This window comes from Paenibacillus roseus (assembly GCF_016424485.1).
GTDB classification, from domain to species: domain Bacteria; phylum Bacillota; class Bacilli; order Paenibacillales; family Paenibacillaceae; genus Paenibacillus_D; species Paenibacillus_D roseus.
The window spans coordinates 1-192,974 of the sequence record NZ_JAELUP010000005.1; the positions used below are offsets into that span (position 1 = coordinate 1).

Genomic DNA, 192,974 nt, shown 5'->3' on the forward strand with positions numbered 1-192,974 from the left:
ATTCTCCGATGTACCACTGCATCAGGTTGGCAAAACCCCGGCGGTATACGCTCGCTCCCTTCGGAAGTCCGGTTGATCCTGATGTATAGATTACATACATCAGATGATCCCCACCCGCCTGCGTCTGCGGATTCTCTTCCCGCTCCGTCTCCAGTCCCGCCTGATCGGCGTCTACACAGACCACTGTCATTTCCGTATTAGAATCCGCGCCTTCGGTGAAAGCCTCACGCGTCACCAGTACCTTCAGTCCGGCCCGCTTCATCATATCCCTGCGCCGCTCCAGTGGAAGCGCAGGGTCCACAGGCACATACGCACCGCCAGCCTTGATCACGGCCAGCATGCTAATCACCAATTCCGGACTCCGCTCCAGGCATATGCCGACCAGCTTGTCCGGGCCAACACCCAGGAATAGAAGCCGGTGGGCCAGCCGATTCGCCTGCCGATTCAATTCCCCATAGGTCAGCTCCGTTGTGCCCCACACAAGTGCTGTCCGCTCCGGCGTCCGAGCCGCCTGTTCCTCGAAACGCTCTTGCAGGCTCCAGTCCGGCAGCCGTTGCTCCGTCCGGTTCCATTCCACAGTCTGCTGATGGACTTCCGCCTCGCTCAGCATTGCCAGGCGCCCGACCCGCTCTTCCGGGGTGGCCGTCGCACTTTCCAACAGCCGCGTGAAATACTCTGCCATCCGCTCTGCCAATTCCTCGTGGAGCAAGGAGCTGTCGTATTCCATGCTGCCAAGAAGTCCCTCGCCAACTTTCCCCACAGTCATTGTGAAATCGAATTGAGGGGCAGCATCTACGACATCCAGCAGTTCCATAGAGAGCGTTCCAAGCTCGAAACGGGTGCCCGGGACACCAATAGCGGCAGCTACAAGTCCATCGTCCTGAGCCAATACCGACGAATGCATCGAAAACATCATGTTGAACAAAGGGTTGCGCTGATCACGCCTGGCCTGCATTCGCTCCACAATAGTCAAGAACGGATATTCCTGATGCTTCAACCCTTCCGTAACTTCTCGATGCACACGTTGGGCCAAATCCCGAAACGATTCATTAGCGACCACTTGGTTCCTGATGACAACCGGATTTGCAAAGTATCCGAGAGTTCCCATGAAACGATGATGCAGCCTGCCCGAAGCCGGACTTCCAACTGCCAGATTATTCTGGCCCAGCGATTGATGAAATACCGTGAACAAAGCAGAAAGCAGGAAGCTGTAAACGGAAACCTCAAAATCCTTTGCTAATTCCCGAATTTGCCTGGATGTCTCCGCTGGGAGTTGAAAATAAATCTTCCTTCCGCGGGGGCTGCCATTCTCCGTTAAAGTCGGGTTGCCCAGCCGTACCGGCTCCAGCTCGACTAGCCGCTCTTTCCAAAAAGCGTACATACGCTCCCCGTCTTGTTCCAGATGTGATTTCTGCTCCGATACGAATGCACTGTATTCCGCCTTCAAAGCAGGCAACGAGTATGCTTGGCCTTGTGACAACCGTGAGTAAACATCACTAAATTCCTTGGCGAATACCGCAAAAGACCAGAAGTCGCTAATGATATGATGGAAGGTAAACGAGAGCATGTAATCTTCATCACCGCAACTCATAATTAGAATTCGAAACAGAGGGCCCCGCTGAAGGTCAATTTCTTTGGTCGAATCTTCCTTGATTCGTTCCAGTCGTTGTACCTCCGACCAATCCTTTGCCTCAATAATGTGAATGCTCGCTTCCCGATTTCCATCCATGTAAAAAGACGGTTCACCCTCGGTTTCTTTTATTCCGGCACGCAGCAAGACATGGCGGTTCTGCAAAGCTTCTATCGAGCGTATAAAGGCGTCTGGATTGAAATTCCGCTGTACCCGGAAGGTTTTTGTAATGTAATACATCCGGTTTTCGGGGTTCAGTTTTTGAATAAACCACAGCGCGCGCTGGCCAACAGATAACGGAAATTCAGTAACCGGTATGGTCTCTGCCTGCTTGTCAACAGGCCGCTCTGGAACGGGAGGCAACATGATTAACCGTTCGATGGTAATCGACAATTCCTGTAGTGTCGGGCCTTCCAGCAAGCTGTCAAAAGGCAAGTCAATCGCAAAAATCTCATCCAGTCGAGCCTTGAGTTCCACGATATTAATAGAATCAAAGCCTAGCGCTTGCAATGAAAGATCGGGTTGGCATGAGCCTGGAACTTTTAACAGCTTGGCCGTCTCCAGATTCAAATACGATATAATCGTTGCCGTACGCTCTTCCTCCATTGACTGCCGAAGCTCCACAATATCCGGTACGACTACATCCGCCTGTATATGGGATTGTTCATATTGTCCATTGCCCTCATCCGATGCGACCCGGAACTGGTTGTTTTCTTGGTAAATTGCAACGATGTCAAGCGCATCGTCTAAAAAGGATTGGCGGCACGCGCTGCGTTGGATTTTTCCGCTCGATGTTTTATGAATGGAGGCTGGTTTAATCAGCACAATCGTATGTACCTGCAATTCGTAATGCTCCGAAATCGCCTTTCTGACCGATGCAAATATTTCTTCCGGGTTATTCTTGCGGTAGGCGCGTTCCAACTCAGATACAATGACCAGACGCTCTTCCTCTCCTACATCGATGGAGAATGCCGCACAGTTGCCCGAACTTACTGCAAGATGGCTCATGGTTACGACATACTCAATATCCTGAGGATAGTAATTCCGCCCACGAACAATGATCAAATCTTTCATTCTTCCCGTAATAAAAAGCTCTCCTGAGCTTATAAATCCCAAATCGCCTGTTCGCAGAAACGGACCTTCCCCTGTATCGAATAAATAAGCTCTGAACGTCTTTTCAGTTTGTTCTAGGCGATTCCAATAGCCCTGCGCCACACTTCCCCCGGATACCCATACTTCTCCGATCTTGTTCTCAGCTTGGCGTATACCGCTCACGGGGTCCGCAATAACAACGTCCGGGTCTCCAGTCATAGCCCTCCCTGAACTAATCAAACTACGACTGCCCTGTGACGAAGGTAGCGCTGGTTCAACCAGCCCCCCTTCTAAAGCTTTTCTCTCAAATATCCGTTCCTCAGGGCCGATCCCCTGCAACGCTCCTGAGACAAATAAGGTCGCCTCCGCCAGCCCGTAGCACGGATAATAGGATTGGTAGCGAAATCCGCTATTGTGAAAAGCCTCTGCAAAGCGTGTCAAGGTTTCCGCATGTATAGGCTCAGAGCCTGTAAAAGCAATGGTCCAGTTACTCAAATCGAGCTTTTCACGCTCTTCCTTCGTTATTTTTTTCACGCAAAGTTCATAAGCAAAATTCGAACCTCCGCTTACCGTGGCGCCAGTATCCGAAATGGTTTGCAGCCATTTCAAGGGATGTTGGACAAAGTGGGCGGGGGACATCAAAACAACAGGAAAGCCGGTATACAAGGGCTGGAGAATCCCGCCAATAAGTCCCATATCGTGATAAGGAGGTAACCAGATGACACTTCGATCTTGAGAAGACAATCCTGTTGATTGTTGAATAAGTTGAAGATTATGCAAAAGGTTAGAGTGACTCAGCATAACTCCCTTTGGCGAAGAGGTGGAGCCAGAAGTATATTGGAGAAATGCCAGTTGATGTCTATCGGTGGGAGAGACGTTCCAGTTGGACGTGTCTTGATAAATCCAAGAGTCGGTGACAGCCCATTGCAAATCAGTGAGGAGTGGAGCATCAGGAAACTTGAGCTGCAGCCGGGAATGGGTTACGGCATCTGTCAGGGCAAAGCTCGCATCACAATCTTCAATAATGGATTGCACACGATGAAAATTTCCATTAAGACGAGGAGGATAGGCCGGCACAGCAACCACACCGGCATACAAGCACCCAAAAAACGCTGCAATATAATCCAAGCCTGCATTGTATAGCAACAAGGCGCGCTTCCCTCTTGCCTGGCGGTCAGTAAGCCAAACTGCGAGCGCACGCGCACGAGCGTCCAACTCACCATAGGTCATCGAGTTTTCTTCACCTTGCTCAGTAAGAAAACTGTAGGCTTTGCTGTCCCTTTGGTTCTCTGCCCGCAAATTGAGCAAATCTACCAGGCTGTCTATTCCTTTTAACGTCTGAATCATAAACAAACCTCGCTTTCTATTGGAAGTTTAATGTTGTGCAAGGCTGATATCACTCCATTCTGTAACCTTTTTTTGGACATTATTTTAATAGACTCTATTACACAACCAAACACCTTATGTTATATTTTCATTCATGAAATGTAAGCGGTAACATGTAAAAACCCTACCTGAAAGCATTTTTTAACCCATTAAAAAATATTTATTTCAAATTTTTGATAATATAATAAAAATATACATCCAAATTGTTGTGAATATAATAGCATGGATTTCCGATCATGTAAATAAGTCTATCATATGATTGTCCGCGTGATTAAAGGCCTAGTTCTAGCGTATCTCAGCAGGCTACTAGGAGGGAAAATCAGCGCAAATAGCTAGCCGTTTTTTGACGGACAAGCTCTTTGCGCAAAAAAAGGACTGCTCTGTATTACAGAGCAGTCCCTTGCGTGAATCAAAAATTATACCGTTACAGATTCAGTCCCGGCCAGATGCTTTTCCAAAAAAGCGGTCAACTCCCGCTTGTATGTCTCCGGATCTACCAAATAGGCTTCCCCGTGGCCTGCGTCTGGAATGACAAGCAGCTGCTTGTTTGTTCTGCAGCTTTCATAAAGCTGATATACCATTGAAGTTGGTACAAAGGAATCTTTTTCTCCATGAACAAACATCATCGGCTTCTCTGTTTTTTGCACCTGCTTGATAGCTGATGCTTCACCAAAGAAGTAGCCAGCCCGGATACGAGTCAGCAGACTGGTTGCCTGCATCAAGGGGAATCGTGGCAAATGGTACAGCCGTTTCAATTGAAATGACAATTCATCGACTACCGATGTATATCCGCAATCCTCAATGATACATTTGACCTGATCGGGAAGCTTCTCGCCACTTGTCATCATGACAGTTGCCCCGCCCATGGAGACGCCATGCAGTATGATTTCCGCCTGGGGGCCGAACCTGTCCAGCACCAGTTGAATCCACTGCACATAATCATGCCGTTCATGCCAGCCAAAGCCAATATAGCCGCCTTCGCTAATGCCATGTCCCCGAGCGTCCGGCAGCAGCACATTCATACCGTAGATTTCATGATACAGCTTGGCGAAGCTTTTCATAATGCTGGCATCGCCGGAATAGCCATGAGCCAATATGGCTATACGCGCAGTCGACTTCGGTGCAGGCAAGTAATAGGCTTTCAGCTTCAGACCATCGCTTGATGTCTGCTCCCAATATTGAAAAGACTGCTCTGACCACCACTTGCGCTCCTCAGCCAAATCGATTTTAATGTTCGGATTCAGTTTCAGTCCCGGATCATCATCTAAGAAGGACTTGGACACACGCGCTACTGCTACACGGTAGAAGTAAAAGCTAAGAGCAATCACCAGCAGGATCAAAACCCCGATGATGCCAAATATAATAGTTGCGTACACAATTTGTCCTCCTTATTTAGTAGTGTATCCCCCACTATTATACAGGAAGGGGTCCCCGTCTGGAAATATCGGGTAAGCCTATTGGCTGTCACAGGGTTGGTTTACTGCTAGTTTTTTTAAAAATGGCACCACAAATCCTGTCCGGTTTTTGTGGCAGTGCAGCTTACTGGCTATCGGTATGTTTTCTCCTGTTAAATGTTTAGTTTTTACTCTAGCGAGTGATTAAAGGCTACACTATAATTCAATTTGAAACAATTAATGAAAAGGAGAGATGAGGAAATTGAAGCATCTTAAGTTTAAAGGAATCGTGTCCCTATTACTCGCATTTCTGTTAGCTATCCCCTCCTTAACAGCAGTTTCAAGTACTGCTTATGCCGCACAGGTGATCCCACTTGCGGAGAATCAGAGCGTCATAGAGACGGAGGTTTTATTTGAAGATAATTTTGATAGCTATTCTGTGGGAAATCTGCCGGCTCAGGCGTATGACGTTTCACCAGATGGTTTCAGTGTAGTTGAAGATGAGACTGAAAATGGAAATCAGATTTTACTTGCAAAGGGGAATAGCGGAAAGTTATTCAAGGCAGGAAACTGGAAGAACACATCATTAACATTTGATTATAAGTTTAATGATCAACTGGAAGATAATAATAACGGATTATATGCAAGCGCTTACTCGAATGCGCCTGAAGATAATGAAAGCAAAGTTTACTTTTCCTTGCATCCGTACTCCGATAATGGAGCAAATTTTTCTATTCAAGAATATATCAATGGCAGATATACACGGCATGACTCAGGAGAAAAGAACTTTACTATCGGGCAATGGTATAGAGCCAAGGCCATCTGGTATGAGGGAATGTACTACTTTAAAACATGGTCAACTCAAGAAGCAGAGCCTGAACATTGGAATCTTACTTCTCTAACCGGTTCATTGGAGAACGGAGGCGGACTCAATTTAGAATTCTATGGCGGGAATGACGATGTCTCAGCGGCTTTTGATAACATAAGAGTGGCAGCAATTGAGAACTATTCCAATGAAGAGAATCACGCTATTCAGGCAGAGCTTTTTATATCGCCTTCAGGTAATGACGATAACAATGGCACCAAGGATCAGCCATTTCGTACGATTGAAAAGGCACAACAGGCAGTTCGCTCCATGAATCAGAACATGACAGGAGATATTATCGTTTATCTGCGAGATGGAACCTTTCCAGTATCGCAAAAAATTACATTTAAATCAGAAGATTCGGGCACTAACGACTATCGTATTGTGTATAAAGCATATTCAGGAGAAAAGCCGGTTTTAAGCGGTGCAAAAAAAATAACGGGATGGACAAAACAGGAGAACGACTCTGGCATATGGTCTGCACCCGTTCCAGATGTGAGTGATACCCGGCAATTCTATTTAAACGGCAAGAAAGGGGTCATCGCAAGAGGAGATGTAATAAAAGCTGAAGGTTGGAATAGAACCGATGATCCAGATATGGAAAGACATAAATTAGAAGAAATTTTCAATAGTTATCAAGGAACATTTTCTGTTTATAGTCAGTATATTACAACTGCTAAATATAGAAATATGGCTAATTGGCGTAATAAATCCCAAATCGAATTTGTTTATGATGTAGCATGGAGCCACTCCATAGTGCCGCTTGATGACATAACGGTTGATCCGAATGGAAATGGCGTTATCATTACGATGAGAAATCCAGTATTTCGTGATGTGCAGATCAAAGATGGCGCACAAGTTGAGGACCCCAATTATATTCAAAATGCTTACGAATTATTGGATGAGCCTGGAGAATGGTATTTTGATCGTACCTCCCGTGTCATTTATTACATGCCGCGAGTTGGGGAAGATATGACGACTGCTGAGGCAATCGTGCCGACTGTGGAGCAACTTATCGTTATGGAGGGTACGTTAGATAATCCGGTACATCATATAACATTCGAGAATTTAACATTTGAGCATACTACGCCGCTTAGAGTAAGCTCAGAGGGATATGCGGAAATTCAAGCAAATATTTTAAAAGACCCGGCAATTGATCTTCACCACACCTCCTATTTAAAAATGCCAAGCGGCATTACTTTACATGCAGCAAACCATATCTTGTTTGAGCGCAATAACTTTCAATTTTTTGGATCAGGTGTCATCGATATTGACAAAGGCTCAAGTGATAATATCATTCGCGGCTCTATCTTCCGCGAGATTGCTGGCAGCGGTGTGCAAATTGGTGGATTTCAATTAGAAGATGCACATCCTAATGATGATCGAAAAATAGTTAAAGATAATCTTGTCACCAATAACTTCTTTAATAAGATCGGTACTGACTTTAAAGGCAGTGTAGCGATTTTCGCAGGATATACGGATGGGACGACAATTACGCATAATGAAATCTATGATACCTCATACAGCGGTATTTCGGTTGGTTGGGGTTGGGGCTATTTTGATGAAAATGGCAGGACGGATCGAGAAGCAAAAGATTTACCGAGGTTCGATAAGCCTACAATTGCAAAAAGGAATATTATCAAAAATAATTATATCCACAAGGTTATGCAGCAATTGCATGATGGAGCGGCAATCTATACCCTCTCCATGATGGAAGGATCGAGTATTGAAGGCAACTTGATCCATAGCGTACCCGGATGGCCGGGTGGACTGTATTTGGACGAGGGAACAGGTGGATTTGTAGTACGGAATAATATTATTTATGATGTTTCTTCACCGTATCATTATAATGATATTGGCATGCAGGGAAGACAAGCGACGAACTCAATTCAAACCAATTACTTTGGGGTAACACCAGGAAGCGCAAACTATCCAACCCATATTGCTTCTAATGCAGGAATTCAGGAAGCTTATCTATCCGGAATGCCGCCGTTGATTACTGCCGAATATGACCTTACGGAAGCCAACACTATCATTGCTATTCCCGGCAAGCGATTTGGTGACACTAAAGGCACTGTGACTTTTACTGGAGGAGAGTCGTCTATCGTTGCCCAAGCCACAGATATTGTTTCATGGACACCTGAACTGATTAAGGTCAAGGTCCCTTCTTCAGCCACTTCAGGGTTGGTATATATAACAACTGCTGATGGTGTGGTAAGTGATAAACATTTTACCCTCACGATTGTTCCAAAAACGACATTGCTTTTCGGAGAAACGTTTGACAATCTAACACCAGGCCCGCTGCCAAATGAATTGTTCTCTAATAGCCCGTCCGGATTTAGCATTGTTGAGGTAGACGCCGGAACAGGCGCTAAGGCTTTGCAAGCGAGTGGCTCCAGCGGGAAGTTATTTAAAGATGCAAAATGGAAGAACAGTTTACTTACTTTTACATTTAAATTTAATGATGCCATGACCAGGCAGTATGATGGCATCTATGTCAGTCAGCAATCGGAAGCTCCGGGTGCCAATGAAAATAAAATTTACTTCTCCATCCACCCGAATGAAGCAAACGAAAATGTACTCGTGCAGCAAAATATTAATGACTATAAGAGACTAGCGACCTTGAAGCAAAAAATTGAGGTTGGAGCATGGTACTCTGTCAAATCTGCGATTATAGATAACAAATTGTTTCTAAAAGTCTGGTCTTCACAACAGCAGGAACCCGAGCAATGGCAAAGCATTAGTGAAGTTGGCGGCCTCAGCAACGGGGGCGGATTAAATCTGGAATTGGCTGCAGCATCAGGAAAAACAGTATTATTTGACAACCTGAAAGTAGAAACCTGGGATAGAACACCCCCGGTAACGAAGGCAATTGTGGATCAAGAAGCACATAATGGATGGTTTTCGTCTGATACTACAGTCACACTGGTTTCCGAAGATGACCTGAGCGGGGTAGCATCGACTGAATACCGTATTATTAAAAACGCAAGTGAAGCTAATGAATCCACAACCTTTAAACCCTATGTAGAACCATTTACTCTTGGGGAAGGCATTTATGAGGTCGTCTATCGTTCTATTGATGTGAGCGGGAATCAAGAGCCTGACAAGCATTTAGAAGTAAAGGTAGACAAAACGGCTCCGGAAGTGTCTATAAAGGTTCAAGGCGTGGATTTAAAGAACAATCAGCAGATTACTAACCAGAGTCAGTTGAACCTCACTATCCATATTCAGGATCAACTCTCTGGTATCGACAAAGCCCAAGTGAAACTTGATGGGACAGAGCTTGAATTAGACCAAGCAATTTCTCTGACCGGTAAGCTGGGTAATCACGTACTGCAAATTGAAGCGAGCGATGTAGCAGGCAATACAACGACTATTGAAAAGAAATTTACGGTCCGAAATGCTTCTACCGGCGGAGGCAGCAGTAGCGGGTCTGGAAGCGGAAGTGATACGAACTCTCCATCCAAGGGCAAAGAGAACAATGAAGAACAAACGCCTAAAGGCAGTGAAGGAACAGTCGAACATCCTGTATTAAAGGATGTGACCAACCATTGGGCAAAAGGATATATAACCAAGGCACTGGAAGCAGGTTTCGTTACCGGTTATACGGATTCAACATTTAGACCTGAACAGAAAGTAACAAGAGTTGAATATGTAACTATGCTGGGACGGGCATTGGGTTTATCTTCCAAGCAGTCGCAAAGTATATTTGTTGATCAAGACAAAATCCCTTCCTGGGGAGCGCCTTATGTCGCGGCTGCAGTTGAGGCAGGAATTATACAAGGTTACGAAGATCATACCTTCCGTTCCGAGCAAAAGATTAAACGTGCTGAAGCAACAGTGATTGCGATTAGAAGCATTCCATCTCAACCACAATCCGTATCTGGTACTGGGTTTGCGGACGATAAACAAATTCCAGGGTGGGCAAAGTCTTATATTGAGGCTGCTGTTAGTGCCGGTATTGTAAAGGGGAAGGATCACAATCGTTTTGCTCCTCTTGAAAATCTGACACGTGCAGAAGCAGTTGTTCTCATTATTAATCTTCTAAATCACAATCAAAATGAACGGCCCCCCGTCAAGTAGACTGTACAAATCATAACAGTTATTAGCAAAGAAGCTTCCTCGCCTCGCTCCGTCTGGAGGGGCAGGAAGCTTCTTTGCTTATACATGCTTGTTAATGGACAGGCGGTAATCGGACGGCGAGATGCCGCGTACTTGCTTGAATTTACGGTAGAAATAGTTCGGATCAAGAAAGCCGACCGCTGTAGCGATCTCCGATGCCTTCAAGGCGGTCGTGGCCAGCATCTTCTTCGCATGTCCGAGTCGGATACGGTTCAGGTAGTCATTGAAATATTGTCCGGTCTCCTCCTTGAACAGCCTGCCCAGATAGACGTTATTGACGTTAAAGCGCATGGAAAGCAACTGCAAGGAAAGCTCATCGCTATAATTTTGCTGCACATACAGCTCGACCTGGCGAATGATCGGATTGTTCGACAACGGAGCCTCATCCTGCTCGTTCGCTTCAGTAACGATGCGTGTACAGCCTGCCAGTGCTTCGCCATACGATTCATGCAGCAGATGCGGCAGGGTCACCACCTTGCCGATATGATTGATCCAGGGTGTCTTCAAAATTATTCCATACCGCTGTGCAATGTCGGCCATCCAGCATTTATTCCCCGCAGCGAACGCCTCCGCATCCTGCCCTTCATCGGTGAACAGGACGATAATCTGGCGCTGTTCATTGAGGAAAGCAATGCCCCGATCACTTTCTTGCAGCGCCTCCTCCATACTATTTAAGATGGCGAACGATCGGAACTGCTCCTCGGTTCGGGACAGTTCCCCTTCCTCCGGTGTGTGCCAGTCAATCAGAAAAATCTGGTAGCGCTCCTTCATCAGCAGAGGCAACTGCAAAAATTTCAGCTTCTCTCGCAACTGGTCATATTGAATCCGGTTTTGCGCCCACCGCAGCAAAATGTTGTTGCGCAGCAGTTGGAACGATTCTCGCTGCATCTGCTCTTCAATGAATTGTCCCTGAAGGCGCTCGGTACAGGTAGCAATAATCTGGGTCAGCTCGGAGGCATCCACCGGCTTGAGCAAGTAGTCCTCGACCTGAAATTTCATGGCTTGCCGCACATAGGTATAATCATTGTAGCCGCTGAGGACAATCACGAACGGCTTCCATTGCCGTTGCCGGATTTGCTCAATAAGATGCAGGCCGTCCCCTTTCGGCATCCGAATGTCGGTGAGGACAATGAGCGGCTTGCAGTGCTCCAACAGCTCCAGTGCCTCATAAGAGCCTTCAGCCTCGAATATTTCCCGAATACTTAGCGCCTTCCAGTCGATCAGCCGCTTCAGGCCCTCGCGAATAAATTGGTCATCATCGACAATTAGCAACGTTGACATTTCCTATGTACCTCCTTAAACCTGCCGTTTATGTGGGAATATCATGAGCAGCCGGAACGGCTCCTCCTCTTGGTGTATGCCGGGTAAAGAAAGCCCGAATCCATTGCCATAATAATACTTAATGCGTTCATGTATGTTTTTGAGCCCCAGATGCTCATCCGGGAAAGCGTTGGCGGTTTGCAGCTGCCGGGTAAGTCGGCTGTGCTCTTCAAGCGTAAGCGGCTGGCCGTTGTTGGAAATTTCGATGACGAGCAGCTCATCTTGCCTGCGGATTTCAAGGGTAATGCACGGGTTGTCGTATTGCTCCAGCCTGCCATGCTGAATCGCATTTTCGATGATGGGCTGCAACGTAAACTTCAGCATAAAGCAATTTTCAAGACTCAGCTCGGTCAGTGCGCGCAGCTTGATCCGGTTAGACTTGCCGAGCATGAGCAACTCCAGGTAATAATTCGTATGAGCCAGTTCTTCCTGGATTGAGATGAGGTCATCGGTCGGCTGCAGCATCCAGCGATAGAGGCGGCCCAAATGATAGATTTTGTTAGCCAGCTCCGGCTGATCGCTTATTAATGCCTGCATGCGCAGCGACTCCAGAGTATTATACAGAAAATGCGGATGAATCTGCGTCTTTAAGGCGACAAATTCAGCATTTCGTTTATGAATTTCCGCGACATACACTTGATTGATATGATTTTGCAGCTCCAGCGTCATCCGGTTAAAGCGCATGATCAGATCGCTGATTTCATCCTCGCCCTGAACCGGCATCAGGTTGGTGAACGGGTTGCGCTGCACGTTTTTGAAATGGCTGCTCATCTGGTTGAACCGTCCGACAATCAGCCGCTGGATGACATGAATAATGATCAGGCAGATGATCCAGCTCAGGCCTAGCGTAAACAAAATGCTAATCATAATGTTGTTCAGCTTGCTTTGCAAACTCGATTTGTAACTGATACCAATAATGTCGATCCGACTGTTATTAATCGTGTGCAGTGAAATCAGATCCTTGGTCGTGTGCAGATCAAACGGCTCATCGGGACGGCTGTCGAGCAACACCCTGTCGTCTTGCTTAATAATAAGCCGATAGTCTGTACTTTGCGCGTCAAACTCCTTCGTAATGGCAGCAGTGTTTAGTGCCATTAACTGATACCCGTATACTTTGTCCGGGTGGATACTCAGCGGATTGTAGATCGGGTTGGCGATATAAAGCACCTGCTGCTTCGGCTGCAGCAATTCGTCGGTGCTGCCAAAGTACGGATGCTTGTAGCTCTTCGGGAAGGAATGAAAAAACGCCTCCACGGGAAAATCAAGGTCAATGCGATGCTTCTGCTGCTGTGACTCCATGAACAGCTTGCTATCGGCGACACGATACATGAGCACTGCCGAAGCATACGGGTTGCGAGACAGCATATGGAGAATCACATTTTTAATGTAATTTTGCTGCAAAACCGCTTCTCTACTATCGGCGGCAGGAATGTTGTCAGGCAAAAACATCTCGTAGACGGCGTTCTGCATTGTATTGTCGCCCCCCTGGTATAGACTGAGGGAATCATATTTGGATCGTTCAATAATATCGGCAAACTGGATTTTAAGCTTTTCAGCACGGATCGTAAGCAGTTCCAGCTCCTTCTTCTCCAGAATCAAATAAAAGTTGTTGTAAATCGCAACGCCGAGCAGGATGAACACAACGAGCAAGGCGGAACCGATGCCGATATTCAGCTTGCGGAAAATAAAGCGCCCGATCCATTTGCGGTACAAGGATACAATTTTCATAGAGAAGCTCCTTTTATAATAGAGCATTTACAAAATTCGACGGCCTAACGCCATTGTATGAAGGAATTTAAAGCGCTGTCAATCGGCGATCATGCACCAGAGATGGGAACCTATAGTTTTTCCAGTAAAAGTTTCATTAGTGCTGTTTCTTGGGCGGAGGGTGAAAAAGAGCTGTGCCAGCAAGCAAATGTAGTTTAATTGCTCTAGCTAAAATCAAATTAATGCTGTGGCTGTCCCCAAGCAATTATTTCTATAATAGAGTCGAGGTTACTAATCGACATGAAGAGGTGGGCGAACAATGAGAAAGTGGTTTACGATGTGCATGACGCTGCTCATACTGAGCAGCTTATTGGCTGCTTGCGGCGGTAACAGCTCCGGTACAAAAACAAACGATCCGGCTAAACCAGCTGACAACGGTACGAAAACGACAGATACCAAGGATGTTGAAATTGTATTCCAATCGTGGATTACCCCGAATCTGACGGTTGCCTATTACGACTCGCTGATCAACCGTTTTGAGAGCGAAAACCCTGGCATCAAGGTAAAGCGCATTCAGCCACCAGCTAATGAAGGCAATCCCGACAGCTATTTGAAGTCATTGCTCGCATCAGGCGACTTCCCGGATGTTGTTCAGAACGCGACCATCCAGATGTTCGTCGATGCAGATGCCCTGCTTGAAATTCCAATTGATGACGATATCAAAAAAATCAACAACTACGAAGCGGAAATGATTAACGGCAAGCTGTATAACATTTCGGCAATTCGCCAGCCGCAATCGCTTATTTTCTACAACAAAAAGCTGTTCGCTGAAGCAGGCATAGAATCCACGCCGAAAACATGGGCGGAACTGGAGGCAGCAGCAGAGAAGCTGAAAGCTAAAGGCATTACGCCATTGCTGACCGCAGGCGACTGGACAGCAGGCTTTACGTTCTCGGTCATGACGTCACCTGACATCTACAAGGACAACAAAAACTGGTATGCGGACCGTTTTGACAACAAAGTGAAATTCACAGACCCGAACTGGATCGAATCGGCTACATATTACACGAACCTGGTTAAAAACGGCTACTTCAACAAAGGTGTGCTGAGCATCGACTATACAGCAGTAGAACAAGAATTCCTTAAAGGCAATGGCGCAATGTATCCGATGGGCTCCTGGTTCAGCGCAGCGGAAGCGAATTCGAAGAAAGACTTCGAGGTTGGCGTATTTGCAACTCCGACCAAGGACGGCACGCAATATTTGCTCGGCGGTGAAAACTCTGGCGGCTATGCAGTAGCGAAAATGAGCAACCACCCGGAAGCAGCGCTCAAGTTTGCCAAATTTATGATGCTTGATCCGGAAGCTCATAAAGGAATTCTGCAAGCAGATGCCTTGTTCTCCAACCTGAAGGAACCGCTGAAGTGGGATATGTCCCCACTGCAAACGGAAATTTACGAACTGTTGCTGAAAAACCCGCCAATGGTTGGTCATATGAACAATAAAGTCGGCCGTGTGCCAGTTTCAGGTATTCAGGATCAATACAACAAAGTTGCACAAAACATTTTGCTTGGCGACACAGATGTTGCGAAAAACATGCAGTCTCTCGACGAGTACTGGGATAAAAACAACAAATAAGCTGTGGCACAAGGGGGCGGTCCTCCGCCCCTTTTCCAATGGCACCATTAAGCGAACCTGGCGGTGATACGTTTGAATAAAAATGATCGATGGGCATACACCTTGATGTTTTCACCCGGTATCCTTATTTACTTCTGCTTCTTACTTGTTCCGATTTTTCTGCTCGTATACTATTCGTTCTATAACTGGGACGGGATTAGCCCCTCCTATTCATTCGCCGGACTCAGCAATTATGTAGAAGCCTTCCATGACAAGGCTTTCGGGCGAGCGCTATTCGTTACCATGTTTATTACCGTTGTTGCAACATTGGTCGTGAATATTCTTGGAATCGCCTTTGCGGTGCTTCTGAACAAAAAAGGGCGGATGACAAATTTTTATAGATCGGTTTTCTTTTTCCCGCTGCTGCTCAGTACGGTTTCCGTCGGCTTCATATGGAAAAGCATCCTGAGCTACAACGGCTTGCTGAACAATCTGATCGAACAACTGGGCGGAGAACGCATCGAGTTTTTCGGCGACCCGAATCTGGCGGTACTGACGATTACATTTCTGGCGATCTGGCAATCCACCGGGTTCGTCATCGTCATTTATCTCGCAGGTCTGCAATCCATTCCCTTGAGCTTGTACGAAGCGGTCCGCATCGATGGCGCTAACCGCTGGCAGCAGTTCAAGCATATTACATTCCCGATGCTGGCACCTGCTTTTACGATGAGCATCATCTTTATGTTCACTGGCTCTATGCGCGAATATGACCGGGTTGCCGTCTTGACCTACGGAGGCCCTGCCGGAGCGACAGAGACAATCGCCTACCAGGTCGTCAAGGTCGGCTTTAATGCCAACCGGCTTAGCTATTCGGCCAGTCTGGCCGTTTATATGCTAATTATTGTCAGTATCCTTGCCGTATCACTCACTGTTTATCTTCGCAGAAGGGAGGAAAAGCTGCTGTGAGAAATGAGCGTGGATCGAACATTCGGCACATTTTCCTGATCCCTTTGTCCCTGCTGCTGCTGATCCCGTTTTATATCGCAGTTATCAATGCATTCAAGACGCGGGAGGATATTCTCGCCAATCCCTTCTCGATGTCGATCGGCAATCTGACGCTGGACAACTTCCTGCGTTCGGCGGTGACTCCTTCTTTTAACATCTTCAAGGCGTACTGGACTTCCATTCTGATCACTTCTGTCTCAGTCGTATTGCTGATTCTGCTCTGCTCGATGATGTCCTTCGTCTTCGCCCGGGTGCAGAACCGCTTCCTGTCCATTTGCTACTTGCTGCTGTTGTCCGGGCTCATGATTCCGCCTCAGGTCATTCTCATCCCGCTCGTCAAGGTGCTGGCGAAGCTGGGACTGATGTTTACGCCACAGGGTCTTATATTGTACAACATTGGCTTCTATGTCCCGTTTACCGTCTTTATTTTCGTCGGCTTTATCCGAACGCTGTCACGAGAGCTGGATGAATCGGCGAAGATCGACGGCGCCAGCCAACTAACCATCTTCTGGCGCATCCTGTTCCCGCTGCTGCGCCCGGCGACGGCATCGGCAGTCATCTTCCTGAGCCTGTGGATCTGGAATGACTTTGTTAATCCGGTTATTATCCTTGGCTCTACTAAAAGCTACACTGTCACAACGGGTATTTTCCAGGCGGTCGGCCAATACAGTACGAACTGGGAGGATGTATTCGCCCTCGTCGTACTCGCGTCAGCACCGATCTTCGTGCTCTATCTATTTATGCAAAAGCAATTTATCGCCGGCCTTACGGAGGGATCGTTGAAAGGCTAATGAATAAAACCAAACCACCCGGATACATATCGGACGGTTTGGTTTCTTCATTTCCAAAAATCATCATTTGTTGACCAGAGCTTTTCACTGTCCTGGCATTAAACATACATGGGGTAAATAGTAAATGTCATGAATACATCATGTCCTTAAATGAATTGCGAGTTGCTTTGATCTGCCGCATATAGAACTTTATCAATTGTGTCGACAATGGTTCCGACAGCCCCATTGCAATTGGTCAGAATATGAACCCGATATCCGGACTTTGCATAGGTAGCGGACTGCATTTCATTGCCTGGATCATAACCCATAACAACGTATTTAAAATTCATACCGTTCAACCTGACGATCCATACCCCATAGCCGTAATGAAGATGATCATGGTCTTGTATTTGCGGTGTGAGTATTCTCTCTGTCATCTGCCTGCTTAACAACTGATGGCCCAGCAAGGCGTCCCAGAACGTGTCCATATCGCCCGCTGTTGTAAACGCCCCACCATCCGGCGCCCCCTGAACTGGCAGGCTGTATATATTCGTTTTCCAATGTTCACCGTTATCGATATAACCGATGGCTGTCCGCTCAGGCAACTGGTCAAGGCGATAATAGCCTGAATCCTTCATCCCGCAAACTCTGAAAATGTGTTCCTCGACATACTCCGTAAAGGTCGTTCCTGTAAGATGTTCCACGATTAAACCAAGGACGATAAATCCTGCGTTGCTGTATGAAAAACGCTCACCTGGCGCAAACTTCATCTCTTTATTTTGAAACAGAGGGAGGAAACTGGCCGCGGAAGTCATCGCATACATCGGCGTTGCGACCCAAAGCTGTTCATAACCTGTCATAACCTCTTCATCGAAATAGTCCGGTATCCCCGAGCTGTGTGTCAGCAGGTGGTGTACGGTCACTCCCGGATCAAATAAAGGGAAGGAGATATCCGTACAATCACTCAGCCGCGTATCTAATGACAACAGCCCCTTCTCAACCAACTGGCAGACAGCCACCGCGGTGAAAATTTTGCTGCCGGACGCGATGTTAAAGCGGGTACCCGCTTTGTTCTCTATGTGCTCGCTCCGGTTTGCATAGCCGTATCCCTGTTCCAAAATCGTTGTGCCGCCTTCACTTATGTTCAGTACACCGGAGAACGGAACCCTCGTCTCTCCGATGCCGATCCTGATTGCTTCTTTTATCTTTGTTTTTATCATCGCTTCTCCTCAATTCCTCTAGGAAGAATCCAGATATGAAGCCACCGGAGCACCGTGATATACATCTAACTGTATGTTTACCACGCCCTTCTCTCATAATTTTGCTGGATCTCCCGGCGAAATCGTTGTACCCATTGCTCCGAAATATCATCTGCCAGTCTGTCAAGTGCGGGGGGCGCGATCGTTACGTTATCCGCTCTCACTTCCAGGAAATCCAATACCCTGAGCACGGTGCCTTCATAATCCTGAATAAAATCCTCATATACAATCGTCATCGGCACAATGCCGTTCTCCGTCATAAAATCCTCAATCGCAGCTTCCCGCAGCACGCTTTCCTCAACTAAATGCCGGATTGCTTCAAATTTGTACTTGTCTGCAAGCTCATGCTCCTGCGGTTTGTGACCGTGCTGCCTGTGCCATTCTCCGGAGACAATCGCTCTCCACCAAGATACCGCCAGACGAACCTTATTTCGGCGGGTCATAAAAATATGCTTCGTGGAATTGGGGAATGCCGTACTCCAAACTTCCGCTGCGGGAGCCGTGTCCGGAATTTCATACAGCTTGCGAAATGCATCAATCAGCAGCTGATCGTAATTTAATTTGATGCCTAACACACCATTCGGCGTCGTTCCCTCTTTCCATACCTGCTCCATGGTTTCCTTACTGATCGTCTGCGGGTCTGCGCTATGCAGCAACTCGCCAATATTACCGGCTAAACCGGTGGATCTGAGCGCCTCGCATAGCAGCGTACTCCCCGTCCGTTGTGAGAACCAGATGGCATAACTTTGTTTCGGCTTCATATTCATCATCCCTTTCGTTTTTCCAGCCCTTCGCTGCTCTCTAATGCAAAAAAGCCGCAAAAGAACACCATGTTCATCTGCGGCTTCGTATAATCTGATTCCTATATGTATTAGTGTACGGGTTGAGATTCAATAGCGTCAAGGTAATGATTGCTTTAGAGTAAAAGATTACCTGACTTTACGTTCCTTGCGTTCAACCGATATAGATGAATGATGGATGATCTTTATTGCAAAGCATATCTACAGCAAGCCCCTCGCCATCATATGAGATCAAGGGAGAAACTTCAATTTCACGGCCCTTGAACAAGTCCTCAGATACGCCCAGCTTCTCAAACCATGTCTGATGCACATGCAGCAGAAGTCTCCGGGCTTCCTCCGGGCTATCCGGGCCAGCGGCATTTTTTACCGGGGCAAACTCCTCCTCCCGCTCCACTTTGACCAAGCTCATACCCGAAGCATACGCGAACAAATCGAAGATGAACGCTTCATACTTATAAGCACGGACTGGCCCCTGGAAGGTTTGGACATCTTTTTGCACGGCTTTATATACAAGCTGCTGCCGGGAAGCTTTCTCCAAAAATTGAAGCTGGAACATATGGATAGAGATATTCCCGGTATCGTACAGCAGACGCCCTGTCTTAATATCCCGCTGCCGCTTGAGCTGCTCTGGAAAATCGCTGTATTCTACAACTGATGGACGGCCGTCCTGCAAGCAGACAACTCCGATTTTTTCATCGGCATCCCGCTTGGCAATGACTTTGCAAGCAATCGGCTGGCCTGAAGTATGGGCAAAACCTATAAAGTGCGGGTCGGCAACTTTGATCAGTGCATTATCGACATTATAATAGAAAAACCACTCTACGCCGCGTGCTTTAAGCTGGTCAAGAATGCCGGAACTACGCATGGCGGAGATGCAGCCTCCTGTTCCATTCGGCACACTGCATATTCTCCATGGGGTCTCCAAAATAATCTTCCCCTTATGATCCAGCGCCGGAATGACAGCTTGATTGAAGAAAAACAGCTGTTCCTTATCATAGCCAAAATATTGATGCTGTGCAAAAAAATCGAATGTTGCCTTGTGATTGCCCGGGCTTGTCATGATGCACCACGGAATGGTTGTCCCTGCCCGCCGTCCAAGATTGAGCAGCCGTTCGGCTTGCAGTTGGAAGAGAGATTTACGCGATGGCAGCCCGATATCAAGAGTTCCTTTAGGACCATTGTATCCAAGACGGCTTCCCTGCCCGCCCGCTACAAGCAGTGCGGCGACTTTGCCTTCCCTGAGCAGGTCCCATCCGGTCTGCTCGATATTTCCCCGATCTGTTTTCAAGTCATCCAAGCTTTGAACGGACAACGGAGCCAAGCCTGAAACTTGCAATCCAGTATCTTTCTCGTTATTCATATGTAAATGGCGCAGCCATTCAAAATCCAGGGCAAGAATCTGCTCCAGCAGCTCCTGCTTCCGCACTTCAGGCAACGTATCATAGTGCTCTAGCAGATGCTCTTGCCGCCAGATTTTAAGCAGAGCGATTACAGCTTGAAGTTGCATATCCGACATCGGCTCTCCCCCTTCATGCTCCATTGTTTGCATCCTATCATACCACACAATTATGGCTGACCCGCTGACTAGGCTAAAATTCCAGCCCGTCGCATTTACGACTTGACTATGGGGTCGATCATGATTAAAATTCAATCAATCCATTCGTTTTCATTCACACTTGGATAACATAAATTGAAGGGAGCAGCCTGATATGAATTGGAAGGAAATTACGACACTCGAAGAGTGGAACGACATCTTGGAAGCATCCGCCGCTCGCGGACAAGTGATTTTAAAGCACAGTACGACTTGCCCGGTCAGCTCCAATGCGCTCCATGAATTCGAACAATATTTGCAGGATGTACCGAATAAAGAGGTGGATTACACGCTCGTCAAAGTCATCGAGTCTCGTCCTGTATCGAACAAAATCGCTGAAGATTTGAGCGTCAAGCATGAATCTCCGCAAATTATTTACGTGAAGGACAAAGCTAAATACTGGACTACCTCTCACTGGTCGGTCACAAAAGCTCATATTACAGCAGTAATCGATTAAATAAAAAATCGGTAATGGCACCAAAGGCGCTATTACCGATTTTCTATTTCAAAAGAGTCGGGTGTCCCCGGACCCTATCCTCGCACAACTTACGTGCTGACTTATTCGACAGTATCTTCGTCTTCAGCGCTATCAGCAATCTTGTTGCCGAGCGCTGCGCCAGCAATACCGCCTGCAATCGTTCCAAGCGGCCCCAAAGCAGAACCTACAACGGCGCCTACAACACCGCCGCCAACTGTACCTGCTGTTTCTCCGGCATCATTAGCAGCGTTTGTTGTATTGCTTTCTACAGCCTCATCATGATTGTGTCTGTTGTCTCTTGCCATTCCAATTCAACTCCTTCTTGTCTTTAGGACACGCTGTACATTTATTTCCAACGCATTCCTCAGGTATTGTAACCAATTTTGCCAAAATGATTCTTTTGTATTCAAAATTCTATCTAAGCTTTCAAAAGCCGATTTATCCATTCGCCCACGTTTGCAGGCTAGTGCTTGACAATCATTAAAAAATCAATTATCTTTAAATAAAGATACTTTAATTCAAGATTATAAATTGCTTTTTTCAAGGAGGAATATGCGATGCAAACTTTAATCTACGGCCCTGCGTTGCAAGCAACAGGCGCTTTTGACGGCGGTAAAATCAAGGAACAAAAACCAATCGGCTTCTCAGGTGAAGGCTCGGTAATCAAAAGAATCGGTCCGCTTTTCTACTGGGCATGGGCAACCTCTAATAAAGAAGGCTACATCCCGCTTCACCAGCATCAGGCTTTTGAGATTATGACCTACGTGGTTCAAGGAAATGTCGAACATGGCGATACGCTCGGTACACGGAGCAAAGTAGGTGCTGGCGGCGCGCAGGTCATGCAGACCGGCTCCGGTGTCAGCCATGAAGAGCGATTCATTGGGCCCGACATGGAGGGATTCCAAATCTGGTTCGAGCCGCACATTCAGGAGGCGCTTCAGGTCAAACCGACGTACAACCAATACGAACACGAACAGTTCCCAGTCTTCGAGGAGAACGGTATTGTGAAAAAGACGATCATCGGTGAAGGAGCTCCGATCTCAATTACGGCAGATTCACGGGTGTGGGACGTTACGATCGAAGCAGGCAAACCATACCGCCATTCCGTTGCAAAAGGGCGCACGATTGCTGCACTTGCCGTACGCGGCGACGGAACATGGGCAAACAGCGACGTGGATACATCCCCGTCTTCATTCAAGCACCGCGATTTCATTGTTGTCCGTGCGGACGATTCGTTCGAAGCCATCATCCATGCAGGAGATGAGCCTGCACGCTTACTGCTAGTCGACGTTCCAACAGCAGTCAGCTATCCTCTCTACCCTAAGCGGTAAAAGTACGTTATACTTAAAAGCAATTCTCATCGGACGCTTTCGTTACCTGGGCTGCCACAAAGCAGATTGCCACGCTTGTACGGAATGTTACAGGCGAGGTAGAATGCGTGGCAGCCCTTTCTTCATTTGAAATAAATTTTTTGTTCACGACATAACACAAGGGATACGTGCAGACATGCCGAATTTATTAACATGATAAAATATCCGCTAAACCGATACTTCAGCCTGAAACAGCTGATATTCTTCATCCTATTCCTGTCCCTCCTGCTCGGATTGCGGTTGCTATGGCTCAACGCCAATGCCATACCCGACCAGCCCTTGGCTACCCAAGGGATACTGGACCTGAGGAATTGGGACTTCGAGCGGAACCGAACCATCTATTTGAACGGGGAATGGGAGTTTTACCCGAATCAGTTCATTTCTCATCAGGACACGCAGGGAAATCAAATGATTGCGCCCTCTCACATTCAAGTACCTGGAGACTGGAGGAGCGGCTTTTCAGAAATAAAGGACAGCCCTTACGGGTATGGCACCTACCGGCTCCGTATTCTGGTCGGGAAGGAGCAAACACAGCCTTACGGCTTCTGGATTCAAAAAGTTGAAGCTGCATCCCAGGTCGAAATTAACGGCCTTCCTGAACCGAGTTTCGGCGTGCTGGCAAAACAAGAAGCGGACTATGATCCAAAGGCAGTATCCTACACGGCTACTTACATTGCAGGCGATCACAAAGTAATTGAACTGCTCGTACGTGCAGCCAACTTTGACAATCCCGTCAGAGGAGGCATCACCAGTTCGATCCGTTTTGGCTTGCAAGGGGCCATTGATAACCAACGGATGTATTCACTGGGTTTCCAATTAATTGCTTTTTTTATTTTGCTGCTGCATGGTTTGTACGCCGGGATGTTGTTCTTCTTCAATCCCAAGCAGAAATTATTTATCGTGTTTTTGCTCATGCTTTTTACTGTCAGCATTGCTATCGTTGCCGATAATGATTCCATTCTGCTATTGTGGCTGCCGATCAACTATACCTGGGGTTTTAAAATCAGATTGTTGTCTTATCTCTGGATATCCTATTCCATGATTGAACTGACCAGGAGTTTCTTCGCAGTCGGGAAGCCTGTACTGCCCTTCCAGGTGTACCGTATCGCGCTTTATATCTATTCATTCGTGGTATTGGTCGCACCGATTGATTTTGTACTGTATACAGCCAGTGTCGGCAATATTTTCATCCTGCTCTATCTGCCGCCGATACTCGGCGTGGTTTACCTGATCGGGAAAATGATCTTCAAAAATCAACAGGATGCGGTCTATTTATTTGCTGCAGCTACCGGTATCTTATCGAACGTCATGTGGGGGATTTATGTCTACAGCAACCCCGCGGACAACACGTACTACCCGGTCGACATCATTGCGTCGATCATCGGGTTTTCCGCTTACTGGTTCAAGCAGTATTTCCGCAAATCCAAGGAAAATGCCCGGCTCAATGAGCAGCTTCAGCAATCAGATAAGCTAAAAGATGAATTTCTCGAAAATACGTCCCACGAGCTGAGAACGCCGTTGCACGGCATCATCAATATTGCTCAGACCATTGTCGCCAATGAAAAGCAATCCCTGAATGAAAAGAGCTTCAAGGATCTTGAGCTGCTGGTTACAATCGGTCGGCGCATGTCATTTTTAGTTAACAATCTTCTCGACACCGTCAAGCTGCAGGATCAGAAGATCAGGCTTCAGCAGGAACCTGTCCGTATCCAATCCGCTGCTTCCGGCGTGATAGACATGCTCGCGTTTTTGACAAGCGGCAAACCAATCAAGCTCCAAATGAACATTAACGAGACGTTCCCGCTTGTCTATGCCGATGAAAAAAGACTGGTGCAGATTCTGTTCAATCTGTTGCATAATGCGATCAAATTCACGGACGCAGGGAAGATTGTCATCACCGCTGAAGCCAGAGGAGATCAGGCGGTTATCCATGTCTCCGATACAGGATCAGGAATTAATGCCGATACCCGAGAACGCGTCTTTAACCGATACGAACAGGGAGATATAAGGACAAACAATGGGGGGCTGGGGCTGGGATTAAGCATTTGTAAACAGCTAGTAGAGCTGCACGAAGGTGAACTGACTGTAGCTTCTGCGCCAGGCAAAGGTTCCGTCTTCTCATTCACACTCCCGCTGGCTCACGCTGCACAGACGGAGGGGAGTGCCGAGGCTGCGGCAGCTTCGGATTCGGAAAAAGTGGCAATGGAGAATATCCCTAGCCTTGATGTGCATCAGGACATAGCAACTTTATCCGATATGTGGACGGCTTTGCAGGATTCCAACTCCACTGCTTACAGCGGTAAACTGAATATACTGGCCGTTGACGATGATCCGGTCAATCTGAAGGTGCTGTTAAGCATTCTTTCTTCGGATCAGTACCATATCCAAACAGCCATGTCAGGTGCTGAAGCTGTAAGTCTGCTCGTCTCCCGGCGATGGGACCTGCTCATTTGCGATGTGATGATGCCCCACATGTCCGGTTATGAGCTGACGCGCATTGTTCGGGAACGCTTTAAAATTTCTGAACTGCCCATACTGCTGCTGACGGCACGAAGTCAACCGGAAGACATCTATGCCGGATTTCTATCCGGCGCCAACGATTACGTCGTCAAACCCGTCGACGCTCTGGAGCTGCGCTACCGGGTATGGTCATTAACAGCCTTGAGGCAATCAGTAAACGACAGCCTTCGTATGGAGGCCGCTTACCTGCAAGCGCAAATTCAGCCGCATTTTCTGTTCAATACGCTCAATTCCATTATGGCGCTGAGTACTATTGATCCCGAAAAAATGCGCAAGCTTGGAGAAGCATTCACCTCATACCTTCGCATCAGCTTCAACTTTATGAATGCCGAGCGGCTTGTGCCTCTGTCCCATGAGCTGGAGCTTGTACGAGCATATCTGTATATTGAAGAAGAAAGATTCGGGGAACGGCTGCATATTGAATGGGATATCGGCCGGAATATTACACTGATGCTCCCGCCGCTGACCATCCAGCCGCTGGTTGAGAATGCGGTCCGGCATGGACTGCTTCGCAGATCGGCTGGCGGCACCCTGATCATTCGGATTACTGACCGCGGCGGAGATACGTTATTTGAGGTCATAGACAACGGTACTGGGATAGAGCAACCGTTAGTTAAGCAGTTGCTCGACAACTCCCATCGGGGCAAGGGCGGAATCGGCCTGTCCAATACAAACCGTCGGCTGGTCCAACTGTACGGTCAGGGTCTGATTATTCACAGCAAACCCGGGGAAGGTACGACGGTATCCTTCACGATTCCTAAACCAGCCTCCTCTTTAACAGGAACAGGAAAAACACCGTTCGCGTAACCATATTGACAGTTCAAAAGAGCCTTCGTCTCCCCTGACGTACATCGGGAGATGAAGGCTCTTTGATGATTGTAATCTTAGTCGATCAGCTTTACTGCTTGCAGGAAGCGGTCCAGAATAGCCGCTGCCTCAGCGCGAGTTGCCTGATCGCCAGGACGCAGGCTCAGACTGCTGTCATGCTTGAATAATCCTGCTGCCACTCCATCTTGCACAGCCTGAAGCGCCCAATTGCTGATTTGTCCGGCATCCTTGAATTGCAACTGCTGGCTATGATTCGCAAGATTATCGATCCGCTCTGTCAGAACGATCGCACGCGAGAACATGACCGCCAATTCTTCACGGCTCACCGGCTGCTGCGGACGGAACAGCCCATCAGCATACCCTTGTACCAGTCCGGCAGATACGGCTGCATTCAGATCATTTTGCAGTGCTGCATCTTTTACGTCATTAAAGGCTGCTGTCCCCTGATAGTCCGACAAGCCAAGGCCACGAACAAGCAGATGAACAATTTGCCCACGTGTTACCGGAGCCTCGGGCGTGAATGCATCCGAATTTGTGCCTTTTACAAGCGCTTTAGAAGCAAGCTTCTCTACGGCATTCTGCGCCCAGTGGCCTTGCAGATCGGCAAAGGATTTATCCCCTTGAACAAGCGCATACTCGCCGCTGCCCAGTTGATGGATCACTGCGAAATAGCTGCCGTCCGGTTGCCGGGCGAAAGTGGCGGGAACTGGCGCCCACACTCCTGATGCGGAAAGTTTAAGTACAGCTGTATGAGCCGGATCCAGGCTGCCTGCAGCAAACGTCTGATCTGCAAATATAGGGCTTGCCGGCTTCCACACTGCCGCTTGGCCTTCTTGATTGATCAATGAGACTTCAAAGTCCACCTTGCCAAGCGTTGTAAATCCGTTCTCCGTCAGAGCAGGCTTTACTTCTCCGTCTTTCTTGCCCAGCGATACGTTAACATGCTTGATTTGATCCAGCTTGATTGCGGCAAGCGGCAGGCTGTAGCTGCCAAGGTCGCTTACAACAATCAATTGTGCTTTTTTGCTGCCTTTGGCTGCCGCTTCTTTCACGATGCGGGCATCCAGTTCAAAGGTAATCCGGCTTGCGTTTTTATTTACTGGAACATGAACAATGAAGCTGTCAATTCCCTCTTTGGCTGCTTTCAGCTCTGCCAGCGCTTTGTCAACATCCAACGCCGCAAGCAGATGCCCTTGGGAGATTTCCTTCGGCTTCAGTATGCTGGTCAATTCCAGCTTGGTGCCTGCCGCAGGTGTAGTTCCCGCCGGGAGGGATGGTTTGGCTTCTTGTTCTTCTTCCGCTTGTCCTCCTGAGCCGCCATTGGATGGGGCGCTCGGATAGTTAGGACTGGATGCCGGTTTGATTTTGTACAACGCAGATTCATAGGGCTTGAGAGATACCTTCAATTGACTTTGCGTTTCAGCAAAGGTCAGTGTCTTCTCTTCCCCGGTCCACAGGTTGGTCACGATATATTTATTGGCAACCGGAATGCCGGCGCGGGTGTAGCTCATTGAGCGCTCCGCAGCAGCATTGGCATAATTGAACAATGCCGCGTAGTAATTTCCTTTATCTTCAAGAATAAACATATCGGCTGCGCTTTGACCTGTGTTGCCTTCCAGCGGACGGAATGCTTTCCCGATTCTGGCTACATGATTGACAGCCGGATTCGTCATCAATTTTTCCATCAATTCTTGCGCTCTCTCGTCTCTGACATCATCAGAGCCCAGATACAGCGTCCCCGAGATCGCCAGTGCGTTCACACGGGATTGGGCCGCCTCGAACGTTTCTCCCTTCAACAGGGTCATATAGTCCGGGTCCGTATAATGATAGATCGTACCGTCCTGCCACCAGCCGTAAGTCAAATTGTTCAATTGATATTCCGTACTGCCGATGGTACCCTCAATGTCACAGGAGATTCGTCTGCTGTGCGCATACTGGCTTGGGAACAGCGGCGCGATCGAAGCGCTGACAAACATTTTCCCGTCAAGCACCTGATTGACATAAGCCATCCCTTCGTTATAAGCCTGGATGCCGGTTTGAGCATCCTGATTGTAGTGGACGCCTTCAAAAGCGCCATGGCTCAGGAAGTCCAGCTTGATGAATTCAAAACCAAGGGACAAGAAACGATTCATATAATAGTCAATCCGCAGCTTCGTTCCGGGATGGGTAGGGTCTACAGCGTATGCGCCGTCCACTGTAGGCAGTATGTTGCCGTCATGGTCGCGAAGCACGATATCCCCATAGGTGTATGCTCCGTCGGTGCCTTCGACTACCTGATTCATGTTAATGCCCCAATAAACGAATGGAGCATAATAAATGCCTGCACGCTGGTCGTTGCTGTGAATATGCTTGACCAGATTGCCGAGTTCTTCATCGTCCATATTATCCCAGTAGGAGTCAAGATTAATATAAACATCGCCGTTGTTGTTAAAATCATTGTGCTGAAGTTTTTCCTTGTAATAATCCGAGGTTTGAATCGCAATATCATAGCTCAAATTGCTTTCATGCGCGCCCCAACTGTTCCAGCCGAACGGCACGCCGGTCGGGATGCCTTCGCCAAATGCCAGTGGCGGAGCAATTTCCGCATTGGCGCGGCCATAAGCTTCCATACCGGTGCGATAATCAGAATAGTAGCCGACCATCACTTTAGGAGACTTCACAACAGTACCTGTCACCTTGCCATGCTCAAGCTTGTCATGAGTCGAAGCTTCCGAAGAGAAACCGCCATACACGCTCAGCTTGTTCAATCGATTGTTATTGCCGCTCCAGTAGATGCCGGTCTTCCAGGTGTCATGCGTAACCGAACCGATAACCAATCCTTTGCGGCTCGTATTGTCATAAATAGCGGTCAGCTCCGAACTAACATAATGTTCATTATTCAGATAGGTGTTCATCGATTTGGACTGGTATCTGGACCACATGTCGTTATCGAACGGAGCAATAAGTACACGGTTGTCATCATAACTGCCGATATCAATCGCGCCGGTTCTGTCCACGACAATTGGCGCCACATAATTCGTACTGATTGGCGTATCGCTTTCAACAACGGTCTCGGTCAGAAAATGGTCTGCTTCCTCGTACAGATAATACTTTTGCTTCATGGTTGGAAGACCTTCCCCGGTATTCACAACCGTCAATTCGATCCCTTTGCCGATGCCATCCTGGAAAGGTACCGGAGGCTGCACATCCAATTGATGCAGGGTATAATCGGTATTCTTCAAAAGAGTATCCAACTGGACGCTGCTCGTTACACCTTGGGCTACAACCTTGCCGCCCCACTTATATTGGGCAAATCCGGTTTCAGTGTTGTATTGAACCTGATACTTGCCAGTCGAAGCGACAATACCTTGGGTATACTTCGCTACCGTCACCGCTCCATACTGGGATTGGCTAATCAAGGCGCCGATATCGCCGTCTTCTTCGTTGCCTGGTTCGGGGTTGGAGCCGCCGTCATAAAATATTTTGATTTTGTCGATATCCGGAGAATAGTCATTACCATCGCTGAACAGAATTGTGTTAGCGCCTTCATGGAGATACAAGTCAATTGTATATTCCCCGACTACTTCCCAGCTTTCGGTCTCTGGAGGACTGAGGCTCCCTAATTCATCTCCGTTAACGCTTACAGTAAATGACCGTTTCGAGCCAGATATGTAGTAAACGACCATTTTGTAGATGCCGCTTCTGCTTGCTTGAACGTTAGTAAATTTTATTGAGGAACCATGATACAGATCGCCTACTTTTTGACTGCCGGAACAAGCCGTGCAATTAGACACTTTGGCGTTGCCGGAAAGTTCATTCTCCGCAGCTTCTGCCTCATAGGTTGTGCCAGTCGAATTCCCGCCTGCAAATACCAGATCGATCTTGTCGATGTCCGGGGAATAGCCGCCGTTATCGCTGATCAGGATTGTGTTGACGCCTTCATGCAACAGAATTTCAATTGTGTATTGGCCAACCGTATCCCAGGTCGCTGTTTTGGGAGGACTGTATGGTTCCAGCTCTCCGCCGTTAGCGCTTACAGAAAATGGCCTTGGATCACCTGAAAGATACGATACGGTCATCTTGTAGATACCGCTTTCAGGAACAACCACTTCATTGAATTGCAATGAGGCCCCTTGGTACAGCCCTCCTACCTTCTTCCCGCCTGAGCAGGGCTCGCAATTGCTGACACTTGCATTTCCGGTAAAAATATTACCATCTGCCTCCGCCTCAAAAGTCAAGGCAGCTGGCTCTGCCGCTGAATTCCCCGCGAAAAACAGCGGGGTAACGGGCAGCAGCAGCGCAACCAGCAAAGAGGCGATGACCACTTTAAATGTTTTCATTTTTAATGCGTTCATCTTCATTTACCTCTCCATTCTTGATTTTAATTTTGAATAGCTTCGATTCGGCAGATTCCAAATTAACGGTCAGATTTCCTTGTCCTTCCTGCTGCGTCTGCTCCCACAGGTCAAAGACTTCATAGTGCGCTTCAATCTCCAGTCCAAGCTGTTGCACATCCACCGTACGGACAGCAGACTGTACGGCATCATAATTGAAGACAGCTACATAGACGCTATTCTCGTTCACATGCAAGGCGAAGATATTTGCCGATCCTTCCTGCACCGGACTGTCAATCGGAACAAAGGTTTTGCCAAGACGCGCAATCTCGAGGACGGACTCATTCGACAGCCATGCACAGGCACGCGATGCCGCCTCCTCTACCCGGTAATCATCCCCCAGCAAAAATACGGTTCCGGAAATAACAGAAGCAGTCAGGCGACTTCTGCCTTCTTGCCTTGTTGTTGCTTCATGATTAAAGCTCTTGTACAATACGCAGTGATCCGGATCATTAAAGCGGTAAACAGCATCGTTCAACCACCAGCCATGGGTCAGGGAATTGAGCATATATTCCGTATCATGCAGCGTTCCGAACGCATCACAGGAGACGCGGCGGCTATGGGCAAATTGATGCGGGAATATGGGGGCGATGGACAAATTAATGAAGAATGGGCGTCCGACACGCTCAGGCGACAACCGCTCTGCCAGATAGGACAAGCCGAAATGGTAAGCTGCCATGCCTGTCGTAATCGCCGGATCATGATGCGTTCCTTCCAAAGCGCCATGCCCCATGAAATCCAGCTTGATATAGTCAAATTCTTCTGCAATAAACTGATCCATGTACCAGTCAATTCGCTGCAAAGCGCCGGGATGGGTCGGATCAATCGCCAGGCCGCCGTCCAGATCAGGCAGCACTTCACCTTCCGAATCCCGCAGCAGCAAGTCTTTATACGTATAGCGGCCTCCCGTGCCCTCTACTTCACGGTCAAACTCGGATGGTCCTCCCCAGAAGGCAAACGGAGTCCAATACGTACCAGCCTTATGGCCATTGCCGTGGACCAGATCGACGGCATCCTTGATTTGCTGCTGCGTAAGATTGGTCCAGAAGGAGTCGAAATTGACGTAAGCCGTGCCTTCATTGCGAAATGCCGGCAGTTCCGTTTTGAAGAAATCGCTTGTTGCAGCATACAGGTCATAATCCAGCCGGTCTGCCGCAGCAGACCAGCTATTCCAACCAAAAGGAACGCCTTCCTTCCATTCCAACGGGGGAGCAATGATTGCGTTCGCACGGCCGAATGCCTCCAGCCCATTGCGGTAATCCGATTCGAAGCTGATCCACACAAGCGGCGATACAATCTTGCTGCCTGTAACATAGCCGTGCGGCAAGGAATCGCGGGTTAGCTCAGAAGCCGCTCCCCCGAACACCTCCAGATTTTCAATCTGGCCGGTTGCGTTCCCCTTCACCCGAATTCCTGTCTTCCACAGATCATGCGTCAGGGAGCCGACAACCAGTCCCTGACGGCTCTCCCGACGGTAAATCGCTGACGCTTCATAACTTTCCGTCTCGCATGGCAGCGGGTACGCTGCGTAACGAACCCACTTGTCATTATCGAACGGCACGCGCAGAACGGTCAGTTCATCTTCCCCGCAGCTTCCAGCAGGCGCAATGACAGAGGAAGACTGAATGACGGCAAAACGGTTGATCTTCAGTCGTTCCGAGCCAGACAGCTCCGCTCGAATCAGGACGAAGCCGCCTTCCTCATAGAGGAAGCAATGCTGCAGAAGTGATGGCAGGCTGCCATCTTCCATTTCATGCAGAATTGTGACATGCACCCCTTTGCCAAAGCCATCCATTACCTGGACCGGGGCGCCGGTCAATGTATGCTTTCGGTAGTTGTGCGTGCCGACCATGCGGCCCTGCCATCTGAACTGTACCGACGCCTCGCGAACTTCGCTGCCGTTTGCACCAGTATACGTGGTTGTTCCTGATTGAAGATCGAACTGGACAGCTGCCCTCCCGTTGTCCAGATGAAGAAGGGAAGAAGAGCTTTGTATGCCGTCAATTCTGATACTGCCCTCTGTCATTTACGTTGCCTCCTTACTCTTTGGTACCCCAAAGTTTTATGCGTTCTTGATACTTCTTGTTGATGATCTCTTCAACTTTGCTGTCGCCAGCTTTCTTCATATCTTCCAGCATTTTATCGAAGATTGCGTTAGCGTCTGCTTCGCTTGATGCAATAATAGCTTTCGTAATGCTTTGGTCCATTATATCTTTCACTTTCTGGGCAACGAGCGCCTCAGGCGTACCGCCGTCAGGGTTCAGATTGTCGTATGGAGCCGTGTCCCATGTAGAATCGCCAAGACTTTTAATAGCCTGGTTGTCGACTTCGTTACGCTCATATTTAACTACCATATCATAAGGCTGACCATCGCTATCCAGACCGTTCTTGATGAACCACAGCCATTTGCGAACGCCGTATTTCTTCACAGCCTCATCCCAGTTGTCTTTATAGCTTTTCAGCAGTTCTTCATTCGGTACTTTCTTGCCATCTACACGCTCCCAGTCTTTTCCTTCCAGGCCCCATAGCAGCAAGTGCTGGCCTTCTTCGCTAGACAGGAAGTTGAACAGCTTCATTGTAGCTTCAGGATGCTTGTTGTTCTTGGTAATACCGATCGCATCCCATCCGAGAGAGCTTCTTGGTCCAAATGTTGTTTTCGCAGCATCATTGCCCGGCGCCACAACTTTGTAAGCAAACAATTGGTTATCGACTCCGCCGTCTTTCTTTAGCGCAGTGTTGGGGGTGCCTGGGTCCCAGTAAGCGCCTGGAGTTGCGAATACCTGTCCGCCCGCCAGCTTCTGCTCCCAGATTTGCTTTTTGCTAATGGCAAATTCCTTCTCGATCAGGCCCTGTCTGTACAAGCTGTTCATGTAGAGCAACATTTCACGGTATTTCGGATCTTTCACATCGTATTCCAGTTTCCCATTGTTCTCATAGTAGGTTTTCATTCCCCACATTCCTTTGAACGTGCCCAGGTTTGCACCCATGTTCTCCCCGTTCATTGTCATCGGAATGGATTCTTTGCCGTCGATTTGTTTATGCTTGCTCTTGAAATCTTTCAACAGAGCTTCGAATTCTTCGGTGGTTAGCGGTTTGCTGCCGTCTGCTTTGTCCGGAGCAAGCTCCTGCAACAGGCTGCGTCTCATCAGCATACCGAATACCGGATCAGTGTCCAGGGAGTACCAGTTGGCCATGTAGTAGTTCTTGCCGTCTGAATAGCGGGTCTTGACCAGCGTATCGCCATACATTTCTTTAATATCCGATCCATATTGATCAATCAGATCATTCAGAGGGATGAATGCGCCGGTGGAAATATACTTTTCCAAAGAGGCATCCCCTCTGCTCATCACCACAACATCGGGATAGTCCCCGCTTGCAAGCATCAGGCTCAGCTTCTCTGTCGGATTACCGGTCGGCTGTTGAATTTCAAGCTTTATCCCGGTACGTTTTGTAATCTCTTGAGCGATGGCGTTGGTGAACGGCTCACCCTTCGTATTCGCGTCAAACCAGGAAAGTGTAATCGGTCCTTCCGTATCTGAACCTGTCTTTGTTTCGTTTTTGTTAGAAGCGCACCCAACAAGCAAGCTGGAAGCCAATGCAACAACAAGGCTAATTTTTATCCATCTTTTTTTCGTAGACACCCTGATTCCTCCCAAGTAGATACGTAATATATTCCCTGCAACGAAGCAAACGCCTGACGCTCACCTCCCTTCATGGCGGCCTGGATCACCCCCGGCAGCGAAGTAATTTGCTTGATTAACTTTTAACGGCGCCAAGCGTCATCCCTTTGACAAAATACTTTTGCAAGAACGGATAGACAATGACAATCGGCAAGGTCGCAACCATCGTCGCCGCCATCCGGATGGTGTTGCTGGACACTGCGTTGCGTTTGGCGGAATCCGCCAGCATCTGTGCCGAGGATACCATGTTTTCGGTCTGGAACTGGTTCAGGATTTTAACAAGCACGGCTTGCAATGTCTTCAGATCATTGCTGTACGTAAAGGCATAAGAATCAAACCATGCATTCCAGTGTCCGATTGCCTGAAACAACCCGATTGTCGCCAGTACAGGCGTCGTCAGCGGAAGTATAATGCGGAAGAAGATCGTCAGATCATTGGCTCCGTCCACCTTCGCGGACTCCTCTACTTCTATCGGAAGCTGCTCCATAAAGGTTCTTACAATAATCATATAGAACACGTTCATCAGACCCGGCAGAATGAATACGGAGAACGTATCAATCATGTTCAGCGTCTTGAGCACCATGTAGTACGGTATCAATCCGCCGCCAAAGTACATCGTAAAGATAAAGTACAAGTTGAAGCTCTTGCGTCCAAGAAGCTGCCTGCGGCTAAGCGGATAAGCCAGCATCGTAATGACCAGTACAGACAGCGGTGTCCCGATGACCGTACGCTTGATTGTAACCCAAATTCCGTTCAAAATTTCGGTATCATTCAAAATCTGCTGATAGCTGTTAAATGTAATATCCCTTGGCCAGAAGTATATGCCGCCGCGAACGGTGTCGCCCGCGCTATTCAAGGACAGGACAAGAATGTTCCAGAAGGGCAGAAACGTGACCAGCAAAACCGCCACTAAAAAGACATAAACAAAAAGCTTGAACACATAATCTCCGTATTTTTCCAAAGCCATCTCAAGCGCTCCTCTCCGTTTTTTTGTCTTAAAACAACGCTTGATCGTTCATCCTCTTGGCAATCTGGTTCACGATAACGACAAGAATAAATGCGACCACCGATTTGAACATCCCTACAGCCGCCCCGTAGGAGAACATGCTGTTCTGCAATCCGTACTTGTAGGCATAAATATCGATGACTTCCGAATATTCAAGAACCGTATTATTTTGCAGCAAATATTGCTGATCGAATCCTGCGTTCAGAATACCTCCGATTGCCAGAATCGCCAGAATCACGATCGTTGGACGGAGGGAGGGCAGCGTAATATGGTACATTTGACGAAAGCGGCTCGCTCCGTCGACTCGCGCTGCTTCATACAACTCGGGGTTGATGGCGGAAATAGCGGCCAGATACATAATGGCGCTAAACCCCATTTCCTTCCACATATTCGATAATGCAATAATCCACCAGAACAACGGCCCGTTTTGCAAAAAGGCAATCGGTTCCTTGACGATCCCCAGCGCAACCAGAATGCTGTTGATCATCCCGTCGGAGGAAAGCATAGTGACAATAATATTGGCTGCAATAACCCAGGAAATAAAATGAGGCAAATATGAAACCGTTTGCGTAAAGCGCTTGAAAAAACCATTCTTTGCTTCATTCAGCATCAGGGCAAGCAGGATTGGCGCCGGGAAACCGAAGAACAGGGACAGCAGGCTTGTTGCCAGCGTATTGCGCATGACCCTGTAGAAATCCCCCGTCGTAAAGAAATATTCGAACCACCTCAAACCGACGAATTCCGCACGGAAAAATTGCTCAAAGAATGACCCGCCGCCAGGTTGATAGTTAATAAAGGCCATATACAAACCAAACATCGGCCCGTAGGAAAAAAACAATGTTGCAAGAAAGGCAGGCAGCATAAGCAAAAATAACCATTTTTGATCTTTTAGCCGATGGATTACTCCAGTGCCCCTGACTATTTGTATCGTGTTTTCTTGATTCATCAGGCACTCCTCCTGTTTTGATAATGAACAGATGCATAAGCTGCAACCTTATTTTGTTCTTATCCATCATCTTACGTCCCGGGAGGGCTAAGTTCTATACTAGAATCCACCGAATGATAACGCTTTTTAACTATCTTTCTGGACAGCTATTGTTGGATTTCGATATATTATTTACTATGATAGGTAAGCAAACATAAATGAATTACAAGGAAATATGGCTCAATCTAAAAATTAGTGGTTGACATCGAGGAGAGAACAGCGAAGGGGCAGAGGAATTCTGGAGAAACGAACGTGGTCGCCTTTTAAAGCCCGATTCCCCCTGCAAACCTCTATCCTATAAAGGAATCGGGCTTTAACAGCGACCGGAAGAATCCTCTGCCACGCAGCGTCCCCTCCACCTGGGGCTCAACCACTAATTTTGGTTTTGAGCCGGAAATATAGTGGAATATTAATATTAAAAAGCGAATTTTTGCAGGAGGCGATACGCTGTGTACGACATATTGCTTGTTGATGATGAGAAAATCGAGCTGGAGGCATTAGAGCATTATGTGCCCTGGGAGGCGATGGGACTCCGGGTTGCAGGTACAGCACGCAACGGCAAAGAAGCGCTGGAACAAATGAAAATGCTAGACCCGCAGATCGTAATAACGGACGTCCGCATGCCGGTCATGGACGGGCTGGAGTTTGCACGTCGGGCCAAGCAATTGAACGCCAATGTAAAGATTATATTTTTAAGCGGTCATAATGAATTTCAATATATTAAATCTGCATTGAATCTGGAAGCGTCCGGTTATTTGCTTAAGCCCGTGGATGTAAGTGAGCTCGGTGAAACTATGGAAAAGATGAAAAACAGGCTGGATTCTGAAGCTCTGCTTGTCCATTCGGCTGTTTCCATCTCAGAGGGACTGCTGTTCAAACTGCTGCATGAACCTTCACTTCAGCTCAGGCAGGAGCTTTCAGCCGAGTTGAAACTCGTTCAGCCTTCCCTGCATGCGGATGGATTGCTTGCTGCTTCCTATTTGATAGTTGCTCCTTCTGCGGAGAATGAGGGTACCATGAGCAATCCCCGTACATTGCTGCCGGGTGAAGGAGCCATACTGGGCGCGCATGATATATGGGTCAAGGTTCCTCCCCATGCCTGGTTCATCATGCATCATATCCCGATCGGACATGCTCATGCCGCCAAACAACTGCTGCGGACGTATTGGGAACGGTGGCAACATGAAAATCCTGACGGGACAGCTTCTGTTGTTGGCATATCCGCCCTTGGAAGCGGTTCCTTAAAACTGGAGGAGCTATACGACCGCTACACAGAAGCCAAAAATGCGGCTGAGGAACGATTCTTTGCGAGGACGGGGGCAGTAATTTTCTATGAAGAACTCCTTCCTGCAACAGCCACTGTCCCTGCTGTCGACCCGCTCATTAAAGAACTTGGCACTCTCGTTTCCAAAGGAATGCCGGGGCTGGCCGAGAAGCAAATCGGGCAATTTGTGGAGCAAGTACGACAGGAACGTGTCCAGCCTCGGCAAATCCGCTCGTCTGCGGTGCATATTATATCCGCGCTTGAGCAGCACTTCTCCGCCATGATTGCCCATACGCAGCCGGAACTGCTCATGATTGATCATTGGAAGAATGTTGCGGAGCAGATAACGCTGGAAGAAATCAGGGCATATCTCACTGATTACTGCATCCGGCTATGCTCTCTTGTTGCCGGGAAGGAGACCGATCGGAATGCGGCAGTCGTGCAGAAGATCACGGAATTTATTCAAGAGCACTATGGAAAATCGCTGACAGTGGAGAAGATTGCCGCCCATGTCTATCTCTCCCCTAACTATGTCCGCTCCCTGTTCAAAGAGCATACTGGAGAGACGATTCTGAACTACATCACTCAACTTCGAATGCAGAAGGCGTCTGAACTGTTGAAGCGGCCCGAACTTAAAATCCATGAGATTGCGCTGGCTGTCGGATATGAGAATACATCCTATTTTTGCTCCGTATTTCACAAGCATATGGGATGTACTCCTTCGGAATACCGGAACTCCATGAGCTACTAATAAAGGAGGCTCCCGCCGCCATGCGATATCTATACCAGAAATGGGTGTATGCACCCTTTGTTAATTTGAGCTTTCGCTCCAAAATGTTTGTCGTGTTCGTCCTGGTCACCATCATTCCGATGCTGCTGTTCGTCTACTTTTCATTTGATTTGACAAAGTCCAAGCTGACGGAACAGATTTATATCAATATGGTAACCTCTACAGCGCAAATTAATAAAAATCTGGAAAATAAGCTGGACAGTTACGATCGGATTTCCGCAGCCATTTATCTGGATAACCGGCTGTCCGGTTACCTGACTGAGGATTACGATGACAATCCCTCCTACCTGGAGGCTTACGGGTTCATCGGCAACAGCATTGATACGATTAAAACCGCTTATATGGATTTTGACGAAGTATTTATTTATTCAGATAATGCATCGCTGCCGAAAGACCATTACTATGTCTGGCCAATAACCGATGCGGATAAAAAATCCGAACTGTTCCGCCTGCTAAATAATTCTCACGGCAACCTTGTTTACCTGTCCTCCCCGCAGACGAAGGGTAGTCCCGCCATGTTCACGATGGCCAGGTATCTGAATAATAACAGAATTCAGTATCCTTACGGTATTCTCGTGTTCCGTATATCGGAATCGGTCATCTACTCCCTTATGGAAAAGGAAGCAGATGACAAGGATATTTTCATCGTGAATGAGGACGGCGTCATTTTGTCCGCAGCCGACAAGCAGTTGCTGAATACCAGCCTGCCAAAATTGCTCAACCTGAATCAAGACGGGCTGCCTGCGGGAAGGTTTGATGCCCTGTATAAAGGAGAGAAAGCGATAGCTGTCTCCAATTCGGTCAAAAACGGCTGGAAGACCGTATCGGTATTCCCGTATGAGCGGATCGTACAGGAGGCGCGGTCATTTGCCAATTTGATTTTGACGATTTCGCTTGCTTTTATTGCGATTGCACTGCTGCTGATCTATATTACCGCGCTGCTGTTCAGCAAACGCATTACGATATTAATCAAGATGGTCCGCCGTGTCGAACGGGGGGATTTTAGCCCTGCCGGACACCGCAACTTGGGGAGCGACGAAATCGGACAGCTTCATTTTGCCTTCGAGCAAATGACGATGCGTCTGAAAAATCTCATTACTGAGGTGTATCAGAAGGAAATTTCCGGTAAAGAGGCGGAACTGGAGCTGCTGCAGGCTCAGATTAACCCGCATTTTCTCTACAATACGCTAGGCTCTGTGTCCTCGCTTGCAATGAAACATAATGATCCGCGCATTCAGAGTATGGTCATCAATCTGGCGAAGTTTTATCGGATTTCGCTAAATAAGGGCAAAAGCATCCTTACGATTCAAGAGGAACTCAAGCTTACCCAGAGCTACGTTGCCATCCAGATGACACGCTTTGAAGGGCAGTTAAACATTACCTATTCCGTGGACGAGACGATACTTCCACACTCAACGGTGAAGCTGACCTTGCAGCCTTTTGTTGAAAACTCCATCGTTCACGCCTTATGGGATCAAGATAATAGCCTGAATATTCATATCAAGGGTGTCCTCGAAGGGGATGATATCGTATTGTCCGTCATTGATGACGGGGTAGGCATGAGCCGGCAGACAGTAGAGTCGCTGCTGCTGGAGCGGCCCGGGAGGGGCTATGGTATTATGAATGTCAATCGCAGAATAAAACTGAAATTTGGTGAAAACTACGGAGTGAAGGTATTCAGCCGCCCCGGCATTGGAACCACGGTACAAATTCGCCTGCCGCAAAAGGGCGTTATAGCAAAGTCGGAGTAAAATTCGACAAACGGCAGCTTCGGACGTTATAGCCGTCCTCAAGCTGCCGTTTGTTTTCTTAGACAATGTTACCTACTGACTGCTGCCGCTATTCACGGAATCCATTCAAATGATGTCTGTGATGCCTGTTTTTAATAGACATGATAGGCAAGCTATCTATCTTTTGCTTGAAAGAATCATTATATTGCGTATTTCAATCTTTTAATTGATAAAAAAATTTAATTTTAGGCATTTCCGGTTGACAACATTTCCTTTTTTTATGCTATAATAGATTTAGTAATACGAGATTCAGACTGCTGCAAGACACGCTTTCTTGGTTTATTCCTCTTTTTATTCGCCCGCCTTATATCCTGCTTATATGAAACAAGCCCATACCTACTTTAAATTTTTCCTTCTTTCTCACGGTTTCAGCAATCCGTTCTTATTCTTCATTCCTGATCTGTGTATAAGCTCTTTTTGAGTTTATATAAATCCAACCTGCAAAGGGAGGTTGTTCTATGAATTAAGACGAACAGGTTTTAGCACAAGCATTCGCTTCAAGTCATCTTACAAAACCAAGGAGGAATATCACATGACCACCATTCAATTGCCTCAATCGGGTGTCAAAAAGTTTTTTGCTCTTTCGCTTATTATGGCGCTGGTTTCAACTCTTTTTGTAATTGCCCCAAGCACAACTTCCGCCCACGGTTACGTTGAAGGGCCGGCGAGCCGCGCAGCACTCTGTAAATCCGGTCAAAATACAAACTGCGGTTCAATTGTTTATGAGCCTCAAAGTCTTGAAGCGCCTAAGGGCTTCCCTGCTGCAGGACCTGCAGATGGAAAGATTGCAAGTGCCAATGGAGCATTCCCTGAGCTTGACCAGCAGTCAGCTACCCGCTGGGCTAAGGTGAACCTGTCCTCCGGACAAAACTCCTTTACATGGAAATTTACAGCCAATCATAGAACGGCTAACTGGAAGTACTATATTACTAAAACCAACTGGAATCCGAATGCTGCTCTGACTCGCAACTCGTTTGACCTCACTCCGTTCTGTACTGACAATTACAACGCAACGCAGCCCCCTTCAACCTATACAAGCAATTGTAATGTTCCGTCCCGCAGTGGATACCATGTCATTCTTGCTGTATGGGAAATCTTTGATACAGCAAACGCTTTCTATAATGTAATTGACGTCAATTTCTCCGGCTCCAACCCTACTGACACACAGGCGCCTACTGCTCCGTCTTCCCTGACAAGCTCAAATGTAACAACAAATAGCGTATCCCTTTCATGGAACGCCTCCACAGATAATGTCGGGGTAAACGGGTACCAGATTTTCCAAGGCTCCAATCAGATCGGCACTGTGTCAGGCTCCACGCTAAGTTACAACGTTACCGGACTGTCGCCCAATACGACCTACAGCTTTAATGTCAAAGCTTCGGATGCTGCCGGCAATGTATCTTCCAATAGCAACACAGTCAGTGTGACGACGCTTTCTTCATCCACACCGGACACTCAAGCGCCTACAGCGCCGGGCGGATTGCAAGTTTTGGGAGCGCCTACATCCAACAGTATCCAACTGAAGTGGAATGCTTCTACGGATAATGTCGGCGTGACAGGTTACCAAATTTACCGCGGTTCGACCCTTGTCACCACTGTATCCGGCACAACGACCAGCTATACAGTAACAGGACTTAATCCAAGCACAACCTATACGTTCAGTGTACGCGCAATTGACGCAGCAGGCAATCAATCCACGGCCAGTACCGTATCCGGCACTACTGCTTCTGCTTCGACTACACCTGCATGGGCGCCGAACACGTATTACGCTGTTGGAGCACTTGTAACCTATAATGGTTCTGTCTATGAGTGCAGACAGGCCCATACCTCCCTTGTAGGCTGGGAGCCTACCGCAACTCCAGCACTTTGGCTGAAGAAATAAGCGCTGTCCGGCCTGTTTGAATATTAAGAGGTCAAATTAGGTTAGCCCTCCTTGCTCTGCCTGCGGCAGAAGAAGGAGGGCTAACTTCTTAATATTGAATCCGTCACAGCACTCCGAATTAAATCACGCTTGCCGTCTCGTCATGGACACCCTGCAGATTCAATTCTTCTCCGTAGTGGCAGGCAGTGTAATGATTCTCCCCCACCTGGCGAAGCTCCGGCGCCTCCCGGACGCACTTCTCTGTCTTATAAGCGCAGCGCGGATGGAAGTGACAGCCGCTTGGCGGGTTGGCAGGATTCGGCATTTCTCCTTGGAGAATAATACGACTCTTATTCAGCTCCGGGTCCGGTTGCGGCACAGCAGACATAAGCGCTTCTGTGTACGGATGCTTAGGGCTGCCGAAGAGGGATTCCGTTGCCGCCAGCTCGACAATTTTGCCCAGATGCATGACCGCTACCCGGTCAGAGATATTTTGTACAATCGAGAGATCATGAGAGATAAATATATAAGTGATCTGAAGCTGCTCCTGCAAATCCTTAAGCAGGTTAATAATCTGTGCCTGGATGGATACATCCAGCGCCGACACGGCTTCGTCGCAGACGATCAGCCTCGGGTGCATAATGAGTGCCCGAGCGATGGCAATCCTCTGTCTCTGTCCGCCAGAGAAGGCATGGGGGTAACGCTGCAAGTAGTTGACGTTCAATCCAGTCTTCTCAGCAATTTCCATAACCTTCTGCTCTATTTCGGCTCTGCTCAACTTGAAATTGGCAATTAGCGGTTCGGCAATAATGTCAAAGACACTCATCCTCGGACTTAGCGAGGAATACGGATCTTGGAAAATCATCTGGACATTCCTTCGATACGGCTTGGCTTTCTTGCCCTTGAGCTCCAGGAAGTCAATCTGCTCCCCATTCTCGGTATGATAGTAGACATGCCCGGAAGAGGCATCCATCCCTCTGACAAGGCAGCGCCCGAGCGTTGTCTTGCCGCAGCCGGACTCTCCTACAATGCTCAAGGTCTCCCCTTCAATCAGCTCAAAGGAAATATCATTAAGCACGCGCACAGAAGCAGGCTTGCGGAACAAGGCCGTTTTGGATTTGACTTGAAAATATTTATTTATATTGGAGACACTTAGTATTTTCTTGGTCATTGTGATTCTCCTTCACTCTGATCCTCATACAGGAAGCATCTGACGGAATGTTGATCAGAGATATGGGTTTTCGGCACAGCCTTGGTATTGCATACGCCTTCAATTCGATCCTTGCAGCGGTCATAGAAGCCGCACATTGGAGGCAGACCGATCGGCATCGGAACCGCGCCTTCGATGGAATCCAGGCGCTTGCTCTTGTTCCCGCCAAGCCTTGGCATCGACTTGAGCAGCCCTTTGGTGTACGGGTGCTTCGGATTATAGAAAATCTCCTTTACCGGTGCCTGCTCGACGATTTTGCCAAGATACATGACGGCTACTTCATCGCACATTTTAGCAATAATACCCAAATCGTGGGTCACGAGCAAAATCGCCATGCCCAGTTCCTTCTGAAGCTCACGCATGAGTTCCAACACCTGAGCCTGAATTGTAACGTCAAGCGCCGTCGTCGGCTCATCCGCAATGAGCAGCTCCGGGTTGCAGGACAAGGCCATTGAGATCATTGCCCGCTGTCGCATCCCGCCGGAGAACTCATGGGGGTACTGGTCAAACCGCTTCTCCTGATCGGAAATACCGACCTTGGCCAGCATTTCAAGCGCAATCTTCTTCGCTTTCTTCTTATCCTTGGTCCGATGAATCAGAATGGCTTCCATAATCTGATTGCCGATCGTGTACATCGGCGAGAATGCTGTCATCGGCTCTTGGAAGATCATCGCGATCTTCCGACCGCGAATGGAGCGAATTCTCTTCCCCGTCGGAGGAAGGGACAACAGATCCAAATTGTGCAATGCTTTCTCCGACTCGGAATGGTACACAGCGCTTCCTGTCGTCTCGCATTCCTTGGGGTTGATGCTGATAATCGACCTGCTGGTAAGGCTTTTGCCACATCCAGACTCACCGACCAGCCCCAATGTTTTCCCTTTATAAATGTTAAAATCTACACCGTCCACTGCTTGCATGACTCCGTTATCCGTCTCAATGCGGATTTTAAGGTCTTGAACGGATAGTAGCGGTTGCTCCGTGCGAGCTGCCTGAGTGGTCATCCTATCCCCTCGCTTGCCTTGTAATAAATTCATTATTTCTTATATGGGTCCGCTGCATCGCGCAGGCCGTCTCCCAGGAAGTTATAAGTCAATACAGTCAAAATAACGATTCCGAGCGGGAAGAGCTTCCACGGGTACAGCGCAACGTTCTCAATCTTCTGAGCTTCCTGAAGCAGTACCCCCCAGCTTGTCGCCGGCGAGCGGATACCAAGTCCAAGGAAACTCATCGCAGTCTCAGCCAAAATCATTCCTGGGATTGCCAAGGTTGTCGCAACGACCAGATAGCTGATAAAGCCTGGCAGCAGATGCTTGATAATAATTTTGGCGTCGCTCACACCGGCAATTTTGGCCGCAATTACGTAATCCTCGTTCTTCAACGCAATGAATTTACCCCTTACAACCCTTGCCAGATCGGTCCAGCCGATGAAGGCGAAGATAATGACGATGTACAGATACATCGTAACGACCGGAATGCGGGGTGGAATAGCCGCCGACAAGGCCATCCACAACGGGAGCGTCGGGAAAGAACGAATAATCTCAATTAAACGCTGAATGGCGGAATCCAGCCAGCCGCCGAAATAACCGGAGATACCTCCGATGAACAAGCCGATTATAAAGCTGATTCCGACTCCGACGAGCGGAATACTAAGCGAAACCTGACTACCCAGCACGATACGGGAGAACATGTCTCTGCCCATGCCATCCGTGCCGAGCAGGAAGATACGTCCAGGCTCCTCGACTCCCATCAGGTGCAGAGAAGTTGGGATCAAGCCCAGAAACTTGTATTCCTCTCCCTTTACAAAAAATTGTATCGGATAACGCTTATCGGTATCCGCTACGAATATTTTACGCATGGTCTCCGGGTCGCGCTCGGATTTAAGCCCGTACACGAACGGCTTGAAGTGAAACTTGCCATCCGCATCTATCAATTTCAACCCCATAGGTGGTGCATTGACATATTTGCTATCGTAGCTTTGCAGCCCGTACGGGGCGATAAATTGAGCGAATATAGCAGCAGCGTACAGCAATGCCAGAATGACCAGGCTGGCGCGCGCCAGCTTGTGCTTCTTGAATCGAAGATAGATAAGCCGCCATTGCGAGCTGTAATTGGCATCTTTGGTCTTTGCCGTATTGAAAACTTCGGGTTTTTGTCTTCTGAATACAGGTAATGTTCTCATCGGTTAGTTACCTCTGAACTCTGTACGGATTTTTGGATCGAGCCATGCAAGCAGGATATCGGAAATCAAGGTTCCGATTACGGTCAAGAGCGCCATAAACAGCAACCAGGAACCGGCAAGATACATATCCTGTCCAAGCAACGCATTATACATAACCGGCCCTTGAATCGGCAAGTTCAACACGATAGCTGTAATTGTCGCGCCTGTAAAAATGGAAGAAAGCGACCATCCGAGCGTGCTGACAATCGGGTTGAGTGCAGCTCGTGTCGGGTATTTGAACAAAATGCTCATCTCGGACAAACCCTTCGCTCTGGCAGTGACCACGCTCGGTTTGTTCAACTCATCCAGCATTTGTCCCCGCATAATACGGACCAAGTCGGCCGTACTCGACAGTCCGATAACGATGACCGGAATGATCATATGCTTCATCAGGTCGAATACCTTTGCCATAGACCATGGAGCATTAACATATTCGCTTGAAAATAATCCTAGTAGTGGATCTCCAAACCAATTATATGACAGATACATTAAAATAATCGCGAGCAAAAAGTTCGGTGTCGCCATTCCGATAAAACTCAGTCCGGAGAAAAAATAATCTCCTGCGGAATATTGCTTGACAGCCGTATAGATTCCGATCGGGATTGCAACTGCATATTGGAATAGCATAGTGACAAGTGATACGACAAGCGTCAGAACTATATACTGACCGACGACGTCAATTACCGGCTTATTGAAATTAAACGAAAAGCCAAAGTCACCATGCAAAATAATTTTCTTCATCCATACAAAATATTGTTCGTATACTGGACGATCCAGGCCCAGATTGGCCCTCATCTCATCCATCTCTGCCTGTGTCATCACTTCGCCTGCCGCCGACATTTTGGCCGAGTAGCTGGATACATAATCGCCTGGCGGAAGCTGGATGATATAGAAGACGATAAAAGAGATCAAGATGACAACAGGGATCACTAACAGGATTCTTTTTATTATATATTGAAGCATCTCATATCCTATCCTCTCTGGAACAAATAAAAGCGCGAACGCTCAGCGCAAAATAAGGAAACAATAGGGGGATAAGGTTCCCCCTATTGCCATGACTCATGTTTCAGAGTTACTGCTCAATAAAGTATTGTGACGGATGTCCATGACCAAGTGTGCGATATTCATCCGCCCATACCACATCGGTCGGAATGTTGCGAATCTTGTTGGATGCCGCAATCAGCATCGGCGTCGGACCAGCGTAACCGATTACCCACTGGTTCTTCATGTGAAGCTTCATAATTTCATCACTGTATTGGTTGATTTCTTCTTTGCTTTTGCTGCCTTTGATCTTATCCCACAGCTCGAGAATCAAGGCAACGTCGCCTTCCGGCTTAACTCCCTCTTTGCCTCCGGAGGAGCTGTACAATCCATAATGTCCAAACCATGGCGTAATAACACGGAGTGGTACGAGCGCATCGGGACGGAAGGCCAGATTCGCCACCGAAATATTTTCAGTATGCATCGCAATTTTGTTCGCATATTTCAGATCGAACTGTGTACCTTGGTCCACAACCTTGGTGTTCAATTTAATTCCCAAATCCTCGTAATATTTCTTCAACAGTTCCAAAAATGCTGCATTATCCGGGCTGCCCTCAACGATTTCCAGTGTCAAATCCGAACCGTCAGGGAACAGGCGGAAATTGTCTTTGTCACGCTTGGTCAGACCAAGCTCATCCAGAATCTGATTGGCGCGCTGAGGATCGAATTCTGCCCATTGCTTCGCCCAGCCTTCCTGATATCCGACAACTCCTTCCGGTACGGATGCCTGGATTGGTTCAGCCAGACCATTGGTTACGATCTCGGAAATTTCCACACGGTCAACCCCGATGGAAAGCGCTTCTCTGAAACGAATATCCTGGAACAGCTTGCGCAAATTCGGGTCAGGCGTCGTCTGGTTCAACTGAACTGCAGCACTGGACCAAGTTGGCTGTGTCCAAGGAATGACACGGAAGTCGCCCTTCTTCTCGTTTTCCTTCAATACGGTGAAGTCTCTGGATTCAAAGGTAACCAGATTGAAATCACCGGCCAGTGTACCAAGCAGCTTTTGGCTCGGGTCCTGAATCTTTGTCGCAACAATGCGGTCGATATAAGGAAGCTGTTTGCCATCCGCATCCGTTTTCCAGAAGTAAGGGTTGCGCTCCATTACGAACTGATCGCCGTTCGCATCGGTCTTTGGAACCCAGGCTCTGAGCGTCGGAATTTGATAATGAATCCAGTCGTAGTACCCGGTTTCAACCAGGAATACTTTAGGGTCCTCATAGCCCCATTGTTTCGTAATTTCCAGCGTTTTCGCATCTCCAACCAATTCAGGGAGAATCTCCTTGTGGAAGTGAGCCGGTGCGAAGAACCATTTGTTATCAATAGCTACACGCTCCAGAAACTGTACGCTTGGATATTTATGAGTCACGGTAAAGGTATAGTCATTCACCTTTTTCACTTCAGCCAGTGCCCGATCGCCTGTCGCAGGATCGACAGAATAGTAAGCGTCGTAGATTTTCTTACCGAAGGTTTCCTTCGTCAGCATATGCTCCCAGTAGAACAATACATCGTCTGCTGTGAATGGTACGCCATCGGACCATTTCATTCCTTCACGAAGATGAATCGTGAATACGGTGGAGTCTTCATTGACTTCATAGCCTTTGGCTACGTTAGGCTCAACCTTGTCTCCTTCTTTGGTGAAACGGAAAAGCGCTTCCTCAGTTGCCATTCCGATGCCCCATTTGTCGCCGGGACCCGTCCATGGCATTTTCCAGTCGCCGCCGTACGTCCCAATCTCATCGGTCACTTGTTCAATCATGATGTCTGCTTGTACCGGCAGACGCTGCTCCAGCGCCGGCAATGTGCCAGCCTTAACCAACGCTTCAAGCATTGGCGCCTCTTTGGCATCAGACTTTGGCGTCTCTACCTTTTTGTCCTCATCTTTAGGTTTTTCAACTTCTTTTGGCGCAGCGTTGTTGCTGCACCCTGCAATAATCAAGGCCATCACGACGAAAAGCAGGATAAATTTTTTATTTCTCTTCAAGCGAACCCCTCCACAATTGAATTTCCATAAGAGATTTCTCTATTGACTTGCCTGGCCTCACCCCCTCAAATCATTCCATCTAAAACAATGATTCGGTTGCTTTCAGCCTATACTTGTTCTAATCCAGCACAACATCATCGCGCAGAGCGCTTTTTTCTTGCGGCCCGACAGGTCCGTCAGCTAGCAAAGGCTGTCCAAAATAACTGCCTTGGCCCGGATTTCCGAAACGGTAGATAGCGCCGCCATTTTCCCAAGGCCAGTAGTTTCTCTCGAGCCATGCCGGGAATGAATTGCCTAGTCCAATGCCTTTCGCCTGATTCGGATAATATTCGAACGCCTGAATGTTGTTCCATGTATCCCAGGCAGTTCCTTGATTCGCCACGTCAGTCAGTTGCACAACTACCAGATTCATGTAAACATGGTTTCCCTGGTCCTTCCACATGCCATGCGAGCCGAAGGCGGAGTAAGCTACAGGATGCGTGCCATTGATCTTATTGACCTCGCTCCAGTTGTATACCGTGCTGAATGAATGAGCGCCGTACAAGACTTGAACCGGCTTCATATATCGGGTGTTATTGTCTTCAAATTTTGCCATCCGGACCGTGATCCGCTCCCAGTCGCCCACATGACTGCCGACCTCTGTGCCAAGAACCGTCTTGCCCAAATCGTAAGGACTGAACTGGTAGTAGACCAGATCCACGTTATCGTATTCCTTCTCTACCCAGAATGCATAGATTGGCGCGTTCGCCAAATCGCCTGTGAAATAAGGCAGCTTCAGATTGTATGGATTAAGCGCAGTCTTGGTCTTCAACTCATATGCGCCAGAACTCGGATTCACATAACGGTCCATATAAGGGAAGGTGTATTCGACAGATGAAGGGAAGTACACTTCGCCTTGCGCAAACCAGATCCGTGGAGCAAATGTTTGCAAGATTTGGCGTTTGGCTGTGTTGCTGTATGTATTGCCCGGGACCGCAACACTTGTTGAATCTATTGGCGAAACAGTCTCCACTTTCAAACTGGAAACAACATCATTAAAATCGTCAAGATACATCTTGTCCGCCGTTAGTACCCTTGATGCCCCTTGAAAGTTCTGATCCTTATACAGGGTCACCTTGTAGCCAGGCCGAATCCGGATCGCGGACATCTTGTCGTTGCCTACGCCTGCATTAAGGGCATTCGTGTTGTATTGCCCTACATCAAACTGCTGTTCTGCACCGCCATACGGCGAGTCTGCATAAGCAATGACAGGACCGCCGATCCGTTCAACCTTAAGGCTGGAGGTCTCATCGTTAAAATATCCTAAATTTGATATGTCTGACCTGAGCACATAACTTTCTCCAGAATAATCTGCATTCTTGTATAGCGTTACCCGATACCCCAGAGCTACCCGGACGGAGGTGATATCATCATTTCCCACACCCGAACTCAGCACATCCACATTATAAGAACCTACGTCAAAACTTTGCGAAGTTCCCGTAAAATCCGCATCCTTGTAAACGGTTACTGGTAAAGGATTAGCTTGAACCGCCTTAGGCCCTGCCAAGGCAAATGAAGTCGACAGCATTGCAAAGAGAGCGACGAGTACCCATAACTTAGTTTTTCTCATACTCAGACTCCTTATTTTCAATTTGGGTTGCGCCTTGCAGAGACAAATTTTTAATAATACGGATTTACGAAACCCCCTTAATTTTGATAACGCTTTCAAATATGGTCCGCCACTCGTTTCCAAACCATGCCAGAACCATATATTAAAGAATAATGTATGTCATTGACATATACAACAGCAAAAGCAATTAAATTTTTATTTTGTTCGATATCAGAGAAGAGAATCTATAGGAACTTATGATTGGTGAAGCTGCCCCGACCGGAAATCAGATACCAGTTGACTATCAAGATTTCTGCTGATCGTATGTACCGAACTTCGTTCTATAATGGACGTATTTACCTTGATCGTAATGGCGCCCTCCCTCGAATTCTCCATTCGTTTGCATACCAGATTGACAGCTGCCTGTCCAAGTTGTTCGGTAATTTGTCTGGCCGTAGTGAGAGGAATGGGCAACAGGCTAGAGAGCTGGATATCAGAAAATCCGATGATGGACAAATCCTCGGGCACGGATTTTTTCATATGCAGGGCTGTATAAAGGCACGAGGTCGCCAAATAGTCATCCATGCATACAACCGCTGTAAGCAAAGGATTGTTGCCAAGAAAGGTTTCCAGCTGAGGGTTGGGCGCATTCAAATTGCTCATAAAGTCTTCCGTGCAATGCAGAAAAATATTGTTGCTGTTCACGGACAGGTTGTGGTCCAGCATTGCTTGCATATATCCTTTGTATCGATCCTCCCTGCTGGTCACGCCATCAAAGGATATCGAAACATAACCGATTTCAAAATGTCCTCTACCAATCAAGTATTTCGTTAGATTGTAGGCTCCCTGATAGTGATCATGATAGACGCAATCAATACGCAGCTCACGGAAAATACGGTCAATGATGACGAGCGGGTAGTTCATCAGGTTCAACTCCAGCACCTTCTCACTGCACTTCATTCTCCCGCGCGGATACAAAATAATACCATCCACATGATCATTGTACAACTCCTGAAGACATTCCGTTTCGTCTTCTGTGCCCGTGGAAATGCGAACGAGCAGATGGCAATTGGCCTTTCGCGCTTCCTGCTCCGCGGCTGCGATTATTCTCGCTGTGTAATCATCCAAATTCGGAAATATCATGGCAATTCTTCGCTTCGCCTGTTTCTGGGGAGCAACTGCAGGCTGTACTACCGACTTATTGACCTCCTCTTGCACAAAGTCCGCTGACATAAACGTTCCTCTGCGCTCCAGCCGGTACACGATTCCTTCCTTCTCCAGAATCTGCAAAGCGAGTTTAGCCGTCATACGGCTGACTGAATAAATCTTGGCAAGTTCAGCTTCAGAAGGGACCGGATCATGCGGTTGCAAATTCCGCTTCTTGATCTCTTCCAACACTTTTTCTGCCATCTGTACATAGAGCAGCGGCTTACGCCCTGTCTTGCTGTGCCCGGACTTCATTGCAAGCATTCACTCCTGTCTGAATCTAGTGTCCATATAAAACTCAATATCTATGTCACTGGTTGTTGTTTTACCTGGCACTCTGGTTTTCAGTCATAATTTTACTTGGCTAAAATTGGTTTTACAAGCCCCATCTTTTTTTTACCTGAAATAATTCACAAAGACGATTGATTTATGGCACTAACATAACTTACAGATACCGTGTTATTCCTCGTTTCATCAGACTTGTGAGTATCACAAAAAGCAGTCCTCTTGGAGAGAAGACCGCTCTATTAGAAAGCTTCCTGGCATGAAGGACATGGGCCGGGCAACATCTGCTCTTGTGCTACAATATTGAGCTTTCCGCGCAGGGCGCTTCCGCTGCGGGCCGTGGCGGAAGCCTGACGATAGTCTTCGTCCCCTTGCCCTTCTTGCTCATATAGCTCCAATGTCCAAAGATTGCTTGTATAATCCGGAAGGATACGGTGAGCCCAAGGCCTGTACCTTTCCACTTTGTCGAGTAAAATGGCGTGCCCAGCTTCTCAAGCTCCTTCTTGGACATTCCTTTCCCGTTGTCGCATATGGACAAGCAGATATATTCCGATTCGCGGTAGCCCTTAATTCGCACCTGCCCCCCTCCGGCAGCTTCAATGGCGTTCTCAATGATACGCGACAACGCCTGCCTGACTTTCAGTTGATCTGCCCGAATCCACAAATTCTCTTCACATTCCATATTCAAGTCCACCTCATGCAACACAACCAGCGGAGACATGGACTCCTGAATTTGAGCGAGTACATCGCATATGAGAACATCCTCGACTTTCTCTACTTGCGGCCGCGCGAAATTGAGAAAATCATGAATGACGTATTCAGCATGGTTCAGTTCGGACATTGAAAGATGAATAAATCGCTTGTCTTCCCCTTCCAGGCCGCGCAGCGCCAGTTGGAGATAGCCCCTCACCACCGTTAAAGGAGATCGAAGCTCATGTGCAAAGGCCGATGCAAGCTGTCCTGCCGCGCTCATTTTTTCGCTGGCCAGCATTTGCTCCTGTGACTGCTTGGACTTGATGACCATTTCCATAAAAAGCACGATGAGCGTCATTGCGACAAGGTAGAGCGCCAGGTTGGGCGAGAAAGTGAACGCTCCTAACAATCCCTCCCGACTTTGGAGGGCCGCCTGGTACATGCGGGAAATGTACTCGGCCATCACGACCAGTCCCAGTGCAATGAGCAAGCGCTGATACGGCTGCCATCTCATGAACCCCGAACGAGCTAGCGAAACGACGCATACGACGATAAAAATCACAATCAGCGCCGCATCCGGGCTGCTGCCTCCAATAATATAACGTCCGGTGTAAAAGAAAAGCAGGGCTATCCCGAGAGATACAATGCCACCGTACAACAAGGAGATGATAACCGGGATCAGAATAGGTTCGCTGCTGAAGTCAGCGAAAACCTCAGCCCGAAACAGCATAGAGGAATTCATCGCCAGCCCGCAAAACAAACCAAGCTTAATCTGACATTTCCAGTTGCTCGAGACATGGATTAAAATCAAAAATTGATAAAATATAATCAAAAAAATAATAATAAATAATTCTAAAAGCAACTCTTTTATCATGTACGACCCCCTGTTCATTTTTGGATGCAATCAGCCATTCATGCTGTCTAATATGGGACTTCCTATCACCTCCTCAACAATCATACCTGTTATTTCGACAGGTTCCATGTGTTTCCTCCAGGTACTTTGTACCCATATCTGCTTCCGATTCTTTGATTCGATATCCTGAATCCAGCTTGAAGCTATTATTGTCCGAAACTTTTACCATAAAAATTATGTAAATATTGGATTTAATTCTTTCTCTTTATAGTCGCTGCAACTTGCTGGGAGATCAAGCTTTAAAGGGGAGCCTTGCTTATATAAAAAAAGACCAATCCCCCTTTGCTCCCAATAGCAAAAGGGTCTTGGCCTGTAAACTGCTATAAACTTCGTGATGCATCCTATCTCGTTAACGGCCGGTTGTAGCCTTTGTCCCCGAATGGCTGCAATTTTTCAAACCACCGCTTCTTCAATTGCTTCAGCTCCCAGCGCATATCGGATATGTCATCGGCTTCCTTCTGCTCCAGCACCTCATAGCTGAAACTTTCGGCTCCAAGCTCCTTCCATTCCTTTTGCAACTCCAGGTTTGGGAACTGTCCCATATCCAATGACGCCTGGATCGTCGACCATTTGTTTTTCAAGTTCGGATAAGTGTCCACAAAAATTTTGCCGCTCACCTTATTCGTCACTTGAATCACGCCCATATAGGTTTTAAGCTGCTTGTATGCTTCCTGCAATTCTTTGCGCCTGTTTTTATCCATGTCTGATTCTCCTTCCCACTAACTTGTGGAAGCCACTATCACAGATATCGTTGAACCCATTGTATAGCCTTGAACCGCCGCGGCCGATGTCTCCTCCAATTTGCCTCTTCGGCCTTTAATATCCCATCTCTTTGAGTACACGGGACAACACTTTCAGCCGTTCCCCGATCATCTCGCTATCGTCACTAAGCGCCTGGGCAAACAGCTTAATATCCTGATCAATCATCGGATTCTCGTCGCACACGGATACGGTCATCGCGTCTCCCTGCAGCCCTACGCGGTCAATCGTCGAATGCTCTGGATCATACATCTTCGGGAAACGGTACGCCTCCTGGAAATACAAGCTGCTCCGGCAAATCAGAATTGCAAGGTCAAGCACGCGATGCATAGGCAGCTCCTCTGACTGTCTGGACCACTTCTCCCCTGTATATCTCCATACCTTGGCTGAGATATCTACCTTGCCCCGGTCATTCCACTGCGCCAAACCTAGAGACAGACCTTTGGCATCGGAATTGCCGGCATAACGGCCGTCAACCCGTTCATAATTTTCTGAGATGATAACAGGTTTATGTTTCAAAGTTGTAGGAATTTTCATTTTTTCACACTCCAAGTCGATGATATAGCAATTTGCGGATCACTTATTTGCAGGAAGCATAGGTTAATATAGAGATTTAGTGATTTAGTAATTCAGTTATTTAGTAATTTAGTAAATATGAATCTAATCATAACCTCCCCTCCCTCGTTTGTCAATTGAGGGTAGGGAGCATTATGAATGATTACGTTAGGTCAACGGCAGCCATTCAAGCACACGCTTTATTTTGGCATCCCAATAGCGCCAATCGTGTTTTCCAGCCTCTTCTTCATAAGTGACCTCAAGACCTATATTTTGGACATGGGCCAGGAAGCGCTGGTTGTCAGCATACAAGAAATCTTCTGTACCGCAGCATTGAAAAAGCTTTGGAACAGGTGCATCGCTGCGCTTCAACCTCGACGCCAATTCGAACAGATCATTGTCGCTGCCCTTTGCCTCGTCCTGGGAACCAAAAATAAGGTTATATTCGGTTTGACCAAGCGGTCTCCCCTCGTCAGCCAAAGTTAAAATATCCATTGCGCCCGATAGACTGGCAACAGCTGCAAACCGTTCCGGATGCCTAAGCCCCAATTTGAATGCGCCGTACCCTCCCATCGAAAGTCCCGCGGCAAAGCGTTCTTCCCGGCGGTCAGACAAAGGAAACAAGGATTCTGCAATGTGAGGCAATTCCTCGCTAATAAACGTCCAGTAGTTATGTCCATGCTTCATATCGGTATAGAAGCCGCGATAGACGGTCGGCATGATGACAGCCAAGTTCATCCCGCTGACATCACGTTCAATTGACGTTGCTCTCTGCCATATCGTATGGTCGTCCGATAATCCGTGCAGCAGGTAGAGCGTAGGAAATTTACTTTTATCCCCCAGTTTGCCGCTCTGCTTGGCTTGATTATAGCCGGGAACGGGCAAAATGACATTCATAGTAACAGAGAGTCCAAGTGTCTCTGCAAAATAATTGCACTGTATAAGAGCCATTGCAGCCACCTCCTGCTTGAATACATCTATTTTGTCGTACGAAATTTATGGCTCAAAACCAAAATTAGTGGTTGAGCCAAATTTATTGTACGAAAAAAGATCAACCCTAACAACTGGAATGCCTCAATCGCGACTTCAACTTCCAATTTAAATGCGTTGTCCCAGAGGCAAAACAAAAAGCCACAGCCGGATTCAACTCCGGAGTGACCTTGTTGCATTTACTTTTTTCGTATAAATGATTTTCTTAATACTATCGCTTGACAGACAGAATTGCTCTGCCAGTTGGACAATAGTCGATCCTTCCGCATATTTACGGCGGATATCGAGATTTCGCTCCTGCAGGTAGACCCTGCTCCCCGAATTCTCGCCCCAGGACTTGCGCGTCCCTTCAGGCTTGGGGATGTAGACCATTCCACCATGTATATACTTTTGAATTTCCTTCAGCAATTCTTCGGGAAAAATAACATCTGCGTTCACATATTTCATGATAGCTCGCTCCTTAGATTTTATAATCTTCAAGGAAGCAAAGTCTATCTTATGAACATCCGTGATTCTTTATTTAAAGCGGTTACTACACCTGTGCTCTATACAAACAACCGCCGTTGTTCACCAATAGACTTTGCATAGAGCGAATTTTTAATTTCCACATCGATCGAACCCACCTTTCTTTAAAATCCTCTTGACTGTATTCCATCAACGTCTACCTCCAATTATACGATATAATGGGGATTTTTTTAATTTTTACATACTTATTATAAATACGGACCCCAAGCAAAGATAGGTAAAAAACAGTTCTAAATCAATTTTGCATTCTCATTTTAGGTTAGGCTCAAAACCAAAATCAGTGCTTGACCACTAGCGAGGGGGGAACGCTGCGTGGCAAAGGATTCTTCCGATCGCTGTTAAAGCCCGATTCCTTCATTTGATGAGCGTTTGCAGGGGGAATCGGGCTTAAAAGGCGACCGCTGTCGCTTCTCCAGAATTCCTTTGCCCCTTCGCTGCTCTCTCCTGTCTGGCAAGCACTGATTTTTAGGTTGAGTCCTCATTTTATATGTTAAATAAGTTCTTGAATAATCCAATCAGCCCGCCCGGAAGGAGGAATTTTTTGACCAGCAGCAAAACGATAATCAATCCAATTACCATGGCAACTTTACCAACTGTTTTATTCACTGTAAATCCCCTCTCTTGCATATGGATTATTCGTTCAATAGCCGTTCCATCAGTTCATCCAGCGACAGCGGTTGGTCCCTGACAATCGGAATCTGGTTGGCATTCAGGCTATCAAGCGTCTCCTGCCAATTCCGGGTAATGAGATGAGGATAGGGATAGCCGTTATATTCCACAACGCCCGGGATCACAGACAGATCAGGCAGTTTGTCAGCAGACAGCCATACCCGGCGCCAGGATTGGATTAGCCTATCCTTTTCCAACGGTCCTTCAATCCTCCCATTCTTAAGCAAAAGAATCTGATCGGCAAACTGTCGAATATCTTCGATTGCATGGGTTGTCATCAGCACCGTCCGTTCAATCCGTTCCGCATCCTCTACCAGCATTTCCTTGAATCGATTGCGGCTATTAATATCGAGACCGTTGGTCGGTTCGTCCAGCAGCAATACAGGCGCTTGCGTACTTAATGCCAGCGTCAGCGCGACCTTTTTTCGCTCTCCCTGGGACATTTTTTCGTAGCGTTTGTCTAAGGGAACTTTGAACTGCTCCGCCCGTCTCAGAAAATGACTGCGCTCCCAGGAAGCATACCACGGGGCAATCATGTCCCCCATCTGGCCCAGGGTAAAGAGCTCGCAGCCTTCGAGCGGATCGGGAGCAAAGGCAATCAGTTGTTTGATTCTATGTTCATCTTGAGGATAGCTTCTCCCGTATATTTCGATGATGCCTGAAGCAGGCTTCATCAGGTTCATGCAGCATTTCAACAATGTACTCTTGCCTGAGCTGTTCGGACCGAGAAGCGCATAGGTCATGTTCGGCTCAAGCTCCAGATCGATCGGTCCAAGATGAATATCATCCTGTTGCTTGACCAGTTGCTTGATATGTAACGGAATTCCGCTGTTCATCGCCCCTTTGTTCCCCTTTCCTTCATAAGCTCCAAGAGTACTTTTTCAAAAGTTTCCCGTGTCTTCGCCTCGTCATTTTGCAGCCGGAGACTCATTTCTACGGCGGTGCGAAAAGCCTGATACAGACTTTCATCGGCGACATGCTGCTTTTCTTCCGCTTGAACATCGGCTACGAATGTCCCTTTACCCTGAACGGTTTGTATGAATTTGCGCTGCTCCAAATTTTGATAAGCCCGGTTCACTGTAATCACGCTGCAGGATAAATCGCTGGCGAGCGCACGTATGGAAGGCAGCGGCATCCCTGGCTTTAGCTGGCCGCTAACAATAAAGGAGATCAGTTGTTGTTCAATCTGATGATAGATGGGCTCCCTGCTATGCTCAGAGATTTGGATTGGCAGTTGAATCTCCGACACCTCCTTTCTATGAGAAATCCCGCTTGAGCAGACGTCTCGTCAAGGACTGCTGGAACACCCCGACCCCAATAAGTCCGACCAGAATGGATATAACCGAAGGCAAGACCAGACTGTGCTGCACGGCCTCAATCATGCTCACATAAATCGGCTTGCCCAGAGCGTAATGCAGCAAGGAAACGAGCCCAACCATCAGCACAATGATGACCATTGCCACCACAGCAAGAGTAGTACCTTTCGCACCGAATTCAAAAAACGGATGGATACCATTGATTGCTAGTGCGTATCCAACCCACATCAGCAAATAAACAATATATTGCCAAATGTTGATAAGCTCAGAAAACGCCGGCCAGCTCACCTGGACGAACATGTATAAAAATGCGGTCATTGTAGCTGCAAAGCAAATCAGCATATGAAACATGCGGCTCCAGGCTACGACTTTAACAGGGATCGGCCACATCCGGTAAAAGCTGAGTCTTTTCAAAAACGGTTCATCTGCAAGCATGCTCCAGCTCAAATACTCCTTGGAGACAGAGAGCGCCCCCAGTGTAGGCAGCATCGCCAAAAGCACCAGATCCGGATAAAACGTTGTATAGAGATCGGCAATCGCCATTCTCCCTTCAATTGCAGTTGCAACCGACTTGCCGCAAATATAACCTAGCATTGCCGAGAACAGCACCGTCAACAGCAGCGCATACAACCGGGGCTTCAATTCATTCAAGGCCATTACCAACGCGTAACGCATATCATTCACACTCATGCATCTCCACCCGAAGTAATGCCCAGGAAGTCAAATCCGTAATAAGCTGCAACTGCTGCAAGAACAGTCGTAACCAGCAGCCCGGCTGTCAGCCAGAACGTAACCGCTCTGCGCGGGGCCTTGAACATCATCGCAAATGCCGCAGCGATCTCCGTGCCGATAAGCAGCGGTCCGACTATTGCCAAACCCGGGAGCCCGTATTTGACAAAAATACGATGCGCAAGCTCTCGGCTTTTGCCCTCCTTTTTCGTTTCTCCCCTCCCGCGCCGTCTTTTTGCCCGCCACTGCTGATACCTGTCAAAAGCAAAAACAACCAGCAGCATGACCAACCAGTTTCCTAGAAAAGCGGCAATACTGACTGCAACGGGGTTTAATCCGAATGCAATACCAAGTGTCACAACAACGGCGGATTCAAGCCAAGGCAGCGCAGCCAGAAAAAACACTGCGAGATATGTCCACTCTTTTAAATACTCTGTAATCACATAAGTGCCTCCTTCGAACGATTTAGGTGTTAATGTGTTTATATGTATATATACAGTATATCACACTAATGCAATTGTCAATCCCTGTTGGAGTCCAGCGCAGAAAAAAATGGCTCTCGGTCTGCACCGGAGCCACTTTCACTATAAACAATTATTTTGTTGCTACAAACGCCTTATCTTGCGATACAGCCAATTGGTTCAGGTACAGATTTGTACCATCGCCGATTGCGTAGTTCAGAATTCGTTTGTTAACCGGAACTACCGCTGCACGGTACAGGGTAGGGAACACTGGCACTTCCTCTACCATCAGCTGTTGCCATTCATTGTAGGTTTCCTTGCGTACGTTCAGGTCGAATGCTTCCGCAGACATCCCTTTTGTCAGCAGCTCATCATTTTTCTCGCTTGCATATCTGGAGAAGTTGAACAAGGCTTCGCGTCCATACAGGTTTTGCGGATTTACGTCGATGCCGACATTCCAAGCGGCCTGGTACACATCGACTTTAGGATCATCCTCGCCCTTGCTGCCGACGCGGTCGTAGAACGTATTGAATTCAATCATTTCCAGGTTGACATTCAAGCCAATAGCTGCCCAGGATTGAACATAGTAACGGGAAAGCGGCTCCGCAATGTCTGAACCTGTCATGGAAATGAAGTTGATCACCAGTTCGCTTCCGTCCGGATTCGTACGGAATTCGCCATCTTTCTTGTAGCCTGCTTCATCCAGGATGCGATTTGCCTCTTCAGGGTTATAGACGAATCCAGGATTGGAATCGTCGTGGAACTCCGGATGAGACGGCGGAATCAATGTAGTCGCATTCCAGCGCAGACCATGGTAGAAGCGTTTGCCGACCTGGTCATTGTCAACAGCCAGAGCCATCGCTTTACGCAGGTTTACATCCGCCATTTTTGCGTTAGGGTTTGGTACGACAGCATTCTTTTCCTTATCCCATGAACCAAGCTTGAAGCCAATGTACGTGTACGCACGGTCAATCATGCCCAAGTATTCCACGTTGGACATTTTAGCATTGTCCGGGAACTGTTCAATCGGGAAGTCACTGATCAAATCAACTGCGCCAGTCTCAAGCTGCTGTACAATTGTAGTCGGGTTGATAACTTTCAGGGTCACCTTGTCCAGGTTAGGCTCGCCGCGCCAGTAGTCCGTGTTTTTCACAAATACAACCGATTCACCCGGTACGATACTTTCGACTTTGAACGCTCCATAGCCGATCGGCTTTTCGCGAACTTCTTTGGAAGCAGACATCTTGGCCACTTCCATATTGCCGAAGATATGCTTCGCCAGCGGATAGTTCCAGATTCCGCCCGTCAGCAAAGAAGGGTTGGACTTGATAAACGTAATTTGCAATTTTTTGTCGCTTAGTACCTTGATACCGGAAATTTTCTCCGCTTTGCCATCATGGTACTCGGTCATGCCTTCAACATTAGTGAAGTCCTGACCATAGCGTGGGCCATTATAATCTTTATGACCAATTACCTCATACGCGAACTCCCAGTCCTCCGCTGTTACCGGCTTGCCATCCTGCCAGTTAACATTGTCGCGAATGGTGAACGTAAAGGTGCGTCCGTCCTCCGAAACCTCATAGGTTGCCGCGCCGTCATTGGTGTAGACGTAATTGGCGTCCCAAGTAAGGAGCGACTCATCGAACCACTGAAGCACTTTGGAATCCGGGTTCCCGCCATAGAAGTTGAAGTTCAGAATGCCTTCAAACGGCGTATCCGATACGAGACCGTAAGTGATAGAACCGCCTTTGATCGGTTCCCCTTCATTCGTCTTTACATTTTTGAAATCCTTGATGTTGTAAAGGCCGTCTTCAGCAGGCTTGGTCGCTTCGCCGCCATTGTTTCCGCCATTACTTCCGCCATTTGATGGCGTGTTGTTGCCTTTGTCAGAGCTGCAGGCTGCAAGCACTACAGTCAAAGCCAGCATCAGAGTTAAAATCGACAAAAAAGACTTTTTCAATTACTTTTCCTCCCTTTTATCCTTTTCTTTGTCTTGCATCCGTCGCACGCTTTAATGCTTGTCCGACATTATTTATACTCAACATCAATACCAGAATCAGCACTGATGCAGGTAACCAGATCCACCATCTGAATTCAAGAGTTTGCGGGTTTCTTGCATAACTCACCAATGTGCCCAGGCTTGGCGTGCTCTCAGGGAATCCGAAGCCAAGGAACGACAATCCGGATTCAAGACCGATATTCGCAGCCAGGTTCAGCGTCATCGAGACGATAATAATCGAGCTCAAGTTCGGAAGCACCTGGGTGAACATAATTTTGAAGTCGGAGGAACCCAAAGTTTTGGATGCGTGGACATACTCCAGTTCCCTCTCCTGAAGCGCCTTGGAACGGATCATTCTGGCAATCCCCATCCAGAGAAACGCCGTCATAATAAGCGAGAACGAAACAACATTGTATTTTGGCACCGCTGTAACAAAAGCAATAATGATCATAATCGCAGGCAAAATCATGAAGAAATCCAGAATCCGCATTAATATATTGTCTATTGTGCCCCCATAATAACCGGAAACCAGCCCCAGCAAAATGCCGATGAATCCGGTCATCAGCGTTACAATGATCCCAATGCTCAGAGAGTTTCTTGTGCCAATGATCAACTGCCCGAATACATCGCGGCCGCCGTAGTCGGTACCCAGCCAAAACTGGGCGGACGGCTTCTGGTACAAGGAGAACAAATCGACCGTAACAATTTGTTTCTGATCCAGCACCAGCGAAATTCCGTACACGGCAACAACAATCAGGCCGATGAATATTAAAGATATAAGCGCCACTTTGTCTCTCACAATTTCCCGCCACAGAATTGACAGCCCTGACGGGCTCTTTTCGAATTTCTGCGGCTGAGGCGGCACATTGTTCGCCTTACCCATTTCCTTCACCTCAGCGTTTTGGAGTTCTTATTGAATCCGAATGCGCGGATCAACAATACTTAATATAATGTCGGATAGCAAAGCTCCCAGAATAGAAGCAATACCATACAGCAGAACCAAGGCTGTCACGACACTGAAATCACGAATCATAATCGAGCTGATGAACAGCTGGCCCATTCCCGGATAGCTGAAGATGCTCTCAATAAAGATCGAGCCACCGATCAAGCCCGTAATTTCATAACCGGACAAAGCAGCAATGGGCAATAGCGAGTTGCGCAAAATATGGCGATTGTAGACCCGGGATTCGGAAGCGCCCTTCGCTCTTGCAGTCAAAATAAATTCTCTTTGCTTCGTATCAATAATTTCACTTCGCAAATATTGAACCGTCGTAACCGTAGCAATCAGAGCCATGGACATCGCCGGCAGCAACAGATGGTAAAACTTGCTGACCGCATAGGCAAAACTGCCTTTGGCAAGCCCCGGCTCGACGCTGCCGCCTGTCGGAAACCAGTTCAGGGTGAAACCAAAAACCCAAAGCATCAGCAAACCAAAAATAAACAATGGCGCTGCGAAGCCGAAATAGGTATAGCCGGTAATCAACCGGTCCTTCCAGGTGTCATTATAGCGTCCGCTAATAATTCCGAGCGGAATCGCAATCATATACGTCAACAGCAAAGTTGCCACTGACAGCCATACGGTGTTCAAAAGCCGCTGACCAATCAAATCGGTGACCGGCATCTTGAAGCGGAAGGACTGACCCAGATCTCCCTGAACCGCTTTGGTGATCCAGTCCCAATATTGAATATACCAAGGATTATTCAAGCCCAGCTTCTCTCTCTGCGCTTCCAGCGCTGCTGGATCGATACTTGGATCGATCATGCCGGTAAGCGCGTCCCCTGGCATTGACTTTGCTAACAGGAACACCAGAATACTCAGCAAGACAACCTGGGGAACCATGACAAAAAATCTTCGTACGATAACCTTCCACATATCATTCAACCTCTCCCGGGCAATGCCACTGAATGTGTCGCAGAGACGGATTTCATTGGATAGGCCAAGCCCTCTTCATCGAAATAGTCTCTGTAAGCCTGCTCATATTCCGCCTTGACGGATTCGCGGAATTTCAGCCTTTCCTCGCGGCGTGTCGGATCAATATCAGGGATTGCGGCAATCAGACGTTTGGTGTAAATATGCTGCGGATTGTTGAAAATATCATCCGCATTGCCTTCTTCCACATACCGACCCTTGTACATGATGCCGATCCGGTCGCACATATGCTTGATAATCCCAAGATCATGGCTGATGAATAGATAGGTAAGGTTCAAATCTTTCTGAATCTCCCGCATGAAATTCAATACCTGCGCCTGCACGGATACATCGAGCGCAGATACAGGCTCGTCCGCAATAATCAGCTTCGGCTTCAAGGCAATCGCTCTGGCAATGCCGATCCGCTGCCGTTGACCGCCTGAGAATTCATGCGGATACTTGAAGATCGATTCCGGACTCAGATTCACCTGCTCCAGCAGCTCCAATACCCGCTTCTTCTCTTCCTGCGGGGATAGCCTTTCAAAATTGCGAAGCGGCTCGGCAACAATATCCCAGACCCGTTTCTTCGGATTCAGAGAGGAATAAGGGTCCTGGAAAATCATTTGAATGTCTCTGCGGATATTCAGATTGCTGCGCCGACCACCCTTGGCCAAATCTGTGCCGTTGAACAGCACGCTGCCGGACGTGATCTGGTTCAGGCCAATAATTGCGCGGCCGGTCGTTGTTTTCCCCGAGCCCGACTCCCCTACCAGCCCGTACGTCATGCCCTGTTCTATGGATAAATTCACGTGATCCACGGCCTTAACATCACCGGTATGCCTGCTGAACAGACCCGTGCGGATCGGGAAATATACTTTTAAGTCTTTGACTTCAAGAATTGCCATGAGCTTAATCCTCCTCAGTTGTGATCAGGGAAGTGAAATCCCTTATAGCAGGTGCAGCGTACAAAATGCCCTGGCGCTACCTCATGCATCTGCGGGTTCTCTTCATGCGCTGATTCATCAATCCAAGGGATTCGAGCTTTAAACCGGCAGCCCTTGCGGGGGAGATTTTTAAGCGAAGGCACGATGCCCTGAATCACATGAAGCTTCTCCTGCTTTTCATTACTCGCCGGAATCGAATTGAGCAGCGATCTTGTATAAGGATGCCGAGCATTGGAGATGAGACTGTAAATATCGGCAATTTCAACAATTTGCCCGGCGTACATGACCGCCACTCGGTCCGCCATCTCTGCAACAACACCGAGATCATGCGTAATGAGAATAATACCGGCGTTAATATCGTTTTTGAGCTTGCGGATCAGGTCCAGAATCTGCAATTGAATCGTTACGTCTAGCGCTGTTGTCGGTTCGTCGGCAATCAGCAAGCTTGGCTCATTGGCAATTGCGATGGCAATAATCACCCGCTGCCTCATGCCTCCGGAAAGCTGATGGGGATACTGAGTATATGTATGCTCAGGACGCGGGATACCCACTTTTTGCAGCAAATCGATCGCTTTGGCCTTTCGTTCCTTGGAGGAAAGCTTTGGATTATGGAGGAGCAATATTTCTTCAATCTGATCACCAATAATCATAAGCGGGTTTAACGCAGACAAAGGATCCTGGAAAATCATGCCCATCTCCTTGCCGCGCAGCTTGTTCAGCTTGGACGGCGGGAGGTTCACAATATCCTGACCCTTGTAATAGATTTGACCTTCCGTTTTCGCTCGTGTATGCAGGCCCATAACCGAGAAGGCAAGCGCACTCTTGCCTGAACCGGATTCACCCACAATCGCCAATATTTCATTCTTTTTGACGGCGAGCGATACATGGTCTACGGCTGCATAATAATCGTCGCCAATTCGAAATGATGTTGTAAGATTTTCAATTTTCAATAGCTCTTCATTCAAATTCAATCACCCTTAACGACAATTAATTTCATAACATGACAAAATTAATCATTATTTTAAATATAGTATATTGAATACAGTAAAACGAATGACAATCCGACAATTTACGGATGAGCCTGCCAAATTTTGTGTGAGCTTTTGTGACTCAATATAAAATCGACATCAAATAGAGCTGCTCCAGCATTGTAAGAGCGTGACGAGCCTTTTTCAGCATACTTCGTCAATGGGACGTTTAATTTTGTAAACATTTTAACTTTTTTAAAACAAAAGCACAACCTTTTGTTGTATATTGTATATTGTATATTTCTGTATTCGTCCCCTGCTACAAGCTTTATAAACTTTACAATACAACAATAAACACCTCTAGATTTATGTGAGGTATTATGACAATGAATTTGTGGCTTGAACGGTTATTTTTCTAATATAACGCACTCTTTCCAGAATTCCAAGCACTTTTTACAATTTCAACAAAAACTGTATGTCTACTTGAAATTTCGGATGGAACACAAACCAAACATCCTGCTCAATCTTTCTCTCGATCTGGCAAAGAGTGATCATGAGAACCTTCCCCATCATATACCATTTTAAGGCTTCCTTTATACAAAAAACAGACCTGACATGGAGTAGCCAACCCTCCAGTCAAGTCTGCCCAGATCAGCAGAGCTTTCGCCCCTCAGACCTCTTCCAAAAATCTCTGATAATTACGGTATTGCTCCTCCGCAGCCAGTTTGCCGCCCATCAGCTCATAAGCCTTGATTAGCCCCAGATGTCCTTCTTCGGAATAAGGATGGTACTGAACAATCCGCTGATAAAGCGATACCGCCGCGGCAAGCATCTGATGGTCAACATAGAAAGAGGCTAATCTCACCGCATGATGAAGCCAGCTTAAGCGCAGGCGATGCCGCTCGCTTTCCGCCCACAGATAGCCCTGCTCTTCAAAATAATCCCCGGCATAGGCATCAATCGCCTTCTGATGCCTCTCATAGTTATCTTGATCCACCCTATCAAGCTGCAATAATTCCTCCTGCCACATATCCACATCGATTCGCACCTGCTTCAGGTCAAGCTTGTAGCCCCGCTGCGCCCCGATCTTGGCAATGGCAATATCTATATGAAGCTCCTCGAACATTTTTCGTACTTGGTAAATCGTCGTATACAGATGCGTCATTGCTTTCTTGTATTCCGTACCAGGGAACAGCAGGTCAATCAATGTCTCCTTATTTACTACCGTTGTCCGATTGTGCAGCAAATAACAGAATAGCTCCTCCGATTTCAGTGTTCTCCACCGGAACGATTCCCGCTGACCTTCCCTTTGCTCGTACTGCAGCATATTCATACAACGGATAATCGGGGCTTCAGCGATGATCGCCGTTTGCGGACGCTGCTTGAACCTCTCCTTCAGCTTGGCAACCGTCTTCTCCATCCTTGTACGCTGCAGCGGTTTGAGGACATAATCCATTGCATTCAACTCGAAGGCGTCTACTGCGTACTGATTATAAGCGGTAATAAACACAATGTCCGCAGCCGGCCAAGTGTCTTGAACCAGTTCCGCCGCCTGCAAACCATCCATTTCAGGCATGTCGATGTCTAGGAAGACCGCATCCGGTCTTGTCTCGGATATAGCTTGAATAGCCTCAAGAGGATTTGTGCTCGTACCGGCAATTTCAAAGTCTCCCAAATCCTTCAACATGCTTCCCAAGTAAAAAAGTGCCAGCGGTTCATCATCAACCAGATAAACCTTGATCATCTGCATGTCACCACACTTAGCGTTGATATATGCCATTATAGCACACGCCCGGCGTGATCAGCCCACTGTTTAAAGAATTGTCCCTGATATCGCTCCCCCACTTGCTTATAAGGACTCGCTGTTCAGACCCAGCTCTGCCGAAGGATTCAGCGTAATTTCAAACGCCCGCCCCCATGTAAAGCCGGTGTTAGCAGGCGGAAGCGTTACACTTGTATATGGAACCAAATCCCACGCTCCGCTGTGAATGCGATGAATATTGCAAGCCGCAGGGGAGGCGGCGGGGATAAAAGCATTAGCGGCGGCCAAAATGGCTGTATGCGTCTGCATCCGTTCCTCCAGAAGCGCTGACAGGTCGCTGTAATCACTCGCTGAGACGAAGAGCAGCATATTCGCATCCGCTGTCACATTCGTATACGGAGAACGCTGGGCCGCTTCCGCCCTGATCTCGCCAATCGTCAGCGCCTTGTAGGCGTAATCCTTCAGAAAGCGCTTGAACAGCAGCGTCCCATGAGCATTCAATGCAGCATTCAGTGTTTGCAGCGGCACATTACCCGTCAAAAAGGCATATCTAGCGTGCCCCATGCCCACAGCCAGGCCAATCTTGTTCCCTGCCGTATTCCATGCGCTGTATCCAAGCAGTCGCCCCGTGAACGGGCTGGCAAGCAGCGCGGTTGTCACCTTCTCATTGGCCACGCCGCCGCTAGTAAAATCCAGGACAATAGAAGGTACGCCGCACCCCCCGTTGGCTTCGACATGTTCAACCGCCTGCGCCGCTTGATTGTCATCCGTCACCGCAATAATGTCCATTTCGAAAGGACCGCTTGCGACAAGCTGTCCGCCTGCAATATCAACATGGCTGCGAATGTTCTCATTCACATCCATATATTCGTAAGGGTTGATAACAGTAGAACCATGGGGACCGTAATATCTCACTCTATACCGGGGCTTTGCAGGACCGTGATAGATCCTCCCGGCCATCCTGGCCAGCAGAGAGTGGCCGAGGCCGTCCGCATCAGGCAAAATCACGGCGCGGTCCGGATTTTTTCCGTTGACGCCGCCAAGCCCGGAATCAATGCGCTCTTCCACCCAGGCGATTTCATTCGCCTGAACGCCTTCAATATACGCATCATCAACACCGATAGCCAGAAAATCAATATACCCCTCCTGTGTCAAGCGCTCCAGCACATAGCGGGTCGTTTTTAATTTATGGCGGCGTGTGTTGTAAAAATGCGTTTTATTAAAATGAACCGTGTCACCATAAGCCGTACCGTCCGGCTTGAGATCGTAACCTTCCAATATTTCTTCAAATGATTCAAAATGCTTGCGCGGCTGCCGCATAAAGTTGCGGGATTCCTGATAGGCAGGCGTTGTTAGCCCCTCGACATGAACCGTTGTAGCCAAACGCATAATCGTATCCATCACATAGACAGGCTTGTGCGGACACATTTGTTTGACGCGCCGGATTGTATCCAACAGATCCGTAGTGCTGCAATCAAAATCAGGATAGGCCTGACTATCCTCCGGGCGCAGATAACGGCTCCCGATTAACCCTCCGTACGCTAGCATATCAATCGAAATAATAAATCCGTCCGCCTCATCGGCCCTTTCCTCGATGAACCGCGCGATATCCCCGGGCTTCCCGTATACAGGATCGCTCGTGCTTGTCACCTCGGAACCGGATACTGTTTTTTGCGTATCCAGACGATTGCGGATATCACCAGCATTCGGCGTGATTACCTCGATGCCCGCGGATTTTCCCTGTACAATGACATCATCCAAATTGACAGGCCTGTCATCCAATGGCACATACACTACCTTTTTCATCCATATCACTCCCTGATATAAGTTATGGCGGGGCGCCAGGAATTGATGAATCCCCGGTCTCCAAAAATTGCCCTCACTTATATAGGTAATTTAATGAGTTCCGTTACAACCTGTTGACGAACCAAGAAACAACTCGTATCAAGACCTCAAACACTGACTTTATAGGTTAACTCAAAATTTTTTAAAAAACTATGTCGATTTATAGGGAGTTATGTCGATAACTTATATATAATTTAATTTAGGAGGCATGTCCAATATTTTACTTTGGTCTGACCTCATAGCCGAAAATTTTTCAAACTACCTGACTAATCAAGGAGTGAAATTAATGAGATGGTTTACCAATCGTAGCGTGAAGACCAAACTTGTCACCTCAATCTGTATTGCTTTGGTGCTCGCATTCGGAGCGCTGTTGTACTCCAACATTATCCAATTGCACAGCCTTACACTGGAGAAAGGTGAACTTAACACCATGCTGTCCGCAGATGATGCTTCGGATGTATTTCAGGACAAGCTGACCCGGCTTGAAGCTTCCCTGAAAACAATGGGGCAAGTGCTGCTGGATGCCAGCAATAACGGTACCTTCAGCCGGGCTGAAGGAGTACGCTTGTTGGAGGAAGAGTTGAAACGTCAACCCGATCTGTTGGCCATCTATACGCTGTGGGAGCCTAATGCATTCGATGGACAGGATACAGCGAACAAGAACAAGGAGCTCTATGACGATAATAGTGGCAGATACCTTCCGTACCTGGTCCGGGAAGGCAACAATATATTGGTAGAGCCACTCGAATATTATTCCGATCCCAATTCCGAGGATAGCCAATATTATTACCTGCCCAAATCCACCAAGCGGACATATTGGTCTGAGCCGATGGAATACAAAGTAAACGGCAAGGACATTTTTCTAAATAGTGTAACCGTACCGGTGCTTGACAAGAAGGGCAATTTTGTGGCGATTGTCGGGGCGGATTTCAGCCTGGATTTTCTGCAAAAAATGACGGAGACGCTAAAGCCGCTGGGCGGATATGCCTCCATAATTTCTGAGAAAGGGGTTTTTGTAAGCAACGGCCGCTATCCGGATGAGATAAATACCCAATTCGCGAACAGACCGGACAAGGTTGAAATCTGGAATAAAGTTCTTCAAGGCGATTACAGGCACTATGCCATCGATCGCAACGGAGCAAAAGTGATTCGGATATTTACGCCAATTACGATCCAGGGATCGGACAACCGCATGTACATGCAGACCACCATTAACGAAGCAGTCGTGCTGGAAGAATTCAACAGGTCATTAGTGACTACCATTGTGACTGCTGTCGTCTTGCTTGTAATTCTTGGCTTGCTCGTGTACGTCTTTGTGCATTTAATCGTGAAGCAAATTGCCAAGGTCAATCAATTATCCGTCCGCTTGGCCCAAGGCGATTTCACCGGGAAGTTGGAAGTACGCAACCGGGATGAGATTGGCAGTATGACCGCGCGGCTCAATGAGATGATGGAGAAACTGCGAATGACCATCAAGACCGTATCTGACCATTCACTATCGATTGGAGCAACCTCCGAGCAACTTACGGCCAGCGCCGAGCAAACGGGGAAGGCAGCGGAGCTGATTGCCGCCTCCATCCAGGAAGTTGCAGCAGGCGCCGAGTCCCAGCGGAATGATGCCTCCGAAACGGCAAGGACGATGAACGAGCTCGCTGCCGGGATCGATAAAATCGCTACTTCCGCTTCAGAACTCGCTGATTCTTCACAGGTAGTTGAGAAACAAACGCGCGACGGGAACGAATTCATCCAGGCTTCTGTCCGGCAGATGGCAATTGTGTCCGATTCTGTCGAAGAATCGTCGCGCAAGATCAGGCAGTTGAATGACAAATCCGAAGCGATCAGCCGATTTGTCGGTATTATTTCCGGTATCAGCTCCCAAACCAATATTTTGGCGCTGAATGCCGCTATCGAAGCTTCCAGAGTCGGCGAACATGGTCGAGGCTTTGCTGTCGTTGCAGAAGAAGTACGCAAGCTGGCCGAACAGTCCAACCAGGCCGCAAGACAAATTTCCGAACTGATTCAGGAGATTCTTGTCGAAATTTCCGCCGCCTCCCTAGCGATGGGGCAGGGAGCGCTTGAGACCGAACGCGGGGTTGAAGCTGTCGAAAACAGCGGACGCATCTTCGCCTCCATTCTGGAGGAGATGGCTGGTGTGAATACCCAAGTCAGCGAGTTGTCCGCCGCTTCCGAGCAAATGTCTGCAAGCGTCGAAGAAGTCACCGCTTCGGTAGCGCAAATGGAGCACATTGCTGAAAAGTCGGCAACCAATGCTCAACATGTAGCGGCGGCCTCCGAGGAGCAACTGGCAACAATGGAAGAAGTCAGCGCAGCAGCCTCCCAGTTGTCCAACATGGTGGAAGAACTGGTCGCGCTGATGAGCAAATTCAAAACCTGATGACAAACCTTATGATGTGAAACCGCTGTGGAATTCCCGTAGCGTGGCAGTAAAACGCAAATCCATGCCTCAAAACCACCGCCAGGAGTCAACAAGACCGAGGACTGTCCTCAACCTGAGCGGTGGTTTTTTTCGTTTTTCCAGCAGGACGAATTGCCGCCTGCCCGGCCTTCGCTTTTGATGCCTGGTGCAAAGTATACTGATACTTGATCGAGAAGAGAAAAAATGTTGAGAAAATTCCAACACAAAATCAGCCTCCGCTTCCACGATTGACGAACGGGAAGTGAAGGCTGATTTTTTACATCATTGAATATTTATGGCATTAGGCACTTGAAGCCGATAGAATAATTATGAAGCCTGGTTCTTGTTGAACTTAGCTGCTCAGTGTTTCCGTAAGTATAGGAACAATCTGCTTTTTGCGGGATACAACACCCGCCAGAACCGCTTTATTGTTCTCCAGAGTTACTTTATATGCTTTTTCCACAGCTGCGGACTGGTTGCCCAAGGCCAGCGCCACGGAATTGCTGTTCAGAATATCCGTAACAACGAGTACAAACAGGTCGAGACCTTTGCTTGCGATAATCGCATTCAGCGCATCCTCAAGCTCAGCCTGACGGGAGATGACGTCGTTAGGGTCAATTGCGTTCACCTGTGCGATTTCAACCTTGTAAGCGCCCATCTGGAATTCTTTCGCATCCAGGGACAGCAACTGCTCGATCGTTTTGTCGCTCAGGTCAGCGCCGGCTTTCAGCAAGTCCAGCCCATAGCTGTCAACGTCAACACCGGCAATTTCAGCCAGTTCGCGCGCGGCAGCCACATCCTGCTCCGTGCAGGTCGGGGATTTAAACAGCAGCGAGTCGGAGATGATAGCAGACAGCATCAATCCGGCAATCGGCGCGGGAACTGCTACGCCGTTCTCTTTGTACAGCTTGTTCAGAATCGTTGCTGTGCAACCTACAGGCTCGGCACGGTAGTACAGCGGGCCGGCTGTCTCAAAGTTTGCAATACGGTGGTGGTCAATAACTTCGGTCACGGTTACTTTATCAATATCGCCGGCGCTTTGTTGACGCTCATTGTGGTCGACGAGAATAACCTCTTTCGCTTCTTCGGCCACTGCTTCGACAAGACGCGGCGCATCAATCTTGAAATAATTCAAGGCAAAGCTTGTCTCGCCGTTAATTTCCCCAAGACGGATAGCCTCAACATTCTGCCCCAGCTTGGTTTTCAGGTCTGCATACGCGATCGCGGAACAGATTGTATCTGTATCCGGGTTTTTATGGCCAAAAATCAACGTTTTTTCCATTGTTTCTTACTCCTCCATCGTTGGGTTTGAGAACAGGCCCGGCTGCATTCTCAGACGCAGCAGCTTTCAGCCCCATTTTATTATAACGTTTAATATCTATTATTCCTATCCTATTATTCGGTAGAAATAGAAAAAGGAGCTTTAAGCCGTACAAAACAGCCTGAAGCTCCTTCCTTATTTCTTCTGCAACTTATATATTTGTAGCCTGTGCTCAGTCCGCAGAAATATCATGCTGCTGGGACGCTCCCGCCTCTGCCGGCTGACGTCTATTCCGAATCTTCTTTCGCACCCACAACCCGATCAAGATAAGCGGTACTCCGATCAGAAAAACGTACAGCGACACTTTGCCAACCATTCCCTCGGCGGCACGGCCATAAACGTAAAACAAGATACCGATAGCATAAAACTTGATCGCCCGCCCCAAGGCAGCATACGCCATTAACCGCCACAGCGGGAAATTCAGACACCCTGACAAAATGGTAAATACCTTGAATGGAATTGGCGTGAACGCTCCGATTAAGATCGCGGCCTCCCCGTTCTTGTTGAACATTTCCGTCGCCTTATCGACCCATTTCTTTTTCAAAATTTTGTACAAAAGGGATTTGCCGAGCAGTTTCCCGATTAAATAGCCAAACGGGGTGCCGAGCAGGCAGGCTATGAAGCCAACTGTAGCAAGCCATAACGCAGAGGAAGGGTCTAGCAGACTAAGCGAGACCTGAAGAAAAAACGCGGGGATAGGAAAAATAATCGCATCTATAAAAGAATGAATAAATAGTCCCCACACTCCGAAATCCTTCAAAAAATCCAAGATTGACTGAATCAATACGCAGGCCCCTTTCTACATCCGTAAATCGTCAATAAAGCCTGGGTACTCCAACTTTATTTTCGCTTATAAGCTTACCTCATCAAGTATATATACGTAAGCGGCGCAGGACTGGTTTCATCCCCGACCCAAGTCCAGTCAAAAAACTACGCATGTCTTCATCATACAACAAAACCGGGGAAATGAGAATGACAGCCTGTCCCTTCACAAGCGTGGACGGGCAGGCTGTCAATTTTGGTGCTGTCAGTTCTCCCCGGACATCGCTGACTTCTTCTCCAGCTCATGCAATTGCTCCAAAAGCTGCTCCCTGGAAAAATGCTCTCCAATGAATACGGCCACATCATGAACCTGGCCCTGCGGGTTAATTCGCAAAAAGTCGCTTTCCCGGTAAGCATATTGGAACATGAAACGGCTCTTAGTCTCCTTGAAGGTGACAACTCCCTTGGCGCGGTAGATATCATCCGGCAAGTGATTTAACAGTGCTTCAAAGGCCTCGCCGTCCACCGGTTCCGGGAAGTAATGAGTCAGCACCATCACATGGCTATGGCTATGATGCATATGCCCCTCCTGCTGCTCGGCAGCTTCATCATGTTGCCCGCAATGTGCGTGGTCATGCTCGTCATCCGCGCAACAGTGGACGTCCGTCACCGTATTGCCACCATTATCATCGTGGCTGTGAGACACAGTTGCATCGTACTGTTCACGCCCGTACTCCTTCACCGGACTGCTCGTCAGCGCCGCAGCGTCCACAACAGCTTTTACCGTTACGAACAGCTCTGCCTTTTCGTTCCATCCCCGTACAAGTTGCTGTACTTCTACGACCTGCTCCGGGTACAGCCGATCCGCCTTATTGACGATCAAGTGAGTCGCACAGCGAATTTGCTCCTTCATAAGCCGGAAGGTAGCGCCCTTGCCATTGCGGCCCCGCTCCAGCAGCTCCGGTCCGTCCACGATCGTAATGATGGATTGCAGATCCACATGAACAAGCAGCGCTGCCTCTGTGACACCGTCGATAATTTCGAGCGGGTTGGCAGCGCCTGTAGACTCGATCAGAATCACATCAGGCCGATGAGTTGCAATCAACTCCTGAATCTCCATGCCAAGGTCGCCGCGGATACTGCAGCAGATACAGCCGCCAAGCATCTCGCTCATCGGCACCTCCCTGTTCATTAACGTTCCGTCCAGATTGACATCCCCCAGCTCATTCATGACCACGGCGACTTTCTGATCCACAGCATGATAATAATCGATCAAGCGGGTCAACAGCGTCGTCTTGCCGCTGCCCAAGAAACCGGTAATTAAATGAACGGGTATATTGCGTTCCTGTACCCCCATCGCTTTCATCCTTTCGGAGTGACATTCTAGTCGGAATTATATCGTAATCATTACGGATGTGACAAGCGTAATTTACCTCCAAAAAGAATAGCCTGCAAGACGGACACTTTGTACAAAGTGTTATCTTGCAGGCTCATTTATCCCGGCTACAGGCTGTCCTGTATAGTTGTACCCGCAATAGCGGTCCAAGGTCTCCCGCAGCGTCTCCAGTTGGACAGGCTTGCTGATGAAATCCGCCATCCCGGCAGCACGGCAGCTCTCTCGATCTCCGGACAATACATTGGCTGTCATTGCAATGATGACCGGCCGTTCCTCTTCATTGAGCGATGAAACGATCTGCCAGGCGGCCTCGCGGCCGTCCATCACCGGCATTTGAATATCCATCAGAATCAAATCATACCGCTTGCGCAATGCCAGCTCGACCGCTTCCTGACCATCAGCCGCCACGTCGGCTGTAAATCCAAGCCGCTGCAGCAACCGCAGCGCCAACTTCTGATTGATATCATTGTCCTCGGCAACCAATACGCGGAAATCCGAATGATTATGCCCAGACTCATGTGAATTGCCGCTTCCATCACCATCATAGGGCTCTGTTTCCATGTACTCTATGTCTGCGCCGATCTCATTTTCAGTATCCTGCAACAACGCCGAGAAGGAAAACGGTTCATTATGCATCGCCGTACCACGGTTCAATCGGAACGGCTTGACGCGCAACGTAAATATAAAGGCTGCCCCGCGCGAACGCTCCGTATTCACGCGAATGGAGCCGCCCATAAGCTCAATCAGATTTTTACAGATCGCGAGTCCAAGGCCGGTTCCGCCGAATTTGCGGGTCATGGAAGAATCCAACTGCGAGAACGGCTGAAACAGCAGGGACACTTTTTCCTTCGGGATGCCGACTCCCGTGTCTTCCACCGCCATTTCTATGACCAGTTCATGACCGTAATCGGCAGCCAGGCGCGCGTGTAGGGAAACCCCGCCTTCCTGGGTAAATTTCACCGCATTGCCGACCAGATTGATCAACACCTGACGCAGCTTCGTTACATCGCCTACAACAGATCTCGGCAGCCCCGGCTCCAGCTCATAGCTCATTTGCAGATCGCAGCCTTTGGACTTGGGTGTGAACAGGTCGAAGGTTTCAGCAATACACGCTTCAAGTTCGAACGGTACCTCCTCCAGCTCCATTTTGCCGGATTCGATTTTGGAGTAGTCCAGGATATCGTTGATAACCGACAGCAGCGCGTCTCCGCTCTTGCGAATCATGTCCGCATAATCCCGCTGCTCCTCTGTCAACTCTGTCTCCAGCAGCAGCGTGGTCATCCCCAGGACGCCATTCATTGGGGTGCGAATCTCATGGCTAACCATGGCGAGAAATTCGGTTTTGGCCTGAGCAGCAATTTCCGCTGATTCCTTGGCCTTGACAAGCTCCTTCTCAAACCGCTTGCGCTCGGTAATGTCAATTACCGTACAAGCAAAGATTGGCTCGTTGTCCACTTCGGCTCTGCCGAGCTGGATTTCCGCTTCAAACAAGCTCCCATCTTTGCGGCATGGCGTCACCTGGAGGAACGAAGCGAATTCAGCGGCAAGCTGCTGCGAAAACTGTACCGGATTGCAAGATTCCAGGCAAGGGATGAGCTGTGTAATATTAAGCCCTATCGTCTCCTCGGCCGCGTAATAAAACATTTGCTCTACAGCAGGATTCACCGTCAGAATCGAGCCGTCCTGGTCAAAGGTAATCATCGTATTGACCGATGTTTCTCCGACTACTTTTGCCTGGGCCTCCGTCTTGCTCAGCTTGTTGGCGGTAAACCGCAGCTCATGGTTGATTTTCTCCAGTTCTTTCGTCTTCTGATGCAGCAGCTCCGTCTGAAGCTGGAGCTTCTTGCTGCTCACATACATCGTGACGAAGCCGTCGATTTTGGTACGCAGAATCTGCGGAACGAAAGGCTTAAGCATATAATCAATTGCGCCAACGGAATACCCGGTGTAGAAATGTTCGGATTCCTTGCTCGTTGCAGAAATAAAGATAATCGGGATTTCCTTTGTTTTCTCCCTGGCTTTGATCAGCCGCGCAGTCTCAAAACCATCCATTCCCGGCATTTGCACATCCATGACAATAACCGCATAGTCATCCTTCATCAATCGGCGAAGAGCCTCTTCGCCAGAAAAGCATTTTACCAGATTATAGTTCCGATCCCCGATTACCGCCTCAATCGCCAGAAGATTATCCGGGTTATCATCCACCAGCAAAATGTTGATCGGTTGCTCAGTTGAAAACACCGCTTCTTCACCCCCAAGTCCTACATGTATAATGATTGATTTATTTATTTACTTTCCGGTACAGCCGGTTATGCATATCCAGTTCTTCGTAGGCATCGGCATACGGGGTGAAATTGATTGACTCCTTGGTTCCAAGCGCCAGCACCCCAAGCGGGCTCAGGCTGTCATACAGCAGCTTATGGACGTGATCTTGCAGTTTTTTATTGAAATAGATCATCACATTGCGGCACAGAATGACATTAAATTCGTTAAAGGAACTGTCCGTCACCAAATTATGCTGCGCAAATACAATATTTCGTTTGAAATCGGAATTAAAGATAACCGAGTCGTATTTCGCTGTGTAATAGTTGGAAAATGACGTTTTTCCCCCTGCTTCCATATAATTGCGCGTATACAACTGCATCCGCTCCAGCGGGAAAACCCCTGACTTGGCCCGCTCCAATATTTCGCCGCTGGTATCTGTGGCGTAAATTCGAGCCTTGTTGTACAGCCCTTCCTCATGCAGCAGAATCGCCATGGAATAAACTTCCTCGCCGCTGGAACAGCCTGCGTGCCAGATGCGGATGAATGGATAGGTTCGCAGCAGCGGCACGACCTTCTGCCGGAAAGCAAGGAACATCTCCGGGTCGCGATACATCTCCGTCACATGGATGGTCATATCCGAGAGCAACCGATCCATGCAAGACCTATCATGCAGCACCTGCTCTTGCAAGGAAGAGATCGTCGGCAGCCGTTCGGCGTGAACGCGGTGCCAGATTCTTCTACGCATGGAGGAAAAGGCATAATTGCGAAAATCGTAGCCGTACATGCGAAATATTGCCTCAAGGAGCAGCTCGATTTCGATCTGTTCCCGCTCTCCTATTTCATGCCTATGCTTATTTATATAACCACACCCTCATTAAAGATAACAATTGTTCCGTATTAACCGGCTTGGCGATGTAATCCGAGGCTCCGGCCTCCATACATTTATCCCGGTCATCCTTCATCGCCTTCGCAGTAACTGCGATAATCGGCAGTTTATCAAATTGCGGAAGGAGACGAATTTGCCGCATAGCTTCATATCCGTCCATTTCCGGCATCATAATGTCCATCAGAATCAGATCAATCTCAGGATGCTGCTCCAGTTGCTCCAGCGCTTCGCGACCGTTCTCGGCGAAGGTGATCTTCATGCGATAGCTCTCCAGTACACTGGAGAGGGCGAACACATTGCGAATATCGTCATCGACGATCAAAATACTTTTATTCTCGAAGATCGTCTCCATATTGTGCAGCTTGCGCAGCATGTTCCGCTTGTCCTCCGGCAGATTCGCCTCAACCCGGTGCAGGAATAGCGTCGTCTCGTCAAGCAGGCGTTCCGGTGACTTGACGTCCTTGATAATGATTGTGCCCGCATATTTCTTCAGTTGCAATTCTTCCTTCTTGTCCAGCTCACGGCCGGTATAGATAATAATCGGTATGTCTCGAATCTGCTCATTGCTGCGAATTGCATCCAGCAGATCGAAGCCCGAGATGTCCGGGAGTCCCAGATCCAGCACCATGCAGTCAAATTGCTGCTCCTCAAGCAGCGTCAACGCCTGGCTGCCGGTTGATGCCGCGCTGATCAGCACATCGTCATGTCCGATCAGTTCAATGATGCTCGTGCGCTGCGCCTCATCATCCTCCACCAGCAAGAGCCGCTTGAGATCCCGCTCCAGAAAGCCTTCAATCTGGGTGAATACCCGATCCAGGCTATTCTTGTCCGCAGGCTTCTTCACATAGGCAATCGCCCCCATGGAGAGACCCTGCTGAATATCATCAACGACCGAAATGACATGAACCGGGATATGCCGTGTCTCGGAATAATGCTTCAATTGATTAAGCACCGTCCATCCGTCGACCACGGGAAGCTGAATATCGAGCAGAATCGCATCCGGTGTGTAAGTCCGCGCGTAGGTCAAGCCCTTATCCCCTTGCAGCGCGACAATCCCCTTAAAACCGCGAGAATGCGCAATATCAAGCAGCACCTTGGCAAAATGGACATCATCCTCAATAATGAGCACTACCTTGTCATTGCTTTGCAAATGTTCCAGGTCATCCTCTATCGGCTGGATGGCTGTATGCGAAGCGGCTGCTGCTTCCGCAGAAGAGCTTGGCAGCCGGTAATCCTGCCGACCGCGCTGTGGCGCCTCCTCCAGAACATGGTCGTGCAGTTGCCTCTTCGGTTCTTGATTCTGAGTATGGTACTCCGGCAGATACAAGGTGAACGTACTGCCCCTGCCTTCTTCACTGTCCACGGCAATGAAGCCGCCGAGCAGGGAGGCCAGTTCCTGACTGATCGCAAGGCCAAGTCCGGTGCCCCCGTAAATTCGACTCGTTGTGCCGTCCACCTGCTGGAACGCTTCGAAGATGAGCTGCTGCTTTTCCAGCGGAATGCCGATTCCGGTATCCTTGACCTCAAACGCAATCCGGTCATCCAGCCCCTCCAGTTGTGAATGCTCATCCGGCTTCGCCCGCCGGATAGTGAACGCAACAGACCCCTTGGATGTGAACTTGAAAGCATTGGACAACAGATTTTTGACAACCTGCTTCAGCCTGTGGCTGTCGGTATACATATTGGCGGCAAGTCCTTCTTCAATGGCCGTTTCGAACTGAATTCCTTTTTGCTCGCTAAGCGGCCTGAAGCTACGCTCGAAAAACTGCTCCAGATTGCCCAGACCCACACTCTCGACGACAACCTCCATTTTCCCAGCGCTAATCTTGGACAAGTCCAAAATCTCGTCAATTAGCTTGAGCAGATCGCTCCCCGAGGAATGAATCGTGGATGCGAACTCCACCTGTTTGGTCGTCAGGTTGCCATTCTGATTATCCATCAACATTTGCGACAAAATCAGCAGACTATTAAGCGGCGTGCGCAATTCATGAGACATATTGGTCAAAAATTCAGTTTTATATTTAGATGAAAGGGCGAGTTGAACCGTCTGCTGTTCCAGCGCCGCCCTCGTTTTCTCGATTTGCTCATTTTTATGCTGCGTCTGCTTCATCTCGCGCTCAAGCAGATGTGTCTTTTGCAGAAGCTCCTCATTTGTCTGCTCCAGCTCTTCCTGCTGGGTTTGCAGTACTTCCTCTGATTTTTTGAGCTGCCTGGTCTGCTCCTCCAATCGTTCATTGGAGCTGCGAAGCTCCTCCTGCTGGGAAATCAGTTCCTCCGACTGCGCCTGTAGTTCCTCGGATTGCGCCTGGGATTCCTTAAGCAACTCCTCTACGCGCATACGGTCAAACAGATTGTTGAACACAATGCCGAGATCGACGGACACCTCTTCAAGAAATCTGCGATGCAGCTTCTGGAACGGAACCATTGAAGCCAGCTCAATAACAGCCAGCGCGCGGCCATGGTACATTACAGGATACAGCAACACATAACCAGGCAAAGCGCTGCCAATCCCGGTATGTACCTTAACATAGTCATCCGGCACATTCTCCATCTCTACGGGTTTGCCTTCATAGGCGCACTGTCCGACCAGGCCTTGGCCTAATACGAACAGCCGCTCGAAGGCTGACTCCTCCTGGAAAGCAAAGGCGCCATGCATTCTCAAAAATTGCTGCTCCCCAAAACCTTCACGAACATATAACGCCCCGTAAGAAGCCCCAGTAAGCGCAGCGATTTCGCTAATGAAGATGCGGCTCGCTTCACCAATGTCCGTACCTGATTGCAAAGTGGTCATGATCCCGGCCAGATTGGATTTAACCCAGGACTCCTCTTCAATCTGAAGGTTGTAGGCGACCTCCCGTCTGTTCTTCTCCTCAATATCGTCGGCTAGCCGGTTGAATACCTGGGCGACCTCCCCGAATTCATCCTTCCGAATGATGCTGACCCGCGCATGTGCATCCAGCGTGCCGTGCGCAAAACCTCTGATGATTGCTGACAGACTGCCCAGCCCTTGACTAAGATTTTTCAAGTTCCAGATCATCGCTCCAATGGCTAAAATCAGGCCGGCTGAGGTCATCATCCACATCAATGTCTCGGTACGCGCATTGTTGGCAGTAGATTCATTGAACGCTTCGCTCATCACATTGATCTGATAATTCGCCAGTTCATTGGTCCGGTACAGCAGATTATTCTGATCCTCCAAACCATGCTCGTTCAGCAGTGCAACCGCCTCATCGATTTGACCTTCCTCCACCAGCTTTAACACGGACTGCACAAACTCCGAATAGATGCCGCGGGCCTGCTCGATTTCCGAGAAAATTTTGCTCTCCAGTTGCCCTCTGCTTACTACTTCGAGTCGTTCATAGGCATCCAATGCTTTTTTCCAGGAGCTGCGAATGGCGTCCAGGTTGTTCTCCTTGACCTCCTCCGTCGGCGTAAGCAGCATGTTGGTAATGCCTTTAGCGATCTCGTTGACGTTGGACCGGTATTCATAAGCCAGAAGAAGCTTTTGATATCGTTCATTGTAGAGCCGGTCAAGCTGCTTACTCTGCTCGCGGGTATTGATAATGCCTGCCCCTGCCAGCAGCAGTACCGTACTGATCATAATAATTGAACCGATCATCATTTTCGTCTTAGTCTTCATGCTCGTTCATCACCTGGTTTCCTCCTAGCCAAAATTCACCCTTCTTTGGACTTTAGACTTTACCCCGCCTCTGCAGTGAATTTGTACACGTTATGCACTGCCGCTCAAATTTAAACAGCCGCCCCTGATTTGGCAGCGGCAGCTGCGTTTTGCAAACCTATTTTTAAACCATTACCCCGTTTGCGTTCGGTTGAAACCGATTATATAAGTCCCTGAGAAAGTAAAACGCCGCTGGGCGTTCGGCTGAAAACCGAAACCACCAGCGGCTCAATTGGCCATCAATTATGATGCAGGAATTGGCTGTGCAGCACGTTCTTGCTGCCGGGAGATTGTGAACAGCGTTACCCAAATCAGCAAAAATCCGACTAACTGCGTTATCGTGACAGCCTGCTGGAAGGCAATCCAGTTAATCAGCACGCCGACCATCGGGAAGCTCAACTCCGCCAAGGTCGCATAGGATGCCTTAATACGGCTGAGACCTTTGTAGTACAGCAACAGACTAAGCAATCCGGGCAGCAGCGCCTGAAGCAGCAGGTTGATTCCAACCAGAGATACATCCCATGCCCCGGATGGCAGCGACCAGATTTGCCGCTCGGACAACATAAAGGCCAGCAGCAGCGGAAGAGCAAGAATGAATCGCAGTGAGGTCACCGTTTCATAATTGACTGCTCCAAGCAAATATCTGCCCATCACGGTTGAACCGCCCCACAGAAGCGCAGCCCCCAAAGAAAATAAGCTGCCCAACTGGATAAAATCGCTCATTTCAAGCGAAGGAAGCGTCCACCCGAAGGTGAGTAAATACGTTCCGACAATCGCCATCAGGAACAGGGAGCCGAACGATTTCGGCAGCATCTCCTTGAGCAGCCATCTGGCGAGCAGAATGGCGAAGAGCGGCTGCAGCTTCTGCAGAAGCAGCACAGCATTCAAATTGCCCAGTTCAAGACCTTTCGTAAAGAGAATCGTGGCTAATGCCGAGCCGCCCCATGATATAAAAATCAGCGCGCCCAGATGTCGCAATCGGAGCTGCCCCAGCTGCGCCCGGTGCTTCCAAAGCACCGGCGCCATAAACAGCACCAAAATGACATGCTCCAGCAGCACAATTTGTGTAGAAGTAAGCGAGTCAAGCAAAATAATCCGGAACAGCGGGTCTACCCCCCAGAGCGCTGAACCGAGTACGACAAACCAAAATGCCGGTTTGATCCGTTTTCTCTGTAATACAGGTGATGTAGTCATGTCATTCATCTTCCAAATACTCCTTCTCCCGCATCCTGCCTTGAGGGAAGCGTTAAGCTTCACTATGGAATTCAATAAGGTACGGTATGCATCCCGACTCCCTATATTGCAAGAAAGCCCCGCCTCGCCTGTATAGGGCGAAAACGGGGCTGGCCAAATAAACATGCGGCAACTCAAAATCAGCCTGACACATATTTCAATTGGCGACCTTCTCCCATCCGGACTTTAACCGTCGGCTCTGGATTTTCACCAGATCAGTCCCCTTGCCGCTGTCGGCTTAGAGAGTCGCGGGCTTCGCTCCTGTAAGGTGCGTTACCGCCGGTCAGGAATTTCACCTGCCCCGAAGATCAGTATGCTAATGTTATAATGTTCAATCTCAATAACCAGTTCTACAATCTCATACGATAAAAGTAAGTGCCATTGATTATTGTTCCTATCATAATTTCATTGCAAACAATTGTCAAGATAAAAACCAAGAAAACAAATCGGAAAATAATAAAATGAATATTTAAATACTTTAAGCGGGTGCCAAAACATTAGAACGTTGCATGTCTAATGCGCTGACACCCGCCTTTTGTCATATGAATCAGCCCTTTATCAAACTGGCAGCGTGCGTAACCCGGTTCCTGCCACTGCTCTTGGAAGCGTAAAGCGCTGTATCGGCTCTACCGAGCATCGTCTCCTCCGTGTCACCTTCTATGGTTGTAGATACGCCGATACTGATCGTGATGCTGTATTCTCCCCATACTGCCGCTTCTACAGCTTTGCGGAAAGATTCGGCAACGCCGACAGCCGTCTCTCCGCCGGCTGCAGGGATAATCGCCACGAACTCCTCCCCGCCAAACCGTGCAACAATGTCTTCCTTCCTCGCGAGGGACTGCAACAATTGGGCCAGGTTTGTCAGCACCAAATCACCAACGGGGTGACCATATGTATCATTTATGCGTTTGAAATGATCAATATCGATTATAAGCAGCGAGAATGGCAGCCTATACTTCTGAAATGCATCCAGGTAAGCCAGCAGTTGCTCCTGAAAATACCGCCGATTGCGAAGCCCTGTCAACGGATCTGTCGTCGCTTTCTTTTCAAGCTGCTCGTTCACCCTTAGCAGTTCCTGCTGTTTTCGGGCATACTCTTCGTTTAACCGCTCCAGCTTCTCGTTTGCTTCCTGGTTCTTCTTGAAAAGCTCTTCCAGCTTCGTTTTCGTCTTCAGAATATCTTTCTCATATTCAATTCGCTTACGCATCATCATAATTGCACAATCAATGAAGAATTCCCCGCTGCGTTCCTGGCGCACTCCATTCAGAAGCACAGGCAGCTCCTGCTGACTGTTGGTCCGAAACGAAAAGTACATCTCATTGACATGCCCGTTAAGCCGAATATACGGGTAAAAATAAGTATGGAAAAAAAGCTTGTTCGTAACCGACATGGTCGATTCGATATGCCTGCCCAGCAATTCATGTCGTTCATAGCCGAGCATGTCCAGAAGCGTCTGGTTGACTGCTTGGATAATGCCTGCATCCGATATAGATACAAGGCCGCAAGGAACAGTTTCTAGTTGCATACGCATAACTAAGCCTTTCCCCAGATTTACTGGACGTTTGCTAAATATTCTTTGATGAATTGAATCGTCTCCTCCGGGTGGCTGAGATGAGGATAATGACCCTTGGCCGTCATCAGGCGCAGCGTGCTATTCTTAAGATGATTGTGCAAATAATTCCCGACTTCCACGGGGGCAATACTGTCTTCGGAGCACTGCAGAATCAATGTCGGGATCGAAGCATCCGGCAGACTGGCCCGGCAGTCAGACATGAAGGTAACTTCCGCAAATTGTCGCGCAATATGCGGATCTCTGGAGCAGAAGCTCCGCTCCAGCTCTTCTGTCAGCTCACGGCGTTCAGGGTTTCGCATCACAATTGGCGCCAAATAACTGGCCCACCCTGCAAAGTTCATTTGCATCATATTGAGCAATTCTTCAATATCACTCTTATCGAAGCCTCCATAATAGTCGGGGAGATCGTTGATATAGCGTGGTGAAGGGCCCAGCATAACGATATGGTCAAAATAGCTTTGTGCCTGGATCGAAGCAAGCATGCCGATCATGCTGCTGACGGAATGCCCGACGAATATGACATCATTTAAGTCGAGCGCCTCCATAATATCCAGCACATCCTGCGCATAGCCTTGCAAATCGCTATACTTGCATGGATTATAATCATTGAGGGATGATTTGCCGGACCCGACATAATCAAACAATACAATACGATAGTTTGCTTCAAAGCCGGGAACGATATAGCGCCACATGTCTTGATCGCACCCAAATCCATGAGCAAACATGATCGTCCGGCTTCCTGTGCCCAATATGTTTACATGATTGCGTAGAAGAACATCTGTCATATAGATTCCCCTTCTTTACATCTATCCCACATCATCCGATCTCTTTCACTGGAACATCTGTCAGCCGCGCATACAGCGCATAATACTCGTCAGCGGACCTGCTCCAGCTGTAATCCCCGCCCATCGCATTATGCGCTAGCCTGCCCCAATGATCCGACTCGGTATAGAACCTCAAAGCTCTGCGAATCGTATGCAGCATATCATGCGCATTGTAATTCGTGAACGAAAACCCGTTGCCTTCCCCTGTAAATTCATTGTAGGACTGGACGGTATCATTCAAGCCCCCGGTTTCCCTTACAATTGGAATGCTTCCGTAGCGCATGGCGATCAGTTGGCTTAGCCCGCAAGGCTCGAATCTGGACGGCATCAGGAACAGATCGGATGACGCATAGATTCTTCTCGCCAGTCCTTCGTCAAACTTGATCTGTACTGCCAGCTTGCGAACATAGCGGCCAGCCGCATCTTCGAACAGTTGCTCAAAACGGGGATCGCCGCTGCCGAGGACTACGAGTTGAACGTCATCCTGTTCCATCAATTCGAAGAGAATGCGTTCAACCAGATCAAGACCCTTTTGACCTGTAAGGCGCCCGACCATGCCGATGAGCGGCACGTCGCCTCTCTCCTCCAGACCCAGTTCGCGTTGAAGAGCGATTTTGTTCAGCCGCTTTGCATCCAGACTGGAGCGGTACGGATAAGACAGATTGGGGTCTGTAGCCGGGTTGTAGCTTTCCTGGTCAATGCCATTGACAATGCCGCTCAGACGGTTGCCCAGCGAGCGCAAAGCTCCATCCAGCCCCTCCCCGTAATATTCCGTCTGGATTTCCCGGGCATAAGTTCTGCTGACAGTTGTGACCTGGTCGGAATAGTTAATCCCGCCTTTTATAAAACTGACTCCCCCCTTGAACTCTACCCCTCCAGGTTGAAAATAAGAGTCATCCAGGCCAAGCAAATCGCCGAGTATGGAATATGAAAATACGCCTTGATATTGTAAATTATGAATGGTGAATACCGTTTTTATTGACTGATAATACGGATTGTGGCGGTAATGCTTGTGGAGCATAGGTGCTATCATGCCTGTATGCCAATCATGACTATGTATAATATCTGGTTGAAATCCGATATGGGGCAAAATTTCGAGTACGGCACGATTAAAGAAAGCAAACCGTTCCTCATCGTCTCCATGTCCGTAAATGCCGCTGCGTGCGCCAAAGAAATATTCATTATCCAAAAAGTATGTCGGTATTCCATCCAGTTCCAGCTTGAAAACACCGCAATAGCATGATCTCCAGCCCATTGGCACCTCAATGTGGGTGAGATAGGTCATGGATTCGCTAAACGCCTTCGGTATAACCTTGTATTTGGGCAGAATGACACGCGCATCCGCACCGGATTGGCGCAATGCCTGAGGCAGAGCTCCGATGACATCGGCCAATCCCCCTGTTTTCACAAAAGGACTGCCTTCAGCAGCAGCGAACAACAATTTCATGATTGCGTCCTCCTCCTACATGGCCTTATCCGACAATAACCATCCCTGCACCGCTACTAAGGACATTCTACATCTCTAATCCAATTTCCTCCACCTCATCGCGTCCCGCTTCTGTCAATTAGGAGGAAGCTGGGCACAGGAAAGAATGTATGACAGTACCGATAAAAGCTTTATATTGCACAAAGCCCGGTTAAAGAGAGATGACTTCCTCTTTAGCCGGGCTTAGACTTCATACTATGAATTTATTATACAGTAAAACTGCAGGAAAGTTAAGTCATTTGCGAGGAAGCACTTCATTTTTACAAACTTAATCCTTCTATAATAGACTGCAAATTTTTCTCCATGACACCGATGTAATCCAATCCCTGTTTTTCTTCATCCGCAGTTAGGCCCTCAAGCGGATTTAATACCAACGTCTTCGCGCCGATTTCATTCCCCAGCGTCTCTGCTACTTTTGAAGATACCAGCGTTTCAAAGAAAATGGCTTTCACCTGATGCTCCCTGGAATAGACTACAAGCTCAGCCAGCCGCTCGGCTGAAGGCTCCTGCTCCGGTGAAAGCCCGGCAATGGGAATCTGTGTCAGCCCGTATTCCTTGGCGAGATAACCAAAAGCCGCGTGCTGCGTGACAAGCTCCTTACGCTTCAGCTTGGCAATTTCTTCTTTGAACTTCGCATCAAGCGCTTCAAGTTTGCCGATATAAGCCTGGGCATTGGCATTATAGGCGTCTGTGTGCGCAGGGTCCGCTTTGCTCAAAGCAGCCTCAATGCTTTTAACCTGCTCAATGGCAAGGCGCGGGCTAAGCCATACATGGGGATCGAACCCGCCATGTTCATGTTCATCTTCATGCTCCTCTTCGTTTGCAACATGATCCGCCTCATCATCTTGATTATCACTTTCAGCCATTAACTGCATGCCCGCGCTTGCCTCTACCGCGACCAGCTTGGGGTTGCTCAGACTGCCAAGCACCTTATCAACCCAGTTCTCCATCCCAGCGCCGTTATAGACGAGCATATCTGCTTGCTCCAGCAGCTTCATATCCTGGGGTGTCGCCTCCCAATCATGCGGCTCGATGCCTGCCGGAACAAGGTTGGTCACTTCAGCCAGATCACCCGCAACCTGCTTGGTGAATTCTGCCATGGGATAAAAACTCGCCGCAACCGTCAGCTTTGCTTTACCGGGCTTGTCTGCCGTGTCCGATGCGACGGAATTGTTACTGCTTTTGCTTGAGCAGCCGGCTATAATCAGAACCAGGGTAAACAATACCGCCGTGCTTGTTCTCCATAACTTCTTGTTCATTCGAATTTCTCCTTAGTTTTTTATATTTGGACCACCATTGCCATATGCGCTTCACAGCAACCCCTGTGAGCAACAACAGCAGCAAGACAAGCGCAATCGTTCCTCCCGGGGGCGTGTTGTAGGAATACGACAACGACAATCCGCTGAAGATACCGATAAATCCAATCACGACAGCCACTGCTATCGCCGCCCCAAAGCTGCCTGTGATGCGAATTGCGAGTGCAGCCGGAAGTACAATCAATGCAGACACCAGGAGTACGCCGATAATCGGCATCGCGACCGCAACAATCATTCCGGTCAATACGGAGAAGGACAGGGACAGCCGCCGTACCTTTACTCCGCCAAGCTGGGCCGTCTCCTCGTCAAACGTAAGCTGATACAAAGGTCTGCGCAGCACGATAAAGTAGATCACGGCAATAAGCGCGACCAGGCTCATCAGCCAGAGCTCGGACGGATGCACCGCTACAATAGAGCCGAACAAATAAGCGCTGAAGCCTTTGTTCAAACCTTGAGACAGACTCATCAGCACAACAGCCAGAGCGAGACCGGAGGTCATTATAATCGCTACCGGAACCTCCCCATAGGTCTTGAAGCTCCGACGAAGCTGTTCAATGCAGACTGCCCCTATAATCGCCATCACAAAAGCGGAAATCGTCGGATTCAATTGAAGCACAACCCCAAGCGCGACCCCGGCCAGCGAAACATGGGATAGCGTATCTGCCATGAGAATTTGTCTCCTCAGCAGCAAGTAGATGCCAAGAATCGGTGCAACTACGGCAATCAGGGCTCCGGCCCAAAATGCGCGCTGCATGAATTCGTAGTAAAGCATCGCCATCCCCCTCTCTCCTGATGCTCCAGACTGATGATCCGGTCCAAAAACCGGGACGCCTCGTCCACCGCATGCGTCACCATAATGACCGTTCGATTGTGGCTTGCTGCATAATGATTCATCAGCTCATAAAAACCTTGCCGGCTGTCGTAATCCATACCAGTCGTCGGCTCATCAAGTACAAGCACATCCGGTCCCTGTGCCAATGCTCTTGCGAGACAAACACGCTGCTTCTGCCCGCCGGACAATTCTCCAATCCTCTTGTTCCTAAGCTCCCACATCCCGACTTGCTTGAGGCTGTTCTCCACAATGTCATAATGTTCTCCCTTAAATCGACGCAACAGCCCAAGCTTGGGGTAGACGCCGGAGGCAACAAGCTCCTTGACCTTGCTCGGGAATCCGCTATTAAATGAGGCAATCTGCTGCGGCACATAACCGATGGACAACTTCGTTCCATCAACCTTCATCCGGGGAAAATATACCTCACCGCTCCAAGGCTTAAGAATGCCCAATAGCAGCTTTAGAAGCGTTGATTTTGCAGCTCCGTTCTGACCCGTTACAGCTATAAATTCACCTCTGCCGATTTCCAGCTTCACACCATCCAGACATGGCGTCTCCTCATAGCCGAACACCACATCACGCATCACAGCGAGCTGATCCATCATGACCTCCCCCTTCATTACAGATTAGCTGAGACTATATCAAAGTAATTATTACAAATAGAAAACAAACTCAATAATATCGTAATTATTACATTTTGTAAACTGTAATTTTTACATAGATAAGAGCAGAACAAGGCAAAGCATTCAGTGACCATCCTGATGGTGCTTCATGATCTGCAGCAGGCCGCTTACTATTGCGATCATCTGATCGCGATGAAACGGGGCAAAATCGTCACCAATACGAGCACAATCAAACCGCGAAATTAAACAGCTTGAGCAGGGCTGCAGCTCGAATCCCTCCGGGTTGCAGCCCTGCTCTTATTTCAAAATTTGTTCGATCCGCTCTCTCATTTGCTCCTCATTCATCGTCCCGAGCTTCCTAAACACGATGCGACCTTCTCTATCGATGAAGAGCGACACCGGGATCGGCTTAATACCATATTCTCGCGAGACGCTCTTGTCGGGATCGAGCAGTACATTGAATGAGTAACCTGTGTCCCTAATGAATTGCTCAACTGTTTCTTTCTCTTCCCCTATGCTTATGGCCAACATGACGAAGTCCTTATCCTTATATTCCCGGTAAACCTTCTCCATGTCGGGCATTTCCTTCCTGCACCATTTGCACCAGGTAGCCCAAAAGTTCAAATAGACACCTTTGCCCCGATAGTCCGACAATGTAACCGGGTTGCCATCCAGATCCGTTAATGTAAAGTCGACCGCTGTTTCCAAATCTTCGTCGTCTTCTGCCGTTATAGCCTCTGAGCCTCCACTCTGCTTATTCGTCTCCTTGGCCCCGGCTGCCTGGGAACTCGTCTCCGACGATGACAAAGCCCCTGCGGTGTCGCTGCTCTGATCAGGACTTTCAGGCTCGCTGTTTTTCGCTGCTGCGTTGTCCCGGTTTACCGAAGCCGACTCATTACCATCAGCCTCAGTTATGCTGTAATTGTTCGTAACATAGATGGACAGCCCCAGGAATAACGCAATGGCACCCCATATCCATATATATTTTTTCAACCAGATCCCCTCGTCATCTACAGATTAAATAAACTGCCGTATTGGCCCAGCACTTCCAGACGATCCGACCGATTGCCGCTGGCGCTGCCGGGCAGCTTCAACGATTTCTCCAGGTAGAGAAACCTGATCTTCAATAGGCCAGAATAAGCGGCAACACGCATGGAGACAAGAAGGACAGCAACCCTGCTGCAAACGCCAGTATGTAATCCATGCTCATCCTCTTTCCCGGTTAGGGTAGCTGTATAAACAAGGGAAACGGGCTACCCGAAGGTTGCCCATTTCCCAGTTGTGCGGCTCTTCATATTCCCGCAGGCTCGATCTTCTCTCTGTTCGCCCATTGAACGTTGCTGTGAAGGCAAAGCAGAGGAAAGAACCGGATAGCACGGTCCAATCCTCTGCTTCTTTGAGCATTTATGATTTCAGCAGGCTGTACAATACTTGTGCAACTTCCGCCCTTGTAGTTGCATTGCCCGGAAGCAATTTTCCATTGCTTCCCGAGATGACGCCCGCCTTAACGAGTCCGGTGAACGCCTCATTCGCATAAGCAGGAATGGCGTCTGCATCGGCGAAACTTTCTACAGAAGCGGCATTGGCTTGCGCAGCAGGACGCTCGCCAAGCACATCCAATGCACGGTACAACAGGGTGAACAGTTCCTGACGGGAAATGTCCTTGTTCGGCGCGAACTTGTTGTCTTCCAGACCATTGGCAATACCGAGACGTTTCGCTGCGGCCAAGTACCCTGTATAGTACGTATTGCCCGCATCTGCGAAATTGCTAGCCCCTTCTGAGTCCGGCTTGATTCCGTAAGCGTTCAGCAGCAGAACGATAAATTGTCCGCGAGACAACTTGGCATTCGGGCTAAAGTGACTATCATCCGTACCGCTCGTAATCTCGCGCGCGGCCAGGAAGGTGACAGCCGAGGCGTACCATGCGGAAGGATCAACATCGCTAAAGCTGATATTGTTGTAGCCGACAATAAATTGCGAGAAATGCGTCGTCTTGAATTCAACAGCCTTGGTCGTCGGATTATACTGACCTCTAACTACCTCCAGCTCGCCCTCATCGTTGACATAATAGACGATCAGCGCATCGGATACTTCACCCTGCTTGAGCGTATACGGCAAGGATACATCCAATTTGGAGCCGCCGAAAGTAGAAACTTTTGTCTGTCCCGCGAATACGAGCAGATCGTATACCGGGCGATCTCCCAGAACTTCCTTACCTTCTTCCGTCAGCTCGGATTTGCTCAAAATAATGCTGATATCTCCCTTGTCGCTACTGGCGCCGATCGATTTTAGCGCCTTCGAGTCAAAGACAATCGTGCCGATACCTGCGTTGATGCTCACTTCAGCCTCTGTACCCGCAACAAGTTCATTATATGAAGCTCTCGGAATGGTAATCTGGATGTTAGTAGACTTCTGCGGATTATCAACTTGAATTTCCAGCACGGACTTCTCGCCTTTTGCCTCTACTTCTTTTGATTTTTTCAGCAATTCCGCCACTAACGCTGGTGTAAGAGCCGCAATCGCTGTACCTGACGTTTCATCCACCTTGGCTGCAATAGCAGCGACCGTATTGTTTCCAGACTGGCTAATGCCTTCAGGTTCGTTGTTGTCTGTAGCTGTACCGCCACTTCCTGTATCGGTTTTACTTTCTGGATAGTAAGGAGCGACGTATTGGGCCACTGTAACTTTTGTCTCCGCGCTCGGAAGAGTTGTTGATGTTTCCTTGACGCGGAAATAATACTCTCCTGGCACCAGCCCAATGACTTCATCTCCGTCTACCGACTGATAATCAGCCTGGTTATGAGAACGATATTCCAGCGAAGCATTTGTTCCCTTAATTTTTCCGTTCGCCTGCGTTTTGTTTGTCGGGGCTACACCCGTAAGGCCTGTCGGAGCCTCTACATTCCCCTTGATTACGAATTGGATTGCCGGACTTGCAAAGAAATCTTCATAAGCTGCATAACGGATACTGTATACGTCGGGAACCAAACCCGTCAGTTTTCCGGCAGCCAGATCCTCTTCTTTAATAAGCTCATACTGCGCGCCATCAGCATTTCCCTGTTTATACTCCAATTTGTATGTTTGATGTATAATGCTGTTCAATCCCGTTATCTGTCCATCGTTGTTGTCAAGAGTGGTTGGATGAACAACATTCAAGCCCTCTCTGCTAGGAGGTACAAGCTCATTGTAGCCAGGAACGTACACATTCCGTGCCGGACTTGGGGCATAGTGGATGTCCCCTTCAATTTTAGCAGCATAACGAACATGGTAATCACCGCTTGGCACTATCAACTCATCGCTTTCCACGGAAGCATAGGCCGTCTCCGGATCGCTTGCAAGCTTATATTCCAGCCCCGCTGGCAGCCACTTCTGTTCATTATCCTCAAACCAAACGATCTTGCCGTGTCCACCAGCAGTTGTCGGCGCCAAACCGACCAGGTTTACCGGAGCCGCCTGCGACTGAGGGACGATAACTTCAATTACCGGACCTGGTTCATACCTTGTCTTAACTACCTCTGTGTATGTGCCATTTTCGGTATCGAAACCATCCTTGGCAGCGTAACGAACTTCATATACGCCCGGAGCCAACCCCTGGATTTCCGTATCATTGGCAGCAACAAAATCCGACTGTCCTTTCAATCTGTACTCCAGCGATTTCAAAGCTTTGTAGCTTGCACCGTCGTCATCGGTAATCTGTCTGCCAATTCCAATAATTTTACCATCAGTACCTGCATCATTGGTCGGCGCAATTCCTTTCAACCCTTCTGGATTCCATTCCACTCGGGAGAACAGTGTACGCAGGCTATTGATCCGCAGACTTTTTGTATTTGCTTTATCATAAGTATTCGACCAATACCCCATAATCTCTACATGCCCGATAATCGATGACTTATTCTCCTCTTTATTATAATCATAGATAAATGCATATGGCGCTTGCAGTCGTGATGCTCTTTGCTCCTCTGTACGAGTTAATTGTCCATCCGATGTTTTGTAGTAATAAGTAATGTCATTTGAAGTTCCTCTACCCGAGACCCGATTGTTATTATGCTTAAGGGGGATCTGGCTAACTAATGTCGTACCGTCCGCTTCATACACGTTCGGGATGAGATTGACATTAGCTCGGTATTCAACTAACGAAGACAAGCCAGTCAGATATTTATGCACAAGATCTACATATACCTGAGAAATCGTGAGATTTGGCGTTCTCGTCTGCAGGAAGTTGGGGCCAGGGTCCCCCCAAACCGGACGGGGATTTGTTGCAGAAGTTATTGTAGTGCCTACTCCGCCGTCAAGTTTCGTGTCAAAGTTGTATACTTTGTTGACGCCGAATTCTTTGGCAACTCGATTGACGTATTTCACCGTGCCTTGCGTATCTCCGCACCAGGCGCTCCCTATCAAAATAGGAATCGTTTGATCTTGCTCCAGCAAGTATTTCAGCTCATCCAATGTAACCGAATCTATAACGATTTCCTCGTTATTTTCAAAAATAAGAGGCTTATTTTTCTCGCTTTTGAATTCATTATATGATCCGGAAATATAGCTTTGATTCGTTAGAACTGTAAAATGCGCATTCTTCGTACCTGGGTCCGATATCGTATTAAACAAGCTGCGAAGCTCATTTTTATAAGCCTCTTCTCCGACTCCGGATTGGAGCGCCGCCAAGCCTCCAGCACTTTCCAGTCCCTCAAGGGAAGCGACAATCGGTGCTGCTGTGTTCCCCTTATTATAAATAAACAAGTAAGGCGCATTTACGATATTAACTTCCTTCAGCCCAGGCGAGCCATCACCCGTGTAATTTGCGCTAAGCGTGCCTAGGGAACCTGACGTTTTTTCATTTAAATTCGTCAAGTATCTGGCCCCCAGATCGACATAGCGCCTGGAGAAGTCGGTGCTGCCCACACCGGCAGCAATAGGCTCATTGCTTACTATATACTTATAGTTGTCATCAACGCTTCTCCCGCTCGTAGTTACTTTCAGCACTTGCTTTGGCGGCGTGACACTGGGTTTGGCAATATCAATCCAACCGTCAGGTCCATCCAGCTTGGTATCGAAATTTTTGATCGATGTAATGCCATACTCTTTGGCAATATCGTTGATGTAACCAATAGCCGCTTGTGTCTCCGCCTGCCAGGAACCCCCGAACAAAATAATGTAATTATCGTCCTTCCCGGTCTCGGCATTTCTTAATAAATAGTCCAATTCGTAATAAGTTAACGTCTCGAATACATGCTCTTTACCTGCTAATGCAGGGTATCTCGCGCCAAAATAGTCAATTTTGTTGGAACTATTGTTAGTTGCGGACGGCTGTTCAGCCGCATGGGCACTCCCCACACTGAGGACAGGGAGGGCCAGTACAACGGCCAACAGCAACGAAACCCATCTTTTTGATAATTTTAACTTGCTCATACAAATTTCACCTTTACCGATTATAATAGTAGGTTTTGATCGTGAAGTCACACTACAGCACCAGGAAGCGCGCTGTAGTGCGTTTTTCTAAGTATTCGATGCAATCACTTAGCAGATTTCTTCATCCGAAGAGGATGAACCGCCCGACGAGCTTTCCGATGAACCCGAGGAAGATGAACTGCTCGACGAAGAACTGCTGCCAGACGAGGAGTCCGAAGAGGATGAACTGCTCGATGATTCGGATGGCTGCTGTACAGATTGCGGAGCATTCTTTTGTTTGTTTGTGAACGATCCGATCTTTTTCTTCCCTTCCTGTGCAGGCGCAGTATCCTTAGCCGGAGTCTCTGCCGGGGTCGACCCGGAAGTTTCCGCTTTTTGCTCGGAGGACGAATTTGTCGCATTCGCAGCAGACTTGCTGTTCGAATTGTTATTGTTTGCTGGCTCGGGTTTAGCCGGTTCTGTATTGGCAGGTACCGTTTTTTCAGCTGGTTCGTTCTGTACTGGCTCGGTTTTGGCCGATTCAGATTTTACGGCTTGCTGCTGTTCTTGGTTCGTTGCCGCAGCAGCCGGTGTATCCTTGACTGATGATGTCGCCACTTTTTCCGATCCTGCCGTTTGTTTTGCAGCGGAACCCGTTTCTGCCGAAGCTGCACTTGGCGCATCAGCTTTGTCCGAAGCCGCAGCTTCTTCAGTTGACTTTACTTCATTTACAGCTTCCGTTGCCGCATTCGCTTGCGTGGAGGCAACATTTTCCTGACTATCAGCTTTCGTAGCTTCCTGCGCCTCTGCCGTTCCTTCCTTCGTTTCGGCCGGGGCGGCAATCGATCCTGTGCTTGGAGCTGTCTGCTCTTTATTATTTTTTTCATTTGCGGAAACGACAACGTAGGTTAATATAGCGAATGCTAGGATTGAAACCACCAATCCAATTGTCGATTTTGAAAAAGCCTTCTTTTTTGTAACAGCCATTGCTGATACGTCCCCTCTCAGTATGATGATGAACCGAAATAAATTGTGTCTTCCTCCCTGGTCTGTAATAAGCGGATAAAAAAAGATTCGTGTCCGGCGTATGTACGCCTTACTCGAATCTCTGGTGGTCCAGTAGATAAATAACCCTTTGTTTATCCAAGAAAACAACTCGGAATTATCTCCATGGAATAATCATAAAACGATACTACGTTACTGTCAATAATTTCTTTTAATATCTCAAACCGGAATAATCGGATTTTTTTACTTTGCTGCTGCCATAAGAAAAAACTCCCCATTAAGCAGACGGTTTATGATCTTACCGTTGTCTGCTTAATAGAGAGCCTATCCTTATAGAAAGTATTCTAAAATTTGGAATTCGTTTTCAGGACGCTTCTTAGAAGCCACCCATACCGCCCATTCCACCCATGCCGCCCATGTCAGGCAGAGCTGGTTTGTCTTTTTCTGGCTTGTCAGCGACTACTGCTTCAGTTGTCAGGAACATCGCAGCAACAGATGCTGCGTTTTGCAGTGCGGAGCGAGTTACTTTCGCAGGGTCAACGATACCGGCTGCGAACATGTCTACCCACTCGCCGGAAGCTGCGTTATAGCCTACGCCGATTTTTTCGTTTTTCAGACGCTCTACGATCACAGAGCCTTCTTGGCCTGCATTCGCTGCAATTGTGCGTACAGGCTCTTCCAGGGCGCGCAGAACGATGTTCACACCGGTTTGCTCATCGCCTTCTGTTTTAACTGCCGATACAGCATTATATACGTTAACCAGAGCCGTACCGCCACCGGATACGATACCTTCTTCAACCGCAGCGCGGGTAGAGTTCAAGGCATCCTCAATGCGCAGCTTGCGCTCTTTCAATTCAGTTTCAGTAGCTGCTCCGACTTTGATTACAGCTACGCCGCCAGCCAGTTTAGCCAGACGCTCTTGCAGCTTCTCACGGTCGAACTCGGAAGTTGTGTCTTCCAGTTGAGCTTTGATTTGGTTCACACGAGCCAGAATGTCAGCAGAATCTCCGCTTCCGTCTACAACGATCGTGTTTTCTTTGGTTACGCGCACTTGACGTGCGGAACCAAGCTGGTCCACAGTAGTGGATTTCAGATCCAGACCCAGCTCTTCTGTAATCACTTGACCGCCAGTAAGGGCAGCAAGGTCTTGCAGCATCGCTTTGCGGCGGTCGCCGAAGCCTGGAGCTTTAACGCCGACACAAGTGAAGGTTCCGCGCAGTTTGTTCACTACGAGGGTAGCCAAAGCTTCACCTTCAATATCTTCAGCGATGATCAGCAATTGTTTGCCGGATTGAACGACTTTCTCAAGCACAGGCAGAATCTCTTGAATGTTCGTGATCTTCTTGTCTGTGATCAGAATGTGCGGGTTATCCAGCACAGCTTCCATCTTGTCCGTGTCGGTGATCATGTAAGGGGAGATGTAGCCGCGGTCGAATTGCATCCCTTCAACGACTTCCAGCTCCGTTACAAAACCTTTGGACTCTTCAACAGTAATTACACCGTCGTTGCCCACTTTTTCCATAGCTTCTGCGATCAGTTGTCCAACTTCATCGTCAGCGGAGGAAATAGCAGCAACTTGAGCGATGGATTGCTTGCCTTCGATTGGCTTCGCAATTGTTTTCAGCTCTTCAACAGCAGCGCGAACTGCTTTTTCGATTCCTTTGCGGATAACCATCGGGTTAGCGCCGGCAGTTACGTTTTTCAATCCTTCGCGGATCATAGCTTGAGCAAGTACAGTTGCAGTTGTTGTACCGTCACCAGCTACATCATTGGTTTTAGTTGCAACTTCTTTAACCAGTTGAGCACCCATGTTTTCGAATGCATCTTCCAGCTCGATTTCTTTTGCGATGGACACGCCGTCATTCGTGATGAGCGGGCTTCCGAATTTCTTTTCCAATACAACGTTACGGCCTTTAGGACCGAGTGTTACTTTTACCGCGTTAGCCAGCGCGTCTACCCCGCGAAGCATTGAGCGGCGTGCGTCTTCACTAAATTTAATATCTTTAGCCATGAACTTGATACCCTCCTTCGAATTTTGAAGCTTAAGTAAGTTTCATTCATCTATATGGTTTCAAAACCGGGCTTATCCCAAGATCGCGTGAATGTCGCTTTCCTTCATAATCAAATACTCTTTGCCTTCGTATTTGATTTCTGTGCCAGCGTATTTGGAGAAAATAACGCGGTCGCCTTCTTTTACTTCCAATGCTACACGAGCGCCATCCTTGATAGCTCCGCTTCCTACAGCGATTACTTTACCTTCTTGCGGTTTCTCTTTCGCTGTGTCTGGCAGTACGATGCCGCTGGCAGTCGTTTCCTCTTTCGCGATCGGTTCGATCAATACGCGTTCACCTAAAGGTCTGATCATGAAAAAATAGCCTCCTTTTGAAATGTAGTTCTCACTTTATATTAGCACTCGTTAACGTTTAGTGCTAATAACCATTTTTATAATACTAATTTGAGCAGCATTTTTCAAGTCCTTTTATCGCTTTTTAATGAAAAAGCACCCATAAATCACAACCGGTTCCTCTCCCGGCTGACGATAACCGCATGTAGACTCTTCCAGTCCTATAGCGCACTTCATGACTAAAGTTCTGCATAAGTCGGGATACAGCATGCATGGGCTTAGCTAATTTCCTTTAATCGATCTATCAGCCATCCCGGGTCCGGGAGCTTGGCTTGAAACCTGATTCTAACCTGTGATTCTTCAAAGGTAACCTGGCTAATCCCGACCCAGCTTGGAAGCTCGCTGCCTAGTGGAACGACAATTTCCTTTAGCAGTCCCGAAGGCAATGTTACAGATCGAGCGTTAAGTTGTTCGGGTATGATCCGCAAATTGGGCTTTTCCCACACAAGACGATACTGCGCCGCTGCGCCTATTTGAACCAGATCCAAATACGTTAAATTCACCCTGGCGGACATCAGATTGCCATTCAGCTTGAAATCAGCGCCTTGGAGTTCAATTCCGTTCTCCAGTTTGGGATTTTCCTGCAGATGGCCCTTGATCAAGCTATTGACCTCCTCCGAGGTTAGCGTAAGCTCAGGCTTCAGCTCGATTGCCATCTCCAGCACTTTCTTCTCCATATTTACCCGAGGAGCATCCAGGTCAAGCGGCTCTTGCGGGGCAATATAGCGGATTAATCCCCAGACTCCCAGCCCGAGCAGCAACAGCAACACGCCCAATACGGTAACAAAACGCCGGAGCAGTCTCATGGCTCTCCCTCCATCTCCGTGCCTTATATCTGATGTACGGTATGAAAATTTTGTTATCTCTATTTGGCTCAAAACCAAAATTAGTGGTTGACCACTAGGTGGAGGGGACACTGCGTAGCAGAGGATTCTTCCGATCGCTGCTCTCTCCTCTATGTCAACCACTCATTTTCAGGTTGAGCCCTCTATTTTCTATTTTAGTGCCTGCAAGGAACGACAAGCAAGTTTAAAAGGCTCCTCAAGAAGTAAAAGTCACTTCCGAGAAGCCTAAAAACGCTACATTTTACCTGTACCCTTCAAATAATCCTCTACCAGACCATCCGCGTTAATTGCAGTTGCGCCTAACCAGTCCGCATACAGATCGCCAAAGGTATTATAGAAGTAATCCGATGTATACGGACCGCTAAATTCTGCAAACAAACGGTAAATCTCCCGGACGGTATTGGTTCTTTTTTTGCCTGTTGAATCGGTCCAGGTAATTTTTTTATTCATGTCCACCTTCCGGACGTCCTCCGTCTTCACAGTCATATAGCGACCGTTGTATTGGAACAGAATCCGAGTCGATTTCTCATATTCATGTCCTCTCAGTACTTGCCAGCCTTTATTGCTGCCTCCGGCCGGTTCTGCGTATAAAGGACTCTTCAATGAGTATTCGATTTCTTTCGGAACTTTCCCGACATAATACGTGGAGGAACGGCTATGGTAGACGAGCGGAACCTCGAGTATGGTAGTTGCCGATTTCAACGACACAAACGTCGTTCCCTTATACTCAACTGTATCTGCTTTAAGCTCGATGCCGTGCAGCTTGATCGTATAACCGTTTAGCACGACCTCAGTTTTTGCCTTGACCTTAGGCAGCAAAACGACTTTTTTGTTTTGAGCAGACTTGTCGGCAGCCAACCATTTGTCAACAACAGCATCAGGAACCTCTCCGGCCGGCAACTGACCGATATAGACCGTCTTCTGATAAATATTAACATCCAGATCAAACAGCTTCCCGGCTTCCCTGATCGAAAGATAGGGCGTACCCTTGTAGAGAAGAACATTTGCCGGATAAGCCTTGCCGTCCAGTTTGATCAAATGCTGATTCACCTGAACATCGACTTTGGTGTTCTTCGATGCCGCTGCTGCTAAGCCTGCCATACTAAAAACAACGGATAATGCCAAAAGTAAAGTAGCTATCTTTTTCAAATGTAACCATCCCCTTCATTAAGGCAATTCGACATGAGGAAGGTTTTTCCTTTATTCTACAAAATTTTTCACTTTTAGACAGAATGAGCGTAATTACACATAAGGAGATATAGGCTCCTGGTCTATATGAATCCTCCAAAAGCCATGTCGCCCTTTATTATCGGTTCATCCAGCCGCCATCGACACACAGCACATGCCCATTCATATAATCGCTCGCAGAGGAAGCGAGGAAGACGGCCGGACCTTTCATATCACAAAGTTCGCCCCAGCGGCCGGCCGGGATGCGGTCAAGTATTTGCCGGCTGCGAACCGGGTCCTCGCGCAGCGCTTCGGTATTGTCTGTACTCATGTAGCCCGGAGCAATGGCATTAACCTGCACGCCCTTGGCCGCCCATTCATTGCCCAACGCCTTGGTCAAGCCTGCAATAGCATGCTTGCTAGCTGTATAACCCGGCACATTAATTCCGCCCTGGAAGGAAAGCATCGACGCGATATTAATAATTTTGCCCGATCCTTGAGCGATCATCTCCCTGCCTGCCAGTTGGCAAAGCGTGAAGACCGCATTCAAATTGACGTCGAGAACTTCCTGCCAATCCTCGAAGGTATGGTCCGCCGCAGGCGTACGCCGAATAATTCCCGCATTATTGACCAAAATATCAATTCGTCCGAGTTGCTCCAGCGTCTGCGTGATGATGCCTGGAAGCTGGCTCTGATCCCCGACGTTGGCCTGAATCGTAATTGCCTTCCTCCCAAGAGCTGTAATCTCCTGCTTCAAGTCATCAGCCGGTGTGCTGTTGGTCACCAGCGCCACATTCGCTCCCGCTTCGGCGAGGCCTAGTGCAACAGCCTTGCCAAGTCCGCGGCCTGCTCCGGTAATGACTGCTGTTTTCCCCGTCAAATCAAATAAGCTCATGTATCAAACTCTCCTTAGGCTATCAAGCCCGAATCAGTTTTGCTGCTTGTCCTTCGTATTTGGCCAGCAGTTCATCGCTAAGCCCGCTATCGGTAATGCAGCAGTCCACTTCCCTCAAGCTCGCAAAGGTAATCAACGCGCCTTTGTCAAACTTGCTATGATCGGCTACACAAAAAATTTGCTTTGCACAGGACATATACACTTTCTTGAGCCTGGCCAGCTCCTCCGTAAAAATCGTCAAACCGTACTCCAGGTGAATGCCTGTTGTGGACAGAAACAGCTTATGCACATTCAGCTTGCTGACCCACTCCAGCTCCTCGCCCCCGATTAGCAAATTATGATGTCTGTAACCGCCGGGGACGACAAGTCGAATTTGCTCCTTGAGAGCCAGTTCGCGAATAATAAGCAAATCATTGGTCAGCACAGTAAGCGGCATATTCTTGACGCGCCTGGCAATTTCCAGCGTCGTGCTGCCCGCATCAAGCGCGATAATATCGCCCGGCTCAATAAAGCGGACCGCCTGCTCGGCAATCGCCGCCTTGGCTTGTCCGTTGCGAATATTGGGAATCATGAGCGGCAGCAGGCTGTCGTCGCTCTCTGCCTCCAGCACAGCGCCACCGTGAGTGCGCTTCAGTAGCCCTTTTTCCTCGAGCTTCTCCAGGTCCTCACGGATCGTCTTCTCCGTCACCTGAAAGCTTGCGCTGAGCTCGGAAACCTTGACGCTTCCCTGCTTCTCAAGGCGCTCTATAATAATGCGATGTCGCTGTGCAGCCAGCATGAATGATTCCTCCCAAATCTGTATAGGCTACTTCAGGTCCGCCATCGGGACGACGTCCATATCCTTAAAGGTATAATTTTCTCCCGCCATTGCCCAGCAGAACGTATAACTGCTTGTACCCGCTCCCGAATGGATAGACCACGGCGGAGATATAATAGCCTGCTCATTGCCGACTACCAGATGCCGCGTCTCTGAAGGCTCGCCCATGAAATGAAACACGCGCGTCTCCTCCTTCATATCAAAGTACAGATACGCCTCCATCCGGCGGTCGTGGAGATGCGCAGGCATTGTATTCCATACACTGCCGGGCTTGAAGCGAGTAACCCCCAGCATGAGCTGGCAGCTTTGTACGCCGTCGGCATGAATATATTGATAAATTGTTCTTTCATTAGAGGTTTCGATGGAACCGAGATGAAGCGGATTCGCTTCGCTAATCAGCACTTTTCGGGTCGGCAGCGTGGCATGCGCTAGTGAAGAGCAGAAATAGATTCGGGCCGGATTCGCTTGATCCTTGCTGCTCACAATTAATTGTCTGACTCCCTTGCCCACATATAACGCGTCCAGCTTGCCAAGCTCATACGATTCCCCGTCCGCCGTAATGACAGCGTCTCCGCCGCCAACATTCAGCAGTCCGATCTCGCGGCGCTCAAGAAAATAATCCGTTTTCAAAGCATCGCCAGCTTCAATTTCCAAAGGCTCGTTCCCAGGAACGGCGCCGCCGACAATCATCCGGTCATAATGAGTATACACCATCGTAACTTTGCCTGTCTGAAACAAGTTTTCAATCAGAAAATCCTTCCTCAGTCTTTCAGTCGTGTACGTCTTGACATCTGTAGGATTAGTGGCGTGACGAATTTCCATGGGTAAGAAAACCTCCTGAATAGTATGTTTATGTTCGTTTAAAGTATAACATCACACAAACAAACATAAAAGAACTTTTTCAGAACATGCCGTACTCCAATTTATTTATGCTAGAGTAAACGTATTGCAAAAATACAAGGCCGTCCCGCATAATCCAATCGGAACGGCCTTGCATGAAGGGGCCGAAATTCAGCCCTCTTATTTTTCCTCTCTTGCTGCGCCAAGCCTCTGCTTGAGCGCCTCAAGCTGCTCATTGACTTGAGCCTGCTTTAATGGATCACGGGAGGCTGCAGGGGAGGCTGGCGCGAATGCTCCAGGACCAGGGAAGCGGGAAACTTCCGCTTCAGCCTCAAGCTGCATAATTTTTTCCTCCATTCGGGAGAAGCCGCGGACGGCGCCGCCTCCTTCAATCGTGTGATTGACCGTTCCTTGCGCAAGCTGCTGCTTCGCTTTGGCAGCCTGGGCACGGGAAGCCAGATCGGTACGCTTGGCGCGCAATGCCTGAAGCTCGCCTTTCATTTGCTCCAGTTCAACCCGAAGCTGCTCAGCTTGCGCCTTGCTTTGCTCGTACAGGCCATAGAATTGCTCCGTCTGCTGGTCATAGGCCAGCTTCTCTTCCAGATACTTGCGGGCAGCATCCTCATCCCCGACAATCACAGCCTGTTCAGCGCGCGCTTCCGCTTCAACTGCGTTCTGAACAGCAGACTCATAGCGGTTCTTCATTTGCTGCTCGTGGGTCATTTGCCTGGCAACCGTAACCTCAGCCGCCTGAACCTCTCCTTCCATGTCGCGGACATATTGATTCAGCATAATGACCGGATCTTCGATTTTATCCAGCACCTCGTTCAGCGTCGCTTTTGTCATATCTTTCACTCTTCCCAAGATTCCCATCGTTTTCATTCTCCCTTCTCATATTGAGCAATTTTGAAGCGGCATTGATCCAACTCTCTGCGAAGAGCTGCTTTTTCCAGGTCATTCATTCCTGCGTCTGCATCATAAGCCGCCACAGAACCAGTGCCATAACCGCTATATGAGGTTGCAGGCTGCGGGTCCCAATGGTCCCATTGAGTTCTTGCCGGCTCATACGCATTGTCGTACAGATTCGGTTCTTTCGGAATTACGAAGGTTGAGAGCAGATATACGATCAGCAATCCTCCGCTGGTAACTATAGTTCCTACTACAACTAGTATTCGAATCAAGGTTGCATCGAAGTTGAACCGATCAGCCAGTCCGCCGCAAATCCCACTGATCATTTTGTTTCGCCTCGAACGGTAGAGCTTCTCCATATTCCACTCCATCCTCCTTGTTGTCTCTTTATTCCAGATTCAATTTTTTCTTCAGCTGCGCAAGCTCCAGATCGACCTGCGGCTGCTTCTCGGGGCTTAGCCGGATGCCCGGAGATACTTCCTGCTGTCTGAGCTTGCGCAGGCTCTGCGCCTCCAACTCCTGATCCGATAGGCGTTCCTCCAGTTGCCGGAACATGTTGTCCGGACTTGCGCCATGCAAGCTGCTGCTCCGCTGAGTCAGTCTTTGCTGCAACCTGAGTGATTCCATTCTGGCGGTATAATAGCTCCGCTTGCTGACAGCCTCATCATATTCGCCCTTCAACTCTGCCAGCCGGTCTTCCAGCTCGATCAACGTGCCTTTGCTTTGCTCATAAAGCTCCTTGTACTGGCTGGCACGCTCATCATGTGTCGTCTTGTCCAGCAGCGCTGCCCGCGCCAGTTCTTCTTCTCCTGACTGAAGCGCTGTGACTGCCTGACGCTCACGCTGTTCCTTCTGCTGCTCCGCTTGCAGCCATTGGCGCTTCAACTGAATCGAATGCGTGGAGCATTCCCGAAACAATTGCTCTGCCTTTACCAGCTCTTCTTTCGTCGAAGCCAGAAACCGGTCGATTAGTTTAACCGGATCTTCTGCCTTGTCCAGCCTTTCATTCAAGGACGCCACTGTGATGTCCCGTACTCTGCGCAATATGCTCATAGTCCACTCCTTCCTTTCTGCTCCAATATCGTTATATGGCTGCGTTCAGCAGGTTGGTTATCATGCTTAATATCTTTTCCCCGTCAACAACGATACTCCCCAAAGAACGAGCAACACCGCCAATATCAGAAAAAGGATCTTTGAAAGCTTAGCCAGCAGCAGTACAGCGCCTACCGCAAGGAACGCCCCTCCAATGACCTTGCTGTTGTTCCTCCAGCCAACAACCCCGATTCCGATGAGCAAAAGCGGGAACAGCAGACTGAACAGCCAGCCAATCGTCACCCCGATTATCGGAAGCAAAATCCACAACCCAACCACTGCGAGCAAAATACCGATCCAAGTTTTTTCCTTCATGCCTCTCTTCACCGCCTCTCATATTTTTTTCTCGATTGCTTATGTCCTTATTGTAGATCGAAATGCGATTTGCCAGAACAGACCTGCGGCGGTTTTTCAACCTAGCTTTAGGTCGGGGTTTGAGCTGACCTTAAGGCGGAGCCTGTCGGATTTCATCGAACCTGGTCTGCTACAAGGAAAGTAAAAGTCTGGTAGAGAAAGCGTGCCAGCCATGTTATAATGAAAGCGCATTTATTTTAGACATCCGATTACTCGATCATTTTCCTCTACTTTCTTTCCTGAACCAGACACGCCGCCTTGAGTCCATCCGAACCTGCCGTATCATCGCTGCCTGACCAGAGGCTTCCCAACATGAATGTTTATGTCTGATTTGTCTGTAGAACCCACATTCAGTTTCATCCTGTCGAACCAGCGGAATGTCGTCTCACACTCCGGCTACCCCAGTTCCAGGTACATGAATTCCTTAAAAAATTGAAGGGAGGTGATGCCTGCCGACGCGGATTTGATTGTAAGCGCGTACATACCTTGGGATTCCTAATTCAAACCAGAAGAGGAGCGAAATTGAAATGAAGATTCATCGAAAATCAATGGTTCGCAAATGCTTGCTCATGTTTTGCGCGGTAATGTTAATGGTTCCTGCGGGGATGTCCTTTGCCAACAACAAGCCATTCCCACAGCATACAACGTATACAGCAGGCTCAATCAAGCCTAATCATGTAACCCAGACTGCCCTGGATAATGCAGTAAAGAACAAATGGAACAGTTGGAAAAATGCTTATTTAAGTCCGGCTTTGTCAGGACAATATTATGTAAAATATAATTCGGCGGGCGAAACCGTCTCTGAGGCTCACGGCTATGGCATGATTCTGTCGGTCATAATGGCAGGCTACGATACAAATGCCCGGACTTACTTTGACGGCTTGTACCGCTATTACCGGGCACACCCAAGCACGAATAATTCTTTCCTGATGGCCTGGAAGCAAAACAGCAGCTTTCAAAATGTAGACGGTCCAAATTCAGCCACGGATGGCGATATGGACATCGCCTATTCGCTGCTTTTGGCAGACCGGCAATGGGGCAGCAACGGAGCAATCAATTACCTCCAGGCTGCCAAAAATATCATCAATGCCATCATGAGCAATGATGTCAATCAGGCTCAATGGACACTCCGGCTAGGCGACTGGGCAACTAGCGGCAACTACAATACCGCTACACGGCCATCGGATTTCATGTTGAACCACCTCAAGGCCTTTCAGGCGGCAACTAACGATAACAAATGGAATAGTGTCACGAACAAAACGTATACGATTATTAATTCCATTTATAACGGCTACAGCTCTTCAACCGGATTATTGCCTGACTTCGTCGTACTCTCGGGAAGCAATTATCAGCCGGCTGGTCCGAACTTCCTGGAGAGCGCCAATGACGGCCGGTACTACTATAATTCGGCCCGTACGCCTTGGCGTATTGCCACAGATTATCTGTTGACCGGGGACAACCGGGCATTCAATCAATTAACCTCGTTGAATAATTTCATCAAATCCACCACAAGCAATAACCCGGCCAACATCAAAGCAGGGTACCAGTTGAACGGAACTGCGCTGGTCAATTACAATAGCGGCGCCTTCTACGCGCCATTCGGCGTGAGCGCGATGATCTCCTCGAACAATCAGACTTGGCTTAACTCCGTATGGAATTATACGGTGAACGCTTCGACAGAAGGTTACTACGAAGAAAGCATCAAGCTGTTCTCGTTGATTGTAATGTCAGGCAACTGGTGGACGTATTAATAAAGAAAGACGCCGGCACATTGCCGGCGTCTCTTCTGCATGCAGGATTGTCACAATAACATTTATTTCTGCTTGATCGGAATTCTAATTTGTTGCGGCGACAGACTCGCGGCCTCATTGTAATTTGGAATGAATGACCTGCCATAATTGCTCATTTTGTACACCGTACCGTCTTTCTTCATATACAGGGAGAAGACATCTCCTGCTGCAAGACGAACCATATTTTTGACTTTGACAAGCTTGACCGGGCTATTCTGCTGATCGGTTGAACCAGTTCCCAATTGGGCCTCGCGATTTTTCCCCCAACCCCAGGTAACCCCATCCTCATCCTGGGCAAAGAAGTGATCCCACCCTGCATAAATAGAGGTGACACGCTCCAAGCCAGGCACCCTATACCAACCTGGACTATCCGGGTCCGTATTCGTGCCGTTGCCGAACTGTCCAAAGTAATTGGAGCGGCCCTCCTCAAACTTCATCCATACGGTTCCATCCTTCTTGAGAACAAGCTCATCCATATCGCCTGCTGCAATATCGATAATTGCCTCAAGGTCCGGCTCTCTCCAGACGGTCCCGTCCTTCAGCAGCACCTGACTGTCTCCGGAAATCTTTTTCACGTTGGACAATTTTTCAAGTTGAGCCGCCTCGGACTTGCTATCATCCCATGCGTATACGCTCCCAGCCTTGGAGAGCGCCAGGAAGCCGTACCCGGATGAAATCGCAGTAATGTCAGAGAGCCCTTTCACCTGCCGCGGGCGGCGGATCTCTTCCTTAATGGAACCCCATGAAATATCATTGCTGAGTCCCCATTCCCAGACCGTCCCATCCTTCTTCAAGGCTACATTCCGGTTCAGGTAAGTGGCAACCTCGACCACATCTTTAATGCCCGGAACTAACTGCGCTTTTTCCGTTTCAACATTCCAGTCCCACACATTCCCATTAATACTAACTAGCAGAGCATGATACCTCCCGGCGGCAATGGACTTAAAATGAGTCAAATATTGCGGCGACTTATCTTTACCAGGCGTATTGCTCGCACTTACACTGCCTGCCACTAGGCTAAACGCAGCAAGCAGGAGGACGCCCGCGACCGCTGCGCGCCAGGGTTTTGAAAAATTTCTAAACATGGTATTCAAGCTCAACAACTCCTTTTTTTCTCATCGAGCGATTCCATATATTGGACGAAATCTGATTGAGAAAGTTTCAGAGTTGTGCCCTTTTTTTAAAAAATTTTTCCGAAACTAGTTGTGCTTATATGTTGTGATAATCGGGGCACTCCGAGCAATATGTGTTTATGACAACAGTAGCTTCTATCTTTATTCCCCACTACTGAATGTTAAAGTCTCACAAGCGTAAACCGCTTTGCCATCCTTTGACGGGCAAAACTTCGTTTCGTGGTGAAATATAAGCTCATTTACAAAGGGAACTTGATAAATGCTTATATTTTGAGAAAAGACGGCCCTCAGGCCGTCTTCGTTATGTCCATTCCCCTGGCGCACTTAGTCTGCCAATCCATGCTTATGGGCATAAATAGCAGCCTGTGTGCGATCATCCACACCCAGCTTGGAGAATATATTCGTAATATGATATTTAACGGTCTTAATTCCGATAAACAGCTCGTCGGCAATCTCCTGATTGGATTTGCCTTCCGCAAGCCGCTGCAGCACATCCATTTCGCGTTCCGTCAAATCTTCATGCGGCGGTTTTTGCTTTGGCGTCTGCGGCTGGCGGAAGCGGTTCATCATCTTGGCGGCTACCTGCGATTCCAGTACAGACTGGCCTCGTGCCGCGGCGCGGATGGCATCCGCGATTTCCCCGGCACGCGACGTTTTCAGCAGATAGCTGAAAGCGCCCGCCTCAATGACCGGATACATTTTGCTGTCGTCAATATAGCTGGTCAGTACGATAACTTTGCATTCCGGATATAGCTCCAACAACTTCTTCGTCGTCTCCACCCCGTCCATGCCTTCCATGACCAAATCCATCAGGACAATGTCCGGCTTGTAAGCCTGAGCCATCCGAATGCCATCCTGGCCGTTGCTGGCTTCGCCTACGACTTCAATTCCATCCTCTGTATCAAGCACCGCTGCCAGACCGATGCGCACCATTTCGTGGTCATCGACCAGCAGCACCTTTATCGGTTGCTGCATCTCCATTCTCTATTCGCTTCCCCTCTCATCGGTCAAAGCCGGTATCCAAATTTCGATGGTCGTCCCCTCTCCCGGAGCCGACTGCAGCTTCATCGTACCTCCCATCTCATGAACGCGCTCCTCCATGGTAAGCAGTCCATAAGAAGTTTGCTTCTTGGCTTCAAGGTCAAATCCCACCCCGTTATCTCTCAGCGTCAGGTGAATTTGCTTCCCGTATCGGAACAACCGGATTTCCATGGCAGTTGCCTTGGCATGGCGCAAGGTGTTGGACAACGACTCTTGAAAAATTCGGAACAGATGATCCTCCGCATCAGGCATCAGAGTGATCCCAGGGTCCATATCCAGCTTGATATCCATCGGCACCTTTTGCCGCAGCTCATCCAGCAGGGAGCCTAGCGCCTGAGCCAGATTTTTGCCATCCAGATGAATCGGACGCAAGTGAAGCAGCAGCGCGCGCATCTCCGATTGGGCGACGGAGGCCATCTCCTCAATCAGCTCTACCTGGCGGCGGGCCCGCTCAAAATCCTTATCTATCGTGCGCCCCACGGCTGTTGCTGTCATCGATATCGCGAATAACTGCTGACTGACCGCATCATGAAGCTCGCGCGCCAGACGCTGACGCTCTTCAATGACGGCTGTAAACTTCACTTTTTCCTGCCAAATCTGTTCCTCCTCATCCGGCTGCTGATTCTGCTCTGCCGGATCATCGGAAACGAGGGTAACCGTTCTGAATCTGCGGGATTGCTGCTCGGTGAGCCGTTTGATCGTCTCCTTCAGCTTGAGACCTTGCAGATAGCTGTACACAGCTCCTGCCGCCAAAGCTATCCCGATCACAGCCAGTCCAAAGGCAGCGGCCTTGCCCTGCAGCAGTTGGAACCAGCTCAGGTAGCCCATCGCTTGCAGAACCAGGACGAGCAAGCCGATAATGACCAACAGCCACAGCAAGGTTTCAATCGTCTGCCGGCTGATTCGGTAAGGCGCCTTGTCCTCCGTTTTATTATCTGCCATATGCTCCCCTCCCGCCTACAATCTTAAAGACAAGCCGCATGCCCGAAACGCTTTTGCAGGAGCGATTCTGGAGCATACAGCTTGCCTGTATCTATTCCTTATTTATTGTTCCTCGCTCTTAGCAGCAGGAGGAGGAGCGATTCTGGACTTCAATGCTGCGAGCTGCTCCTCAATTTGGAGCTTCTTCTCCAAGTCAACTGCGCTTGGAGCGCTTGCTCTCGAGGAATACAGACCTGGCGCTCTCATCACATCCGCCTCGGCCTCCAGTTGTATAATCTTCTCTTCCATCCGGCTGAAGCCGCGGGTAGCATTGCCGCTCTCCAAAGAATGGCCGCCTATACTGGATATTTGTTTTTTCGCCTTTGCCATTTGGGCGCGGGCCGAAAGCTCATTGCGCTTGTTGCGAAGCTGATAGAACTCTTCCTTCATGCTGTGCAGTTGTGCCATCAGATCATCAGCCTGGGATTTGGCTTCCGCGTGCATATCGCCGTACTCGGTGATCTTTTGGTCAAAATAGAGCTTCTCCTCCAACAACTTGCGGGCCAGATCCTCATGTCCCGAACGAATCGCTTGCTCCGCTTTGCTTTCTCTTTCCATTGTGCTGCGTACTGCTTCTTCATAACGCTGTCTCATTCGACGCTCATTAGCCATTTGCTTGGCAACGGTCACTTCGGCCTCATGAATTTCGGCCTCCATATCTCTCAAATACTGGTTCAGCATGACAACCGGATCTTCCAGTTTATCCAGCATTTCATTCAGGGACGCTTTCGTCATATCCTTCATCCGTTTAAAGATACCCATACTATTTTTCCTCCTTCTCAAGCTTGGCTAGTTTCGCACGAAGCTCATCCAATTCTCTGCGCATTGCTTTTTTCTCAATATCATTCATCATATCGTCCAGATCGGAACTTTTTTTTGACTGCCCGCGTGGCGGCACGTTCTGCCAGTTCGCATCGCTTGATGGCCCGTGTCCAGGATTGTAATATCCGCCTTGGTCATTATAGGAAGAAGGTCCGTGGTTGTAGCTTCCGCCGTAGCCGCGATCATCATAATTATTGTAGAAAGGCGGTTCTTTCGGCACGACCAGTCCGGCCAGGATATAGACGAAAATCAGTGTTCCGCTGGAGAAGATGACGGCAACGATAAACAGCACCCGCAGCAATGTAGCGTCAATATTCAACATTTCAGCTACGCCGCCGCATAGACCGAGAAGCTTTTTGTCCCGGGTTGAGCGGTACAATTTCTTCATCCTTGGAGTCACCCTTTCTGTTCAAGTTTGCGTTTCAACTGCTGTAATTCATATTCAATGGTATTCTGCAAACCGGATTGCACTTCATGCATAATCTGCTTGCCGCTGCGGCGCAATTCCTTCAGACTTCCTGCCTCGAATTCAAGGCCGCTGATCCGCTCCTCAAGACGGCGGAATATTCCGTCCGGGTTTTGTCCGTAACCCGGGCTACCGGCGTATCTGGCGTTCATGCGCTGCTGCAATCTGAGCGATTCCATTCTGGCGGAGTAATACTCGCGCTTATCGTACACGGTCTGGTATTCGCTGCGCAGCTCCTGCAGATGTTCTTCCAGCTCCAGAATATTTTGCCGGCTTTGCTCGTAAAGCTCTTTATATTGAACGGCCCGCTGGTCATGCGCCTGCTTCTCCTGAAGGGCCAGCCGGGCCACATGCTCCTCGCCAGCCTTGAGCGCCGTTATCGCTTGCTGCTCGCGCTTATCCTTTTGATGCTCGGCCTGAAGCCATTGCTCTCTTAGGTGCGTGCCGTGTGAGCTGTATTGCTGATACAGCCGCTCGGCGTGAATAATTTCTTCCCGGGTCGACCAGAGAAACTGGTCAATCAGCCTTACCGGGTCCTCAGCTTTCTCAAGCCGCTCATTCAAGGTTGCTATTGTGATATCACGTACCCGCCGAATAATACTCATCGCTTGCCCTCCATCCCTTTAGGACTAATATACCCTTTTATTTCCTTTAAACATCGAGACTCCCCATACGATCAATACAATGGCCGCAATCAGCAGCATAAGTCCGTGCAGCTTGGCCATAACCATCAGCACACCGACCACAATCATGCCTGTACCAATGATAGGCTTGTTGTTTTTAAGCCCCACCGCTCCAAGACCGATCAGGATAAACGGGAAGACCAAACTCATTAATGGAGCCAAGGTAATTCCGATAATTTTGAGTGCAAACAAGCCACCCAGAAGTACAAGAACGACACCCACCAGCGTTTTGTTATTCATCTGCCTTCCACCACCTTTCGTCTAATAATAAATTCAGTTTCACCAGTTCAACCTTATGTTCTTATTTTAGTTGGAATCGGGTGATTTCAAAACAGACTTGCGGCGGTTTTTGCACCTGGACTTAAGTCGGGGCAAATCCGGACATTGGACGGAAACAACTATAAACGTGATTCTTACGCTGCTATCCGATTCAAGCAGCAATTGAAGGATAAAAAAAGACGGTCCTCTGGGCAGCAGACTTGCCGCCTATCTTAGGACACGCCTTATGAACTGAATTCCTCTTCCCATTTCGCCTGCTGCTCCAACTGCTTGCGATATACTCTCGATGACAGAAACACGCTGAATTCATACAAAATAATTAGCGGTACGGCAACCATTATATCTGAGATGACATCCGGCGGAGTAATCAGCGTCCCGGTAAGCACCATCACAAAATAGGCAATTCTGCGCTTTTTCTTGAGAAGCAATGGATTGAGAATTCTGAGCTTGGTCAGAAACATAATGACTATCGGCAGCTCAAACAGCAAGGAAATCGGTATAATAATATTGAACATGAACGTCAAATACTGAATGACGCCGTAGGTTTCGATCAGGTTCAACTGCCGTGCAACCTCTGTCGTAAAGTAATAAGCCATCGGAAATACGACGAAATAAGAGAATGCCAGACCAATCACGAACATGATAACCGTAAACGGAATATATTTCAGCGTCGCCTTCTGCTCCTGTCCTCCAAGACCCGGCTTCACGAACGCCCAGATCTGAAAAAAGGTAAACGGCAGTGTCAGCACCAAAGCGATCACCATGGCGAATTTCATATAAATGCCGATCCCGTCCCATAATGAAAACGTGTGGAGCGGCAAGCCGTTAAGCGGCTCCCGGCTCATCAAGAAATCATAGGCCGGCTTGGCAACAACAACACCTATAACAAGGCCGATTACAAAAACAAAAAGGACGGCGATCAGCCGTTTGCGAAGCTCTCCGATATGCTCGAGAATCGGCATAATGCCTTCCTTTTTGACTTGCTCATCCGTATCCCGCTGACCCAACCTGAGAGTTCCTCCTTCCTGAACAGTACCCGCGCCTTTAGCTTAGTCCGGAAGTCTCTTGCTGGCCTGCTGCTGCTCGGCCTGAGAAACCTCAACACGGCCAGGCTCCTTGGTTTCCGGCTTCGAGCTGTCATCCATAATGTCTTTTGCGCCGTTCTTGAATTCCCGAAGTGTCTTGCCGAATGCACGTCCAAGCTCCGGGAGCTTGTTCGGCCCGAACAAAAGCAGCGCCAGAATGACGAGCAGGATAATGCCGGGTGCTCCTAAATTGCTAAACATGAGCGTATCCTCCTTGTGATTGTTCTATATCAGATCTCTTTAATAACAAGAACATGGACTGTCAGACAAGTATCTACTTGCACAGTCCATTTAATCGGATTCATTATAGCATAACCAGGCTTGCATCTATAGTCTATTTCCTGACAATTGTTTGTCCGTGAGCCTTATTATTCCCCGGGCAGTCCAGACAACATACGGAGCGCTTGCGGGAGCTGATCCATAATGGCCATCAGACACTCATGAACCCCCTTCGGGTTGCCGGGCAAGTTCACGATCAGGGATTGTCCCCTAATACCGCATATGCTGCGCGTCAGCATATAGCTCCGGTTTTTTTGCATCGCGTAAAAGCGCATCGCCTCTGCCATGCCCGGAACCTCGCGGTCGATGACCCGGCGGGTTGCCTCCGGTGTCCAATCACGAGAGGCAAGTCCGGTTCCCCCGGTTGTCAGCACCAGATCCGCCTGATAATAATCGATCATCTCAATCAGGGCTGCCGTAATTTCATCCTGTTCATCTGGAACAATACGGTAGTCCACGATTATGCCGGTGAGTTCCTCCTCTACCAGTTCCCGAATCACTTGAGCGCTCGTATCTTCACGTTCGCCGCGCGAGCCTTTATCGCTTGCCGTTAAAATCGCTACCTTCCACTGCATAAGCAACCCTCCGTCCCTAGAATGTCATAAGGCAGCGCGTCTCCTGTCTTCCAAGAGTAAACGGCTTTGCCGTCCTTTAACCGACAAAAGCTTTGTTTTGCGGAAAAATGATCTATTTCCTTGATTTCAAAGGATATGCGCCGCGCTCGGTGAACACCGCATCCAATCTGATATCATGCGGCTCGCCCGGAATTCGGCCATCCGCTACCAGTTGAGCTTCAAAGGACAGACCTAGCCAATACGGCACCCTTCCACCTGCTGAAGTCTGGTATACAGCTTGTTCGAAGAAACGGTCGTAGTAGCCGCCCCCATAACCAAGTCTGCCTCCTTGAAGGTCATAAGCAAGGCCAGGGACCAGCACCGCTTCGGGCATCCGCTCCGGGTCCCATGCTGCGGCAAGGCCGGGATTCGGCTCTCTGATGCCGTAAGCTCCGGTCTGCAGCTGATTCCAACCAGTCAGTTGGTACAAAATCATTTCCTTTGTTGAAGGGATGCAGCGCGGCGCAACAAGCGCGATCCCCTCCGACCAAGCCCAATCGATCAATGGCGTCGTGTCGACCTCTGAGCGAAAGGATACATACGCCATCATAGAGCGAATATTGTTGTCCGCAAGCCACCGGGCCGCCTCTGCCCCGATCAGGGCCGACAGCCGTCTGCGCTCTTCTCCTGCAAGCTTGTCCCTGATAGCCGCCATCCGGCGGCGCAGCTCCTGCTTGTCTTTGAGAGCCGCTTTATTATTCATTGCTTTATATTCTCCAGTAATTTCATTTTTTGCTGCTCTTAGTTTACCACTGTACGCCCGATTCGCCAACTTGTTCATGAATCCATTAGATACAATTTCTATTTGCTTCCGTTCTCCACTTTGTATCGCGCTTCCATGCAAATTCATGTAAACTGTATACAGACATCTTTTTTACGGAGGTTCCTATGCTTCTTCAAGTTTCCGATCTATCCAAAAGCTACAGCGTGAAAGCTGTGCTATCCCATATTTCCTTCCAAATCCAGCCCCGTGAGCGTATCGGACTCGTAGGCGTCAACGGTGCGGGCAAATCGACGCTGCTCCAAATTATCGCTGGCGAGCTGTCGGCTGATTCTGGAACGATTTACAAAGCTAAAGAAACTAAAATCGGATATCTCGCCCAAAACAGCGGCCTGACCTCCTCACGCACCATAATGGAAGAAATGCGCGCCGTCTTTGCAGAATTAATCGCAGCCGAACAGGAACTGCGAGAGATGGAGCGGCAAATTGCCGATCCCGGGCTTCATGAAGAACAGCAGCAGTATGAAGAATTGCTCTCGCGTTATGCAACCCGTTCCGAGTGGTTCAAGCAGCAGGGCGGCTTTGAGATTGAGACCAAAATCCGCAGCGTATTGCATGGGATGGGATTTGGGGGCTTCGCGCCGGATACCGTCATCTCCACCCTAAGCGGCGGACAAAAAACAAGACTGGCACTCGCCCGCATCCTGTTGCAGGCGCCAGACCTGCTTATGCTCGACGAGCCGACCAACTATCTGGACATTCCAACTCTAACATGGCTGGAAGATTATTTGCGCGGTTATTCCGGCGCTGTGCTGGTGGTGTCCCATGACCGCTTTTTCCTGGATGCGCTGGCGACAGCCATTGTTGAAATCGAACGCAATTCGGCCAAGCGCTATACTGGCAATTACAGCCGTTACATTGAAATCAAAGCGAGCGAATATGAGGCTGCGATGAAACAGTTTGAAAAGCAGCAGGATGAAATTGCCCGCATGGAAGACTTCATTCAGAAAAATATCGTCCGCGCCTCTACTACCAAGCGCGCCCAGAGCCGGCGCAAAACGCTGGAGAAGATGGAACGTCTGGACAAGCCGATGGGAGATTTGAAAAAAGCCAGCTTCTCCTTCGACATTCAGCGGCAGACGGGCAAGGATGTGCTCGATGTCCAGCAGCTCTCCATTTCTTTCCCGGGCAGCAGCAAGCCATTATTTGAACATGTCGCTTTCCAACTCCAACGCAGTGAGACCGTCGCCCTTATCGGTCCGAACGGGATGGGCAAGTCCACGCTGCTCAAGGCTTTGATCGGAGAAATGACACCGCGCCAGGGCTCGATTAAATGGGGCTCCAACGTCAAGCTTGGCTACTATGACCAGGAGCAGACAGGATTGAATCCGGCCAACACCGTGCTGGAGGAAGTATGGACCGCTTATCCACATCTGGAGGAAGCGAGAATTCGTACGGTCCTCGGCAATTTCCTGTTTAGCGGGGAAGACGTCAAGAAGAAAATATCCGCGCTCAGCGGCGGAGAGAAGGCTCGCGTCTCGCTTTCCAAGCTGATGCTGCTGGAAGCGAATGTACTCATTCTCGACGAGCCGACGAACCACCTGGACCTGTTCAGCAAAGAGGTATTGGAGTCGGCACTGGTTGATTTTGAAGGGACGCTGTTCTTCATTTCCCATGACCGCTACTTTCTTAACAAAATGGCTGAGCGGATTGTGGAGCTGACGCCGCAGGGCATGCTGCATTTTCTCGGCAATTATGACGACATGCTGGAGAAAAAGCAGGAACTTTCCGAGCTTCGCGAGGAGGGAGAAGCCTCAGGGAAGGATAGCGTGAAAGCTGCAGCCGCACCGGCCTCCAACTATGAGATCGACAAGCAGGCGAAGAAGGACCAGCGCCAAAAACAGCGCAAACTGGAGCAACTGGAGCAAAACATTGCGGAGCTGGAGTCGGAAATTACCGCTCTGGAGACGCAGCTTACCGAGCCGGATGTTTATAATAATTACGTGCTTGTCCAGCAGCTTCAAGCGGAATTGGACCAAAAAAAATCCGAGCTTGGAGCCCATTACGAAGCGTGGGAAGAACTGTTGGCTTAATACTGTCCTGACAAAACGAAAGATTTGGCCCTATGTGTATCACAACCGCCTGAATCAACCATTTGGTTGATCGGCGGTTGTTGCATTTTAGCAGTTATTTTAGACTATCCACCTTTTCCACAGGATTATCCACAGACAAGGGATAGTTTTTAGGCAATTCTGTCGATATTAACAGCGTAAAATATATGAATTTACCGCGTTTTTTTCATTTTTATGTCGAAAAAAGTTAGTACTCCACAAATTCATTCACATTATCCACAATTTCAACATAGAATCTGTGAAATAATTATCCCCATTTGCATAATAGTGTTCATCCAGATACACTGCGGGTAAACTCTTGTTATCCACAGAAACCTCTGAATATGTGCATAAACTTGTCTACACCTGTATTTGGCGTTACTTCCTCTCCAGCTCGCTGACTGTTGTCTCCATATAATCGATTCGTGACAGCGGCTTTTTGGCCGGGCCATCCAGCACCTCGCCTTCAAAGGAAAACCTTGACCCGTGGCACGGGCAATCTCAGGAACGTTCTCCTTCATTCCATTCTACTTCGCAGCCCATATGGGTACATGTCGTATTCAATACATGCAGCTTGCCGTTTGGTTCGCGGTAAGCCCCTGCACGGCTGCCATTCACTGTAACTACAGCGCCCTGGTCAGGACCAACCTGCTCGGGCCGTGTTTTCGGCCATTCCAGCTTGCCTTTCACCAGATGCTTGACAACATCGCTGGTTTCAACGATTAGTGTCTTCAGGCTGGGATCCGCATGAAAACGGGAAGGGGCAAACAATTCCCGGTAAGAATTTCCATCCGCTCTCTCTGTAATATAGTCCTTAAGCAAATTAGCGGCAACTGTGGCCCCATTTCCGGTAACCGGTCGCAATAAGAACACGCGAATTGCCTGCCGTTACAGGACCGATATAAGGCAGCTTGTCCAGTGAAATCAGATCCTGCGCCGACCATCGGTACGCGATATGGTTCAGGCCAAATGTATGCTGCGCAAACTGCTGAATCGCTTCATAGTGGCGGTGAGTACAAATGCCTTGGCCCGTCTGATGGCTTTCTCCTCCGATCAGCAAAGCATTCTTCCCGCTGATCTGGACGCTGCGCACTGAGCGCTTCGGCTCATCGATATTTAAATACATTCCGCCAGCATAATCTTGCTGCTCATCCAGTAGAGGACAGGCGATCACATACGATCTCTCTGGATGCATCCTGGCAAAATAAAGTCCTATTCCTTCATGAAACGGATAATGTGTGGCCGCCACGACGTAGCGCGCCGTTACCAGATGGCCTTCTTTTGTCAGCACCTGAGGGCGGTCCCCGCTCTCAACGCTTGTCGCTTCTGTCTGCTCATAGATTTGTCCGCCCAGGGCAGCAAATTCTCCAAGCAAATATCGCAAATATCGCAGCGGGTGAAACTGAGCCTGGTCGGGCATCACGACAGCCGCACGTACTCCAAGCGAATCAAGCGGTACACGGTCTACATAAGAGCCTGGAATGCCAAGCTTTTCGTAGGCTCGAAATTCCTGTTCCAACTTGCTGGTCATGTTCCCGGAAGTTGTATACAGGTAAGCATCCTGCTCCTGGAAGTCACAGTCGATGCGTTCCCGCCGGATGAGCTCCTTCATCCATTGGAGTGCCTGATGGTTTGCTTCGTAATACAGCCTCGCCTGTTCGGTACCAAAGTGACGAATGAATTCATCGTAAATCAGGTCGTGCTGAGCCGTAATTTTTGCGGTCGTATGCCCAAGCTTGGGTATTCACAAGAATTTGATTTTTGTCTTGCGGCAGGCGAAAACAAAAAAGCCCCTTAGTCTTGCATGGTATCCAACCATACAGACTAAGGAGGCCTATAACTAACTATCGTTTATTTTGCCGCTTATCTGGTTTCTCTCATCTATGGCGTTCCGTTTTCTTTTTTGAACGTCTCCACGACATCTTCAACTGTGCGGGTTACAGGGATAAAGTTCCCCTCATATCTTTGCTGAATATAGTCGCTAACCTTCTGCGAATGAAGCACTTTATTCAGCTTCTTGAATGCCTCCGCCTTGTCCTTCAGAATCGTATCTTTTGTAGCGACTACATTTATGTAGGCGGTATCGGCCTCATTTTCATGGTAGAGGGATGAATTGAGCTTATAGCCTGCCTGCAGAGCCACCCCATTGTTGATAATCGCCGCCTCTACGTCCTCAAGCACCCTTGGAAGCATGCCGCTTTGTGCGGTAAGTATGTCAAGCTTATGAGGGTTATCCGCAATTTGATCCACGCCGCCCTTTGCAGAATCAAAGCCGTCCTTAAGCTTGATCAGATTGGCCGATTCCAGCAGCTTCAAAGCCCGGACCAAATTTGTCTGGTCGTTTGGAATTGCGATTTTAGCGCCTTGAGAAATATCCTTGATATCTTGGATTTTCTTCGAATAGATGCCAAGCGGCGCAATAATCGTCGTGTCTGCCGCAACCAGCGAAGCTTTATGAATACCGTTCCAGCTTGTCAAATAGGCAATATGCTGAAAAGCATTGGCATCCAAATCTCCGTCGGCAAGCGACTGGTTGAGATCCACCTGCCCGGTCAACGTGACAACCTCGATGTTCAGCCCCTCGCCCTTGGCTTCATCCCGGATGAAATTCCACAAGTCTGCCTGTATGTCTGTCGTGCCTACTTTCAGAAAATTTTCGCTTCCTGAGCCTGTCCCCTTGTTGCTGCATGCCGATACAACCAAAACAGCGGCCAATACAATAAATGCCGTTAATAAAAGCTTGCCGTGCCGGAACTGCTTGCCCATTTGAAGACCCCCTCACCATTGAATTTGGTTAAAATACCCATAAAACCAAGTAACCATATAAGATTTATTAAGATCATAACAGCTTTACAATGAATGTCAATCATTTTTTATTCAAATGAGGAATTGATTTCCACCTGAATCTGATGTATTATAAGTCTCAAATTAAGCTGAGTAAACCAATTAAATAACTATGTTTATTGACACTTTAGCTATATACAGAAAGGATGAAATCCATGTCTGCTGCCCGACAAATCAAAATCGGACTCTACACTGTAGGAACTGGTATGCATATCGGCTCCTGGCGCCTCCCGCAAGCCCAGGCCGATGCCAGCATCGATGTCGACTTTTACAAGAAAATCGCTCTGGAAGCGGAAAGAGGCTTGCTCGATGCCGTCTTTATTGCAGATAGTCTAGCGATTGATGAAAATTCACATTCACAAATTCTGAACCGCTTCGATCCTACGGTACTCATCACGGCGATCGCCGGAGCAACTAAGCATATCGGGGTTGTAGCCACAGCCTCTACTACTTATAACGAGCCTTATAATTTGGCCCGCCAATTTTCCTCAGTTGATATTATCAGCGGGGGCAGAGCAGGATGGAATGTGGTGACCACCGCCGATGCCACGGGGCTTACCGCACTCAATTACAGCCGCAAGGAGCATGTCCTTCATGACGATCGGTACAAGATTGCCGAGGAATTCATTGATGTCGTGAAGGGGCTGTGGGACTCTTGGGAAGAAGATGCCTTTATCCGCAACAAGGAGACGGGCCAATTCTATGATCCCGACAAAGTTCATCTGCTGAATTACGAGGGCGAGTTCTTTCAAGTACGCGGACCGCTGAATATTGGACGTACCCCGCAAGGACATCCGGTGCTGTTCCAGGCGGGAGCATCCTTGCCCGGACAGGAATTGGCGGCCAGAACAGCGGAAGCTATTTTCAGCCACAAAAAATCGTTCGAGGATGCCCGAAGCTACTATCAAGAATTGAAGGGACGCATGGCTAAATACGGACGCAAGGAGAACGAGCTTCTTATTTTGCAAGGCATCTCTCCCATTATCGGACGTACCCAAGAGGAAGCTGACGAGAAAGCTGACAAGCTCGAGGCTACCGTTATCCAGGAGCAGGCGCTGCGATTCTTGTCCGGTTATGTCGGGAACGTCGATCTGACCTCTTACAGTCTGGATACGCCTGCAACAGAGGTAGCCTGGCGAGAGGTCAACAGTATTCAGAGTGATTACGAGTTGATTCAAAAAATTATTCGCGAAGAAAATCTTACTGTTGGGGAACTATACACCAGGATCAGCAATGTAGCCACAAACCGGTCGCTGCGGGGAACCCCTGAACAGGTCGCAGATACATTAACGTACTGGTTTGAAAACGGCGCTTGCGACGGCTTTATCTTTATCCCCCCTGCTTTGCCGGACAGCCTGACCGACTTTGTCGACCTTGTTGTGCCTATTCTGCAAGAGCGGGGTATCTACCGGACCGAGTATACAGGCACTACGCTGCGCGAACATCTGGGTCTGGCCATCCCGGAAAACCGCTATACCAAGCAAAGATTGGACGCCAGCCACGCACTGTAGCCCCGCAAGAATTCAGCGACTCCTTACATTTGCTGTTCGCTCGACAAAGTGTCCGGCAGGCTTGGCCTGCCGGACACTTTGTCATTTTAAAGGCATGTGGAGTCTAATGGACTGCTGTTCAATTCAGCTATTCCCGGCGGGCCCTCCGGCCCATCCGGTTGCCCAATGACTGAATCCCCTGGACAAGAATCAGCAAGATGACGACTGTCACAATCATAACAAAAGTGTCAAAGCGCTGATATCCATACGTAATAGCTAAATCTCCAATGCCCCCTCCCCCTACCGTGCCTGCCATAGCCGTAGCTCCGATCAATGTAATTGTAGCCGTGGTAAAGGTCAGAATTAGCGAAGCAAATGCTTCAGGGAGCAGAAAATGCCAGATCACCTGAAACGGGGTCGCGCCCATAGACTCTGCTGCCTCCACTATGCCCGGATTCACCTCCAACAGCGAATTTTCAACCAGTCTTGCAATATACGGTCCGATATAAATGACCAGCGGAACAATCGCGGCATTAGTACCGATAGAGGTTTGGACAATAAGTCTGGTAAACGGGATAATCGCCACTAGCAAGATGATAAAAGGCAGCGACCGGACAATATTAATGATGGGATTTAAAATTCCATAGAGCGTCTTGTTCTCGATAACCCCGCCCGGCCTTGCGACAACAAGCAGAATGCCTAGAGGAACTCCTAGCAGAGCTCCGAACAAAAGCGAGACTCCGACCATGGTCAGCGTTTCTTGCAACGCTTTTATAATCTGGTTGGCGGTAATGGTGGTATCCATCATACGGAATCTACCTCCTCGATATGTACTCCCTGGTTCTGCAGGAAACCGGCAGCCTGATCAATGACCGGGTCCTCTCCTTGCAGTTGGATAATCATATTCCCGAGCGTCGTCGATTGAATCTCCGTCATATTGGCAAATAGGATATTGACCTGAACGTCATAGTTGCGAATCAGTCCGTTAATTACCGGCTCGGATGCCGACTGCCCAATAAATTCAAGCTTGAACAATCTCCGCTTGGCTTCCGCTTTGAGCGTCTGAATGACACTGGACGGTACAGTATTGCGGATAACGGTTCGGACAAAATTACGTGTGGTTTCATTTTGCGGGCTTCCGAACACATTCAGCACATTGCCCTGCTCGACAATGATACCTTCCTCCATGACGGCTACCTTATTGCAAATTTGCTGTATGACCGCCATCTCGTGCGTAATCATGAGAATGGTGATCGGATACGTCTGGCTGATTTGTTTCAGCAAAGCCAAAATGGACTGTGTCGTCTGCGGGTCAAGGGCAGACGTTGCTTCATCACAGAGCAGAATGGTAGGATTGCCAGCAAGCGCCCTTGCAATGCCAACACGCTGCTTTTGCCCACCTGACAGCTCCTTCGGGTAGCTTCCCGCCTTGTCGCTCAGCCCGACGAAATCAAGCAACTCTGTTACCCGCTGTCTGATTTCGGCTTTGCTTTTTTTGACAAGTACGAGCGGAATCGCAACATTGTCGTAGACCGTCTTGGATTCCAGCAAGTTAAAATGCTGAAAGATCATACCGATTTTCTTTTTCACATTTCGAAGTTCCTGGACACTATATCGGTCTAGAAGCTGACCATCTACGAAGACTTGTCCTTTCGTAGGTTTCTCCAGATAATTCACCAGACGAATCAGTGTGCTCTTCCCTGCTCCGCTGTAGCCGATTACCCCGAATATATCCCCTTTTTCCACCTTCAAACTAACACCTCGAAGCGCCTCGATGGTACTGTCGCCCCGCCTGTACGTTTTGTATACATCCACCAGTTCAATCACGATGCAGTCCCTCCCAGCCTTTCAGCAATATAACAACCGCTTACGATCTCGATCTCGTTCTCCTATCATATTGAAATCATACTAACATTATAGGAATACATTGTAAACCGAGTTTTTGTAAAAGATTCCCGTTACAGGAAAGTCTGTCTGTATTCCAACCGGATCATTTTGTGACAGAAAACGCACAGCTACCCCTGATCCCATTTGCATACCGCAACTTTTCTCGGAATTTGCCGTCTAAGCTAGTACAGATTTCAATCGGGAGCCTTATAACTGCTTACAGGTTTAGAGGCTCGGCAAAGCATGATTAGTGCAGCAAAGAGGGCCGGCAACTGCCCGGATGCAATTTGAGTAAAGGAGATTTTTGCAAAACAATGAATACCGATTTACAGACAAACGCGCCTCAACCTTACGGAAGAAAACGCAGCAGTACTTCCAAGCGCCAGGTGTATGTGTTTCTGAGTGTGTGGGTAATCCTGATTGTCGTTGGAGTCGTCGGAACTATGTGGTATACAGACCATACAAAACGGGCGCTGACTGCTCAATTGGAGGCTCAGACGGCAAGCAAGCTTGCGGTCATGCAGCAGCATTATGAGGAACGGATTGAAGCGGTGGAAAAATCGTTTGCGGATGAAATCCTCAACTTGGGCAGCAAGGTGGAATCGCTGAATGAACTGCTGACCTTTACGAAGGATAACGCCAGTAACAGAACCGACAATAGCAACAAGCTATACACCCAGATTAACGAAGTAAAGAAGAAGCTGAATGAGCTTGAGAAAAATCTGGAAGTGCTGAAATGATGATCAACGTCAAAAGCATCAATCGGCTTGGGCTGCTTGCATGCGCCCCATTTGCAGGCATGTTGATCTGGCTCTTATGGTTCCCGGTTACGGTCGAGCTGTCTTCGGCCGCATTCCCTGACCCGCCCGCTTATACGACGGAACCGATCAACTCCGGAAGCACAGCGATGGGGGAAAAGCTGGATGAAGCGAACGGTATTGCGTCCAGCATTTCCACTTCAATGAAAAAAACAGCCTGGCTCTACAATGAGACGAATCGGAATGTCAGCGCCATCGCCAAAACGGCCAGCAAGCAGGCAGAGAAACCGCTTCGAATTTATGACAACCGCATCAGCTCCAAGCTTGGAAAGCCGGCACAGACATTGGATACCGATCGGATGCGCGCCCAGCTCTTTTATATAAACGCTGAGAACTTCAAAGGTTATGCGTTAAAGGTAAGGCTTAAATCCGGCGACGCCATGTCCATGACGCTCGGCAATGATAAATATGGCGGTGCAGAGACCACGCTTGCAGCAGTGCAGCGGATGAATGCGGCAGCAGGTATCAATGCAGGCGGCTTCGCAGACCAGAAGGGGTCTCGCTACCCGCTCAGTACGACGATTGTAGACGGCGAATATGTGAACGGATTTGAGCCTTCATTCTCGGATTTGTTCTTCGTTGGAATCAACAAGGATCTCAAGCTGGTCGGCAACAAATACAACAGCCGCGCTCAGTTGGACAAGGAACAGGCCCAGTTTGGCGCATCCTTCGTGCCTATTCTGCTCAAAGACGGGAGCAAGCAGACGATTCCGCCCAAATGGCAGACAAGCCCGAAAAGGGCTGCCCGTACGGTCATTGCCAACTATAAGGACGACCAACTGCTGTTTCTCGTCACGGATGCTGCCGATGAGCGCGGCAATTCAGGCGCATCACTTGCAGAGCTGCAAATTTTGCTCCAGCGCTACGGCGCTATCAATGCCTATAACCTGGATGGCGGCGGCTCATCAACTCTTGTTTTCAATGGGAAAGTAATCAACAAGCCTTCGGACGGCACGCTCCGCAAGCTGGCGACAAACTTCCTGCTCTTTTCTTGAACCATTAAAGGCCATCGCCAGACAGACGGAATCCATGATGTCTGCCCAGCGATGGCCTTCTTGCTTGTATTGCCGAAATATGGACTACGCTTGAAATTTCGCTCCCTCGCTTACGGACCATTCTTCCAATGATAGCATCGGGTCTGCCTTCATATCGAGCTCGGAGAATTGCCCGCGCTCCCACTTGAGATGTGCGGCGGCGGCGATCATCGCTGCATTGTCGGTACATAACGACATAGGTGGAATGAGCAGCGGCACATTCTCCTCATCGCAGCGAGCCTGCAGCGCGGCTCTTAGTCCGCCGTTGGCCGCCACGCCGCCGCAAAGCAGAAGCTGCTTGGCATCGTAAGCATGAACAGCTCGAATCGCCTTCTCCACAAGCACCTCAATGACCGATTCCTGAAAACCGCGCGCAAGCGTTGCAGGGTCCAGCATCAGTCCCTTCATATTCGCCTGATTGATTGCCGCAAGCACCGCCGACTTTAGCCCGCTGAAGCTGAAATCATAGGAATCTGGCTCGAGCCAAGCTCTTGGCAGCGGCAGCGCCTCCTCCGCGCTCTGGGCCAGCTTGTCAACATGAGGTCCGCCGGGATACGGGAACTTGAGCGAGCGAGCTACTTTGTCATAAGCCTCGCCGACCGCATCATCCCGCGTGCGTCCGATAATACGGAATGAACCCTCCTGCTCCAGCACGACCAGTTCGGTATGTCCGCCGGAGACTACAAGCGCTACAGATGGGTAGACCATCGTGTGAACCAGCTTGTTGGCATAGATATGTCCGGCAATATGATGCGTCCCAATCAACGGAACATCAAGGGCCATCGCTAAGCTTTTGGCGGCCACAAGACCGACCAGGAGCGCGCCGACCAGTCCCGGTCCCTGGGTCACTGCAACAGCGTCGATATCCGCCAGCGTAATGCCGGCCTTGTGAACCGCTTCTTCCATAATAAGCGTAATTGACTCTACATGCTGGCGTGATGCAATCTCCGGCACTACGCCGCCGAACTGCTTATGCGTCTCAATCTGGCTGGAGATGATATTGGATAATATCTCTCTCCCGCCGCGGACAACTGCAGCTGAAGTTTCGTCACAGCTTGTTTCGATTGCCAATATAATTTCATCACAGGCGGCAGCCGGTTTAGTCTTCGTCATCTTCTACACCTGCTTTCACCTGATCCAGCTCCGCCCACATAATCAAGGCATCTTCCCCATTATCCGAATAGTAACCAGGCCTTACCCCCGAGGGCTCGAATCCGAGCTTCCGATACAAGTTCTGCGCGATTTCATTGCTCACCCGCACTTCCAGCGTCATACGCGCCGAGCCGAAAAATACAGCTGTCCGCTGCAGCTCGCGCAGCAGCCTCTCGCCAAGACCTTGCCCGCGGTAGCCGATGCGTACAGCAATATTGGTAATATGCGCCTCATCCATGATCGTCCACATCCCCCCATAGCCGATCGCCTGCCCTTCCCATTCCATCACCATATACCGGGCAAAATGGTTATTAGTCAGCTCATTTATGAATGCTTCGGCTGTCCAGGGACTTGTAAAAGCCTCTTGCTCAATCTGGCAAATAACCGGCACGTCCTCCAACTGCATGGAGCGAAACACCAGACTTTCAGGCTGAATGACAGTCTGTTGCTCACCCGAACCGCAAGCTTCGGGCTTCTCCTGGATGACATCGCCGATGCTCTCCAGGCTGCCTGCATGAACAGCGTGCTTCTTCGTATCAGACACGACGCTGCACCTCCCCGCCTTTGGCTGCGAGCAATTTGGCTTCCGCTTCAGCCAATTGAGTATAATTCGGCACTAATGCATGCGGATCGCTCAACTCGCCGCACTGAAGCTTGTCCCGCCCCAGACGGGCGATATGGCTACCCTCCAGGCTATAGGCTGCAAGTTGTACTTGGGCAATGCCATTCATCTCTGAAAACCGCTCAATCTGCTCCCGGTGCAAGTCCAAATCTCCCGCGAATATAATCTCCTGCGGATGCACATTTCCGTCCCGGAGATGCTCCGCCAGCTTATCCACCCAATCGGCCATCAGCCGGATGCCATCATCGACTATGCGCTGCCAATTCCCGCCTGCATCGGCGACAAAGGCCGCTGTATAGACCTGACCGCGGCGGGCATCCATTAGCGGTATGACCCAGCGCAAAGTTCCCTTGTCGCCGGCGGACCGCAGTGCGCCCCCGTAAGCCAGACCCTCCAGCGATGAGACGCTGACCAGCGGCTTGTTCCACGCCCAGGCAAGCGTCTTGCCGATCGTCACGGCAATCCTCATGCCGGTATAAGAGCCAGGCCCGCAGCCGACAATAATAGCCGCCAGTTCAGAGGGAGACTTATCAGCTTGCGTGAGCAGTTCCTTAAGAGCGGCTACGCTGTATACGGAATGATTGCGCTCAGACATCGAATTCAGTTCTCCGAGCACACGCTCTCCTTCCATTAATGAAGCCGCCATGACAGCAGTGGACGTATCAATTGCCAGCACCAGCGGCCCGGTCGTTGTCGAAGGCTCTGATGCTCCGCTTTCTGTATGATGAAGATTCACTTGCTCCCGCCCCCTAACATGCCTAACTCTCTGCACCAGGTCGCATAAGGTTCTCCCCGACCTGCAAGCATGAATCGGCGCGCTTCGCCGCCCAGGTGCTCGATGTACAAATCAAGCCGGCTCTCCGGCAGTATCGGCTCGATAATGCTGGCCCATTCTACAATGGTTGCCCCTTCGCCAAAAAAGTAATCATCCAGCCCCAGATCCTCTGCTTCCTCCAGCGAAATTCGATAAACATCCATATGATAAAAAGGCAGCCTGCTGCCTGTATATTCCTTGATAATTGTAAAAGTCGGGCTGTTCACAACCGCTGTCACTCCAACCGACGCTGCAAAGGCCTGGGAAAATCTCGTCTTCCCTGCCCCCAGATCGCCATCCAGCGCAAGCACTATGCCCGGCACCGCGCGATCGCCCAGCCAATTTGCAAGCCAGACCGTATCCTGTTCGGAGTGTACCGTCCATTCACTTTGCGTAACTTCCAATTTAGACATTCTGCTCACCTGTTGCTTTCAGAAAAATGGTTATAACCCCGCTTGGGTATTGCCGTGCGGTCACTGCCTTCCCGCCTGTACATCCATACACCCGGAGCTCCAGCCTCCACCCGGCCGATCTGGTACAAAGGAATGCCTTGCCGGTTCAGCTCTTCTTTTGCTTGTTCGAAATTGCTCTCAGCTATCGTACCGATGAGAATATAGTCTTCTCCGCCATACAGCATCCAGTCAACCGGATTTCTGCCCGCCTGCTTGGCATACTGCTGCAAACTGGTACTGCGCGGCAGCGAATACTCATTCAGCACCAGCGAGACCTGCGAGGCTTCGGCCAATTCCCAGGCTTCACTGGCAAGTCCGTCACTTACATCGTTAAGCGCATGACAGTACCCTAGCGAAGCAAGGAGCCTGCCAGCCGTTACCGAGGGCTGTGGACGCCGATGTTGACGCACCAGCGCACCGGCGCCATCAGTATCGGCCAGCTTCTGGGCGGCCGCTGCCAGTTCCCGGTGGGACTGGGTTCCCCTTGCTCGCTCCGGGAGCTTTGTCAAATAATCCAGACCTGCTGCTGACATGCCGATCAGTCCGGTAATAAATACTGCGTCGCCCGGCTGTGCCCCCGAGCGGTACAGACTGCGCCCGGCCTCAATGATGCCGGTCAGCGTAACCGACAGCACCAAATGCGAAGGCGAAGAAGTCGTATCTCCGCCCACAATTGCAACATTATATTGACTTGCACAGGCATACAAACCGTCATAGATCCGCTTTACTCGCTCCATACTGTAAGAGGGAGGCACACTGACAGTTACAACCGCATGTCTTGGTATGCCGCCCATCGCAGCAATGTCGCTGATGTTGGCTGCCAAAGCCTTGTAACCGACATCCTCGTCCAGCATAGTCAAGTCGTTGAAATGAATCATCTCGACCATGGTATCCACTGTGATCAGGCTATGCCATGCTTCAGAGGCCCCTGCGCCTTGGGCTTCTGGCACAGCCTGGACGACAGCCGCATCATCGCCTATGCCCCGTACGACTCCGCGCTCTTCCTGCCAGGAATGCTTCTGCCGATCCTCTGTCCAACTGCGTATGCCAGCAAATTCATCCAAGCGGTCCCCTCCCTTCAGCGTGTTATCCGAAAGATTGATCACATTATAGCCGTCCTGAATATTCGTCCGCAACTAGGGCAAGAGGATCAGTGAATATCCTTTTTCTTGAACCGTCCGCCTTTTACATCGTGAATATTGCCAATCGCAACGAAAGCGTGGTTGTCGAGCTCATGGACAATGGACTTGAGCTTGGCTTCTTCCAGCCGGTTAATGACGCAGAAGATTACCCGCTTGCTGGAGCCCGTAAAGGCGCCCTCCCCATTAAGATAAGTTACGCCACGGCCCAATCGGTCCATAATCGCAGAACCAATCTCCGTGGATTCATCGCTAATAATCCATACCGCCTTGGATTCGTCGAAGCCCTCCAGCGTGACGTCAATCAGTTTGAAGGCGATGTAGTAGGCAATCAGTGAATACATTGCGCGATCCCAGGTGAACACGAAGCCAGCGGTAATCATAATAAAGAAGTTGAAAAACATCACAATCTCGCCCACGGAGAAAGGAGATTTTTTGTTAATCAGAATCGCAACAATCTCGGTTCCGTCCAGCGATCCCCCGAATCGAATAACAAGTCCTACACCCACGCCAAGCAACACGCCGCCAAATACGGTAACCAGAAACAAGTTGCTGGTCAGCGGAGGCACAGAGTGCAGCAAAGCGGTGTCAATTGACATGACGGTAACGCCATAAAGCGTTGACATCGCAAAGGTTTTTCCGATTTGCTTATAACCCAAAAATAAAAATGGGAGATTGAGCAAAAACAAAAACAGCCCGAGCGGCAGTTGCGTCAAATGGGAGACAATAATGGATATGCCTACGATCCCGCCATCAATAATATTATTGGGTACAAGAAAGATTTCCAACGCTACTGCCATCAGAGAAGCTCCGAGCGTAATGAACAGGATGCGGAACATCAAATCCAGCTTGGTCAGTTTGAGATGCTGATGTGTTGCCATATACAAGGCTCCCCTTTTTTCGTCTCCCTATTATTCTATATGAATCTTTGTAATTGATAAAGAATTTCCTTGCCGGGTCACGCTTGAGCCATCAGTCGTTCATGGCTGATTAGAGTTGGAATTGGGCTGCGAGCCTAGCGATCGTCAAGGTTGACTTCGATTTAATGCCAATTCATGCAAAAAAACCTTTCCCGCGGGTATGCCCGAATAGAAAAGGTTGTTGTCTGATAACAGACCAAATATAGCGGCTATTGAAAAGGGATCATTTCCGCAATCGTAACAAATCTGTAGCCTTTGCTCTTCAGCCTGGAAATAATAATCGGCAGCGCCTCGACACTTCCGCTAAGCTTCTCGCCTTTGCCGGAATGCTGAAGAACAATCGAGCCAGGCTTGATATAGGGCAGTACGTTGGCGCATACTTCCTTGGCGCTAAGCCCTTTCCAATCCAGTGAATCCACATTCCAGTTCACGGCCTTGCGATGGTTTTTGGCCAGCCATTTGATCTGCGGTTCGGTAATATTGCCATAAGGCGTGCGAATATAGCTCGGAACATAACCTGTGAACTGGGCTATAATCCGGTCGGTTCGAATAATTTCGTTACGAAATCCATCCAAGTCAAGCTTGTTCATATTCGGATGGCTGTATGAATGGTTGCCAATAATATGTCCCTCTCTGACAATGCGCTTCATGACATTCGGATAGCCCTCAGCCCGATTGCCCAGCACAAAAAACGTCGCTTTTACCCCTTCTTTTTTTAGAATATCCAAAATCCGAGGCGTGAATTTATTATCCGGCGCATCATCAAAGGTTAGCGCTACGCGTCGGATGGAAGAATTGCCGCTCAGCACGAAGGTCCGCGGATATTTGGCATGCAGCTCTGACAGCGAGAGCGGCTTAAAAACCGGAATGGTTTTCTTTTCTATGCCTGTTAAAGGGATGAGGCTGTTTTTTTTTATTTCTTTGGTCTTCGTCTGCCCCGTCGAAGGATCAGACGCAATGCAGCAGCCAGGCAATGCTGACAGCATGGCAAGCACCAGTACCAACACCGCAGCTGTCCGTAACTGCTTCATGGTTGCTCCTCCCTCGTATCAATGATAGACCTTATTGTTGCCCTTTTCCCTTCTTTCCATTCGGAGCCAGACAACAGCAGTTCGGCAGTGTCCGAGCGGATAAGTGATTTTTTGCAAGCGCAAGCGTTTTTGCCGCCTTTGACAGGCAAAAAATAACCAGCCTGCAGGATGGCAGACTGGTTATTCAAGGTGAATTGCAGCCACAAGCGCCCTTATCGAGCGTCTTGCCTGCGCTGTCATTCCTCGGTAAATGAACGGTTCTCTTCATCCATGGTGTCCGTTGTAGAATCATCGATCAAACCATTATGTGGCGTTACCTGACCGCCTCCAAGTCCTTCATTGACCATCCGGTCAATATCCATGAAATAGTCCTCGCGACCTTCGTGCGAGATGTCTGCGGCAGCTTCTGGCGTTTGCGAAGAATTTCCAGGCTCTGACATGGGTCTGTACCTCCTTTCTGTTCTCGATCAGACAGATTCCGGGGTGTACTTGGGACAACCCTATGCTCAAAATATAACCTCTCTGATTCATTTTCATTCAGGGTGGATATGCTAACTGCAAATAAGGGCGAATGACGGGAGGAAGTAAGAAAATGCATACGGTATGGAAGGGAGCTATCAGCTTCGGACTTGTGCATGTTCCGGTGAAAATGTTTTCCGCTACAGAGGATAAAGATATCTCCATGAAAATGATTCACAAGGTATGCGGCGGGCCAGTCAGCTATGTCCGGCAATGCAAAAATTGTGAGGTGGATGTGGAATGGGATGATATTGCCAAGGGCTATGAGTACGAGAAAGGGCGCTATGTTCTTTTTGAAAAAGACGAACTTGATGCCCTCGCTTCCGAAGCTACCAAAACGATTCAAATTCTGGACTTTGTTGACCTGAAGGAAATCGATCCGATTTATTTTCAGAAAACATATTACTTGTCCCCGGATCAAGCCGGCGGCAATGCTTATAATCTGCTGCTTGCGGCTATGCGCGATACCGGCAAGATCGGCATTTCCAAAATATCAATTCGTTCGAAAAGCAGCTTGGCGGCAATTCGCGTGCTCGACAACTGTCTGGCAATCGAGACGGTTTTTTATCCGGATGAAATCAGACCTGTGAGCCAAGTACCCGGTCTGCCTGATGCCGTCCAAGTCAATGAGAAGGAGCTGACGATGGCGCGGATGCTCATCGATCAATTGTCAGCAGCTTTCGAGCCGTCCAAATACACGGATGATTACCGAAATCGGCTGATGGATGCCATCGGCAAGAAAATTGCCGGAGAAGAGGTTCATGTTGCCCCTGAACAGCAACGCACGAATGTTATTGATCTTATGGCTGCTCTGCAAGCAAGTCTGGAGGCGGTTCAGACCGACTCTCCAGCAACAGCCGGCGCTGCTGCGAAGGTTGCAGTAAAGAAAACAGCCAAACCTCGAAGCAAGACGACAAAGCCAAAGACCAAAGAGACCGTATCCTAGTTGGCTGCCCGAAGGATTGAATGATAGGCGCGGATTGGTCAACTTGACCCCGGATATCGCTACCGTTATTGCCCGAAGGTACATGCCTTGGGATTGGTCTGAGTAATTGCCTGGATACTTGGCTGACGAAGCGATTGGTGGCGCGTCCACTGCAGATAGTTCACCTTGACCGTCAACTGCGGCCTTAGCCAGACTGCTTCCTTGCTCCGTTCAGGCATATTGACGAACGGACGCTGCTCCACCTTAAGCTCATCCGCCAGCCGAGTCAGACTCGCCCAATTCTCAGCATTCAGCTTGCCTGCGCCGGCATGCCCGATATACCACAACTTCCCTTCCGCGTCGTAAAGACCCAGGAGCAGTGCATTAACCTGCTTATCCCGGTAAGTAACGCCGCCCACGACAGCGTTAAGGTCATGAATATTTTTCTTCTTGCGCCAGCGGTCATCCTTCCCGTCAATCATATAGGGGCTGTCCAAGTCTTTCACGACAACCCCTTCAAGTCCGTGAGCCTCTACAACTCCATAGAGCGCTGCGGCATCAGGCGTGCTGGACACAAGCTGGACAACAGAACCCGGACAAACGATGCTCTCCAGCAATTGCTGACGTTGGCGAAGCGGGAAATCCGTCACCCAATTCCCGTTTACATACAGCACATCGAAGATCATATAGGTGACCGGCACTTCTTTGACAAGCGCGGGAATAGCAGACGACTTATGCGCTTGATCCCGGCGCATAATCTGATGGAACGACGGTTTTCCGTGATCCAGCGCAATCAGCTCCCCATCCAGAATGGCAGACGCTGCCGTACAAAATTGTTCTATCTGTTGCAATTCAGGATACTGGATCGTGCGGTCATTGAGCCGCCGGTTAACTAGACGGACTTGATCGCCGTCATAGTAAAGCAGCATTCGCACGCCGTCCCATTTCACCTGCCCAATCCACTGCTCGCCCGACGGGATGAGAGTTACAGATATCGGTTCAAACGGAATGATTGGCTCAAGCTTCATTGTTTGTTCCTCCAATCGTATTCACAAGTCCAAGGAGTTGAGAAATGTATGTCTACTGCGGTAAAAGGCTCGATCATGATTCAAGGCCAGGAGTTAACCATTACCAACCCGGACAAGCTGTTGTGGCCGGAGATGGGAATTACCAAGCTGATGTATCTGGAGAAGCTGGGCGAGTTGGCTCCCTATTTGATCAAGCACTGCAAGGATCGGTACTTGACTACGATCCGTTATCCGGACGGCATTCATGGCAAGTCCTTTTACCAGAAAAATTATCCCCAGCCAAAGCCCGAATTTGTTAAGCTCGCCCCGCTTGGCACGATTGCCTATGTCCATCTGGAATCGCTGCCTGTTTTGCTATGGCTTGGGAATCTGGCCTGTCTGGAGTTTCACGCTTCCTTCGACCGAATCAGCGAGCCTGAGCGCCCTACCGAGTGGATCATTGACCTTGATCCGTCAATTGAGGAGGAGCCGCGAATTATGGAAGCCGCATCGCTTGTCGGCAAGCTGCTGCTCTCGCTCGGCATCCGGTCGATCCCGAAAACATCCGGGGCAACGGGCGTTCAGATTATTGTGCCCCTGCTGCAAGACTTGACCTTTGATGAGCTGCGGCAGATCGGTCAGTTCGTTGGCGAATACATGTCGCGTTCCCATCCACAGCTGTTTACGATTGAACGAATGAAGAAAGACCGCGGCAATATGATTTACTTCGATTACTTGCAGCACTACCGGGGCAAAACGATATCTGCATCCTATACGCCGCGGGCAAGGAAGGCAGCCAGCGTCTCTACCCCGCTTGCTTGGGAGGAGGTTGAGCGTGATGTGAAGCCCGGAGATTATCATCTGCTCAATATTATGCAGCGCCTCCGCAGCAAAGGCGACCTGATCGACTCTGTTCCCGCCCAAAATCTGCGCCCGATACTGCAGTTCATTGGACACTGACAAGTTAACGAATGAAAGCCAGGCAAAGTCGTCAGTCGGTGTCTACAGAAGCGGAGACAAAAGCCGGGACGCTGCTTCGCCGATTTTGTGCAGCCGCGGGCGACTTTTGAAGCTGGAGAGACGAAGTTCCTCACTGGCCTGCAAATCGCGCCGGAAGTCCTTTTCTACCTGTTCAATCGAACCGCTGTTGAACAAAATTGCTGTCAGTTCGAAATTACTGAAAAAACTTCGCATATCTATATTTGCAGTTCCGATGGATGCCAGCAGCCGGTCCACAATCAGCGTCTTGGAGTGGATAAACCCTTTTTGATAACGGTAGATTCTCACTCCCGCTTCCAGCAATTCTTCCACATAAGAAAGCGAAGCGAACATGACGATTTGGGAATCGCAAACCTGTGGGATAATCAGCCTCACATCTACGCCGCTCAAGGCAGCTGTGCGCAGCCCCATGAGCAGACTCGTGTCCGGGATGAAGTACGGCGAGGTGATGTATATTCTAGACTTGGCAACCGCGATCGCATTGAAATAGCATTCCAGCACAGCATTGGCACTGCTGTCCGGCCCGCTCGACACAATTTGTACCTGTTCGTTGGACTGGCACTGGTGTTCCGGGAACAAATTTTGACCAGACAACTTTTCTCTGGCAGCGAACCACCAGTCTCGCATGAAGATATCCTGCAAGGAGTAAACCGCGTCTCCGTATATCCCAAGATGGGTATCCCGCCAAAAGCCCAGCTTCGAATTCCCGTTCAAGTATTCGTCCCCGATATTAATTCCGCCCAGGAAACCTGTCGTGCCGTCAATAATTACGATTTTGCGGTGATTTCGGTAATTCATTCGCTTCTCGAAAAATGCCAGCCGCGGCGGCAAAAAGCAACAGGTCTGGATTCCCGCGCTTTCAAGCTCGCTAAAGTATGAACCATGCGTCTCATAACTGCCCACGCCATCATAAATAATTCGGACCTGAACGCCGGCCATCGCTTTGCGAATTAACACCTCTTTGAAACGCTCCCCGATCCGGTCATCGCGTATCGTGTAATATTCCATATGAATATGATCCTCGGCCTGTTCAATCGCCTTCAAAATCTGCTCATAGGTTTCGTGGCCGTTTTGCAACACTTCGATTTTATTGCAGGACGTTATAGGCGACATGCTGAAGCTTTGCAGCAGATGGAACAGTCTCTCCTGGTGGATAAATTGACCATCGCCGAGATCGGAAATACGGTGAATAAGCTTGGTACGGCGAAGGGCGCGCAGACGCAGCTCTGTAGAGACAATGCCATGGCGGCGAACGGTGCGCTTTCTTTGAAATTCTTTTGCCATGAAGTAGTAGGTTACGAAGCCGATCAGCGGAAAGACAAACAAAATAAGCTGCCATGCTACTGCCTTGGACGGATGACGATATTCGACAATCAAGATGGTCAGAACTTGAAATATAAAGACCACAAGGGCAATTATGACCCAAATCATTACGCTTCTCCTTCCGTGTAGGCCTACTTTGCTAGCTTTGACTTGTCCGGCAACCTCTATACTTTTGAAAATAAAACGTAAAAAGATTATTCGGCAGGCGGATTGGTCTATTTGGGCCGGATGTTGAATAAATAGCTAAGAAAGCATCAAATCAGCAAAGGAGGAAGGGAATCGATGTTCAAAGATCATAAGCAGAGATTATCATCCATGGAAACGCTGATCGGCCAAGGTACAAAGGCAGAAGGAAAGTTCCATTGTGAGACCGGAATCCGGATTGAGGGAGAGTACCACGGCGATATTGATTGCAAGGGAGACGTCATTGTCGGCGAGTACGGGTTATGCAAATCAAGTATTTCTGCGCAAGATGTCACCATTGCCGGGGTCGTCTATGGCGAAGTGTATACCAGAGGCGTGCTAACGATTACAGCGTCAGGCCAGCTTCATGGCAATACAAAGGCCCATTCCCTTGTTATTCAGGAAGGCGGATTGCTGAACGGAACCTGTCTGATGGAAAAGCCGACGGTCTCTTCCGCCTCCCCGCTTGCACCTCATGCCGACAAACCACGCGCGGAACAGGAAGGCAAGACCAAGGAGAAAAAGGCGCTCCAGGCCGGGTAGTACATAGTTGGAGCCGGATAAACAGGAAGGTTATGGCCCGTATTGAAAAATAAAGCCCCTGCTGGTAGCCACAGGATCATCTGTTGCTATCAGCAGGGGCTGGTTATTCTGTTCACTGCTATGGCCTAGGTTGCGACATCGCGCTTCTTAAAGATATACCAGGTAATCAAGATAAAAATCACATAGTAGACGGCAAGCACGGACAACGAGAAGCCCAGCGTAAGGTCATGCTCCCCACGGCCAAACATATTCCCGCCGCTCAAGTAATCACTAAGCCTGAGATTCAAGAACAGCACATATTTGACCCATGGGTAATCCATCAAAGAGAGAATACCCGTTAACAGTTGGCCGCCAAACAACAGGAAGATGGACAGGCCGATCGCAAAGCTGCCGCTTCGGAATACGGTTGAAACCAGAAACGACAGTGTAACGACCATTATCATGCTGATAAACTCATATCCGTGGTATTGAAGGAAAAAATTAAGCGCTGGTAGTTGATCCACACCCATTCTTGCTTCCGTATCGCTGCCGAAAAGCAGCCAGTTCAAGACGAAGTTCCACACCAGCAGCAGCAAGACGAACAGAAACGCAAACAGCACCAGCGATATATACTTGGACAGCAGAATCTTCGAGCGGGTCCATGGCCGGATCAGGAGCAGCTTGATCGTCCCGGTACTGAATTCTCCGGCTACGGTCTCAGCCGCAATAATAACAGCAAAGATCGTAATCAAGTTGACACCGAGCATCGTGTTGATCTGAAAGGCCATCCACATGGAAGGAAGGTTTCCATCCGGAAAGGCGTACGCCGCAATGCTGATAGCCAGCGTAAGCACCAGGAGCATACCAAACATTATCCATGTACGCGTTCGGCGATATATCTTCATGTTCTCATTCCGGACTAGCTGAACGAAATCAAACAATCTGCTCTCCCCCTGTCACTTCAAGGAACTGGTCCTCAAGAGATTTCGTGAGCAGACGAATGCCGTACACCTTAATGCCCGCTGAAACCAGCTTGGCATTGATCTGTGCAATCTGTTCACGATCTGCTGTCAGCACCACCCGGTTATCCTTATGTTCAACCTGCAAGTCGGAAAGCACCAGCGCCGCCTCCGACGGCTGATCGACTTCAAAAGCCACTTCAGCGGCTGCCGGTTCGCTGCCAAGACGTTGAATCTGGCGAATATCGATCAGCTTGCCGGACTGAATAATGGCCACCCGGTCACACATCAGTTCCATCTCTGAGAGCAAGTGGCTAGAGACAAATACTGAAGTCTGCTCTTCCGCAGCCAATCTGCGCAAGTAATCCCTAAGCTCACGAATCCCCGCAGGATCGAGCCCATTGGTCGGTTCATCCAGTATTAGCAGTGCAGGCTTGTGCAAGATCGCTTGGGCAACCCCAAGCCGCTGCCGCATGCCCAGCGAGTACGTCTTGACCTTGTCATGAATTCTTGCTTTCAAGCCAACCAGTTGAATAACCTCGTCAATACGCTGTTTGGAGATGCCGGGAAACATGCGTGCATAATGAACAAGGTTGTCATAGCCGCTCAAATACTTGTACATTTCGGGATTTTCTACAATAGCTCCTACATGCTTGATCGCCTGTTCGAATTGAGAGCTGATCCGATGTCCGCGAATGATGATCTCTCCATCCGACAGCTTCATCAATCCAACCATCATTCGGATCGTCGTCGTCTTGCCCGATCCATTGGGACCCAGGAAGCCAAAAACTTCCCCCTGAGGCACATCCAGCGTGAGCTTGTCAATAATGGTCCGTCTGCCAATCCGTTTGGTTACGCCTTGGAGTCTGACTACTGGCTCATCGGTAAGCTGCTGCATTGATTACCTCCTGCAATTTGCCCTTCAGGCTGTATTAAAAGCTTTACCTATTATAACCAAGTACGATAGCCAAAGAAAAGGCACTTAAACAAAAATTAAGGTTCGCTGTCGGCTATGCCGGTAGCGAACCAGATGATCAGGAGGTCATTGTATACGATTTGGAACTATACATCTCGTGGAACATCCGATTATGATGACCGTATGGTGTGGAGTCGTTGAGAACGGTAATTTCAAGGGCACTGTCCGTTACACCCGCTCCGTCCAACACAGCTGTCATGTTCTCCAACTCTTCCCGGCAGGGAACACAGCAGCCCAGCGGGTGGACAACACGGAAAAATCCGGTCCGGAACAATTGGTGAGCCTGACTGACCGGTTCCAGCTTTTTGCATACGACACAATAATACAGCTCTGAATTAGGCATTCTTTCCGCTCTCCTTTTTCTCGACAACTACTAATTGCATCAATCAGATCGCTTATGTTACAATTTGTATCTAGATACATTTAATTTATGACAAATAGCGAATTTTGTCAAGACATGTTGTGAAAAATTTGTCATTATTGTTGTCGGATTGTGTGATTTCAACGAACTTCAGCTTCATGAATGCATCTGAAATTTCCTGTCCTGTTTTAATTTATGAGGACAAGAATCCAAATAGAACCATATTCCGCTAAAACCTGCATGGCTGGAAATCGGATATGAAACACTTCGTATCATCAGTGTTGAATCGAATAGAAAGGCTACCGTTTCAAGAGATGAATCTGTCAAATCAACTACCGATATGATAGAATATATTTGAAAATATATTATTTTTTACTATACAAGGGGGTGTTACCACATGCAGTCGGCATCTCATCTTACATGGCAATCCTCCACCTTAAATCGGCAGGAGCGTGCCATGCGCAACGGTCATCAAAGCTGCACCTTATGGTTTACCGGACTATCAGGAGCCGGGAAGTCTACCCTTGCCTTTGCGCTGGAACAGGAGCTTTTTGCAAGGGGCAAAGCAGTCTACGTGCTTGACGGCGATAATATTCGACACGGCCTGAACCGTGACCTCGGTTTTTCTCCAGAAGATCGTCGGGAAAATATACGCCGAATCGGGGAAGTCTCGAAATTGCTGGTCGATGCGGGGATCATTGTTCTGTCGGCATTTATTTCTCCCCATGAAGAGGATCGCGAGATGGTGCGGAACTTTTTTGCGCCGGAGGATTTTGTCGAAGTCTATGTCAAATGCTCCTTGGCAGAATGCGAAAGAAGGGACCCCAAAGGCCTCTACAAGAAAGCCCGCAGCGGTCAAATTCCGAACTTCACAGGTGTTTCAGCCGGGTATGATATCCCCCGTTCACCTGCGCTTGTGATGGATACGGAGGAACTTTCCGTGGAGGAGTCCGTCAAGCTGTTGATCGAATATCTTGAGGGGCAGGGATTATTGAATTTTCAAGCCTGACATTATATTTTCCTATAGATCTGAAAAAGCTCCCCTTACAGTAACAGGTTTTATTTTTGCCTCTACTGTGAGAGGAGCTTTTTAAAGCCATAAGCCCCTGTGCCCTCATTATCTCCGGTTAATCTCCCGAGCACCCGCGATAGCAATCGTTTGCCTTCCAAGATATCTGGCCAAGCAGAGAAAGCACAACCATAATTGTGTGTTTCAATTTAAAATAATACTTGACAGATAGGCTATACGGATTTATAGTTTTGACATAATGTTTCCACTAGGCAAAACTTTGTCCAATGTGCAAAGTTATTTGCTTAAGGAACACTAGTACATGAAGGCAGTGAGGCGATATTCATGATTCAAGTGAAAAATCTTAATGTCGATTATTTTGGCAATCCTGCTCTCGAACAAGTCGATATCGATATTCCCTTGGGCTATTCTATTGGTATCATTGGGCCCAACGGAGCCGGCAAGTCAACCTTCATCAAATCATTGCTCGGTATCATCAAGAAACGTTCAGGAACAATTACCGTCGGTAATTCAGATATTGCCCTGTGTCAAAAGGACATTGCCTATGTTCCACAGAAAAGCGATGTTGACCTTACCTTTCCAATTACCGTACGAGATACGGTGCTTACCGGCACTTATCCCAAATTGAAGCTGTTCCGCAGGCCGGGAAAGAAAGAAAAGGAACTTGTTGAACGCTGCATGGAAATGGTGGACATCAGCGATCTTGCCCATAAACAAATCAGTAATTTGTCAGGCGGCCAGCTTCAGCGGGTATTCATCGCCAGAGCGCTTGCCCAACAGGCCAACATCTTTTTTCTGGATGAACCGTTCGTTGGCATTGACCTGGTAAGTGAAAAAATTATCGTGAATCTGTTAAAGAAACTGCGTGAGGAAGGCAAAACCATTCTGGTTGTTCACCATGACTTGCATGAAGTTGAGGAGTACTTCGACAAAGTCATCATTTTGAATAGAAAATTAATTGCTTTTGGCGATATTTCCACCACGTTTTCGAGTCAAAATATTCAATCGGCGTATGGTTCTTCCCTCGGGAATGTACAAATTAAGGGACTGGGGGGACTAGTATGATTGAATCCCTGGCGAGTCTGCTAAATATCCCCGTGTATGCGTTAAATGCCGGTCTTTCCGCCATCATTCTTGGCATAGTCTCTGGCGTGCTGGGAAGTTTCATTGTCCTCCGCAGGATGTCCTTGATGGGTGACGCTTTGTCTCATGCCGTATTGCCTGGCGTAGCACTCTCATACATTCTCGGGATTAATATGATCATTGGCGCATCATTATTTGGTCTCTTGGCCGCTATTCTTATCCAATTTATAACAAATCGCAGCACAATCAAAAGCGATACATCAATTGGTATTATTTTAAGCTCATTTTTCGCGTTGGGAATTGTCTTGATCACGTTTGCCCAAAGTGGACTCGACCTCACCCACATCTTATTCGGAAATATTTTGGCTGTTCCCAAGTCGGAACTATTGCAATCTTTTATCATCATGCTGGTTGTTATCGCCGTCGTCAGTTTGTTCTACAAGGAGCTTTTAATCAGTTCCTTCGACCCCGTTGTTTCAAAAGCATATGGATTGAAAACTAACTTTTATCATTATTTATTGATGATGCTGCTTTCTGTCGTGACGGTTTCCTCCTTGTCCCAGGTAGGGATTGTTCTTGTAATTGCCATGCTGGTTATTCCCGCCGCTACCTCGTATCTGTGGACCAACAAACTGCTGCATATGATCGTGCTGGCCTCTTTTTACGGCGCATTCTCCGGGGTGGCAGGTGTTGTGGTCAGTTTCAATTACAATTTGCCTACAAGCGGCACCATTGTGCTGGTTGGTGTTACGGGGTTTGGTATTTCATTTATTGTTTCGCCAAAAAACAACTTTTTCAGGAAAGGATTGAGAACGCGTTGAAAACATATGCATTCGGTGTAATTGTCCTATTTACGTTACTTCTATCTGCTTGTTCCAATGGCAACAGTCCCCCTGGATCTTCTGAAGGGAAATTAAAAATAGTAGCGACCTATTCGATCATTGCCGATATGGTTGAAAACATTGCAGGGGACAAGGCTGAAGTGTACAGCATGGTACCAATTGGCACAGACCCGCATATGTATGATCCGTTACCACAAGACACGCGAAAAGTATCGGAGTCGGATCTGATATTCTACAATGGCCTTAATCTGGAGACAGGGAAGGGCTGGTTTCAAAGCCTTCTGAAAGTCACCAATAAAACGGACGTAGCCTTTGTGGTGTCAGAAGAAGTAGCTCCACTGTACTTAAGCGAAAAAGGGAAGGAATCGCAAGAGGACCCGCATGCCTGGCTTGATATTCAGAATGGGATTAAATACGTGGACTTGATAACAAAACGCATCATTGAAGCTGATCCGGATAATAAGGACTATTATTTGCAAAATCAAGCTAATTACGTAGCTCAACTTGAGGAGACCGACCAATACGCCAAACAGGAGATTCAAAAAATACCGGCGGAAAAACGAGTGTTGGTCACCAGTGAAGGCGCCTTTAAATATTTCTCCAAGGCCTATGGTTTCGAAGCGGCATACATTTGGGAAATCAATACGGATAATCAAGGAACTCCCGACCAAATGAACCATATTATTAAGACTATTAATTATTATCAGATTCCGGCCTTATTTGTTGAAACAAGCGTCAACCCCAAGACGATGGAAACTGTATCCAATGAAACCGGCGTTCCGATCCATTCCAAAATTTTCACGGACTCTCTGGCGAAAAAAGGGGAACCGGGCGACACTTATATTACGATGGTCAAATGGAATATTGACAAGGTTGTTGAAGGCTTGTCGCAATAGCAATTTATATTTTAAGGCTTGCATCTTGATTCCAACGGGTAGTCACTCTAATTGCCCATGAAAAAACACCTTCAAAGCTGTCCCTTATTACTTGCAAGGGAGCATTCTTTGAAGGTGTTTTGATTTGTCTCACGTTATGAATAAATCGGCCGAATTCTTCACGGTCACTTACTTCTTTTTAATGAGAGAAACAAAGTAATCAGGACGAAACCCGTTAATGCAAGGAATGGAATGGTAACAAAGCCGAACCAGTTAATGTATTGCGTATTGCACGGAATGCCTTTCGTACATGGTTGCATGGCATCCAGCCAGGGAAGCTTTTGCTTCATGTAATGATACGTTGAGACGAAAATACCGATTATGGAGAGTGGCAGCACATACTTTTTCACTTTGTCGTCGTCCAAAAAAGCGGCGATGCCGAGAATGATGCTTAACGGATACATTAAAATTCGCTGAAACCAGCATAGCTCGCAAGGAATAAAACCTCTGATCTCACTGAAATAAAGGCTGCCCAATGTAGCAACTACAGCCACCAGCCAAGCAAAAAACAAGTTATTTTGTCTGATTATACGCATAATAACCTGCTCCCCTCCGCCTAATTTGTTTCCTGTTCAATGGCTTTACGAATGGCCTCATAGTCGAACGGGTTGGCAATGACTATGTTGTTTACCATAATGGTAGGCGTTTGCTGAATGTTGAATTTGTCGACCAACAACTGGTCGTGATCCAGCTTTTCTTGTATCGGATTGGATGTCAGCCCTTGCTTGAACTTCTCCACATCCAGACCCGGAATAGTCGCCTGCGCAACCTCCAGCACTTTGGACTCGGTAACCCATAAGTCGTCATGTTTGGTTTGTGCCGGCTGTTCGTCGAAAAGCGCTTTATGGAAATCCCAGAAACGCTCCGGATTATTCATGTAAACCGTTTCGCTTGCCTGGGCCGCAAGCTTGGACTCCTCTCCATGAAACAAGGTATTGATATAAGAAAATGAAACGATGCCCGTATCGATGTAATCACTCTTCAGCTTCGGAAATATCTGTTCTCCCCAAACTTTGCATGAAGGACATTTATAATCGCCAAACTCAACAATTGAAACTTTTGCGTCCGCATTGCCTGCGACGGGTTGTCCGCTTATGGATGGGGACTCTTCCACCGTCAAGTTGGCGTTCTCCTTGCCTTTTCCCGCTTGATTAAGAGCAAATAAAGCACCGAAGATTACAATGATAACTAATGTGTATATGACAAGACTACGGGAATTTTTGTTTTTCTTCTGCATCCGAAACCTCCAGAGAAATAATGAAATCAACTAACTAGCGCCAGAAGGACCAATGCTACCGGAAAACACAACAACTATAGTACGCACAATCGTCTTAATAACATTCCTCCAATAATCGGATACCGTCTCCGTCATCATCTTAGCTTCCCTAACACTTCCAAAAAATATTATACTATCATTTATGGCATAATGGAACATATGATCCTTCATCAGAGTTGGATATATGGGATGGCTTGACGCTTGTGGCAGATTGGCAGCGATTTTCCGAACCTCTGCTGGGCTAGGGCTGAAGCGTCTGGTCCGCCTGCATATGCAGAAGCTTGCTGAATCGGCCTTTGCTGTCGCTGGACAACTGCTGGTAGCCGCCCTGCTGTATAAGCTCCCCCTGCTCCATGACGAGTACCTGATCAGCATTGCGGATGGTGGACAATCGGTGGGCAATGACAATAATGGTCATTTTGCCTTTTAATTGATCAATTGCAGTACGGATTTTGGCTTCATTCTCCAAATCAAGCGCACTGGTGGCCTCATCCAAAATCAAAATGGAAGGTTGGCGCAAAATGGCCCGGGCAAGCACAATCCGCTGGCGCTCTCCTCCGGACAGCCGGATTCCCCGGTCCCCCAGCACGGTATCCAGCCCCTGCGGCAACTGCTGCACAAATTCATCTGAAGCCGAAAATCGCAAGGCGTCCCAAATTTCGGTCTCTGTCGCTTCGGGCTTTACAAGCAGCATATTTTCACGAATTGTAGCATGGAAAAGAAACGGGTCCTGTGAGACGTAGCTGACAGAGGCTCTAAAAGCTGTCAGACGTTCAGGCGTCAGTTGTTTCCCGTCCACGACTACCTCCCCTCTCTCCGGCTGTATCATCCCCATCAGCATATCAATGAGCGTGCTTTTACCTGCTCCGGATTTGCCGACAATGGCCGTCAGACTGCCCGAAGGGATTCGCAAATTGATATTGCGCAGTGCGCACGTTCCCTCATTGCGGTTATAGCGGAAATAAACGTTGCGGCATTCCAGCGCTTCCTCAAGCGGCAGCGGCTCGATATTTTGCAAAGCTTGGCTCTGCAAATTCAGCTCCCTTGCCGCCTCGCATTCCGCTTTCAATTTCATGACGCTGTTGAACGCAGGAATGGAGGAATAAATTTGCTCAACATTGGACTGGATGGAGGAGAAGCGGGGCCATAGCCGTCCCAGGATGAGCACAATCAGCAGCATTTGCCCGGTCTGTACGTGAAATACTTGCAAGGACACATATACGAAGACAGCAATCAAAGCCGCCGAAGCCAGCCTGTAATAGACCTGGGTCGTCGCCTGCAATCTCGTGAACTGGACCATATTTTGTTCCATTCTCACGCAAAGCTCCTGGAACCAGTTCAGATGCGACTGCTCCATCCGGTTGCTTTTCATTTCCTTCATGCCGTGAAAATGCTCGTTGATGCCGAGGAAGTAATTTTGGGACAATTCGGACGTACGATTCCCAAGCTGTTTGGCCCTTCCGACGAAACGGCGGGCAAATGCAGCCAGCAAGAGTCCGCTCACCAGCACCATAACTGTTAAAATCGGCGACAAGAGAAAGGCAAGTGCGATCTGGATTACAGTGAAAATCAAAGCTTGAACCAGGCTCAGGAATAGCTGCGTTCCCTGGCTTACCCGCGCCAACTCCGAGGTCAGAATATGCTGAAAATCGGAGCTGCGCTTTTTGAGAAAGAAGCTCCAGTCCGACTCGATTAAAGTCCGGTATGTATCCAGACGCAAAAAACGGATGAAGCCTTGATGGATTCCCACACTGACAACCGACTGGTTGCGCTGCAAGAGTCCCGTCAAGGTTAGAATCGTTACATAGAGACCCAACACCAGCGGCAGACTTAAAGAAGCGGGAAGGCTGACCAGCGGCTTCAGCAGATCCGAGATAATCGGAAGCTGGGTCACGGTACTATCGGCAAACCCGATCAGACTAAGCATTGGCAAAATAAGCAAAATGCCCAAGCTGTCAAAAAAACTGATCAACAACCCAAGCAGCATGTTGACATACAGCCTGGCTCCGGCAAAAACATGCAGTTTCTTGAAATATAATAAAATCGGCTTCATCGGCATCTCCCTTAAGAATAGGACTGTCTTACTCGCCTGTAAAACCATAGAAAAGGACGCAGCGGGAAATAGAGAAAATGCAGCCCTTTGGGCAGCGGGAACACCTCGGCATCACTAGAGCTTGGATACAGCCGGCGAAGAAGGTAGGCGGTTCTTTGCCGCCAGGATTTTAAAGACAACATATAGCTCTTGTACTTTCCGGCGATATCTGCTGTCGGCTCAGGACATATCTGAACCTTGTTCTCCATAAAAAAAGCAGCCTGTGAAGCCAGCTTGCGAGACTTCTTGCCCGAGTAAAGCGGCTGAAACATATAAGGTATCGGCGTTCCCAAAAAAGACGAAGCGAGCAGCAAAGCCTGACCGCCCAGATGCTGGCTGCCGTTTTTGTAGAACAGCTTAATCAGTCTTTCGTAATCCATGTTCATTCGAATCATCCGGTCAATATCCGCGAGCCAGCGCAATCTGAACCAGGCATGCCGGGCGCCGTGGGCAACCAGATAATCCATCATTTCTTCCTTGCCCATGCAATAGATCGGGTATCCGGTCAGAACACTTGCCCTGCGCTGACTCCAAAGCTCATCAAAGCTGCTCTCCCGCCCGCTGTCAGGATGAAGGCGCCAATGCAGCTCAACCTGTATCTGTTTTCCCGGATGATAGTAGGATTGATGATGATCCTTCCACTTCCAGTCATTAATCAGGCGCAGTTTTGGGTCCTTAATGACATAACCTTGATCTTTTAAAGCAGACTCGGCCCGTTCCACATCCTCCAGCGGGATCAGCACATCCAAATCTTTAGACGCGCGCATGGAAACATCGCTGTACAACTCTTGAGCCAGCAGCGGCCCCTTCAGCACCAGCATGCGGATATTCTCACTTGCCATCTGCTCGGCTACTTGCTTTAGTTCAGCCGTCAGTTGCAGCATCCGAAAGGTATTGCGCGTGCAATCCAAAGTGAGCGCTTCAAGGACATCGGCAGGAATCAATTGCGGCGGCAGCTTTTTCATGGCCGCGTACACGGTCGGGAAGACACGATGATGCCGGACCAGCTCCACGAATTGATTCCAATCGATATCGTCAAGCCATTTCCCGATATGTTCTGCGACCCCATTCTCTTCATACCGTTTCATTAGCTGGAGCATCAGCCCCAACTCTTTGGACCAGGTTAGTTGATGAATTTCCCATCGCGGGCTCATTTGACGCCTCCTTCTATATACCGGGCGAATTTCGCTACACAGGTGTAGCGCTCCCTGCCCTCAGCTCCGGTAATTACAATTGGACCGCTGCGCAGCCAGGCATGCGCGACCAGCCTCCCCTTCTCATCCCGTCCCATTCCCAGATACAGCGTGCTTTCGATCTTGCGTCGTTCCAGCATACGCATGGCTGCGATGGCTTTTACCATGCATTGGCTTTCCCACCACGTATGACGGCTCATCAATTGCACCGCGTAGGAAACCTCCCTTAATACGGGAATTTGGGCGGGCTGCGGCTGCTCCGTTGTTTCCGCCATATGCTCGCCCAAAGCAGGGGCTATCCTGGAGAACGGCAAAGCTTTCAGTATCCGCGCCCAGCCTAAATAAAAATAAGCCTCCAGCAAAAGTCTTTTATGCGCTCCTTTCAGAGAGGCATACCGTTTCCATTTTCTCCACACGACTAAATCCTCTCCTATTCAGAAAGCAGACTGATCAGCCCCTCTTGCTTAAGCTGCTGCAAAAAGCTCAGCACCTGGGTCTGGCACTCCTCGCGTGCAACCTCATACCGCTCTGTCAGGTCGTCGATCAGTTGCCCCACCGTCTGGCCGGAGGCTATACTTTCCCAAATGATGCCGCCCATGGAGCCAAGGTTATAGTACTTGCCGGAGCGAATGCTCATCATGACCTTCTCCCCCGCCATATCACTAACCAGGTTCCCTTCCTCTTGCTGAATCTTGTCTTCCAATTGGATTATGCTAACCGACATGGTAGGCCTCCCCTTCCATTACCCATTGTAAAATGTGATCCGCCATCACAGGGGCTGTAAACCCCTCTGATCCCCTCTTGAATTGCGCCATCAGCAGTTGACCTGCCAGCCGGGCTGTAAAATCGAAATGCCACTGTCCGAGTCCGAGCATCGGCACCAGAAAATTGCGGTAGGTATGGGTAAAAAGAAGCGGCATACCCATTAATCCCGACAATTTCATATAGCTCAGTCCTGTGCTTTCCGTCCCCTCATTATGCTGCAGTTCAAAAAAGCCTGCGAGCGGCACCGGCTGGCTCTCGAAGCTATCCCTCACCGGCACCCCAAATTTTTCTGTTTCGTCAAACAATGCGGCATAGTCTCCTCCGTACATCCCCAGCCGATCCAGGCTGGCCTGCCACAATTTCTGCTGCGGATAGGACGGAATCACAACCGGACAGCCCTGCTCCGTAAACGATATGGCAATGACATCATCGGTTAGCATACTGTATCCCCGCTGTGTGAACACGGCCGCCAATGTTGATTTTCCTGCCCCCGATTCTCCGCAGAAGGCATAAGCTTTTCCGTTCAGAACTACAGCACTGCCATGCAGCGGAAGAATGCCGCGTTGAAGCAACAAGGCCCCCATGCAAGACCCCAGAATATAGAGCCTGAGTTGGTCCTCGTTGCAGTTCTCAAAAGGCGATACCCAAATATATCGGCCCCCCTCGATCCCTAATATACCGACATTCGGGATATAAAACAGAACTTGCTCCCCGTTCAAGGCAGTATAAGCGTTCCACATCCGTGCATGCCCCCATGCCTGCTGCAAATCTGCTCTCCTGATTTCGACCTGTCCGGTTATTCCGCCGCCCGACGAGCCAGGCTCGTGCACAATCAATTCGGGGATCGGAAATTCACTTACCAGGGACATGCCAAAGGCGATATACTGAAACGGACCCCTCTTCAAACTCTCCCACCTCTGCAATCCTGCCAATTGTAAAATCGGGCCCTTACACAGTGACATGTATAAGGGCCAAACCGGGATAATGAATTAAATTACGACCATGGATGCGGCTCCCAAGGGGTTGGTGTGTCCGGTTTCGTGTCTGTAATGTCCAAATCGCTTGGCGTGACGTAGTCAACATACTTGGTTCCTTTGCCTTGCAACGTCATGTTGATGTCAAGCGTTTCAAGCTTCGGTTGTTCCCATACTTTTTTGCTCATGGTTTGTTCACCTCCTTTCAGGCTAACTTGCATAATACCGCTTCAAGAAACGGTACATAATCAGGCTGCGCATCAGAAAACGGGGCTCCGGTTCAAATGCGTCCCGGACAGAAGGCCCGGATGCCTGGCTGATCGTTCGCCTGATCTGCTCCACATTCATGTAAGGAACTGCCCGCTCATCCCGACATAGCTGTTCCAATTCTTCAAGTAACGCTGGCCACTGAGGCAGCATCCGGTGAAGCCAATCTGCTCCCTGTATCCCGCGAACACGCTGATTCAAGCGAACCGTATCCGGCAGATCATTCACAGCAGCTCTGCGGACAAGCGCCCGATCCAGGCCTTGCTGCATATACTGATCCATCGGAACAGACAGACAGAACCGCACAACCCGGACATCAAAGGTTGGGTCGCGCTCCCATATGCCGTAATGAAGCGACAGCTTGCTGGATTTATTCCCTGTCATATTATGAACAGCCAGATTCTCAAAATGTTTTCTTCTCGCCTCTGCTGCACTTGAGCCTGACCCATTGTTAAGACTTACACCCGCCTTGCGCAGACGGTTCTGGACATCTGTGCGCCGGGCAAACTCAGGATTGATCAGGAGCGGCATCTCATCGCCCGAGCCGGATAGCAAGCTGAGCCAAGGAAACATCCTTTTCCCAATTAAAGGGACCAGTCTTGATCTGCGAATCCCTCGTTTCCTTCCGTACAGCTGCAGCTCCCGGTAAAATTTTACCCACTGCAGCCGTTTGATCAGGGAAGCAAAATAGTCCAGCGTCGGCCCCCATGAGATCGTATTGTTCCCTTTAGCGCCGGTCAACAGGATGCCAATCCCCTGTTCACGCGCCAGCTCATAAATCCCTTTGATCCAATAGGAGTTTTCAAAATATTTGTAGGGCATCTCCAAGATATCCAGCCAATCCTCTACGCCTGTAAGCGGGCTTGCTCCGGGGACATCGATATAATTGGATCTCATATTGCCAACATGAGAGAGTGTCGCATTAATATAGGGCGTTTCATCAGCTGCACGATTTCTACCCGTCCAATCAACAAAATCAGGTGACGGGACGTGGCTGAACGTATGCAACAGCTTTCCTTGCCTCCGAAGTTCGCGGGCCGCATAACTGGCCACAATACCGGAATCGAGCCCCCCGCTCAAGGTTGCTCCTACCTCACGGTACGTACGCAGCCTGCAGTGAACCGCCTGGTTCATTACTTCCCGGAATGCCTCCTCGTATTCGCCGTTGGAGGACAAGCGCAGCTTGCGATCCGGAAGCAGGGAACCATAGCAGCTCAGCTTGACATGACTGCCTTCTGCCACAATCAGATGTGCAGGCGGCAGTTGACGGATTTCTGCATAGGCCGTTGCCTGCACATCTGTAGACTCAAACATGACCGGAATCGCCAAAAATTCCGACAACCAGTTCTCATCCAGCCCTTGTGCAATTCCAGGCAGCTCCCGCAAAGGCGCGATTGCGCTGCAAAAAGCAAACATACGGGGACCGGTATGAAAATATAAGGTTCGGTTGCCGCACAAATCCCTCGCTCCCAGCAGCTTCCGGTTGCGCTCATCCCAAATGACAAAAGCAAAATCGCCGATCAGATGGACTGGCGCCTGTTCGCCCCACTTGAGATAAGCATGTAAAATCAATTCCTGATCGCTCATCTGGACGCGCTGCTTAAGGTGAACCTGCAACTTGTCAAATAACTCATCCCGATTGTCGAGAATCGCATCGGCAACTACCGTCAGGCCGCTGCGGGGATCATAATACGGATTAGCTGCATGGACAGCCTCCGATGTCAGCCATTGTAGTCGGCAGCCAAGAGCAGCTTGCTCCCCATGCCACTGCTGCTGCGCATCACCGGCGTAGCGGCTTAAAGATTCCAACAAATTATGTACGGCATCTTGCGGCAGCTCTGCTCCATTTAACCCTATCACACCTGCAATTGCGCTCATTTCTTCGATCCTCCGGAGGCTAGATAAGCCGAAGCCCACCTGGACAGGCGGCTGCCGAACGGGATCAAGGATTTGATGCGGTTGACCTTGTTTCGCATATGGTCCAGTTGCAATTGAAGCCGCTTTTGATTGGCATAGCTTTTCTCCAATCGCCGATCCAATGCCCGCAGCGTCATCTGCAGTCGGACAACTTCCGCTTCGGCCTCATTGCCCTCTGTTGGGGCCACTCCAGACTCAGCAGCCCCAGAAGTTTCCGCAGTTTCAGCAACAGAAGCTAATGGAGCAGACAACTCGCTGCTGATCTGGTACTTCTCCTGCCACTGGCACCCTGTTGCTTCTGCCAGCTGCTTGCGACGCAGTTCCAGCAGTTCCGCATCCGGCTCCATGTCAAAGCGTACACCCGTCCAGGCTTCCGCTTCCTCAAGCTGTCTGCTGTAGCCCAGTTCGTGGAATACCCGGGCGCCGATTGCCCGGCAGTACAGCTCCGTTTCCTCTTTGTCCAGAACTTCCTTCCAATGGTCGAGAGAATTCGTATGCGGCTCTGTGTGCTGCCCTACAAAAGGGTCCCCAACCCCCATGCTGAAGAACAGGTCGGACTTCGGCTGATCCATGAAGTCGCCATACCGCTCCAGCCCCTCTTCATAGGACAAGTCCAAAAACTCGCAAAGCTTCCTCATTTCTTCCTGCGGATTAATGGCCAATTGCTCGTAATAAAGCCGGTATGTATGAGGATGCGGCCTGCTGAAATAGTCCATATAACGAAACAAGCCGATTGTAATATCCGCCATCTTGATATTGAACTTCGGCTGCGTCAGTTCGCCTTTGAGATCGAATCGGTCCCGTACATGACGGTTCACTTTCTTGTATGAAGCAATCACCGATAGCGGGTTGCGTATGAGCCATATGCGCTTGGAGTTCGGAAATAGCTGGTCAATAAATTCCAGCAGATAGTAATACCTTGGGGATTTATCAATGACTTTTTCGGCTGTGCCGCTCTTAAGCAAGCTGTTGTAGACCTCTACGGCAAACGAGCGGCAAGCCTGCTCATAAGCAGCTTCGGGGAGCACACCGTTAAAGAATTGCTTGATAATTTCCGTTCCGCCGTATGGACGGTAAGGCGCCAGCTTTAAATCATATAAGCTCATCAGAAACCACATTTCCTGCGTGGCGAACACTTTGCTGTGGTTTTGCAGCATAACCGTTGCCAACGAACTGCCGCTGCGCGGGGTGCATAGCAGGAAAACCAGATTGCTCCCATCCTGTTGAATCAATCGTAACGCCCCCTTTGCTGCCTTGGTCATCTATACAAGTTGAACGAAAGGAAGTCAGGCAAGGCCTGCGTGTGAAAGGTTCTTCCGATCGCTGTTGTTCCCGGATTTCTTGAATGAATGGCAGCAATAGGGGAAATCCGGGAACAAAGGCGAGCGCTTCGCTTCTCCAGAATCCTTTCACACTCCGGCTGCCTACTTTCGTTTCTTTAGTTCAACTGATATAGACACGGTTTGACTGATACCCTTTGTTTCAATTATATAATAAATGATACAATTTGTAACTATGATTTCAAAAAATTGTTTTCTATTTCACACATTTTTTTGGTTCTTTCGATAGACCTTAAGAAGCTTGTCTGACAAAATTCCATGGTATTTTACAATAATCTAAAGAATATATACTACCGTAAACCCGGCTTTTATCCAAATCGAAAGGTGTGGATGATATTGGTTAATATTTCAGACTTCCCAAGAATCGTACCTGAAGCAGACGATACACTTCGTATTCAAAGAGCAGCTGATAACGCAATTGGCAAAACACTCTTGATTCCCTATAATGTAAGTGATTATGTAATTAGTCAATCCATAAGAATAGACCCGACTACAAAAGTTGCAGGCACTTCGAGAAGTGTGAAAATCAGAAATACGAACGACAACGTATATGCTTTTGTTATCCAGCCCGCTATAGGAAGCAATAATGTCAACCAGGCAGAAGGCTTTGAGCATCTATATATTCGATCGAAGTTCGGTATCAAGTATAATCGAGAAGGGGATTACAGCAGTGTTTGGAGCCAACAGCCTTCATTATTTAATGTCTTTATCCGAAATTGTTACTTTGAGGGCCAATACAGCTCAGCTGTAGACCCCAATTACAATACGGATGTTGTTCCTGGGCTGAATGAACTAAAGGAATATGGAATTGCGGTCTGGGGGGCAAAAATATTCAACCTGAGCATTCGCGATAACTTTATTTCCAACTTTGGAATCCCTCTTTATCTGGAAGGCTGCGACCATACAGAAATCAACAATAACAGAATTACATTAAATGCTATTTCTGTATATTTAACTACCAAACGGGGCGGCGGTCAGAATTACGGTTCCCAATGCTCAATCAACCACAATGAGATAGTAGGCAATTCAAGAAGGGGACAAATTCTCATTCCCGATGGGGATGCACATACTATCTCTGACAACTTCTTCGAAGCAGACAAATCTGCCTGTGAGTTTCTTAGAATCTTTGGGGATTTCTCCAATTTAATCACAGGCAATCGCTTTAATGTGACGAAGATGGGAGATGTTGCCCCTACAACCCCCATTATAACAATTGATGTCGGGTATGGCTCTGTAGTTTCCCATAACCGCTGTAATTTAAAATATGCCGAATTTTTAATTGACATTAAAACAAGCCGCTATAAAACATATCGTGGAAATCTTCATTTAGAACCGAAGTATTTCATTTTATGGAAAGACAATAGTTCGACATTCCCAGTACCTAATCACCCTCTAGTACGAACAAAGGAAATTGATCCGCTTGTATTCAATTCCAAAAACCCCCGTTTCTTAAATAACCAGATTGCTTTAGGGGAATTTCCTTGGGAGCCCTCTACTGTATCTTCCAACTGGGCAATAAAAACAAATATTGAGGTTCCTTTCCGCTCTAATCTAGCCGTGGACATCATCATGGACCAACTCAGTCCCAGTAACAACCATTACATTGTGTTAGTTCGGGGGAGAAAAGTTTCAAAAGAGGGACTCTGTGAAATCCGTGCCGATAATGACAAAGGCAAACTGTTGTATAGCCAAAGATTTGCCTTTGCTGATACTGACAAACTCTCGTCACATTCCATAGACCTGCAAGCTACACAGGGAATAACTAAATTATTTTTTCGATTTATCGTTAACGACGGTACTGCTGAGACTAATCAGATTGAAGAAATTATATTAAGACCTACCAGCAACTGACATAAAACTGACCAGCTTATTATGGATTGAAGTACGCGTAGGTTCATCCACAATATAATAATAAATATTGTTTAACTTCTGACCTTTCCCTTCAATTTCTATGCTGCTTACTTCCTTAATCTTTGGCCGATACGATAAGAAAATTTCCCTCATCATATCAAACTGCATATTTGTTTTAACGGATTGACCAAGTTCATCCATAAACGCTTGTAACTTTGTTAGTCCTTTCCATGTCATGCTTTGCTGAATCAGTGCTTTGATGATCTCGCGCTGCCGCTCATTACGGCCCAAATCCCCACGCGGATCATCAAAGCGCATTCGGGAGTAAGAGAGCGCTTTCTTGCCATCCAATTTTAAAGTGCCTTTCTCAAAAGAGTAACCCTCATAACTGAAGGGGAGATGGTTCTCCACTTCAATCCCACCGACACTATCAATCAGGTGTACTAGCCCCTCCATATTCACCTTTACATAGTAGTCAATCGGATAGTTGAGAAAATTTTCAACTGTCCGCACGGACATCGATGTCCCGCCAAAAGCATACGCATGGTTAATCTTATCTTCTGTCCCGCGGCCGATAATTGTCGTCCTTGTATCACGGGGAATATTGAACGTCAGAATGGACTCCTTGGCAGGATTGACTGCAATCAGCATAGTGGTATCTGAACGCCCAATGTCTTTCCCACGTTCATCCACTCCGAGAAGAAGCACAGTAAAAGGCTTCAGAGCATCCTCTGAAGCCTTATCTATCCCCGCTATGTTAAGAGTTAAAGGAGAACGGTCATCAAGAGCCAGCGGTTCATACATCTGCTTTGCCATTGTAGTTACAGCACGGTTCAAGTAAAAGAGCGTCCCGGCAACTCCCAATACGAGTACAACACAAATACAGATTGAAATTTTCATCCAACGTTTCATACGCCATTCTCCCTCTGTAGCATTAGTCGGTGCGGTTGTTTTGCAAATAATGATGCAAGGCTTGCTGCCAGGTAGGCAATAAAGGAAAATCATTTAGCCTTAACATAACAGGCTCCATAACAGAATATGCAGGACGAGCAGCAGGACGGGGCATATCAGAGGTTGAGATAGGCGTCACTTGAACTTCCATTTTAGCCTGCTTAAAAATTTCCTGAGCGAACTCAAACCAGCTGCACTTCCCTGTATTAGATATATGGTAAAGGCCGTACTTTTCGGTTTGCAGCATGGCTATAATTGTCATTGCAAGATCATACGTATAGGTTGGTGAGCCGACTTGATCCTCGACTACTCTTACTGCTCCATGTTCCGCACCCAGTTTAAGCATAGTCTTTACGAAGTTATTTCCATAGGCTCCATACACCCATGAAGTACGGACAATAAAGAAACGGTTATGATGGTGTCGTACAAATTGTTCTCCTGCCAACTTGGACTGGCCATATACGTTAATCGGTGATGTCTTGGACCACTCGTTGTAAGATGAACCTTCAGACCCGTCGAATACATAATCGGTGCTCACATAAACCAATTTGGCCCCGACCTTGGCCGCCGCCACAGCTACATTGCGGGTACCAATTGCGTTGCAACGGAATGCAATCTCCGGTTCGGCCTCTGCGCGATCAACTTGCGTATATGCAGCAGCATGAATAATTGCAGTGGGACTAAGCTGCTCTACTTGCTTGAGAACGGTATCGCAGTCAGTAATATCCAGTTGATCGCGGGCTAACCCGTAGACCTCTATATTTTTCACTTTCAGGAGTTGGACAAGCTCCTTTCCTAATTGTCCGCCAGCTCCCGTTACCAAAATTCTTTCTCTACTGCCTGACCGGATCATGGAAATAACTCCTCTTGGTCAATCACTGAAAGGGATTGATACGCACCGTCTTTTCCAGACAACAAGGGGGTGTTAACTGGCCACGGAATAGCGAGTTCAGGATCATTCCAGGCTATTCCCCGATCTGCTGAGGCATTATAGTATTGGTCGACTTTATACGAAACCTGTGTATCAGGAACTAACGTGCAGAACCCGTGGGCAAACCCCTGTGGAATCCACAGCTGACGATAATTATCGGCACTAAGTATAACCCCAACCCATTGGCCAAAAGTAGGCGAGGAGCTTCGAATATCTACCGCTACATCATATATAGCCCCCGCTAGTACTCTCACGAGCTTGCCTTGAGCATATGGAGGGCGTTGGTAATGAAGCCCTCTCAAGGTGCCTGCTTCCTTCGATAATGAATGATTGTCCTGAACAAACTCTTGGCTGATGCCTAAACCCTCATAGCTTCTTTTGCTATAAGATTCTATAAAGAATCCCCGGTTATCCTGATGTACAGTAGGCTCTATAATCCAGACTCCATCAAGTTCTGTTTTGAATTTTTGCATGAAAATATCACCTCGTATGCTTTATATGCAATGGAACTTGGAATTAGTAACGGCGCTTATAATAAAATTGGAGCCCCTTCCCTTACTCCATTATTTAATTTAGGTCTGCCTACAGAATAGTAGACAAAATCCGTATTCAAAAGCTCTTCCTCTGTATAAATATTGCGTCCGTCAATCAAATTCGGAGTCTTAAGCCAAGAACGAATCTCTTGCAATGAGAGTTGTCTGAACTCTCTCCACTCGGTTACAATGCACAAAGCATCCGCTTGTCTGGCAGCGTCTTCTGCAGTTTTACTGTAATAAAGATTGTCATGCTGGATCGACTGCTTAAAGTTTTCCGTTGCAACTGGATCATAGGCTCTTACCAATGCACCACGCTTTAACAAAGAATTAATGATGTCAAAAGCAGGGGCCGCACGCACATCGTCCGTATCCGGTTTAAAAGCCAAACCCCATATTGCAATTGTCTTCCCGTAGAGATCATCCAATATGGACTCCAGCTTATGGATAATGTTGAATCTTTGTCCATTGTTCACATCTACGACAGACTTCAACAGCTTGAAGTCATAATCTACATTTCCAGCGATCTGAATGAGCGCCTGCGTATCCTTAGGGAAGCATGACCCTCCGTAGCCGATGCCCGCATTAAGAAATGAGGCGCCAATTCGTTTATCATAGCCCATTCCCTCTGCCACCTTGGTTACATCCGCCCCTACTTTTTCACATATATTTGCTATTTCATTAATAAAGGATATTTTGGTCGCCAAAAAAGCATTGGAAGCGTATTTGATCATTTCAGCACTTCTGATATCCGTAACAATTATATTTTCAGTAAGAGGGCGATGCAGTTCCACGATGTTGGCTGCAGCCTCTTTTCTTTCGATACCAATTACAATTCTGTCAGGATGAAAAGTATCTCTTACTGCTGAACCCTCACGCAGAAATTCAGGAACAGATACAATTTCAAATTCGTGGTCAGTCTGACTCCTAATGATCGCCTTTATCTTCTCGTTTGTTCCTACAGGAACTGTACTTTTTGTCATAATCGTTTTAAAGCCATTTAATGCGGATGAAATATCTCTGGCTGCCTGTTCAATATACTGTAAGTCGGCTTCACCGCTTGGTAGCGACGGTGTGCCTACAGCCAATATAATTACATCGGACTCTTGAACAGACTGATCCAGTTCAGAAGTAAAACTAAGACGTCCAATCTTCGTATTACTGTCCATCAGTTCCTTTAAACCAGGCTCATAAATCGGTACTATGCCACTCTTCAGCAACTCTACTTTTGCGTGATCCTTGTCGACACAAATTACGTGATTGCCCAATTCTGCAAAGCATACACCTGATACCAAACCAACATATCCTGTACCAATGACTGCCAGTTTCATCTTCTACACCCCGTTTGATTTTATTTCTTAAAGCTCAAATAGCCGCTCACTCCTGGAATGGCAGCTAATCTTTTTCTGTACTCGATTCACACTTGTATCGATTTCAAGATATCCTCCCAAGACATGCTGATTCGGTGGATGTCTTCTTCGATAAGTTCAGTCCCTGTCTGGACTTCAATAATTTCTAAATTGGTTATAGCCCGAAGGCTATGTTTACTCCCACTGGGTATTTTTACAACATCCCCTGATTTTACTTTCCTATAGCTTCCGTCTTGAATCAGTTCCCCTTCTCCAGATACAACTGTCCATATCTCATCACGTTTCCAGTGATATTGGTAGCTTAAATTACGGCCTGCATAGATACAGATCCTTTTCGTAAGCACTTCATTATGATGAGAATACTTGATATAATCAATCACCTTGTAGTATCCCCATCGACGCTCTTCATACATCGGACGATGATCGGTGTGCTTCAATACATCCTTAATTCGAAAGCTCTGTTGTTTATCACTAACCAAGATACCATCCGGACTGGCAGCAACAACCAAGTTCGAAGCTCCAATAATCGTTACCGGAATTTCCAGTTCGTTAATAAGATGCGTATTTTGAGAATCCGGAGTCACAATTCCCCCGCCGACAACTTTATTTCCCATTTCGGAAGTTAATGTATCCCAAGTACCAAGATCTTTCCATTTGCCTTCATGAACCATGGCAGCAATTTTGTCGATTTTCTCTACCACTTGATAATCAAAGCTAATGTTAGGAAGTTTGTTGTACTGCTTTAGCATTTCATCATATTGAATCGGAATATTTAATTCAATAAGCAAATTAATGATCAGATCGAGTTTAAATGCAAAAACCCCGCAATTCCACAGTGCGCCTTGTTCAATTAATGCTGCTGCTTTTTCCTTTTTGGGTTTTTCTTCGAATTTTTTAACAGACATATAAAATGGCTTATCATTTTTTAGTTGTTGCTCTGGCATGATGTAACCGTAATTTTCTGAGGGATGATCGGGCTTAACTCCAATTAACGCAATTTTGGCATCAGATTGGGCTAAAATATTGGGCAATGCGACTAAATCATCAAAAAAGTCGTCATTCACGTAGGGATCAACTGGCATAATTACAATCGTTTCATTTAATCCTACACCTTGAATGGAGTAGAGATAGGTTGCCACCAAAGCAATAGCCGGGAAAGTATCCCGTCTTTCAGGTTCCAGAACGACATTGACTCGACTCCCCAATTGATTTCGAAAAATCTCCTCTTGAGATTTACTTGTCGCAAAACAAACATCGTTTGCCAGCCCAGCATTGTGCAGCTGCCGCCATACACGCTGAACCATTGACTCCAGTTGTCCATTCGGGCCTTCCAGAACTTTAAGAAACTGCTTTGATCTGGATTCATTGGATAAAGGCCAAAGCCGTTTGCCTGAACCGCCTGATAACAACACAATTTTCATGTACCGTAAACCTCCTTTGATTAAATCGAACGATATATAGTCTCCAGTTTGGTTTGCCAGTCATTTTCTTGTGCTCTGCGGATTCTCTTAAGGCGATAAACCTCCTTGTCTTTAAGCTGCAAAGCCTCTTCGCATGCCCGAACGAATTCATCCGCTTTGCAAGCCGTATGGTAGTAGACCCCCGTCTCCTGGTATTTATCCGTTGTAGGCAATCCACAGCCTACCACCGGAATTTGCACTGCCAAATATTCAAACATCTTAAGTGGGCTGACTGCCCGGTTATACGCAATGTTTTTATAAGGCATCAAACCAACATCCAAAGCCTTCATGTAACCTGGAACAGTTTCAGGTGATTTTCCACCCAAGAAAAAAATATTGGACCTGCCTTTAAGAGCTTCAAAATCCTCTATTGTCCCGTGAGCCGGGCCGATGAGCAGAAAATTCCACTCAGGCTTCAATAAGGAGACTTCTAACAGAAGATCAAAATCGATCTTAGCCTTCAGCCCTCCTACGAATCCAAGCTTTACGCCTTGTATCTGCTCAATTTCTTCTTCTCGTACAGGTGAAGCTTGTTTAAAAAGATCGAATTCCACTCCGTTCTCAATAACTTTGAAACTTTTCTTTGATTGCCGCTGAATGTGAGCAGCTAAAAATTCTGATGTGGCAAAGCCCAGATTTACTCGGGAGGATATGCGATTCTCTGTCCTGCGAATCATATAAGCTTTAAACTGCTGAACCATGCCGCGCAACCCGGTTTTTGGTACCCATGTACCACACCAGTAATCGCTGCAATCGTAGACAACTCTTTCCCAGTGGGAGAGACTAATTAATTGGGAGAAATAAGGGTATGTAAAAAAAAGTACCTTTCTTCCTGAGCCCGCAAGGTAAGGCTTTAACGGATTACGAATCAAAGCATTGCACATATTACCCACATATCTGAACATCCCTCTTCCATATGGCAAACTGATCTGGGTAACTTTCGGGTGATTTTGCACCGAGTTTGAAGTAAACGAATCATGGTCAGGATATATCCAATAGATATGTCTGGTATTATCTTTGGACCACAATAATTCTGCAAGACGATGCCGTCGATATTTTAACCCCTCTTTTTCCCAGGAAGTGGGAGCAACTATGAAGTAATCGATTCCCTCATTCATTGAATTAAACTCCTTCACACAAATTATCCGATCTTCTCCAGTATTAATCCTGCTTCATATAGTCTTGCAGACAAGGTATCCGGGTCACTTGTATTCTGATTCATCAGATGCTGCTCGTGATCATAATGTTGCTCAAGTTGAAGTCTGCTCCACTCTCGAACTTCTTGGATATTTGAGTCTTCTAAATAATCCTTAAAGACGGTCAATACACAGGCCATCTCAATTCCTACCGGATTATAAGGAGATGAATATTTGTTCCTCTGTATCGTTGCTTTAAACTCTGGATTTTTCGTATAATCAATCGCCCTTTTGAGCATATTCCTGACATTGCCCATCTTCCATATAAAATGGTCAGGGACAGAATGATAAAGAAGCGCAAAGGCATACAGATTAAAGCTGTGATAGCCGTGCTCTAACAAATATTGATGCTCTCGCTGATGACGGTTAAAATACAAACGATAAACGGACTTAATAATTCTGTACCTCAATCGGACATGACCTATGACATGTATAATTCGACCAGAACGGGCAAGCTGGAGGTGATCCATCATTTTGGCAAAAAAGAGATTTGTACGATCTTCAATCGTTTTATTGGGCTGAAGCTTGTTGAGCATTACTCCCATCACCGCAAACCACAGTTGCTGGTTAAATGTATGACTAATTCCGCCGATGGAGCCATCCACATTTCGGATCCTCCACAGACCCGAAGAATGGTCCATTTCATGAAGCAAAAAAATTTCCTGGGCCAAATCAATATATTGATGCTGCTGAAAGTGTTCACCTATATACAGCAAGGCCTGAATGACCCATGCCTGACCAATTAAGCCGTTGCAAAAATCCTTGCTGCCCGCATAACGACAATAAAATGTTGCATTCATAGGTCTGGCTTCATGGGAGGCCAAATAGCCAGCTGCTTTTAATGCAGCATCTTTAAATGCTTCATTGCCAGTGTGCTTGAAGGCCTCCAAAAAAAGAAGACTCCAGTGTGCGGTGTTGCGCACTGGAGTCTGCGGATCATTCCATGGGCCATTGTGGCCCGGAGGCATATCCCCCTTCTTCCCTTGGAGCTCGAGTCCGCGGGTTGCACTGCCTATAACAATTTCCTTCCACTCAGCTACCATTACATTCCCATCCCATCACGAATGATATTCTTCTGTTTGCGCTTGAACAATTTGTTGAACATTGGTCTAACTTCATTGGCAACTTCCTTATATATCGCCGGATTAAACCGATACGTGAGCAGGACATATAATGTTGCATATACAGGCACTATGAATACTGTCAACCATAATTGATCAATAAACTGTTGAACACCATAACTAATAATAGTGAGCCCGCATGCAATTAGAAATGGGGAACGAAGTTGCGACAAGTATTCCCCCCATGACATGTGGCAAACCCGATTTACTTGTACCTGCAAGATGCCGGCCTTTAAGAAGACAAACAACAAATATGCGATAGCAACAGCCGATAATCCATAGTAACAAGCAATAACCAAGGTAATTAACCTAACTGGAAGCAAAATCAGATCTACATAAAAAGCCGTCTTTGAAGAATGATGAGCATACAATGCATTCGTTGCAAAACCAGCAGACAAAATATCGACCATCCCCTTCAAAGCCAGGACCTGCATCACAATGATGGACGGCTCCCATTTATCACCGAACACAACCGGGACGGCAGTGGGAATCACAAGAAAGAGTATTGCAAAAACCGGTAGACCTGCTGAAGCCACTAAATGTGTCATTTTGTAATACATTTTTCTAAATTGAACAACTGCGTTCTCACCCTGATGTATTTTGCAAAATACCGGATATGTAACTTTTGTACTGATCTGAATAACCAAATCAATAACTCTATCCAGCACTTGCTTGGCAAAAGAGTAATAGCCCAGCAGATCGATACCGAGCAGTTTGCCCACGATTAATTCGTCAAAATTTCTCCCAAAGTAGTTCAAAATATTTTTGCCGGAAACATATATTCCAAATGCATAATATGGTTTAAGGCTTCTGAAATTTAAATATAAAGTCGGGAACCAATCCTTATTCTTTCTAAAAATCCAAAATAAAGAGATAATAATAAAAAGGGAAGACAGAAACTGGCCGATGATAAAGGAATAAACCTGAAATCCGAGAAGGGCAAATAAAATAATGGTTACATTCATAATCCAGGTTTTATTCATATTAATCAGTGCCAGTTGTTTGAATTGAAGCCGTTTCTCAAGCAAAGCTATAAATACAACTCCAAGCGGCTCGATTAAAAATAAAAGGGAAGCGCTATGCAGCAATGCCTTTAACTCCCCCGCTCCATAATACTCTGCAAGCAGCGATGCTGAGAGATTAACGCATAGAAACATAATAACTCCAGATAGAACATTTACAGTAAATATACTATTCAGTTCCGTACGAGTGACCTGCTCATGCTGAATAATGGCTTGTGAAATACCAAAATCCGTTATAATTTTCGACAGACCAAGCACAAAAATTATAATGGCCCTGAGTCCAAAATCCCCCGGCTCTAAAATATAACCCAGTATAAAAATCATTAATGAATTGAGAATCAAATTCGTAAATACCAACAGTCCGTTCCACTTAAACCCTGATAATGTCTGGTTCTTCAGTTCACTCATATAGATCCCTTATTTCTGTTAAATATAAGATTCAGCCGCTTGTTTTTTACGGCCAATGTTTGTCCACCACTCTTGGTTGGTCTGATACCACTCAATTGTCTCCCGCAGACCCTCCTCAAACGTATAAACTGGCTGCCAATTTAGTTCTTGAACAATTTTAGACGGATCAATCGCATATCTCCGGTCATGACCTTTGCGATCTTCCACATATGAAATCAAATCAAGCGGCTGTCCTAATTCTTGAAGGATCAGCTTGACAACATCAATATTGCGCCGCTCATTATGCCCTCCAATATTATAAATCTCCCCAGGCAGTCCTTGGTGAAGCACCAGATCGATAGCGGATGCATGGTCTTCCACATGCAGCCAATCCCGAATATTCAAACCATCTCCATAAACCGGGAGCTTCTTCTGTTGCATTGCGCTAACAATCATTAATGGAATGAGCTTTTCGGGATGATGAAAAGGTCCATAATTGTTGGAACAGCGTGTAATATTGCAGTTCATCCCATAAGTCTCATGATAGGCTCTTACAAGCAAGTCTGCTCCGGCCTTACTTGCTGAATAAGGGCTGTTAGGGGCTATCGGAGAAGACTCAGTGAAGTACCCTTCTGGCCCCAATGAACCGTACACTTCATCTGTAGAAATCTGAATATATTTTGCAACATTAAATTCTCGTGCTGCTTCCAACAATACCTGGGTTCCCACCACATTAGTCTGAATAAAAACCCCGGGATCATTGATGCTCCGATCAACATGAGATTCTGCGGCAAAATTAATAATGGCTTGAATCTCGTATTGTTCCAAAGCTTCCCTAACCGCTTGTGGATTCGTAATATCTCCTCTGAAAAAACGGTATTGAGGCAGATGCTCCACAGCCTTAATATTGTCCAGATTACCGGCATATGTAAGCTTATCGAAATTAATAATATTGTAATTCGGATACCGCTTCAGCATATAACGAATAAAATGACTGCCGATAAAGCCTGCTCCGCCTGTAACTAATACATTCATTTTTCTCTCTCCTTAAGCTAGCTTCATGATATGGATGAAGCTGTCTGTTTTTTGCCAAATGTCAGATCGAACAAGTGGTTTCTAACCATCTCATTAGCTTTGGCCCAAGACTCATGCGTACCTGCATCTGTCCACCAGCCCTCCAGAATATCATAGGTTAGCTCCCCCTGATAAATATAAGCATTATTGACATCTGTTATTTCCAGTTCGCCACGGCCTGATGGCTCAAGCTTGTCAATAATGTCAAATACTTTGCTGTCATACATATAAATTCCGGTTACAGCATACGAGCTTTTGGGCTGCTTCGGCTTTTCTTCAATCGAACTGATAATCTTGCCTGTTAACTCTGCTACTCCATAACGCTCAGGGTCATCAACTTCCTTCAATAAAATTTTCGCTCCGGTCCCTTGTTGTTTGAAATTGTTAATGTAATCATTTAATGAATCCAGGAAAATATTGTCCCCTAGCAGCACTATGATAGGTTCATCTTTTACAAAGCTTCTGGCCAAACCTAAAGCTTGAGCAATGCCTCCAGCCTGATCCTGGACTTTGTAGGAGAAAGAAGCACCAAACTCATGGCCGCTTCCAAGCAGATTCACAACATCTCCCATGTGATCTCGCCCAGTCACGATAAGAATATCTTTGATGTTAGCTGCAATTAATTTATAGATAGCGTGATAAATCATCGGATATGATCCTACAGGCAATAGATGCTTATTGGTTACCTTCGTTAATGGATATAATCGGGAACCCGTTCCTCCCGCCAAAATGACACCTTTCATACTTCCACCCCTACCTTGAATTTATTTATAATGTGGTGATATAAATCTAAATGCTTATCCAGCATTTTATCTACGGTATATTGCTCGCAATGCTCCAGACACTTTTGTTGAATTTCCACTCTCTCATGTCTACTTAAAGCATGGAATCGTATAAGCTTCTCCGAAATGGCTTGCGGATTGCCCGCCTCAAAGAGGAAGGCATCATCAGCTATTACTTCTGGTATTCCACCAACATGAGAGCCAAGTACGGGTGTGCCGAGCTGATAGGACTCAATAATTACACGACCGAAAGGTTCGTCCCATACAGAAGGGAGTACGGTGAGGTCCGCTTGCTTGATCCTCTCCTGCAAAATTGCACCCGTCATTTTACCAGTGAATTCAATTCTACTATCCGATGAAGACAAATTTCGTAACATTTCTGACTGAGGTCCGTCTCCGCAAATTATTAGACGGCCAACAACGGTTTCAGGTAAATTCATCACCGATCGTATTAGATGCTCAATCCCTTTCTCAATACTTAACCTCCCAAAATAAATCAGATTAAGAGGACCATGATATTGTTTGGTTGACGATTGTATTTCTCCCTCAATTGCATTTGCAACCACATGTCGCTCAGCCTGCCCGAACATTCCTGCTGACAGATGCTCCTGCAAGATAAAATCGGAGATTCCGATTACAGCTGAAACTTTCCTGCTAAAGTAACGAGCAGCCTCACGGTAGTAAAAAGGATTACAGAGTGAGTAATCCCGCAAAGTATGAACTACAGGAATGCGTAACTTCCCGGCTGCCATCCATATTGCAAAGGTCAAACCAGCTATTTTTTGAGTGTGGACAACGGATGGATTCACAGTCCGGATAATTTTTTCAACATTTCTATACATATCCGTATTGTAAATATCTCTTAAATACCATAAACCTCTCACGAGTTTATTTGAGCTTGGATCTCCATACCAGTACAAATTATGACTAGGGAGCCTGTAGACAGGAATATCATTAACTGCATCCTGAAGTACACCTTGCTTTTTATTATGCTTGCCGACTGTCATAACATGAACCTTCATTTTTTTAGCCAGAGCTTCTGCCAAGATTTTTGTTGAAACTTCTGCTCCACCAATAATATCAGGGGAATATAACGAGTGGCTAACCAGTATATTCAGCATATTTTTTCCTTTTCCTTATGGTCTTGTAAAGTTTTTTGAACCAGCAGATACCAGCCCGCTATTATCCCTAATGTAATCCATACCACCATCATACGAAACGAATCTACATTCATTCCGCACGCAAGCACACCAAATGTTAAACCAAGTAAAATATAAATTTCAGTTTTTTCTTGAGATCCGACTGAATGCCTTAGAGCAAAAAGCTTCACAATACACATGATCCATAGCATCAGCCAAACAATAAGTCCAATAGCTCCCAGCTCCCCGAAAATCCTGGTAAACATTCCGTGCGCCTGGGGAAACTTGCGCTTTAAAGGATTTAAAGCATCCTGAATTTCATAAGCCCCTAATGCCCACTCAGGTACATATTCCTGAAATTTAAACATAAATTGACCTTGACCAACACCAAAAAAGAAATTATCCTTACCCATATTAAACGCCGTGGTCTGCATGCCCAATCTTGTCATCGACGAATAACTTTCTGTTGAGCCTAAACTAAAATCATTGACAGATTTCAAAGTACTCGTCAATTGACTTGTTGTCTGGGCGAAAACCTCCTCATTGGTAAGAACAACACCAACAACTAAGGCTGCTGCGACAAATGCAACTCCTATATTTCTCTTATTAAGCAACGTCCGTTTCATTAAGATCGGTAAAAAGAAAATAGTCTGAAGAAGGATAATAAAATACATCGTTCTGGATTGGGTAAAATAGATTGTCACCAGAAATAAAAAAAGAAGCATGAAGTGCTTCTTTTCCTTTACTATTACATAAATCAAAAACGGGTATGCAAAAGCGCCGAACATCCCATACCAGCTTGGCTCACCAGAAATACTGTGAATTCGGTCCGGTATAAATTTACCCCGATTAATAGCTGTAGCTATTAATCGATAGAGTTCAAGAAAGATATTAATTCCAATAACTTTCCCTAAAATTTCAATCAATCCAATTAACACACATATTTTAATGGAAATAATGATGTACTTTGAAATCTGCTGTAAAGTAATTTTATATTTGACAATCAATGTTGATATGAACAGAACGATCATATACCCAATAGAAACCATAAGCAGTTGTGATAAATATCGGGTTAGTCCAAAAGTTTGCTTATAATAGGAGTTAAGGATTGAATCCATATTGGCAAACCCGCTAACAATATTCCAATAGACAAACACTAATAAAATCTTGGTAACAAACGAGTTGTAATAGAACCTTTTCAATAATAGAACTGCAATCAACGGGGAAAGAATTAAATAGGGATAAAAACCTAATTCCAGAAGCAATTCATTATATAATCCTAACGGAAACCCGTTTACCGGCAACAAGATTAAGGAAAGAAAAAAAAATATCTTTAAATAGCTGTATTCCTTATGATTTAAAATGAGCGTATTTTCCCCCTCCATAATAGAAGCCCTCCTTTTTTCAAAGAGCAGGGACCATATTCTCCTCCTTAATAAAGTCTTTTTCTATAGCTACATTAAATGCCTCGGATATGCTCTTTACATATTCCTCGCGGCTGTACACATCTTCAATAGATAATCTTGCTCTCTCTCCCATCTGCAATGAATAATCCGGATTGCTTAATAAATGCAGCACTTTTTCTGCAAATAGACATTCTTCTTCAGCAAGAAATAATCCGTCTTCTTCCGTGAAATCCGTACCTTCCGCTCCTACAGATGTGCTAACTACCGGCACTCCACAAGCCATAGATTCTAATAACTTGATTTTGATGCCTGCACCGAGTCGAAGAGGAATAATACCAATTCGGGAATCGGCAATGATTTGATACGGATTCTCGACAAACCCTGTTACTTTAATATTTGGATAACTTCGTGAAATTTGCAGCAATTCCTTGGAAGGCCCGTTCCCCACTATCACCATATTGGTTTTAGGATTTACTTTCATAATGTAGGGGAATATTTTATTGATAAACCAAATCACCGCATCATTATTTTCATTTCGATTCAGCGCACCGAAAAATACTAAATCATATTGTTTACGTCCAATATTCACATCAGGGGTCTTATGGTAAAATGGGCGTACAACTCGAACATTGCTGTCTAACTTTAAACTTTCTACTAGCCTGCGATCCTTATCATTCAGAGTCAAAATATGGTCAATCTTGCTGAACCAGTTCTTCTCATTTTTAATACATAGTTTGGTCTGCAATTTGTAAAGCAATCCAAGCTTTCCTGTCTTCGCTTTCCTTTCATACATTTGATGCATAACATCATGACAAGTAACCGAGACATTGCTATTCGAGAGTAGTGTTTTATCTACCTTTGTTACATACTGAATCATTTGTTCCCATTCAAAATGAATATACTTGTAGTTATGTTGCTCCAGCAACGCTGCCATTTCAATGACTATCTTGGATGATGCTTTTGTATTATAATGAATTGCTCTGAATGGATAGCGGAAACAGTTCACCAGTTTTTGGAGGGCACTTACCTCAATTAATTTCAGTTCAGAACATTGCAATTCAGACAAACTTTCCTTAAGCCCCCAGTTGTGCTCCTCTGAATTCACAATCGAAATGAGATGAATGTCTACAAATTCAGAAATAAATTTCATAAAATTAAAAAAAACCTTTTGTCCCGCTTCTTTTGAATCTTTGAGTGGGGGATGAGCGCTGACAACAAGCATTTTCGGTTTCAAATAATCACCACTTTTTTTACTTTAAATAAGCAGAGAACTGCTTCTTGATCTGGTAGGGAAATAATCGGTTTTTCTTCCCAAGCTGATAAGCGAATAATTTACATATGTTTTCCGCTAAAGCATAAGCAATCAAATGCGTCCTTTTCCGTTTAAGCAGATATTTCGTCTGCCTAACGATCATCTTCATACCTTCCTTTTCATTAGAAATATTTTTAAACAGTTCTTCTGTGTCTTTGAAGGCCATACCGATATCGAAATAACGCTTAAATTGCTGTTTTATTGTGTAATTATGTGAGTGGTACACTCTTGCCTCAGCACAATAATAGACAGATAAGTCTTTGAAGATTGCCCTCGATGCGAAGATCATATCTTCGTTTAATATAATCCGCTCAGGGAAGCCGCCTAGTGTGTTAAAGTATTCTTTCCTGTACATACTGCAAACATTAGAGTTAAAGAAAGTTTTTATCCCTAACTGTTCAATCTTGGATTTAGTTTTAAGAAGGGAAGTTTCAGGATAATTGAACCCTCTCGCAAAAATCTCCAAATCTCCAGCGTCATCTTTAGGAATCTGTCTGGCAAAACATACTGCAACTTGCTTATCGTTAAAAACCTTATGCATACTGGAAAGCAATGATAGGTCATATGGGATCGCATCCTGAGTCATAAACAGCAAGAATTCGCCTGTGGCCATTGCTGCTAACCTGTTACGCGTACCCCCGTGATCAAAACTTTCGTTTGGAATAATTTCAAGAACTGTTTTCGGGAATTCATGACGAATAATCTCTACCGTACTGTCTGTTGAGGATGAGTCGATAACAATAATCTCCATCTCATTTTGCCCTATATCTTGTTCATATAGCTTCGTCAATAATGAACGGATATCATGAGAAGCGTTATAGGTAGGAATCAGAACTGAAATCAAGGCTTCACAACCTCCCGTTTTATTTACCTATAGACCTAAGCAATGCTCTCTAACAAGCATCCTTCGAACCAAACAGTACTCTCACTGTCCGCAAAATAATCCAAAGATCAAAAAAGATACTTCTTTTTTGAATATACTTCAAATCCAACTCAATCATTTCTTCAAAGCTGAGACTGCTTCGTCCGCTAACCTGCCACAGACCGGTACATCCAGGAGTCACCAGCAAACGCTGCTTATGGTAGCTGGAATACTCCGCAACTTCTTTCGGCAGTGCCGGGCGCGGACCGACCAGGCTCATTTCACCTTTGAGTACATTAACAAGTTGGGGGAGTTCGTCAATGCTTGTTTTCCGGATGAATCGACCGATTCGTGTTACACGGGGATCGTTCTTCATCTTGAACATCGCGCCTTCAATTTCATTCTGGTCTTTCAATCTATCCAGCAGTTGCTCCGCATCACGGACCATAGAGCGGAATTTATACATTTTAAACTCACGGCCATTAATGCCGACCCGAATTTGGTGGAACAACACTGCGCCTTTATAATCGTCAAGCTTAATCAAGATACTTATGACAAGCAGTACCGGAGACAGCACGATAAGCCCTACAGCAGCTCCTGCAATATCAAGCGTTCGCTTGACGAAGCGATAGAACGAGTACTTCTTCTCTTTTTCTACCGGAGCATAATAGGTTCGAGATTCCAGGGCGATTTGTCCCTCATCCCTTCCAGCGCTTACACTCATCCTCTCTCACCCCGGCTGACAAGCAGGTTGTTGAGCTTCTCCTTTCCAACCATTTCCTCAATGGCATTGAGCAGTGGAATGCGCAGCTCTTCATTTTTCAAAGCAAAACCAAGACTCGTCAATATAAACCCCAACTTCTCTCCAACATCATAACGAACGCCCTCGAACTCATAAGCATAAACACCCTGAATGGTATTCAGCTTTTGAATGGCATCGGTGAGTTGAACCTCTCCGCCTGCGCCAATCTCTTGCTCTTCCAGGAAATGAAAGATTTCAGGCGTCAACACATACCGTCCCATGATAGCCAGATTGGAAGGCGCCTTGCCTTGTGGCGGTTTTTCTACAAAACGATTGACCTCATATAGCCGATCCAAATGACTTGTCGGATCTACAATTCCATAACGATGGGTTTCATTGGCAGGTACAGTCTGCACACCGATAACAGACTTGCCTGTATGTTCATATTGCTCGGCTAACTGCCTGATGCATGGTATGTCGCCCTGTACAATATCGTCCCCGAGCAAGACCGCGAACGGCTCATTGCCGATGAAATTGCGTGCGCACCATACGGCATGCCCGAGTCCTTTGGCTTCCTTCTGGCGTATGTAATGAATATCTACGTTAGAGGATCTCCGAACCTCATCCAGCAGATCAAATTTCCCTTTGCTAAACAGGTTGTGCTCCAGTTCAAACGCATGGTCAAAATGGTCCTCGATAGCCCGTTTCCCTTTACCGGTTACAATAATGATATCCTCGATACCAGAGGCAATTGCTTCCTCGACAATGTACTGGATAGTCGGTTTGTCTACGATCGGCAGCATTTCCTTGGGCATCGCCTTCGTTGCGGGGAGAAAACGAGTTCCTAAACCAGCAGCAGGTATGATTGCTTTTCTGACCTTTTTCATTTTTCCATCACCCTATCCTTGATCTTTTTTTGTGTAAAAACATAAATAACACCTCTTAAATCAGGGGTGCACAAATGATTCTTCTTTCTGCTTCAACGCAGGAAAGCTCCATCGCCATCACCGCCATGCCTAAAAGGTGTTATTTATACTTTTCATGTGTAACGGTTTTGCCATCCTTTAATAGGCAAAAGCTTCGTTTCACTCAGGGCATTTAACCCAACCTCACATCACACCCTCGACAATTCATGTCTAAGGCCCAGTCGGGCCCACAGCGTGACCGAGTGCCTACAATGATAAAGGTTTAGTAGGCATTACCTGATCCTTCATTCCGGATCTTTACTTCTTGGCATAGTAATCATGGTAAATTTTGCCGCTGCTTCCCGCCACATTGTTCAGCACAGTGCCAAGTATTGGCGCATTCACATGCTGTAAGCTTGCTTTCGTCTTTTTTACGAGATCTTTCTTGACCTTGCCCGCCTGGACAACCAACACGACTCCGTCGCACAGGGCACTCAGAATGAGGCTGTCCGTAACTGCCATGATTGGCGGCGTGTCAAACAAAATCATGTCAAAGTATTCACGCATCTCCGCTACTAATACCTTCAGCTTCTGGGAGCCAAGCATCTCGGAAGGGTTAGGCGGAATCGGACCTGCAGAAATAATCGATAAATTATCTACCGTAGTATCGGAAATAACATCTTGAACATTGAATTGATTGGAGAGAATACTGGATAACCCGACACGGTTCGTCAAGGAGAACACATGATGAATGGAGGGCTTCCTCATATCGGCATCAATCAGCAAAACCCGCTTGCCTTCTTGAGCATAAGCAATCGCCAGATTGGTAATTGTTGTCGTCTTGCCCTCATCCATTTGCGTCGAGACCACCATTACAACTTGAATGGGAGTGTCTATCGCGGAATATTGAATATTGGTTCGCAACGTTCGATACGCTTCTGAGATCGGAGATTTGGGATTGGTCAGTGTAACCAGGTTGGTGTCATTGATTGAGCGTCGCATAGTTGCCTTCACCTGCTTCCTGTTTGTAAGAGCTCGCGGTTTTGCGGTTTGTGCGCATATCTTCCTTTTGGATTCTCGTAATTGAAGCGAGCACCGGCAGGCCTAAGTACCTCTCCAGCTCTTCTTCGGACTTGATACTGTCATCCAGATAATCGAGCAGGAAGGCAAGCCCGATGCCAAGCAGCAGGGCAACGATCACGCTGATCAGAATGTTCATTATCGGGCTTGAATTTATCGGCGCCGCATTGTCGGCAGGATTCGCTTCATTCAACAGCGTAACATTGTCAACCTTCATGATGGTCGGAATTTGTTCTTTAAAAACTTTCGCGATTGCATTGACGATGTTGGCGGCATGCTCATAAGAATAGCTCTGAAATGCAATGCTCATGACCTGGGAATTGCTCGCTGCATTCACTGAAATTCCTCTGGCCAACTGATTCGCACCCATTCTCAACTCCGGATATTGCTCTACAACTTTAGAAGTAATGGCGGTAGATCGAATAATTTCTTTATAAGAGTTAATCAGCATAATATTTGTCTGTACAGAACTATAGTTGACGGTGGGCGTGCCCTCGATTTGGGTTGCTTGATTGACGATCAGCTTAGCGCTGGCCAGATAAATCGGCGTCGTCAGCAGATAGCTTTTGACGGCTGCTCCACCACAAGCCACAACGACAATAGCCAGTATTAGCCAAAGCTTCTTCTTGATAATGTTCATGTACTGTATGAGCTCCACTTCTATACCTCCGTCTGTTCTCTGAATATCAAAAATCTATTAATCCTAGTGAAATAATATTCATTTCATCATGCTTAAAAGAACAATTAAAAAAGCAATATTGAAATTACCAGTTACCCGTCATGCAAACGGAGCGAACTACAGGGTCCGACGATTCTCCAAAGGATAGTGAGTTGCATTCATTTGCCGATACATCCTGTGAATTTTGTGCTGCTGGGGACTCTGCCGAATAAGAATGTGATTAAGGGAGTAGATCAGGGAGCGCTTCGAGGCAAGCGGCATTATAAATACAATTCCGTATTCGGTCAAATAATCCATAGGCCTTCTCCAGATGATTTGTCCGTACAACTGATGTACGATATTGCCAATCTCCAGTTGAACATTTACCACGTATTGCTGGGTCACTGGGAAATCCAAAATGGTTATAAACGTCATATCATGAATGCCAATTTGACTCACCACTATCTTGCAAAGTTTACTTTGCATGGACTGTCCCTTCACTTGACTAATTCCCAGCAAGGCGATTAACCCATGAGTCAAATGAAGTCGAACAGGATGTCGATTTTTGCTATTTGGTGGTTTCACATTCAGCATTATTCACATCCAATCCAAATCAATATTTCAAGGTTTAATGGGAATATTTCATCCAGAAAACGGGCATCTTTATACTAAAGTTTGATACGAATTGTATCTTTTATAAGTCTTACTTTACGATACAGTACGTAACATGTCAATACCTTTTTCACAAGTTTTCATAAAATTTGCGACGATTTGTCTCAATAAATGCATTTCCTCTTCATACGTATTAATATACAATTATATAGTGTTAGGGGGATAATAATGGACACTGGAGGACGTATTGCGAAACTCAGAGATGAGCGTGGCTGGACACAAGAGCAGACCTCGGCAATGCTTGGCATTTCACGCGCCGCTTTATCTCATTACGAAAAAAACCGGCGAGAGCCGGATACAGAGACGTTATTGAAGTTTGCCGATCTATTTCAGGTATCTGTAGATTATCTGGTTGGTCGTACCAAACTTCCTCATCAAATTCTTGATGATCATATACGTGATTTTGTGGACCAATTGGAGCTTTCCGACGACGAAATTCTAGAGAAATTCTCCTTAACCATTGACGGCCTCAAACTAACTCCAGAAGAAGCAAGACGATTCATTGCTTTTGTCCGGGCGGAGCGTATGATGAAATAACATTTTGATTTTGGCTTTAAATTAGGATAGCCTAGTCTGGTAGACCCCCTTAATCGCAGGGGGTCTTTGTTTTGCTTCGCCTAGGTGACAAGACTTCAGGCCATTGCGTATTTTCCAAACCCATTTGCTCCATAATGGATCGGATGTCCAAGATCACAGAAGTAGGGTAATCATTCTCTTCTTCTTTCTTCTTGTCAACCATGAGCCATCTCCAACTCCCCGCCCACATTAATATCTCTTCTTTCTCATACAAGGTGCTTTACTTTATTAAAGCTTATTATAGCGAAAAACGTTTGCAAGAGTGTGTCGGAAAGTAGTGTCGAACATCGTTTTTTTAGGCGGAATTCTGTCGGGGAAATTCATAAAAATGTGATGAAATATAGGAAATCGCGTCGAATTATTCTCAACATCTCTCATTTGTTTCAAAAATAGTCGTTAGATCAGGGATTTTGTGAGACTAAAACAGAAACCTTACGTTCATTTCGGTCACTTATATCGTTCTGATCGGTCAAGAACAGCTTTATGTTTAAGGGAACGTCGAATAGCCCTTCAATTTGAAGGGCTATCGGACAAGGAGCAGCTTAAACCGGCAGTGCAGCGCCAGAATTACAGACAATGCTGCATCATGACTCACTGTTTGCCTAAGGTGTTTCTACTATTATAATAGACGCTCTGAATGAATGCTTTTAGGCTTTAGTTGCCGCCGACACGAGCAAGATCTCGCATGTTGGCTTCAAAAGCCGCCAGCAAGGCTTCTTCGCCTTGTAGGCCCGAATCATGCATCTTCTGGATTTGTGCCATCATTCGCTTGTAATCCTTAGGAATGACTCGTACGAAATCGTTTAATGATGCTCTCCAGTCTGCCAGCACCTTCTCACCTACCGCACTTCCGGTATTGGCTGTATGGCGTTCAATATAGCCTTTGAGCTGCGCAATCTCCGCTTCATCATCAAGGCGCTCCAGCGCAACCATCTCCAGATTGCATTTCGGATAGAACTCGCCGGATGGATCATAGACGTAAGCAATACCGCCGGACATTCCCGCAGCAAAATTGCGACCCGTCTTGCCGAGTACAACAACGCGACCCCCGGTCATATACTCACAGCCATGATCGCCGACACCTTCAACGACTACTGTCGCACCCGAGTTGCGCACGGCAAAGCGTTCTCCGGCGATACCGCGAATATAGGCCTCGCCGCCGGTAGCGCCGTACAGCGCCGTATTTCCGATAATAACATTGTCTTCAGCGGCAAATGTTGCTCTTGGCGATGGCGCTACAATAATTTTACCACCGGACAATCCTTTGCCGACATAGTCATTGGAGTCGCCCTCAAGCGAAAGCGTAATTCCTTTAGGCAGGAATGCGCCAAAACTTTGTCCCGCCGAGCCTACGAAATGATAAGAGATCGTATCCTCCGGCAAGCCCTTCGCTCCGTAGCGGCGCGTGACTTCACTGCCCAGAATGGTACCCACAACACGGTTTGTATTGCCGATTGGCCATGAACCGCGCACAGACTCCGCATGATTCAGAGCAGCAGCCGCATGCGGCACAAGCTCTTGCATATCCAGAGACAGCTCCAGACCATGATTCTGCTCCTGGATACAACGGCGGGAAGCATCCTCAGCCACCTCTGGCTGATGGAGCAACGGCGAGAGGTCGATGCCTTTCGCTTTATAATGATGAATCAGTTCCTTGGTCTCCAGCTTGTCGGAACGACCTACCATCTCATCAAGCGTGCGGAAGCCAAGCTCAGCCATAACCTCACGCAGTTCCTGTGCAACGAACAGCATATAGTTGACGACATGGGATGGATCACCCATAAACTTCTTGCGAAGCTCCGGATTCTGAGTCGCTACCCCAACCGGGCAAGTATCCAATTGACAGACTCTCATCATAACGCAGCCTAATACAACAAGCGGAGCCGTGGAGAAGCCGAATTCCTCGGCGCCAAGCAATGCAGCAATCGCCAGATCGCGTCCATTCATCATCTTGCCGTCACATTCCACAACGACACGATCGCGCAAATTGTTCAGCATCAGCGTCTGATGCGTCTCTGCCAGGCCCAACTCCCAAGGCAGACCTGCGTGTCGCATCGAAGCCATTGGAGAGGCGCCTGTCCCCCCGTCATAGCCGGAGATCAGGATCACATCTGCACGGCCTTTAGCAACGCCGGCAGCGATCGTTCCAACACCAACCTCGGACACGAGCTTGACGTTAATGCGGGCACGAGGGTTGGCATTCTTCAAGTCATGAATCAGTTCCGCTAAGTCTTCAATTGAGTAAATATCATGATGCGGCGGCGGGGAAATCAAGCCAACACCTGGAGTAGAGCCGCGTACCTCAGCAACCCAAGGATATACCTTGAGACCCGGAAGCTGTCCACCCTCGCCCGGCTTCGCGCCTTGCGCCATCTTGATTTGAATCTCCTCGGCATTGACCAGATAGTTGCTCGTTACACCGAAGCGTCCCGATGCCACCTGCTTGATAGCACTGCGTCTGGAATCGCCGTTGCTGTCCGGGATATTGCGAGCCGGGTCCTCCCCGCCTTCGCCAGTATTGGATTTGCCGCCAATACGGTTCATCGCAATCGCCAGACTTTCATGCGCTTCCTTGCTGATCGAGCCGTAAGACATCGCACCGGTTTTGAACCGTTTGACGATTGACTCTACACTTTCCACTTCCTCCAGCGGAACGGACCCGCCATCATGACGGAAGGAAAGAAGCGAGCGCAGCGTCAGGAACTTCTTGTCCTCGCCTTGTACGAGGGCGGAGAACTTTTTGTACAGATTATAGTCATTTGCACGGCAAGCCATCTGCAGCGTATGGATGGTCTGCGGGCTGAACAAGTGATCTTCGCCATCCTTGCGCCATTGGTACTCGCCGCCGGAGTCGAGCTCTTTCTCTGTCCCTTCCTTGCTGTCAAAAGCATGGCGATGTGCTTTGAGCGTATCTGCCGCAATGACATCAAGTCCAACGCCCCCAATACGCGATGGCGTCCAAGTGAAATATTCTTCAATCAGCTCTTCTTTCAAGCCGACAGCTTCAAAAATTTGCGCGCCGCGATAAGACTGAATCGTCGAAATCCCCATCTTGGACAAGATTTTGACAATCCCTTTGGTCGCAGCCTTGATATAATTTTTGACCGCCTTCTCATGGGTAACGCCTGTGAGCATTCCCTGACGGATCATATCATCCAGCGTCTCGAAAGCCAGATAAGGGTTCACTGCGCTTACGCCGTAGCCAAGCAGCAATGCATAATGGTGTACTTCGCGAGGTTCGCCGGACTCCAGCAGAATACTGACCTGCGTACGCGTTCCCTGCCGAATGAGATGATGGTGCAGGGAAGATACGGCAAGCAGAGCCGGAATCGCTGCATTTTCCTTATCCACTCCACGATCGGAAAGAATAATAATATTGTGACCCTTGGCAATAATACGGTCCGCAGCTTGGCACATCTCGGCAATCGCATCACGCAAGCCTTCTTCCCCTTTGTCTGCCAGGAAGAAGATCGGCAGGGTGATCGATTTGAAGCCTGGACGACGGACATGACGCAGCTTCGCGAAATCTTCATTAGATAACACCGGTGTAGCCAGTCGGATATGGCGGCAACTCTCCGGCTCCGGATTGAGCAAGTTGCGCTCCGGCCCGATTGTCGTTCCGGTCGACGTAATAATTTCTTCACGGATTGCGTCGATCGGCGGATTCGTAACCTGAGCGAACAATTGCTTGAAGTAATTGTACAACCGCTGTGGCTTTTCAGACAGGACAGCAAGCGGCGCATCGTACCCCATCGAGCCTATTGGCTCTACCCCGCTGCCGGCCATCGGCTCCAGCACTTTGCGCAAATCTTCAAATGTATAACCGAACGCATGCTGGCGGGTCTGCACTGTCGCATGATCCGGCTCCGGCAATTCCGGCGCATCCGGCAGCTCATCAAGCCCGATGAGGTGCTCATCAAGCCACTCACGGTACGGATTGCCCGAAGCAATCTCGGACTTCACTTCCTCGTCGGAAATAATACGGCCTTCCTTCGTATCCACGAGCAGAATGCGTCCTGGACGCAGACGGTCCTTGTACAGCACATTTTCCGGCTCGACGTATACGGTACCCGCTTCGGAGCCAAGAATGATAACGTCATCCTTCGTGACATAATAACGGGCTGGACGCAAACCATTGCGGTCAAGCAGAGCGCCGATTTGCGTACCGTCGGTGAACGCCATCGCTGCCGGGCCATCCCACGGCTCCATCAGCGTGCTGTGGTATTCGTAGAATGCTTTTTTATTCTCGTCCATGCTTTCATGGTTGGACCATGGTTCTGGAACCATCATCATCGCTACATGTGTGAGCGGGCGCCCGGACAGATACAAAAATTCCAATGTATTGTCGAACATCGCCGTATCCGATCCGTCCGGATTGATAACCGGCTTGATTTTAGCCATATCTTCACCGAAAAGCTCGGTTGCAAACAGTGTCTGACGAGCATGCATCCAATTGACATTGCCGCGCAGGGTGTTAATTTCTCCGTTATGAATCATATAACGGTACGGATGGGCACGCTCCCAGCTCGGGAAGGTGTTCGTACTGAAGCGGGAGTGAACAAGCGCAATTGCCGTTTCAACCGACTCGTCATTCAGCTCGACATAGAATGAACGAACCTGCTCCGTTGTAAGCATTCCCTTATATACGATCTTCTTGCTGGAGAAGCTAGGGAAATAGAACATGTCCCCGCCTTCAAGTCCCGCATAACGGATTGACAGTTCCGCACGTTTGCGAACCACATACAGCTTGCGCTCGAACGCCAGCTCGCCTTCAATGTCCGCCGATCTCTGGACAAATACTTGTCTGACGAACGGCTTGGCAGCCTTGGCCGAATCGCCAAGCTTTCCGTCGTAAGTAGGGACCGTCCGCCATCCGATCAGGGTTTGGCCCTCCTCACGGATAATCCCCTCCAGAATTCGCTCATGCTCGGCACGGAGTTGCTCATCCTGGGGAAGGAACACCATGCCGACCGCATAGTTCCCTTCCTCCGGAAGCTCCATTCCCAGCTTTCTCAGCTCATTCGCAAAGAAAGTATGCGGGATTTGCAGCAAGATACCTGCTCCGTCGCCAGTGTTCGGCTCACTGCCCTGACCGCCGCGATGCTCCATATTCTCCAGCACAGTAAGCGCCTGGAGAACGATACTGTGTGATTTCCGTCCTTTTATATTGGCTACAAAGCCCATGCCGCAAGCATCTTTCTCAAATTGCGGATCATAGAGGCCCTGCTTCGGCGGCAAACCGATACGTTTTTCTGTCATCTTGTTGCAACCTTTCTATTAGAAGATTTTGTTGCATAGGAAATTTTGCAGCCGGTTGGAACGCCGTCACAGGCATTGAGCACCGTAATTGAACATTCCGCATTATTTTCCGCTTCAAATCCGACCGCGTTTGTCATAAAATGGTGCAAGGGGGTCCTAGCGTCACCAGCAACAACAAATGACGCTCTCCCGTGCAGTTGTCCTCTGCCGCTTGCTATCAACTATAATGAAGTCAACAGCTGGGAAGCGCATCTTATTAAGTGTGTTATTTATTTTAACATCCCCCCATAGTGATAGCAATTTAATATTTTTATGAACAGGTAAGGAATCTTTTATCGAGACTACTTTGTCCTCATACCTGCCATATAAAAGAACGAAAAGCTTACCTAGTAAGAGAATTATTCGTTTTTTAAGACAAGTTTCTAGATTTTATTCCAATATATCAGAAGGATGTGTCTAAAATGTATAGCAAGTTCAGGAAAAAAGCTCCCAAAGCTGCGGCTGTCATGCTGTCAACCGCACTCATCACCGGCAGTCTAGGACTGTCTCTCCTTGCTGTCCCGGTCCAGGCAAACACTAGTGGCGGATATGCGGTGTCAGCGGCTGCCGCTGTGCCAACTGCCAAAGTCCATTCCACTTATCGAATTGTGGCAATTGGCGACTCGTTAACTGCAGGCTACGAGCCTGGGATGAACCTGACATCCGTTCCTTACGGCTTTGTGGAGCGGGTGTATGAGCAGGCGTTGTTCAGAAGCCGTGCTGCCTACAGCAATTATGGCATTCTCGGTTTGAAGCTGGACGGACTGCAACGTTGGCTGAAGGCGACAGAAAGTGGACAGACGATTACAGCAGATGGCATTCAGCCTTCCCTGCCAGATCCTCGGGCGGAGCAAATTGCCTCACAAACATCCAAGCTGCAACAGGAGCTCAAGCAAGCGGATTTGGTTCTCATCTCTATCGGGGGCAACGACTTCCGCGGACTGCTCGCACAAATCCCATCAGGCAGAAGCGTCTCCGACGAATGGCTCAAGCAAGAGCTGGACCGCTATGAGGCTTCTCTGGAAGCTTCCATACGCTCCATCCTGACGCTTCAGCCCAAGGCGCAGATCGTAATTTCCGACCAGTATTCACCCGTCCCGGATATGCCTGTTGTACTTGCAGTACTTGGGCTTGATAACAAGGAAGGCCTAACCGACAACTACCAATACTTGCTGGATGCGGCAAAGAAACTGAAAGAACGCCTGGAGCACCTTACCGCGCGAATTGCCAAAGAAGGCTATCAGGTCCAAGGCGCCTACTCCTCGGAATCTTTCATTAATAGGGAAAATACTGCGACTTATATAACCAAAGGTGATATCCACCCGACTCAGAAGGGATATGCCTACATGGCCGAAGCGTTCACCAAGACTGTCTGGGGAGAGACGCTTGCTGTTGCCGAGCGTCCAGAGAATGTTGAAATTTCCATTGTCGTTGACGGCAAGGAGCTGATCAATCCGAACAAACCGGTTTTAAAGTCCGGACGGACCTATGTTGCTTTTCGTGACATAGCTGATGCAATGAAAGCAACGACTCAGTGGGATAACAAGACAAGTACTGTCACAATTACTTACGGCGAGAATGTAGTGGCGATCAAAATCGGAGAATCTGCCATGACGGTCAACGGAAAAAAAGTAGCGATTGATTCCCCCGCTTTCCTTCATAAGGTAGGCAAAGAGCAAAAAACGTATGTTCCGCTGGCCGTACTGGCTGATGGTCTGGGGTTCCAGGTCGAATACCGGGCCCCGTTGAAAACGGCATTCATTAATAAGTAAAACGGCTATTTCCTGGGCGCATAGTCTTTCCGCAATTCCGCGAGCTGTTTCAGACCTTGTTCCGCCCAGCGGCGGAGCCGGTCAAGCTTGTGCCATTCCGCCTCAAGAGCGGCTTCCAGCGAACTCGCGTAGTCCGGCAGCTCTCCGTGGAAAGGCTGAAGATCGCGTGTAAGCGCCCAGGCTTTCTCGGTATAGCTTAAGGCTCTGCGCTCATGGAAAATCGCCACGTCAGGGTCCTGCGGATGATGAAGATCGCCCTGCTCCGGGTGTTTGAGGACAGCCAAAACTTTAACAAGCGAGCGCTGTCCGCTCATCTCGACCAGTTCGCCTGCATAAATTCCCGACTTATAAGCCAGTTTCACCCTATCGCCTGTATGAAATATCTGGTTCTGCAGCTCAGACAACTGAACACCTCCTGATCAATCGTATCCTTGTAATTTATAATTTTAACATATTTTAAGGTTTGCAGCACATTCAAAACCTAATCTGATCTTGTCTAAGCGGTTACGAAGTCGTAATATGGTATTAGGAAAAGTAGGTGAGAAGATGCGTAAGAAAAGAGTGCTTCTGCTTTCTGAAGGGTTCGGTTCTGGACATACCCAAGCCGCTTATGCGCTGGCCTCAGGCTTGAGAGAACTCAGTCCGGCTATAAAGACACGCGTAATTGAATTGGGCAAATTCCTTAATCCGGTTGTCGGTCCCTGGATAACGTCTGCATACCGCAAGACGGTCAGCAAGCAGCCCAAGCTGGTCGGCATGATGTACCGCACCCAGTATAACAAGTCGCTCAACCGGTTTACCCAGCTTGCGCTTCACCGGATCTTTTATACACAGACTTCCCAAGTTATCTCTCAGCTTAAGCCTGATCTGATCGTGTGCACCCACCCTCTGCCCAACGCTGTCGTTTCCAGGCTGAAGCGGCTTGGCTTGGATGTCCCTTTATATACGCTTATAACGGATTATGATGCCCATGGAACCTGGACCAGCCCTGAAGTAAACAAGTACCTGGTATCCACAGCTTTGGTCAAGAAAAAGCTGATGTCGCATGGCGTTCCGAATAGCCGAATTGAAGTAACCGGCATCCCTGTGCATCCGAACTTCTGGACGACTTATGATAAAACCGAGCTGCAGAGCCAATTCGAACTGTCCCCCCTCCCTACCGTACTCATTATGGGCGGCGGCTGGGGGCTTTTGAGCCGCAACTCGCTGTTTGAGTATATGACCAGATGGCGTGACAGCATTCAGATGATCTTCTGCGTAGGAACCAATGTGAAGGCGCGGGAGTCCATGCTGTCCAATGAAAAGTTCTGTCATCCCAATATCAAAGTATTGGGCTTTACGAAAGAGATCAGCAAGTTGATGGATGTCTCCGACCTGCTGATTACGAAGCCAGGCGGCATGACCTGTACGGAAGGGATGAGCAAGGGCATTCCCATGCTGTTTTATGAGCCGATCCCCGGCCAGGAGGATGAGAACTGCGAGTACTTCATACAGAACGGGTTCGGAGAAATGTTTCAGAAAGATACGGTGGAACACTGGTTTTCCTTGCTGCAGGAACCTTATGCAGCTGGGCAGACCCGCCGAGACCTGCTTACAAAACGCAATCAATATTACGATCCGATGCAATGCCCGCGGGCGGTACTTGAGATGATGCCCTGATAGCGGACGTCTAAAGTTGATTGGCATCGTGTTCGTTCAACGTATCGGGAGCCTTCCTTCAGTGGCTCCTTTTTTGTTGTGTTTTATTTTCCCCAAGCTAGTCTCCTCCATTTCCCAGGACGATCTAAAGCTCTAATGACTATTCCTAAAAATTTACTTATCGTTTCCATCTTTTTGAGGTATAATTTTCCACAAGAGAAAATTTTAAATAAAAATGATTCTTTCACAGTAAAATTAGCTGTAATATTCCATTATCCTTAAAACTCATCGACAGGGAGGAAAACGGTTATGTTTATTGAACTGGCTTTAGACATGTCTTCAGAAGAGAGAATTATGTTTATGGTGCTGGGAGTTATGAATTTCGGCCTGCTGATTCACTTGAACCACCTTGAAGTCAAAAGAAGAGCAAAACGCGGGGATAAACAAAACCTCGGCATGAAACAATTGCCTGTCAAGAGCAAATTCATGTTTAAAAGCCCCAGAAAGTAATTCTGGAGCTTGAATTTTGAGCAAAATGGTTTACGACACACTTCCCCCAAAAAGGAAGCGATACTCCCAGTGCTTGCCCTGGATGGAATCTATGCGAACACCGCCGGAGGCTTTTGAATAGGTATGCAGCACTTGCCCGTTGCCGAGGTAAATTCCGACATGGGTGATTTTTGCCTTGGATTTGTTAACGCCATTATACGACGCTTTAGACGTGCCTTTGTAATCCATGAAGAACATCAAATCCCCACGTTTTAAGTTGCTCCATGATTTAGAAGTCTTCCCGATCTTCTTCACATAGTCCCCTTGTTGCCGGGAATCGGCAGGAAGCTGAAGATCCATTCCATCAAGAAATGCCCTTCTGACAAAGGACGAGCAATCAAATTCTTTTGTAGAGTTGCGATCTGCTCCGAATTTATAAGATGCGCCCAAATATTTCATTCCTGCTGAAATGGCCTGCTCATAAGAGCGAACCGGAGCTTTCTTCGCCTGCTCCGATTGTTTCGGCTGCTGTGGGCTACTGCCTCCACTAGCAGGCGGCTCCGAGACTAAACTTATGTATTTTGCATTGGAGGATACATAGCCGGTCTCTCCTTGACGGTCTTTAACTTTATACCAATAAGCATTGACCTGCTCCAGTACCTGAACTTGCTCGCCTGATTTCAAATAGTACTTAACCTGAGAGGTGGTGTTCGGTGAGGTGCGGAAACTGACGGAGGACTGAATTTGTGCTTGTCCCACCGCAGCATTGGCTGTCAAGGGGATCGTAGCCGATGCAATCGCCACTGCTATTGCAACGCTCCATATCTTTTTCATGATGCTCGCCTCCAATATTAAATTGTAGACCTCTTAATAAATCTGCGTCTGCCAGCGGAATTGGCTTCCACTGGGCTGTTATCTTGTGGTCATAGGGGTAGTAGTGCGATTATCCAACGGCCCTCCAATCCTCTAAAAGCTGTATTTCACCTCTCATTCTATTAGCCCAAACATCGGCAGACATCCGGCATAAGTCTCATTTACATTCCTTCCATAATTAACACTGGTTAATATTTCTTCCTTTTCCTCTCAAACTTAAGGACTGCGATTTCCTCTTAAAACACGCTTCAACCCTTGCTGCAGCTGGATTAGCGTCTATCTCCTGCCCTCGCGTAATCATTCAGAAATGAAAATAAAATTAGTTCCAAAGCATGATTTACCAACCTTATCATCTAGGACCAGGAATAAATTGGAATCGACTGATCTGTATCCAAAGTTCGATACACCTTCCCATTCAATCTCTGTAAGCAAATAAAAAAGCCTGCGCAACCGCTACTCACGGCTTCACAGACTGTCATGATAAGAATTTTATTTTTTTGCGGCTCAAGACCAAAATTAGTGGTTGACCTCTATGTGGAGGGGACTCTGCGTGGCAGAGGATTTTTCCGATCGCTGTTAAAGCCCGATTCCTTTATTTCATGGAGGTTTGCAGGGGAATCAGGCTTTAAAGGCGACCACTTTCGTTTCTCCAGAATTCCTCTGCCCCTTCGCTGCTATCTCCTCTATGTCAACCACTAATTTTTAGATTGAGTCTTTTTTGAAGCGGCAAAATTCGAGCCTTATTCTTCTACGTCGCTTTCACGCTTTTATGGTTTTCCATATAAGGCTCGACATGTACGTGAACACTCCTAATATTATGTTTCTTCTCCATCTTCCGCTCAATTTCATCACAAATTCGATGGCTTTCAATAAGTGTCATTTGGGGATCAACCTGTACGATAACATCCACCAGTACATTGCTCCCATGAATACGCGCTTTGATATCTGATATTGTCTGGACGCCTTGAACACGCTCAATCGAGTTGCGCAAAGAGAGCAGCTTCCCAGCATCAAATCCATCCGTCAGAGCGTGGGTGGAACTGTAAAAAATCCCCCAGGCTGTCTTGCAAATAATAATTCCCACAACGACCGCTGCGGCGGCATCCAGCCACGAGAGTCCCATTCGCGCACCCAGAATGCCTACAGCCGCCCCCGTACTGACCAGCGCATCAGACAAATTATCCTTTGCCGCAGCCATCAGGGCATGATTGTCAATTCTCCTGGCCAGCCGGTCGTTATATCGATAAACAACATACATGCAAATTGCAGCCGCAACGGCAACCCAGAACGCAACCATGCCAGGGGTTTCCTCCGTCCCCTCAAACAAGGAGCGGACTGCGCTGATGAGCACCTGGAGACCGACGGTCGCCATAATGAACGAGGCAATAAGCGCAGCGATTGTCTCTGCCCGAAAGTGTCCGTAAGGGTGGTCTTTGTCCGGAGGCTTTTGCGAAATGCGCAGCCCGATCAGCACCGCCAAAGAAGCCACAATATCCGTCAAGTTATTAAAACCGTCTGCCAGCAAGGCACTGGACAGAAACAAATAGCCGATAATTAGTTTTAATGCAGACAAGACGAGATAAGACCCGATGCTTACCCAGGCCCCTCTTTCACCCTGCTTGATTTTTTCATACTCATCCAACTTCCCAGCACCTCCGAAGTCCTCTTCCTTTCAATATCGGTATCATACCCGATGGAACCCTAGTGGGTCTAGAGAAACAGTGTTGACCGCGGGTTGACTTTGTAGCATCCAAGCAACTTGTTCGGCCTGCTGCAAAAAAACTGAGATTCCGCTTTTCTTTCGGAATTATCATCCCCGTATCTTTCCAAGATTATGAAAAATAGACAGCAAAAAAGCAGCGTCCTCTTATTCACTCGCATCGATAGACGATCCAATGAATCAAAACGCTGCTTTGAGCGGCAATCATCTTGCCGGGTTTCGCAACTCCTGTGCAGACAAGCAAAATGAAGGATTCTCAACATGATCTTCAATCCCTGCTCTAGACTGACGACAGTTCCTCGCCGCACTGAATACAATATTTGGAGTTGATATCATTCTCTGTCTTGCAATGATAGCATATCACCCGAATTTCCCCCGTGGTATCCTCCGACTTGGGCGTCTCTATAAAACGCTTGCCGCAATCCGGGCAAAAGTTCACATCCGCTCCGACTACCTTGCCGCATACACACGTTTTCTCCTCTTTAAGCTTCTTGATTGTCTCCTCGATTTCCTCAATTTCCACACGAAGCTCAGCGAGTTCCTGGCAGTATGCAAGCACCTGCTCTTCGGATTGGGACAAGTCACCGGCCGTATAAGCTTCGAATACAGCTTTGCCGATTCGGGTGCTGATCCGGTCTATTTCTTTCTCCCGTGTGGAAATCTTGCTTCTCAGCTTGGTGGTTTCTACTGTCAGTTGAGCCCGTCTCGCCGCTTCGGATGCACCTTGCTTCACTTTATCAAATAATGACATGATTCACTCTTCTCCTCGTATTATAAAAGATCGCTTTCGTCAAACACTGGCATGTTCAGCCAAATTGCTCTGCTTTTTTTCATACGTTTTAAAACGCAAATAGTTTCTTTTAGATTGGTCTCTGGATTCATCTATTCAACAAATCTGCTAACCTTGGCAAATATGCCAGAAGCCAGCGTGTGCACGCTGGCTTCGATTTGGATAAGACCATTCCGGTAGTCAGTCCATTTAATGTTCTGATTCCTTAATTCTTATCCTTATACTTCAACCGGGTACAACTGCTCGCGCAATGCCTTGATTTCTTTGTTTTCCAAATATTCATCATAGGTCATCAAGCGGTCAATGATACCGTTCGGTGTAATTTCTACAATGCGGTTGGCAATTGTCTGAATGAACTGATGGTCATGGGATGTAAACAGCATAGTGCCGTCAAAGTCAATCAGACCGTTATTGAGCGCAGTGATCGATTCGAGATCAAGGTGGTTTGTCGGCTCGTCAAGCAACAGCACATTGGAGCCGGACAGCATCATTTTGGACAGCATGCAGCGAACCTTCTCACCCCCGGACAACACGCTTGCTTTCTTAAGCGCCTCGTCTCCTGAGAATAGCATCCGTCCAAGGAAGCCGCGAATAAAGGATTCATCCTGATCCTTGGAATACTGGCGCAGCCAATCTACCAGCGTATCTCCTACACCGTCGAAGTAAGCTGAGTTATCTTTAGGGAAGTACGCCTGGGTAGTCGTTACACCCCATTGATACGTTCCTGCATCCGGCTCCAGCTCGCCCATGAGAATTTGCATCAAAACGGTCTTCACATGAGAATTAGGGCCAACAAGCGCAATCTTGTCTCCCTTGTTCACCGTTAGCGTCAAGTTTTCGAATAGCTTCTCGCCGTCTACTGTCTTTGACAACCCTTCAGTCAGCAGCAATTGCTTGCCGGCTTCCCGCTCAGGCTTGAAGTTGATGAACGGGTACTTGCGATTGGAAGGACGGATATCATCCAGCGTAATTTTATCAAGCAACTTTTTACGGGATGTTGCCTGCTTCGCTTTGGATTTATTGGCGCTGAAACGTTGAATAAACGCTTGCAATTCCTTAATCTTGTCTTCCTTCTTCTTATTCTGGTCGCGCATCAGTTGCAGAGCAAGCTGGCTGGACTCATACCAGAAATCGTAGTTACCAACATAAAGCTGGATTTTACCGAAGTCAATATCGGCGATGTGCGTACATACCGTATTCAGGAAGTGACGGTCATGGGATACGACGATAACTGTACCTTCATAGCCTGCCAGAAAGTTCTCCAGCCATTCAATAGATTGGAGGTCCAAGTGGTTGGTAGGCTCGTCAAGCAGCAGGATTTGCGGGTTCCCGAACAGCGCCTGTGCCAGCAATACGCGTACCTTCTGATTGCCGTCCAGTTCATTCATTAATTTATCATGCAATTCGGTCTCGATTCCAAGACCGTTAAGCATGGAGGCTGCCTCAGACTCTGATTCCCAGCCGTTCATCTCCGCGAATTCCGCTTCCAGTTCCCCTGCACGCATTCCGTCCTCATCGCTGAAATCCGGCTTCAGGTAGATCGCGTCCTTTTCTTTCATGACATCATAGAGCTTCTTATAGCCCATAATGACCGTATCCAACACCTTGAACTCATCATATTCGAAATGATTCTGCTTCAATACAGCAAAACGCTCGCCCGGCGTAATGTGTACTTCGCCATTCGTCGGCTCGATTTCGCCGGACAAAATTTTCAAGAAGGTCGACTTCCCTGCGCCATTGGCGCCAATCAGACCATAGCAGTTGCCAGGGGTAAACTTAATATTCACATCTTCGAACAGGGCACGCTTCCCGAAGCGAAGTGTAATACCGCTTGTACTTATCATTGGTTTTAATCCCGTCCTTATTATCAAAATCGTTTCATCTCTTCATTATAACATATAACAGAAAGGAACGGCATGGCGTCTTGGATATCCGAAGCCATTTCTGCCACGCAATGATTTTTAGGTTGATCCCTGGAAGGCTCAAAACCAAAATTAGCGCTTGACCTCTAGGGGGAGGGAAAGCTGCGTGGCAGAGGATTCTTCCGATCGCTGTTAAAGCCCGATTCCTCTATTTAATGGAGGTTTGCAGAGGGAATAGGGCTTTAAATGCGAGCACTACCGTTTCTCCAGAATTCCTCTGCCCCTTCGCTGCTCTCTCCTCTATGTCAAGCACTCATTTTTAGGTTGATCCATTGAAATGTTTATATGGTAACAAAAAAGGCCGATCGAAGAGAATTTCCCCGACCGGCCTGTCTGTGTATCCTGATTGCACTACTTACTTCTTCTCAAGCATGTTCATGATAACCGTAACAGCCTCGGCTCTTGTCGCTGTGCCTTGCGGCGCGAAGCGGTTGCCGCCGCGACCCTGAACGAGCGCCTGATCCTTGACCGCATTCACCGCTCCTTTCGCCCAAGCCGGAATGTCCTTGTCGTCCGCAAAGCCGGTAGCCGCATTGCCGTCAACAGGCAGCTTCAGCGCCTTGGCGATCATGGCTACCATCTCTGCACGGGTAATTCGCTCATCCGGACGGAACGTATGATCATTGTAGCCGTTAATAACGCCTGCCTTCACCGCCTGCGCTACGGCTTCACGCGCCCAAGCGCCTATCTGGCCGCTGTCCGCAAAGTTCAGCTCGCCTCCGGCCCCGTCAGACTTCAGCGCATTCATGAGCAACACCGCGAATTCTGCGCGCGTAACTGTCTGCTCCGGCTTGAATGCGCCATCCGGGTAGCCTTTCGTTATGCCAAGCTTCACTGCTTCGGCAATTTTGCTCGCAGCCCAGTGGCCGGCGGTATCGGAGAATACAACTGTCGGCTGTTCCGGTTCTTCCGGCTGCCCTGTTCCACTCGGCGTCTCAGCCACCGCCAACACTGCAAACTTGCCTAAACGGCTTGTCTCCGCGGTTATGACCGCACCTTCCACCTGTCCGCCCAATTCAATCCATGCTTTCTTCGACTCATCATAGTAGAAGACGGCAGCCTTCTCTTTCTGCTTGAGCGCGGCAGAGTCGAATGTGAATGTTAGCTTGAGCGGTTTTGAAAATTCAGGCTCCACGTTCTTCGTAATTTCAAACACAGCCGACAACAGCTTCTGCGCATCCGTCATGACATTTGCCACAGACGCGCCACTCAACTTCTCAATGGTCAGCTTCACTTCCTGATCAATTGCCCCCGCAGGCACCTCCACGATCAGCTCATCGCCAATACTCAGCTTCTTCCCGGAGCCGGCTTCGATCGTATACTCCGATTTGCCACTAGTAACTGGCGCGCCGCCGCCAGGGTAGAACGGGTGGGCCGTCGTCCTGGCCGATGCTGTAAGACCTGAACTTTCAGAGCCTGCCAAATCCACCGCTTTAACTGTAAAGCTGTAGGCCGTGTCTGCTTTTAACCCCGTTATTTCCGCAGACCGCGCATTACCCGGCACAATCAGCACCGGAGACGCGTTGCCCTCCTGATAGATGCGATAGACCTTCACCTGTCCGCCTGAACTTGCCGCAGGCCATTTCAGGGTCAGCTTCGTCTGACCGACATCTGCAACCTCAAGCTTCGCCCCGAGTTCCCAGCCAACCGCAATCTCATTGTTCATGTCGATGTCCTGCGTACCGAAGGTGGCGAACCAATCTTTCATAACCGCCTTGTCCTTCGTAAAGGCCATAGCCAGCATCAGCATAACCCTCGCATGCTGGGCATTCAGACTGTCCCCGGCCAAAATATTGCTGTTGTTGCCGCCCGGATACATTGTGCCTGAGCCGGTGCGGGTCGTAGTGACGAACATGATATCTTTGTCGCGAATCGCTTCATTGCGGGCAGCGCTCATCTTCGCCGAGAGACCTCCGGCGCCGGTGCCTGCCGTCACGATTCCTTGCGCCCCATCCGCAACCAGTCCGCGAATCGCTCCGCCTCCGGCATCCTGATACACATAAGCAATTTCGACAAGCGGCAATTGTTCCTTCGTAATCTTCCGCAGATCAAACGGGGTCTGCCAGTTCGATTTGCCCGCCTTCATTGCCCTGCCGTTCAGCCGATAAATCCGGATATTCTTTTCATCGATATAACCAAGCGCTCCAACCATTTTCGTCTCGAATGTATCCATCCGGTGAGCATTGCTTTTGGTCACTTCCCGAACCGAATGGATGACATCATTGAGCATCAGCACCGTGCCAAACCATTTGGTCTTGCCGCTGCCTGCCAGCTTGATCGCATTGTACAGATTGGCCGGAGCATCTGTGCCGATAACATCCCACGGACGCATCGCCCCGGTAATAACGACCGGCTTCGGACTTCTTACGGTCAGATCAAGGAAATACCCGATTTCCTCCATCGTGTCGGTACCAGTCGTTACAACAACACCGTCATAAGTCTCCAGCGCCTGATCCACAGCGAGCGATAGGTCGTACAGTTCGCCAAAAGTATAACCGCCGGACCCTTTGTTGCCAAATTGATAGGTCGCGACATCGGCAATTTTGTCCTTGCCCGGCAATTCTCCTACCAACCTCTCGATCTCATAGGTTCCGGCACGGTAATTTTGGAAGCTGGTAGCGTCCGCCGCTTTGCCCGCGAGCGTACCTCCAGTGCCGATGACCAGCACGTTCGGAAGCGGCGACTGCTTGAATTCATCCTTCAGTGGCGGGATGGGAAACACCGGGAGCTGTACCGATGGTTCACCCTCCGCAGCGACAACAGCTGCAGGACCTGCCGCGCCCCATATCATTACGCTCAGTAAAGTCGCGATCAACAAGGAAGCGTATAGCCTTCGGTTCCATTTCGTGTGTATCCATTTCATAGACGGCTTCCTCCCTATTCATTAACGGCCGGCCGGTAACGCCGCCCCTTCCTTGTCTGTCTCCGGGGCATCCTCGGCTGGGCTTCCTTCTGGATTCACTTCTTCGGAAGGGTCTACCTCGCCAGCAGGAGCTTCCGGCAATTCCGCTTCCAGTTCGGCAGGCAGCTTCAGGGAAGACGGCGTAACATCAGATTCAATCCCTCCAACTTCTACATCCTGCGTTCCGAAAGTCGCAAACCAGCCCTTGATAACAGCCTTATCTGTGGAGAATGCCATCGAGAGCATCAGCATAATGCGTGCATGCTGGGCGTTCAGATTATCTCCGGCCAGAACGTTACTGTTGCTGCCGCTCGGATACATTGTGCCCGATCCGGTTCTTGTTGTCGTGACGAACATGACGTCCTTATCCCGGATTGCCTCTGTGCGGGCAGCGCTCATTTTGGCAGAAATTCCGCCTGCGCCTGTACCGGCCGTCACAATACCTTTTGCCCCTTCAGCGACCAATCCGCGGATCGCACCGCCGCCTGCATCCTGATAGTTATAGACAATCTCGACAATCGGCAGCTTGTCCTTCGTGATGGCACTCAATTCAAACGGGGTCGCCCAATCCTCTTTGCCCGCCTTCAATACTCTGGCAGGAGCGCGATAAATGCGGATGTTTTTCTCGTCGATATAGCCTAGTGCCCCTAGCACCGGAGTTTCAAAAGTGTCCATGCGGTGGGCATTAGCCTTTGTGACTTCTCTTGCCGCCTGGATGACATCATTGAGCATCAGCACCGTACCAAACCATTTGGTCTTGCCGCTGCCTGCCAGCTTGATCGCATTGTACAGATTGGCCGGAGCATCTGTGCCGATAACATCCCACGGCCGCATTGCCCCTGTCACAACAACCGGCTTCGGACTTCTCACCGTCAAATCCAGGAAGTAGGCAATCTCCTCCATCGTATCGGTTCCAGTTGTCACGACAACGCCGTCGTAGTCTTCCAGCGCCTGATCCACAGCCAGCGAAAGATCGAACAGTTCGCCGAAGGCATAACCGCCAGACCCCTTATTGCCAAATTGATAGGTCGCCACATCGGCAATCTTTTCTTTGCCCGGAAGTTGAGCGACCAGATCTGCGATTTTGTATGTTCCCGCTCTATAATTTTGGAAACTGGTAGAATCTGCTGCTTGTCCAGCCAGCGTTCCGCCTGTACCGATGACCAACACATTAGGAAGTGCAGACTGTTTCGCCTCTTCAGAGAGCGCCGGAATATCAAAGGCCCTCTGCGGGCTGCCTCCCGGCAACGCCTCTGCGAATGCCATAGCGTACGTCGCTCCCAGCATGGCGATTATCAGCAGAGGGATCAGCATTTTTTTTACCCGTTTGCTCTTCTTCAATGATGTCATGAAAACTAACCTCCCATATATTTTTTTCTAAATACAACGAGTTCATTTTATTATATGTTATATAATATAACAATTAAGTAACAGTATTAAAAAAGCGAT

Annotated in this window: 156 protein-coding genes, 2 pseudogenes and 1 riboswitch; of the genes and pseudogenes, 30 read left to right on the forward strand and 128 right to left on the reverse strand. The window is 48.1% G+C overall.

Features of this window, described 5'->3' with window-relative positions:
• Nucleotides 1-4,069 (reverse strand): AMP-binding protein (locus JFN88_RS02165; RefSeq protein WP_199017653.1); only part of this gene is annotated, 4,069 nt, incomplete at its 3' end.
• A 455-nt stretch (nucleotides 4,070-4,524) separates the two neighbouring features.
• Nucleotides 4,525-5,484: an alpha/beta hydrolase gene (locus JFN88_RS02170; protein WP_199017654.1), complete on the reverse strand. Its 960-nt coding sequence runs from the start codon at nucleotides 5,482-5,484 to the stop codon at nucleotides 4,525-4,527.
• Between the two features lie 280 nt (nucleotides 5,485-5,764).
• On the opposite strand from JFN88_RS02170, the gene JFN88_RS02175 reads away from it, so the two are divergent.
• The gene (locus tag JFN88_RS02175; RefSeq protein ID WP_199017655.1) at nucleotides 5,765-10,450 is read left to right on the forward strand and encodes an S-layer homology domain-containing protein; all 4,686 of its coding nucleotides are present in this window, start codon (nucleotides 5,765-5,767) and stop codon (nucleotides 10,448-10,450) included.
• Between the two features lie 78 nt (nucleotides 10,451-10,528).
• Here JFN88_RS02175 and JFN88_RS02180 read toward each other — a convergent pair whose 3' ends face one another.
• Nucleotides 10,529-11,770: a response regulator gene (locus JFN88_RS02180; RefSeq protein ID WP_199017656.1), complete on the reverse strand. Its 1,242-nt coding sequence runs from the start codon at nucleotides 11,768-11,770 to the stop codon at nucleotides 10,529-10,531.
• A gap of 15 nt (nucleotides 11,771-11,785) precedes the next feature.
• Nucleotides 11,786-13,537, reverse strand: coding sequence for a sensor histidine kinase (locus JFN88_RS02185; protein WP_199017657.1), 1,752 nt, complete (start codon nucleotides 13,535-13,537; stop codon nucleotides 11,786-11,788).
• Between the two features lie 298 nt (nucleotides 13,538-13,835).
• On the opposite strand from JFN88_RS02185, the gene JFN88_RS02190 reads away from it, so the two are divergent.
• The 3 genes from JFN88_RS02190 (at nucleotide 13,836) to JFN88_RS02200 (ending at nucleotide 16,927) form a co-directional block, all read left to right on the forward strand.
• Nucleotides 13,836-15,152 (forward strand): extracellular solute-binding protein, encoded by a 1,317-nt coding sequence (locus JFN88_RS02190; protein WP_199017658.1) that lies wholly within the window; start codon nucleotides 13,836-13,838, stop codon nucleotides 15,150-15,152.
• A gap of 72 nt (nucleotides 15,153-15,224) precedes the next feature.
• Nucleotides 15,225-16,097: a carbohydrate ABC transporter permease gene (locus JFN88_RS02195; protein ID WP_199017659.1), complete on the forward strand. Its 873-nt coding sequence runs from the start codon at nucleotides 15,225-15,227 to the stop codon at nucleotides 16,095-16,097.
• Nucleotides 16,094-16,927, forward strand: a complete 834-nt coding sequence (locus JFN88_RS02200) for a carbohydrate ABC transporter permease (RefSeq protein WP_199017660.1) — start codon at nucleotides 16,094-16,096, stop codon at nucleotides 16,925-16,927. Before JFN88_RS02195 ends, JFN88_RS02200 begins: the two co-directional genes overlap by 4 nt.
• A 146-nt stretch (nucleotides 16,928-17,073) precedes the next feature.
• On the opposite strand, the gene JFN88_RS02205 is transcribed toward JFN88_RS02200, so the two are convergent.
• The 3 genes from JFN88_RS02205 to JFN88_RS02215 form a co-directional block, all read right to left on the reverse strand.
• Complete coding sequence (locus JFN88_RS02205) at nucleotides 17,074-18,126, reverse strand: serine hydrolase domain-containing protein (RefSeq protein ID WP_199017661.1); 1,053 nt, start codon at nucleotides 18,124-18,126, stop codon at nucleotides 17,074-17,076.
• A 77-nt stretch (nucleotides 18,127-18,203) separates the two neighbouring features.
• Nucleotides 18,204-18,926 carry a Stf0 family sulfotransferase gene (locus JFN88_RS02210; protein ID WP_199017662.1) on the reverse strand — a complete coding sequence of 241 codons (723 nt, stop codon included), beginning with the start codon at nucleotides 18,924-18,926 and terminating at the stop codon, nucleotides 18,204-18,206.
• Between the two features lie 193 nt (nucleotides 18,927-19,119).
• Nucleotides 19,120-20,481 (reverse strand): UTP--glucose-1-phosphate uridylyltransferase, encoded by a 1,362-nt coding sequence (locus JFN88_RS02215; RefSeq protein WP_233167343.1) that lies wholly within the window; start codon nucleotides 20,479-20,481, stop codon nucleotides 19,120-19,122.
• A 193-nt stretch (nucleotides 20,482-20,674) separates the two neighbouring features.
• Here JFN88_RS02215 and ytxJ point away from each other — a divergent pair, with 193 nt between their 5' ends.
• Entirely contained in the window at nucleotides 20,675-21,013 is a 339-nt protein-coding gene (gene ytxJ / locus JFN88_RS02220) for a bacillithiol system redox-active protein YtxJ (protein ID WP_199017663.1), read from the forward strand.
• 101 nt (nucleotides 21,014-21,114) lie between these two features.
• Here the strand turns inward: ytxJ and JFN88_RS02225 are convergent, their stop codons facing one another.
• Nucleotides 21,115-21,339, reverse strand: coding sequence for a glycine zipper 2TM domain-containing protein (locus JFN88_RS02225; protein WP_199017664.1), 225 nt, complete (start codon nucleotides 21,337-21,339; stop codon nucleotides 21,115-21,117).
• 252 nt (nucleotides 21,340-21,591) lie between these two features.
• Here JFN88_RS02225 and JFN88_RS02230 point away from each other — a divergent pair, with 252 nt between their 5' ends.
• Both JFN88_RS02230 and JFN88_RS02235 read left to right on the forward strand, forming a co-directional pair.
• Nucleotides 21,592-22,365: a pirin family protein gene (locus JFN88_RS02230; protein WP_199017665.1), complete on the forward strand. Its 774-nt coding sequence runs from the start codon at nucleotides 21,592-21,594 to the stop codon at nucleotides 22,363-22,365.
• A gap of 192 nt (nucleotides 22,366-22,557) precedes the next feature.
• Complete coding sequence (locus JFN88_RS02235) at nucleotides 22,558-25,731, forward strand: hybrid sensor histidine kinase/response regulator (protein WP_199017666.1); 3,174 nt, start codon at nucleotides 22,558-22,560, stop codon at nucleotides 25,729-25,731.
• A 77-nt stretch (nucleotides 25,732-25,808) separates the two neighbouring features.
• Here the strand turns inward: JFN88_RS02235 and JFN88_RS02240 are convergent, their stop codons facing one another.
• From JFN88_RS02240 to JFN88_RS02260, 5 genes are all read right to left on the reverse strand, one after another.
• Nucleotides 25,809-30,086 carry an S-layer homology domain-containing protein gene (locus tag JFN88_RS02240; RefSeq protein WP_199017667.1) on the reverse strand — a complete coding sequence of 1,426 codons (4,278 nt, stop codon included), beginning with the start codon at nucleotides 30,084-30,086 and terminating at the stop codon, nucleotides 25,809-25,811.
• Nucleotides 30,058-32,151 (reverse strand): alpha-galactosidase, encoded by a 2,094-nt coding sequence (locus JFN88_RS02245; RefSeq protein WP_199017668.1) that lies wholly within the window; start codon nucleotides 32,149-32,151, stop codon nucleotides 30,058-30,060. Before JFN88_RS02245 ends, JFN88_RS02240 begins: the two co-directional genes overlap by 29 nt.
• 13 nt (nucleotides 32,152-32,164) lie before the next feature.
• Complete coding sequence (locus JFN88_RS02250) at nucleotides 32,165-33,766, reverse strand: extracellular solute-binding protein (protein WP_332908420.1); 1,602 nt, start codon at nucleotides 33,764-33,766, stop codon at nucleotides 32,165-32,167.
• A 115-nt stretch (nucleotides 33,767-33,881) separates the two neighbouring features.
• Entirely contained in the window at nucleotides 33,882-34,772 is an 891-nt protein-coding gene (locus tag JFN88_RS02255; RefSeq protein WP_199017669.1) for a carbohydrate ABC transporter permease, read from the reverse strand.
• A 28-nt stretch (nucleotides 34,773-34,800) separates the two neighbouring features.
• Complete coding sequence (locus JFN88_RS02260) at nucleotides 34,801-35,757, reverse strand: ABC transporter permease (RefSeq protein ID WP_199017670.1); 957 nt, start codon at nucleotides 35,755-35,757, stop codon at nucleotides 34,801-34,803.
• 488 nt (nucleotides 35,758-36,245) lie between these two features.
• Between JFN88_RS02260 and JFN88_RS02265 the strand changes: the two genes are divergently transcribed.
• The 3 genes from JFN88_RS02265 (at nucleotide 36,246) to JFN88_RS02275 (ending at nucleotide 41,522) form a co-directional block, all read left to right on the forward strand.
• Nucleotides 36,246-37,811: a response regulator transcription factor gene (locus JFN88_RS02265; protein ID WP_199017671.1), complete on the forward strand. Its 1,566-nt coding sequence runs from the start codon at nucleotides 36,246-36,248 to the stop codon at nucleotides 37,809-37,811.
• 20 nt (nucleotides 37,812-37,831) lie between these two features.
• On the forward strand, nucleotides 37,832-39,601 hold the full coding sequence (locus JFN88_RS02270; RefSeq protein WP_199017672.1) for a sensor histidine kinase: 1,770 nt from the start codon (nucleotides 37,832-37,834) through the stop codon (nucleotides 39,599-39,601).
• A 571-nt stretch (nucleotides 39,602-40,172) separates the two neighbouring features.
• Nucleotides 40,173-41,522, forward strand: coding sequence for a lytic polysaccharide monooxygenase (locus tag JFN88_RS02275; protein WP_199017673.1), 1,350 nt, complete (start codon nucleotides 40,173-40,175; stop codon nucleotides 41,520-41,522).
• A gap of 118 nt (nucleotides 41,523-41,640) precedes the next feature.
• Here JFN88_RS02275 and JFN88_RS02280 read toward each other — a convergent pair whose 3' ends face one another.
• The 23 genes from JFN88_RS02280 to JFN88_RS02390 all read right to left on the reverse strand — a co-directional run bounded on the left by JFN88_RS02280 (nucleotide 41,641) and on the right by JFN88_RS02390 (nucleotide 68,031).
• Complete coding sequence (locus tag JFN88_RS02280; protein ID WP_199017674.1) at nucleotides 41,641-42,672, reverse strand: ABC transporter ATP-binding protein; 1,032 nt, start codon at nucleotides 42,670-42,672, stop codon at nucleotides 41,641-41,643.
• Nucleotides 42,669-43,712 (reverse strand): ABC transporter ATP-binding protein, encoded by a 1,044-nt coding sequence (locus tag JFN88_RS02285; protein WP_199017675.1) that lies wholly within the window; start codon nucleotides 43,710-43,712, stop codon nucleotides 42,669-42,671. The genes JFN88_RS02280 and JFN88_RS02285 overlap by 4 nt, the downstream gene beginning before the upstream one ends.
• A gap of 32 nt (nucleotides 43,713-43,744) precedes the next feature.
• Complete coding sequence (locus JFN88_RS02290; RefSeq protein WP_199017676.1) at nucleotides 43,745-44,890, reverse strand: ABC transporter permease; 1,146 nt, start codon at nucleotides 44,888-44,890, stop codon at nucleotides 43,745-43,747.
• A 3-nt stretch (nucleotides 44,891-44,893) separates the two neighbouring features.
• Nucleotides 44,894-45,892 carry an ABC transporter permease gene (locus tag JFN88_RS02295; protein WP_199017677.1) on the reverse strand — a complete coding sequence of 333 codons (999 nt, stop codon included), beginning with the start codon at nucleotides 45,890-45,892 and terminating at the stop codon, nucleotides 44,894-44,896.
• Between the two features lie 109 nt (nucleotides 45,893-46,001).
• The gene (locus JFN88_RS02300) at nucleotides 46,002-47,954 is read right to left on the reverse strand and encodes an ABC transporter substrate-binding protein (protein ID WP_233167344.1); all 1,953 of its coding nucleotides are present in this window, start codon (nucleotides 47,952-47,954) and stop codon (nucleotides 46,002-46,004) included.
• Between the two features lie 118 nt (nucleotides 47,955-48,072).
• Nucleotides 48,073-49,563 carry a beta/gamma crystallin-related protein gene (locus JFN88_RS02305; protein ID WP_199017678.1) on the reverse strand — a complete coding sequence of 497 codons (1,491 nt, stop codon included), beginning with the start codon at nucleotides 49,561-49,563 and terminating at the stop codon, nucleotides 48,073-48,075.
• Nucleotides 49,564-49,797: 234 nt separating this feature from the next.
• Nucleotides 49,798-51,003 carry a GntR family transcriptional regulator gene (locus JFN88_RS02310; RefSeq protein ID WP_199017679.1) on the reverse strand — a complete coding sequence of 402 codons (1,206 nt, stop codon included), beginning with the start codon at nucleotides 51,001-51,003 and terminating at the stop codon, nucleotides 49,798-49,800.
• A gap of 325 nt (nucleotides 51,004-51,328) precedes the next feature.
• On the reverse strand, nucleotides 51,329-52,600 hold the full coding sequence (locus JFN88_RS02315; protein WP_199017680.1) for an ATP-binding protein: 1,272 nt from the start codon (nucleotides 52,598-52,600) through the stop codon (nucleotides 51,329-51,331).
• Between the two features lie 380 nt (nucleotides 52,601-52,980).
• Nucleotides 52,981-53,340, reverse strand: coding sequence for a GIY-YIG nuclease family protein (locus JFN88_RS02320; protein ID WP_199017681.1), 360 nt, complete (start codon nucleotides 53,338-53,340; stop codon nucleotides 52,981-52,983).
• 115 nt (nucleotides 53,341-53,455) lie between these two features.
• Nucleotides 53,456-53,935, reverse strand: coding sequence for a DUF6530 family protein (locus JFN88_RS02325; RefSeq protein WP_199017682.1), 480 nt, complete (start codon nucleotides 53,933-53,935; stop codon nucleotides 53,456-53,458).
• Between the two features lie 186 nt (nucleotides 53,936-54,121).
• The gene (locus JFN88_RS02330; protein ID WP_199017683.1) at nucleotides 54,122-54,904 is read right to left on the reverse strand and encodes an alpha/beta hydrolase; all 783 of its coding nucleotides are present in this window, start codon (nucleotides 54,902-54,904) and stop codon (nucleotides 54,122-54,124) included.
• Nucleotides 54,905-55,096: 192 nt separating this feature from the next.
• Nucleotides 55,097-55,390: a CD3324 family protein gene (locus tag JFN88_RS02335; protein ID WP_199017684.1), complete on the reverse strand. Its 294-nt coding sequence runs from the start codon at nucleotides 55,388-55,390 to the stop codon at nucleotides 55,097-55,099.
• Between the two features lie 710 nt (nucleotides 55,391-56,100).
• Nucleotides 56,101-56,973 carry an ATP-binding cassette domain-containing protein gene (locus tag JFN88_RS02340; RefSeq protein WP_199017685.1) on the reverse strand — a complete coding sequence of 291 codons (873 nt, stop codon included), beginning with the start codon at nucleotides 56,971-56,973 and terminating at the stop codon, nucleotides 56,101-56,103.
• A complete protein-coding gene (locus JFN88_RS02345; RefSeq protein WP_332908421.1) occupies nucleotides 56,970-57,386 on the reverse strand; it encodes a GntR family transcriptional regulator in 417 nt (138 codons plus the stop codon). The genes JFN88_RS02340 and JFN88_RS02345 overlap by 4 nt, the downstream gene beginning before the upstream one ends.
• 7 nt (nucleotides 57,387-57,393) lie before the next feature.
• Complete coding sequence (locus JFN88_RS02350; RefSeq protein WP_199017686.1) at nucleotides 57,394-58,143, reverse strand: hypothetical protein; 750 nt, start codon at nucleotides 58,141-58,143, stop codon at nucleotides 57,394-57,396.
• Nucleotides 58,140-58,625 (reverse strand): small multi-drug export protein, encoded by a 486-nt coding sequence (locus tag JFN88_RS02355; RefSeq protein ID WP_199017687.1) that lies wholly within the window; start codon nucleotides 58,623-58,625, stop codon nucleotides 58,140-58,142. Before JFN88_RS02355 ends, JFN88_RS02350 begins: the two co-directional genes overlap by 4 nt.
• Nucleotides 58,626-58,776: 151 nt before the next feature.
• On the reverse strand, nucleotides 58,777-60,603 hold the full coding sequence (locus JFN88_RS02360) for an oligopeptide ABC transporter substrate-binding protein (RefSeq protein WP_379165780.1): 1,827 nt from the start codon (nucleotides 60,601-60,603) through the stop codon (nucleotides 58,777-58,779).
• 16 nt (nucleotides 60,604-60,619) lie between these two features.
• Nucleotides 60,620-61,525: an ABC transporter permease gene (locus tag JFN88_RS02365; RefSeq protein WP_199017688.1), complete on the reverse strand. Its 906-nt coding sequence runs from the start codon at nucleotides 61,523-61,525 to the stop codon at nucleotides 60,620-60,622.
• A gap of 27 nt (nucleotides 61,526-61,552) precedes the next feature.
• Nucleotides 61,553-62,515, reverse strand: a complete 963-nt coding sequence (gene opp4B, locus JFN88_RS02370; protein ID WP_199017689.1) for an oligopeptide ABC transporter permease — start codon at nucleotides 62,513-62,515, stop codon at nucleotides 61,553-61,555.
• Nucleotides 62,516-62,520: 5 nt separating this feature from the next.
• Nucleotides 62,521-63,456 carry an ABC transporter ATP-binding protein gene (locus JFN88_RS02375; protein WP_199017690.1) on the reverse strand — a complete coding sequence of 312 codons (936 nt, stop codon included), beginning with the start codon at nucleotides 63,454-63,456 and terminating at the stop codon, nucleotides 62,521-62,523.
• A gap of 14 nt (nucleotides 63,457-63,470) precedes the next feature.
• Nucleotides 63,471-64,460 carry an ABC transporter ATP-binding protein gene (locus tag JFN88_RS02380; protein ID WP_199017691.1) on the reverse strand — a complete coding sequence of 330 codons (990 nt, stop codon included), beginning with the start codon at nucleotides 64,458-64,460 and terminating at the stop codon, nucleotides 63,471-63,473.
• 673 nt (nucleotides 64,461-65,133) lie between these two features.
• Entirely contained in the window at nucleotides 65,134-66,207 is a 1,074-nt protein-coding gene (locus JFN88_RS02385; protein ID WP_199017692.1) for a response regulator, read from the reverse strand.
• 105 nt (nucleotides 66,208-66,312) lie between these two features.
• Complete coding sequence (locus JFN88_RS02390) at nucleotides 66,313-68,031, reverse strand: DUF4127 family protein (RefSeq protein WP_199017693.1); 1,719 nt, start codon at nucleotides 68,029-68,031, stop codon at nucleotides 66,313-66,315.
• 325 nt (nucleotides 68,032-68,356) lie between these two features.
• On the opposite strand from JFN88_RS02390, the gene JFN88_RS02395 reads away from it, so the two are divergent.
• On the forward strand, nucleotides 68,357-70,465 hold the full coding sequence (locus JFN88_RS02395) for a methyl-accepting chemotaxis protein (RefSeq protein WP_199017694.1): 2,109 nt from the start codon (nucleotides 68,357-68,359) through the stop codon (nucleotides 70,463-70,465).
• A gap of 373 nt (nucleotides 70,466-70,838) precedes the next feature.
• Here the strand turns inward: JFN88_RS02395 and JFN88_RS02400 are convergent, their stop codons facing one another.
• From JFN88_RS02400 to JFN88_RS02460, 13 genes are all read right to left on the reverse strand, one after another.
• Nucleotides 70,839-71,768 carry a manganese-dependent inorganic pyrophosphatase gene (locus JFN88_RS02400; protein WP_199017695.1) on the reverse strand — a complete coding sequence of 310 codons (930 nt, stop codon included), beginning with the start codon at nucleotides 71,766-71,768 and terminating at the stop codon, nucleotides 70,839-70,841.
• 211 nt (nucleotides 71,769-71,979) lie between these two features.
• Nucleotides 71,980-72,591 (reverse strand): YqaA family protein, encoded by a 612-nt coding sequence (locus JFN88_RS02405; protein WP_199017696.1) that lies wholly within the window; start codon nucleotides 72,589-72,591, stop codon nucleotides 71,980-71,982.
• A gap of 243 nt (nucleotides 72,592-72,834) precedes the next feature.
• On the reverse strand, nucleotides 72,835-73,926 hold the full coding sequence (locus JFN88_RS02410; protein ID WP_199017697.1) for a CobW family GTP-binding protein: 1,092 nt from the start codon (nucleotides 73,924-73,926) through the stop codon (nucleotides 72,835-72,837).
• A 120-nt stretch (nucleotides 73,927-74,046) separates the two neighbouring features.
• Complete coding sequence (locus JFN88_RS02415) at nucleotides 74,047-76,206, reverse strand: response regulator (RefSeq protein WP_199017698.1); 2,160 nt, start codon at nucleotides 76,204-76,206, stop codon at nucleotides 74,047-74,049.
• A 40-nt stretch (nucleotides 76,207-76,246) separates the two neighbouring features.
• A complete protein-coding gene (locus JFN88_RS02420) occupies nucleotides 76,247-77,089 on the reverse strand; it encodes a CheR family methyltransferase (protein ID WP_332908424.1) in 843 nt (280 codons plus the stop codon).
• A complete protein-coding gene (locus JFN88_RS02425) occupies nucleotides 77,082-80,756 on the reverse strand; it encodes a response regulator (protein ID WP_199017700.1) in 3,675 nt (1,224 codons plus the stop codon). The genes JFN88_RS02420 and JFN88_RS02425 overlap by 8 nt, the downstream gene beginning before the upstream one ends.
• Before the next feature lie 282 nt (nucleotides 80,757-81,038).
• Nucleotides 81,039-81,998 carry a DMT family transporter gene (locus tag JFN88_RS02430; RefSeq protein ID WP_199017701.1) on the reverse strand — a complete coding sequence of 320 codons (960 nt, stop codon included), beginning with the start codon at nucleotides 81,996-81,998 and terminating at the stop codon, nucleotides 81,039-81,041.
• A gap of 193 nt (nucleotides 81,999-82,191) precedes the next feature.
• A riboswitch (FMN riboswitch) is annotated at nucleotides 82,192-82,341 on the reverse strand.
• A 234-nt stretch (nucleotides 82,342-82,575) separates the two neighbouring features.
• A complete protein-coding gene (locus JFN88_RS02435; protein WP_199017702.1) occupies nucleotides 82,576-83,559 on the reverse strand; it encodes a sensor domain-containing diguanylate cyclase in 984 nt (327 codons plus the stop codon).
• 20 nt (nucleotides 83,560-83,579) lie between these two features.
• Entirely contained in the window at nucleotides 83,580-84,386 is an 807-nt protein-coding gene (locus JFN88_RS02440; RefSeq protein ID WP_199017703.1) for an alpha/beta fold hydrolase, read from the reverse strand.
• A gap of 31 nt (nucleotides 84,387-84,417) precedes the next feature.
• Nucleotides 84,418-85,872 carry a glycogen synthase GlgA gene (gene glgA, locus JFN88_RS02445; RefSeq protein ID WP_199017704.1) on the reverse strand — a complete coding sequence of 485 codons (1,455 nt, stop codon included), beginning with the start codon at nucleotides 85,870-85,872 and terminating at the stop codon, nucleotides 84,418-84,420.
• Nucleotides 85,873-86,171: 299 nt separating this feature from the next.
• A complete protein-coding gene (locus JFN88_RS02450; RefSeq protein WP_199017705.1) occupies nucleotides 86,172-87,170 on the reverse strand; it encodes a metal ABC transporter substrate-binding protein in 999 nt (332 codons plus the stop codon).
• On the reverse strand, nucleotides 87,085-88,005 hold the full coding sequence (locus JFN88_RS02455; protein ID WP_199017706.1) for a metal ABC transporter permease: 921 nt from the start codon (nucleotides 88,003-88,005) through the stop codon (nucleotides 87,085-87,087). Before JFN88_RS02455 ends, JFN88_RS02450 begins: the two co-directional genes overlap by 86 nt.
• Nucleotides 87,951-88,664, reverse strand: a complete 714-nt coding sequence (locus JFN88_RS02460; protein WP_269846499.1) for a metal ABC transporter ATP-binding protein — start codon at nucleotides 88,662-88,664, stop codon at nucleotides 87,951-87,953. Before JFN88_RS02460 ends, JFN88_RS02455 begins: the two co-directional genes overlap by 55 nt.
• A gap of 144 nt (nucleotides 88,665-88,808) precedes the next feature.
• Here JFN88_RS02460 and JFN88_RS02465 point away from each other — a divergent pair.
• Nucleotides 88,809-88,892: pseudogene (locus tag JFN88_RS02465) on the forward strand (ABC transporter ATP-binding protein); the annotation flags it as partial.
• An 87-nt stretch (nucleotides 88,893-88,979) separates the two neighbouring features.
• Here JFN88_RS02465 and JFN88_RS02470 read toward each other — a convergent pair.
• The 14 genes from JFN88_RS02470 to JFN88_RS02535 all read right to left on the reverse strand — a co-directional run bounded on the left by JFN88_RS02470 (nucleotide 88,980) and on the right by JFN88_RS02535 (nucleotide 104,356).
• Entirely contained in the window at nucleotides 88,980-89,675 is a 696-nt protein-coding gene (locus JFN88_RS02470; protein WP_199017707.1) for a peroxiredoxin family protein, read from the reverse strand.
• A 411-nt stretch (nucleotides 89,676-90,086) separates the two neighbouring features.
• The gene (locus JFN88_RS02475; RefSeq protein WP_199017708.1) at nucleotides 90,087-94,088 is read right to left on the reverse strand and encodes an S-layer homology domain-containing protein; all 4,002 of its coding nucleotides are present in this window, start codon (nucleotides 94,086-94,088) and stop codon (nucleotides 90,087-90,089) included.
• A 108-nt stretch (nucleotides 94,089-94,196) separates the two neighbouring features.
• Nucleotides 94,197-95,054: a prolipoprotein diacylglyceryl transferase gene (locus JFN88_RS02480; protein WP_199017709.1), complete on the reverse strand. Its 858-nt coding sequence runs from the start codon at nucleotides 95,052-95,054 to the stop codon at nucleotides 94,197-94,199.
• A gap of 394 nt (nucleotides 95,055-95,448) precedes the next feature.
• Nucleotides 95,449-97,083: a chaperonin GroEL gene (groL, locus tag JFN88_RS02485; protein ID WP_199017710.1), complete on the reverse strand. Its 1,635-nt coding sequence runs from the start codon at nucleotides 97,081-97,083 to the stop codon at nucleotides 95,449-95,451.
• A gap of 72 nt (nucleotides 97,084-97,155) precedes the next feature.
• Nucleotides 97,156-97,437 carry a co-chaperone GroES gene (gene groES, locus JFN88_RS02490; RefSeq protein ID WP_028563175.1) on the reverse strand — a complete coding sequence of 94 codons (282 nt, stop codon included), beginning with the start codon at nucleotides 97,435-97,437 and terminating at the stop codon, nucleotides 97,156-97,158.
• A 257-nt stretch (nucleotides 97,438-97,694) separates the two neighbouring features.
• Nucleotides 97,695-98,282, reverse strand: coding sequence for a hypothetical protein (locus tag JFN88_RS02495; protein ID WP_199017711.1), 588 nt, complete (start codon nucleotides 98,280-98,282; stop codon nucleotides 97,695-97,697).
• A 273-nt stretch (nucleotides 98,283-98,555) separates the two neighbouring features.
• Entirely contained in the window at nucleotides 98,556-99,470 is a 915-nt protein-coding gene (locus JFN88_RS02500) for a hypothetical protein (protein WP_199017712.1), read from the reverse strand.
• Between the two features lie 157 nt (nucleotides 99,471-99,627).
• The gene (kduD, locus tag JFN88_RS02505) at nucleotides 99,628-100,383 is read right to left on the reverse strand and encodes a 2-dehydro-3-deoxy-D-gluconate 5-dehydrogenase KduD (protein ID WP_199017713.1); all 756 of its coding nucleotides are present in this window, start codon (nucleotides 100,381-100,383) and stop codon (nucleotides 99,628-99,630) included.
• Between the two features lie 22 nt (nucleotides 100,384-100,405).
• Nucleotides 100,406-101,161: a DeoR/GlpR family DNA-binding transcription regulator gene (locus tag JFN88_RS02510; RefSeq protein WP_199017714.1), complete on the reverse strand. Its 756-nt coding sequence runs from the start codon at nucleotides 101,159-101,161 to the stop codon at nucleotides 100,406-100,408.
• Between the two features lie 27 nt (nucleotides 101,162-101,188).
• Nucleotides 101,189-102,022 carry a 5-dehydro-4-deoxy-D-glucuronate isomerase gene (gene kduI, locus JFN88_RS02515; RefSeq protein WP_199017715.1) on the reverse strand — a complete coding sequence of 278 codons (834 nt, stop codon included), beginning with the start codon at nucleotides 102,020-102,022 and terminating at the stop codon, nucleotides 101,189-101,191.
• A gap of 198 nt (nucleotides 102,023-102,220) precedes the next feature.
• Nucleotides 102,221-102,913 (reverse strand): PspA/IM30 family protein, encoded by a 693-nt coding sequence (locus JFN88_RS02520; protein WP_199017716.1) that lies wholly within the window; start codon nucleotides 102,911-102,913, stop codon nucleotides 102,221-102,223.
• A 5-nt stretch (nucleotides 102,914-102,918) separates the two neighbouring features.
• Nucleotides 102,919-103,308 carry a PspC domain-containing protein gene (locus JFN88_RS02525; RefSeq protein ID WP_199017717.1) on the reverse strand — a complete coding sequence of 130 codons (390 nt, stop codon included), beginning with the start codon at nucleotides 103,306-103,308 and terminating at the stop codon, nucleotides 102,919-102,921.
• Between the two features lie 28 nt (nucleotides 103,309-103,336).
• Nucleotides 103,337-104,002 carry a PspA/IM30 family protein gene (locus JFN88_RS02530; RefSeq protein WP_199017718.1) on the reverse strand — a complete coding sequence of 222 codons (666 nt, stop codon included), beginning with the start codon at nucleotides 104,000-104,002 and terminating at the stop codon, nucleotides 103,337-103,339.
• Between the two features lie 66 nt (nucleotides 104,003-104,068).
• Nucleotides 104,069-104,356, reverse strand: coding sequence for a LiaF transmembrane domain-containing protein (locus JFN88_RS02535; protein ID WP_199017719.1), 288 nt, complete (start codon nucleotides 104,354-104,356; stop codon nucleotides 104,069-104,071).
• A gap of 566 nt (nucleotides 104,357-104,922) precedes the next feature.
• Between JFN88_RS02535 and JFN88_RS02540 the strand changes: the two genes are divergently transcribed.
• Nucleotides 104,923-106,146 carry a family 8 glycosyl hydrolase gene (locus JFN88_RS02540; protein WP_199017720.1) on the forward strand — a complete coding sequence of 408 codons (1,224 nt, stop codon included), beginning with the start codon at nucleotides 104,923-104,925 and terminating at the stop codon, nucleotides 106,144-106,146.
• A 62-nt stretch (nucleotides 106,147-106,208) separates the two neighbouring features.
• Here the strand turns inward: JFN88_RS02540 and JFN88_RS02545 are convergent, their stop codons facing one another.
• The 11 genes from JFN88_RS02545 to JFN88_RS02595 form a co-directional block, all read right to left on the reverse strand.
• Entirely contained in the window at nucleotides 106,209-107,270 is a 1,062-nt protein-coding gene (locus tag JFN88_RS02545; protein ID WP_233167357.1) for an RCC1 domain-containing protein, read from the reverse strand.
• Nucleotides 107,271-107,642: 372 nt separating this feature from the next.
• A complete protein-coding gene (locus tag JFN88_RS02550) occupies nucleotides 107,643-108,293 on the reverse strand; it encodes a response regulator transcription factor (protein WP_199017800.1) in 651 nt (216 codons plus the stop codon).
• 9 nt (nucleotides 108,294-108,302) lie between these two features.
• Nucleotides 108,303-109,301, reverse strand: coding sequence for a sensor histidine kinase (locus tag JFN88_RS02555; protein ID WP_199017722.1), 999 nt, complete (start codon nucleotides 109,299-109,301; stop codon nucleotides 108,303-108,305).
• A 102-nt stretch (nucleotides 109,302-109,403) separates the two neighbouring features.
• A complete protein-coding gene (locus JFN88_RS02560) occupies nucleotides 109,404-110,102 on the reverse strand; it encodes a PspA/IM30 family protein (RefSeq protein WP_199017723.1) in 699 nt (232 codons plus the stop codon).
• Nucleotide 110,103: 1 nt separating this feature from the next.
• Complete coding sequence (locus tag JFN88_RS02565; protein WP_199017724.1) at nucleotides 110,104-110,550, reverse strand: PspC domain-containing protein; 447 nt, start codon at nucleotides 110,548-110,550, stop codon at nucleotides 110,104-110,106.
• 8 nt (nucleotides 110,551-110,558) lie between these two features.
• The gene (locus tag JFN88_RS02570; protein ID WP_199017725.1) at nucleotides 110,559-111,233 is read right to left on the reverse strand and encodes a PspA/IM30 family protein; all 675 of its coding nucleotides are present in this window, start codon (nucleotides 111,231-111,233) and stop codon (nucleotides 110,559-110,561) included.
• Between the two features lie 24 nt (nucleotides 111,234-111,257).
• Nucleotides 111,258-111,551 carry a LiaF transmembrane domain-containing protein gene (locus JFN88_RS02575; RefSeq protein WP_199017726.1) on the reverse strand — a complete coding sequence of 98 codons (294 nt, stop codon included), beginning with the start codon at nucleotides 111,549-111,551 and terminating at the stop codon, nucleotides 111,258-111,260.
• Between the two features lie 263 nt (nucleotides 111,552-111,814).
• Entirely contained in the window at nucleotides 111,815-112,552 is a 738-nt protein-coding gene (gene tatC / locus JFN88_RS02580; protein WP_199017801.1) for a twin-arginine translocase subunit TatC, read from the reverse strand.
• 87 nt (nucleotides 112,553-112,639) lie between these two features.
• Nucleotides 112,640-112,876, reverse strand: a complete 237-nt coding sequence (locus tag JFN88_RS02585) for a twin-arginine translocase TatA/TatE family subunit (protein WP_199017727.1) — start codon at nucleotides 112,874-112,876, stop codon at nucleotides 112,640-112,642.
• A 167-nt stretch (nucleotides 112,877-113,043) separates the two neighbouring features.
• Entirely contained in the window at nucleotides 113,044-113,529 is a 486-nt protein-coding gene (locus JFN88_RS02590; RefSeq protein WP_199017728.1) for a MogA/MoaB family molybdenum cofactor biosynthesis protein, read from the reverse strand.
• A gap of 112 nt (nucleotides 113,530-113,641) precedes the next feature.
• The gene (locus JFN88_RS02595; protein WP_199017729.1) at nucleotides 113,642-114,271 is read right to left on the reverse strand and encodes a 5-formyltetrahydrofolate cyclo-ligase; all 630 of its coding nucleotides are present in this window, start codon (nucleotides 114,269-114,271) and stop codon (nucleotides 113,642-113,644) included.
• A 185-nt stretch (nucleotides 114,272-114,456) separates the two neighbouring features.
• On the opposite strand from JFN88_RS02595, the gene JFN88_RS02600 reads away from it, so the two are divergent.
• Nucleotides 114,457-116,382 (forward strand): ABC-F family ATP-binding cassette domain-containing protein, encoded by a 1,926-nt coding sequence (locus tag JFN88_RS02600; protein ID WP_199017730.1) that lies wholly within the window; start codon nucleotides 114,457-114,459, stop codon nucleotides 116,380-116,382.
• 396 nt (nucleotides 116,383-116,778) lie between these two features.
• Here the strand turns inward: JFN88_RS02600 and JFN88_RS24345 are convergent.
• The 3 genes and pseudogenes from JFN88_RS24345 to JFN88_RS02620 form a co-directional block, all read right to left on the reverse strand.
• Nucleotides 116,779-117,273: pseudogene (locus JFN88_RS24345) on the reverse strand (Rieske (2Fe-2S) protein).
• Complete coding sequence (locus JFN88_RS02615; protein WP_332908422.1) at nucleotides 117,224-118,012, reverse strand: NAD(P)/FAD-dependent oxidoreductase; 789 nt, start codon at nucleotides 118,010-118,012, stop codon at nucleotides 117,224-117,226. The pseudogene JFN88_RS24345 and the gene JFN88_RS02615 overlap by 50 nt, the downstream one beginning before the upstream one ends.
• A 269-nt stretch (nucleotides 118,013-118,281) precedes the next feature.
• On the reverse strand, nucleotides 118,282-119,166 hold the full coding sequence (locus JFN88_RS02620; protein ID WP_199017732.1) for a MetQ/NlpA family ABC transporter substrate-binding protein: 885 nt from the start codon (nucleotides 119,164-119,166) through the stop codon (nucleotides 118,282-118,284).
• A gap of 233 nt (nucleotides 119,167-119,399) precedes the next feature.
• On the opposite strand from JFN88_RS02620, the gene JFN88_RS02625 reads away from it, so the two are divergent.
• Complete coding sequence (locus tag JFN88_RS02625; RefSeq protein ID WP_199017733.1) at nucleotides 119,400-120,755, forward strand: LLM class flavin-dependent oxidoreductase; 1,356 nt, start codon at nucleotides 119,400-119,402, stop codon at nucleotides 120,753-120,755.
• A gap of 127 nt (nucleotides 120,756-120,882) precedes the next feature.
• On the opposite strand, the gene JFN88_RS02630 is transcribed toward JFN88_RS02625, so the two are convergent.
• Together JFN88_RS02630 and JFN88_RS02635 are read right to left on the reverse strand one after the other, a co-directional pair.
• Nucleotides 120,883-121,542 (reverse strand): methionine ABC transporter permease, encoded by a 660-nt coding sequence (locus JFN88_RS02630; RefSeq protein ID WP_199017734.1) that lies wholly within the window; start codon nucleotides 121,540-121,542, stop codon nucleotides 120,883-120,885.
• Nucleotides 121,539-122,561, reverse strand: a complete 1,023-nt coding sequence (locus JFN88_RS02635; RefSeq protein WP_199017735.1) for a methionine ABC transporter ATP-binding protein — start codon at nucleotides 122,559-122,561, stop codon at nucleotides 121,539-121,541. The genes JFN88_RS02630 and JFN88_RS02635 overlap by 4 nt, the downstream gene beginning before the upstream one ends.
• Nucleotides 122,562-122,935: 374 nt before the next feature.
• Here JFN88_RS02635 and JFN88_RS02640 point away from each other — a divergent pair, with 374 nt between their 5' ends.
• Nucleotides 122,936-123,361 (forward strand): hypothetical protein, encoded by a 426-nt coding sequence (locus tag JFN88_RS02640; protein ID WP_233167345.1) that lies wholly within the window; start codon nucleotides 122,936-122,938, stop codon nucleotides 123,359-123,361.
• Complete coding sequence (locus JFN88_RS02645) at nucleotides 123,358-124,434, forward strand: phosphodiester glycosidase family protein (RefSeq protein ID WP_199017736.1); 1,077 nt, start codon at nucleotides 123,358-123,360, stop codon at nucleotides 124,432-124,434. The genes JFN88_RS02640 and JFN88_RS02645 overlap by 4 nt, the downstream gene beginning before the upstream one ends.
• Nucleotides 124,435-124,518: 84 nt before the next feature.
• Here JFN88_RS02645 and tsaD read toward each other — a convergent pair whose 3' ends face one another.
• The 8 genes from tsaD to JFN88_RS02685 form a co-directional block, all read right to left on the reverse strand.
• Nucleotides 124,519-125,586 carry a tRNA (adenosine(37)-N6)-threonylcarbamoyltransferase complex transferase subunit TsaD gene (gene tsaD / locus JFN88_RS02650; protein ID WP_199017737.1) on the reverse strand — a complete coding sequence of 356 codons (1,068 nt, stop codon included), beginning with the start codon at nucleotides 125,584-125,586 and terminating at the stop codon, nucleotides 124,519-124,521.
• Complete coding sequence (rimI, locus tag JFN88_RS02655; protein ID WP_332908425.1) at nucleotides 125,573-126,061, reverse strand: ribosomal protein S18-alanine N-acetyltransferase; 489 nt, start codon at nucleotides 126,059-126,061, stop codon at nucleotides 125,573-125,575. The genes tsaD and rimI overlap by 14 nt, the downstream gene beginning before the upstream one ends.
• Nucleotides 126,062-126,161: 100 nt before the next feature.
• Complete coding sequence (gene tsaB, locus JFN88_RS02660) at nucleotides 126,162-126,983, reverse strand: tRNA (adenosine(37)-N6)-threonylcarbamoyltransferase complex dimerization subunit type 1 TsaB (protein ID WP_332908423.1); 822 nt, start codon at nucleotides 126,981-126,983, stop codon at nucleotides 126,162-126,164.
• Nucleotides 126,980-127,474, reverse strand: a complete 495-nt coding sequence (gene tsaE / locus JFN88_RS02665; RefSeq protein ID WP_199017738.1) for a tRNA (adenosine(37)-N6)-threonylcarbamoyltransferase complex ATPase subunit type 1 TsaE — start codon at nucleotides 127,472-127,474, stop codon at nucleotides 126,980-126,982. Before tsaE ends, tsaB begins: the two co-directional genes overlap by 4 nt.
• Nucleotides 127,475-127,479: 5 nt before the next feature.
• On the reverse strand, nucleotides 127,480-128,577 hold the full coding sequence (thiL, locus tag JFN88_RS02670; protein ID WP_233167346.1) for a thiamine-phosphate kinase: 1,098 nt from the start codon (nucleotides 128,575-128,577) through the stop codon (nucleotides 127,480-127,482).
• 86 nt (nucleotides 128,578-128,663) lie between these two features.
• A complete protein-coding gene (locus tag JFN88_RS02675; protein ID WP_199017739.1) occupies nucleotides 128,664-129,533 on the reverse strand; it encodes a YitT family protein in 870 nt (289 codons plus the stop codon).
• Between the two features lie 248 nt (nucleotides 129,534-129,781).
• Nucleotides 129,782-130,603, reverse strand: a complete 822-nt coding sequence (locus tag JFN88_RS02680) for a polysaccharide deacetylase family protein (protein WP_233167347.1) — start codon at nucleotides 130,601-130,603, stop codon at nucleotides 129,782-129,784.
• A gap of 236 nt (nucleotides 130,604-130,839) precedes the next feature.
• Nucleotides 130,840-131,043 (reverse strand): hypothetical protein, encoded by a 204-nt coding sequence (locus JFN88_RS02685; RefSeq protein ID WP_199017740.1) that lies wholly within the window; start codon nucleotides 131,041-131,043, stop codon nucleotides 130,840-130,842.
• A gap of 152 nt (nucleotides 131,044-131,195) precedes the next feature.
• Here JFN88_RS02685 and ku point away from each other — a divergent pair, with 152 nt between their 5' ends.
• Complete coding sequence (gene ku, locus JFN88_RS02690; protein WP_199017741.1) at nucleotides 131,196-132,068, forward strand: non-homologous end joining protein Ku; 873 nt, start codon at nucleotides 131,196-131,198, stop codon at nucleotides 132,066-132,068.
• A gap of 65 nt (nucleotides 132,069-132,133) precedes the next feature.
• Here the strand turns inward: ku and JFN88_RS02695 are convergent, their stop codons facing one another.
• Nucleotides 132,134-133,075 (reverse strand): ATP-dependent DNA ligase, encoded by a 942-nt coding sequence (locus tag JFN88_RS02695; RefSeq protein ID WP_199017742.1) that lies wholly within the window; start codon nucleotides 133,073-133,075, stop codon nucleotides 132,134-132,136.
• A 48-nt stretch (nucleotides 133,076-133,123) separates the two neighbouring features.
• On the opposite strand from JFN88_RS02695, the gene ligD reads away from it, so the two are divergent.
• Complete coding sequence (gene ligD, locus JFN88_RS02700) at nucleotides 133,124-134,014, forward strand: non-homologous end-joining DNA ligase (protein WP_199017743.1); 891 nt, start codon at nucleotides 133,124-133,126, stop codon at nucleotides 134,012-134,014.
• Between the two features lie 42 nt (nucleotides 134,015-134,056).
• Here the strand turns inward: ligD and cls are convergent, their stop codons facing one another.
• Nucleotides 134,057-135,484, reverse strand: a complete 1,428-nt coding sequence (gene cls, locus JFN88_RS02705) for a cardiolipin synthase (protein WP_199017744.1) — start codon at nucleotides 135,482-135,484, stop codon at nucleotides 134,057-134,059.
• A gap of 174 nt (nucleotides 135,485-135,658) precedes the next feature.
• On the opposite strand from cls, the gene JFN88_RS02710 reads away from it, so the two are divergent.
• Nucleotides 135,659-136,102, forward strand: a complete 444-nt coding sequence (locus JFN88_RS02710) for a bactofilin family protein (protein ID WP_199017745.1) — start codon at nucleotides 135,659-135,661, stop codon at nucleotides 136,100-136,102.
• Between the two features lie 125 nt (nucleotides 136,103-136,227).
• Here JFN88_RS02710 and JFN88_RS02715 read toward each other — a convergent pair whose 3' ends face one another.
• From JFN88_RS02715 to JFN88_RS02725, 3 genes are all read right to left on the reverse strand, one after another.
• Nucleotides 136,228-137,022, reverse strand: coding sequence for an ABC transporter permease (locus tag JFN88_RS02715; RefSeq protein ID WP_199017746.1), 795 nt, complete (start codon nucleotides 137,020-137,022; stop codon nucleotides 136,228-136,230).
• Nucleotides 137,015-137,938 carry an ABC transporter ATP-binding protein gene (locus JFN88_RS02720; RefSeq protein WP_199017747.1) on the reverse strand — a complete coding sequence of 308 codons (924 nt, stop codon included), beginning with the start codon at nucleotides 137,936-137,938 and terminating at the stop codon, nucleotides 137,015-137,017. Before JFN88_RS02720 ends, JFN88_RS02715 begins: the two co-directional genes overlap by 8 nt.
• Before the next feature lie 136 nt (nucleotides 137,939-138,074).
• The gene (locus tag JFN88_RS02725; RefSeq protein WP_199017748.1) at nucleotides 138,075-138,359 is read right to left on the reverse strand and encodes a hypothetical protein; all 285 of its coding nucleotides are present in this window, start codon (nucleotides 138,357-138,359) and stop codon (nucleotides 138,075-138,077) included.
• A 415-nt stretch (nucleotides 138,360-138,774) separates the two neighbouring features.
• Between JFN88_RS02725 and cysC the strand changes: the two genes are divergently transcribed.
• The 4 genes from cysC to JFN88_RS02745 all read left to right on the forward strand — a co-directional run bounded on the left by cysC (nucleotide 138,775) and on the right by JFN88_RS02745 (nucleotide 142,228).
• Nucleotides 138,775-139,386, forward strand: a complete 612-nt coding sequence (cysC, locus tag JFN88_RS02730) for an adenylyl-sulfate kinase (protein WP_199017749.1) — start codon at nucleotides 138,775-138,777, stop codon at nucleotides 139,384-139,386.
• Between the two features lie 348 nt (nucleotides 139,387-139,734).
• Nucleotides 139,735-140,472, forward strand: a complete 738-nt coding sequence (locus tag JFN88_RS02735; protein WP_379165834.1) for a metal ABC transporter ATP-binding protein — start codon at nucleotides 139,735-139,737, stop codon at nucleotides 140,470-140,472.
• Complete coding sequence (locus JFN88_RS02740) at nucleotides 140,469-141,311, forward strand: metal ABC transporter permease (RefSeq protein ID WP_199017751.1); 843 nt, start codon at nucleotides 140,469-140,471, stop codon at nucleotides 141,309-141,311. Before JFN88_RS02735 ends, JFN88_RS02740 begins: the two co-directional genes overlap by 4 nt.
• Nucleotides 141,308-142,228, forward strand: a complete 921-nt coding sequence (locus JFN88_RS02745) for a metal ABC transporter substrate-binding protein (protein ID WP_199017752.1) — start codon at nucleotides 141,308-141,310, stop codon at nucleotides 142,226-142,228. The genes JFN88_RS02740 and JFN88_RS02745 overlap by 4 nt, the downstream gene beginning before the upstream one ends.
• Nucleotides 142,229-142,392: 164 nt before the next feature.
• Here the strand turns inward: JFN88_RS02745 and JFN88_RS02750 are convergent, their stop codons facing one another.
• The 10 genes from JFN88_RS02750 to JFN88_RS02795 form a co-directional block, all read right to left on the reverse strand.
• Nucleotides 142,393-142,803 carry a disulfide oxidoreductase gene (locus JFN88_RS02750; protein ID WP_199017753.1) on the reverse strand — a complete coding sequence of 137 codons (411 nt, stop codon included), beginning with the start codon at nucleotides 142,801-142,803 and terminating at the stop codon, nucleotides 142,393-142,395.
• Nucleotides 142,804-142,823: 20 nt separating this feature from the next.
• On the reverse strand, nucleotides 142,824-143,504 hold the full coding sequence (locus JFN88_RS02755; RefSeq protein WP_199017754.1) for a DsbA family protein: 681 nt from the start codon (nucleotides 143,502-143,504) through the stop codon (nucleotides 142,824-142,826).
• Nucleotides 143,505-143,784: 280 nt separating this feature from the next.
• Nucleotides 143,785-145,596 (reverse strand): ABC transporter ATP-binding protein, encoded by a 1,812-nt coding sequence (locus JFN88_RS02760; protein ID WP_199017755.1) that lies wholly within the window; start codon nucleotides 145,594-145,596, stop codon nucleotides 143,785-143,787.
• Between the two features lie 11 nt (nucleotides 145,597-145,607).
• Nucleotides 145,608-146,789: a nucleotidyltransferase domain-containing protein gene (locus JFN88_RS02765; protein ID WP_199017756.1), complete on the reverse strand. Its 1,182-nt coding sequence runs from the start codon at nucleotides 146,787-146,789 to the stop codon at nucleotides 145,608-145,610.
• The gene (locus JFN88_RS02770) at nucleotides 146,786-147,244 is read right to left on the reverse strand and encodes a lasso peptide biosynthesis B2 protein (protein WP_199017757.1); all 459 of its coding nucleotides are present in this window, start codon (nucleotides 147,242-147,244) and stop codon (nucleotides 146,786-146,788) included. The genes JFN88_RS02765 and JFN88_RS02770 overlap by 4 nt, the downstream gene beginning before the upstream one ends.
• 14 nt (nucleotides 147,245-147,258) lie before the next feature.
• Nucleotides 147,259-147,552 carry a lasso peptide biosynthesis PqqD family chaperone gene (locus JFN88_RS02775; protein WP_199017758.1) on the reverse strand — a complete coding sequence of 98 codons (294 nt, stop codon included), beginning with the start codon at nucleotides 147,550-147,552 and terminating at the stop codon, nucleotides 147,259-147,261.
• Nucleotides 147,542-148,498 (reverse strand): phosphoenolpyruvate carboxykinase (ATP), encoded by a 957-nt coding sequence (locus JFN88_RS02780; RefSeq protein ID WP_199017759.1) that lies wholly within the window; start codon nucleotides 148,496-148,498, stop codon nucleotides 147,542-147,544. The genes JFN88_RS02775 and JFN88_RS02780 overlap by 11 nt, the downstream gene beginning before the upstream one ends.
• A gap of 89 nt (nucleotides 148,499-148,587) precedes the next feature.
• On the reverse strand, nucleotides 148,588-148,755 hold the full coding sequence (locus tag JFN88_RS25595) for a paeninodin family lasso peptide (protein WP_199017760.1): 168 nt from the start codon (nucleotides 148,753-148,755) through the stop codon (nucleotides 148,588-148,590).
• 22 nt (nucleotides 148,756-148,777) lie between these two features.
• The gene (locus JFN88_RS02790) at nucleotides 148,778-150,712 is read right to left on the reverse strand and encodes an asparagine synthase-related protein (protein ID WP_199017761.1); all 1,935 of its coding nucleotides are present in this window, start codon (nucleotides 150,710-150,712) and stop codon (nucleotides 148,778-148,780) included.
• A complete protein-coding gene (locus tag JFN88_RS02795; RefSeq protein WP_199017762.1) occupies nucleotides 150,709-151,983 on the reverse strand; it encodes a sulfotransferase family protein in 1,275 nt (424 codons plus the stop codon). Before JFN88_RS02795 ends, JFN88_RS02790 begins: the two co-directional genes overlap by 4 nt.
• 444 nt (nucleotides 151,984-152,427) lie before the next feature.
• Between JFN88_RS02795 and JFN88_RS02800 the strand changes: the two genes are divergently transcribed.
• Nucleotides 152,428-153,942: a hypothetical protein gene (locus JFN88_RS02800; protein ID WP_199017763.1), complete on the forward strand. Its 1,515-nt coding sequence runs from the start codon at nucleotides 152,428-152,430 to the stop codon at nucleotides 153,940-153,942.
• On the opposite strand, the gene JFN88_RS02805 is transcribed toward JFN88_RS02800, so the two are convergent.
• The 18 genes from JFN88_RS02805 to JFN88_RS02890 form a co-directional block, all read right to left on the reverse strand.
• A complete protein-coding gene (locus tag JFN88_RS02805; RefSeq protein ID WP_199017764.1) occupies nucleotides 153,922-154,854 on the reverse strand; it encodes an LCP family glycopolymer transferase in 933 nt (310 codons plus the stop codon). The genes JFN88_RS02800 and JFN88_RS02805 overlap by 21 nt on opposite strands.
• Before the next feature lie 22 nt (nucleotides 154,855-154,876).
• Entirely contained in the window at nucleotides 154,877-155,746 is an 870-nt protein-coding gene (gene rfbD, locus JFN88_RS02810; protein ID WP_199017765.1) for a dTDP-4-dehydrorhamnose reductase, read from the reverse strand.
• Entirely contained in the window at nucleotides 155,743-156,297 is a 555-nt protein-coding gene (gene rfbC, locus JFN88_RS02815; RefSeq protein ID WP_199017766.1) for a dTDP-4-dehydrorhamnose 3,5-epimerase, read from the reverse strand. Before rfbC ends, rfbD begins: the two co-directional genes overlap by 4 nt.
• Before the next feature lie 56 nt (nucleotides 156,298-156,353).
• Nucleotides 156,354-157,688 (reverse strand): UDP-glucose dehydrogenase family protein, encoded by a 1,335-nt coding sequence (locus JFN88_RS02820; RefSeq protein WP_199017767.1) that lies wholly within the window; start codon nucleotides 157,686-157,688, stop codon nucleotides 156,354-156,356.
• Nucleotides 157,689-157,774: 86 nt separating this feature from the next.
• Nucleotides 157,775-159,148: a sugar phosphate nucleotidyltransferase gene (locus tag JFN88_RS02825; protein WP_199017768.1), complete on the reverse strand. Its 1,374-nt coding sequence runs from the start codon at nucleotides 159,146-159,148 to the stop codon at nucleotides 157,775-157,777.
• 20 nt (nucleotides 159,149-159,168) lie between these two features.
• The gene (locus JFN88_RS02830; protein WP_199017769.1) at nucleotides 159,169-160,305 is read right to left on the reverse strand and encodes a glycosyltransferase; all 1,137 of its coding nucleotides are present in this window, start codon (nucleotides 160,303-160,305) and stop codon (nucleotides 159,169-159,171) included.
• A 23-nt stretch (nucleotides 160,306-160,328) separates the two neighbouring features.
• Nucleotides 160,329-161,426 carry a hypothetical protein gene (locus JFN88_RS02835; RefSeq protein ID WP_199017770.1) on the reverse strand — a complete coding sequence of 366 codons (1,098 nt, stop codon included), beginning with the start codon at nucleotides 161,424-161,426 and terminating at the stop codon, nucleotides 160,329-160,331.
• Nucleotides 161,426-162,934, reverse strand: a complete 1,509-nt coding sequence (locus JFN88_RS02840) for an MOP flippase family protein (protein ID WP_199017771.1) — start codon at nucleotides 162,932-162,934, stop codon at nucleotides 161,426-161,428. The genes JFN88_RS02835 and JFN88_RS02840 overlap by 1 nt, the downstream gene beginning before the upstream one ends.
• A gap of 18 nt (nucleotides 162,935-162,952) precedes the next feature.
• Entirely contained in the window at nucleotides 162,953-163,948 is a 996-nt protein-coding gene (gene rfbB / locus JFN88_RS02845; RefSeq protein WP_199017772.1) for a dTDP-glucose 4,6-dehydratase, read from the reverse strand.
• 23 nt (nucleotides 163,949-163,971) lie between these two features.
• Entirely contained in the window at nucleotides 163,972-164,730 is a 759-nt protein-coding gene (locus tag JFN88_RS02850) for a sugar phosphate nucleotidyltransferase (protein WP_199017773.1), read from the reverse strand.
• On the reverse strand, nucleotides 164,727-165,890 hold the full coding sequence (locus JFN88_RS02855; RefSeq protein ID WP_199017774.1) for a glycosyltransferase family 4 protein: 1,164 nt from the start codon (nucleotides 165,888-165,890) through the stop codon (nucleotides 164,727-164,729). The genes JFN88_RS02850 and JFN88_RS02855 overlap by 4 nt, the downstream gene beginning before the upstream one ends.
• Nucleotides 165,884-167,293 (reverse strand): O-antigen ligase family protein, encoded by a 1,410-nt coding sequence (locus JFN88_RS02860; protein WP_199017775.1) that lies wholly within the window; start codon nucleotides 167,291-167,293, stop codon nucleotides 165,884-165,886. Before JFN88_RS02860 ends, JFN88_RS02855 begins: the two co-directional genes overlap by 7 nt.
• Before the next feature lie 19 nt (nucleotides 167,294-167,312).
• Nucleotides 167,313-168,548, reverse strand: coding sequence for a glycosyltransferase (locus JFN88_RS02865; RefSeq protein ID WP_199017776.1), 1,236 nt, complete (start codon nucleotides 168,546-168,548; stop codon nucleotides 167,313-167,315).
• 16 nt (nucleotides 168,549-168,564) lie between these two features.
• Nucleotides 168,565-169,470, reverse strand: a complete 906-nt coding sequence (locus JFN88_RS02870; protein ID WP_199017777.1) for a glycosyltransferase family 2 protein — start codon at nucleotides 169,468-169,470, stop codon at nucleotides 168,565-168,567.
• Nucleotides 169,471-169,519: 49 nt separating this feature from the next.
• Nucleotides 169,520-170,212, reverse strand: a complete 693-nt coding sequence (locus JFN88_RS02875) for a sugar transferase (protein ID WP_199017778.1) — start codon at nucleotides 170,210-170,212, stop codon at nucleotides 169,520-169,522.
• On the reverse strand, nucleotides 170,209-171,117 hold the full coding sequence (galU, locus tag JFN88_RS02880) for a UTP--glucose-1-phosphate uridylyltransferase GalU (protein WP_199017779.1): 909 nt from the start codon (nucleotides 171,115-171,117) through the stop codon (nucleotides 170,209-170,211). The genes JFN88_RS02875 and galU overlap by 4 nt, the downstream gene beginning before the upstream one ends.
• Before the next feature lie 336 nt (nucleotides 171,118-171,453).
• Nucleotides 171,454-172,137: a CpsD/CapB family tyrosine-protein kinase gene (locus JFN88_RS02885; protein WP_199017780.1), complete on the reverse strand. Its 684-nt coding sequence runs from the start codon at nucleotides 172,135-172,137 to the stop codon at nucleotides 171,454-171,456.
• Nucleotides 172,118-172,873, reverse strand: a complete 756-nt coding sequence (locus JFN88_RS02890) for a YveK family protein (RefSeq protein WP_199017781.1) — start codon at nucleotides 172,871-172,873, stop codon at nucleotides 172,118-172,120. The genes JFN88_RS02885 and JFN88_RS02890 overlap by 20 nt, the downstream gene beginning before the upstream one ends.
• A 183-nt stretch (nucleotides 172,874-173,056) precedes the next feature.
• Between JFN88_RS02890 and JFN88_RS02895 the strand changes: the two genes are divergently transcribed.
• Together JFN88_RS02895 and JFN88_RS02900 are read left to right on the forward strand one after the other, a co-directional pair.
• Nucleotides 173,057-173,401, forward strand: a complete 345-nt coding sequence (locus JFN88_RS02895) for a hypothetical protein (RefSeq protein WP_199017782.1) — start codon at nucleotides 173,057-173,059, stop codon at nucleotides 173,399-173,401.
• Nucleotides 173,402-173,713: 312 nt separating this feature from the next.
• Entirely contained in the window at nucleotides 173,714-174,082 is a 369-nt protein-coding gene (locus JFN88_RS02900; RefSeq protein WP_199017783.1) for a helix-turn-helix domain-containing protein, read from the forward strand.
• Between the two features lie 693 nt (nucleotides 174,083-174,775).
• Here JFN88_RS02900 and gltB read toward each other — a convergent pair.
• Entirely contained in the window at nucleotides 174,776-179,380 is a 4,605-nt protein-coding gene (gltB, locus tag JFN88_RS02905; protein ID WP_199017784.1) for a glutamate synthase large subunit, read from the reverse strand.
• Between the two features lie 461 nt (nucleotides 179,381-179,841).
• Between gltB and JFN88_RS02910 the strand changes: the two genes are divergently transcribed.
• A complete protein-coding gene (locus JFN88_RS02910) occupies nucleotides 179,842-181,191 on the forward strand; it encodes an SGNH/GDSL hydrolase family protein (protein WP_199017785.1) in 1,350 nt (449 codons plus the stop codon).
• Nucleotides 181,192-181,196: 5 nt separating this feature from the next.
• Here the strand turns inward: JFN88_RS02910 and kapB are convergent, their stop codons facing one another.
• Nucleotides 181,197-181,595: a kinase-associated lipoprotein KapB gene (gene kapB / locus JFN88_RS02915; RefSeq protein ID WP_233167348.1), complete on the reverse strand. Its 399-nt coding sequence runs from the start codon at nucleotides 181,593-181,595 to the stop codon at nucleotides 181,197-181,199.
• A 142-nt stretch (nucleotides 181,596-181,737) separates the two neighbouring features.
• Between kapB and JFN88_RS02920 the strand changes: the two genes are divergently transcribed.
• Both JFN88_RS02920 and JFN88_RS02925 read left to right on the forward strand, forming a co-directional pair.
• Nucleotides 181,738-182,850 carry an MGDG synthase family glycosyltransferase gene (locus JFN88_RS02920; RefSeq protein ID WP_199017786.1) on the forward strand — a complete coding sequence of 371 codons (1,113 nt, stop codon included), beginning with the start codon at nucleotides 181,738-181,740 and terminating at the stop codon, nucleotides 182,848-182,850.
• Between the two features lie 288 nt (nucleotides 182,851-183,138).
• Nucleotides 183,139-183,339, forward strand: coding sequence for a hypothetical protein (locus JFN88_RS02925; protein WP_199017787.1), 201 nt, complete (start codon nucleotides 183,139-183,141; stop codon nucleotides 183,337-183,339).
• A 30-nt stretch (nucleotides 183,340-183,369) separates the two neighbouring features.
• On the opposite strand, the gene JFN88_RS02930 is transcribed toward JFN88_RS02925, so the two are convergent.
• From JFN88_RS02930 to JFN88_RS02955, 6 genes are all read right to left on the reverse strand, one after another.
• Complete coding sequence (locus JFN88_RS02930; protein ID WP_199017788.1) at nucleotides 183,370-184,152, reverse strand: C40 family peptidase; 783 nt, start codon at nucleotides 184,150-184,152, stop codon at nucleotides 183,370-183,372.
• A gap of 787 nt (nucleotides 184,153-184,939) precedes the next feature.
• Complete coding sequence (locus JFN88_RS02935) at nucleotides 184,940-185,833, reverse strand: cation diffusion facilitator family transporter (RefSeq protein ID WP_199017789.1); 894 nt, start codon at nucleotides 185,831-185,833, stop codon at nucleotides 184,940-184,942.
• A 358-nt stretch (nucleotides 185,834-186,191) separates the two neighbouring features.
• Nucleotides 186,192-186,662 (reverse strand): zinc ribbon domain-containing protein, encoded by a 471-nt coding sequence (locus JFN88_RS02940; RefSeq protein ID WP_199017790.1) that lies wholly within the window; start codon nucleotides 186,660-186,662, stop codon nucleotides 186,192-186,194.
• A 257-nt stretch (nucleotides 186,663-186,919) separates the two neighbouring features.
• The gene (locus JFN88_RS02945) at nucleotides 186,920-188,545 is read right to left on the reverse strand and encodes an ABC-F family ATP-binding cassette domain-containing protein (protein WP_199017791.1); all 1,626 of its coding nucleotides are present in this window, start codon (nucleotides 188,543-188,545) and stop codon (nucleotides 186,920-186,922) included.
• 433 nt (nucleotides 188,546-188,978) lie between these two features.
• A complete protein-coding gene (locus JFN88_RS02950) occupies nucleotides 188,979-191,486 on the reverse strand; it encodes an asparaginase domain-containing protein (RefSeq protein WP_199017792.1) in 2,508 nt (835 codons plus the stop codon).
• Between the two features lie 21 nt (nucleotides 191,487-191,507).
• Complete coding sequence (locus tag JFN88_RS02955; protein ID WP_199017793.1) at nucleotides 191,508-192,875, reverse strand: asparaginase; 1,368 nt, start codon at nucleotides 192,873-192,875, stop codon at nucleotides 191,508-191,510.
• Nucleotides 192,876-192,974: the final 99 nt, after the last annotated feature.

Excerpts from the sequence above, each read along its gene's own strand:
- JFN88_RS02390 (WP_199017693.1), bottom strand. The coding sequence starts at position 68,031 with ATGAAAAAGGTAGTGTATGTGCCATTGGATGACAGGCCTGTCAATTTG.
- JFN88_RS02830 (WP_199017769.1), bottom strand. The coding sequence starts at position 160,305 with ATGAATGAGGGAATCGATTACTTCATAGTTGCTCCCACTTCCTGGGAA.
- JFN88_RS02455 (WP_199017706.1), bottom strand. The coding sequence starts at position 88,005 with ATGGCGATGCTTTACTACGAATTCATGCAGCGCGCATTTTGGGCCGGA.
- JFN88_RS02825 (WP_199017768.1), bottom strand. The coding sequence starts at position 159,148 with ATGAAAATTGTGTTGTTATCAGGCGGTTCAGGCAAACGGCTTTGGCCT.
- JFN88_RS02330 (WP_199017683.1), bottom strand. The coding sequence starts at position 54,904 with ATGGCTCTTATACAGTGCAATTATTTTGCAGAGACACTTGGACTCTCT.
- gltB (WP_199017784.1), bottom strand. The coding sequence starts at position 179,380 with ATGACAGAAAAACGTATCGGTTTGCCGCCGAAGCAGGGCCTCTATGAT.
- JFN88_RS02925 (WP_199017787.1), top strand. The coding sequence starts at position 183,139 with ATGTTTATTGAACTGGCTTTAGACATGTCTTCAGAAGAGAGAATTATG.
- JFN88_RS02920 (WP_199017786.1), top strand. The coding sequence starts at position 181,738 with ATGCGTAAGAAAAGAGTGCTTCTGCTTTCTGAAGGGTTCGGTTCTGGA.
- JFN88_RS02840 (WP_199017771.1), bottom strand. The coding sequence starts at position 162,934 with ATGAGTGAACTGAAGAACCAGACATTATCAGGGTTTAAGTGGAACGGA.
- JFN88_RS02495 (WP_199017711.1), bottom strand. The coding sequence starts at position 98,282 with ATGAGACTGCTCCGGCGTTTTGTTACCGTATTGGGCGTGTTGCTGTTG.
- JFN88_RS02805 (WP_199017764.1), bottom strand. The coding sequence starts at position 154,854 with ATGAAACGTTGGATGAAAATTTCAATCTGTATTTGTGTTGTACTCGTA.
- JFN88_RS02480 (WP_199017709.1), bottom strand. The coding sequence starts at position 95,054 with ATGGCTGTTACAAAAAAGAAGGCTTTTTCAAAATCGACAATTGGATTG.
- JFN88_RS02245 (WP_199017668.1), bottom strand. The coding sequence starts at position 32,151 with ATGACAGAGGGCAGTATCAGAATTGACGGCATACAAAGCTCTTCTTCC.
- JFN88_RS02555 (WP_199017722.1), bottom strand. The coding sequence starts at position 109,301 with ATGGCAGATAATAAAACGGAGGACAAGGCGCCTTACCGAATCAGCCGG.
- JFN88_RS02620 (WP_199017732.1), bottom strand. The coding sequence starts at position 119,166 with ATGGGCAAGCAGTTCCGGCACGGCAAGCTTTTATTAACGGCATTTATT.
- JFN88_RS02280 (WP_199017674.1), bottom strand. The coding sequence starts at position 42,672 with ATGACCAAGAAAATACTAAGTGTCTCCAATATAAATAAATATTTTCAA.
- JFN88_RS02910 (WP_199017785.1), top strand. The coding sequence starts at position 179,842 with ATGTATAGCAAGTTCAGGAAAAAAGCTCCCAAAGCTGCGGCTGTCATG.
- JFN88_RS02335 (WP_199017684.1), bottom strand. The coding sequence starts at position 55,390 with ATGAAATATGTGAACGCAGATGTTATTTTTCCCGAAGAATTGCTGAAG.
- JFN88_RS25595 (WP_199017760.1), bottom strand. The coding sequence starts at position 148,755 with ATGAGCAAAAAAGTATGGGAACAACCGAAGCTTGAAACGCTTGACATC.
- JFN88_RS02340 (WP_199017685.1), bottom strand. The coding sequence starts at position 56,973 with ATGAACAGCGGAATTCCGTTACATATCAAGCAACTGGTCAAGCAACAG.
- JFN88_RS02550 (WP_199017800.1), bottom strand. The coding sequence starts at position 108,293 with ATGCAGCAACCGATAAAGGTGCTGCTGGTCGATGACCACGAAATGGTG.
- JFN88_RS02640 (WP_233167345.1), top strand. The coding sequence starts at position 122,936 with ATGAATACCGATTTACAGACAAACGCGCCTCAACCTTACGGAAGAAAA.
- JFN88_RS02590 (WP_199017728.1), bottom strand. The coding sequence starts at position 113,529 with ATGCAGTGGAAGGTAGCGATTTTAACGGCAAGCGATAAAGGCTCGCGC.
- JFN88_RS02575 (WP_199017726.1), bottom strand. The coding sequence starts at position 111,551 with ATGAATAACAAAACGCTGGTGGGTGTCGTTCTTGTACTTCTGGGTGGC.
- JFN88_RS02395 (WP_199017694.1), top strand. The coding sequence starts at position 68,357 with ATGAGATGGTTTACCAATCGTAGCGTGAAGACCAAACTTGTCACCTCA.
- JFN88_RS02235 (WP_199017666.1), top strand. The coding sequence starts at position 22,558 with ATGATAAAATATCCGCTAAACCGATACTTCAGCCTGAAACAGCTGATA.
- JFN88_RS02190 (WP_199017658.1), top strand. The coding sequence starts at position 13,836 with ATGAGAAAGTGGTTTACGATGTGCATGACGCTGCTCATACTGAGCAGC.
- JFN88_RS02595 (WP_199017729.1), bottom strand. The coding sequence starts at position 114,271 with ATGAATAATAAAGCGGCTCTCAAAGACAAGCAGGAGCTGCGCCGCCGG.
- tsaE (WP_199017738.1), bottom strand. The coding sequence starts at position 127,474 with ATGTCTAAATTGGAAGTTACGCAAAGTGAATGGACGGTACACTCCGAA.
- JFN88_RS02585 (WP_199017727.1), bottom strand. The coding sequence starts at position 112,876 with ATGTTTAGCAATTTAGGAGCACCCGGCATTATCCTGCTCGTCATTCTG.
- JFN88_RS02450 (WP_199017705.1), bottom strand. The coding sequence starts at position 87,170 with ATGAACAAGAAGTTATGGAGAACAAGCACGGCGGTATTGTTTACCCTG.
- ligD (WP_199017743.1), top strand. The coding sequence starts at position 133,124 with ATGTCTACTGCGGTAAAAGGCTCGATCATGATTCAAGGCCAGGAGTTA.
- JFN88_RS02240 (WP_199017667.1), bottom strand. The coding sequence starts at position 30,086 with ATGAACGCATTAAAAATGAAAACATTTAAAGTGGTCATCGCCTCTTTG.
- JFN88_RS02520 (WP_199017716.1), bottom strand. The coding sequence starts at position 102,913 with ATGGGAATCTTGGGAAGAGTGAAAGATATGACAAAAGCGACGCTGAAC.
- kduD (WP_199017713.1), bottom strand. The coding sequence starts at position 100,383 with ATGAGCTTATTTGATTTGACGGGGAAAACAGCAGTCATTACCGGAGCA.
- JFN88_RS02940 (WP_199017790.1), bottom strand. The coding sequence starts at position 186,662 with ATGTCATTATTTGATAAAGTGAAGCAAGGTGCATCCGAAGCGGCGAGA.
- JFN88_RS02860 (WP_199017775.1), bottom strand. The coding sequence starts at position 167,293 with ATGGAGGGGGAAAATACGCTCATTTTAAATCATAAGGAATACAGCTAT.
- JFN88_RS02365 (WP_199017688.1), bottom strand. The coding sequence starts at position 61,525 with ATGGGTAAGGCGAACAATGTGCCGCCTCAGCCGCAGAAATTCGAAAAG.
- JFN88_RS02545 (WP_233167357.1), bottom strand. The coding sequence starts at position 107,270 with ATGTTTAGAAATTTTTCAAAACCCTGGCGCGCAGCGGTCGCGGGCGTC.
- JFN88_RS02350 (WP_199017686.1), bottom strand. The coding sequence starts at position 58,143 with ATGAGTGTGAATGATATGCGTTACGCGTTGGTAATGGCCTTGAATGAA.
- JFN88_RS02955 (WP_199017793.1), bottom strand. The coding sequence starts at position 192,875 with ATGACATCATTGAAGAAGAGCAAACGGGTAAAAAAAATGCTGATCCCT.
- JFN88_RS02885 (WP_199017780.1), bottom strand. The coding sequence starts at position 172,137 with ATGCGACGCTCAATCAATGACACCAACCTGGTTACACTGACCAATCCC.
- ku (WP_199017741.1), top strand. The coding sequence starts at position 131,196 with ATGCATACGGTATGGAAGGGAGCTATCAGCTTCGGACTTGTGCATGTT.
- groL (WP_199017710.1), bottom strand. The coding sequence starts at position 97,083 with ATGGCTAAAGATATTAAATTTAGTGAAGACGCACGCCGCTCAATGCTT.
- groES (WP_028563175.1), bottom strand. The coding sequence starts at position 97,437 with ATGATCAGACCTTTAGGTGAACGCGTATTGATCGAACCGATCGCGAAA.
- JFN88_RS02685 (WP_199017740.1), bottom strand. The coding sequence starts at position 131,043 with ATGTCAGAGCCTGGAAATTCTTCGCAAACGCCAGAAGCTGCCGCAGAC.
- galU (WP_199017779.1), bottom strand. The coding sequence starts at position 171,117 with ATGAAAAAGGTCAGAAAAGCAATCATACCTGCTGCTGGTTTAGGAACT.
- JFN88_RS02875 (WP_199017778.1), bottom strand. The coding sequence starts at position 170,212 with ATGAGTGTAAGCGCTGGAAGGGATGAGGGACAAATCGCCCTGGAATCT.
- JFN88_RS02260 (WP_199017670.1), bottom strand. The coding sequence starts at position 35,757 with ATGAATCAAGAAAACACGATACAAATAGTCAGGGGCACTGGAGTAATC.
- JFN88_RS02540 (WP_199017720.1), top strand. The coding sequence starts at position 104,923 with ATGAAGATTCATCGAAAATCAATGGTTCGCAAATGCTTGCTCATGTTT.
- JFN88_RS02900 (WP_199017783.1), top strand. The coding sequence starts at position 173,714 with ATGGACACTGGAGGACGTATTGCGAAACTCAGAGATGAGCGTGGCTGG.
- cysC (WP_199017749.1), top strand. The coding sequence starts at position 138,775 with ATGCAGTCGGCATCTCATCTTACATGGCAATCCTCCACCTTAAATCGG.
- JFN88_RS02475 (WP_199017708.1), bottom strand. The coding sequence starts at position 94,088 with ATGAGCAAGTTAAAATTATCAAAAAGATGGGTTTCGTTGCTGTTGGCC.
- JFN88_RS02285 (WP_199017675.1), bottom strand. The coding sequence starts at position 43,712 with ATGACCACTCAGGCAGCTCGCACGGAGCAACCGCTACTATCCGTTCAA.
- kduI (WP_199017715.1), bottom strand. The coding sequence starts at position 102,022 with ATGGAAATTCGTCACGCCACTAATCCTACAGATGTCAAGACGTACACG.
- JFN88_RS02765 (WP_199017756.1), bottom strand. The coding sequence starts at position 146,789 with ATGAGCCCGCGATGGGAAATTCATCAACTAACCTGGTCCAAAGAGTTG.
- JFN88_RS02435 (WP_199017702.1), bottom strand. The coding sequence starts at position 83,559 with ATGCGTATGCAACTAGAAACTGTTCCTTGCGGCCTTGTATCTATATCG.
- JFN88_RS02720 (WP_199017747.1), bottom strand. The coding sequence starts at position 137,938 with ATGCAGCAGCTTACCGATGAGCCAGTAGTCAGACTCCAAGGCGTAACC.
- JFN88_RS02400 (WP_199017695.1), bottom strand. The coding sequence starts at position 71,768 with ATGGAAAAAACGTTGATTTTTGGCCATAAAAACCCGGATACAGATACA.
- JFN88_RS02375 (WP_199017690.1), bottom strand. The coding sequence starts at position 63,456 with ATGGCAATTCTTGAAGTCAAAGACTTAAAAGTATATTTCCCGATCCGC.
- JFN88_RS02315 (WP_199017680.1), bottom strand. The coding sequence starts at position 52,600 with ATGATAAAAGAGTTGCTTTTAGAATTATTTATTATTATTTTTTTGATT.
- JFN88_RS02600 (WP_199017730.1), top strand. The coding sequence starts at position 114,457 with ATGCTTCTTCAAGTTTCCGATCTATCCAAAAGCTACAGCGTGAAAGCT.
- JFN88_RS02535 (WP_199017719.1), bottom strand. The coding sequence starts at position 104,356 with ATGAAGGAAAAAACTTGGATCGGTATTTTGCTCGCAGTGGTTGGGTTG.
- glgA (WP_199017704.1), bottom strand. The coding sequence starts at position 85,872 with ATGAAATTGTTGTTCGCTGCTGCTGAAGGCAGTCCTTTTGTGAAAACA.
- JFN88_RS02270 (WP_199017672.1), top strand. The coding sequence starts at position 37,832 with ATGCGATATCTATACCAGAAATGGGTGTATGCACCCTTTGTTAATTTG.
- JFN88_RS02570 (WP_199017725.1), bottom strand. The coding sequence starts at position 111,233 with ATGAGTATTATTCGGCGGGTACGTGATATCACAATAGCAACCTTGAAT.
- JFN88_RS02385 (WP_199017692.1), bottom strand. The coding sequence starts at position 66,207 with ATGATCAAGGTTTATCTGGTTGATGATGAACCGCTGGCACTTTTTTAC.
- JFN88_RS02710 (WP_199017745.1), top strand. The coding sequence starts at position 135,659 with ATGTTCAAAGATCATAAGCAGAGATTATCATCCATGGAAACGCTGATC.
- JFN88_RS02430 (WP_199017701.1), bottom strand. The coding sequence starts at position 81,998 with ATGAATGACATGACTACATCACCTGTATTACAGAGAAAACGGATCAAA.
- JFN88_RS02210 (WP_199017662.1), bottom strand. The coding sequence starts at position 18,926 with ATGAAGCCGAAACAAAGTTATGCCATCTGGTTCTCACAACGGACGGGG.
- rfbB (WP_199017772.1), bottom strand. The coding sequence starts at position 163,948 with ATGAATGTATTAGTTACAGGCGGAGCAGGCTTTATCGGCAGTCATTTT.
- JFN88_RS02320 (WP_199017681.1), bottom strand. The coding sequence starts at position 53,340 with ATGGATAAAAACAGGCGCAAAGAATTGCAGGAAGCATACAAGCAGCTT.
- JFN88_RS02525 (WP_199017717.1), bottom strand. The coding sequence starts at position 103,308 with ATGGAGAAGCTCTACCGTTCGAGGCGAAACAAAATGATCAGTGGGATT.
- JFN88_RS02325 (WP_199017682.1), bottom strand. The coding sequence starts at position 53,935 with ATGAAAATTCCTACAACTTTGAAACATAAACCTGTTATCATCTCAGAA.
- JFN88_RS02950 (WP_199017792.1), bottom strand. The coding sequence starts at position 191,486 with ATGAAATGGATACACACGAAATGGAACCGAAGGCTATACGCTTCCTTG.
- opp4B (WP_199017689.1), bottom strand. The coding sequence starts at position 62,515 with ATGTGGAAGGTTATCGTACGAAGATTTTTTGTCATGGTTCCCCAGGTT.
- JFN88_RS02695 (WP_199017742.1), bottom strand. The coding sequence starts at position 133,075 with ATGAAGCTTGAGCCAATCATTCCGTTTGAACCGATATCTGTAACTCTC.
- JFN88_RS02290 (WP_199017676.1), bottom strand. The coding sequence starts at position 44,890 with ATGAGAACATTACCTGTATTCAGAAGACAAAAACCCGAAGTTTTCAAT.
- JFN88_RS02225 (WP_199017664.1), bottom strand. The coding sequence starts at position 21,339 with ATGGCAAGAGACAACAGACACAATCATGATGAGGCTGTAGAAAGCAAT.
- tsaD (WP_199017737.1), bottom strand. The coding sequence starts at position 125,586 with ATGACGAAGACTAAACCGGCTGCCGCCTGTGATGAAATTATATTGGCA.
- JFN88_RS02185 (WP_199017657.1), bottom strand. The coding sequence starts at position 13,537 with ATGAAAATTGTATCCTTGTACCGCAAATGGATCGGGCGCTTTATTTTC.
- JFN88_RS02460 (WP_269846499.1), bottom strand. The coding sequence starts at position 88,664 with ATGATGGATCAGCTCGCTGTGATGCGTGATGTGGTGTTCGGCTATGAG.
- JFN88_RS02295 (WP_199017677.1), bottom strand. The coding sequence starts at position 45,892 with ATGCTTCAATATATAATAAAAAGAATCCTGTTAGTGATCCCTGTTGTC.
- JFN88_RS02645 (WP_199017736.1), top strand. The coding sequence starts at position 123,358 with ATGATGATCAACGTCAAAAGCATCAATCGGCTTGGGCTGCTTGCATGC.
- JFN88_RS02930 (WP_199017788.1), bottom strand. The coding sequence starts at position 184,152 with ATGAAAAAGATATGGAGCGTTGCAATAGCAGTGGCGATTGCATCGGCT.
- JFN88_RS02565 (WP_199017724.1), bottom strand. The coding sequence starts at position 110,550 with ATGAAGAAATTGTACCGCTCAACCCGGGACAAAAAGCTTCTCGGTCTA.
- cls (WP_199017744.1), bottom strand. The coding sequence starts at position 135,484 with ATGATTTGGGTCATAATTGCCCTTGTGGTCTTTATATTTCAAGTTCTG.
- JFN88_RS02630 (WP_199017734.1), bottom strand. The coding sequence starts at position 121,542 with ATGATGGATACCACCATTACCGCCAACCAGATTATAAAAGCGTTGCAA.
- JFN88_RS02255 (WP_199017669.1), bottom strand. The coding sequence starts at position 34,772 with ATGGCTTTGGAAAAATACGGAGATTATGTGTTCAAGCTTTTTGTTTAT.
- JFN88_RS02410 (WP_199017697.1), bottom strand. The coding sequence starts at position 73,926 with ATGGGGGTACAGGAACGCAATATACCCGTTCATTTAATTACCGGTTTC.
- JFN88_RS02675 (WP_199017739.1), bottom strand. The coding sequence starts at position 129,533 with ATGGCAACACATCAGCATCTCAAACTGACCAAGCTGGATTTGATGTTC.
- JFN88_RS02740 (WP_199017751.1), top strand. The coding sequence starts at position 140,469 with ATGATTGAATCCCTGGCGAGTCTGCTAAATATCCCCGTGTATGCGTTA.
- JFN88_RS02560 (WP_199017723.1), bottom strand. The coding sequence starts at position 110,102 with ATGGGTATCTTTAAACGGATGAAGGATATGACGAAAGCGTCCCTGAAT.
- tatC (WP_199017801.1), bottom strand. The coding sequence starts at position 112,552 with ATGCCGATTCTCGAGCATATCGGAGAGCTTCGCAAACGGCTGATCGCC.
- JFN88_RS02180 (WP_199017656.1), bottom strand. The coding sequence starts at position 11,770 with ATGTCAACGTTGCTAATTGTCGATGATGACCAATTTATTCGCGAGGGC.
- JFN88_RS02205 (WP_199017661.1), bottom strand. The coding sequence starts at position 18,126 with ATGATAAAAACAAAGATAAAAGAAGCAATCAGGATCGGCATCGGAGAG.
- JFN88_RS02790 (WP_199017761.1), bottom strand. The coding sequence starts at position 150,712 with ATGAGCGCAATTGCAGGTGTGATAGGGTTAAATGGAGCAGAGCTGCCG.
- JFN88_RS02510 (WP_199017714.1), bottom strand. The coding sequence starts at position 101,161 with ATGCTGGCTGCACAGCGACATCGCATTATTATAGAGCGCCTTGAGAAG.
- JFN88_RS02625 (WP_199017733.1), top strand. The coding sequence starts at position 119,400 with ATGTCTGCTGCCCGACAAATCAAAATCGGACTCTACACTGTAGGAACT.
- JFN88_RS02835 (WP_199017770.1), bottom strand. The coding sequence starts at position 161,426 with ATGGTAGCTGAGTGGAAGGAAATTGTTATAGGCAGTGCAACCCGCGGA.
- JFN88_RS02440 (WP_199017703.1), bottom strand. The coding sequence starts at position 84,386 with ATGACAGATGTTCTTCTACGCAATCATGTAAACATATTGGGCACAGGA.
- JFN88_RS02760 (WP_199017755.1), bottom strand. The coding sequence starts at position 145,596 with ATGAAGCCGATTTTATTATATTTCAAGAAACTGCATGTTTTTGCCGGA.
- JFN88_RS02305 (WP_199017678.1), bottom strand. The coding sequence starts at position 49,563 with ATGAGAAAAACTAAGTTATGGGTACTCGTCGCTCTCTTTGCAATGCTG.
- ytxJ (WP_199017663.1), top strand. The coding sequence starts at position 20,675 with ATGAATTGGAAGGAAATTACGACACTCGAAGAGTGGAACGACATCTTG.
- JFN88_RS02855 (WP_199017774.1), bottom strand. The coding sequence starts at position 165,890 with ATGCTGAATATACTGGTTAGCCACTCGTTATATTCCCCTGATATTATT.
- JFN88_RS02530 (WP_199017718.1), bottom strand. The coding sequence starts at position 104,002 with ATGAGCATATTGCGCAGAGTACGGGACATCACAGTGGCGTCCTTGAAT.
- JFN88_RS02680 (WP_233167347.1), bottom strand. The coding sequence starts at position 130,603 with ATGAAGCAGTTACGGACAGCTGCGGTGTTGGTACTGGTGCTTGCCATG.
- JFN88_RS02820 (WP_199017767.1), bottom strand. The coding sequence starts at position 157,688 with ATGAAACTGGCAGTCATTGGTACAGGATATGTTGGTTTGGTATCAGGT.
- JFN88_RS02230 (WP_199017665.1), top strand. The coding sequence starts at position 21,592 with ATGCAAACTTTAATCTACGGCCCTGCGTTGCAAGCAACAGGCGCTTTT.
- JFN88_RS02775 (WP_199017758.1), bottom strand. The coding sequence starts at position 147,552 with ATGTCGGTTAGCATAATCCAATTGGAAGACAAGATTCAGCAAGAGGAA.
- JFN88_RS02850 (WP_199017773.1), bottom strand. The coding sequence starts at position 164,730 with ATGAAAGGTGTCATTTTGGCGGGAGGAACGGGTTCCCGATTATATCCA.
- JFN88_RS02755 (WP_199017754.1), bottom strand. The coding sequence starts at position 143,504 with ATGCAGAAGAAAAACAAAAATTCCCGTAGTCTTGTCATATACACATTA.
- JFN88_RS02945 (WP_199017791.1), bottom strand. The coding sequence starts at position 188,545 with ATGATAAGTACAAGCGGTATTACACTTCGCTTCGGGAAGCGTGCCCTG.
- JFN88_RS02725 (WP_199017748.1), bottom strand. The coding sequence starts at position 138,359 with ATGCCTAATTCAGAGCTGTATTATTGTGTCGTATGCAAAAAGCTGGAA.
- JFN88_RS02750 (WP_199017753.1), bottom strand. The coding sequence starts at position 142,803 with ATGCGTATAATCAGACAAAATAACTTGTTTTTTGCTTGGCTGGTGGCT.
- JFN88_RS02310 (WP_199017679.1), bottom strand. The coding sequence starts at position 51,003 with ATGAAGTCCGGGCACAGCAAGACAGGGCGTAAGCCGCTGCTCTATGTA.
- JFN88_RS02215 (WP_233167343.1), bottom strand. The coding sequence starts at position 20,481 with ATGTCGGATATGCAACTTCAAGCTGTAATCGCTCTGCTTAAAATCTGG.
- JFN88_RS02615 (WP_332908422.1), bottom strand. The coding sequence starts at position 118,012 with ATGAAGGAGCTCATCCGGCGGGAACGCATCGACTGTGACTTCCAGGAG.
- JFN88_RS02425 (WP_199017700.1), bottom strand. The coding sequence starts at position 80,756 with ATGAAGACTAAGACGAAAATGATGATCGGTTCAATTATTATGATCAGT.
- rfbD (WP_199017765.1), bottom strand. The coding sequence starts at position 155,746 with ATGATCCGGTCAGGCAGTAGAGAAAGAATTTTGGTAACGGGAGCTGGC.
- JFN88_RS02275 (WP_199017673.1), top strand. The coding sequence starts at position 40,173 with ATGACCACCATTCAATTGCCTCAATCGGGTGTCAAAAAGTTTTTTGCT.
- rfbC (WP_199017766.1), bottom strand. The coding sequence starts at position 156,297 with ATGCAAAAATTCAAAACAGAACTTGATGGAGTCTGGATTATAGAGCCT.